The sequence below is a fragment of the Curtobacterium sp. MCBD17_019 genome, assembly GCF_003234555.1.
Lineage (GTDB): Bacteria > Actinomycetota > Actinomycetes > Actinomycetales > Microbacteriaceae > Curtobacterium.
The window spans coordinates 1-230,686 of record NZ_QKTT01000003.1 but is presented as its reverse complement, the minus strand read 5'-3'; the positions used below and the strand labels follow the sequence as shown (position 1 = coordinate 230,686).

The 230,686-nt window shown below is 71.5% G+C and carries 210 protein-coding genes, 2 tRNA genes and 1 pseudogene (1 of these 213 cut by a window edge); 130 read left to right on the top strand and 83 right to left on the bottom strand.

All coding sequences use genetic code 11. The features are described from left to right. From ispG to rbfA, 6 genes are all read left to right on the top strand, one after another. Positions 1-594: the 3' portion of a flavodoxin-dependent (E)-4-hydroxy-3-methylbut-2-enyl-diphosphate synthase gene (gene ispG / locus DEI82_RS04615; RefSeq protein ID WP_181434785.1), read on the top strand. The gene continues 555 nt to the left of window position 1, outside the view; only the last 594 of its 1,149 coding nucleotides appear in the window; the start codon falls outside the window, past its left edge; it ends in the stop codon at positions 592-594. Positions 595-672: 78 nt separating this feature from the next. After that, the gene (locus tag DEI82_RS04610; RefSeq protein WP_111009175.1) at positions 673-2,484 is read left to right on the top strand and encodes a proline--tRNA ligase; all 1,812 of its coding nucleotides are present in this window, start codon (positions 673-675) and stop codon (positions 2,482-2,484) included. Positions 2,485-2,654: 170 nt separating this feature from the next. Further along, positions 2,655-3,647 carry a transcription termination factor NusA gene (gene nusA / locus DEI82_RS04605; RefSeq protein ID WP_111013240.1) on the top strand — a complete coding sequence of 331 codons (993 nt, stop codon included), beginning with the start codon at positions 2,655-2,657 and terminating at the stop codon, positions 3,645-3,647. 53 nt (positions 3,648-3,700) lie between these two features. Continuing rightward, positions 3,701-4,051 (top strand): YlxR family protein, encoded by a 351-nt coding sequence (locus tag DEI82_RS04600; protein ID WP_309146638.1) that lies wholly within the window; start codon positions 3,701-3,703, stop codon positions 4,049-4,051. A gap of 72 nt (positions 4,052-4,123) precedes the next feature. Continuing rightward, positions 4,124-6,886, top strand: a complete 2,763-nt coding sequence (gene infB / locus DEI82_RS04595; protein WP_111013242.1) for a translation initiation factor IF-2 — start codon at positions 4,124-4,126, stop codon at positions 6,884-6,886. 87 nt (positions 6,887-6,973) lie between these two features. Beyond that, a complete protein-coding gene (gene rbfA / locus DEI82_RS04590; RefSeq protein WP_111035914.1) occupies positions 6,974-7,456 on the top strand; it encodes a 30S ribosome-binding factor RbfA in 483 nt (160 codons plus the stop codon). Here the strand turns inward: rbfA and DEI82_RS04585 are convergent. Continuing rightward, a complete protein-coding gene (locus DEI82_RS04585; protein ID WP_111013384.1) occupies positions 7,432-8,301 on the bottom strand; it encodes an A/G-specific adenine glycosylase in 870 nt (289 codons plus the stop codon). The genes rbfA and DEI82_RS04585 overlap by 25 nt on opposite strands. Before the next feature lie 103 nt (positions 8,302-8,404). On the opposite strand from DEI82_RS04585, the gene DEI82_RS04580 reads away from it, so the two are divergent. The 5 genes from DEI82_RS04580 to DEI82_RS04560 are packed head-to-tail and all read left to right on the top strand — an operon-like array spanning position 8,405 to position 11,743. Continuing rightward, positions 8,405-8,881, top strand: coding sequence for a hypothetical protein (locus DEI82_RS04580; protein ID WP_111013244.1), 477 nt, complete (start codon positions 8,405-8,407; stop codon positions 8,879-8,881). Positions 8,882-8,935: 54 nt separating this feature from the next. Continuing rightward, positions 8,936-9,871, top strand: coding sequence for a tRNA pseudouridine(55) synthase TruB (truB, locus tag DEI82_RS04575; RefSeq protein WP_111035913.1), 936 nt, complete (start codon positions 8,936-8,938; stop codon positions 9,869-9,871). Then, positions 9,868-10,233 carry a hypothetical protein gene (locus DEI82_RS04570; protein ID WP_111035912.1) on the top strand — a complete coding sequence of 122 codons (366 nt, stop codon included), beginning with the start codon at positions 9,868-9,870 and terminating at the stop codon, positions 10,231-10,233. Before truB ends, DEI82_RS04570 begins: the two co-directional genes overlap by 4 nt. Before the next feature lie 50 nt (positions 10,234-10,283). Then, a complete protein-coding gene (locus DEI82_RS04565; RefSeq protein WP_111035911.1) occupies positions 10,284-10,787 on the top strand; it encodes a hypothetical protein in 504 nt (167 codons plus the stop codon). 2 nt (positions 10,788-10,789) lie between these two features. Continuing rightward, complete coding sequence (locus DEI82_RS04560; RefSeq protein ID WP_111035965.1) at positions 10,790-11,743, top strand: bifunctional riboflavin kinase/FAD synthetase; 954 nt, start codon at positions 10,790-10,792, stop codon at positions 11,741-11,743. A gap of 66 nt (positions 11,744-11,809) precedes the next feature. Here DEI82_RS04560 and DEI82_RS04555 read toward each other — a convergent pair whose 3' ends face one another. Together DEI82_RS04555 and DEI82_RS04550 are read right to left on the bottom strand one after the other, a co-directional pair. Further along, positions 11,810-13,042, bottom strand: a complete 1,233-nt coding sequence (locus DEI82_RS04555) for a DUF349 domain-containing protein (protein ID WP_181434787.1) — start codon at positions 13,040-13,042, stop codon at positions 11,810-11,812. A gap of 170 nt (positions 13,043-13,212) precedes the next feature. Then, on the bottom strand, positions 13,213-14,052 hold the full coding sequence (locus DEI82_RS04550) for a peptidylprolyl isomerase (RefSeq protein WP_111035910.1): 840 nt from the start codon (positions 14,050-14,052) through the stop codon (positions 13,213-13,215). Positions 14,053-14,201: 149 nt separating this feature from the next. Here DEI82_RS04550 and DEI82_RS04545 point away from each other — a divergent pair, with 149 nt between their 5' ends. From DEI82_RS04545 to DEI82_RS04350, 40 genes and pseudogenes are all read left to right on the top strand, one after another. Continuing rightward, positions 14,202-15,563, top strand: a complete 1,362-nt coding sequence (locus DEI82_RS04545; protein ID WP_111009363.1) for a replication-associated recombination protein A — start codon at positions 14,202-14,204, stop codon at positions 15,561-15,563. A gap of 257 nt (positions 15,564-15,820) precedes the next feature. Continuing rightward, positions 15,821-16,450: a 30S ribosomal protein S4 gene (rpsD, locus tag DEI82_RS04540; protein WP_111009163.1), complete on the top strand. Its 630-nt coding sequence runs from the start codon at positions 15,821-15,823 to the stop codon at positions 16,448-16,450. 117 nt (positions 16,451-16,567) lie between these two features. Then, complete coding sequence (locus DEI82_RS04535; RefSeq protein WP_111009162.1) at positions 16,568-16,762, top strand: hypothetical protein; 195 nt, start codon at positions 16,568-16,570, stop codon at positions 16,760-16,762. Positions 16,763-16,846: 84 nt separating this feature from the next. Next, positions 16,847-19,504 (top strand): alanine--tRNA ligase, encoded by a 2,658-nt coding sequence (gene alaS / locus DEI82_RS04530; protein ID WP_111035909.1) that lies wholly within the window; start codon positions 16,847-16,849, stop codon positions 19,502-19,504. A gap of 5 nt (positions 19,505-19,509) precedes the next feature. Then, complete coding sequence (ruvX, locus tag DEI82_RS04525; protein WP_181435103.1) at positions 19,510-19,953, top strand: Holliday junction resolvase RuvX; 444 nt, start codon at positions 19,510-19,512, stop codon at positions 19,951-19,953. Between the two features lie 55 nt (positions 19,954-20,008). Continuing rightward, complete coding sequence (gene mltG, locus DEI82_RS04520) at positions 20,009-21,520, top strand: endolytic transglycosylase MltG (protein WP_258371954.1); 1,512 nt, start codon at positions 20,009-20,011, stop codon at positions 21,518-21,520. Positions 21,521-21,565: 45 nt separating this feature from the next. Next, positions 21,566-22,798, top strand: a complete 1,233-nt coding sequence (gene aroC, locus DEI82_RS04515) for a chorismate synthase (RefSeq protein ID WP_111025651.1) — start codon at positions 21,566-21,568, stop codon at positions 22,796-22,798. Positions 22,799-22,875: 77 nt separating this feature from the next. Then, positions 22,876-23,433, top strand: coding sequence for a shikimate kinase (locus DEI82_RS04510; RefSeq protein ID WP_111035963.1), 558 nt, complete (start codon positions 22,876-22,878; stop codon positions 23,431-23,433). Continuing rightward, on the top strand, positions 23,430-24,530 hold the full coding sequence (gene aroB, locus DEI82_RS04505) for a 3-dehydroquinate synthase (RefSeq protein WP_258368474.1): 1,101 nt from the start codon (positions 23,430-23,432) through the stop codon (positions 24,528-24,530). The genes DEI82_RS04510 and aroB overlap by 4 nt, the downstream gene beginning before the upstream one ends. Positions 24,531-24,644: 114 nt before the next feature. Next, the gene (gene efp / locus DEI82_RS04500; protein ID WP_111009159.1) at positions 24,645-25,208 is read left to right on the top strand and encodes an elongation factor P; all 564 of its coding nucleotides are present in this window, start codon (positions 24,645-24,647) and stop codon (positions 25,206-25,208) included. Positions 25,209-25,220: 12 nt separating this feature from the next. Beyond that, positions 25,221-25,694, top strand: coding sequence for a transcription antitermination factor NusB (gene nusB / locus DEI82_RS04495; RefSeq protein WP_111025650.1), 474 nt, complete (start codon positions 25,221-25,223; stop codon positions 25,692-25,694). A gap of 57 nt (positions 25,695-25,751) precedes the next feature. Then, complete coding sequence (gene pyrR / locus DEI82_RS04490; protein WP_181434791.1) at positions 25,752-26,312, top strand: bifunctional pyr operon transcriptional regulator/uracil phosphoribosyltransferase PyrR; 561 nt, start codon at positions 25,752-25,754, stop codon at positions 26,310-26,312. Beyond that, the gene (locus DEI82_RS04485) at positions 26,309-27,301 is read left to right on the top strand and encodes an aspartate carbamoyltransferase catalytic subunit (RefSeq protein WP_111013251.1); all 993 of its coding nucleotides are present in this window, start codon (positions 26,309-26,311) and stop codon (positions 27,299-27,301) included. Before pyrR ends, DEI82_RS04485 begins: the two co-directional genes overlap by 4 nt. Beyond that, positions 27,298-28,659 (top strand): dihydroorotase, encoded by a 1,362-nt coding sequence (locus tag DEI82_RS04480; RefSeq protein ID WP_111035908.1) that lies wholly within the window; start codon positions 27,298-27,300, stop codon positions 28,657-28,659. Before DEI82_RS04485 ends, DEI82_RS04480 begins: the two co-directional genes overlap by 4 nt. Further along, positions 28,656-29,207 carry a hypothetical protein gene (locus tag DEI82_RS04475; protein ID WP_111025648.1) on the top strand — a complete coding sequence of 184 codons (552 nt, stop codon included), beginning with the start codon at positions 28,656-28,658 and terminating at the stop codon, positions 29,205-29,207. Before DEI82_RS04480 ends, DEI82_RS04475 begins: the two co-directional genes overlap by 4 nt. Next, a complete protein-coding gene (gene carA / locus DEI82_RS04470; RefSeq protein ID WP_111025647.1) occupies positions 29,204-30,445 on the top strand; it encodes a glutamine-hydrolyzing carbamoyl-phosphate synthase small subunit in 1,242 nt (413 codons plus the stop codon). Before DEI82_RS04475 ends, carA begins: the two co-directional genes overlap by 4 nt. Beyond that, positions 30,445-33,717, top strand: coding sequence for a carbamoyl-phosphate synthase large subunit (gene carB / locus DEI82_RS04465; protein WP_111035907.1), 3,273 nt, complete (start codon positions 30,445-30,447; stop codon positions 33,715-33,717). The genes carA and carB overlap by 1 nt, the downstream gene beginning before the upstream one ends. Beyond that, positions 33,714-34,625 carry an orotidine-5'-phosphate decarboxylase gene (gene pyrF / locus DEI82_RS04460; RefSeq protein ID WP_258371953.1) on the top strand — a complete coding sequence of 304 codons (912 nt, stop codon included), beginning with the start codon at positions 33,714-33,716 and terminating at the stop codon, positions 34,623-34,625. The genes carB and pyrF overlap by 4 nt, the downstream gene beginning before the upstream one ends. Before the next feature lie 2 nt (positions 34,626-34,627). Then, the gene (gene gmk / locus DEI82_RS04455; protein ID WP_111035961.1) at positions 34,628-35,569 is read left to right on the top strand and encodes a guanylate kinase; all 942 of its coding nucleotides are present in this window, start codon (positions 34,628-34,630) and stop codon (positions 35,567-35,569) included. Between the two features lie 32 nt (positions 35,570-35,601). Beyond that, positions 35,602-35,865 carry a DNA-directed RNA polymerase subunit omega gene (gene rpoZ / locus DEI82_RS04450; protein WP_111009151.1) on the top strand — a complete coding sequence of 88 codons (264 nt, stop codon included), beginning with the start codon at positions 35,602-35,604 and terminating at the stop codon, positions 35,863-35,865. Positions 35,866-35,868: 3 nt separating this feature from the next. Then, a complete protein-coding gene (metK, locus tag DEI82_RS04445) occupies positions 35,869-37,077 on the top strand; it encodes a methionine adenosyltransferase (RefSeq protein WP_111009150.1) in 1,209 nt (402 codons plus the stop codon). Positions 37,078-37,170: 93 nt separating this feature from the next. Next, positions 37,171-39,201: a primosomal protein N' gene (locus DEI82_RS04440; RefSeq protein ID WP_111035906.1), complete on the top strand. Its 2,031-nt coding sequence runs from the start codon at positions 37,171-37,173 to the stop codon at positions 39,199-39,201. 30 nt (positions 39,202-39,231) lie between these two features. Beyond that, positions 39,232-40,182: a methionyl-tRNA formyltransferase gene (locus DEI82_RS04435; RefSeq protein ID WP_111035905.1), complete on the top strand. Its 951-nt coding sequence runs from the start codon at positions 39,232-39,234 to the stop codon at positions 40,180-40,182. Further along, entirely contained in the window at positions 40,179-41,603 is a 1,425-nt protein-coding gene (locus tag DEI82_RS04430; RefSeq protein ID WP_258371952.1) for an RsmB/NOP family class I SAM-dependent RNA methyltransferase, read from the top strand. Before DEI82_RS04435 ends, DEI82_RS04430 begins: the two co-directional genes overlap by 4 nt. A gap of 60 nt (positions 41,604-41,663) precedes the next feature. Beyond that, entirely contained in the window at positions 41,664-42,320 is a 657-nt protein-coding gene (rpe, locus tag DEI82_RS04425) for a ribulose-phosphate 3-epimerase (RefSeq protein ID WP_111035903.1), read from the top strand. 5 nt (positions 42,321-42,325) lie between these two features. Further along, positions 42,326-42,589: a phosphoribosyl-ATP diphosphatase gene (locus DEI82_RS04420; protein ID WP_111013262.1), complete on the top strand. Its 264-nt coding sequence runs from the start codon at positions 42,326-42,328 to the stop codon at positions 42,587-42,589. Between the two features lie 67 nt (positions 42,590-42,656). Continuing rightward, positions 42,657-43,496, top strand: coding sequence for an ATP phosphoribosyltransferase (gene hisG, locus DEI82_RS04415; RefSeq protein WP_111035902.1), 840 nt, complete (start codon positions 42,657-42,659; stop codon positions 43,494-43,496). 14 nt (positions 43,497-43,510) lie between these two features. After that, positions 43,511-44,272 carry an imidazole glycerol phosphate synthase subunit HisF gene (gene hisF / locus DEI82_RS04410; RefSeq protein ID WP_111035959.1) on the top strand — a complete coding sequence of 254 codons (762 nt, stop codon included), beginning with the start codon at positions 43,511-43,513 and terminating at the stop codon, positions 44,270-44,272. 8 nt (positions 44,273-44,280) lie between these two features. After that, positions 44,281-44,664, top strand: a pseudogene (gene hisI / locus DEI82_RS04405) (phosphoribosyl-AMP cyclohydrolase); the annotation flags it as partial. Between the two features lie 163 nt (positions 44,665-44,827). Next, complete coding sequence (locus DEI82_RS04400; protein WP_111035958.1) at positions 44,828-46,312, top strand: anthranilate synthase component I; 1,485 nt, start codon at positions 44,828-44,830, stop codon at positions 46,310-46,312. Next, a complete protein-coding gene (locus DEI82_RS04395; protein ID WP_111035901.1) occupies positions 46,309-47,019 on the top strand; it encodes a Trp biosynthesis-associated membrane protein in 711 nt (236 codons plus the stop codon). Before DEI82_RS04400 ends, DEI82_RS04395 begins: the two co-directional genes overlap by 4 nt. After that, a complete protein-coding gene (locus DEI82_RS04390; protein ID WP_111009141.1) occupies positions 47,006-47,242 on the top strand; it encodes a DUF6704 family protein in 237 nt (78 codons plus the stop codon). The genes DEI82_RS04395 and DEI82_RS04390 overlap by 14 nt, the downstream gene beginning before the upstream one ends. A gap of 28 nt (positions 47,243-47,270) precedes the next feature. Next, positions 47,271-48,044 carry an indole-3-glycerol phosphate synthase TrpC gene (gene trpC / locus DEI82_RS04385; RefSeq protein ID WP_111035957.1) on the top strand — a complete coding sequence of 258 codons (774 nt, stop codon included), beginning with the start codon at positions 47,271-47,273 and terminating at the stop codon, positions 48,042-48,044. Between the two features lie 46 nt (positions 48,045-48,090). Further along, entirely contained in the window at positions 48,091-49,305 is a 1,215-nt protein-coding gene (trpB, locus tag DEI82_RS04380) for a tryptophan synthase subunit beta (protein WP_111009140.1), read from the top strand. After that, a complete protein-coding gene (gene trpA, locus DEI82_RS04375) occupies positions 49,302-50,132 on the top strand; it encodes a tryptophan synthase subunit alpha (RefSeq protein ID WP_111009139.1) in 831 nt (276 codons plus the stop codon). Before trpB ends, trpA begins: the two co-directional genes overlap by 4 nt. Positions 50,133-50,163: 31 nt before the next feature. After that, positions 50,164-51,156, top strand: a complete 993-nt coding sequence (gene lgt, locus DEI82_RS04370) for a prolipoprotein diacylglyceryl transferase (RefSeq protein ID WP_111013265.1) — start codon at positions 50,164-50,166, stop codon at positions 51,154-51,156. A 268-nt stretch (positions 51,157-51,424) separates the two neighbouring features. Next, positions 51,425-55,999, top strand: coding sequence for a glutamate synthase large subunit (gene gltB / locus DEI82_RS04365; RefSeq protein ID WP_111035900.1), 4,575 nt, complete (start codon positions 51,425-51,427; stop codon positions 55,997-55,999). 80 nt (positions 56,000-56,079) lie between these two features. Beyond that, the gene (locus tag DEI82_RS04360) at positions 56,080-57,537 is read left to right on the top strand and encodes a glutamate synthase subunit beta (protein ID WP_111035899.1); all 1,458 of its coding nucleotides are present in this window, start codon (positions 56,080-56,082) and stop codon (positions 57,535-57,537) included. Between the two features lie 102 nt (positions 57,538-57,639). Continuing rightward, a complete protein-coding gene (gene pyk / locus DEI82_RS04355) occupies positions 57,640-59,085 on the top strand; it encodes a pyruvate kinase (protein WP_111009135.1) in 1,446 nt (481 codons plus the stop codon). 29 nt (positions 59,086-59,114) lie between these two features. Then, positions 59,115-60,203, top strand: a complete 1,089-nt coding sequence (locus tag DEI82_RS04350; RefSeq protein WP_111009134.1) for a VIT1/CCC1 family protein — start codon at positions 59,115-59,117, stop codon at positions 60,201-60,203. 73 nt (positions 60,204-60,276) lie between these two features. Here DEI82_RS04350 and DEI82_RS04345 read toward each other — a convergent pair whose 3' ends face one another. Both DEI82_RS04345 and DEI82_RS04340 read right to left on the bottom strand, forming a co-directional pair. Continuing rightward, a complete protein-coding gene (locus tag DEI82_RS04345; protein WP_181435102.1) occupies positions 60,277-60,816 on the bottom strand; it encodes an HdeD family acid-resistance protein in 540 nt (179 codons plus the stop codon). Between the two features lie 123 nt (positions 60,817-60,939). Further along, on the bottom strand, positions 60,940-61,668 hold the full coding sequence (locus DEI82_RS04340) for a VIT1/CCC1 transporter family protein (RefSeq protein ID WP_111035956.1): 729 nt from the start codon (positions 61,666-61,668) through the stop codon (positions 60,940-60,942). A gap of 94 nt (positions 61,669-61,762) precedes the next feature. On the opposite strand from DEI82_RS04340, the gene DEI82_RS04335 reads away from it, so the two are divergent. Together DEI82_RS04335 and DEI82_RS04330 are read left to right on the top strand one after the other, a co-directional pair. Continuing rightward, positions 61,763-61,844 (top strand) — tRNA-Leu (locus tag DEI82_RS04335). Between the two features lie 100 nt (positions 61,845-61,944). Next, positions 61,945-62,550, top strand: coding sequence for an ANTAR domain-containing response regulator (locus tag DEI82_RS04330; RefSeq protein ID WP_111009132.1), 606 nt, complete (start codon positions 61,945-61,947; stop codon positions 62,548-62,550). A 27-nt stretch (positions 62,551-62,577) separates the two neighbouring features. On the opposite strand, the gene DEI82_RS04325 is transcribed toward DEI82_RS04330, so the two are convergent. Continuing rightward, the gene (locus tag DEI82_RS04325; RefSeq protein WP_111009352.1) at positions 62,578-62,922 is read right to left on the bottom strand and encodes a PaaI family thioesterase; all 345 of its coding nucleotides are present in this window, start codon (positions 62,920-62,922) and stop codon (positions 62,578-62,580) included. A gap of 128 nt (positions 62,923-63,050) precedes the next feature. On the opposite strand from DEI82_RS04325, the gene polA reads away from it, so the two are divergent. The 7 genes from polA to DEI82_RS04290 all read left to right on the top strand — a co-directional run bounded on the left by polA (position 63,051) and on the right by DEI82_RS04290 (position 73,977). Further along, the gene (gene polA, locus DEI82_RS04320) at positions 63,051-65,720 is read left to right on the top strand and encodes a DNA polymerase I (protein ID WP_111035897.1); all 2,670 of its coding nucleotides are present in this window, start codon (positions 63,051-63,053) and stop codon (positions 65,718-65,720) included. An 83-nt stretch (positions 65,721-65,803) separates the two neighbouring features. Further along, a complete protein-coding gene (locus DEI82_RS04315) occupies positions 65,804-67,492 on the top strand; it encodes a DUF885 domain-containing protein (RefSeq protein ID WP_111035896.1) in 1,689 nt (562 codons plus the stop codon). 225 nt (positions 67,493-67,717) lie between these two features. Beyond that, entirely contained in the window at positions 67,718-69,175 is a 1,458-nt protein-coding gene (gene rpsA / locus DEI82_RS04310; protein WP_111009129.1) for a 30S ribosomal protein S1, read from the top strand. A gap of 69 nt (positions 69,176-69,244) precedes the next feature. Continuing rightward, positions 69,245-69,859, top strand: a complete 615-nt coding sequence (gene coaE / locus DEI82_RS04305; protein ID WP_111035955.1) for a dephospho-CoA kinase — start codon at positions 69,245-69,247, stop codon at positions 69,857-69,859. A gap of 63 nt (positions 69,860-69,922) precedes the next feature. Next, positions 69,923-71,014: a hypothetical protein gene (locus DEI82_RS04300; RefSeq protein ID WP_111035895.1), complete on the top strand. Its 1,092-nt coding sequence runs from the start codon at positions 69,923-69,925 to the stop codon at positions 71,012-71,014. A gap of 112 nt (positions 71,015-71,126) precedes the next feature. Next, positions 71,127-72,605 carry a class I adenylate-forming enzyme family protein gene (locus DEI82_RS04295; RefSeq protein ID WP_181435101.1) on the top strand — a complete coding sequence of 493 codons (1,479 nt, stop codon included), beginning with the start codon at positions 71,127-71,129 and terminating at the stop codon, positions 72,603-72,605. Positions 72,606-72,651: 46 nt separating this feature from the next. Next, complete coding sequence (locus tag DEI82_RS04290) at positions 72,652-73,977, top strand: acyltransferase (RefSeq protein WP_111013272.1); 1,326 nt, start codon at positions 72,652-72,654, stop codon at positions 73,975-73,977. A gap of 50 nt (positions 73,978-74,027) precedes the next feature. Here the strand turns inward: DEI82_RS04290 and DEI82_RS04285 are convergent, their stop codons facing one another. Next, positions 74,028-75,362, bottom strand: a complete 1,335-nt coding sequence (locus DEI82_RS04285; RefSeq protein ID WP_111013273.1) for an MFS transporter — start codon at positions 75,360-75,362, stop codon at positions 74,028-74,030. A gap of 193 nt (positions 75,363-75,555) precedes the next feature. On the opposite strand from DEI82_RS04285, the gene uvrB reads away from it, so the two are divergent. The 11 genes from uvrB (at position 75,556) to DEI82_RS04230 (ending at position 89,748) form a co-directional block, all read left to right on the top strand. Then, positions 75,556-77,640: an excinuclease ABC subunit UvrB gene (uvrB, locus tag DEI82_RS04280; protein ID WP_181434794.1), complete on the top strand. Its 2,085-nt coding sequence runs from the start codon at positions 75,556-75,558 to the stop codon at positions 77,638-77,640. Further along, positions 77,630-78,544: an SDR family NAD(P)-dependent oxidoreductase gene (locus DEI82_RS04275; protein ID WP_111009124.1), complete on the top strand. Its 915-nt coding sequence runs from the start codon at positions 77,630-77,632 to the stop codon at positions 78,542-78,544. Before uvrB ends, DEI82_RS04275 begins: the two co-directional genes overlap by 11 nt. Before the next feature lie 103 nt (positions 78,545-78,647). Next, complete coding sequence (gene uvrA, locus DEI82_RS04270) at positions 78,648-81,677, top strand: excinuclease ABC subunit UvrA (RefSeq protein WP_258371949.1); 3,030 nt, start codon at positions 78,648-78,650, stop codon at positions 81,675-81,677. Then, positions 81,678-83,699 (top strand): excinuclease ABC subunit UvrC, encoded by a 2,022-nt coding sequence (gene uvrC / locus DEI82_RS04265; protein WP_111013275.1) that lies wholly within the window; start codon positions 81,678-81,680, stop codon positions 83,697-83,699. It abuts the gene before it with no gap. A 60-nt stretch (positions 83,700-83,759) separates the two neighbouring features. Beyond that, positions 83,760-84,644: an RNase adapter RapZ gene (gene rapZ, locus DEI82_RS04260; RefSeq protein ID WP_111009122.1), complete on the top strand. Its 885-nt coding sequence runs from the start codon at positions 83,760-83,762 to the stop codon at positions 84,642-84,644. Between the two features lie 45 nt (positions 84,645-84,689). Continuing rightward, positions 84,690-85,670, top strand: coding sequence for a DNA-binding protein WhiA (gene whiA, locus DEI82_RS04255; protein WP_111013276.1), 981 nt, complete (start codon positions 84,690-84,692; stop codon positions 85,668-85,670). A gap of 198 nt (positions 85,671-85,868) precedes the next feature. Next, entirely contained in the window at positions 85,869-86,873 is a 1,005-nt protein-coding gene (gene gap / locus DEI82_RS04250) for a type I glyceraldehyde-3-phosphate dehydrogenase (protein ID WP_111009120.1), read from the top strand. 3 nt (positions 86,874-86,876) lie between these two features. Continuing rightward, positions 86,877-88,094 (top strand): phosphoglycerate kinase, encoded by a 1,218-nt coding sequence (locus tag DEI82_RS04245; RefSeq protein ID WP_111035893.1) that lies wholly within the window; start codon positions 86,877-86,879, stop codon positions 88,092-88,094. Continuing rightward, positions 88,091-88,870 carry a triose-phosphate isomerase gene (gene tpiA / locus DEI82_RS04240; protein WP_111009348.1) on the top strand — a complete coding sequence of 260 codons (780 nt, stop codon included), beginning with the start codon at positions 88,091-88,093 and terminating at the stop codon, positions 88,868-88,870. The genes DEI82_RS04245 and tpiA overlap by 4 nt, the downstream gene beginning before the upstream one ends. A gap of 256 nt (positions 88,871-89,126) precedes the next feature. Further along, positions 89,127-89,378: a preprotein translocase subunit SecG gene (gene secG, locus DEI82_RS04235; protein WP_111009118.1), complete on the top strand. Its 252-nt coding sequence runs from the start codon at positions 89,127-89,129 to the stop codon at positions 89,376-89,378. A 4-nt stretch (positions 89,379-89,382) separates the two neighbouring features. Then, positions 89,383-89,748 carry an RNA polymerase-binding protein RbpA gene (locus tag DEI82_RS04230; protein ID WP_111009117.1) on the top strand — a complete coding sequence of 122 codons (366 nt, stop codon included), beginning with the start codon at positions 89,383-89,385 and terminating at the stop codon, positions 89,746-89,748. A 201-nt stretch (positions 89,749-89,949) separates the two neighbouring features. Here DEI82_RS04230 and pgl read toward each other — a convergent pair whose 3' ends face one another. The 6 genes from pgl to tkt form a co-directional block, all read right to left on the bottom strand. Further along, entirely contained in the window at positions 89,950-90,720 is a 771-nt protein-coding gene (gene pgl / locus DEI82_RS04225; RefSeq protein ID WP_111035892.1) for a 6-phosphogluconolactonase, read from the bottom strand. Between the two features lie 34 nt (positions 90,721-90,754). Next, positions 90,755-91,699, bottom strand: coding sequence for a glucose-6-phosphate dehydrogenase assembly protein OpcA (locus tag DEI82_RS04220; protein ID WP_111009115.1), 945 nt, complete (start codon positions 91,697-91,699; stop codon positions 90,755-90,757). Then, positions 91,696-93,237, bottom strand: coding sequence for a glucose-6-phosphate dehydrogenase (zwf, locus tag DEI82_RS04215; RefSeq protein ID WP_111013393.1), 1,542 nt, complete (start codon positions 93,235-93,237; stop codon positions 91,696-91,698). Before zwf ends, DEI82_RS04220 begins: the two co-directional genes overlap by 4 nt. An 86-nt stretch (positions 93,238-93,323) precedes the next feature. Then, positions 93,324-93,998, bottom strand: coding sequence for a hypothetical protein (locus tag DEI82_RS15955; RefSeq protein ID WP_146242825.1), 675 nt, complete (start codon positions 93,996-93,998; stop codon positions 93,324-93,326). Further along, positions 93,995-95,107, bottom strand: a complete 1,113-nt coding sequence (gene tal / locus DEI82_RS04205) for a transaldolase (protein WP_111035890.1) — start codon at positions 95,105-95,107, stop codon at positions 93,995-93,997. Before tal ends, DEI82_RS15955 begins: the two co-directional genes overlap by 4 nt. A 127-nt stretch (positions 95,108-95,234) precedes the next feature. Beyond that, a complete protein-coding gene (gene tkt / locus DEI82_RS04200; protein ID WP_111013280.1) occupies positions 95,235-97,328 on the bottom strand; it encodes a transketolase in 2,094 nt (697 codons plus the stop codon). Between the two features lie 319 nt (positions 97,329-97,647). On the opposite strand from tkt, the gene DEI82_RS04195 reads away from it, so the two are divergent. Beyond that, positions 97,648-98,583 carry a heme o synthase gene (locus tag DEI82_RS04195; protein WP_111009111.1) on the top strand — a complete coding sequence of 312 codons (936 nt, stop codon included), beginning with the start codon at positions 97,648-97,650 and terminating at the stop codon, positions 98,581-98,583. A gap of 234 nt (positions 98,584-98,817) precedes the next feature. On the opposite strand, the gene DEI82_RS04190 is transcribed toward DEI82_RS04195, so the two are convergent. Beyond that, entirely contained in the window at positions 98,818-99,777 is a 960-nt protein-coding gene (locus DEI82_RS04190) for a heme A synthase (protein WP_111035889.1), read from the bottom strand. A gap of 303 nt (positions 99,778-100,080) precedes the next feature. Between DEI82_RS04190 and sufB the strand changes: the two genes are divergently transcribed. From sufB to DEI82_RS04165, 5 genes are read left to right on the top strand one after another with little or no spacing between them, the layout of a single operon-like run. Then, the gene (sufB, locus tag DEI82_RS04185; RefSeq protein WP_111009109.1) at positions 100,081-101,499 is read left to right on the top strand and encodes a Fe-S cluster assembly protein SufB; all 1,419 of its coding nucleotides are present in this window, start codon (positions 100,081-100,083) and stop codon (positions 101,497-101,499) included. Next, positions 101,500-102,753 (top strand): Fe-S cluster assembly protein SufD, encoded by a 1,254-nt coding sequence (gene sufD, locus DEI82_RS04180; protein WP_111025623.1) that lies wholly within the window; start codon positions 101,500-101,502, stop codon positions 102,751-102,753. It begins immediately after the preceding gene. Further along, the gene (locus tag DEI82_RS04175) at positions 102,753-103,079 is read left to right on the top strand and encodes a non-heme iron oxygenase ferredoxin subunit (protein ID WP_111009107.1); all 327 of its coding nucleotides are present in this window, start codon (positions 102,753-102,755) and stop codon (positions 103,077-103,079) included. The genes sufD and DEI82_RS04175 overlap by 1 nt, the downstream gene beginning before the upstream one ends. 17 nt (positions 103,080-103,096) lie before the next feature. Next, on the top strand, positions 103,097-103,861 hold the full coding sequence (gene sufC, locus DEI82_RS04170; RefSeq protein WP_111009106.1) for a Fe-S cluster assembly ATPase SufC: 765 nt from the start codon (positions 103,097-103,099) through the stop codon (positions 103,859-103,861). Further along, positions 103,861-104,190: a metal-sulfur cluster assembly factor gene (locus DEI82_RS04165; protein WP_111009105.1), complete on the top strand. Its 330-nt coding sequence runs from the start codon at positions 103,861-103,863 to the stop codon at positions 104,188-104,190. The genes sufC and DEI82_RS04165 overlap by 1 nt, the downstream gene beginning before the upstream one ends. A gap of 77 nt (positions 104,191-104,267) precedes the next feature. Here the strand turns inward: DEI82_RS04165 and DEI82_RS04160 are convergent, their stop codons facing one another. Then, positions 104,268-104,885, bottom strand: coding sequence for a biotin transporter BioY (locus DEI82_RS04160; RefSeq protein WP_111035888.1), 618 nt, complete (start codon positions 104,883-104,885; stop codon positions 104,268-104,270). A 188-nt stretch (positions 104,886-105,073) separates the two neighbouring features. Here DEI82_RS04160 and DEI82_RS04155 point away from each other — a divergent pair, with 188 nt between their 5' ends. Further along, positions 105,074-106,672: an ABC-F family ATP-binding cassette domain-containing protein gene (locus DEI82_RS04155; protein ID WP_111013284.1), complete on the top strand. Its 1,599-nt coding sequence runs from the start codon at positions 105,074-105,076 to the stop codon at positions 106,670-106,672. Between the two features lie 39 nt (positions 106,673-106,711). Here the strand turns inward: DEI82_RS04155 and DEI82_RS04150 are convergent, their stop codons facing one another. Genes DEI82_RS04150 through DEI82_RS04140 form a run of 3 tightly spaced genes read right to left on the bottom strand, consistent with a single transcriptional unit; the run spans position 106,712 to position 108,449 of the window. Further along, entirely contained in the window at positions 106,712-107,764 is a 1,053-nt protein-coding gene (locus DEI82_RS04150) for an SURF1 family protein (protein WP_111035887.1), read from the bottom strand. Continuing rightward, positions 107,761-108,048, bottom strand: a complete 288-nt coding sequence (locus DEI82_RS04145; protein WP_111013286.1) for a hypothetical protein — start codon at positions 108,046-108,048, stop codon at positions 107,761-107,763. The genes DEI82_RS04150 and DEI82_RS04145 overlap by 4 nt, the downstream gene beginning before the upstream one ends. After that, positions 108,048-108,449, bottom strand: coding sequence for a DUF3099 domain-containing protein (locus DEI82_RS04140; RefSeq protein ID WP_111035886.1), 402 nt, complete (start codon positions 108,447-108,449; stop codon positions 108,048-108,050). The genes DEI82_RS04145 and DEI82_RS04140 overlap by 1 nt, the downstream gene beginning before the upstream one ends. Before the next feature lie 131 nt (positions 108,450-108,580). Between DEI82_RS04140 and fabG the strand changes: the two genes are divergently transcribed. Continuing rightward, the gene (fabG, locus tag DEI82_RS04135) at positions 108,581-109,294 is read left to right on the top strand and encodes a 3-oxoacyl-ACP reductase FabG (protein WP_111013288.1); all 714 of its coding nucleotides are present in this window, start codon (positions 108,581-108,583) and stop codon (positions 109,292-109,294) included. Positions 109,295-109,331: 37 nt separating this feature from the next. Here fabG and serB read toward each other — a convergent pair whose 3' ends face one another. Further along, entirely contained in the window at positions 109,332-109,982 is a 651-nt protein-coding gene (gene serB / locus DEI82_RS04130) for a phosphoserine phosphatase SerB (protein ID WP_111013289.1), read from the bottom strand. A 64-nt stretch (positions 109,983-110,046) separates the two neighbouring features. Further along, on the bottom strand, positions 110,047-111,288 hold the full coding sequence (locus DEI82_RS04125) for a glucose-1-phosphate adenylyltransferase (RefSeq protein WP_111013290.1): 1,242 nt from the start codon (positions 111,286-111,288) through the stop codon (positions 110,047-110,049). A gap of 47 nt (positions 111,289-111,335) precedes the next feature. Between DEI82_RS04125 and glgA the strand changes: the two genes are divergently transcribed. The 3 genes from glgA (at position 111,336) to DEI82_RS04110 (ending at position 113,781) form a co-directional block, all read left to right on the top strand. Further along, the gene (gene glgA, locus DEI82_RS04120) at positions 111,336-112,532 is read left to right on the top strand and encodes a glycogen synthase (RefSeq protein ID WP_111035885.1); all 1,197 of its coding nucleotides are present in this window, start codon (positions 111,336-111,338) and stop codon (positions 112,530-112,532) included. Positions 112,533-112,606: 74 nt separating this feature from the next. Further along, on the top strand, positions 112,607-113,389 hold the full coding sequence (locus DEI82_RS04115) for an ABC transporter ATP-binding protein (RefSeq protein ID WP_111009086.1): 783 nt from the start codon (positions 112,607-112,609) through the stop codon (positions 113,387-113,389). 143 nt (positions 113,390-113,532) lie between these two features. Next, positions 113,533-113,781 carry a type B 50S ribosomal protein L31 gene (locus DEI82_RS04110; protein WP_111009085.1) on the top strand — a complete coding sequence of 83 codons (249 nt, stop codon included), beginning with the start codon at positions 113,533-113,535 and terminating at the stop codon, positions 113,779-113,781. Between the two features lie 223 nt (positions 113,782-114,004). Here the strand turns inward: DEI82_RS04110 and DEI82_RS04105 are convergent, their stop codons facing one another. Together DEI82_RS04105 and treS are read right to left on the bottom strand one after the other, a co-directional pair. Then, entirely contained in the window at positions 114,005-114,745 is a 741-nt protein-coding gene (locus DEI82_RS04105; protein WP_111013394.1) for an exonuclease domain-containing protein, read from the bottom strand. A gap of 160 nt (positions 114,746-114,905) precedes the next feature. Continuing rightward, entirely contained in the window at positions 114,906-116,654 is a 1,749-nt protein-coding gene (treS, locus tag DEI82_RS04100) for a maltose alpha-D-glucosyltransferase (protein WP_181435100.1), read from the bottom strand. A 130-nt stretch (positions 116,655-116,784) separates the two neighbouring features. Between treS and DEI82_RS04095 the strand changes: the two genes are divergently transcribed. Together DEI82_RS04095 and DEI82_RS04090 are read left to right on the top strand one after the other, a co-directional pair. Beyond that, positions 116,785-117,702 (top strand): alpha/beta fold hydrolase, encoded by a 918-nt coding sequence (locus DEI82_RS04095; RefSeq protein ID WP_111009344.1) that lies wholly within the window; start codon positions 116,785-116,787, stop codon positions 117,700-117,702. Further along, entirely contained in the window at positions 117,699-118,790 is a 1,092-nt protein-coding gene (locus DEI82_RS04090; protein WP_111009083.1) for a glycosyltransferase family 1 protein, read from the top strand. Before DEI82_RS04095 ends, DEI82_RS04090 begins: the two co-directional genes overlap by 4 nt. Positions 118,791-118,863: 73 nt before the next feature. Here DEI82_RS04090 and DEI82_RS04085 read toward each other — a convergent pair whose 3' ends face one another. Then, positions 118,864-119,505, bottom strand: coding sequence for a histidine phosphatase family protein (locus DEI82_RS04085; RefSeq protein WP_111009082.1), 642 nt, complete (start codon positions 119,503-119,505; stop codon positions 118,864-118,866). A gap of 52 nt (positions 119,506-119,557) precedes the next feature. Then, on the bottom strand, positions 119,558-120,418 hold the full coding sequence (locus DEI82_RS04080; RefSeq protein ID WP_111009081.1) for a Sir2 family NAD-dependent protein deacetylase: 861 nt from the start codon (positions 120,416-120,418) through the stop codon (positions 119,558-119,560). Positions 120,419-120,476: 58 nt separating this feature from the next. Between DEI82_RS04080 and DEI82_RS04075 the strand changes: the two genes are divergently transcribed. Beyond that, a complete protein-coding gene (locus tag DEI82_RS04075; protein WP_111013294.1) occupies positions 120,477-121,298 on the top strand; it encodes an RNA methyltransferase in 822 nt (273 codons plus the stop codon). A 32-nt stretch (positions 121,299-121,330) separates the two neighbouring features. Beyond that, on the top strand, positions 121,331-122,563 hold the full coding sequence (locus tag DEI82_RS04070) for a D-alanyl-D-alanine carboxypeptidase family protein (RefSeq protein ID WP_181435099.1): 1,233 nt from the start codon (positions 121,331-121,333) through the stop codon (positions 122,561-122,563). 13 nt (positions 122,564-122,576) lie between these two features. Here DEI82_RS04070 and DEI82_RS04065 read toward each other — a convergent pair whose 3' ends face one another. Beyond that, positions 122,577-123,371, bottom strand: a complete 795-nt coding sequence (locus tag DEI82_RS04065) for an SGNH/GDSL hydrolase family protein (protein ID WP_111035953.1) — start codon at positions 123,369-123,371, stop codon at positions 122,577-122,579. A gap of 23 nt (positions 123,372-123,394) precedes the next feature. On the opposite strand from DEI82_RS04065, the gene DEI82_RS04060 reads away from it, so the two are divergent. The 8 genes from DEI82_RS04060 to DEI82_RS04025 all read left to right on the top strand — a co-directional run bounded on the left by DEI82_RS04060 (position 123,395) and on the right by DEI82_RS04025 (position 133,768). Next, positions 123,395-124,570, top strand: coding sequence for an acyl-CoA dehydrogenase family protein (locus tag DEI82_RS04060; RefSeq protein ID WP_111035882.1), 1,176 nt, complete (start codon positions 123,395-123,397; stop codon positions 124,568-124,570). A gap of 55 nt (positions 124,571-124,625) precedes the next feature. After that, entirely contained in the window at positions 124,626-127,007 is a 2,382-nt protein-coding gene (locus DEI82_RS04055; RefSeq protein ID WP_111035881.1) for an FUSC family protein, read from the top strand. A gap of 111 nt (positions 127,008-127,118) precedes the next feature. Next, a complete protein-coding gene (gene dinB, locus DEI82_RS04050; protein ID WP_111035880.1) occupies positions 127,119-128,372 on the top strand; it encodes a DNA polymerase IV in 1,254 nt (417 codons plus the stop codon). 26 nt (positions 128,373-128,398) lie between these two features. Further along, a complete protein-coding gene (locus DEI82_RS04045; RefSeq protein WP_111035879.1) occupies positions 128,399-130,204 on the top strand; it encodes a DEAD/DEAH box helicase in 1,806 nt (601 codons plus the stop codon). After that, positions 130,201-130,404: a hypothetical protein gene (locus DEI82_RS04040; RefSeq protein ID WP_111009074.1), complete on the top strand. Its 204-nt coding sequence runs from the start codon at positions 130,201-130,203 to the stop codon at positions 130,402-130,404. Before DEI82_RS04045 ends, DEI82_RS04040 begins: the two co-directional genes overlap by 4 nt. Before the next feature lie 120 nt (positions 130,405-130,524). After that, positions 130,525-131,853 (top strand): NAD(P)/FAD-dependent oxidoreductase, encoded by a 1,329-nt coding sequence (locus tag DEI82_RS04035; RefSeq protein ID WP_111013298.1) that lies wholly within the window; start codon positions 130,525-130,527, stop codon positions 131,851-131,853. Between the two features lie 138 nt (positions 131,854-131,991). Beyond that, on the top strand, positions 131,992-133,140 hold the full coding sequence (locus tag DEI82_RS04030; protein WP_111035878.1) for a zinc-dependent alcohol dehydrogenase: 1,149 nt from the start codon (positions 131,992-131,994) through the stop codon (positions 133,138-133,140). Positions 133,141-133,180: 40 nt separating this feature from the next. Beyond that, positions 133,181-133,768, top strand: a complete 588-nt coding sequence (locus tag DEI82_RS04025) for a hypothetical protein (RefSeq protein ID WP_111035877.1) — start codon at positions 133,181-133,183, stop codon at positions 133,766-133,768. 99 nt (positions 133,769-133,867) lie between these two features. Here the strand turns inward: DEI82_RS04025 and DEI82_RS04020 are convergent. Beyond that, positions 133,868-133,953 (bottom strand) — tRNA-Leu (locus DEI82_RS04020). Positions 133,954-134,121: 168 nt separating this feature from the next. Here DEI82_RS04020 and DEI82_RS04015 point away from each other — a divergent pair. Together DEI82_RS04015 and mshC are read left to right on the top strand one after the other, a co-directional pair. Then, positions 134,122-135,447: a M20/M25/M40 family metallo-hydrolase gene (locus tag DEI82_RS04015; RefSeq protein ID WP_111009070.1), complete on the top strand. Its 1,326-nt coding sequence runs from the start codon at positions 134,122-134,124 to the stop codon at positions 135,445-135,447. Further along, on the top strand, positions 135,447-136,712 hold the full coding sequence (mshC, locus tag DEI82_RS04010; RefSeq protein ID WP_111035876.1) for a cysteine--1-D-myo-inosityl 2-amino-2-deoxy-alpha-D-glucopyranoside ligase: 1,266 nt from the start codon (positions 135,447-135,449) through the stop codon (positions 136,710-136,712). The genes DEI82_RS04015 and mshC overlap by 1 nt, the downstream gene beginning before the upstream one ends. A gap of 45 nt (positions 136,713-136,757) precedes the next feature. Here the strand turns inward: mshC and DEI82_RS04005 are convergent, their stop codons facing one another. Further along, positions 136,758-137,693, bottom strand: a complete 936-nt coding sequence (locus DEI82_RS04005) for a proteasome assembly chaperone family protein (RefSeq protein ID WP_111013397.1) — start codon at positions 137,691-137,693, stop codon at positions 136,758-136,760. A 158-nt stretch (positions 137,694-137,851) separates the two neighbouring features. Here DEI82_RS04005 and DEI82_RS04000 point away from each other — a divergent pair, with 158 nt between their 5' ends. The 8 genes from DEI82_RS04000 to lnt all read left to right on the top strand — a co-directional run bounded on the left by DEI82_RS04000 (position 137,852) and on the right by lnt (position 147,656). Further along, on the top strand, positions 137,852-138,586 hold the full coding sequence (locus DEI82_RS04000) for an HAD family phosphatase (RefSeq protein ID WP_111035875.1): 735 nt from the start codon (positions 137,852-137,854) through the stop codon (positions 138,584-138,586). Then, positions 138,586-139,599, top strand: a complete 1,014-nt coding sequence (locus DEI82_RS03995; protein WP_111009067.1) for a tRNA (adenine-N1)-methyltransferase — start codon at positions 138,586-138,588, stop codon at positions 139,597-139,599. The genes DEI82_RS04000 and DEI82_RS03995 overlap by 1 nt, the downstream gene beginning before the upstream one ends. A 63-nt stretch (positions 139,600-139,662) precedes the next feature. Continuing rightward, entirely contained in the window at positions 139,663-140,574 is a 912-nt protein-coding gene (locus DEI82_RS03990) for an FKBP-type peptidyl-prolyl cis-trans isomerase (protein WP_111035874.1), read from the top strand. Positions 140,575-140,610: 36 nt separating this feature from the next. Next, the gene (locus tag DEI82_RS03985) at positions 140,611-141,657 is read left to right on the top strand and encodes a YafY family protein (RefSeq protein ID WP_111035873.1); all 1,047 of its coding nucleotides are present in this window, start codon (positions 140,611-140,613) and stop codon (positions 141,655-141,657) included. Further along, positions 141,650-142,618 carry a YafY family protein gene (locus tag DEI82_RS03980; RefSeq protein ID WP_111009064.1) on the top strand — a complete coding sequence of 323 codons (969 nt, stop codon included), beginning with the start codon at positions 141,650-141,652 and terminating at the stop codon, positions 142,616-142,618. Before DEI82_RS03985 ends, DEI82_RS03980 begins: the two co-directional genes overlap by 8 nt. Before the next feature lie 129 nt (positions 142,619-142,747). Further along, positions 142,748-143,503: a twin-arginine translocase subunit TatC gene (gene tatC, locus DEI82_RS03975; protein ID WP_111009341.1), complete on the top strand. Its 756-nt coding sequence runs from the start codon at positions 142,748-142,750 to the stop codon at positions 143,501-143,503. After that, a complete protein-coding gene (locus tag DEI82_RS03970; RefSeq protein ID WP_111035872.1) occupies positions 143,500-145,998 on the top strand; it encodes an RNA helicase in 2,499 nt (832 codons plus the stop codon). Before tatC ends, DEI82_RS03970 begins: the two co-directional genes overlap by 4 nt. 11 nt (positions 145,999-146,009) lie before the next feature. Then, on the top strand, positions 146,010-147,656 hold the full coding sequence (gene lnt / locus DEI82_RS03965) for an apolipoprotein N-acyltransferase (protein WP_111035871.1): 1,647 nt from the start codon (positions 146,010-146,012) through the stop codon (positions 147,654-147,656). Positions 147,657-147,713: 57 nt separating this feature from the next. On the opposite strand, the gene DEI82_RS03960 is transcribed toward lnt, so the two are convergent. The 3 genes from DEI82_RS03960 to DEI82_RS03950 form a co-directional block, all read right to left on the bottom strand. Beyond that, positions 147,714-148,079: an RNA polymerase-binding protein RbpA gene (locus DEI82_RS03960; protein ID WP_111009061.1), complete on the bottom strand. Its 366-nt coding sequence runs from the start codon at positions 148,077-148,079 to the stop codon at positions 147,714-147,716. Positions 148,080-148,183: 104 nt separating this feature from the next. After that, the gene (locus DEI82_RS03955) at positions 148,184-149,392 is read right to left on the bottom strand and encodes an SPFH domain-containing protein (RefSeq protein WP_111035870.1); all 1,209 of its coding nucleotides are present in this window, start codon (positions 149,390-149,392) and stop codon (positions 148,184-148,186) included. Beyond that, positions 149,389-149,871: an NfeD family protein gene (locus tag DEI82_RS03950; protein WP_146242824.1), complete on the bottom strand. Its 483-nt coding sequence runs from the start codon at positions 149,869-149,871 to the stop codon at positions 149,389-149,391. The genes DEI82_RS03955 and DEI82_RS03950 overlap by 4 nt, the downstream gene beginning before the upstream one ends. A gap of 184 nt (positions 149,872-150,055) precedes the next feature. Between DEI82_RS03950 and DEI82_RS03945 the strand changes: the two genes are divergently transcribed. Beyond that, the gene (locus tag DEI82_RS03945; protein WP_111009058.1) at positions 150,056-150,826 is read left to right on the top strand and encodes an SDR family oxidoreductase; all 771 of its coding nucleotides are present in this window, start codon (positions 150,056-150,058) and stop codon (positions 150,824-150,826) included. Between the two features lie 12 nt (positions 150,827-150,838). Beyond that, on the top strand, positions 150,839-151,288 hold the full coding sequence (locus DEI82_RS03940; protein WP_111013308.1) for an NUDIX hydrolase: 450 nt from the start codon (positions 150,839-150,841) through the stop codon (positions 151,286-151,288). Positions 151,289-151,293: 5 nt separating this feature from the next. Here DEI82_RS03940 and DEI82_RS03935 read toward each other — a convergent pair whose 3' ends face one another. From DEI82_RS03935 to dhaK, 7 genes are all read right to left on the bottom strand, one after another. Beyond that, entirely contained in the window at positions 151,294-151,689 is a 396-nt protein-coding gene (locus tag DEI82_RS03935; protein ID WP_111035869.1) for a VOC family protein, read from the bottom strand. Between the two features lie 65 nt (positions 151,690-151,754). Further along, positions 151,755-152,300 (bottom strand): DinB family protein, encoded by a 546-nt coding sequence (locus tag DEI82_RS03930; RefSeq protein ID WP_111035868.1) that lies wholly within the window; start codon positions 152,298-152,300, stop codon positions 151,755-151,757. A gap of 26 nt (positions 152,301-152,326) precedes the next feature. After that, positions 152,327-153,703: an NtaA/DmoA family FMN-dependent monooxygenase gene (locus DEI82_RS03925; RefSeq protein WP_181435098.1), complete on the bottom strand. Its 1,377-nt coding sequence runs from the start codon at positions 153,701-153,703 to the stop codon at positions 152,327-152,329. Positions 153,704-153,908: 205 nt separating this feature from the next. Then, positions 153,909-154,223 (bottom strand): DUF4190 domain-containing protein, encoded by a 315-nt coding sequence (locus DEI82_RS03920; RefSeq protein WP_111013317.1) that lies wholly within the window; start codon positions 154,221-154,223, stop codon positions 153,909-153,911. 110 nt (positions 154,224-154,333) lie between these two features. Beyond that, positions 154,334-155,041 carry a dihydroxyacetone kinase phosphoryl donor subunit DhaM gene (dhaM, locus tag DEI82_RS03915; RefSeq protein WP_111035866.1) on the bottom strand — a complete coding sequence of 236 codons (708 nt, stop codon included), beginning with the start codon at positions 155,039-155,041 and terminating at the stop codon, positions 154,334-154,336. Next, positions 155,038-155,676 carry a dihydroxyacetone kinase subunit DhaL gene (gene dhaL, locus DEI82_RS03910; RefSeq protein WP_111035865.1) on the bottom strand — a complete coding sequence of 213 codons (639 nt, stop codon included), beginning with the start codon at positions 155,674-155,676 and terminating at the stop codon, positions 155,038-155,040. The genes dhaM and dhaL overlap by 4 nt, the downstream gene beginning before the upstream one ends. 23 nt (positions 155,677-155,699) lie before the next feature. After that, positions 155,700-156,701 carry a dihydroxyacetone kinase subunit DhaK gene (gene dhaK / locus DEI82_RS03905; RefSeq protein ID WP_111035864.1) on the bottom strand — a complete coding sequence of 334 codons (1,002 nt, stop codon included), beginning with the start codon at positions 156,699-156,701 and terminating at the stop codon, positions 155,700-155,702. Between the two features lie 306 nt (positions 156,702-157,007). On the opposite strand from dhaK, the gene DEI82_RS03900 reads away from it, so the two are divergent. Together DEI82_RS03900 and glpK are read left to right on the top strand one after the other, a co-directional pair. Then, a complete protein-coding gene (locus DEI82_RS03900; RefSeq protein WP_111025600.1) occupies positions 157,008-157,733 on the top strand; it encodes an MIP/aquaporin family protein in 726 nt (241 codons plus the stop codon). 164 nt (positions 157,734-157,897) lie between these two features. Beyond that, a complete protein-coding gene (glpK, locus tag DEI82_RS03895; RefSeq protein ID WP_111035863.1) occupies positions 157,898-159,409 on the top strand; it encodes a glycerol kinase GlpK in 1,512 nt (503 codons plus the stop codon). 177 nt (positions 159,410-159,586) lie between these two features. On the opposite strand, the gene trpD is transcribed toward glpK, so the two are convergent. Beyond that, positions 159,587-160,639 carry an anthranilate phosphoribosyltransferase gene (gene trpD / locus DEI82_RS03890; protein ID WP_111013323.1) on the bottom strand — a complete coding sequence of 351 codons (1,053 nt, stop codon included), beginning with the start codon at positions 160,637-160,639 and terminating at the stop codon, positions 159,587-159,589. A gap of 71 nt (positions 160,640-160,710) precedes the next feature. Between trpD and DEI82_RS03885 the strand changes: the two genes are divergently transcribed. The 5 genes from DEI82_RS03885 to DEI82_RS03865 all read left to right on the top strand — a co-directional run bounded on the left by DEI82_RS03885 (position 160,711) and on the right by DEI82_RS03865 (position 166,160). Further along, entirely contained in the window at positions 160,711-161,349 is a 639-nt protein-coding gene (locus tag DEI82_RS03885; protein ID WP_111009046.1) for a heme-copper oxidase subunit III, read from the top strand. Between the two features lie 21 nt (positions 161,350-161,370). Further along, on the top strand, positions 161,371-162,198 hold the full coding sequence (locus DEI82_RS03880; RefSeq protein ID WP_111013324.1) for a c-type cytochrome: 828 nt from the start codon (positions 161,371-161,373) through the stop codon (positions 162,196-162,198). Positions 162,199-162,235: 37 nt separating this feature from the next. Then, entirely contained in the window at positions 162,236-163,309 is a 1,074-nt protein-coding gene (locus DEI82_RS03875) for a ubiquinol-cytochrome c reductase iron-sulfur subunit (protein WP_111013325.1), read from the top strand. Further along, positions 163,306-165,012: a cytochrome bc complex cytochrome b subunit gene (locus DEI82_RS03870; protein WP_111013326.1), complete on the top strand. Its 1,707-nt coding sequence runs from the start codon at positions 163,306-163,308 to the stop codon at positions 165,010-165,012. The genes DEI82_RS03875 and DEI82_RS03870 overlap by 4 nt, the downstream gene beginning before the upstream one ends. A gap of 185 nt (positions 165,013-165,197) precedes the next feature. Next, entirely contained in the window at positions 165,198-166,160 is a 963-nt protein-coding gene (locus DEI82_RS03865) for a phosphodiesterase (protein ID WP_111009042.1), read from the top strand. Here the strand turns inward: DEI82_RS03865 and DEI82_RS03860 are convergent. From DEI82_RS03860 to DEI82_RS03845, 4 genes are all read right to left on the bottom strand, one after another. Further along, on the bottom strand, positions 166,147-167,733 hold the full coding sequence (locus DEI82_RS03860) for a stealth conserved region 3 domain-containing protein (protein WP_111035862.1): 1,587 nt from the start codon (positions 167,731-167,733) through the stop codon (positions 166,147-166,149). The genes DEI82_RS03865 and DEI82_RS03860 overlap by 14 nt on opposite strands. 113 nt (positions 167,734-167,846) lie before the next feature. Beyond that, complete coding sequence (locus DEI82_RS03855; protein ID WP_111035861.1) at positions 167,847-168,194, bottom strand: DUF6804 family protein; 348 nt, start codon at positions 168,192-168,194, stop codon at positions 167,847-167,849. Continuing rightward, on the bottom strand, positions 168,194-168,898 hold the full coding sequence (locus DEI82_RS03850; RefSeq protein WP_111025706.1) for a GDSL-type esterase/lipase family protein: 705 nt from the start codon (positions 168,896-168,898) through the stop codon (positions 168,194-168,196). Before DEI82_RS03850 ends, DEI82_RS03855 begins: the two co-directional genes overlap by 1 nt. Positions 168,899-168,962: 64 nt before the next feature. Further along, complete coding sequence (locus DEI82_RS03845; RefSeq protein ID WP_111009039.1) at positions 168,963-170,498, bottom strand: SDR family oxidoreductase; 1,536 nt, start codon at positions 170,496-170,498, stop codon at positions 168,963-168,965. A 25-nt stretch (positions 170,499-170,523) separates the two neighbouring features. Here DEI82_RS03845 and deoC point away from each other — a divergent pair, with 25 nt between their 5' ends. Both deoC and DEI82_RS03835 read left to right on the top strand, forming a co-directional pair. Further along, complete coding sequence (deoC, locus tag DEI82_RS03840) at positions 170,524-171,255, top strand: deoxyribose-phosphate aldolase (protein ID WP_258371947.1); 732 nt, start codon at positions 170,524-170,526, stop codon at positions 171,253-171,255. Between the two features lie 88 nt (positions 171,256-171,343). Then, a complete protein-coding gene (locus DEI82_RS03835; RefSeq protein WP_111009037.1) occupies positions 171,344-171,874 on the top strand; it encodes a hypothetical protein in 531 nt (176 codons plus the stop codon). A 15-nt stretch (positions 171,875-171,889) separates the two neighbouring features. Here DEI82_RS03835 and DEI82_RS03830 read toward each other — a convergent pair whose 3' ends face one another. The 14 genes from DEI82_RS03830 to DEI82_RS03765 all read right to left on the bottom strand — a co-directional run bounded on the left by DEI82_RS03830 (position 171,890) and on the right by DEI82_RS03765 (position 186,109). Next, positions 171,890-174,160 carry a bifunctional (p)ppGpp synthetase/guanosine-3',5'-bis(diphosphate) 3'-pyrophosphohydrolase gene (locus DEI82_RS03830; RefSeq protein WP_111035952.1) on the bottom strand — a complete coding sequence of 757 codons (2,271 nt, stop codon included), beginning with the start codon at positions 174,158-174,160 and terminating at the stop codon, positions 171,890-171,892. 210 nt (positions 174,161-174,370) lie between these two features. Beyond that, positions 174,371-174,733 carry a rhodanese-like domain-containing protein gene (locus DEI82_RS03825; protein WP_111009036.1) on the bottom strand — a complete coding sequence of 121 codons (363 nt, stop codon included), beginning with the start codon at positions 174,731-174,733 and terminating at the stop codon, positions 174,371-174,373. 18 nt (positions 174,734-174,751) lie between these two features. Beyond that, entirely contained in the window at positions 174,752-175,738 is a 987-nt protein-coding gene (gene secF / locus DEI82_RS03820) for a protein translocase subunit SecF (RefSeq protein WP_111013331.1), read from the bottom strand. Then, positions 175,738-177,495, bottom strand: a complete 1,758-nt coding sequence (secD, locus tag DEI82_RS03815) for a protein translocase subunit SecD (protein WP_111009034.1) — start codon at positions 177,493-177,495, stop codon at positions 175,738-175,740. Before secD ends, secF begins: the two co-directional genes overlap by 1 nt. 107 nt (positions 177,496-177,602) lie before the next feature. Continuing rightward, a complete protein-coding gene (gene yajC, locus DEI82_RS03810) occupies positions 177,603-178,037 on the bottom strand; it encodes a preprotein translocase subunit YajC (protein WP_111025594.1) in 435 nt (144 codons plus the stop codon). Between the two features lie 95 nt (positions 178,038-178,132). After that, positions 178,133-179,182, bottom strand: coding sequence for a Holliday junction branch migration DNA helicase RuvB (gene ruvB / locus DEI82_RS03805; RefSeq protein ID WP_111009032.1), 1,050 nt, complete (start codon positions 179,180-179,182; stop codon positions 178,133-178,135). Continuing rightward, a complete protein-coding gene (gene ruvA, locus DEI82_RS03800; RefSeq protein WP_111009031.1) occupies positions 179,179-179,787 on the bottom strand; it encodes a Holliday junction branch migration protein RuvA in 609 nt (202 codons plus the stop codon). The genes ruvB and ruvA overlap by 4 nt, the downstream gene beginning before the upstream one ends. After that, on the bottom strand, positions 179,784-180,359 hold the full coding sequence (gene ruvC / locus DEI82_RS03795) for a crossover junction endodeoxyribonuclease RuvC (RefSeq protein WP_111009030.1): 576 nt from the start codon (positions 180,357-180,359) through the stop codon (positions 179,784-179,786). Before ruvC ends, ruvA begins: the two co-directional genes overlap by 4 nt. A gap of 30 nt (positions 180,360-180,389) precedes the next feature. Further along, positions 180,390-181,154, bottom strand: coding sequence for a YebC/PmpR family DNA-binding transcriptional regulator (locus DEI82_RS03790; protein ID WP_111013333.1), 765 nt, complete (start codon positions 181,152-181,154; stop codon positions 180,390-180,392). Between the two features lie 99 nt (positions 181,155-181,253). Continuing rightward, on the bottom strand, positions 181,254-181,868 hold the full coding sequence (gene pdxT / locus DEI82_RS03785) for a pyridoxal 5'-phosphate synthase glutaminase subunit PdxT (protein WP_111035859.1): 615 nt from the start codon (positions 181,866-181,868) through the stop codon (positions 181,254-181,256). Beyond that, complete coding sequence (gene pdxS, locus DEI82_RS03780; RefSeq protein WP_111009027.1) at positions 181,858-182,790, bottom strand: pyridoxal 5'-phosphate synthase lyase subunit PdxS; 933 nt, start codon at positions 182,788-182,790, stop codon at positions 181,858-181,860. The genes pdxT and pdxS overlap by 11 nt, the downstream gene beginning before the upstream one ends. Before the next feature lie 34 nt (positions 182,791-182,824). Next, positions 182,825-183,364 (bottom strand): HIT domain-containing protein, encoded by a 540-nt coding sequence (locus tag DEI82_RS03775; protein WP_111013400.1) that lies wholly within the window; start codon positions 183,362-183,364, stop codon positions 182,825-182,827. Positions 183,365-183,423: 59 nt separating this feature from the next. Further along, positions 183,424-185,391: a threonine--tRNA ligase gene (gene thrS / locus DEI82_RS03770; RefSeq protein ID WP_111035951.1), complete on the bottom strand. Its 1,968-nt coding sequence runs from the start codon at positions 185,389-185,391 to the stop codon at positions 183,424-183,426. Positions 185,392-185,575: 184 nt separating this feature from the next. After that, positions 185,576-186,109 (bottom strand): adenine phosphoribosyltransferase, encoded by a 534-nt coding sequence (locus DEI82_RS03765; RefSeq protein ID WP_111009026.1) that lies wholly within the window; start codon positions 186,107-186,109, stop codon positions 185,576-185,578. A gap of 251 nt (positions 186,110-186,360) precedes the next feature. On the opposite strand from DEI82_RS03765, the gene DEI82_RS03760 reads away from it, so the two are divergent. Next, positions 186,361-187,368, top strand: coding sequence for a glycoside hydrolase family 6 protein (locus DEI82_RS03760; protein WP_111035858.1), 1,008 nt, complete (start codon positions 186,361-186,363; stop codon positions 187,366-187,368). A 92-nt stretch (positions 187,369-187,460) separates the two neighbouring features. Here the strand turns inward: DEI82_RS03760 and DEI82_RS03755 are convergent, their stop codons facing one another. The 3 genes from DEI82_RS03755 to DEI82_RS03745 all read right to left on the bottom strand — a co-directional run bounded on the left by DEI82_RS03755 (position 187,461) and on the right by DEI82_RS03745 (position 191,001). Further along, entirely contained in the window at positions 187,461-190,049 is a 2,589-nt protein-coding gene (locus tag DEI82_RS03755; RefSeq protein WP_111035857.1) for an ATP-dependent Clp protease ATP-binding subunit, read from the bottom strand. Between the two features lie 129 nt (positions 190,050-190,178). Then, positions 190,179-190,664, bottom strand: a complete 486-nt coding sequence (ybaK, locus tag DEI82_RS03750; RefSeq protein WP_111035856.1) for a Cys-tRNA(Pro) deacylase — start codon at positions 190,662-190,664, stop codon at positions 190,179-190,181. A 73-nt stretch (positions 190,665-190,737) separates the two neighbouring features. Further along, positions 190,738-191,001 carry a hypothetical protein gene (locus DEI82_RS03745; protein ID WP_111009022.1) on the bottom strand — a complete coding sequence of 88 codons (264 nt, stop codon included), beginning with the start codon at positions 190,999-191,001 and terminating at the stop codon, positions 190,738-190,740. A gap of 123 nt (positions 191,002-191,124) precedes the next feature. Here DEI82_RS03745 and DEI82_RS03740 point away from each other — a divergent pair, with 123 nt between their 5' ends. Next, the gene (locus tag DEI82_RS03740) at positions 191,125-191,313 is read left to right on the top strand and encodes a hypothetical protein (RefSeq protein ID WP_111035855.1); all 189 of its coding nucleotides are present in this window, start codon (positions 191,125-191,127) and stop codon (positions 191,311-191,313) included. A gap of 60 nt (positions 191,314-191,373) precedes the next feature. Next, on the top strand, positions 191,374-192,249 hold the full coding sequence (locus tag DEI82_RS03735) for a hypothetical protein (RefSeq protein ID WP_146242823.1): 876 nt from the start codon (positions 191,374-191,376) through the stop codon (positions 192,247-192,249). A gap of 93 nt (positions 192,250-192,342) precedes the next feature. Here the strand turns inward: DEI82_RS03735 and DEI82_RS03730 are convergent, their stop codons facing one another. From DEI82_RS03730 to DEI82_RS03715, 4 genes are all read right to left on the bottom strand, one after another. Next, complete coding sequence (locus tag DEI82_RS03730; RefSeq protein ID WP_258371945.1) at positions 192,343-192,849, bottom strand: NUDIX domain-containing protein; 507 nt, start codon at positions 192,847-192,849, stop codon at positions 192,343-192,345. Beyond that, positions 192,846-194,075 carry an SGNH/GDSL hydrolase family protein gene (locus DEI82_RS03725; protein ID WP_146242822.1) on the bottom strand — a complete coding sequence of 410 codons (1,230 nt, stop codon included), beginning with the start codon at positions 194,073-194,075 and terminating at the stop codon, positions 192,846-192,848. The genes DEI82_RS03730 and DEI82_RS03725 overlap by 4 nt, the downstream gene beginning before the upstream one ends. Positions 194,076-194,181: 106 nt before the next feature. Continuing rightward, the gene (locus tag DEI82_RS03720) at positions 194,182-194,874 is read right to left on the bottom strand and encodes a TetR/AcrR family transcriptional regulator (RefSeq protein WP_111009018.1); all 693 of its coding nucleotides are present in this window, start codon (positions 194,872-194,874) and stop codon (positions 194,182-194,184) included. 191 nt (positions 194,875-195,065) lie between these two features. Then, positions 195,066-195,422, bottom strand: a complete 357-nt coding sequence (locus DEI82_RS03715; RefSeq protein ID WP_111035852.1) for a PRC-barrel domain-containing protein — start codon at positions 195,420-195,422, stop codon at positions 195,066-195,068. 172 nt (positions 195,423-195,594) lie between these two features. Here DEI82_RS03715 and DEI82_RS03710 point away from each other — a divergent pair, with 172 nt between their 5' ends. Further along, positions 195,595-197,304, top strand: a complete 1,710-nt coding sequence (locus DEI82_RS03710; RefSeq protein ID WP_181435096.1) for an AarF/ABC1/UbiB kinase family protein — start codon at positions 195,595-195,597, stop codon at positions 197,302-197,304. Between the two features lie 12 nt (positions 197,305-197,316). On the opposite strand, the gene DEI82_RS03705 is transcribed toward DEI82_RS03710, so the two are convergent. After that, positions 197,317-198,207, bottom strand: coding sequence for an NAD(P)-dependent oxidoreductase (locus DEI82_RS03705; RefSeq protein ID WP_181435095.1), 891 nt, complete (start codon positions 198,205-198,207; stop codon positions 197,317-197,319). Between the two features lie 130 nt (positions 198,208-198,337). On the opposite strand from DEI82_RS03705, the gene DEI82_RS03700 reads away from it, so the two are divergent. Next, the gene (locus tag DEI82_RS03700) at positions 198,338-198,982 is read left to right on the top strand and encodes a ScbR family autoregulator-binding transcription factor (protein ID WP_181434812.1); all 645 of its coding nucleotides are present in this window, start codon (positions 198,338-198,340) and stop codon (positions 198,980-198,982) included. Between the two features lie 129 nt (positions 198,983-199,111). Here the strand turns inward: DEI82_RS03700 and DEI82_RS03695 are convergent, their stop codons facing one another. Continuing rightward, positions 199,112-199,963 carry a ScbA/BarX family gamma-butyrolactone biosynthesis protein gene (locus tag DEI82_RS03695; RefSeq protein ID WP_181435094.1) on the bottom strand — a complete coding sequence of 284 codons (852 nt, stop codon included), beginning with the start codon at positions 199,961-199,963 and terminating at the stop codon, positions 199,112-199,114. A gap of 521 nt (positions 199,964-200,484) precedes the next feature. Here DEI82_RS03695 and DEI82_RS03690 point away from each other — a divergent pair. Continuing rightward, complete coding sequence (locus DEI82_RS03690; RefSeq protein WP_146242821.1) at positions 200,485-201,081, top strand: hypothetical protein; 597 nt, start codon at positions 200,485-200,487, stop codon at positions 201,079-201,081. Between the two features lie 326 nt (positions 201,082-201,407). On the opposite strand, the gene DEI82_RS03685 is transcribed toward DEI82_RS03690, so the two are convergent. Together DEI82_RS03685 and DEI82_RS03680 are read right to left on the bottom strand one after the other, a co-directional pair. After that, complete coding sequence (locus DEI82_RS03685; protein ID WP_111035848.1) at positions 201,408-202,046, bottom strand: histidine phosphatase family protein; 639 nt, start codon at positions 202,044-202,046, stop codon at positions 201,408-201,410. A 152-nt stretch (positions 202,047-202,198) separates the two neighbouring features. Next, positions 202,199-202,603 carry a ribonuclease E inhibitor RraB gene (locus DEI82_RS03680; protein ID WP_181435093.1) on the bottom strand — a complete coding sequence of 135 codons (405 nt, stop codon included), beginning with the start codon at positions 202,601-202,603 and terminating at the stop codon, positions 202,199-202,201. Positions 202,604-202,806: 203 nt separating this feature from the next. On the opposite strand from DEI82_RS03680, the gene DEI82_RS03675 reads away from it, so the two are divergent. After that, a complete protein-coding gene (locus DEI82_RS03675) occupies positions 202,807-203,433 on the top strand; it encodes a GIY-YIG nuclease family protein (protein ID WP_375334609.1) in 627 nt (208 codons plus the stop codon). 30 nt (positions 203,434-203,463) lie between these two features. On the opposite strand, the gene DEI82_RS03670 is transcribed toward DEI82_RS03675, so the two are convergent. Next, positions 203,464-204,375 carry a zinc-ribbon domain-containing protein gene (locus DEI82_RS03670; RefSeq protein WP_111035847.1) on the bottom strand — a complete coding sequence of 304 codons (912 nt, stop codon included), beginning with the start codon at positions 204,373-204,375 and terminating at the stop codon, positions 203,464-203,466. Positions 204,376-204,421: 46 nt separating this feature from the next. Next, positions 204,422-204,724 (bottom strand): metal-sensitive transcriptional regulator, encoded by a 303-nt coding sequence (locus DEI82_RS03665; protein ID WP_111009011.1) that lies wholly within the window; start codon positions 204,722-204,724, stop codon positions 204,422-204,424. 76 nt (positions 204,725-204,800) lie between these two features. On the opposite strand from DEI82_RS03665, the gene DEI82_RS03660 reads away from it, so the two are divergent. The 3 genes from DEI82_RS03660 (at position 204,801) to DEI82_RS03650 (ending at position 208,276) form a co-directional block, all read left to right on the top strand. Beyond that, a complete protein-coding gene (locus tag DEI82_RS03660; protein ID WP_111009010.1) occupies positions 204,801-205,028 on the top strand; it encodes a heavy-metal-associated domain-containing protein in 228 nt (75 codons plus the stop codon). Then, positions 205,025-207,199 carry a cation-translocating P-type ATPase gene (locus tag DEI82_RS03655; protein WP_111035846.1) on the top strand — a complete coding sequence of 725 codons (2,175 nt, stop codon included), beginning with the start codon at positions 205,025-205,027 and terminating at the stop codon, positions 207,197-207,199. The genes DEI82_RS03660 and DEI82_RS03655 overlap by 4 nt, the downstream gene beginning before the upstream one ends. A gap of 93 nt (positions 207,200-207,292) precedes the next feature. Continuing rightward, on the top strand, positions 207,293-208,276 hold the full coding sequence (locus DEI82_RS03650; protein WP_111035845.1) for a L,D-transpeptidase family protein: 984 nt from the start codon (positions 207,293-207,295) through the stop codon (positions 208,274-208,276). A 45-nt stretch (positions 208,277-208,321) separates the two neighbouring features. On the opposite strand, the gene DEI82_RS03645 is transcribed toward DEI82_RS03650, so the two are convergent. Next, positions 208,322-209,539, bottom strand: coding sequence for an MFS transporter (locus DEI82_RS03645; protein ID WP_111035844.1), 1,218 nt, complete (start codon positions 209,537-209,539; stop codon positions 208,322-208,324). A 185-nt stretch (positions 209,540-209,724) separates the two neighbouring features. Here DEI82_RS03645 and DEI82_RS03640 point away from each other — a divergent pair, with 185 nt between their 5' ends. The 4 genes from DEI82_RS03640 (at position 209,725) to DEI82_RS03625 (ending at position 215,202) form a co-directional block, all read left to right on the top strand. Beyond that, the gene (locus DEI82_RS03640) at positions 209,725-210,726 is read left to right on the top strand and encodes an SDR family oxidoreductase (RefSeq protein ID WP_111035843.1); all 1,002 of its coding nucleotides are present in this window, start codon (positions 209,725-209,727) and stop codon (positions 210,724-210,726) included. A 146-nt stretch (positions 210,727-210,872) separates the two neighbouring features. Beyond that, complete coding sequence (locus DEI82_RS03635; protein WP_111035842.1) at positions 210,873-211,703, top strand: oxidoreductase; 831 nt, start codon at positions 210,873-210,875, stop codon at positions 211,701-211,703. A gap of 40 nt (positions 211,704-211,743) precedes the next feature. Then, positions 211,744-213,129, top strand: a complete 1,386-nt coding sequence (locus DEI82_RS03630) for a magnesium chelatase (protein ID WP_111009331.1) — start codon at positions 211,744-211,746, stop codon at positions 213,127-213,129. A gap of 6 nt (positions 213,130-213,135) precedes the next feature. Continuing rightward, a complete protein-coding gene (locus DEI82_RS03625; RefSeq protein WP_111035841.1) occupies positions 213,136-215,202 on the top strand; it encodes a VWA domain-containing protein in 2,067 nt (688 codons plus the stop codon). Here the strand turns inward: DEI82_RS03625 and DEI82_RS03620 are convergent. Genes DEI82_RS03620 through DEI82_RS03610 form a run of 3 tightly spaced genes read right to left on the bottom strand, consistent with a single transcriptional unit; the run spans position 215,199 to position 217,259 of the window. After that, positions 215,199-215,969 carry an SCO1664 family protein gene (locus DEI82_RS03620; protein ID WP_111025577.1) on the bottom strand — a complete coding sequence of 257 codons (771 nt, stop codon included), beginning with the start codon at positions 215,967-215,969 and terminating at the stop codon, positions 215,199-215,201. The genes DEI82_RS03625 and DEI82_RS03620 overlap by 4 nt on opposite strands. Continuing rightward, the gene (locus DEI82_RS03615) at positions 215,969-216,508 is read right to left on the bottom strand and encodes a DUF3090 domain-containing protein (protein WP_111009003.1); all 540 of its coding nucleotides are present in this window, start codon (positions 216,506-216,508) and stop codon (positions 215,969-215,971) included. The genes DEI82_RS03620 and DEI82_RS03615 overlap by 1 nt, the downstream gene beginning before the upstream one ends. 34 nt (positions 216,509-216,542) lie before the next feature. Then, positions 216,543-217,259 (bottom strand): MSMEG_4193 family putative phosphomutase, encoded by a 717-nt coding sequence (locus DEI82_RS03610; protein WP_111009002.1) that lies wholly within the window; start codon positions 217,257-217,259, stop codon positions 216,543-216,545. Between the two features lie 459 nt (positions 217,260-217,718). Here DEI82_RS03610 and DEI82_RS03605 point away from each other — a divergent pair, with 459 nt between their 5' ends. Further along, positions 217,719-219,209, top strand: coding sequence for a sugar porter family MFS transporter (locus tag DEI82_RS03605; RefSeq protein ID WP_220037231.1), 1,491 nt, complete (start codon positions 217,719-217,721; stop codon positions 219,207-219,209). A 40-nt stretch (positions 219,210-219,249) separates the two neighbouring features. Here the strand turns inward: DEI82_RS03605 and DEI82_RS03600 are convergent, their stop codons facing one another. The 10 genes from DEI82_RS03600 to DEI82_RS03555 form a co-directional block, all read right to left on the bottom strand. After that, on the bottom strand, positions 219,250-219,930 hold the full coding sequence (locus DEI82_RS03600) for a GntR family transcriptional regulator (protein ID WP_111013354.1): 681 nt from the start codon (positions 219,928-219,930) through the stop codon (positions 219,250-219,252). Between the two features lie 74 nt (positions 219,931-220,004). After that, positions 220,005-221,594: an ABC transporter substrate-binding protein gene (locus DEI82_RS03595; RefSeq protein ID WP_111035840.1), complete on the bottom strand. Its 1,590-nt coding sequence runs from the start codon at positions 221,592-221,594 to the stop codon at positions 220,005-220,007. A 74-nt stretch (positions 221,595-221,668) separates the two neighbouring features. Then, entirely contained in the window at positions 221,669-222,595 is a 927-nt protein-coding gene (locus tag DEI82_RS03590; RefSeq protein ID WP_111009329.1) for an ABC transporter permease, read from the bottom strand. Between the two features lie 5 nt (positions 222,596-222,600). Next, a complete protein-coding gene (locus DEI82_RS03585; protein WP_111035839.1) occupies positions 222,601-223,461 on the bottom strand; it encodes an ABC transporter permease in 861 nt (286 codons plus the stop codon). Further along, on the bottom strand, positions 223,458-225,335 hold the full coding sequence (locus DEI82_RS03580) for an ABC transporter ATP-binding protein (protein WP_220037230.1): 1,878 nt from the start codon (positions 225,333-225,335) through the stop codon (positions 223,458-223,460). The genes DEI82_RS03585 and DEI82_RS03580 overlap by 4 nt, the downstream gene beginning before the upstream one ends. Next, positions 225,332-226,237, bottom strand: coding sequence for a polysaccharide deacetylase family protein (locus DEI82_RS03575; RefSeq protein WP_111035837.1), 906 nt, complete (start codon positions 226,235-226,237; stop codon positions 225,332-225,334). Before DEI82_RS03575 ends, DEI82_RS03580 begins: the two co-directional genes overlap by 4 nt. Continuing rightward, positions 226,234-227,790: an amidohydrolase family protein gene (locus tag DEI82_RS03570; protein ID WP_111025700.1), complete on the bottom strand. Its 1,557-nt coding sequence runs from the start codon at positions 227,788-227,790 to the stop codon at positions 226,234-226,236. Before DEI82_RS03570 ends, DEI82_RS03575 begins: the two co-directional genes overlap by 4 nt. Continuing rightward, positions 227,787-228,506, bottom strand: a complete 720-nt coding sequence (locus tag DEI82_RS03565; protein ID WP_111035836.1) for an aspartate/glutamate racemase family protein — start codon at positions 228,504-228,506, stop codon at positions 227,787-227,789. Before DEI82_RS03565 ends, DEI82_RS03570 begins: the two co-directional genes overlap by 4 nt. After that, a complete protein-coding gene (locus DEI82_RS03560; protein ID WP_111035835.1) occupies positions 228,506-229,429 on the bottom strand; it encodes a carbohydrate kinase family protein in 924 nt (307 codons plus the stop codon). Before DEI82_RS03560 ends, DEI82_RS03565 begins: the two co-directional genes overlap by 1 nt. After that, complete coding sequence (locus DEI82_RS03555) at positions 229,422-230,639, bottom strand: SIS domain-containing protein (RefSeq protein ID WP_111035834.1); 1,218 nt, start codon at positions 230,637-230,639, stop codon at positions 229,422-229,424. Before DEI82_RS03555 ends, DEI82_RS03560 begins: the two co-directional genes overlap by 8 nt. Positions 230,640-230,686: the final 47 nt, after the last annotated feature.

Genomic DNA, 230,686 nt, shown 5'->3' with positions numbered 1-230,686 from the left:
TTCAAGATCTCCGTCAAGCACAACGACCCGGTCGTCATGGTCCAGGCATACCGACTGCTCGCGCAGCGGGGGGACTGGCCGCTCCACCTCGGCGTCACCGAGGCCGGACCGGAGTTCCAGGGCACGATCAAGAGCGCGACCGCCTTCGGCATCCTCCTCGGTGAAGGCATCGGCGACACCATCCGCGTGTCGCTGTCCGCACCGCCCGCGCAAGAGGTCAAGGTCGGCCTGCAGATCCTGCAGTCGCTCAACCTGCGCGAGCGCAAGCTCGAGATCGTCTCGTGCCCGAGCTGCGGCCGGGCACAGGTCGACGTCTACACGCTGGCGAACGACGTCACCGAGGGCCTGCAGGGCATGACGGTCCCGCTCCGCGTCGCGGTCATGGGCTGCGTCGTCAACGGACCGGGTGAGGCGCGCGAGGCCGATCTCGGCGTGGCGTCGGGCAACGGGAAGGGCCAGATCTTCGTCAAGGGCGAGGTCATCAAGACCGTGCCCGAGGCCGAGATCGTCGAGACCCTGATCGCCGAGGCGAACCGCCTCGCGGCCGAGATGCCCGCCGGAGAGGTCGGCAGCCCCGAGGTCGTCACCGCGTAGATGCGTCGGACCGGACGGCGCGCGGGTGGTCCTGCTGCGGGCCGTCCGGGCGTCCTGCGCGGCCGGTAGGCTTTCCGCGTGGTCACACGGCTCTCGCACCTCTTCCTCCGCACGCTCCGCGACGATCCCTCGGACGCCGAGGTGAGGAGCCACAAGCTGCTCGTCCGCGCGGGCTACATCCGTCGGCAGGCGCCCGGCATCTTCGCCTGGCTGCCGCTCGGGCTGCGGGTCAAGGGCCGGATCGAGGCCATCGTGCGCCAGGAGATGACCGCCGCAGGCGCACAAGAGGTCCACTTCCCGGCACTGCTCCCGCGCGAGCCGTACGAGGCGACGAACCGCTGGACCGAGTACGGGGACGGGATCTTCCGCCTCCAGGATCGCAAGGGTGCGGACTACCTGCTGGCGCCCACGCACGAGGAGATGTTCGCGCTCATCGTCAAGGACCTGTACTCGTCGTACAAGGACCTGCCGGTCACGCTGTTCCAGATCCAGGACAAGTACCGCGACGAGGCCCGGCCTCGTGCCGGTCTGCTCCGCGGGCGCGAGTTCACGATGAAGGACGCCTACTCGTTCGACATCGACGACGCCGGGCTCGACGCCAGCTACCAGGTCATGCGCGACGCCTACGAGCGGATCTTCACGCGCCTCGGCCTGGAGTACGTGATCGTGCAGGCCGACGCCGGCGCGATGGGTGGGAGCCGGAGCGAGGAGTTCCTGCACCCGATCGCCGTCGGCGAGGACACGTTCGTGCGGAGTGCCGGCGGGTACGCGGCGAACATCGAGGCGTACACGACCCCGGTGCCCGAGGCGTCGCCCACGACCGGACTCCCGGCACCCGTCCTCCTGCCCGTGGCCGAGACGCCGACGATCGCGAGCCTCGTGGAGCACGCGAACGCGGTGGCGCCGCGCGACGGAAGCGGCTGGAGCGCATCGGACACGCTGAAGAACGTGGTGCTCGCGCTCACCCACCTCGACGGCACGCGCGAGATCGTCGTCGTCGGGCTCCCCGGCGACCGCGAGGTCGAGTTGAAGCGTGCGGAGGTCGCCTTCGCCCCGGCCGAGGTCGAGCCCGCAACGGACGCGGACTTCGCGAAGCACCGGTCGCTCGTCAAGGGGTACATCGGTCCGACGGCCGCGTCGTTCATCGAGGAGGCCGCTGCCGGGCACGGGACCGAGGGCTCGGTGCGGCAGTTCCTCGGCGCGGACAGCGAGACCGGACTCCGGTACTTCCTCGATCCGCGGGTCGTCGACGGCACCACGTGGATCACGGGCGCGAACACCGCCGGGCGTCACGTCTCGGGGCTCGTCGCCGGGCGCGACTTCGTGGCCGACGGCGTCGTCGAGGTCGCGGACGTGCGACCGGGGGACCCCGCTCCCGACGGCTCGGGTCCGCTCGAGACGGCGCGCGGCATGGAGATCGGGCACGTGTTCCAGCTCGGGCGCAAGTACGCCGAGGCGCTCGGTCTCAAGGTGCAGGACGAGCGGGGCAAGCTCGCCACGGTGACGATGGGCTCCTACGGGATCGGCATCACGCGCATCATGGCGATCCTCGCCGAGGCCCACAATGACGACCGTGGGCTCGTCTGGCCGAAGGACGTCGCGCCCTTCGACGTCCACGTCGTGGCCACCGGCAAGGACCAGGTGGCCTACGACGTCGCGTCGGGCATCATCGCCGAGCTCGAGCGCGCCGGGATGGACGTCCTGTACGACGACCGGCCGAAGGTGTCGCCGGGTGTCAAGTTCGGTGACGCCGAGCTCATCGGTGTCCCGGTGGTCGTCGTCGCGGGCCGGAACGCGGGCGACGGCGTGGTGGAGCTGTGGGACCGTGCGGCGGGGGAGCGTCGCGAGGTCCCGGTCGCCGAGGTGCTCGCCGCCGTGCGCGCGATCTGATCGCGCCGTCCACTCGATCCGGTCCGGATCGACGGGCCTGCGTCGTGCCTCCCGGTCGTCGGACAGGAAGTGCGGCGCCGGCGGTCGGTCGACGTGCGCTATCCTGGACGCCGCCTTCCGCGCGGTGTCCGAGCGCGGGGTTCCCATCATCTGAATACTGGAGGCCCTCGATGCAGATCGATCTCGCGGTGCTGCGGCTCATGGAACGGGAGCGGGAGATCCCGTTCGACGAACTCGTCACCATCATCGAGCAGGCCATCCTCACCGCGTACCAGAAGCACGCAGCCGAGAACGGTGAGCCGGCCGACCCGCAGGCGCGGGTGGAGCTCGACCGCAAGTCGGGCCAGGTGCGTGTCTACGTCCCCGAGCGTGACGACGACGGCACCGTCGTCGGTGAGTCCGTCGACGAGACGAACGACTTCGGTCGCATCGCGGCGTTCGCGGCCAAGCAGGTCATCAACCAGCGGCTCCGGGACATCGGCGACGACAAGGTCCTCGGCGAGTTCCGTGGCAAAGAGGGTGACATCGTCGCCGGCGTCGTGCAGCAGGGGCCGAACCCACGCATGGTGCACGTCGACCTCGGCACGATCGAGGCCATCCTCCCGCCCGAGGAGCAGGTCCCTGGCGAGACCTACCCGCACGGTCAGCGGCTCCGCGTGTACGTGACGAGTGTCGGCAAGGGACACAAGGGCCCCCAGATCACCGTGTCCCGGACGCATCCGGGTCTCGTCCGCAAGCTCTTCGCGCTCGAGGTCCCCGAGATCGCGTCGGGCGTGGTCGAGATCGTGTCCATGGCGCGCGAGGCAGGTCACCGCACGAAGATCGCGGTCAAGGCGAACGAGCCCGGCGTCAACGCCAAGGGTGCCTGCATCGGGGAGCTCGGCCAGCGCGTCCGTGCGGTCACGAACGAGCTCGGGGCCGAGAAGATCGACATCGTCGATTACTCGCCGGACCTCGCGACCTTCGTGGGCAACGCCCTCTCCCCGGCGAAGGTCACGAGTTCGTTCGTGATCGACAAGTCCACCAAGGCGGTCCGCGCCCTCGTCCCGGATTACCAGCTCTCGCTCGCCATCGGGAAAGAGGGGCAGAACGCCCGCCTCGCGGCGAAGCTGACCGGTGCCCGGATCGACATCCAGCCGGACTCCATCCTCGAGGGCGACTGAGCGCCGGATGCGGAGCGCGCGCGGTCGTTCGCTGACCGCACCGCCTCGTTGGCGTGCCGGGATCGCGTCCGTCCGAGGCAGGGAGTAGAGTGGAACCCGTCAGAACGTGCATCGGCAGTCGTCGCCGTGCACCCCGATCCTCCCTCCTCCGAGTCGTCGCCCGTGGCGACCGCGTCGTGGTGGATCCGAAGGCAGTCATGCCAGGCCGGGGCGCGTGGATCACCCCGACGGTCGATGCGTACGAGCTGGCCGTCTCGCGTCGGGCCTTCCGACGCGCGCTGCGGCTGGATCGTGAACCGGACACGTCGGCGGTCCGCGAGTACCTGGAACGACTCCGGTCGGGCCAGGACCCGGCACGGGACCTCGACACGACAGAACAGGCTGAACGGCTTATGGACAACTGATGAGCGGCTCGAAATGAGACCCATCACTCAGTGAGTCCCACCCTTCTCGGGTGGGACCCGAGAAGGAGAACAGTGGCAAAACCACGCGTACACGAGATCGCCAGCGAGCTCGGTGTCGACAGCAAGACCGCGCTCGAGAAGCTCAAGGAGCTCGGCGAGTTCGTCAAGGGCCCGAGCTCGAGCATCGAGCCGCCCGTCGCCCGCAAGCTCCGCGCGGCGCTCGAGGCATCTGGCGCGACGTCGTCGTCGGCGACCAAGCCGGCGGCACCGAAGGCCGCGCCGCGCCCGCAGGCACCGCGCCCCGCCGCACCGGCACCCGCGCCCGCCGCGCCCGTCGCAGCGGAGCAGCCCTCGGTGAACGACGCGCCGCGTCCGGCCGCCCCCATGTCGGTGGCCGAGCGGCAGGCGCAGGCCGAGGCCGCTCAGAAGGCCCAGGCGCAGAAGAACCAGGCCGACAAGGTCGACGGTGCCGCATCGTCGACGGCGCCGAAGCCGGGCGCCGCACGCCCCGGCCCGAAGCCGGGCGGCGCGCGCCCGGGCAACAACCCCTACTCGTCGAGTCAGGGCATGGGCTCGCGCCCGCCCCGCCCCGGCAACAACCCGTTCTCGCAGAACCAGGGCATGCCGCGTCCGGGTGGCGGTACGGGTGGCATCCCGCGTCCGCAGCCGCCGCGTCCGGGTGCTCCCCGCCCCGGTGCTCCGCGTCCGGGTGGGCCTGGTCAGGGTGCGCGTCCGAACGGCTTCGGCCAGCGTCCGGGTGGGCCCGGCCGTGGCGGCCAGGGCGGTGGCTTCCAGCGTCCCGGTGGTGCCGGAGCCGGTGCCGGTGGCGGATTCCAGCGCCCCGGTTTCGGACCCGCGCGTCCGGCCGGCGGTGGCGGTCGTGGCCGTGGTCCGGGTGGTGGCACCGCTGGTGCGTTCGGTCGTGGTGGCGGCAAGAGCCGCGCTCGCAAGTCGAAGCGGACGAAGCGCGCCGAGTACGAGATGCGGCAGGCGCCGTCGATCGGCGGCGTGCAGGTCCCGCGCGGCGACGGCAACACGGTCGTCCGGCTGCGTCGTGGTGCGAGCATCTCGGACTTCGCGGACAAGATCGACGCGAGCCCCGGCAACCTCGTGACGGTGCTGTTCCACCTCGGTGAGATGGCGACCGCGACCGAGTCGCTGGACGAGGCGACCTTCGAGGTCCTCGGCGAGGAGCTCGGTTACAAGATCCAGATCGTCTCCCCGGAGGACGAGGACAAGGAGCTCCTGGAGGGCTTCGACATCGACCTCGACGCCGAGCTCGACGACGAGGACGACTCGGTCCTCGTCGCTCGTCCGCCGGTCGTCACGGTCATGGGTCACGTCGACCACGGCAAGACCCGCCTGCTCGACGCGATCCGGAACGCGAACGTCGTCGCGGGTGAGGCCGGCGGCATCACGCAGCACATCGGTGCGTACCAGGTCATCACCGAGCACGAGGGCATCGAGCGCCCGATCACGTTCATCGACACGCCGGGTCACGAGGCGTTCACCGCCATGCGTGCCCGTGGTGCCCAGGTGACGGACATCGCGATCCTCGTGGTCGCGGCCGACGACGGCATCATGCCGCAGACGGTCGAGGCCCTGAACCACGCCCAGGCGGCGAACGTGCCGATCGTGGTCGCGGTGAACAAGATCGACAAGGAAGGCGCGAACCCCGCCAAGGTCCGCCAGCAGCTCACCGAGTACGGGCTCGTGGCCGAGGAGTACGGCGGCGACGTCATGTTCGTCGACGTGTCCGCGCGGAACAACACGAACATCGACGCCCTGCTCGAGGCCGTGCTGCTCACGGCCGACGCGGGACTCGATCTCCGTGCCAACCCCGACAAGGACGCCCGCGGTGTCGCCATCGAGGCGCGTCTCGACAAGGGACGCGGTGCGGTCGCGACCGTGCTCATCCAGTCCGGGACGCTGCACGTCGGCGACGCGATCGTCGCGGGTACCGCCTACGGCCGCGTCCGCGCGATGATGGACGAGAACGGCAACGCGGTCGAGGCCGCGACGCCGAGTCGTCCCGTGCAGGTGCAGGGTCTGTCGAGCGTGCCGCGTGCCGGTGACACCTTCCTGGTGACGGAGGAGGACCGCACGGCCCGCCAGATCGCCGAGAAGCGCGAGGCCGTCGAGCGCAACGCCCAGCTGGCCAAGGCCCGCAAGCGCATCTCGCTCGAGGACTTCACCCGTGCACTCGAAGAGGGCAAGGTCGACGCGCTCAACCTCATCATCAAGGGTGACGTCTCCGGTGCCGTCGAGGCGCTCGAGGAGTCGCTGCTCAAGATCGAGGTCGACGAGAGCGTCCAGCTCCGGATCATCCACCGCGGTGTCGGTGCGGTCACGGAGTCGGACGTCAACCTCGCGACGGTCGACAACGCGATCATCATCGGGTTCAACGTCCGCCCCGACACGAAGGCACGGGAACGTGCCGCTCGCGAGGGTGTGGACATCCGCTTCTACTCGGTCATCTACTCGGCACTCGAGGACATCGAGCAGTCCCTGCGGGGCATGCTCAAGCCCGAGTTCGAAGAGGTCCAGTCGGGTGTGGCGGAGATCCGCGAGGTGTTCCGTTCGTCGAAGTTCGGCAACATCGCCGGTGTGGTGGTCCGGTCCGGCACGATCACGCGCAACGCCAAGGCGCGCGTCATCCGTGACGGCGTCGTGCTCGCCGACGGTCTCGCCATCGAGTCGCTGCGCCGGTTCAAGGACGACGTCACCGAGGTCCGGACGGACTTCGAGGCGGGCGTCGGTCTCGGCAAGTACAACGACATCCAGATCGGCGACGAGATCGAGACCATCGAGATGGTCGAGAAGCCGCGCGGCTGAGTCCGCTCGTCCGGCGGGGCCGCGCCGGGACGCACACCGCGTCCCGGCGGGGCCCCGCCCTCGTTCCCACACCACCAGGAGGACCCCATGGCCGACCCACAGCGCGCCCGCAAGATGGCGGACCGCATCCAGGAGATCGTCGCCAGGCGGCTGGACAAGGGCATCCGTGACCCGCGTCTCGGATTCGTCACGATCACGGACGTCCAGGTGACCGGCGACCTGCAGCACGCGTCCGTCTTCTACACCGTGTACGGCTCGGACGAGGAGCGGCAGGACACCGCAGCGGCGCTGAAGTCCGCGACCGGCATGCTCCGCAGCGAGGTCGGCAAGAACATCACGGCTCGGCTGACCCCGACCCTCGAGTTCATCGCCGACGCCGTGCCGGAGAACGCTGCGCACATCGACGCGTTGCTCGCCGAAGCGCGTGACCGCGACGCCGCGGCGCGGGCACAGGCGTCGGCCGCGTCCTACGCGGGCGACGCCGACCCGTACCGACACGACGACGACGAGGACGACGACGAGGACTCGGCCGACGTCGTCACCCGTCAGGCGGACCCGGGCAGCGAGTAGCCGACGGCGTCGGATCCGACGGCGAGCCCGTCCCGCACCAGCGATCGGAGCGCGCGGTCGCGCTGCTCGGCGTCGGGCCACACCATCGCGATCTCGTCCAGGGTCACCGGGACGTCGCTGGCCCGGAGTTCGGCCATGATCAGCCCGCGGACCTGTCGGTCGCTCCCGGCGAACCGCGACTGCCGGGGCGCCCGCGGGCCGTCGTGCGCGGGGTGCCCCTGCGCGCGCCAACGGCATCGATCGGAGATCGGGCACACGTCGCATGCGGGCCGCTTCGCGACGCACACGAGCGCGCCGAGCTCCATGACCGCCGCGTTCGTCGCAGCCGCGTCCTCGAGGTCGGAAGGCAGCACCGCAGCCATCAGCGGCAGGTCACGTCGAGCGTTCGCCGGCCCCGGCTCGGCCTGCCCGAGCAACGCCCGGGCGAGGACCCGGCGGACGTTGACGTCGACGACCGGGTGGCGCAGCCCGAAGGCGAACACCGCGATCGCCCGTGCCGTGTAGTCGCCGATGCCGGGGAGCGCGAGGAGGGCGTCGACGTCCGATGGGACGACGCCCCCGTGTCGGTCGACGATGGCGGTCGCCGCGGCGTGCAGCGCGAGCGCGCGTCGCGGGTAGCCCAGCCGGTCCCAGGCACGGACCGCCTCGGACGGCGGGTCGGCGGCGAGGGCGGCCGGCGTCGGCCAGCGCGCGAGCCACGCCTCGAGCCGTGGGACGACCCGTGCGACCTGTGTCTGCTGGAGCATGATCTCGCTCACCATCGTGCCCCAGGCGGGGAACCCGGGTCGTCGCCACGGGAGGTCGCGGCCGTGCTGGCGGAACCACGCGATGAGCGGGGTCGCGATGTCGGGGCCGGGTCGGGCCTCCCGGGCGACGACGTCTGGGGAGACGTCCGAGGGCTGCTCGGGGCGCGCAACGGGGACCACCAGGAGAGCCTACGGTGGAGCGATGGCACGATGGGCACCGCAGGAGACCGACACCATGCAGGCGATCGCGACGGAGGTCGCGCACAATGCGGGCGCCGCTCGGACGGTGATCGCGGTCGACGGCGGGCCGGACGTCGACCTGGAGCGCGTCGCAGCGGGCCTCGTCGCGGCACTCGAGCAGCAGGGGGTCAAGGCCATGCACGCCGCGGCGTCCTCGACGGATGCCGATGGCCTCCGAGCCGAGGTCGTCGATCCCTTCCGGACGATCGGCACCGACCCCGGGATCCTCGTCGTCACGGGGAAGCGTCTGCTGTCGCGCTCCGTGCGGTCCCTCTGGCGCTGGTCCCTGTGGGTCGAGCGCGACGATCGGTCCGAGCCGCGCGCCGACGACCCGTTCGCCACGTACGTCCGTCAGGACGACCCGAAGGGTGCTGCGTCGGCCGTCCTCGACGTGACGGACCCCGAGCACCCGCGGCGGAACTGGGCGGACGCGTGCTAGCCGGAGGCGACCTGTGCGACGCCGGCTGAGCGCCGGCGCTGCTACCCTTTCCCGGTGCTCGAACCGGCCCCCAACGGGATCCTCCTCGTCGACAAGCCGGGCGGCATCTCCAGCCACCGGTCGGTCTCGATCGCGCGCCGACGCTTCGGCATCCGCAAGATCGGGCACGCCGGGACCCTCGACCCGATGGCGACGGGTCTGCTCGTCCTCGGTGTCGGGCCGTCGACACGTCTGCTGACGCACCTGGTCGGCCTCGACAAGCGGTACACCGCGACGATCCGCCTCGGTGTCGCGACCGACTCCGACGACGCCGACGGTGCCGTGGTCGCGTCCCCCGGACTGCTCCCGGACGCGCTCGACGACGTCCGGCTCGAGGAGGCCGTGGGCGCGCAGCGGGGGACCATCGAGCAGGTGCCGAGCACGGTCAGCGCCATCAAGGTCGACGGCCGACGGGCGTACGCCCGGGCGCGCGCGGGCGAGACCGTCGAGCTGGAACCGCGACGTGTGACGGTGGCGCGCTTCGACGTCCTGGCCCGGCGTGACCTGGTCGTGGTCGTGGAGGGCGTGGAGACCCCGGTCGTCGACCTCGACGTCGACGTCGAGTGTTCCTCCGGCACCTACGTCCGCGCCCTCGCCCGTGACGTCGCGGTGGCCCTCGGGACCGGTGGCCACCTCACCGCACTGCGCAGGACCCGGATCGGAGCGTTCGCCGTCGCCGACGCCGTCGTGCTCGAGGACGACGACGTCGACGTCCGGGCCCGGCTGCGCCGTCCGGCGGACGTCGCCCGCGTCCTGTTCCGGGAGGTCGTGCTCGACTCCGCAGCGGCACGGGACCTCAGCGACGGCAAACGGGTGCCGACCGACCTGGCCGACACCGACGGTCCGGTCGCGGCCGTCGCCGCGGCGGACGACCGCCTCGTCGGACTCGTGTCCGTCCGACGTGGCGCGCTGCGGGTCATCACGAACTTCCCGACAGGAGCGGACGCATGATCGACTGGTTCACCTGGGTCCAGGTCGGCTTCGCGGCCCTCACCGGCCTGTTCTGCGTCGTGGTCGGCCTGATCGGTTGGAAGCCGAACGACCCGACCGTCGGCGCGCTCGTGCTCATCGAGCTCCTGCTCATCGCCCAGGGTGTCGTCGCGATCGTGCAACCCGTGGTGGGCAACCCGCCGAGGGGCAACGCGCTCGAGTTCGGGGTGTACGCGGTGTCGGTGCTGCTCGTCCCACCTGCGGCGATCGTCTGGGCCCTCATCGACCGCACCCGGTGGAGCACCGTGGTGCTCGGAGCGGGAGCCTTCACCGTCGCGGTCATGGTCTACCGGATGTCCCAGATCTGGTTCGCCCAGGCGTGACCGGCCAGCGCCAGACCGAGCCGCGCCTCCCGGCCGCTAGAATCGGGGCGATGCCGACCAAGTCCTCTCGCGCGACCGGCATCGGTCGCGTCCTCATCGCCGTCTACGGCATCCTCGCCCTCGCGGCGACCGGACGCAGCGTCGTGCAGATCATCGAGAAGTTCCACCACGCGCCGTTCGCCTACACGTTGAGTGCCCTGTCCGCCGTGGTCTACATCGTCGCGATGGTCGCGCTCATCGCCCCGGGCCGCACCTGGTACCGCGTCGCTTGGGTGACGATCGGGTTCGAGATGGTCGGAGTCGTCGTCATCGGGTTCCTGTCGCTGTTCGACCACGCCCTGTTCCCCGACGACACCGTGTGGTCGGGCTTCGGAGCCGGGTACTACTGGGTGCCCCTCGTCCTGCCGGTCGCCGGGCTGTGGTGGTTGCGGACCCACCACCGTGCCGCTGTGCAGGCCATCGCGACGGACCCGTCGTCGTCGCGCGTCGCGCCCGAGCCGGACGCGGAACGGGCCGCGGCCGGTCGTGCCGACGCCGCGACCTCGGGGGAGTGACGATGCAGTACTTCGCCGACCTCGCCGAGGTCCCGGCGGGCTTCGGTCCGAGCGCGGTCACGATCGGCAAGTTCGACGGCGTCCACGTCGGGCACCGCGCCGTCATCGCGCAGCTCGAGGACGCCGCGCGTGAACACGACCTCGTGTCCACCGTCGTGACCTTCGACCGTCACCCGCTGTCGGTGCTCGATCCCGGGCACGTGCCACCGGCGCTCACGAGCATCCGGCAGCGGCGCGAGCTGCTCGAGGCGGCCGGGGTGGACGCGACCCTCTTGCTGCCGTTCGACCAGTCCCTGCAGTCGCTGCCCGCCGCCGAGTTCGTCGCGCGCGTCCTCGTGGGTGCCCTCCACGCACGGGTCGTGCTCGTCGGGAGCGACTTCCGGTTCGGCGCCCGCGGTGCCGGCGACGTCGACCTGCTCCGGCGCCTCGGCGAGCAGCACGGGTTCTCCGTCCGGTTGATCGATGACGTGGACCTCGTCGACGACGGCCGGCCCGCGGGGGAACGGCGCGTCTCGTCGACCTGGATCCGCGAGCTGCTGTCCGTCGGTCGCGTCGCGGAGGCCGCGCGGCTGCTCGGCCGCGACCACGCCGTGCGGAGCACGGTGGTGCACGGCAACGAGCGCGGGCGCGAGATGGGCTACCCGACCGCCAACCTCGATCCCGACTGCGAGGGGTTCGTGCCCGCGGACGGCGTGTACGCCGCGCGGGTGCTGCATCGGGGCCGGACCTACCCGGCCGCGGTCTCCGTCGGGAACAACCCGACGTTCGAGGGCGTCCCCGAGAAGCAGATCGAAGCGCACCTGCTCGACGTCGACATCGACCTGTACGACGACGTCATCACGGTGATGTTCGTCGCCTACGTGCGCGGCATGGTCGCGTTCGACGGCATGGACGCGCTCGCGGCGCAGATGCGGCAGGACGACCGCGAGATCCGGCTGATCCTGGGCGTCGACTAGCTGCTGGGTCGACCAGCGGCCGGCGGCGCGACCCGGGCATGTCCGACGAGCGGGTCGCCGACGACGTCACGATCCCAGTGCGTCCAGCCAGATCCTCCTGGCGTCCAGGGCCTCCTGCGCGGCCTTGATCCGAGCGGTGTCGCCCGAGGCCTCGGCGTCGTTCAGCTCGGCCTGGAGCTTGCCGATGGCGTCCTCGAGCTGGCTCGCGAGCCCGGCGGACCGGGCCTTGCGCTCGGGGTCCGACTCGCGCCAGTGCTCGTCCTCGAGCCCGCGGACGTGCGACTCGATCGCACGCATGCGGTCCTCGACACTGCGGACGCGGTCGCGCGGCACGCGACCGATCTCGTCCCACCGGCGCTGGACGTCGGTCAGGCGTCGGCGTGCCGCGACCCGGTCGGTCTCCTGCAGCAGGGGCTCGGCCTCGGTCAGCAGCGCGAGCTTCGCGTCGAGGTTCGCCGTGTACTCTTCGGACTCGCGGGCGACCTCGTCGTGCTTCTGCGCGAAGAGGACGTCACCCGCGGCCTTGAACCGGCTCCACAGTGCGTCGTCGTACCGCTTGCCCGCGCGGCCGGCGTGCTTCCAGTCCTCGAGCAGTTGGCGGTACGCGGGGATGCCGTCCGAGCCGCGGGTCGCGAGCGCCTCGGCCTGGTCGACGAGTTCCTGCTTGCGGGACCGTGCCTCGCGGTGCTGCGCGTCGAGATCGGCGTAGAAGGCACGGCGGTGCTGGTCGACGGTGGAACGGGCGGTGCGGAACCGCTTCCACAGCTCGTTGCCCTCGTTCTTCGGGATCCGCGGACCATCGTGCTGGTGCCGCTGCCACCGGGCGAAGACGTCGTCGAGCTGCGTGGTGATCTGCTTCCACTGCGCCCGTGCCGGATCCACCGCCGCCAGTGCCTCGGCTTCCTCGACGAGGCCCCGTCGGTACGCCAGCGCGTCGGTCAGGGCCTGCTCGGCCTGTTCGGCCTGCTCACGACCGAGGGAGCCGACCTGCTCGCCGAGGACGTCCACGCGCCGCTCGAGGGCCTGGATGTCGCCGACCACCCGAGCGTCGGCGAGCGCCGTGCGGAGGTGCTCGACCGTCCGGCCGATGTCGGACGCCGAAGCGCCGCGCTGCGCGCGCTGCTCGGCGATCCGCACCTGACCCTCGAGGTCGGCGTACTTCCGGGCGTAGTAGGCGAGGGCTTCCTCCGGGGCGGCGTCGGGGTACTCACCGACCGCACGCTCGCCGTCGCCGTACCGGACGTACACCGTCCCGGTCTCGTCGACTCGCCCCCAGCTCGTTGCTTCGTCAGGTCCCACAGGTCTCGCCTCGATCGTGGTCGTGCTCGCCGACGTCACCGTCGGCCGGTCAGGACGCCAGCCTATTGCACGGGCTGTGATGGCGACGGGTCACTTGCCAGGGGCGTGGGCGGCCGGTGGCGGCGGCACCTCCGACACAGGACCAACCGTTCCGCCGGGGAGGCCGTGGGTCACCGCTCGATGGCGATGGTCGCGCCCGTGATGGTCGTGGGGACCTTCGGCGCACCGGTACCGTCGCTGCCGGCGGTGCCGATCCCCTTCGACGTGATCGTCTTCCGGAGCCGGGGGAGCCCCGCGGTCACCTTGCCGACGACCGTGTAGCCGCCGGTCGAGCCGTCGAGGTGCGTGTCGCCGTAGGTGATGAAGAACTGCGTGTTCTGGGAGTACTGCGAGCTGCTCCGGGCCATGGCGATCGTGCCGGTCGGGTAGTCGCCGTCCGCGGGGACGTTCTCGAGCGGTCCGTACTCGAACCCGGCGTCCCCGGTGCCGTCGCCGTTGGCGGAGCCGCACTGGATGAACTGTGCCCCCTTCGTGACGCTGAGCCGGTGGCAGGACGTGCCGTCGTAGAACTGCTTGCGGATGAGGTCGACCAGGACGCTCGTCGACTGGGGTGCGGCCTTCCCGTCGAGTTCGATGTCCAACGTGACCGTCTTGTTGAGCGTGAGCCTGCCGGTCCAGGTCGAGGCCTTCGCGATGGACGCGCTCGGCACGTTCCCGGTGTCCGCCGCGGTGGCGCTGGCGGACGGGGTCGGCGTGCTCGTGGCGGACGCCGACGCCGACGCCGACGCCGATGCCGATGCCGATGCTGATGCGGAGGCCGTCGCCCGCCCGTCGTGCACGAGCTGTGAGCCCGTGGCGAGTGCCGCGACGACGACGAGTGCCACGAGTGCGACGAGGTCGTCCCGCCGCCGCCTCCGGCGTCGCCGGTCGTGGAGGCCCTGGCGCGCCTGGTACAGACGGAGGCGGTCGCGCGCCTCCCTGGCATCCCTGCCCTGGTTCCTCGGTGCCACGTGTCCTCCGCCCTGGTCCCGCGTCCCGGCCGCCCCGGTGCCAGGGAGGATCGTAGTGGACGACCCGATGACCGATCGCCGCGGCCTGCGGTGGTGGCGTCCTCCCGGTCCCGCGCATCGTGTCGGTGCCGCCGCTTACCATGGGCGACATGGCAGCGGACCGGTCGGTGACGGGCGTGCAGAGCGCGCCGGGCGTCGGTCAGGGCGCGGCGCCGCTCGCCGTGCGCATGCGGCCGACGAGCCTCGACGAGGTCGCCGGGCAGGGGCACCTGCTCGGGCGCGGATCACCACTCGTGTCCCTGGCGTCCGGAGCGGACGACCGTCCCGGTGGCGTCTCGGTCATCCTCTGGGGTCCACCGGGCACCGGCAAGACCACCATCGCGCAGGCCATCGCCCGTTCTTCCGGTCGGGCCTTCGTCGAACTGAGCGCCGTCACCGCAGGCGTCAAGGACGTGCGTGAGGTGATGGAGCGCGCCCTCGCCCACCGCGATCTCTACGGCTCGACCACCGTCCTGTTCCTCGACGAGATCCACCGGTTCAGCAAGGCCCAGCAGGACGCCCTGCTGCCGGGGGTCGAGAACGGCTGGGTCGTCCTCATCGCCGCGACGACCGAGAACCCCTCGTTCTCGGTCATCGCGCCCCTGCTCTCCCGGTCGTTGCTCCTGACACTGCGCCCACTGTCCGACGCGGACCTCGGGACCCTGGTCGACCGCGCCGTGGAGGATCCTCGTGGACTGGCCGGGACCGTCGTCCTCGGTGACGAGGCCCGTGCGGCGCTCGTCCGACTCGCCTCGGGTGACGCCCGCCGTGCCCTGACCGCCCTCGAGGCGGCCGCGCAGTCGGCGATCGCGGCGTCGGACGACCACGAGACCGTGCCGGTCGTCACGGCCGAGACGATCGCGGCCGCGGTGGACCGCGCGCTCCTGCGGTACGACCGGCAGGGGGACGAGCACTACGACGTCATCAGCGCGTTCATCAAGTCGATCCGTGGCAGCGACGTCGATGCCGCGCTGCACTACCTGGCCCGCATGATCGAGGCGGGCGAGGACCCGCGGTTCATCGCGCGCCGGGTGATCATCTCGGCGTCCGAGGACATCGGGATGGCCGATCCCCAGGCGCTCCCGATCGCGGTCGCCGCAGCCCAGGCCGTGCAGCTGATCGGGATGCCCGAGGGCCGCATCCCCCTCGCCGAGGCGGTGGTCTACCTCGCCACCGCACCCAAGTCGAACGCCGCGTACACCGGCATCGACGCGGCGATCGCCGATGTCCGGGCGGGCCGGATGGGAGTCGTCCCCACCCACCTGCGCGACGCGCACTACCCCGGTGCGAAGCGGCTCGGCCACGGCAAGGGGTACGTCTACGCGCACGACGCCGAGCACGGGGTTGCGCGACAGCAGTACCTCCCCGACGTCCTCGAGGGCACCGAGTACTACAGCCCCACGACGAACGGGAACGAGCGCGAGGTCGGACCGCGACTCGACCGACTGCGGCGCATCATCCGCGGATCCTGACACGGACGGCCTCGCTGCTTCCGACGGCCGCGGCCGCCCTGCTATGCTGTTCGCGCCCACGTCCGGGTCCTCGCGTGCGGCTGCGTCGAGGACCGCAGTGACCGCGGTTCGGACTGTAGCCGTCCGATCCCACAGGCTCATCCCTCTGGATCCCGTCACGGGCGGTCCGATCCGCGTCAGCGGAGCTCCGCAGGTGATCGTCGTGTGCGCACGGCGGGGCCACCGTGATCCGTTCGTTCAGTACAGAAAAGGACCCTGTGTCTACCAAGTCACGTTCCCGCAGCAAGACCCGCCTGTCGCGCGCGCTCGGCATCCCGCTGACGCCGAAGGCGGCCCGTTACCTCGAGAAGCGCCCCTACGGGCCGGGTGAGCACGGTCGCACCCGCCGCAAGGCCGACAGCGACTACGCCGTCCGCCTCCGTGAGAAGCAGCGTCTGCGTGCCCAGTACGGCATCCGCGAGAAGCAGCTCCGCATCGTCTTCGAAGAGGCCCGCAAGTCGAAGGGCCTGACGGGTGAGAGCCTCGTCGAGCTCCTCGAGGAGCGTCTCGACGCGCTCGTCCTCCGCGCCGGCTTCGCCCGGACCACCGCGCAGGCACGCCAGCTCGTCGTGCACCGCCACATCCTGGTCGACGGCAAGCTCGTCGACCGTCCCTCGTTCCGCGTCAAGCCGGGGCAGCTGATCCACGTCAAGCAGCGCTCCGAGTCGCTCGAGCCGTTCCAGGTCGCCGCCGCCGGTGGTCACCTGGACGTCCTCCCGAAGGTGCCCGGGTACCTCGAGGTCGAGATCGACAAGCTCCAGGCCCGCCTCGTGCGTCGCCCGAAGCGCGCCGAGGTCCCCGTGACCTGCGAGGTCCAGCTGGTCGTCGAGTACTACGCCGCCCGCTGATCCACAGCACCACCGCCGAGGGCGGGTCGTCCACAGCGGACGGCCCGCCCTCCGGCGTTCCGGCGGACCGCACTAAGCTGGGCAGGGCACGCCTGCGGGTGTGGGAGGGAGCCGGACGTGAAGCAGCTGTTCTTCGTCGCCGTCGGTCTCGTGGTGGGGTTCGTCCTCGCGCGGCGGGTCGACCGGTCGCAGGCTGCCCAGCGCCCCGTGGTCCGGGCCGGATCGGCGGCGAAGGCCTTCGCATCCGCCGTCGCCGATGGCTACCGCTCGCGCGAGGCCGAGTTGCGGGCGCGCCCCGGCGACCACGCCTGACCCCATCGGTGCGGCCGGCCCCGGTCTCCGCCCGGGGGCGCCTTCCGTCACCCCGCCAGTCCACCGTCACGACCAGGAAGCACCATGCAGACCGCTGACATCCGCCGCCGCTGGCTCGAGTACTTCGGGGACCGTGGCCACACCGTCGTCCCCTCCGCCTCGCTCGTGTCGGACGACCCCTCGCTGCTGTTCACCGTCGCGGGGATGGTCCCGTTCATCCCGTACCTGTCCGGTCTGGTGCCGGCGCCGTTCCCCAGGGCCACGAGCGTGCAGAAGTGCATCCGCACGAACGACATCGAAGAGGTCGGGCGGACGCCGCGGCACGGCACGTTCTTCCAGATGAACGGGAACTTCTCGTTCGGCGACTACTTCAAGGAGCAGGCGATCACGTACGCGTGGGAGCTGCTCACGTCGAACGAGTCGGACGGGGGTCTCGGGTTCGACCCGAAGGACCTCTGGGTCACCGTGTACAAGGACGACGACGAGGCCATCCGGTACTGGAAGCAGATCGCCGGGCTGCCGGACGAGCGCATCCAGCGGCTCGACAAGGACACGAACTACTGGTCGACCGGTCAACCCGGCCCGGCGGGCCCCTGCTCCGAGATCTTCTTCGACCGCGGTCCTGCCTACGGCGCCGACGGCGGCCCCGCGACCGACGACGACCGCTACGTCGAGATCTGGAACCTCGTGTTCATGCAGTACCAGATCCAGGACGTCCGCTCGAAGTACGACTTCGAGATCGTCGGGGAGCTCCCGAGCAAGAACATCGACACGGGCATGGGTCTCGAGCGCGTCGCCTTCCTCAAGCAGGGCGTCGACAACATGTACGAGATCGACCAGGTCCGCCCGGTGCTCGACCGCGCCGCGGAGCTCTCCGGTCGTCGGTACGGCGCCGACCACGGTGACGACGTCCGCATGCGCGTCATCGCGGACCACGTCCGGTCGTCGCTGATGCTCATGTCGGACGGTGTCCAGCCGTCGAACGAGGGCCGCGGGTACATCCTCCGGCGGCTGCTCCGGCGTTCGGTCCGCGCGATGCGACTCCTCGGGGTCCAGGACGCCACCTTCCCGGAGCTCTTCCCGGCGTCCCGCGACGCCATGAAGGCCGCGTACCCCGAGGTCCACGATGACTTCGACCGCATCGCGCGGCTCGCCTTCGCCGAGGAGGACGCGTTCCTCCGCACGCTCGAGCAGGGCACGACCATCCTCGACGTCGCCGTCGACCGCGCCAAGCAGGACGGGGGTGCCCCGATCGGCGGCGACACCGCGTTCCTCCTGCACGACACGTTCGGGTTCCCGATCGACCTCACGCTCGAGATGGCCGAGGAGGCCGGCCTGCGTGTCGACCGCGCGGCGTTCGACACCCTCATGGCGGACCAGCGTGCTCGTGCCAAGGCCGACGCCAAGAGCAAGAAGCGCGCGCTGGCGGACCTCAGCGTCTACAGCGCCTTCCGTGCCCAGGGCGAGACCGTGTTCACGGGGTACGACACCCTCGAGACCGAGACCCGTGTGCTCGGGATCATCGTCGACGGCCGGGGCGTGGACCGCGCGGTGGCGGGCGACATCGCCGAGATCGTCCTCGCCGAGACCTCGCTGTACGCGGAGTCGGGCGGACAGGACGCCGACCAGGGATCGATCGTCGGCAACGGTTTCGACCTCGAGGTGCTCGATGTGCAGAAGCCGGTCGCGGGCCTGTACAGCCACACGGTGCAGGTGCGGTCGGGCGAGGTCGGGGTCGGTGACGCCGCGACCACGGTGGTCGACGCCGAGTACCGGCGCGGTGCGACCCAGGCCCACTCCGCGACGCACCTGGTGAACGCGGCACTGCGCGAGATCCTCGGGCCCGACGCGCTGCAGGCCGGCTCGTACAACAAGGCCGGGTACATGCGGCTCGACTTCTCGTGGAGCCAGCCCGTGTCCCTCGCGACGCGGACCGAGATCGAGGACGTCGTGAACGGCGCCATCCGGTCCGACCTCGACGTCACGACCCGTGTCCTGCCGCTCGACGAGGCGAAGGCGCTCGGGGCGCAGGCACTCTTCGGCGAGAAGTACGGGTCCGAGGTCCGGATGGTCGACATCGGCGGACCCTGGTCGCGCGAGCTGTGTGGTGGCACGCACGTGGCGTCGAGCGCCCAGGTCGGGCTCGTCAACCTCGTGGGCGAGAGCAGCGTCGGGTCGACGAACCGCCGTGTCGAGGCGCTCGTCGGGCTCGAGGGTTTCCGCGACCTCGCCGTCGAGCGGACCATCGTGTCGCAGTTGTCGAGCGCGTTGAAGGCGCCGCGCGAGGACCTCCCCGCCCGCGTCGCCGGACTGATGGCCGACCTCAAGAGCGCCGAGAAGCGGATCGCCGAGTTCGAGTCGGCGAACCTGCAGCAGCGCGTCCCGGGCATCGCTCGGACCGCTGGCAAGGTCGGTGACACCACCGTCGTCGCGCAGACGGTCGATGGCCTGAACTCGTCGGACGACCTCCGGTCCCTCGCGACCGCCGTGCGCGGGCAGCTCGGCACGGACGCGGCCGTCGTCGTGCTCGGTGCGGTCGTGAACGGCAAACCGGCCGTCATCGTCGCCACCAACGACGCCGCTCGACAGCACGGCGTCCAGGCGGGCCCCCTCGCGAAGGAGGCCGCCGGCGTCCTCGGCGGGGGCGGCGGCGGCAAGCCGGACCTCGCCCAGGGCGGCGGCACCGACGTGGCGGCGCTCCCCGCAGCGCTCCGCGCGGTCACCGATCGTCTCGGCGCCTGACCGGCGTGCGCACCGGGAGACGCCTCGGCGTCGACGTCGGACGGGCGCGCATCGGGGTGGCGGTGTCGGACCGCGACGGCCTGCTCGCCACCCCGGTCGAGACCGTCCGTCGCGATGACCGGCGAGACGTGCCCCGGATCCTCGAGCTCGCGGCGGAGTACGACGCGATCGAGGTGATCGTCGGGCTCCCGTTGTCGCTGTCCGGGGACGACACCCCGTCGACCACGGACGCGCGGGCCTTCGCCGCACGGATCGCGACCCGGGTCCCGGTGCGCCTCGTGGACGAACGGCTGTCGACCGTGAGTGCCCAGCGGGGCATGCGCGAGGCGGGCCGGGACAGCCGGAGATCGCGAGCCGTCATCGATCAAGCCGCCGCTGTTATCATTCTGCAACATGCGCTCGACCGAGAGCGCTCGGGAGGCACTCCGCCGGGGTCACTGATCCCGTGACTCGTGCGAGAGCGACCCGATCCGAGCAACACCGACCCGAGGAACATCGAGCAGCGTGGCAGACGACCTTGATTGGCGTGCGATCATCGCGCCCGGCGACGATGCCGACCAGCAGCGTGACGACCGCGCCGTCGGGGCCGCCGACGACCGGGCACCTTCCGCTCCGGACCGCGCCGGAGCTCCGCTCGGACCCAGCGCCGCCGATGCTCGTCCTCCCCACCTGACCCGCCGCGCAGCTCGAGAGGCCGCGGCCCGGGCCGACCGCAGCAGCGGGGGCGACGACGTCGTCACCGACCCACAGGACCACCACCACAGCGACGTCCGTGCGCTGTTCGGCCACCACGACGACGAGACCGCCGACCGAGACGCGCCCGGCCGGGCCGAGCAGGATGCCGCCGCGGTCGCCGTCGGAGCAGCGGCGGGCCGCGACGGGGGAGTCGGCGACGGGCGTCGCTCCGGGCGTCGCGGTGGGGCCTCCCGGCGTTCGCAGCCGCCGCGCCGCCGTCGCTCGCGGGGCGCGGTCGTCGCGGGCATCGTGATCGTCGCCATCGTGCTCGCGGGGGGTGCCGGCGCCACCCTGTTCGTGGTGCCGAAGGTCCAGTCGGTCGTCGCGAGCCTGACGAAGAAGCAGGAACCCACCGACTACACGGGGAGCGGCACGGGCAAGGTGACGGTCACCATCAAGGAGGGCGACATCGGCAGCGACGTCGCGAAGACCCTGCACCGGAGCGGTGTCGTCAAGACCTCGACCGCGTTCTACCAGCTCCTCCTCACCAAGCAGGACGTCCAGTTCCAGCCGGGTTCATACCAGCTCAAGCACCACATGAGCGCGAAGGCGGCCCTCGCGGCGCTGCAGGACAGCGCGAACAAGGTGACCGCGACCGTCCTGATCCCCGAGGGCGCGGTGCTCAAGGACGTCGAGGCGTCACTCGTGAGCAAGGCCGGCCTCACCCAGGCGTCGGTGACCGCCGCCGCCGCGGACGTCTCGGGTTACGGCCTCCCTGCGGGGGTGACGAGCCTCGAGGGCTACCTGTTCCCCGCCACGTACCCGATCAACCCGTCGTGGACGGCAACGCAGTACTTCCAGTCGATGGTCGACACCATGAACCAGCACCTCGACGACGCGGGGGTGCCGGTGGCCGAACGCGCGCGCGTCGTGACGTTCGCCTCGGTCGTGCAGAAGGAAGCCGGACTCGCCGCCGACTACCCGAAGGTGGCCCGGGTGTTCCAGAACCGCATCGACCAGGGCATGCCGCTCCAGTCGGACGCGACGGTCGCGTACGGCACCGGGCACACGGACCGGGTGACCACGACCGACGCCGAGCGCGCGGACGCGGGCAACCCGTACAACACGTACCAGCACAAGGGGCTCCCGCCCGGTCCGATCTCGAACCCGGGCGACATCGCCATCAACGCGGTCATGCATCCCGCGGCCGGCAGCTGGCTGTACTTCGTGACGGTCGACCTGCAGACCGGAGCGACCGTGTTCTCGACGACCTACGCGGAACACGAGGCCGCGGTCGCCCAGTGGCAGGCGTGGATGAAGGCCCACCCCGACTACAAGTGATCCCGGGCGGCGGCCGGCCGTTCGGGCTGTGGGAGGATGGACACCATGCTTCGCTGGTTGACCGCAGGTGAGTCCCACGGACCCGAACTCATCGCCGTGCTCGAGGGGCTGCCGGCCGGCGTCCCGGTGTCGTACGAGCAGATCCGCGCCGACCTCGCGCGCCGCAAGCTCGGGTACGGTCGTGGTTCCCGCATGAAGTTCGAGCAGGACGAGCTGCACATCTCGAGCGGTGTCCGCCACGGGTCCTCCCTCGGCAGCCCGATCGCGATCCGCGTCGGGAACACCGAGTGGCCCAAGTGGGTCGAGGTGATGAACGCCGAGCCGGTCGAGACGACGGACGCCTCTCGCGGTCGCAACGCGCCGCTCACCCGACCCCGACCGGGCCACGCCGACCTCGTGGGCATGCAGAAGTACGCGTTCGACGAGGCGCGTCCGATCCTCGAGCGCGCGTCGGCGCGCGAGACCGCGGCGCGAGTCGCACTCGGCGCCGTCGCCAAGTCGTTCCTGGCGGAACTCGGCATCACGTCGGTGAGCCACACGCTGCAGGTCGGCACGGTGCGGGTACCGGACGACGCGCCGCTGCCCGTGCCCACGGACGTCGACCGGCTCGACGACGACCAGCTGCGGTGCTTCGACGCCGCCACGAGCGCGCGCATGGTCACCGAGGTCGAGGCCGCCAAGAAGGACGGCGACACGCTCGGCGGCGTCGTGGAGGTGCTGTTCTACGGTCTCCCGCCGGGGCTCGGGTCCCACGTGCAGTGGGACCGGCGTCTCGACGCCCGGCTCGCCGCCGCGATCATGGGCATCCAGGCGATCAAGGGCGTCGAGGTCGGTGACGGCTTCGCGACGGCGGCGCGGCGGGGTTCCGCGGCCCACGACGAGCTGTTCCAGGCCGACGGCGAGATCTACCGCACGTCCGACCGCGCCGGCGGCACCGAGGGCGGCATGTCCACGGGCACGGTCCTCCGCGTCCGCGCCGGGATGAAGCCGATCGCGACGGTGCCCCACGCACTGCACACGGTCGACGTCGCGACCGGCGAGGACGCCTCGGCGCACCACCAGCGCTCGGACGTCTGTGCCGTACCGGCCGCGGGCGTCGTCGCCGAGGCGATGGTGGCGCTCGTCCTGGCCGACGCCGTGCTCGAGAAGTTCGGCGGCGACTCCGTCGGCGAGACCAAGCGGAACCTCGACGCGTACCTCGCGGCGATCCCGGCGTCGTTGCGGACGCGTGGCGTGACGTCGTCCGCCGACGTTCAGCAGCCCACACCGTCCCTGTGAGCGCGACGCCGCCGGGCTCCGGACCGTCGGGCGTCGCTCGCCACGACGACACGTGGACCCGGCTGCATCGGCTGGCGGTGCCCGTGGTGCTCATCGGTCCGATGGGCGCAGGCAAGTCGACCGTGGGCAAGCGCGCGGCGAAGGCGCTCGGCGTGCCCTTCACCGACACCGACCGTGAGATCGTGCGGGAACACGGATCCATCGACCGCATCTTCGCCGAACGCGGCGAGGCGGCGTTCCGCGACCTCGAGCGGGCCGCGGTCGACGCCGCGCTCGACACGGGCGGCCTCGTGGCGGTGGGTGGTGGCGCCGTCACGCACGACGCCACCCGTGCGGCCATCGCGACGTGCCGGGTGGTGCTGCTCACCGTCTCGGCCGACGCCGTCGCCGCGCGCATCGTCGGGACCGACCGCCCGCTCCTGGCCGTCGGCGGCATCGACGCGTGGACCGCGATCGCGGATGTGCGCGCAGCGACGTACGCGTCCCTCGCGCACGTGGTCGTGGACACCTCACGGCGTCCGATGAGCCGCGTGGTCGACGACGTCGTCGCCTGGGTCCGCGCCGCCGAGACACCAGGACCAGCATCGGCACCAGTGGCGGCCGCCGGCGCGCCGGCACCAGAGGAGGAACCATGACGACGAGCACGGCGCTGCCGGACGGCACGACGCAGATCCGGGTGGGCGGGGACGACGGGTACGTCGTGGCCGTCGGGCACGGTCTCCTCGAGGCGGTGCCGACGGTCCTGCCGCGCGGCGTCGCGAAGGTGCTCATCGTGCACGCTGCGCCGCTCGCGGAGCAGGCCGAGGTGCTCCGCGCGCGTCTCGTCGACGCCGGTCTGGAGGCCCTCATCGCCGAGGTGCCCGACGCCGAGTCCGCCAAGCGGGTCGAGGTCGCGGCCTTCTGCTGGCAGATCCTCGGGCAGGCCGACTTCACGCGGACGGACGCCGTGGTGGGGCTCGGGGGTGGTGCGGTCACCGACCTCGCCGGGTTCGTGGCCGCGACGTGGCTCCGCGGGGTCGCGCTCGTGCAGGTGCCGACGAGCGTGCTCGGCATGGTCGACGCGAGCGTCGGCGGCAAGACGGGGATCAACACGAACGAGGGCAAGAACCTCGTCGGTGCCTTCTACGCGCCCCGCGCCGTCGTCGTCGACCTCGACCTGGCCACGACGCTGCCGAGGAACGAGATCCTCACGGGCTTCGCCGAGATCGTGAAGGCCGGGTTCATCGCCGTGCCCGAGATCCTCGACACGATCGAGCGCGACGTCGACCGCGTCACCGATCCGACCACCCCGGAGTTCCGTCGCGTGGTCGAGCTCGCGATCGACCTCAAGGCGCGGGTCGTCTCGTCGGACTTCACCGAGCAGGGCAAGCGCGAGATCCTGAACTACGGGCACACGCTCGGGCACGCCATCGAGCACGCGGAGCGCTACCAGTGGCGGCACGGAGCTGCGGTCGCCGTGGGCATGGTGTTCGCGGCCGAACTCGCGCGGCTGACCGGTCACCTGGACGACGCGACGGTGGACCGCCACCGGACCGTGCTCGAGTCGCTCTCGTTGCCGACGACCTACCCCCTCGGCCGATGGGAGGGCCTACTCGCGACGATGCGCCGCGACAAGAAGGCACGGGCCGGCATGCTGCGGTTCATCGTGCTGGACGGCCTCGCGAAGCCGATCGTGCTCGAGGGGCCGGAACCGGCCCTCCTGTTCACCGCCTACCAGGAGGTCGGGGTCTAGCCCCTCCTCCCCGGGCGGCCCGGAGGGGCACCGGGTCGGCTCCGCTACACTTGTCCGAGGCCTCCGGCCACCCGACGAACACCACCATCTCCACATCGAACGGAACACACGCGCATGGCGAGCACCACGGACATCAAGAACGGCGCCGTTCTCAACATGGACGGCCAGCTCTGGTCCGTCATCGAGTTCCAGCACGTCAAGCCGGGCAAGGGCGGCGCGTTCGTCCGCACCAAGATGAAGAACGTCACGTCCGGCAAGGTCGTCGACCGCACGTTCAACGCGGGGGCGAAGCTCGAGTTCGCGACGGTGGACCGACGCGACTTCCAGTACCTGTACACGGATGGCGACGGCTACGTGTTCATGGACACCGACACCTACGACCAGGTCACGATCCCGAGCGAGATCGTCGGTGACGCCAAGAACTTCCTGCTCGAGTCGTCGATGGCCACCATCGCGATGAACGAGGGCAACCCGCTGTACGTCGAGCTCCCCGCCAGCGTGGTGCTCGAGGTCACGTACACCGAGCCGGGCCTCCAGGGCGACCGCTCGACGGGCGGCACGAAGCCCGCCACCGTCGAGACCGGCTACCAGATCCAGGTGCCGCTCTTCCTCGAGACCGGCACGAAGGTCAAGGTCGACACCCGCACGGGTGACTACCTCGGCCGCGTCAACGACTGAGGCGGGGGTTCGATGAGCGCCCGTTCGAAGGCGCGGAAACGCGCACTCGACATGCTCTACGTCGCCGAGGTCCGCGGCCTGCCCATCGCCGAGGTCCTCGCGACCGAGACCGTCCGCCACCTCGACCAGCCCGAGCGGGCCTCGAGCTGGGACTACGCACGCCAGATCGTCACGGGAGTGGACGACGACCGCGCGGAGATCGACCGGATCATCGTGGACCACGCCCAGGGCTGGACGATCGCGCGGATGCCCGTGCTCGACCGCTGCATCCTCCGCATGGGGGTGTGGGAGATCCGCTGGAACGACGAGGTCCCCGACGCGGTCGCGATCGCCGAGGCCGTCGAACTCGCCCAGTCGTTGTCCACCGACGACTCCGCCGGCTTCGTCAACGGGGTCCTCGGGGCGGTCGCCGGCCGCGGGCGGGCACGGACGGCCACGACGGCCGACGACGCCGGTGCGGTGGCGGAGCCCGATCCGGGTCGGTAGGGTTGCTGGCGATCGAGTCCTTTAATGCCGTCCTGTGAGGCGGGGAAGGAGGTCGGCATGGGCGCCCGCACGGTGCTGCAGTCCGCTGACATCACGCGCGCGATGACGCGCATCGCCCACGAGGTCCTCGAGGCGAACCACGGCGGCTCGGACCTCGTCCTGCTCGGCATCCCGACGCGCGGCGCCGTCCTCGCCGAGCGCCTCGCACGGGTGCTCGAGTCGATCGAGACGGGCGCCGGCACGGTCGGCACCCTGGACGTCACCATGCACCGTGACGACCTCGGCCGGGGCATCGGTCGCGCGCCGCACCGGACCGTCATCCCGGCGAGCGGCATCGACGGCAAGGTCGTCGTGCTCGTCGACGACGTGCTCTACAGCGGCCGGACCGTGCGCGCCGCGCTCGACGCGCTGCAGACGATCGGGAGGCCCAGGGCCGTCCGCCTCGCCGTCCTGGTGGACCGGGGGCACCGGGAACTCCCGATCCGGGCCGACCACGTGGGCAAGAACCTGCCGACCGCGGCGGACGAGCGCATCTCGCTCCACCTCGCCGAGACCGACGGTGTCGACGAGGTCGTCATCGAGGGTGCCCGGACCGCGCCCGAGGTCACCGTCCGATGAGGCACCTGCTGTCCACCCGGGACCTCCCGCGTGCCGAGGCCATCGAGGTGCTCGACGTCGCCGAGGAGATGGCCGACACCGGCACCCGCGAGGTCCGCAAGCTCCCGGCGCTCCGCGGCAAGACCGTCGTGAACCTGTTCTTCGAGGACTCCACCCGGACGCGCATCTCGTTCGAGGCGGCCGCCAAGCGACTGTCCGCCGACGTCATCAACTTCGCGGCGAAGGGATCGAGCGTCTCGAAGGGGGAGTCGCTCAAGGACACCGTGCAGACGCTCGGAGCGATGGGGGTCGACGGCATCGTCATCCGCCACGGAGCGTCGGGCGCCCCGCGCGTGCTCGCCGACAGCGCCTGGGTCGACGCGGCCGTCGTGAACGCCGGGGACGGCACCCACGAGCACCCGACACAGGCCCTCCTCGACGCGTTCACCATGCGCCGTCGGATCCACGGCGCCGACTCGCGGGGCCGGGACCTCGACGGGGTGCGGGTCCTCATCGTCGGCGACGTGCTGCACTCCCGGGTCGCCCGCTCGAACGCGTGGCTGCTCCGCACGCTCGGTGCGCACGTGACCTTCGCGGCACCGCCCACGCTCCTGCCGGTCACGCCACGGCCGTTCGGTGCCGCGGTGCACCACGACCTCGACGCCGCGCTGGCGGAGGCCCCGGACGTCGTCATGATGCTCCGGGTGCAGCAGGAGCGCATGCACGACGCGTTCTTCCCGAACCCCCGCGAGTACACCCGGCACTACGGCCTCACCGCGGGACGCTTCGCGGCGCTGCCGGATCGGACCATCGTCATGCACCCCGGGCCGATGAACCGCGGTCTCGAGATCGCGGGCATCGCGGCCGACGACCCCCGGTCGACCGTCGTCGAGCAGGTCGCGAACGGTGTGTCGGTCCGGATGGCCGTGCTCTACCTCTGCCTCACCGGAGGGGACCGCACGGGTGCCCCGACGACGAGCACCCCGACCGCCGAGGAGGCGACGGCATGACGACCACCCACCTGATCCGCGGCGGCACCCTCGCCGACGGAACCCGAGCCGACGTCCTCCTGCGCGCTGGCCGCATCGCGGAGGTCGGCGCGCGGGTCGACGCAGGGTCGGCGCAGGTCGTGGACGCCGACGGCCTGCTCGTCCTGCCCGGGCTCGTCGACCTGCACACGCACCTCCGCGAGCCGGGCTTCGAGGAGTCCGAGACGGTCCTGACCGGGTCGCGCGCGGCGGCCGTCGGTGGGTTCACCGCGGTCAACGCCATGGCGAACTCCTCGCCCGTCGCCGACACCGCCGGTGTGGTGGAGCAGGTGCAGGCGCTCGGCGACGCCGCCGGCTACGTGACCGTCCGCCCGATCGGGGCCGTGTCCCAGGGGCTCCAGGGCGCGCAGCTGTCCGAGATCGGCGCGATGGCGACCTCCCGAGCGCGGGTGCGGGTGTTCTCCGACGACGGCTCGTGCGTCTCGGACCCGCTCCTCATGCGTCGGGCGCTCGAGTACATCACGGGCTTCGGCGGCGTCCTGGCGCAGCACGCCCAGGAACCGCGTCTGACGATCGGCGCGCAGATGAACGAGGGCGCGCTCTCGTCCGAGCTCGGGCTCGCCGGGTGGCCCGCGGTCGCCGAGGAGGCGATCATCGCCCGCGACGTCCTCCTCGCGGACCACGTCGGCGCGCGGCTGCACGTCTGCCACGTGTCGACCGCCGGCAGCGTCGAGGTCATCCGGTGGGCGAAGTCCCGCGGGATCGCCGTGACGGCCGAGGTCACACCGCACCACCTCCTCCTCACCGAGGACCTCATCGCCGGGGGCCCGGACGGCGTCGACGGCTACGACGCCCGGTACAAGGTGAACCCGCCGCTGCGCCGTCGCGAGGACGTCGAGGCGCTGCGATCCGCGCTGGCCGACGGCACGATCGACATCGTGGCCACCGACCACGCTCCGCACACCGACGAGGCGAAGTGCTGCGAGTGGCCGGCCGCGGCGAACGGCATGGTCGGGCTCGAGTCGGCGCTCAGCGTCGTGCACGAGTCCGTGGTCGCCACGGGTGGTCTCGACTGGGAGGACGTGACGCGCGTGTTGTCCTCGGCGCCCGCGCGGATCGGGCAGGTGGCCGGCCAGGGGCAGGCGATCACGGCGGGCGCACCGGCCGAGGTACTGCTCTACGACCTCGCAGCGTCGCGAACGTTCCAGCGGCAGGACCTGGCGGGCCAGTCGACGAACTCCCCGTACCTCGGCATGCGCCTGCCCGGACGGGTGGTGGCGACGTTCCACCACGGCTACGCGACGGTCCTCGACGGCCGTGCGGTCGACGCCGAGCGCGTCGCGGCAGCGGCGCGCGCCGCGACGGCGGTGTCGGCATGACCTGGTCCACGGAGGCCGTGATCCTCCTCGTGATCGTCGCGCTGCTCGTCGTGATGGCGCGGACGTGGCGGCGGCGAGGACGCGGGCAGGACGCGGTCGTGCCTCCCGTCCCGGTGCCCCCGGGACTGCACACGGCGCTCGGCTCCTGGGACGGCCTGTACGTGGCGACGACCCGCGCCGATCAGCCGCTCGAGCGGATCGTCGGCGGAGGCCTCGGGTTCCGTGGGCGCGCCGCGCTCAGGGTCCACGACGAGGGCGTCGTGCTCTCGATCGCCGGCGAACCCGAGCGGTTCGTGGATCGTCGTGCAGTCCGCGGGGCGGACCGCGCCACCTGGGCGATCGACCGCGTCGTCGAGCGCGGCGGACTCGTCCGACTGCGATGGCGGGCGACCGGCGCCGCAGGTGCGACGGACCTCGACAGCTACTTCCGGTTCCCCTCGGGTGATGCGGCTCCGCTCGCGGCCCTGCGGGAACTGACCCAGACGACCAGCCCGGTGACGGGCGAGCGAGGCCCGGACACGGGCGACGGAGGAGAACCGACACGATGACAACACGCGAACGGGCACTGCTCGTCCTCGAGGACGGCACCCGCTACGAGGGCTGGGCCTACGGCGCCCGCGGCCGCACGCTCGGCGAGGTCGTGTTCGCCACCGGCATGACGGGGTACCAGGAGACCCTGACGGACCCGTCGTACGCCGGCCAGATCGTCGTGCAGACGGCACCGCACATCGGCAACACGGGTGTGAACGACGAGGACCCCGAGTCCGGTCGGATCTGGGTGGCGGGCTACGTGGTGCGGGACCCGAGCCGCATCGTGTCGAACCACCGCGCGAACGCGAGCCTCGACGACCACCTCGAGCGTGACGGCATCGTCGGGATCTCCGGCATCGACACGCGCGCGGTCACCCGCCGGATCCGCGACGCCGGGGCCATGAAGGGCGGCGTGTTCAGCGGCGCGGACGCGGACCTCGGACCCGACGAGCAGCTCCGTGTCGTGCGCGAGCAGACCGACATGACGGGCCAGAACCTCTCCGCGGCCGTCTCGACCCGCGAGGAGTACGTGCTCGAGCCGGAGGGCGACCGCATCGGGACCCTCGCGGTGCTCGACCTCGGGGTGAAGACCTCGACTCTGCGGTACCTGGCGGCGCGCGGGTTCGAGGTCCACGTGCTGCCGCAGGACGTCTCGATCGACCGGCTGCGCGAACTCGACCCCGACGCCCTGTTCTACTCGAACGGCCCCGGCGACCCGGCGGCCTCGGACGCCCAGGTCGCGCTCCTCCGTGAGACCCTGCGTGACGGCCGGCCGTTCTTCGGCATCTGCTTCGGCAATCAGCTGCTCGGTCGGGCGCTCGGGTTCGGGACGTACAAGCTCCCGTTCGGGCACCGCGGCATCAACCAGCCCGTCCTCGACACGACGACCGGGCGGGTCGAGATCACGAGCCAGAACCACGGCTTCGCGGTGGACGCACCCGTCGGCGAGGTGCTCGAGTCGCCGATCGGCTTCGGACGGGTCGAGGTGAGCCACTTCAGCCTCAACGACAACGTCGTCGAGGGCCTGCGCGCGCTCGACATCCCCGCGTTCAGCGTGCAGTACCACCCCGAGGCCGCGGCGGGCCCGCACGACAGCATGTACCTGTTCGACCGGTTCCGGGACATGGTGATCGCCCGGCGCGAGGGGCGTCCGCTCGACGCCGCCACGGCCGCCGCCACCACGCCCGCCGCCGACCCGATGCACGACCGGCCGAGCGACAGCTCGGCCACCACGACCGGAAGCAGCAACGACTGATGCCCAAGCGCCCCGACATCACATCCGTCCTCGTCATCGGCTCCGGGCCGATCGTCATCGGGCAGGCCGCCGAGTTCGACTACTCCGGCACCCAGGCGTGCCGCGTCCTGCGCGCCGAGGGCGTCCGGGTCGTCCTCGTCAACCCCAACCCGGCGACGATCATGACCGACCCGGACTTCGCCGACGCCACGTACATCGAGCCGATCACGAACGACTCGCTCGAGGAGATCATCAAGATCGAGCGCCCGGACGCCGTGCTCCCGACGCTCGGCGGACAGACGGCCCTCAACGCGGCGATCGCGCTCGACGAGGCCGGCATCCTCGAGCGCTACGGCGTCGAGCTCATCGGCGCCAAGGTCGACGCGATCCAGCGCGGTGAGGACCGGCAGCTCTTCAAGCAGCTCGTGCTCGAGTCCGGTGCCGACGTGGCCCGGAGCCACATCGCCCACACCGTCGACGAGGCCAAGGCGTTCGCGCTCGATCTCGGCTACCCGCTCGTCATCCGCCCGTCCTTCACGATGGGTGGTCTCGGTTCCGGGTTCGCCTACACCGAGGACGAGCTCGTCCGCATGGTGGGGGACGGCCTCCACGCGAGCCCCACGACCGAGGTCCTGCTCGAGGAGTCGATCCTGGGCTGGAAGGAGTACGAGCTCGAGCTCATGCGCGACCACGCCGACAACACGGTGGTCGTCTGCTCGATCGAGAACGTCGACCCCGTCGGCGTGCACACCGGCGACTCCATCACCGTCGCGCCCGCCCTGACGCTGACCGACCGCGAGTTCCAGAACCTGCGGAACATCGGCATCGACATCATCCGTCGGGTCGGGGTCGACACCGGCGGCTGCAACATCCAGTTCGCGGTCGACCCGGCGACCGGCCGGGTCATCGTGATCGAGATGAACCCGCGGGTGTCCCGCTCGAGCGCGCTCGCGTCGAAGGCGACCGGGTTCCCGATCGCGAAGATCGCGGCGAAGCTCGCCATCGGGTACCGCCTCGACGAGATCCCGAACGACATCACCCAGAAGACGCCGGCGAGCTTCGAGCCGACGCTCGACTACGTCGTGGTCAAGGTGCCGCGGTTCGCGTTCGAGAAGTTCCCCGCGGCCGACGCGACGCTCACGACGACGATGAAGAGCGTCGGCGAGGCCATGGCGATCGGACGCAACTACGCGCAGGCACTGCAGAAGGCGCTGCGCAGCCTCGAGAAGCGCGGATCGAGCTTCCACTGGCCTGCGGAGCCGGGCGACAAGGACGTCCTGCTCGCGGCCTCCCGGGTGCCGACCGACGGTCGCATCGTGACGGTGCAGCAGGCGCTCCTCGCGGGTGCCACGGCGGGGGAGGTCTTCGCGGCGACGGGGATCGACCCGTGGTTCGTCGACCAGATCGTGCTCATCAACGAGGTCGCTGCCGAGGTCCGCGGGGCGTCGACGCTCGACGCGGGCACGGTCCGGTGGGCCAAGCAGCACGGCTTCAGCGACGCCCAGATCGCGGAGCTCCGCGGGACCGACGAGCAGTCCGTGCGGGCGACCCGCCACGAGCTCGGGATCCGCCCCGTGTTCAAGACGGTCGACACCTGCGCCGGGGAGTTCCCGGCCCTCACGCCGTACCACTACTCGAGCTACGACGCCGAGACCGAGGTCGCTCCGAGCGACCGCAAGAAGGTCGTCATCCTCGGTTCCGGTCCGAACCGGATCGGGCAGGGCGTCGAGTTCGACTACTCGTGCGTGCACGCGTCCTTCGCACTCGCGGCCGCCGGCTTCGAGACGATCATGGTGAACTGCAACCCCGAGACCGTGTCGACCGACTACGACACCTCGGACCGCCTCTACTTCGAGCCGTTGACCGCCGAGGACGTCCTCGAGGTCATCGAGGCCGAGGCGGCGTCGGGCGAGCTGGTCGGCGTCGTCGTGCAGCTCGGCGGGCAGACCGCGCTCGGGCTCGCGAAGCCGCTCGAGGCCGCCGGCATCCCGATCCTCGGCACGAGCCCGCGGTCGATCGACCTGGCCGAGGAGCGGGGGCTGTTCTCCGGCATCCTCGACGAGGCCGGGCTGGTGGCCCCGCGGAACGGCACGGCGCACGACCTCGAGAGCGCGACCGCCGTGGCCGAGGAGATCGGCTACCCCGTGCTCGTCCGTCCGTCGTTCGTCCTCGGTGGTCGCGGCATGGAGATCGTGTACGACAGCCCCTCGCTCGTCGACTACTTCGACCGCGTCGCCGACCAGGCGATCATCGGCCCGGATCTGCCGTTGCTCGTGGACCGGTTCCTGGACGACGCCGTGGAGATCGACGTCGACGCGTTGTTCGACGGTCAGCGGCTCTACATCGGCGGCGTGATGGAGCACATCGAGGAGGCCGGGATCCACTCCGGCGACTCGAGCTGCACCCTGCCGCCGGTGGGGCTCGGTCGTGCCGAGATCGACGCGGTCCGCGCGGCGACCGAGCGGATCGCCCGCGGGGTCGGCGTGGCGGGTCTCCTCAACGTGCAGTTCGCGATCGCGGCCGGTGTGCTCCACGTCATCGAGGCGAACCCCCGTGCGAGCCGGACCGTCCCCTTCGTGTCCAAGGCGCTCGGTATCCCGCTGGCCAAGGCGGCGGCGCGCGTCATGACCGGCAGCTCGATCGACGACCTCGTCGCCGAGGGTCTCCTCCCCGAGCGTGACGGCTCGGTCGTCCCGATGGAGGCCCCGATCGCGGTCAAGGAGGCCGTGCTGCCCTTCCGGCGGTTCCGGACCCGCGAGGGCCAGGTCGTGGACAGCGTGCTCAGCCCCGAGATGCGGTCCACCGGCGAGGTCATGGGCATCGACCGCGACTTCCCGCGGGCGTTCCTCAAGAGCCAGATCGCCGCGTACGGCGGTCTGCCCACCTCGGGCACCGTGTTCGTCAGCGTCGCGGACACGGACAAGCGGGCCATCGTCCTGCCCGTGCACCGCCTCCAGCAGCTCGGGTTCACGATCATCGCGACCGAGGGCACCGCCGAGATCCTGCGCCGCAACGGGATCGACGTCCGCGTGGTCGGCAAGTACAGCCAGGGTGGCGAGAACGTCGTCGACCTCCTGGCCCGCGACGAGGTCGACATCGTCATCAACACGCCGAGCGGGGCGGCCGGTCGCGCGGACGGGTACGAGATCCGCGCCGCGACCGTGGCGGCGGACAAGCCGCTCTTCACGACCATCGCGCAGCTCGGTGCGGCGGTCGCGGCGATCGAGACGATCGGCACCCCGCACAGCGTGCGCAGCCTCCAGGACTACGCCCTCGAGCGGGCGACCTGGTGACCGACGAGGCGACCGCTCCGTCGGCTCGGACGGGAGGCGCGACACGGTTCGGTGCGCGCCTCCGGTCCGCCATGGGGGAGCGGTCGCCGCTGTGCGTCGGGATCGACCCGCATGCCGCGACGCTCCGCGCCTGGGGACTCCCGCGGAACGAGGCCGGTCTGACCGCGTTCGGCGCGGTGCTCGTCGACGCCGCCGTGGGCCGCGCCGCCGCGGTGAAGCCCCAGGTCGCGTTCTTCGAGGTCGCCGGCGCCGCCGGCTACCGGGCGCTCGAGGCCACGGTCCGGCGCGCACGGGACGCCGGCCTCCTCGTCATCGCGGACGCGAAACGCGGGGACATCGGGTCGACGGGGGACGACTACGCCGCCGCGTGGCTCGACCCCTCCTCGCCGCTCGCGTCCGACGCCCTGACGGTGTCCCCGTACCTCGGGTTCGGCGCCCTCGCCGGGACGCTCGACGTCGCGGCGGCGGCGGGGGCGGGCGTGTTCGTCCTGGCCGCCACGAGCAACCCCGAAGGCCGGGTCCTGCAGACCGCCGTGGTGCAGGAGGGGCCCCGTTCCGGGTCGTCCGTCGCCGCCGGTATCGTTCTGGACGTGGCAGACGAGAACCGACGCAGGGCAGGGGAGCACACGGGCGGGCCGGGGGAGCTCGGCTCGGTCGGACTGGTCATCGGCGCGACGCTCGACCTCGCCGACTTCGGTCTCCGCAGGGACGCCGTGGGGTCGGCACCGGTGCTCGCGCCGGGGTTCGGCGCGCAGGGGGCCCGGATCGAGGACCTCCGGGAGCGCTTCGGCGCCGTCGCCGACCAGGTCCTCGTGAACGAGTCGCGTGGCCTGCTGGCGTCCGGTCCCGACGGGGTCCAGGACGAGGTCGCCGCGCGGGTCGACCGCATCGCGGCGGCGCTCGCGTGAACGTGGACGGCACGGGCAACGAGGACGTCCCCCCGGGCGGGGCGTCCGGCCCTCGCGGGGCCCGGCCGCCCGAGGTCGACCGCGCCGCGGCCGCCCGGGCCGCCGTCGCGGCACGCCGGGCGCGGGCAGCCGTGAAGGCCGACGTGGCCTCCGGTGCCCGGTCCGGGCTCGACGTCGCGCGTGCTGCCTGGGGGAGCGACGCGGCCACCGCGGAGCAGTCGCTCCGCGTCCGCGACCTCCTGACGAGCCTCCCGGGCATCGGTCCGGCGCGTGCCGAGAGCGTCATGGCCACGCTCCGCATCGCGCCGACGAAGCGGCTGGGCGGCCTCGGCACGCGGCAGCGCGGGGAACTCGCGGACTGGCTGGCGTCGCGGTCCGGTCGTCGCCGACGCGCCTCGCGGCTCGTCGTGCTCGCCGGGCCCACCGCGGTCGGCAAGGGCACGGTCTCGGCGTACATCCGGGAACACCACCCGGAGGTGCTCCTCAGCGTCTCCGCGACGACCCGGGCACCGCGCCCGGGCGAGGTCGACGGCGTCCACTACTACTTCGTCGACGACGCCGAGTTCGACCGGATGGTCCGCGAGCGCGAACTCCTGGAGTGGGCGACGGTCCACAATTCCTACCGATACGGCACGCCCCGACCGCCGATCGACCGCGCGCTCGACCAGGGGCGCAGCGTGCTGCTCGAGATCGACCTGCAGGGTGCGCGGCAGGTCCGCGCCGCGATGCCCGAGGCGCTCCTGGTGTTCCTGCTCCCGCCGACGTGGGAGGAACTCGTCCGGCGGCTCATCGGGCGGGGGACCGAGAGCCCCGCGGAGCAGCAACGGCGGCTCGACACGGCGAAGGTGGAGCTCGCCGCCCAGGACGAGTTCGACGTCCGGATCGTGAACTCCGATGTCCGTACCGCTGCGCAGGAGGTCGTAGACTTGTTCTCCGCGCCGTGACCCGGCGCTCGTCAACCTACCGAGGAGCTCCCATGGCCGACCGTTCCCAGGGCATCATCGATCCGCCCATCGACGACCTGCTCGCCAAGGTCGAGTCGAAGTACGCGCTCGTCATCTTCGCGTCGAAGCGTGCGCGGCAGATCAACGACTACTACGCCGACCTGCACGAGGGCAGCCTGTTCGACAACGTCGGCCCGCTCGTCGACTCGACCATCGACGACAAGCCGCTGTCGGTCGCGCTCCACGAGATCAACGAGAACAAGCTGACTGCCACGCCGCAGACGCCCGACGCCTGATCCGTGACGTCCGCACTCCGCCTCTTCACCTCCGAGTCGGTCACCGAGGGGCACCCGGACAAGATCTGTGACCAGATCTCGGACCGCATCCTCGACGCGCTCCTGACCGTCGACCCCCACGCCCGAGTCGCGGTGGAGACCCTCGTGACGACCGGTCTCGTGCACGTCGCGGGCGAGGTCACGACTGCCGGCTACGTCGACATCCCCACGATCGTGCGCGACGTCATCACCGGCATCGGGTACGACTCGTCCGAGGTCAGCTTCGACGGCCACACCTGCGGGGTCGAGGTCTCGATCGGCTCGCAGTCGCCCGACATCGCGCAGGGCGTCGACGACGCGCTCGAGGCCCGGACGGGCGCGACGGATCCGCTCGATCGCCAGGGTGCCGGTGACCAGGGCATCATGTTCGGCTACGCGACGAACGAGACGCCCGAGTACATGCCGGTCGCCATCTGGATCGCACACCGGCTCGCCGAGCGCCTCGCCGCGGTCCGCAAGTCGGGCGAGCTGCCGTACCTCCGACCCGACGGCAAGACGCAGGTCACGATCGGGTACGACGGCGTGACGCCGCGGACCGTCGAGACCGTCGTGCTGTCGACCCAGCACGCGCCGACCGTGTCGCTCGAGCAACTCACCGTCGACATCACGGCCCGGGTGATCCGCCCCGTGCTCGACACGGTCGCGCTGGACTCGAGCGCCGTGGACGTCATCGTGAACCCGACCGGCCGCTTCGAGATCGGCGGTCCCCAGGGCGACGCGGGGCTGACGGGTCGCAAGGTCATCGTGGACACCTACGGCGGCGCCTCGCGGCACGGTGGTGGTGCCTTCAGCGGCAAGGACCCGTCGAAGGTGGACCGTTCGGCCGCGTACGCCCTGCGGTGGGTCGCGAAGAACGCGGTGGCCGCCGGTCTCGCCGACCGGCTCGAGGTCCAGGTCGCCTACGCGATCGGCCGCGCCGCCCCGGTCGGGCTGTACGTCGAGTCCTTCGGGACCGGCCACGTGGACGACGCCGTGATCGTCGACGCCATCCGGGCGGTCTTCGACCTGCGGCCCGCGGCGATCATCCGCGACCTCGACCTGCTCCGCCCCACGTACGCCGCGACGGCGACCTACGGACACTTCGGTCGGGAGCTCCCCGGGTTCACCTGGGAGGCCCTCGACCGTGTCGAGGCGCTGCGGGTCGCCGCCGGCCTCGTGACGGCCGGGGTCTGACGGTCCGTCGTGCCGGAGGACGCGCCAGCGCCCGCTGAAGCGGCGCGGTCCCCGCGCGCGGACGCGCGGCCGCCCCTGCCCGGCCCCCCAACGGTGCCGACGGTCGAGGCCGCGGCGGCGCCCGCGGGCGCGGCCTCGCCCGCGTCCGCGACCCCGCGGATCGCACGCGTCGTCCTCGACTCACCGCTCCCGCAGCTCGACCGGTTGTTCGACTACCGCATCCCGGACGCGATGCGCGAGGCGTGCCTCCCGGGTGTCCGGGTGCGCGTCCCGCTCCGCACGGGCGCCCGGATCGCGGACGCCTTCGTCGTCGAGGTCGCCACCGAGGGCTCGTTCCCCGGCGACCTCAGTCCGCTCGAGGAGGTCGTGTCGCCCGTCCCCGTCCTGGCGCCGGAGGTCTGGCGGCTGGCGCGCGCCGTCGCGGACCGCGCGGCGGGGGTGGCGAGCGACGTCCTCCGGTTGGCGGTGCCACCGCGTCAGGTCCGCGCCGAGAAGGCGTTCATCGCACGGGACACCACGACGGTGCCGCCGGTCGTCACCGCGCCGGTGGTGACGGCGTACCCGGAGGGCCGCGTGGAGGCCCTGCTCGAGGACGGCGGTCGCGCCGCGATGACCGCGATCGCGCATCCGGTGCGGCTGCCGGACGACTCCTGGGTGGACGGGTGGGCGCGCACCTTCGCCGAGGCGGCGGCCCGGGTGCTCGCGTCGGAGCGGACCGCGATCCTCGTGGTGCCGGACTTCCGGGATCTCGCCGAGGTCGAGCGCGCCGTCGCCGCCTTCGTCCCCGCGGAGCGCGTGGTGCGGTTCGACGCGCGGCAGACGAACGGGCAGCGCGCCCGCGCACTCCTGACGGCCCGGTCGGGTCCGGTCGTCGTCGTCGGCAACCGCGCGGCGGTGTACGCACCGGCCGAGCGCCTCGGGTTGCTCGCCGTCTGGGACGACGGCGACCCCTCGTTCGTCGAGCAACGCGCTCCCTACGTGCACACCCGTGACGCCGTGCTGCTCCGGACCGCGCAGTCGGGGGCGGCCCTGCTGCTCGCAGCGCACGCCCGGAGCACCGACGTCCAGCGTCTGGTCGAACTCGGGTGGCTCGACGACGTCCGGCCCGTCCGCGCGGTCGTCCCGCGCGTGGTGCCGACCGCGCAGCAGACGTCCGCGGAGGGCTGGGCCGCGCACGCCCGGATCCCGTCCGCGGCCTGGCGTGCGGCACGCGAGGCCAGCCGTACCGGTCCCGTGCTCGTGCAGGTGGCGAGTCCGGGGTTCGCGACGGGGCTCGTGTGTGCCGACTGCGGCGACCGGGCCCGCTGTCCGCGGTGCGGGGGACCCCTCGGCCGGGCGACGTCGTCCGGCGTGCCGCAGTGCCGCTGGTGCGGGGCCCTGGCGGTCGGGTACCGGTGTCCCACCTGCCAGGGGTCCACGCTCCGTCCGGTCGGCCACGGCGCGCAGCGCACCGCGGACGAGCTGGGACGGGCGTTCCCCGGGACGCGGATCGTCGTCGCCGACGGCGCCCGTCCGGTGGACGAGGTCGACGACCGACCCGCCGTCGTGGTCGCGACCCGCGGCGCCGAACCGTCGACGCCCGGCGGGTACGCATGCGTCCTCCTGCTCGACGGCGAGCGCATGCTCGCCCGCGAGGGCCTGCGCGTCGCCGAGGACGTCCTCCGGGTCTGGGCGAACGCGGCGGCCCGGACGGCGCGCGGCGGCACGACGTTCCTCGTCGGCGTCGGCGGACGGCTGGCGACGGCGATGGCCACGTGGCGGCTCGAGGTCCCGGCGCACGACGAGCTCGCCGACCGCCGGGTCCTGCACTTCCCGCCCGCCGTCCGCGTGGCGACGCTGACCGGGACGGACGAGGCGGTGGCCGCCGCGGTCGAGGCGCTCGGCGACGCCCTCGTCGGGCCCGTGCTCGGTCCGGTGGCCGTCGACGACTCCGTACCCGGGACGGTCCGGACCATCGTGCGGTTCCCGTACGCGCACGGCACCGAGGTCGCGGCGACGCTCAAGGCCGAGGTGATCCGGCGGTCGTCGACACGTCGGGTGCTGCCCGGGGGCAACCGTCGCCGCGCCGCACCTACACTCAGGGTGCGGCTCGACGACGTCGAACCGTTCTCCGAGGGCCCCTGAGCCCCCTCCACCGACCACCACCCGGAGTCCATGCGTCTCGTCGTCGCGGGCAGCCCCGCAGCCGCCGTCCCCACCCTCCGTCGCCTCGCCGCGACGGACCACGAGATCGTCGCCGTCCTGACCCGGCCTCCGACGCCGCAGGGCCGCAAGCGCGTGCTCACCCCGACCCCGGTCGCGGTCGCCGCCGAGGAACTCGGGCTCCCCGTGATCACGGCGTCCCGCGTGGACGCCGACGTCACGGAGCGACTCCGTCTCCTCGGACCGGACCTCGGCGTCATCGTCGCGTACGGTGCGTTGCTGCGTCGTGCCGCGCTCGACGTCCCGCGACACGGCTGGCTCAACCTGCACTTCTCGTCGCTCCCGGCCTTCCGGGGCGCTGCGCCCGTCCAGCGCGCCGTCATGGCGGGCGAGCGGTCGACCGCGGCGACCGTGTTCCGCCTCGTCGAGGAGCTCGACGCCGGACCGGTGTACGCCTCCGAGCCGTTCCCGATCGGGCCCGACGCGACGGCCGGCGAGGTCCTCGCCGCCATGGCCGAGACGGGCGCCGAGCTCGTCGCGCGCGTCGTCGACGACGTCGCGGCGGGCCGCGCGGTCGGCGTCGCGCAGGTGGGCGAACCCACCACGGCTCCGAAGACGACCTCCGCCGACGGCCACGTCGCCTTCGACCGTCCGGCTGCGGTCGTGCACGCCCACGTGCGCGGGGTGACGCCGGAACCGGGCGCGTACGCCTACCTCGGTGCCACGCGGGTCAAGCTGCTCCGGACCGCCCGCACGACACCGACGACACGGCCGGCAGGCCTGGTGACGACGACCGAGGAGCTCGCACCCGGTGCGCTCGGGCTGGTCGGCGGCGCGCTCCGTGTGGGCACCGCGACCGAGCCGCTCGAGCTCCTCGAGGTGCAGCCGGCCGGTGGGCGTCCGATGCCCGGCGCGTCGTGGGCCCGCGGTCTCGGGGACCTCACGTCGGCGGTGCTCGCGTGACACCCACGACGCCCGAGGGCAGCGGCTGGGGGAACCGCGGTGCGGGGACGAGCGCCCGGCGCGTGGCGCTCGACGTGCTCCGTGCGGTCCAGGCGGACGACGCGTACGCGAACCTGTTGCTCCCGGTCCGCATCCGACGCGCGGGGCTCTCCGCCCGGGACGCCGGCTTCGCGACGGAGCTGACGTACGGCACCATCCGGATGATCGGCTCGTACGACGCGATCATCGAGGCGGCGTCCGGGCGCCAGGTCGCGAACATCGAGGCCGACGTGCTCGACGTCCTCCGCCTCGGCGTCCACCAGCTCGTCGGGATGCGCGTGCCGTCCCACGCGGCCGTGTCGCAGACGGTCGACCTCACCCGGGCGATCGGAGCGCGTCGGGCGAGCGGGTTCGTCAACGCCGTGCTCCGGAAGGTCGGTGGGCGCGACGCGGACGGCTGGGACGCCGAGATCACCCGCGGCCTGACGGGCGACGACCTGCTCGCGAGGCGCTGGTCACACCCGCGCTGGGTCGTCGGTGCCCTCCGCGACGCCCTCGCCGCCGAGCGCGCCCGCGACGAGCTCGTCGCCCTGCTCGCGGCCGACAACGTGCCCGCCGGTGTGACCCTGGCGGCGCTGCCCGGGCTCGTCGAACCCGGCGACGTGTTGCCGCATGCCGAGGCGGAGCCGCCCGTCTCGCCGGTCGGGGTCCGCGGAGTCGCCGGGGACCCGTCGCGGGTCCCCGCGGTCGCCGACGGCCGAGCGCGGGTGCAGGACGAGGGGTCGCAGCTCGCGGCGCTCGCGTTGACCCGCTCGTCGGCCATCGCTCCGGGGGAGCGTTGGCTCGACCTCTGCGCCGGCCCGGGCGGCAAGGCCGCGCTGCTCGCCGCGGAGGCCCGGGTCGCCGGCGCCACGCTCGTCGCCAACGAGCTCGTCCCGGCGCGTGCGGGACTCGTCCGATCGGCGCTCGAACGCTTCACCGACACCGTGACGGTCACCGAGGGCGACGGCCGCCGGTTCGGACGCCCTGGGGAGGCCGGACCCACTGCCCCCGGCGGCTACGACCGCGTCCTGCTCGACGCGCCGTGCACGGGCCTCGGCGCCCTCCGTCGTCGACCGGAGGCGCGATGGCGGAAGGACCCGGAGGACGTCTCGGAGCTCGCGGTGGTGCAGGCGGAACTGCTGGACGCCGCCGTCGCGTCGCTCGCACCGGGCGGCACGCTGGCGTACGTGACGTGCTCGCCACACCTCGCCGAGACCCGTGGGCAGGTGGACGCGCTCCTCGCCCGGCACGGCGACGTCCTCGAGCAGCTCGACACGGCCTCCGTGGTGCGGAGCATCGCCGCGCGGGACCCGCAGGTCGCCGACGGCGCCACCGTCCAGCTCTGGCCGCACCGCATCGGCACGGACGCGATGTTCATCGCCCTCCTGCGTCGGCGCTGACGGGGCGGGAGCGGCTCCGCCCCGTCGTCGCGCTCCGGGCGCTCCCGGTACGCTCGTCGCGTGACGATCCGCATCGCGCCCAGCATCCTGTCCGCCGACTTCGCCAACCTCGAGCGGGAGCTCGGGCGGATCGCGACGGCGGACATGGTGCACGTGGACGTCATGGACAACCACTTCGTGCCGAACCTGACGATCGGTCTGCCCGTCGTGACGCGGCTGCAGCAGGTCTCGCCCGTCGCGCTCGACGTGCACCTCATGGTCTCCGACGCCGACACCAACGCACCGAAGTACGCCGAGACGGGGGCGGCCAGCGTGACGTTCCACATCGAGGCCGCGACGGATCCCGTGGCCACCGCGGCGGCGATCCGGAGCAACGGCGCTCGCGCGGCCGTGGCGGTCAAGCCCGGGACGGACATCGCGCCCGTGCTCGACCACCTCGACGCGTACGACATGGTGTTGCTCATGACCGTCGAGCCGGGATTCGGCGGTCAGGCGTTCATGCCGCAGGTCATGCCGAAGCTCGCCGCCGCCCGCGCGGCGGTCGCGGCGTCCGGTCTCGACGTGTGGCTCGAGGTCGACGGCGGCATCGCGCTGGACACGGTCGAGGAGGCCGTGTCGAACGGCGCCGACACCCTCGTCGCCGGCTCGGCCGTCTACGGCGGGGACCCGGCTGAGCGGATCGCGGCCCTGCGGGCGGCTGCGAGCCGGGTAGCCTGATCGCCGTGAAGACGTTCGATGACCTGTTCGCCGAGCTGTCCGAGAAGGCACGGACGCGTCCCGCGGGGTCGGGGACGGTCGCCGAGCTCGACGCCGGCGTCCACCAGATCGGCAAGAAGATCGTCGAGGAGGCCGCCGAGGTGTGGATGGCCGCCGAGTACGAGGGCGACGTGCGGACCGCCGAGGAGATCTCCCAGCTCCTGTACCACCTGCAGGTCCTGCTCGTCGCGAAGGGCCTGACCCCCGAGGACGTCTACGAGCATCTGTGAGCCGCGCCGGTGACCCACCGGCGGCCTCCCCGATCACCCGAGCCGCTCCTCCAGAAAGCGAGACCCGATGCTCCGCGTCGCCGTGCCCAACAAGGGATCCCTGTCCGAGACCGCGACCGACATGCTGCGCGAGGCGGGCTACGCCGGCCGGCGTGACCCGAAGGCGCTCCACCTCGTCGACGAGCGCAACGGGGTCGAGTTCTTCTTCCTCCGCCCACGTGACATCGCGACCTACGTCGGCTCCGGCGCGCTCGACGTCGGGATCACGGGACGCGATCTGCTGCTCGACAGCGGTTCGACGGCCTCGGAGATCGAGGAGCTCGACTTCGCGGATTCCACGTTCCGGTTCGCCGGGCCGCCCGGACGCTTCACGGAGTTGACGGACCTCGAGGGCGTGCGTCTGGCGACGAGCTACCCGGGGCTCGTCGGCGACTTCCTCGCTCGGCACGGGGTGACCGCGGTCCTCGTGAAGCTGGACGGCGCGGTCGAGAGCGCCGTGCGGCTCGGTGTCGCCGACGCGGTGGCCGACGTCGTCTCGACGGGGAGCACGCTGCGCGCCGCGGGACTCGAGATCTTCGGGCCGGTGATCCTCGAGTCCACCGCCGTGCTCGTGACGACGGACGAGTCGATCGAGGGCATATCCGTGCTGCGACGACGGCTCCACGGTGTGCTGGTGGCCCGGAGCTACGTGATGCTCGACTACGACATCCCGTCCGTGCTCCTGCCCCAGGCCACGGCGATCGCGACCGGGATCGAGTCACCGACCGTGTCGCCCCTGCACGACCCCACGTGGTCGGCCGTGCGCGTCATGATCCCGCGGGCCGACACGAACCCGATCATGGACGCCCTCTACGAACTCGGTGCGCGCGCGATCCTCGTCAGCGCGATCCACGCCGCGCGACTGTGAGCGGGAGCACGGGCATGTCGGTCGCGGTCCGGGTGATCCCGTGCCTCGACGTCTCGGCGGGCCGGGTCGTCAAGGGCGTCAACTTCCTCGACCTGCAGGACGCCGGCGACCCGGTCGAGCTGGCGGCGCGGTACTACGAGCAGGGCGCGGACGAGCTCACGTTCCTCGACGTGTCGGCGACCGTCGAGGGCCGCGCGACCATGTACGAGACCGTCACCCGGACGGCCGAGCAGGTGTTCATCCCGCTCACCGTGGGTGGTGGCGTCCGCAGCGTCGACGACGTCGCCCGTCTCCAGCAGTGCGGCGCGGACAAGATCGGCGTCAACAGCGCGGCGATCGCCCGACCGACACTCGTCGGCGAGATCGCGGACCGCTTCGGAGCCCAGGCCGTCGTGCTGTCGCTCGACGTCAAGCGCGCCGATCGCATGCCCTCGGGGTTCGTCGTGACCACGCACGGCGGTCGGCGCGAGACCGACATCGACGCCCTCGCCTGGGCACGGGAGGCCGTGGAGCGTGGCGCGGGCGAGCTGCTCGTCAACTCGATCGACGCCGACGGCACGAAGGCGGGCTTCGACCTCGAGCTCGTCGCCGCCATGCGCGCCGTCGCCCCGGTGCCGGTGATCGCGTCGGGAGGCGCGGGTGCGCTCGAGCACTTCGCGCCCGCGATCGACGCCGGGGCCGACGCGGTCCTCGCGGCCAGCGTGTTCCACCGAGCCGAGATGACCATCGGCGACGTCAAGGACGCCCTGCGCGCGGCCGGACACGCCGTACGCTGATGGACGACATGGCCGACAGCACCAGCACCGCAGTACCGTCCCCCTCGTCCACCGAGGCGGTCCTCGACCGCGCCCGCTTCGGGGCCGACGGCCTCCTGCCCGCCGTCATCCAGGAAGCCGTCACCAAGGACGTCCTCATGCTCGGGTACATGGACCGGGAGGCCCTCCGCCGGACCCTGACGGAGGGTCGCGTCACCTTCTGGTCGCGGTCCCGGCAGGAGTACTGGCGCAAGGGCGACACCTCGGGGCACGCGCAGTTCGTCCGAGCGGCGGCGTTCGACTGCGACGCCGACACGATCCTCGTCACCGTCGACCAGATCGGCGCCGCGTGCCACACCGGTGCGCACCGGTGCTTCGACGTCGACCCGCTCGCACCGGTCGTGGGCAGCGCCGAGGGCACGGCCGGCACCGCCGTGGCCCGCACCGCCGCAGCCGGTGGCGACGCGGCCGACGTCGACGCGAGGGAGGCGACCGGTGCCTGAGGCGACCATCCCGGGCACCGAGGCGGCACCCGTCGACCACCCGCACACGACCGCGCGCGCGGAGTTCGACGCCATGCTCGACGGCCACCGCGTCGTCCCGGTCGTACGAGCGCTCTTCGCGGACAGCGAGACGCCCGTGGGCGTCTACCGGAAACTGGCAGCGGGGCGTCCGGGGAGCTTCCTGCTCGAGTCCGCGGGCCAGGGCGGACTCTGGTCGCGCTGGTCGTTCGTCGGGGTCCGCAGCTTCGGCGTCCTGACGCAGGACGGTACCGAGGCGCGGTGGATCGACACGGGCATCGACGCGGAGCGCGCGGTCGGATCGCTCGAGGGCGCGCCGCTCGACGTGCTCGCACGACTGCACGAGCGGTGGGCGACCCCGCGGCTCGCGGGCATGCCGCCGCTCGTCGGGGGCACCGTCGGGTTCATCGGATGGGAGGCCGTCCGTCAGCTCGAGCACCTCCCGGACGCGCCACCGGCCGAGTTCACGGTACCGGGCCAAGCGATGGCGTTCGTCTCCGAACTCGCGGCGATCGACCACCGGACCGGACTCGTGCTCCTCGTGGCGAGCGCCCTCAACGACGGCGCGGACGACCCCGACGCCATGTGGGCGGATGCGCAGGCGCGGCTCGACCGTCTCCAGCGCGACCTCGTGCAGCCGTCGACGGCCACGGTGGCCGAGGCCTTCGACGTGGCGGCGCCGTCCCCGTCCGCTCGCTCGACCCCCGAGGAGTACGCGGCGGCGATCGAGCGTTCGAAGCGTTTCATCCGGGACGGCGACGTGTTCCAGGTCGTCATCTCGCAGCGGTTCGACCAGCCCGTCACAGCCGACCCGCTCGACGTCTACCGCGTGCTCCGGACGCTCAACCCGAGCCCGTACATGTACTTCCTCAGTCTCGCGGACACGAGCGACGAGCCGTACTGGATCGTCGGTGCCTCGCCGGAGGCCCTGGTGCGGGTCGAGGACGGTCGCGCCATGACCCACCCCATCGCCGGCTCCCGGCCTCGCGGTCGCACCACCGAGGAGGACGTGCGTCTCGCCGACGAACTGCTCCTCGACCCGAAGGAACGGGCCGAGCACCTCATGCTCGTCGACCTCGCGCGGAACGACCTCCAGAAGGTGTGTCTGCCCGGCACCGTCGCCGTCACCGAGTTCATGCAGGTCGAGCGGTTCAGCCACATCATGCACCTCGTGTCGAGTGTCGAGGGGACGATCCGCCCCGGGGCGAGCGCGATCGACGTGTTCCGCGCGACGTTCCCGGCAGGCACGTTGTCGGGTGCGCCGAAGCCGCGTGCGCTCGCGATCATCGACGAGCTCGAACCCGCCCAGCGGGGCGTGTACGGCGGCGTCGTCGGCTACTTCGACTTCGCGGGCTCGGCGGACGTGGCGATCGCCATCCGCACGGCGCTGATCCAGGGCGGGGTCGCCCGCGTGCAGGCGGGTGCGGGGCTCGTCGCCGACTCCGACCCGGCCACCGAGCACGTGGAGGCCCAGAACAAGGCCGCGGCGCCGCTGCGCGCCGTCGCGACCGCGAACGCCATGCGGGCGGTCCGGTCGTGAGGCGCTCACGCCCGCTCGTCGTCCTCGCCGGTCTCGCGGTCGCGGGCATCGTGCTCCTGTCCTGGACGCAGACCTGGTTCACGGCGCACCTCGACGCCACGAGCGCGACGGCGAGCACGGTGACGGCGGACGGCTCCGTCGTGCCCTACTCAGCCCTCGCGATCGCCATGTTGGCCCTGTCGATCGCCCTGACCATCGCGGGGCGCGTGCTCCGCGTCGTGCTCGCGGTCGTCGAGGTGCTGCTCGGGATCGCGGTCGTCGTGACGGGGATCGGCCGTCTGAGCGATCCCGTGGTCGCCGCGCAGTCCGCGATCAGTGGTGTCACCGGCGTGCAGGACGTCCCCGCGATCCGCTCGATCGTACGGAGCATCGACGTCACCCCGTGGCCGTACGTCGGCATCGCGGGTGGCGTGCTCGCCGTGGCGCTCGGCCTGCTCGTGCTCGTCGTCCAGCGGTCCTGGCCCGGCCCGAGTCGCCGGTACGGGGGCACTGGACGGGTGCCGGCGGCCGACGCGCCGCGGGATGCCATCGTCGACTGGGACGACCTCAGCGCGGGCGTCGACCCCACGGCTGCCGGGACCTCCACCGCCGGGGTCGACGGGGTGGCCGCCGCTGACGGGACGGCGGAGGACCGCACGGTAGGATCGGGGGAGCGTCGCACCGAGGACGACGCACCGGACCACGAGGAGCACCGTGAGCAACACTGAGCCCGCAGAACTCGGCGAGGGACACTCGCCCGCCGCCTGGACGGCCGTGATCATCATGCTGGTCGCCTTCGCCATCGGCGTCATCTGCTTCTGGTTCAGCATCGCGTGGGCGGTCTGGGCGTCCGCCGGACTCCTCGTCGTCGGGCTGATCCTCGGCGGCGTGCTCGCGAAGCTCGGGTACGGCGTCAACGGCCCGAAGTACGTCACGCGCACCCACGAGTGACCCGATGACGGCCGAGCCGACCACCGATCTGCTCGCGGGGCTCGTGGCGGGAGCGCTGGAGGACGCCGCGGCGCGACGGCTCGACCGTCCCGCGGCGGACGTCGAGCGCGACCTCGACCGCGTGTCGTCGCCGCGCGACGCGCTCGCGTTCCTCGCTCCCGGCGACCGCGTGCACGTCATCGCGGAGGTCAAGCGGGCCAGCCCCTCGCGCGGGCCGCTCGCCGAGATCGCCGATCCAGCCGAGCTCGCGAGCCGGTACGAGGCCGGCGGCGCCAGCGCGATCAGCGTCCTGACCGAGGGGCGCCGGTTCCGGGGGAGCCTCGCCGACCTCGAGGCCGTCCGGGCCCGGGTGGCCGTCCCGGTGCTGCGCAAGGACTTCATCGCCGATCCCTACCAGGTGCTCGAGGCGCGGGCGTCGGGCGCCGACATCGTGTTGCTCATCGTCGCCGCGCTGGACCAGCCCCGGCTCGTCGAACTCCACACGCTCGTCGAGCAGCTCGGGATGCGGGCACTGGTCGAGGCCCACTCGGCGGACGAGGTCAGCCGCGGGCTCGACGCCGGGGCGCGCATGCTCGGTGTCAACGCCCGCGACCTGACCGATTTCTCGCTCGACCGCGACCTCTTCGGGCGCCTCGTCGGTGCGGTGCCGGATGGTGTGGTCCGCGTGGCCGAGTCCGCCGTTTCGTCGCCCGCCGACGTCGCCCACTACCGCGCCGCGGGCGCCGATGCCGTGCTCGTCGGCGAGGCCCTCGTGACCGGTGACGACCCGGCGGCGACGCTCGCTGCGTTCCGCGTCGTCTAGAACCCATCCGCCGGGCCCGCCCGGACCCTCCTCACCGGAGCACCACGTGACCCACCTCCGCGACCTCCATGGTCCGTACTTCGGCGACTTCGGCGGACGGTTCGTCCCCGAGTCGCTCGTGTTGGCGCTCGACGAACTCGAGCAGGCCTTCCGCGCCGCCTGGGCGGATCCGGCGTTCCACGCCGAACTCGACGCCCTGCAGCGCGACTACACCGGCCGCCCGTCGATCATCACCGAGGTCCCGCGGTTCGCCGAACACGCCGGTGGTGCCCGGGTGGTCCTCAAGCGCGAGGACCTCAACCACACCGGGTCGCACAAGATCAACAACGTGCTCGGGCAGGCGCTCGTGGCCAAGCGGCTCGGCAAGACCCGGCTGATCGCCGAGACCGGGGCGGGCCAGCACGGCGTCGCCACCGCCACCGCCGCCGCGCTGTTCGGCATGGAGTGCGTGGTCTACATGGGTGCCGTGGACACGGAGCGCCAGGCGCTCAACGTCGCGCGCATGCGGTTGCTCGGGGCCCAGGTCGTCGCCGTCGAGACCGGTTCGCGCACGCTCAAGGACGCCATCAACGAGGCTCTGCGGGACTGGGTGGCGAACGTCGACACCACGCATTACCTGCTCGGCACGGTCGCCGGCCCGCACCCGTTCCCCGAGATGGTCCGTGAGTTCCACAAGGTGATCGGCGAGGAGGCCCGTGCCCAGGTCCTCGAGCTCACCGGGCGCCTGCCCGACGCGGTCGCGGCGTGCGTCGGTGGCGGGTCGAACGCGATGGGCATCTTCGAGGCGTTCCTCGACGACGAGTCCGTGGCGCTGTACGGCTTCGAGGCGGGTGGCGAGGGCGTGCAGAGCGGACGGCACGCGGCGAGCATCACCCTCGGCCGGTCGGGCGTCCTCCACGGGGCGAAGTCCTACCTCATGCAGGACGACGACGGGCAGACGATCGAGAGCCACTCGGTGTCCGCCGGCCTCGACTACCCGAGTGTCGGCCCGGAGCACGCTCACCTCGCTGCGATCGGGCGCGCCACCTACGAGCCGATCACCGACGTCGAGGCCATGGACGCCTTCCGGCTGCTGACGCGCACGGAGGGGATCATCCCGGCGATCGAGTCGGCCCACGCGCTCGCGGGCGCGGTGAAGCTGGGGGCGCGGCTCGGCCCCGACGCCATCGTCCTGGTGTCGCTGTCCGGGCGCGGGGACAAGGACGTCGCGACCGCCAGCCGCTGGTTCGGGCTCATCGACGAGGGAGCGGAGCAGCTGTGAGCACCACGACGTCGCGGTCCGTGCGCGCCGCCATCGACACCGCGAACGCCGAGCGTGCCGGGGCGGTCGTCGGCTACCTCCCCGCGGGGTTCCCGGACCTGCCCACGAGTGTGGCGGCCGCGGTGGCCCTCGCCGAGAACGGGGTCGACGCGATCGAGCTCGGCCTGCCGTACTCCGACCCGGTCATGGACGGCCCGGTCATCCAGCGCGCGACCGAGACGAGTCTCGCGAACGGCTTCCGCGTGGCGCACGTCTTCGACGCCGTGCACGCGATCACCGAGCGGGCCGACGTCCCGGTCCTCGTCATGACGTACTGGAACCCGGTGCTGCGCTACGGCGTCGACCGGTTCGCGGACGACCTCGCCGCCGCGGGCGGGTCCGGGCTCATCACGCCCGACCTCATCCCGGACGAAGCAGGCGAGTGGATCGCCGCGTCCGAGCGCACCGGCGCCGACCGCGTGTTCCTCGCCGCGCCGTCCTCGTCCGACGACCGCATGCGCCAGGCCGTCGAGGCGAGCCGGGGCTTCGTGTACGCCGTGTCCACCATGGGCGTGACGGGTGCTCGTTCGGGCGTCGACGCCGCTGCGCGCTCGGTCGTGTCGCGCCTGCGCTCCGCGGGGGTCGAGCGCACCTGCGTCGGTCTCGGGATCTCGACCGCGGAGCAGGTGTCGGAGATCCTCGCCTACGCGGACGGCGCGATCATCGGTTCGGCGTTCGTCCGGGCCCTGCAGGACGAGGGCGTCCGCGGCGTCGGCCGCCGCGCTGCCGACCTGACCCGTGGCGCTACAGTGATCTCCGACGACGGCCCGGCCTCGCCGGTCGTCTGACGGAACAGCGACGAAAGGCGTACGCCCCTCCATGCTTCCCCTGAGCATCCCGAGCCCGAGCACGGCCTGGCAGTACTTCGACCTGACGAACTGGCTGGACCGGGTCTTCGGGTGGTCCTTCCCACTCGACTTCCGGATCCACGCCTACGCCATCTGCATCCTGCTCGGGATCGTCGCCTGCGTCGTCATCACCGACCGTCGGCTGGTGCGTCGCGGCGTCGAGAAGTGGGTCATCGTCGACATCGCGATCGGCGCGGTCCCGCTCGGCATCATCGGCGGGCGCGCCTACCACGTGTTCACCCACGTCGGGGACTACTTCGGGCCGGGCATCGCATGGTGGGAACCGTTCGCCATCTGGGAGGGCGGGCTCGCCATCTTCGGCGCCCTGATCGCCGGCGCCCTCGGTGCCTGGTGGGCCTGCCGGTACGTCGGGCTCCGGTTCACCACCTTCGTCGACGCCGTCGCGCCCGGGCTGCTCGTCGCTCAGGCGTTCGGCCGGCTCGGCAACTACTTCAACCACGAGCTCTTCGGCATGCCGACGAACCTGCCCTGGGGGCTCCAGATCGAGCAGTCGAACCCCGCGTACCCGGTCGGTCTGCCGGCCGGGACGCTGTTCCACCCGACGTTCCTCTACGAGATCATCTGGAACCTCGTCGGGTTCGCGGTCATCATGCTCATCGACCGGCGCTTCCACCTGCAGTGGGGCCGCGTGCTCGCGCTCTACCTGATCTGGTACGGCGCGGGGCGGTCGGTGCTCGAGTCGATCCGGGTCGACACGAGCGAGACCTTCTTCGGAGTCCGCACGAACGTCTGGGCCGCACTCGCGGCGATCGTGCTCGGCATCGTCATCTTCGTCGTGCAGACCCGGCGACACCCGGGTACCGAGCCCAGCGGGTACCTGGCCGGTCGCGGTCCGCGCGCGGCCAGCAGTGTAGGATCTGACGACACCTACTCGGAGTCCGACGACGAACCGCTCGTCGTCACCGATCCGGAACCGGTCGCCACCGCCGCCGACCGCAGCTAGGGCACACCCGAGCTGAACTCCGACCGACCGCGGCAGAGCCGTGGTCCGACGACATCACGTCCACAGCAACTCGTGATGTCGTCCGGGTCCCGCGCGGGACCCGACCGTCGTAGGGTCACCACAAGTGGCCCGACACCTCGCACGCCGCCCGGAGCACCGTCACGGGCGGCTGTGCCCGGGCACACGCCTCGCCGCTCGGCGACGTACCACCGGGTCCAGTCGACCGCTCGACGTCCCAGTTCCCCATCTCCTCGTGAGGACGGTTCCCATGGCGCTCCTGCCACCCCACCAGCGTTTCAGCGCGGTCCCGGCCGCCGTCGGCGCGTACGACCCGGAGAACGAGAAGGACGCCTGCGGTCTGGCCATGGTCGCCACGCTCCGCGGAACGCCCGGTCACGACATCGTCGACGCGGCGCTCGGTGCCCTCCGTCACCTCGAACACCGCGGTGCCATCGGCAGCGACGCCGGCACGGGTGACGGCGCGGGGATCCTCTGCCAGGTCCCGGACGCCTTCCTCCGCGAGGTCGTGCCGTTCGCGCTGCCCGACGCGGGCGGGTACGCGGTGGGTACGGCGTACCTCCCGACCAACGTGGACGCGCGCGCCGCCGTCAAGGCCGCGATCGAGGCCGTCGCGGCGGACGAGGGGCTCCGGGTCCTCGGTTGGCGTGAGGTGCCCGTGCGCCCGGACGAGCTCGGCACGCTCGCGCGAGCTGCCATGCCGGCGTTCGAGCAGTGCTTCGTCGCGAGCGAGCGCCACGACGAGGACGGCACGCCGCGGTCGGGCATCGCGCTCGACCGACAGACCTTCCGCCTCCGCAAGCGGATCGAGCGCGACCAGGACGTGTACTTCATGTCGCTGTCGAGTCGGACCATCGTCTACAAGGGCATGGTCACGACCCTCCAGCTCGAGCCGTTCTACCCCGACCTGAGCGACGAACGGTTCGCCTCGAAGCTCGCGATCGTGCACTCGCGCTACTCGACGAACACCTTCCCGTCCTGGCCACTGGCGCAGCCGTTCCGGATGATCGCGCACAACGGCGAGATCAACACGGTGCGCGGCAACCGCAACTGGATGCGCGCACGGCAGTCGCAGCTCGAGAACGAGCTCCTCGGCGACATGGCGCCGTTGCTGCCGATCGTCAGTCCGGCCGCGAGCGACTCGGCGTCGTTCGACGAGGTCGTCGAACTCCTCAGCCTGTCGGGCCGATCGCTGCCGCACGCCGTGTCGATGATGGTGCCCGAGGCGTGGGAGAACCGTGCGGACATGGACCCCGACCTCCGGGCGTTCTACGAGTACCACTCCATGCTCATGGAGCCGTGGGACGGCCCCGCCGCCATCACGTTCACCGACGGCTCGCTGGTCGGTGCGACGCTGGACCGCAACGGCCTCCGGCCGGGTCGCTTCCTCGTGACCGACGAGGGCCTCGTCGTGCTCGCGAGCGAGACGGGTGTCATCGACGTCCCGGCCGAGCGGGTCGTCCGGAAGGGGCGCCTGCGGCCGGGCCGGATGTTCCTCGTCGACACCGAGGCCGGGCGCATCATCGAGGACGACGAGGTCAAGCGTGAGCTGGCCGCCTCCGGGCCGTGGGCCGCGTGGCTGGCCGCGGGCCGGATCAACCTCGAGGACCTGCCGGACCGCGAGCACGTCGTGCACACTCCGGCGTCCGTGACCCGACGGCAGCGTGCCTTCGGGTACACGGAGGAGGAAGTCCGGATCCTGCTGCGTCCGATGGCGCAGACGGGAGCCGAACCCCTCGGCGCCATGGGGTCGGACACGCCCATCGCGGTGCTGTCGGAGCGACCCCGGTTGCTGTTCGACTACTTCACCCAGCAGTTCGCGCAGGTGACGAACCCGCCGCTCGACTCGATCCGCGAGTCCGTCGTGACGAGCATGGGACTCGGGCTGGGCCCGGAGCGCAACCTCCTCGACGCGACGCCGGAGCACGCGAAGCAGATCGTCCTGGACTTCCCGGTGATCGACAACGACCAGCTCGCCAAGATCGAGCACTTCGAGACCGAGTCCGGCCGGCAGCTCACCGTCACGGTCAAGGGGCTCTACCGCGTCGACGCGGGCGAGCAGGCGATGCAGACGCGCATCCGCGGGATGCTCGACGAGGTCGACGCCGCGATCGAGGCCGGCAAGCAGTTCATCGTGCTCTCCGACCGTGACGGCACCGTGGACCTCGCGCCCGTTCCGAGCCTGCTCATGCTCGCGGCCGTGCACCACCACCTCATCCGGACCGAGCAGCGGATGAAGGTCGGTCTGATCGTCGAGGCCGGCGATGTCCGCGAAGTCCACCACGTCGCGACCCTCATCGGGTACGGCGCGTCCGCGATCAACCCGTACCTCGCGATGGAGACCTGCGAGAACCTCGTCCGGTCGGGGATGCTCCCCGGCATGACGCCAGAACAGGCCGTCAAGAACGTCATCAAGGCGCTCGGCAAGGGCGTGCTCAAGATCATGTCGAAGATGGGCATCTCGACGGTGTCGAGCTACGCTGCGGCGCAGGCGTTCGAGGCCGTCGGACTGAGCCAGGAGTTCGTCGACGAGTACTTCACCGGCACGTCGTCGATCCTGGGCGGGGTCGGCATCGAGGTCATCGCCCGTGAGAACGCCGAACGGCACGCGAGCGCCTACCCGCAGGACGGTGCGGTCAGCGCACACGAGCGCCTGGCCACGGGTGGTGAGTACCAGTGGCGCCGCGAGGGACCGCCGCACCTGTTCAACCCCGAGACGGTGTTCCGGCTGCAGCACGCCACCCGCGCCCGCCGGTACGACATCTTCCGCGAGTACTCGTCCGCGGTCGACGACCAGGCCGAGCAGCTCATGACCCTGCGCGGACTCTTCTCGTTCCACAAGGGACTCCGCCCGCCGGTGCCCCTCGACGAGGTCGAGCCCATCGAGTCGATCGTCAAGCGGTTCAACACGGGTGCGATGAGCTACGGCTCCATCTCCCGGGAGGCCCACGAGACACTCGCGATCGCCATGAACCGGCTCGGCGGACGCTCGAACACGGGTGAGGGCGGGGAGGACGTCGAACGACTGCTCGACCCCGAGCGCCGGAGCGCGATCAAGCAGGTCGCCTCGGGGCGCTTCGGCGTGACGAGCATGTACCTGACGCACGCGACGGACATCCAGCTCAAGATGGCGCAGGGTGCGAAGCCGGGCGAGGGCGGCCAGCTCCCGCCGGCCAAGGTCTACCCCTGGGTGGCGCGCACCCGCCACGCCACCGCCGGTATCGGCCTCATCTCCCCGCCGCCGCACCACGACATCTACTCGATCGAGGACCTCAAGCAGCTCATCTTCGACGTCAAGCGAGCGAACCCGTCCGCGCGCGTGCACGTCAAGCTCGTGAGCCAGTCGGGCATCGGTGCGGTCGCGGCGGGGGTCACGAAGGCACTCGCCGACGTCGTGCTCGTCTCGGGCCACGACGGCGGCACCGGCGCGAGCCCGCTCAACTCGCTCAAGCACGCGGGGACGCCCTGGGAGATCGGCCTGGCCGAGACCCAGCAGACGCTCATGCTCAACAAGATGCGCGACCGCGTCGTGGTCCAGGTCGACGGTCAGATGAAGACCGGGCGTGACGTGGTGGTGGCCGCACTGCTCGGGGGCGAGGAGTACGGGTTCGCGACGGCACCGCTCGTCGTCGAGGGCTGCATCCTCATGCGGGTGTGCCACCTCGACACGTGCCCGGTCGGCGTCGCGACGCAGAACCCGGAGCTCCGCAAGCGCTTCACGGGCAAGCCGGAGTTCGTCGTGAACTTCTTCGAGTTCCTGGCACAGGAGGTCCGCGAGTACCTCGCCGAGCTCGGGTTCCGCAGCCTCGAGGAGGCGATCGGGCACACCGAGGTCCTCGACGTCGACCGCGCCGTCGAGCACTGGAAGGCCTCCGGGCTCGACCTCGCCCCGGTCCTGCGCGGGCCGGAGTTCGCCGACGACGAGCCGCGCCGGAACCTGCGCGAGCAGGACCACGAGCTGGACGCCCACTTCGACAACGGGCTCATCCGCGCCGCGACCGACGTCCTCGAGCACGGCGGCCACGTCGCGCTCGACCTGCCGGTCCGGAACACCGAGCGCGCGGTCGGGACCATGCTCGGGCACGAGGTGACGGTGCGACACGGTGAGAACGGCCTCCCGGCCGGCGCGATCGAGGTGACGCTCCGCGGATCCGCCGGGCAGTCGCTCGGCGCGTTCCTGCCCTCGGGCGTCCGCATCCGGCTCTTCGGCGACAGCAACGACTACGTCGGCAAGGGGCTCTCCGGCGGCGAGATCGTCGTCCGCCCCACCGAGGGTGCCGGGTTCGCGGCCGAGGAGAACGTCATCGCCGGCAACGTCATCGGATACGGCGCCACGCAGGGGTCGATGTTCATCCGCGGGATCGTCGGCGAGCGGTTCCTCGTCCGGAACTCGGGCGCCACGGCCGTGGTCGAGGGCGTGGGCGACCACGCGCTCGAGTACATGACCGGCGGTCTCGCACTGATCCTCGGCGCGACCGGCCGCAACCTCGGCGCCGGCATGTCGGGCGGCACGGCGTACGTCCGCGGGCTCCGACCGGAGGACGTCAACCAGGACGCCCTCGCGTCCGGCGAGCTCGTCCTGTCGTCGCTCGACAGCGCGGACGCCGAGATCGTCACCGATCTGCTCGAGCGTCACGTGGCCGAGACCGATTCCGGGCTGGCCCGGTCGATCCTGGCCGAGGACCCGGACCTCACCGCGTTCGTCAAGGTGCTCCCGCGCGACTACGCTGCCGTCCTCAAGACCCGCCAGACCGCGGTCGACGAGGGGCTCGACCCCGACGGCGACGTCGTCTGGAACCGCATCCTGGAGGTCACCGGTGGTTGAGCGCACCCGGATCCGATCCGTCCCACCCACGGGGTCCGTCCGACCCCGATCGACCCGCACGTCACCGGAGGTGATGACCCGTGGCTGACCCGAAGGGCTTCCTCAAGGTCCAGGAACGCGAACTGCCGCCCCGTCGGCCCGTGCCGGTGCGGCTCATGGACTGGAAAGAGGTCTACGAGCAGCAGGAACCGGGCGCGCTCCGGCGCCAGGCCGGCCGCTGCATGGACTGCGGCGTGCCGTTCTGCCACCAGGGCTGCCCCCTCGGGAACCTCATCCCCGAGTGGAACGACCTCATGTGGCGCGGCGAGGGCCGACAGGCGATCGAGCGCCTGCACGCGACGAACAACTTCCCGGAGTTCACCGGGCGGCTGTGCCCGGCACCGTGCGAGGCCGCGTGCGTGCTCGGCATCAACCAGCCACCGGTGACGATCAAGCAGGTCGAGGTCTCGATCATCGACCAGGCGTTCCAGAACGGGTGGGTGACGCCGCACCCGCCCGAGCGACTCACGGGCAAGACGGTCGCGGTCGTCGGGTCGGGTCCCGCGGGACTCGCCGCCGCGCAGCAGCTCACCCGCGCCGGGCACACCGTCACGGTGTACGAGCGTGACGACCGGATCGGCGGCCTCCTGCGCTACGGCATCCCCGACTTCAAGATGGAGAAGCGGCAGATCGACCTCCGTCTGCAGCAGATGCAGGCAGAGGGCACCCGGTTCCGCGCGGGCGTGGAGATCGGCGTGGACATCAGCTGGTCCGACCTGAAGAGCCGGTACGACGCCGTCGTGGTCGCCACGGGCGCGACGGTCCCGCGCGACCTGCCGATCCCGGGCCGGGACCTGTCCGGCGTCCACTTCGCCATGGAGTACCTCGTGCAGCAGAACCGCACCGGTGCCGGCACGGTGGTCGACAACCAGATCACGGCGGAGGGCAAGCACGTCGTCGTGATCGGTGGCGGTGACACGGGCGCGGACTGCATCGGCACCGCCCACCGGCAGGGCGCCATCAGTGTGACGAACCTGGCGATCGGCAAGCAGCCGCCGCTCGAGCGTCCGTCGGACCAGCCCTGGCCGATGTTCCCGACGGTGTTCGAGGTCTCGAGCGCGCACGAAGAGGGCGGCGAGCGTCGGTACCTCGCCTCGACCGTCGAGTTCCTGGCGAACGAGGCCGGCGAGGTGCGGGCCCTCCGGGTCGCGGAGACCGAGTACCTCGACGGCCGCCGTGTGCCGAAGTCGGGGACCGAGCGTGAGATCCCCGCGGACCTCGTGCTCATCGCTATGGGCTTCACCGGACCGGAACGCGACACGCTCGAGCCGCAGCTGGGCCTCCCGTTCGCGCCGTCCGGCGCCCTCGAGCGGGGCGCCGACTACACGACCAACGAGCCCGGGGTGTTCGTCGCCGGTGACGCCGGTCGCGGGCAGTCCCTCATCGTCTGGGCGATCGCGGAGGGCCGCGCGGCGGCCGCCGAGGTGGACCGCTACCTCGAGGGATCCACTCGCCTCCCGGCCCCGGTCCGTGCGATCGACCGCGCGATCAGCGTCTGACGGAGCGGCACCGGCCGGTAGGCTGCCGGTGGCCGGTCGTCCGGCCGGGACCGCCCGTGCGGGCGCCACCGCAGCACGACATCCACCACACGAAGGACACCATTGAGACGCGCAAAGATCGTTTCGACGCTCGGACCGGCGACCTCGGACTACGAGACCGTCAAGGACATCATCCAGGCGGGCGTCGACGTGGCCCGGCTGAACCTCAGCCACGGTGACTACAGCGTGCACGAGGCGAACTACGAGAACGTCCGACGTGCGGCGGACGACCTCGGCAAGCCCGTCGCGGTCCTCGTCGACCTGCAGGGCCCGAAGATCCGCCTCGCGCGGTTCGCGGACGGCCCCCACGAGCTCGCGGCCGGCGACGTCTTCACGATCACCACCGAGGACGTCCCCGGCTCGAAGGACGTGTGCGGGACGACCTTCAAGGGGCTCCCACAGGACGTCAAGCCCGGCGACCCGCTCCTCATCGACGACGGCCGTGTCCGCCTCCGGGTGCTCGACTCGGACGGCGTCCGCGTGCGCACCGAGGTCGTCGTGCCCGGGACGGTGTCGAACAACAAGGGCATCAACCTCCCCGGCGTCGCCGTGAACGTCCCCGCGTTGAGCGAGAAGGACGAGGCCGACCTCCGCTGGGCGATCCGGCAGGGCGCCGACCTCATCGCGCTCTCGTTCGTCCGCAACGCCGCCGACGTCGAGCGCGCCCACGAGATCATGGACGAGGAGGGCAAGCGGCTCCCGGTCATCGCGAAGGTCGAGAAGCCGCAGGCCGTGGACGCGCTCGAGGAGATCATCGACGCCTTCGACGCGATCATGGTCGCGCGCGGGGACCTCGGTGTCGAGCTGCCGCTCGAGGCCGTGCCGATCGTGCAGAAGCGCGCCGTCGAGCTGTCCCGCCGCATGGCGAAGCCCGTCATCGTCGCCACGCAGATGCTCGAGTCGATGATCTCGAGCCCCATCCCGACGCGCGCCGAGACCTCGGACGTCGCGAACGCGGTCCTCGACGGCGCGGACGCGGTCATGCTCTCGGGCGAGACGAGCGTCGGCGAGTACCCGGTGGAGACGGTCCGCACCATGGCCCGCATCGTCGAGTCGACCGAGGACCACGGCCTCGAGCGGATCGCGCCGCTCGGCACGAAGCCCCGCACCCTCGGCGGTGCGATCACCCTCGCCGCCGTCGAGATCGCGGAGTTCACCGAGGCGTCGTACCTCTGCGTCTTCACGGAGTCCGGCGACTCGGCTCGCCGCATGTCCCGGCTCCGCCACGGTCTGCCGATCATCGCCTTCACCCCGAACGAGGCGACGCGACGCCGCATGGCGCTGACGTGGGGCGTCCGCTCGTTCCTGGTCGAGCGCATGACGCACACCGACGAGCTCTTCCCGCAGGTCGACGACCTCCTCATCGGGCACGGCCTCGCCAAGCCCGGCGACCGCGTCGTCGTCACGGCCGGTTCGCCTCCCGGGCTGCCGGGGTCGACGAACGACCTCCGCGTGCACCGCGTCGGCGACGCCCACGCGGAGGCTGCTCCGGCCTACGTCCGCAACTGACCGCCGGATCCGAACAGGAGGCACGGGGCGTGGTCTCGACGTCGACCGACGGTCGCGCGCGACGTCCGCCGACCGAGCTCCGGCGCTGGCGCCGGTACCTCGCCGACGAACGCGCCGAGGCGTCGGTCTACCGGAACCTGGCCGCGCGGCGGTCCGGTGAGGAGCGGGACATCCTGCTCGCCCTCGCCGAGGCCGAGGGGCGCCACGAGCAGCACTGGCTCGAGCTGCTCGGCGACGACGTGGGGCGTCCCCTCCGTGGCGATCTGCGGACCCGGATCCTCGCGGGCCTCGCGAAGCGCTTCGGTTCGGTGTTCGTGCTCGCGCTGATGCAGCGCACCGAGGACCGGTCCCCGTACGGGGCGGACGTCGACGCCTCGGCGGCGATGGCGGCGGACGAGCGCATCCACGGCGAGGTCGTGCGCGGTCTGGCGAACCGGGGGCGACTCCGTCTGTCCGGCACCTTCCGGGCCGCGGTGTTCGGCGCGAACGACGGCCTGGTGTCGAACCTGGCGCTCATCATCGGCATCGGCGCGTCCGGCGCCGACCAGCACGTCGTGTTGTTGAGCGGCGTGGCGGGGCTGCTCGCCGGTGCACTCTCCATGGGGGCGGGGGAGTACGTGTCCGTGCGGTCGCAGCGCGAGCTGCTCGACGCCTCCGCTCCGCATCCCGAGGCCGGCCAGGCCGTGGTCGACCTCGATGTCGACCAGAACGAACTCGCGCTCGTCTACCGAGCGCGCGGGATGGACGAGGCCGCGGCGGCGCAGCACGCCCACGAGGTGCTCACCGGACTCCGGCAGACGTCGGAGACGGGGGCCGTCGGCACGGTGGAGCACGAGGCGGTCGGGAGCGGGCTGAGCGCCGCGATCTCGAGTTTCCTGTTCTTCGCGTCGGGGGCCGTGGTCCCCGTCCTCCCGTACCTGTTCGGACTCGGGGAGTGGTCCGCCGTCGCGGTCGCCGCGGTGCTGGTCGGCATCGCGCTGCTCGTGTCCGGGGCGGTCGTCGGTGTGCTCTCCGGTGCGTCCCCCGCACGGCGCGCCCTGCGGCAGCTCGCGATCGGGTACGGTGCGGCGGCGGTGACCTACCTGCTCGGGTTGCTGTTCGGGACCGCCGGCATCTGACCGTCCGGGTGGTCCGGTCCCCGGCCGTCCTCCCGCCGGCACGTTCCGGCGCGGGACGCACGGTGCCGTGGCGTCATCCGCGGATGGCGGCGCGTGGCGGGACGAGCAGCAGCGCCGCGATGCCGACGACGACGAGGACGATGCCGGCGAGGACGACGAACGCCGCCAACGCGAGTCCGGGTGCGACCAGGACCGCCACACCGGCGAGGATCGACAGCGCACCGCTCACCGCACTCGGTCCGCGCGACGAGCCCGGGTGACCGACGACCGCGCCGACGAGTGCCGCGACACCCTCGACGACGAACCCGATCCCGCCGAGCGTCGCCAGGACGACGAGCGGGGCCGCCGGGTCGAGCAGGCAGACGAGCCCCGCGGCTGCCACGAACACGCCACCGACGATCGACACCCAGCGCCAGACCCGGTGCGTGCCCCGGCCGATCGCCGCCGAGGCCACCCGCAGGACCCCGGCGACGACGAGATCGACGCCGAACAGGAGTGCGAGCACGACGAGCGTCGGGCGTGGCCACAGGATGCCGACACCGCCGAGCACGATCGCGACGACCGCGGTGGTCACCACGAACACGCGGAAGGTCCGGACCGCACGTGTGTCCACGTTGGCTGTCCCTCTCCGTCGGGTCCCGGGCTCGGGGTCGGATCCGGGTTCCGGGCAGACGGTACCGATCGGGCGGGCGCCGCGCTCAGCGGGTGTTCAGCGAGCCGACGGAGGACCTCGCGATCATCCGCCGACGTGCGGGCCGAGGAGCAGTCCGGCGGCGTAGGTCGCTGCGAGCGCGAGGGCCCCGCCGACCACCACCCGCACCGTCGCGCGGCCGCGGGCCGCGCCGCCGAGGGTCGCCCCGGTCGCGCCGGTCACGGCGAGGGCGAGGAGCACGGCGACGATCGTCGCGGGCACCCGAGCACCGGCTGGCGGGATCAGGATGGCGAACAGGGGCAACAGGGCGCCGACCGTGAACGTCGCCGCCGAGACCCACGCGGCGCGCCACGGGCTGACCATGTCGGCTTCCTCGTCCGCGAGGGCGATGGCGGCGCGTCGACGTCGCACCTCGGGACGCACGAGCTCGGCCGCGATCGACGCTGCGGTGTCGGGGTCGACGCCGAGGGCGGCGTAGTGACCGGCGATCGCGCCGGCGTCCTCGGCCTCTGCCGCGCGCTCCGCTTGGCGTGCGGCCAGTCCGGTGCGCTGTGCGTCCCGCTGGCCGCTGACCGAGACGTACTCGCCGAGGGCCATCGAGATGGCGCCTCCGACGAGTCCGGCCGTGCCGGCGGCGGCGATCGCTCCGGTCGACGCGCCGGCACCCGCCACGCCGACGACGATCGCCGCGACGGACACGATCCCGTCGTTCGCACCGAGGAGGCCCGCCCGGAGCCAGTTGAGTCGACCGGCGCTCGTCGCGTCGTCGACGGCGCTCGTCTCCGGGAGGGCGAGATCCGTTGCGTGCGACATGCAGGAATGGAACCACCACCGGACCTGCGCCGCCAGCATGGACAGGCTTGCCTCACCTGGTGCGGTCCGGCCCTCCTGCTAGCCTGAGCAGGACGCGAGTGTGGTGGAATCGGCAGACACGGGGCACTCAAAATGCTCTGCCTCACGGCGTGCGGGTTCGAGTCCCGCCACTCGTACCGACGGCGCCCGGCAGGATCACCGGTCGCCGGAACGACGTCGCCTGCTGACCGTCCCGGGACTCCGGGAGGGCCGGGATGGGCATAGTAGGATTGCCGCGTGAGTGACACAGAAGCAACCCCCACCGCACCCCGTCGCGTCGTCGTCGCGGAGGACGAGTCGCTCATCCGCCTCGACATCGTCGAGATCCTCCGGGACAACGGCTTCGACGTGGTCGGCGAGGCCGGCGACGGCGAGACCGCTGTCGCGCTCGCCACGGACCTGCGGCCCGACCTCGTGATCATGGACGTCAAGATGCCGCAGCTCGACGGGATCTCCGCGGCCGAGCGGCTGTCGAAGAACCACATCGCGCCGGTCGTGCTGCTGACGGCCTTCAGTCAGAAGGAGCTCGTCGAGCGTGCGACCGAGGCCGGTGCCCTCGCATACGTCGTGAAGCCGTTCACGCCGAACGACCTGCTGCCCGCGATCGAGATCGCGCTCTCTCGGCACCAGCAGATCATCACACTCGAGGCCGAGGTCGCCGACCTCGTCGAGCGGTTCGAGACCCGCAAGCTCGTCGACCGCGCGAAGGGGCTCCTCAACGAGAAGATGGGCCTGACGGAGCCCGAGGCCTTCAGGTGGATCCAGAAGGCCTCGATGGACCGGCGGCTCACCATGCACGACGTCGCCAAGGCGATCATCGAGCAGCTCAGCGTCAAGAAGTAGCGCGACCGGCCAGCGGCGCGGCGTCGTTCAGGCGTCGCGGAGCAGGTTGGTGATGCGGACCGTCGAGCAGCGTCGCCCCTCGTCGTCGGTGAGCACGATCTCGTGCGTGCACAGGGTGCGGCCGAGGTGGATCGCGGTGCACGTACCCGTGACGACGCCCGTCGTGGCGCTCCGGCTGTGTGACGCGTTCAGCTCGATGCCGACCGCGATGCGCCCGGGGCCGGCGTGGACGGTCGCCGCCATCGAGCCCAGGCTCTCGGCGAGGACCACGAACGCCCCGCCGTGCAGCAGCCCGACCGGCTGACGGTTGCCCTCGACCGGGATCGTGCCGACGGCGCGCTCGGCGCTCAGCTCGAGGATCTGCATGCCCATCTTCTCGGCGAGTTCACCGATCCCGCGCTGGTCGTACCGCTCGACGCCCTCGGGGGAGCCGGTGATGGTCGGGCTGTCGGTCACTCGTGGCCTCCGGGGTTGTCACCGGCCGTGGATAGGCTGTCCGGGTGTCGGACGCGGAAAAGCCTACCCTCCTGGTCATCGACGGACACTCGCTGGCGTTCCGGGCGTTCTACGCGTTGCCGGTCGACAGCTTCGTGAACCGCGAAGGCCAGCACACGAACGCGATCCACGGCTTCATCTCGATGCTGCTCATGCTCTTGCAGCGCGAACGACCGACCCACATCGCCGTGGCGTTCGACATCTCGCGGTTCTCGTTCCGCACCCGTGAGTACGAGGACTACAAGGGCACCCGCTCCGAGACCCCCGAGGAGTTCAAGGGGCAGATCCCGCTCCTGCAAGAGGCCCTGCACGCCATGGGCATCACCACGGTCACGAAAGAGGACTACGAGGCCGACGACATCCTCGCCACGCTGTCGCTGCAGGGCGCGCAGCAGGGGTACCGCGTGTACGTCGTCTCGGGTGACCGCGACGCCATCCAGCTCGTCGACGACGACGTGACGCTGCTCTACCCGTCGGTGCGGGGCGTGTCCGAACTGACCCGCTACGACCGCGACAAGGTGTACGAGCGGTACGGCATCGAACCGCACCAGTACCCGGACGTCGCGGCGCTCGTGGGTGAGACCAGCGACAACCTCGTCGGGATCGACAAGGTGGGCGAGAAGACCGCCGTCAAGTGGATCACCCAGTACGGCTCGCTCGACGGTGTCCTCGAGCACGCCGACGAGATCAAGGGCGTCGTGGGCGCCAACCTCCGCGAACAGAAGGACCGCGCGGTGCGGAACCGCCGCCTGAACCGTCTCGTGCGCGACGTCGAGCTGCCGGTGGGGCCGGCCGACGTCGTCATCCGTCCGGTCGACGAGGCCGCGGTGCGTGAGCTGTTCGACCGCCTGCAGTTCCGCACGCTCCTCGACCGCGTGTTCAAGGTCGCCGAGACCGGTGACGGCGGCGACGCCGCGACCGAGGGCGGGGTGGACGACGGTGCTCCGACGCCGCCGGCCGCGCGGACCCTGATCGACGAGGAGCTGGGACACTGGCTCCGCACCAAGACCGAGCACGACGCGGACAACGGCTTCGGGGTGTCGGTCGAGACCGTCGACGGGCGTCTCAGCGCGATCGGCATCGCGACGCATGACGACGCCGTGCTCGTGCCCGGGGGCAGTGGAGCGCGTGACTACGAGCAGTTGCAGACCTGGCTCGCCGGCGACGCGCCCAAGCACCTGCACGACGCGAAGGCAGCGGTCCAGGCGCTCGCGACGGCGGGGTTCACGCTCGGCGGCCTCGCGGGCGACCCCCGCGTGACGGGGTGGCTCGCGAACCCGGCCCGGCAGGGGCAGTCGCTCGAGGACCTCGTCTACGGCGAGCTCCGCGAGACCATGCCCACGGCCGACCCGAACCAGCTCGTCCCCGAGTCGGAGCCGGCGAGCGCGGCGACACGAGCCTGGTACACCCTCCGGGTCGAGACCGCGCTCCGCGCCCGGATCGACCCCGGGTCGTTGCGCGTGCTCGACGACATCGAGCTCCCGCTCGTGTCCGTCCTCGCCGACATGGAGTCCCGGGGCGTCGCGATGGACCACGCGGTCCTCACCGACCTGTCGGGCGAACTCGGGGAGCGCGCCTCGGAGCTCGCACAGCAGGCGTTCGCGGAGATCGGGCACGAGGTCAACCTCGGGTCGCCGAAGCAGCTCCAAGAGGTCCTGTTCACCGAGCTCGCGATGCCGAAGACCCGCAAGACCAAGACGGGCTTCTCGACCGACGCCGCGTCGCTCGCGGACCTCCAGGAGCAGCACCCGCACCCGTTCCTCGGCCTGCTGCTGCAGCACCGCGACGCGACCAAGCTCCGGCAGATCGTCGACACCCTCGACGCCGCCGTGGTCGACGGTCGCGTGCACACGACCTACGAACAGACCGGGACGAGCACCGGACGCATCTCGTCGACCGACCCGAACCTCCAGAACATCCCCGTCAAGACCGCGGTCGGCCGTCGGATCCGGTCCGCGTTCACGGTGGCCGCTCCGTACACGACCCTGCTCACCGCCGACTACTCCCAGATCGAGATGCGCATCATGGCGCACCTGTCGGGGGACCCGGGCCTCATCCAGGCGTTCAAGGAGGGCGAGGACCTGCACCGATTCGTCGGTGCCCGCGTGTTCGGGGTCGAGCCCGCCGACGTCTCCCCGGAGATGCGCACGAAGGTCAAGGCGATGTCGTACGGACTCGCCTACGGACTGAGCGCGTTCGGCCTGTCGAAGCAGCTCCGGATCGACCAGAAAGAGGCACGCGGCCTCATGGCCGAGTACTTCGCGCGCTTCGGAGCGGTGCGCGACTACCTCCGCAACGTCGTGGAACAGGCGCGCGAGGACGGCTACACCGAGACCATCTTCGGTCGCCGGCGTCCGTTCGGCGACCTCAAGAGCCCGAACCGTGTGCTCCGGGAGAACGCCGAGCGGGCCGCGCTCAATGCGCCGATCCAGGGTTCGGCCGCGGACATCATGAAGATCGCGATGCTCGGCGTCGCGGCGGACCTCGACGCGGGTGGCCACGACTCGCACCTGTTGCTGCAGGTGCACGACGAACTCATCCTCGAGGTCGCTCCGGGCGAACAGGACGCGGTCGAGGAGATCGTGCGTCGGCGCATGGGCCGTGCCGCGGACCTGAGCGTGCCCCTCGACGTCCAGGTCGGTACGGGGCCGAACTGGGAGGCAGCGGCGCACTGAGCGACCAGGCGCGATCGCCCGGTCGGACGGTCCGCCGGGGTCGCTCCGGGCCTCCCGGATCGCGGAGTCGTTATGGTCGCACCATGAGCTCCGAGCGTCCTGTCCGCAACCCGTCCGCCGTCGACCGCGTCGCGGAGGACTGGGTGACGACACTCGTCGACCTCGACCCGACGATCGGGACCTACATCGGCGTGGGCGGTCGGCAGGGTGCGTACGGTGACACGTCGCCCTCGGGAGCGGACGCCCTCGCGGACGCCGCACGCGCGGCCCGCCGGAGCCTCGACGCCGCGGAGCCCGTCGACGCGATCGACCGCGTGACGAAGACGGACCTCGGCGCGGAACTCGACCTGGTCGTCGAGTCGTACGACCGGCGACTCCACCTCCGGGACCTCAACGTCATCGCGAGCCCGGCGCAGCACCTGCGGGACGTCCTCGACCTCATGCCGACGGCGACGGCGAACGACTGGTCGGACATCGCGAACCGGCTGTCCGCGCTCCCCGACGCGCTCGAGGGGTACCGCGAGACCCTGCTGCAGGGGGCGCGCGAGGGCGTGACCCCCGCGAAGCGACAGGTCGCCGCCGTGGCGCAGCAGGCCCTCCGGAACGCCCGCGACGGCGGGTTCTTCGACGAGCTGGCCGCCGGCGCCGCCCTCGACGACGGTGGTGCGCTGCCGGAGTCGGTCCGTGCCGATCTCAGCCGTGGCGCCGCCGTCGCGGCTGCCGCGTACCGATCGCTCGGTCGGTTCCTCGAGCACGAGCTGATGCCGCTCGCCACCCCGGTGGACGCGGTCGGACGCGAGGACTACGAGCTGCACTCCCGTCGGTTCCTCGGCGCGGTCGTCGACCTGGACGAGACCTACGCGTGGGGGCTCGAGGAGCTCGCGCGGATGCGGTCCGAGCAGGAGCGCATCGCCGACCGCATCGAGTCCGGGGCCAGCGTCGCCCGGGCGATCGCGGTGCTCGACGAGGACCCGGCCCGGAAGCTCCACGGCACCGACGCACTCCGCGCCTGGATGCAGGAGACCTCGGACGCCTCGGTCGAGGCCCTGGCGGGGACGTACTTCGACATCCCGGACCCCATCCGTCGCCTCGAGTGCCGGATCGCCCCCACCCACGACGGCGGGATCTACTACTCGGGCCCGAGCGACGACTTCAGCCGGCCGGGCCGCATGTGGTGGTCCGTGCCCGACGGCGTGACCGAGTTCGCGACCTGGCGCGAGAAGACGACGGTGTTCCACGAAGGCGTCCCGGGCCACCACCTGCAGATCAGCCAGGCGGTCTACAACCGCGGCGAGCTCAACACGTGGCGGCGTCAGCTCGCCGGCCCCTCGGGACACGTCGAGGGTTGGGCGCTCTACGCGGAACGGCTCATGGAGCAGCTCGGCCACCTCGACGACGACGGCGACCGCCTCGGCATGCTCGACGGCCAGCGGATGCGGGCGGCCCGCGTCGTCCTCGACATCGGGGTGCACCTGCAGAAGACGAACCCCGACGGCGGTGGTTGGACGCACGAGTACGCGCTCGACTTCATGCGACAGAACGTGAACATGGACGACGCGTTCGTCCGGTTCGAGGTCGACCGCTACTTCGGCTGGCCGGGACAGGCCCCGTCGTACAAGGTGGGTCAGCGTGTGTGGGAGTCCATCCGCGACGAGGCCGCGGCGCGTGCCGGTGCCGACTTCGACCTGCGGGCCTTCCACCGCGACGCCCTGGCCCTCGGCGGGGTCGGACTCGACACGCTCCGGTCGGCGCTGCTCCCCGAGCGGGAATGACGTCCGCCCCGGGGCGGTTACGCCCCCTGTCGGGGGTCCCGGGACGGAGCCGTCGCGGGTCCCGCTCGCGGTTGTGACCGTGGGGGAGGCCCGGCTAGACTGGTGCGGCGCAATCCGCGTCAAGCATCCACTTCGCCATGCCGAAGCGTGCACGGACCTCCCGTGCTCGCCAGGGGGACCCCGATCGTCATGGCCCGATCAATGCCCGTTCGGAGCAATCTCTACATGACAACCACCACGACCAAGGCTCCTAAGCAGGTCGCCATCAACGACATCGGTTCGGCTGATGACTTCCTGGCCGAGGTCGAGAAGACCCTGAAGTTCTTCAACGACGGCGACCTGATCTCCGGGACCGTCGTGAAGATCGACCGCGACGAGGTCCTCCTCGACGTCGGTTACAAGACGGAGGGTGTGATCCCCTCCCGCGAGCTCTCGATCAAGCACGACGTCGACCCCAACGAGGTCGTCGAGGTCGGCGACGACGTCGAGGCCCTCGTCCTCCAGAAGGAGGACAAGGAAGGCCGTCTCATCCTGTCGAAGAAGCGCGCGCAGTACGAGCGTGCGTGGGGCGACGTCGAGAAGATCAAGGAGTCCGACGGCGTGGTGACCGGCACGGTCATCGAGGTCGTCAAGGGCGGTCTCATCGTCGACATCGGCCTCCGTGGCTTCCTCCCGGCCTCGCTCATCGAGCTCCGTCGCGTCCGTGACCTCACGCCGTACCTCGGCCAGGAGATCGAAGCGAAGATCCTCGAACTCGACAAGAACCGCAACAACGTGGTCCTGTCGCGCCGCGCCCTGCTCGAGCAGACGCAGTCCGAGTCGCGCACGACGTTCCTCAACAACCTCCACAAGGGCCAGGTCCGCAAGGGCATCGTCTCGTCGATCGTCAACTTCGGTGCGTTCGTCGACCTCGGCGGCGTCGACGGTCTCGTCCACGTGTCCGAGCTCTCCTGGAAGCACATCGAGCACGCCAGCGAGGTCGTCGAGGTGGGCCAGGAGGTCACCGTCGAGATCCTCGAGGTCGACCTCGACCGCGAGCGCGTGTCGCTCTCGCTCAAGGCGACGCAGGAGGACCCGTGGCAGGTCTTCGCCCGCACCCACGCGATCGGTCAGGTCGCGCCGGGCAAGGTCACGAAGCTCGTGCCGTTCGGTGCGTTCGTCCGTGTGGCCGACGGCATCGAGGGCCTCGTGCACATCTCGGAGCTGTCGAACAAGCACGTCGAGCTCGCGGAGCAGGTCGTGTCCGTCGGTGACGAGGTCTTCGTCAAGATCATCGACATCGACCTCGACCGTCGCCGTATCTCGCTCAGCCTCAAGCAGGCGAACGAGGGCGTCGACCCCGAGGGCGACGAGTTCGACCCGGCGCTCTACGGCATGCCGACCGAGTACGACGAGCAGGGCAACTACAAGTACCCCGAGGGCTTCGACCCGGAGACCAACGAGTGGCGCGAGGGCTTCGAGACCCAGCGCGACGCGTGGGAGAAGGAGTACGCGGCTGCCCAGGCTCGCTGGGAAGCGCACAAGAAGCAGGTCGCCGCGTCGATCGCCGAGGAGTCCACGCCCTTCGACGCGCCCGCCGCGTCCGCTGGGTCGTCGTTCTCGAGCGAGACGGCTGGTCAGGGCACCCTGGCCGACGACGCCTCGCTCGCGGCGCTGCGCGAGCGGCTCAGCTCGAACAGCTGACCGCCCGACGCGTCCCGAGAGCCCGGTACCCACGAGGGTGCCGGGCTCTCGCCCGTTAAGGTGGTGGACGTGCGGATCATCGGACTGACGGGTGGCATCGCGGCGGGCAAGTCGACGGTGTCCGCGCGCTGGGCGGAGCGCGGTGCGGTGGTCGTCGACGCCGACCTCCTGGCGCGCGAGGCGGTCGCGCCCGGGAGCCCGGGGCTCGCGGCGATCCGTGAGCGGTTCGGCCCGTCGGTGATCGCGCCGGACGGGTCCCTCGATCGCCCGGCCCTCGGCGCGGTCGTCTTCCGCGACGCGGAGGCGCGCGCCGCCCTCAACGCGATCACCCACCCCGAGGTGTGGCGCATCGCGAAGGAGCGCTTCGCCGAGGCCGAGCGGGCAGATCCCGACGCCGTGGTGGTCTACGACGTGCCGTTGCTGGCCGAGGCCCAGGAGGGACGGCCGCTCCGCTTCGACACCGTGGTCGTCGTACACGCGCCCGCTCCCGAGCGGATCGAGCGCCTGGTGCGCCACCGTGGCATGGAGCGTGGGGACGCGGAACGTCGGGTCGCGGCACAGGCGAGCGACGAGGAGCGGCTCGCGCTCGCGGACCTGGTCGTCGACGCGACCGGTTCGCCAGCCGACACGATCCGCGCTGCGGACGAGGTGTGGGACCGCATCGTCGCGTCTCAACCTGAGTAGTTCTTCTGACCCGTCAGGGAGCAAGCAGCCTGCGCGCGGCGGCGTCCGGTAACGTCCCCGCACGTGTCCTCGGCCGCGCGTCACGCCCTCCATGCCCTGCTCGTGGTCGTACTCGCCGTCACCGTCGCGGTCGCGGTCGTGGTCGTGGTCGACACGGCGTCCGAGCACCAGCAGGCCACCGCCGAGGCTCCCCGGGGCCCGTCGGGGTCGCTCGGCCACGTCGGCCCGCCCGCGGAGACGCAAGACTTCCGTCGGTTCCGGATCGGTGCCGTCGACGGGCAGCGCCTCACGCCGAACGCGACGGACTTCGCGTCCCGATCGGTCGGCGACGGCCCCCTGCTGCTGTTCCTGCCCGCCACGCGGGCGCGCCCCGCGGACTACCGGACGTTCCTGTCGGTCGCGTCCCAGGCCGGGTACAACGTGCTCGGCCTCGACTACTGGAACCTCGGGACGACGCTGTCCGGGACGTGCGAGAACGACCCCCGCTGCTACACGCAGGTCCAGCGGAACCGGTTCGACGGCACCGATGCCTCCCAGTTCAGCGACGTCGGACCTGCCGGGTCGATCACCGCTCGCCTCCGGGACGCCGTGGCGCACCTGTCGAGCGCGGACCCCGCGGGCGGATGGAACCGCTTCGTGGACGGTTCGGGTCACATCGCCTGGGACCACATCGTGGTGGCCGGCCACTCCCAGGGCGGCGGCGAGGCGGCCTTCATCGCGCACATCCGACCGGTGCTCGGTGCGCTCATGTTCTCGTCGCCCGTCGAGTCCGACGGGGCGGCGCACGCGGCGTGGATGGACCGCCCGGGTGTCACGCCGATCACCCGCGAGTACGCGATCGACGACGTGCGTGACGTGTTCGGGCCGCGCATCCGCGGCTCGTGGCGCGTGCTCGGTCTCGACGGTCCGCACGGCCCGTCGGTCACGACGACGCGGCCTCCATCCGGCGACCCGCACGCGATCCTCACCCGGTTGGACGTCGGTGACCCCGACCAGGCGCACTCGCTCATCATCGACGACGCCACCCCGCTCCAGGCGAACGGCACCCCGCGCATGCTGCCGCTGTGGCACTGGATGCTGACGCGGTTCCCGCTCCCGCAGACCCACGAGCCGAACCCCACGCGCTCCGCGGCACCGACGCCGTCCCAGGGGTGAGGATCCCGCGCCTCTGCACGTTCATAGGGAGCCGCAATAGCATGGGCGAGTGCAACGTGGAGTGGACGACGTCAGCGGAGACCGGCATCCGGAAGGCTCCGGGGGCAGGTCAGTGGACACCCTCGCCGCCCTGATCCGACGTCGGGGAACCGACGACCCGGACCACCACTACCTGGAGGACGCCCGGTCCGACCGGGTGCTGACGTACCGGGCCTTCGCCGAAGCGGTCCAGGCCTGGACGTCGGTGTTCGACGACCTCGGGATCGCCCCCTCCGGCGCGGTCCTCGTGGATCTCGGGGACCCGCTGTCGTTCGCGGTCATGCACCTCGCAGCGCTGTCCTCCGGCCGTCGTGCGGTCCCGGTGGACACCGGGCAGCCGACCTCCGAGCCCCTGCGCCTCGCGGACCTGCTCCATGGCGCCTCCCTCGTCGTCTCCGACCGTGCAGACGACGCCACGATCGCCGGGACCGCGGCGGCGCACATCGACCCCGCCACCGGTCACCCGATCGACGTCGTGGCCGGCACCGTCCCGTCGAGCGCTCCCGACGCGCTCGACACCGGGTCCGTCGTGCTGTTCACGTCCGGTTCGACGGGCACGCCGAAGGGCGTCGAACTGCCCGAACCCCAGCTCGTGTTCGTGGCACGAGCGGTCGCCGACCACAACGAGCTCACCCGGGAGGACCGGGGCTTCAACTCGCTCCCGCTGTTCCACGTCAACGCCGAGGTCGTCGGGCTGCTCGCCACCATGGTGGCCGGTTCGACGCTCGTGCTCGACAAGCGGTTCCGACGCACCGGCTTCTGGGAGCTCCTGGCCGAGCGTCGCATCACCTGGCTCAACGCCGTGCCGGCGGTCCTCGCCGTCCTCGCGAAGACGGGGCCGCTCGACCTCCCCGCGGGTCTCCGGTTCGTCCGGAGCGCCTCCGCCCCACTTCCCGACCCGGTCCGAGCGGCCCTCGGTGCGACGCCGCTCGTCGTGAGCTGGGGGATGACCGAGGGTGCCAGCCAGATCACCGCGACCCCCCTCGGTTCAGCGCCCCGACCCGGTTCCGTCGGCGTCCCCGTCGGCTCCGAGGTCCAGGTCCGTGGAGAGGACGGCGCGCTCCTCCCGGCCGGCGAGGTCGGTGCGCTGTGGATCCGCGGACCCGGGGTCGTGAGCCGGTACCTGTTCGGCCGGGCCTCCGAGCGGTTCGACGCCGAGGGCTGGTTGTCCACCGGCGACCTCGGCTCGATCTCCGCAGACGGGTGGGTGTCGCTCGCCGGCCGATCGGACGACGTCATCAACCGCGGAGGCGAGAAGGTCTACCCGTCCGAGGTCGAGGACGTCCTGCTCGGCGACGCGCGCGTGCTCGAGGCCGTGGTCGTGGGGCGCCCCGACCCGATCCTCGGGCACGTCCCGGTCGCCTACGTCATCCCGCAACCGAGCGAGGACACGGCGGCCGCGTCGCTCGTCGCCGACCTGACCGCCCGCTGCGCGGCGCAGCTGACCCGGTTCCGCCGACCGGTCGAGATCATCGTCGTCCCGGACCTGCCCCGGGCGCCGACCGGCAAGGTGCAGCGCGCGCGCGTGCGGGCGATGGCCTCGGTGGAGTAGTCACCGCCTGCGGGACCTTCATCGGATCACGCCGTAGCCTTGAGCGGTGCAATCCGCCCCCGCCGCCACCGACACGAACGTCACCACACCGACACGGCAGAACGGCCGCCCGCGTCACCTGTACGAGGTCGACGTCCTGCGGATCCTGACCTTCGCGTGTGTGATCGGCGTCCACACGACGAGCCACACGACCGCGTCGGACAACCACTTCTACTACGCCCTGCTCGCGCTGTTGCACTTCACCCGCCTCGTGTTCTTCTCGCTGACGGCGTTCGTCCTCGTCTACAGCTACACACTGCGACCGAAGCCGATGTCGCAGTTCTGGCCGAAGCGGTTCCTGCTCGTCGGTGTGCCGTACCTGGCGTGGTCCCTCGTGTACGTCGGGTCGGCGTGGCTCCTCAGCGCGACCGAGCGCGGGGACGTCCCGCTCCTGGTGACGGACCTCGCGCACGGGATCGTGACCGGCACGGCGATGTACCACCTGTACTTCCTGCTCGTGACCATGCAGGTGTACCTGCTGCTCCCGGCGATCATGTGGCTGGTCCGACGCACGCGCCGTCATCACGTGCTGCTGACGGTCGTCGCGCTCGTGGTCAACCTGGTCGTCTACGGCGCGTACAAGTACTGGCCGCACTCGTTCGACTGGATGCACGGGTACAGCAAGCAGTTCTTCTTCATGTACGTCTTCTTCATCGTCTCGGGTGCCGTCGCCGCGGACCACGCGGAGGCGTTCCTCACCTGGATCCGGGTGCGTCGGCGACTCATCGGCTGGGGGGTCACCGGGGTCGGCGTGCTCACCCTCGCCGTGTGGGCGGGGCAGGTGCTCCTCGGCCAGTCCCTGTACGCGGCCGGCACCCCGCTGCAGCCGATCGAGGTCGTCTGGAGCGCCGCGATCGGGATGGGCTTCCTCGCGCTCGGCGCGGCGTGGGCCGACCGACGCGACCCCTCGACCCTCCTGGCGCGCGTCATCGACTACGGGTCCGACCGGTCGTTCGGCATCTTCCTGAGCCACCCGTTCGTGATCTTCCTGCTGCTCTACGGCGACAGCTGGCTGGAGCGGCATGTCGCGCAGCCGTGGCTCACGCCGGTCACGTACGTGCTCGTCATCGTGCTCGCCGTCGCGATCACCGAACTGTTCCGCTGGACGCCGCTCAGCATCCCGCTCACCGGGCGTCCGTCGCTCGGGTCCCGGAGCGCTCGGGAGGCCCGGCGCCGCGGACGGGAGCGGCTCGCGTCCGCGGGCGGTACGACCACGACGACGGCTCGTGCCGTCCGCGACGCGGGACGCGAGCCCTCGAGCGAGGCCGTCGAACCGGATGACGCGCTCGTCGGCGAGACGGACGACGTCGGCGGGTCGCACGTCGAGCGGTGATCCGCGAACGGGCCGTCCCACCCAGCTGGGACGGCCCGTCCGTCGTGGTCTCAGGCGATGCGTTCCGCCGCCGGGACGCCGATCTCGAGCACGCCGTCGGTGACCGTCAGGCGCCTCGGGTTCATGAACCAGGCGACGATCGCGGCGCCGAGGAGGAGTGCGACGGACAGGGCGAACGGCCACTGCCACCCGGACACCCCGACGAGCCACCCGAACACGATGGGGGAGAACACGCCGGCGAAGCCGTAGCCGGTGTTCATCATGCCGCTCGCGGTGCCCGACCACTGGGGGGCGACGTCCATCGGGATGGCCCACAGGTTGGCGTTCGTCAGCTCGAGGAAGAAGAACGAGAGCATGAGCGAGGCGGACGCGAGCCAGAGGTGGTGCGAGAACAGCAGCGGGAGCAGGCACACCGCGGAACCCACGAGCCCGATCAGGAGGACCGTGCGACGGGCCTTGCGCGCGTCACCGGCACGACGGATGAGTCGGTCCGAGACGATGCCACCGACGGTGTCGCCGATCACGCCGGCGAGGAGGATCACCGACGTGTAGCCGGCGTACGTCGTGAGCGGGAGGTGGTAGGAGTCGGCGAGGAATGACGGGATCCAGGTGAGGAACACCCAGAGCGTCCAGCCGTAGCCGAAGTCGACGAACGAGACCGGCAGGATCTGCTTGATGAGCTGGCGCCACGGGACCGGCGGACGCGTGGCGCGCACCTGGGCGGGCGGGAGTTCGTCCAGCTCACGCTGCGAGATGCCGGGTGCGGTCTCCGGACGATCGCGGAAGAGGAACCACCAGAATCCCGCCCAGATGGCGCTGAGCAGGCCGACGTAGATGAAGGACTCGCGCCAGCCGGCGGCGGCGATGATCGCCGCGACGAGGAGCGGGGCGAGGGCGTTGCCGAGCCGCGAGGCGGAGTGCACGATCCCCTGGGCGAACCCGTTGCGGTCCCGGGGGATCCACCGGCTCATCGCCTGCGTCGCGGTGGGGAACGCGGATCCCTCGGTGAGGCCGAGGAGTGCGCGAGCGAGGAAGAGACTGAGGACGCCGCCCGCGAGGCCCGTCCAGATCGTCGCGACGCCCCAGAGGACACCGATGGCGAGGAGCGACCGACGCGGGCCGATCTTCTCGCCCAGCCAGCCGCCGCCCATCTGGACGAAGGCGTAGGGGAGCGCGAACGCGGACACGATCGCACCCTGCGCCGTCGTCGACAGGTCCAGGTCCTTCGCCATCTCGGGGAGGGCGGTCGAGATGTTCGTCCGGTCGATGTACGAGATCGCGTACATGACGCAGAGCAGGAGCAGGACCCGTCCGCGGAGGCGTCCGCGGAAGGGGCTCGCCTTGACGGGTACGGGGGCCGCGGCCGGTTTCGCTGCGGTGGTCATCGCGGGTCCTGTTCTTCGGAGTGAGCGGGGGAGCGGTGGAGCCGGCGACCTGAGCGCCTCCCCACGGTCGATCACGGTATCGCCGCTCCCTATCAGCCATCTTGGAGCGTGATCACACCAGGATACGCGCGAGCGATCAGCCCGCCGCGAACCAGTCGGGCCGCTGTCGGTCGTCGCGCTTAGCATCGACGGCATGACCACGATGATCGAACCCACCCGAGCCCTCCGTCGGTTCGAGGTCATCTCCGAGTACGAGCCCAGCGGTGACCAGCCGGCCGCCATCGCGGAACTCGCGGGGCGGATCAACGCGGGCGAGACGGACGTGGTCCTGCTCGGCGCCACGGGGACGGGCAAGTCGGCGACCACCGCGTGGCTCATCGAGCAGGTGCAACGGCCGACCCTGGTGCTCGCCCACAACAAGACGCTCGCCGCGCAGCTCGCCAACGAGTTCCGCGGTCTGCTCCCGAACAACGCGGTCGAGTACTTCGTCTCGTACTACGACTACTACCAGCCCGAGGCGTACGTCCCGCAGACCGACACCTTCATCGAGAAGGACTCGTCGATCAACGCCGAGGTCGAGCGGCTCCGGCACTCGACGACGAACTCCCTGCTGAGCCGCAGGGACACCGTGGTCGTCTCGACGGTGTCCTGCATCTACGGCCTCGGTACGCCGGAGCAGTACATGAACGCGTCCCTCGCGCTGCAGGTGGGACAGCAGATCTCGCGGGACACGCTCGTGCGCCGCTTCGTGGCGATGCAGTACCAGCGCAACGACGTCGACTTCGCCCGGGGCACGTTCCGCGTGCGTGGCGACACGATCGAGATCATCCCCGTGTACGAGGAACTCGCGATCCGCATCGAGATGTTCGGCGACGAGATCGAGGCCCTGACGGCGCTGCACCCGCTCACGGGCAACGTCGTGAAGGAGCTGCCAGCGGTGACCGTGTTCCCCGGCTCGCACTACGTCGCCGCCACCGACGTGATGCACCGCGCGATCGGCACCATCAAGGAGGAACTGGCAGAGCGCCTGGCCGAACTCGAGCAGCAGGGCAAGCTGCTCGAGGCCCAGCGGCTGCGCATGCGCACGACATTCGACATCGAGATGATGGAGCAGATCGGGTTCTGCAGCGGCATCGAGAACTACTCGCGCCACATCGACGGCCGCGCCCCCGGCGAGGCGCCCCACTGCCTGATCGACTACTTCCCGGACGACTTCCTCGTCGTCATCGACGAGTCGCACGTCACCGTGCCGCAGATCGGCGCCATGTACGAAGGCGACGCGTCACGCAAGCGCACGCTCGTGGAGCACGGGTTCCGGCTGCCGAGCGCGATGGACAACCGCCCGCTGACGTGGGAGGAGTTCCTCGACCGCGTCGGTCAGAAGGTCTACCTGTCGGCGACGCCCGGCCGCTACGAGCTGGGTGTGACCGACAGCGTGGTGGAGCAGATCATCCGGCCGACGGGGCTCGTCGACCCGCAGATCGTGATCAAGCCGAGTGAGGGGCAGATCGACGACCTGCTCGAGGAGATCCGCATCCGTGTGGACCGGGACGAGCGCGTCCTCGTGACCACCCTGACCAAGCGCATGGCCGAGGAGCTCACGGACTTCCTCGGGAACGCGGGCGTGCGTGTCCGCTACCTGCACTCGGACGTCGACACGCTGAAGCGCGTCGAGCTGCTGACCGAACTGCGGCAGGGCGTGTACGACGTGCTCGTCGGCATCAACCTGCTGCGCGAGGGGCTCGACCTGCCCGAGGTGTCGCTCGTCGCGATCCTCGACGCCGACAAAGAGGGATTCCTCCGGTCGTCCACCTCGCTCATCCAGACGATCGGTCGTGCCGCCCGCAACGTCAGCGGTGAGGTCCACATGTACGCCGACAAGATCACGGACTCGATGCGGCAGGCGCTCGACGAGACCGAGCGGCGTCGCGAGAAGCAGATCGCCTACAACACCGAGCGTGGGATCGACCCGCAGCCGCTCCGCAAGAAGATCGCGGACATCACCGAGGTCCTCGCGCGCGAGGGCGCCGACACCCGCGAGCTCCTGGAGCGCCGCGGGGCCGGCGACGCCCGTCGCTCGCCCACGCCGAACCTCCGCCGCGAAGGCCTCGCGGCCGAGGGTGCGAGCCAACTCGAGTCGACGATCGCGGACCTCAACGAGCAGATGCTGCAGGCGGCCGGCGAGCTGAAGTTCGAGCTGGCCGCGCGGCTCCGTGACGAGGTCCAGGACCTGAAGAAGGCCCTGCGACAGATGGAGGCCGCCGGACATGTCCGGTGATCCGGCGGTCCGGCGCACCGTCGTCGTGACGGGGGCGAGTGCTGGCCTCGGGTACTTCACGGCCGAGCAGCTCGCCGTGGCGGGGCACCGCGTCGTGCTCGCGTGCCGCGACCGGGAGCGCGCTGCGCGAGCCGAGCAGGCGATCCGTCGTGCGGCACCGGACGCATCGATCGCGCAGGTCCTCGTCGACCTGGCCGACCTCAGGAGCGTCACGGAGGCGGCCGACGCCATCGCCGGTCTCGGACCGGTCGACGCCCTCGTGAACAACGCGGGGGTCGTGGGGTCGCGCCGGGAACGTCGCACCGCCCAGGGGATCGAGCTGCAGATCGGGACGAACCACCTCGGGCACTTCGCCTTGACGGCGCAGGTGCTGCCGCTGCTCGAGCGGACGGCGGGTCGCGTGGTGCACGTCGGGAGCATCAGCCACCGGTGGGTCCGGCTCGACGGGCGGGACCCCTTCCGGGCGGATCCCTACGTGAACTACCTCCAGTACGCGCGGAGCAAGCTCGCCGTGATGCTGTTCGGGTTCGAGCTCGCCCAGCGTCTCGCGGACAGCGGCTCCTCCGTGCGGAGCGTCGTGGCGCACCCTGGTCTCGCGCTCGACTCGCTGTCGCCGTCGCGTCCGGGGGTCGTGCCGTCCGGACCCGGAGCACCGTGGCTCCGCGTCGGGGGCCGTCTGGTCGCGCAGGGCAAGGACGCCGGGGCCGTCCCGCTCGTGCACGCCGCGGTGGGCGATGACGTCCGATCCGGCGCGTACTGGGGCCCGGACGGATGGTTCCAGTTGCGCGGAGGGGCGACCGTCGTCCCCGCGGAACCCCATGCCCACGATCGCACCGCGGCGGCGCGCCTCTGGGAGGCCTCGGCGGCGGTCGTGGGCCGCGAGCCCGCCGTCACGTCGGTCTGACCCCGGACGTGTGCCGGGCCGGCCGCCGCTGTCCGCGAGGGGCGAACCCCGTGGGACGCGCGGGGCGGGCCGGATGTCAGACGGGCTTCGTAGAATCGAGGTGATGACCATCACCTCCGACCGCGGTACTCCTTCCTCCGATCTGGCGGCCTTCGGGCAACCCGGCGAGCCGCACGTCCCCGGCGCCAGCATCTCCGGGACCTCGACCTCGACGCTCAGCGTCCGGGGTGCGCGCGTGCACAACCTGCGGGACGTCGACCTCGAGATCCCGCGGGACTCCCTCGTCGTGTTCACGGGTCTGTCCGGCTCGGGCAAGTCCTCGCTCGCGTTCGACACGATCTTCGCCGAGGGGCAGCGTCGGTACGTCGAGTCGCTGTCGGCGTACGCGCGCCAGTTCCTCGGGCAGGTGGATCGTCCCGACGTGGATTTCATCGAGGGACTCAGCCCCGCCGTGTCGATCGACCAGAAGTCGACGAACCGCAACCCGCGCTCGACGGTCGGGACGATCACCGAGGTCTACGACTACATGCGGCTGCTGTGGGCGCGCATCGGTGTTCCGCACTGCCCGGTGTGTGGCGAGGTGATCAGCAAGCAGTCGGTGCAGCAGATCGCCGACCAGTTGATGACGCTCGAGACCGGTACGCGGTTCCAGGTGCTGGCACCCATCGTGTCGAAGAAGAAGGGCGAGTTCGTCGACCTCTTCCAGGAACTCGCGGCCTCCGGGTACGCGCGGGCCATCGTCGACGGCGAGCGCGTGCAACTGAGCACACCGCCCACGTTGAAGAAGCAGGTCAAGCACGACATCGCGGTCATCGTCGACCGCCTCGTCGCGTCGGACGACGTCCTCGGGCGCCTGACCGACTCGCTCGAGACCGCACTCCGGCTCACCGGCGGCACCGTCTCGATCGACCTCGTCGACCACGAGGGCCCCGGTGCGGTTCGGACCTACTCCGAGAACCTCTCGTGCCCGAACAACCACCCGCTCGCGCTCACCGAGATCGAGCCCCGGACGTTCTCGTTCAACGCGCCGTTCGGAGCATGCCCCGAGTGCTCCGGCCTCGGTACACGGATGTCGGTCGATCCGGACCTCGTGCTCGGCGACCCCGAGGCGAGCCTCGCCGACGGCGTCGTCCTGCCGTGGACGGGGACGGGCGGCCTCTACAGCTACTTCGAGAAGCTCCTGCAGGGACTCGGCAAGGAGCTCGGGTTCCGGCTCGACACCCCGTGGAACCAGCTCGACCCGGCCGTCCAGGCAGCCATCCTGACGGGCAAGGACTTCGAGGTGTCGGTGTCCTGGCGCAACCGGTTCGGCCGTGAGATGCGCTACACCAGTGGTTTCGAGGGCGTGATGCCCTACATCGAGCGCAAGTACGGCGAGGCCGAGACCGACGCGCAGCGCCAGCGGTTCCAGGGGTACCTCCGCGAGGTCCCGTGTCCGGTCTGCGACGGCACGCGCCTCAAGCCCGAGGTGCTCGCCGTGACGGTCGCGGACCGGAGCATCGCCGACGTCTGCGACCTCAGCCTGGAGGACTCCCACGCCTTCATGGAGTCGCTCGCCCTCACCCCTCGGGAGGCCCACATCGCGGCCGCCGTGCTGCGCGAGATCCGCGCGCGCCTCGAGTTCCTGCTCGAGGTGGGGCTGTCGTACCTGACCCTGTCTCGTGGTGCAGGGTCGCTCTCCGGCGGGGAGGCCCAGCGGATCCGCTTGGCGACGCAGATCGGCTCGGGCCTGACCGGCGTGCTGTACGTGCTCGACGAGCCGAGCATCGGCCTGCACCAGCGGGACAACCGGCGTCTCATCGACACCCTGGTCAAGCTGCGCGACCTCGGGAACACGCTGATCGTCGTGGAGCACGACGAGGACACGATCCGGACGGCCGACTGGATCGTCGACGTCGGCCCGGGTGCGGGCGTGAACGGCGGTCGGATCGTGCACTCGGGGCCGTACCAGGAGCTGCTCGACAACCGCGGTTCGACGACCGGGGACTACCTCGCGGGGCGTCGTGCCATCGAGCTCCCTGCAGAGCGTCGTCGCGTCGACCGGAAGCGCGTCATCACCGTCCAGGGGGCACGGGCGAACAACCTGAAGGACGTCGAGGTGCAGTTCCCCCTCGGGGTGTTCACGGCCGTCACCGGGGTCAGTGGTTCCGGCAAGTCGACGCTCGTCAACGACATCCTCTACAAGGTGCTCGCCAACCAGCTCAACGGTGCTCGACACATCCCGGGCAAGCACACCCGCGTGAAGGGCCTCGACCAGCTCGACAAGGTCGTGCACGTCGACCAGGCGCCCATCGGCCGGACCCCGCGGTCGAACCCCGCGACGTACACCGGTGTGTTCGATCGGATCCGGAACCTGTTCGCCGAGACGCAAGAGGCCAAGACCCGCGGCTACGGGCCCGGTCGCTTCAGCTTCAACGTCAAGGGCGGGCGCTGCGAGAACTGCGCGGGCGACGGCACGATCAAGATCGAGATGAACTTCCTGCCGGACGTCTACGTGACGTGCGAGGTCTGTGGTGGTGCGCGCTACAACCGCGAGACCCTGCAGGTCCACTACAAGGGCAAGAACATCTCCGAGGTGCTCGAGATGCCGATCAGCGAGGCGGCCGAGTTCTTCGAGCCGATCTCGGCGATCCACCGCTACATGAAGACCCTCGTCGACGTCGGACTCGGGTACGTGCGTCTCGGTCAGAGTGCCACGACGCTCTCCGGTGGTGAGGCCCAGCGCGTCAAGCTCGCGACCGAACTGCAGCGTCGGTCGAACGGGCGGACCGTGTACGTGCTCGACGAGCCGACGACCGGACTCCACTTCGAGGACGTCCGCAAGCTCCTGCTCGTGCTGCAGGGGCTCGTCGACAAGGGCAACACGGTCATCACGATCGAGCACAACCTCGACGTCATCAAGTCGGCGGACTGGATCGTCGACATGGGCCCCGAGGGCGGGTCGGGTGGTGGCACGGTGCTCGCCACGGGGACGCCGGAACACGTCGCGGACGTGCCGGAGAGTCACACGGGCGTGTTCCTCCGCGAGATCTTCGATGCCCAGGACGCCCGAGTGGGTGCGCAGCGTGCGGTCGATCGTCGGTCGGCGGACCACGTGGCCGGACGCAGTCGGGTCGCGGCGGAGGTCCGGTAGGTGGCGGACACCGTCCCGTGGCGACCGAGAGCGAGCGAGATCCCGACCGACCCGGGCGTGTACCGGTGGCGTGACGCCGACGGACGCGTGTTGTACGTCGGCAAGGCGAAGAACCTCCGTGCTCGCCTCAGCAACTACTTCGCACCGCTGCCGACCCTGCACGAGCGGACCCGGCGGATGGTCCTCACGGCGGCGAGCGTCGAGTGGACCGTGGTGGGGAGCGAGATCGAGGCACTCCAGCTCGAGTACACGTGGATCAAGGAGTTCGATCCGCCCTTCAACGTCAAGTTCCGGGACGACAAGTCGTACCCGTACATGGCGATCACCCTCGGGGACGAAGCCCCTCGGGTCATGGTCACGCGGAACCGGAAGATCCGGGGCGCCAAGTACTTCGGGCCGTACCCGAAGATCTGGGCGGTGCACGACACGATCGACCTGATGATCAAGGTGTTCCCGATCCGCACCTGTTCGGACTCGAGCTACAAGCGCGCGATGCAGACCGGGCGGCCCTGTTTCCCGGGGCAGATCGGCAAGTGCGGCGGTCCGTGCTCCGGTCGGGTGTCGATCGAGGAGCACCGGGCGATCGTCGAGGAGTTCGTCCGCTTCATGGGCAGCTACGACCGGCGGGTCATCAGCGAACGTCGTGCACGGATGGCAGCCGCCGCCGACGCCATGCACTACGAGGAAGCGGCCCGCTACCGCGACCAGGTCGAGGCGCTCGAGGCGGTGCTCGAGAAGAGCGCCGTCGTGCTCCGCGACTCGGTCGACCTCGACCTGTTCGGTGTCGCCGAGGACGAACTCGCGGCCGCGGTCCAGCAGTTCACGGTGCGGGGTGGCCGGATCCGAGGCGTGCGGGGCTGGGTGGTCGACAAGGAGCTCGACATCAGCACCGGCGAGCTCGTCGAGCAGATCGTGCAGAGCGTGTACGCGGGAGCCGAGGAGCCGCCGCGCGAGGTCGTCGTCCCGGCGCTGCCCGAGGACGCCGACGCCCTCGAGACCTGGCTGTCCGAACAGCGTGGTGGCCGCGCGGTACGACTCAGCACAGCCCAGCGTGGGGACCGTGCCGGCCTGGCGAAGACCGCGACGGTCAATGCTGCCCAGGCCCTGATGCTGTACAAGACCAAGCGGTCGGCCGACTACACGACCCGCTCCGCCGCGCTCGCCGACATCCAGGACGCCCTCGGGATGACCGAGGCGCCGCTGCGGATGGAGTGCTACGACATCTCCCACCTGCAGGGCACGAACATCGTCGCGTCGATGGTCGTCTTCGAGGACGGCCTGCCACGGAAGGACCAGTACCGGCGCTACACGATCGCCGAGTCCCGTGACGACACGGACAGCATGTACCAGGTGCTGTCACGACGCCTCGCGCGGCTCGACGAGGACGCCGACCTCCCGACCGTGGCGGACCCGACCAGCGACGAGGTCGTCGAGCAGGGCACACGCACCAAGCGGTTCGCGTACCGACCGCAGCTGCTCATCGTCGACGGCGGTCAGCCGCAGGTCGAGGCCGCTGCCCGGGCGATGGCCGACGCCGGCGTCACGGACATCGCGCTGTGCGGGATCGCCAAGCGCCTGGAGGAGATCTGGTTACCGGGCGATGACTTCCCGGTGATCCTGCCGCGGAACTCCGAGGCGTTGTTCCTGATCCAGCGGATCCGTGACGAGGCGCACCGGTTCGCGATCACCCACCAGCGGACACGGCGCAAGCGCGATGTCCGGAGCCGGCTCGCCGAGATCCCCGGCCTCGGTCCGACGCGCGTCAACGGTCTCCTCAAGCATTTCGGGTCCGTGGCTCGGCTGCGCGATGCGACACCGGAGGAGATCGCCGAGGTCCCCGGCATCGGTCCGGCGACGGCCGCTGCCGTCCGGAGACAGCTCGACGCGTCGGCACCGACGTCAGCGCCCGAACCCGGGTCAGCGCCCGAAGCGCCCGAACCCGGATCAGCGCCCGAAGCGCCCGAACCCGGGTCAGCGCCCGAAGCGCCGGATCTGCCCGCGCTCCATTCGGTGAGCCGCTAGCCTGGGCGGACCAGTCCGATGACGACCACACCGCACGGTGACCACGGAGCGCGCTCACGAATGACCGACCTCAGTAGTCCCTCGCACGACGTGCTCATCGTGACCGGCATGTCCGGCGCGGGGCGGTCCACCGTCGGGAAGGCGCTGGAGGACCTCGGCTGGTACGTCGTCGACAACCTGCCGACGCAGATGCTCGGTCCGTTGACCGACCTGGCCGAGCGGGCGGGGGAGTCGCTGCCGAAGATCGCGACCGTCGTGGACGTCCGCGGTGGGAGGTTCTTCACCGACCCCGAGGGGGCCGTCCGACGACTCCGGGACAGCACCACCGCACGGGTCCGGGTGCTCTTCCTCGAGGCGACCGACGCCGTCCTCGTCCGGCGGTTCGAGCAGGTGCGGCGGCCCCACCCCTTGCAGGGCGAGGACACGCTCCTCGACGGCATCGGTCGAGAGCGGTCGCGTCTGCTCGGACTCCGTGAAGCCTCGGACGTCGTCATCGACACGTCGGACCTCAACATCCACCAGCTCGCCGCCCGGGTCGCGGAGCAGTTCGCCGAGGACCGGTTCGTGGGCGTGCAGGTGACCCTGATGAGTTTCGGGTTCAAGTACGGACTGCCCGCAGATGCGGACATGGTGGCGGACGTCCGCTTCCTCCCGAACCCCTACTGGGTGCCGGAACTCCGCGAGCACACGGGCCTCGACGCCGACGTCGCGGACTACGTCCTGGGCCAGGACGGAGCACGTCCGTTCATCGACCGCTACGCGGCGGCGGTCGAGCCGGTGCTGGCCGGGTACCAGCGAGAGAACAAGAGACACGCTACGATCGCCATTGGCTGCACGGGCGGCAAGCACCGGTCCGTCGCCATCGTCGCCGAGCTGGCGAGTCTCATCCGCGGGATGCCGAACGTGGCCGTGCGCGTCAAGAACCGCGACCTCGGTAGGGAGTGACCGACCCTCCCTTCCCGCGTGCCCCCGAACGTAAGGAATGATGCATTGCCGTTGACTGCCGAGGTCAAGGACGAACTGGCCCGCGTGGCCGTGAACCGCAACACGGTCCGCGCCGCGGAACTCGCGACGGTGCTGCGGTTCGCGGGGGGCCTGCACGTCATCTCGGGCAGGATCGCGGTCGAGGTCGAACTCGACACCCGGATCATCGTGCACCGCGTGCGGAAGGACCTCGCTGAGCTGTACGGCGTGCGCAGCGAGGCGAGCGTCGGCTCGTCCGCATCCGCGCGGCGCGGGACCCGCTACCTGGTCCGCGTGCTCGAGGCGGGCGAGACCCTGGCGCGCCAGACCGGTCTCATGGACGCCCGTCGTCGCCCGGTTCGGGGCCTCCCGAACCGACTGACGACCGGCAACCGTGACGACCTCGCCGCCATCTGGCGTGGCGCCTTCCTCGCCACCGGCACGCTGACCGACCCGGGGCGCGCTGCCGCACTCGAGGTCACCTGCCCCGGGAACGAGGCTGCGATGGCGCTCGTCGGAGCGGCGTCCCGCCTCGGTGTCGCGGCGAAGGGCCGGGAGGTCCGGGGCGTCCACCGCGTCGTGATCCGGGACGGTGAGGCGATCGGCCAGATGCTCACCGTCATGGGCGCAGCGCGGTGCAGCGCGGAGTGGGAGGAGCTCCGTCAGCGTCGCGAGGTCCGCGCGACCGCGAACCGGCTCGTGAACTTCGACGACGCGAACCTCCGTCGCTCGGCGCAGGCGGCGGTCGCCGCGTGCGCCCGGGTGGAGCGAGCGCTCGAGATCCTGGGCGACGACGTCCCGGACCACCTGAAGTACGCAGGGGCACTGCGGCTCACCCACCGCGATGCGAGCCTCGACGAGCTCGGGCAGCACGCTGACCCTCCCATGACGAAGGACGCCATCGCCGGACGCATCCGGCGCCTGCTCGCGATGGCCGACAAGAAGGCGCTCGACCTGGGTGTCCCGGGCACCGAGGCGAACCTGCCGGACGACCTCGACGAGGCCTGAGCGCTCGGCCACGGACCCGCGGAAGCGTCTCCCGCGCCCGTCCGTGACGTCGCTCGACCTCGTGCGTCGACCGGTCTGTGCCGACTGCTACTGTCGTCCCGACGACGTCTCGGGCGTATCGTCAGCCTCAGGCGCAGGCCCCGACCTGCACTCCGAACACCAGCGTCGAAAGCACGCTCGACAGACACAGGAGTTCCATTGACCGTCAAGATCGGCATCAACGGCTTCGGCCGGATCGGCCGCAACTTCTTCCGGGCCGCCCTGGCCAAGGGCAGCGAGCTCGAGGTCGTCGCGGTGAACGACCTCACCGACAACAAGGCGCTCGCTCAGCTCCTGAAGTACGACTCGATCACGGGCAAGCTCCCGGCTGAGGTCGGGCTCGAGGGCGACAGCATCGTCGTCGACGGCAAGCCGATCAAGGTCCTGGCCGAGCGCGACCCCGCCAAGCTGCCGTGGGGCGAGCTCGGTGTCGACATCGTCATCGAGTCGACCGGGTTCTTCACGAAGGCCGAGGACGCGCGGAAGCACATCGAGGCGGGCGCCAAGAAGGTCATCATCTCGGCGCCGGCCACGGGCGACGACGTCACGATCGTGCTCGGTGTGAACGAGGGCACCTACGACCCGGCGTCGCACCACATCATCTCGAACGCGTCCTGCACGACGAACAGCCTCGCGCCGCTCGCCAAGGTGTTCAACGACGCGTTCGGCATCGAGCGCGGTCTCATGACGACGGTGCACGCCTACACGGCGGACCAGAACCTCCAGGACGGCCCGCACAAGGACCTCCGCCGTGCCCGCGCCGCCGCGCTCAACATCGTGCCGACCTCGACCGGCGCCGCCAAGGCCATCGGTCTCGTGCTCCCGGAGCTCGCGGGCAAGCTGGACGGATTCGCGCTCCGCGTGCCGGTGCCGACCGGGTCGATCACCGACCTCACGCTCGAGACCTCCTCCGACGTGACGATCGACGACATCAACGCGGCGTACAAGGCCGCCGCGGAGGGGCCGCTCAAGGGCATCCTCGAGTACAGCGACGAGCCGCTCGTGTCGAGCGACATCACGACGAACCCGCACTCGTCGATCTACGACTCGGGCCTGACGAAGGTCATGGGCAACCTGGTCAAGATCACCTCGTGGTACGACAACGAGTGGGGCTACTCCAACCGCCTCGTCGACCTGACGGAGTACGTCGGGGAGCGCCTGTAACCCATGGCACTCCGTACCCTCGAGGACCTCGGCGACCTGGCGGGCAAGCGCGTCGTCGTCCGGTGTGACCTGAACGTCCCGCTGGCCGACGGCACCATCACGGACGACGGCCGCGTGCGCGCGTCGCTCGGCACCCTGAATCGACTCATCGGAGTCGGCGCACGGGTCATCGTGATCTCGCACCTCGGGCGGCCCGACGGCGAACGCAAGGCAGAGTTCAGCCTCGCACCCGTCGCGCAGCGGCTCTCCGAACTGCTCGGCAAGCCGGTCGCCTTCTGCGACGAGACCGTCGGTGACGCCGCCACCGCAGCCGCCGAGGCCCTCGAGGACGGCGACGTCCTGGTACTGGAGAACCTCCGGTTCAACAGCGAGGAGACCGCGAAGGACGTCGGCGTGCGCGGCGACTTCGCGGACCGCATCGCCGCCATGGGCGAGGCGTTCGTCTCCGACGGATTCGGCGTCGTGCACCGCAAGCAGGCGAGCGTCTACGAGTTGGCGGGAGCGTTGCCGAGCGCGGCCGGACTCCTGATCGAACAGGAGCTCGGTGTCCTCGAGCGCCTGACCACCGAACCCGAGCGCCCATACACCGTGGTGCTCGGCGGCTCGAAGGTCAGCGACAAGCTCGGCGTGATCGCGCACCTGCTCCCGCGGGTGGACACCCTGTGCATCGGAGGCGGCATGCTGTTCACGTTCCTCGCGGCGCAGGGCCACGGTGTCGGGTCGTCGCTCCTCGAACGCGACCAGCTCGACACCGTGCGGGGCTACCTCGACGAGGCAGCGCAGCGCGGCGTCACCATCGACCTGCCCACCGACGTCGTGGTGGCGTCCGGATTCGCGGCCGACGCCGAGCACGAGGTCGTCGCGGCGGACGCGATCGAGTCCGCCCGCTTCGGCGCGGACGGCATCGGTCTCGACATCGGGCCGGAGACCGCGGCGCGGTTCGCCGACGCGGTCCGCGGCTCGCGGACGGTGTTCTGGAACGGCCCGATGGGCGTGTTCGAGTTCCCGGCGTTCGCCGCTGGGACCAAGACGGTCGCCCAGGCGCTCACCGAGGTCGAGGGCCTCGGGGTCGTCGGTGGCGGTGACTCCGCGGCCGCGGTCCGCTCACTCGGCTTCGACGACGACCAGTTCGGTCACATCTCGACCGGTGGCGGGGCGAGCCTCGAGTTCCTCGAGGGGAAGAGCCTGCCCGGCCTCGAAGCCCTCGGGTGGAGCGCATGACCCGCTCGCCGCTCATCGCGGGCAACTGGAAGATGAACCTGGACCACCTCCAGGCCATCGCCACGGTGCAGAAGCTCGCCTGGACGCTCAAGGACGCCCGACACGACCACGACGACGTCGAGGTCGCGGTGTTCCCGCCGTTCACGGACCTGCGGAGCGTGCAGACGCTCGTCTCCGCGGACAAGTTGCGCATCCGCTTCGGCGGACAGGACCTCTCACGGCACTCGTCCGGCGCGCACACGGGCGAGGTCAGCGGGGCGTTCCTCGCCGCCCTCGACGCGACGTACGTGATCGTCGGGCATTCGGAGCGGCGGACCGAACACGGGGAGACCGACGAGATCGTCGCGGAGAAGACGGCCGCGGCGCTCCGGCACGGCCTGGTTCCGGTCGTGTGCGTGGGTGAGACCGCCGAGGACCGGGAGTCCCACGGTGCCGGCAAGGTACCGGTCGAGCAGCTCGAGGTGGTGCTCCGCGCCGTGCCCGCCGCCGAGATCGTCGTGGCGTACGAGCCCGTGTGGGCCATCGGGTCCGGTCAGGCCGCGACGCCCGAGCAGGCGCAGGACGACTGCGCCGCGCTCCGTCGTGCGATCGCGACCGCATGGGGCGACGACATCGCGGCGAGCACTCGGGTGCTCTACGGCGGTTCCGTGAAGTCCGGCAACATCGCGGGGTTCATGCGGGAGCCCGACATCGACGGCGCCCTCGTCGGTGGCGCGAGCCTCGACGTCGCCGAGTTCGCGGCCATCTGCCGCTTCCGGCAGCACGTCGGCCTCTGACCACCGTCGGTGCGGGCCGCACGTCTCGGGCCGCACGTCTCGCCTCGGGCCGCACGTCTCGCCTCGGGCCGCACGTCTCGCCTCGGGCCGCACCTGGGTGCCTGACGCGCTCCTCCGCATGCCGTGACAGCCGGCCCGGCACCGCCCGGGAGGCTCGACTCCGGCCGGTACCGTGCCTCACGTTCCCGGTCCGGCGCGCTGTTCGGCGTGGCCGTGCCGTTATACTCGTACAGCTGACTGACACGAAAGGGTCCGCGTGGTCATCCTCCAGGTCGTCCTCCAGGTGCTGCTCGCCATCACGAGCCTCCTGCTGACGCTGCTCATCCTCCTGCACCGCGGTCGCGGCGGCGGTCTCTCCGACATGTTCGGCGGTGGCGTGACGAGCAATCTCGGAGCGTCCGGCGTCGCAGAGCGGAACCTCAACAGGATCACGGTGATCCTCGGGCTGGTGTGGATCGTCTGCATCATCGTGCTCGGTCTCATCAGCAAGTTCACGGCGGGGAGCTGAATACATGGCATCCGGAGGCAGTGCAATCCGAGGGTCACGCGTCGGCGCGGGCCCGATGGGGGAGCAGGACCGCGGCATCCAGGCGGACCGAGTGGCGATCTCGTACTGGGACGCGCTCGGCAACGAGACCGTGCGGTACTTCGCCGCGGGTCTGCCGGACGAGGAGATCCCCGAGGTCATCGACTCACCGTCGTCGGGTCTCCCGGCCGGGCGTGACAAGGACAACCCGCCCCTCGTGACCAAGACCGAGCCGTACAAGACGCACCTCGCGTACGTCAAGGAGCGTCGTACCGAAGAGGAAGCCGCGCAGCTCCTGGAGGAAGCGCTCCAGCAGCTCCGAGCTCGTCGCGGGACGCTCAAGTCGGAGTAGCCCGCGCCGTCGCCTGTCGACGAAGCCCCGGCTTCCATCGCGGGAGGCCGGGGCTTCGTCGTCCCGGCCGTCGCCGCGTCCGTCTCGCTCATGGGCGACCGTCCGGCGGCCTCGGGCGGAGCGCTTGGTGCTCGGGGAACGAGGACGGCCCCGGTGCTCCTCGAGGGAGCACCGGGGCCGTCGGACGACGCTGTGCGGACGTCAGTACGTCGACGCGATGAGGTTCTCCGGCACGTCGCGCGCGGCGTCCTGATCGATGAAGAACACGGTCCGCTTCCGACCCTGCACACCGCCGACCGGGACGTCCTCGACCGACGCGCCGGCCAGGGCGAGCCCCAGAACCGAAGCCTTCTCGGCGCCGGACAGGACCACCCAGACGCGCTGCGAAGCGTTGATCACCGGGTAGGTGAGGGTGAGCCGCTGCGGCGGCGGCTTGGGGGAGTCGTCCACGGGAACGACGCTGCGGTCGGTGATGGCCAGCTGCGGGAACTCCGGGAACAGCGACGCCGTGTGGCCGTCGGGCCCGACACCGAGGAGGGTGATGTCGAAGCTCGGCGCCATCGCGTCGGACGATGCCGAACCGGCCAGCTCCTCGGCGTACTTGGCCGCGGCCTCGTCGATCGTCAGGCCCTCATCGCTCGACGGCATAAGGTGGATGTTGTCGTCCGGGATGGACACGTGGGCGAAGAAGTCCGACTCCGTGCCGGTGTCGTTCCGGTCGGCGTCGCCCTTCGGGACCCACCGCTCGTCGACCCACCAGACGTGGACCTTCGACCAGTCGACGCTCTCGCGGGCGGGAGACTGCCCGATCGCTGCGAGGACCAGCGTCGACACCGAACCACCCGAGACGGCGATGGACGCCTGCCCCTGGTCGTCGATGACGTCGATGATCTTCGTGATGAAGCGAGCGGCGACCGACGCGCCGAGGGCCTGCTTGTCCGGGTGTACCAGCACCCGTCGTTCGTTGGTCACGTGACTCCGTTTCGATTGCGACTGACGCGGTCGATCAGCCGGCGACGGTGTCGCCGAGCTGGCGGACTCCGTGCTTGACGACGTCTCCGAAGAGCACGTCGGGGTCGAGTCTACGGAGTTCCTCCGCGAGACAGTCCCGGAGACTCCGGCGCGGCAGCGACAGGTCGTGGACCGGCTGTCCCGGCTGCGACAGCGTCGCGACGTCGACGAGTGACCGCTCGAGGACGATGTCCCCCGACTCGCGCGTCAACGTCACGCCGTGGATCCCGCTCGAACCCGTCGCCCGCGGCGAGGTCACCTGGGTGACGGGGACCTGGAGCTGCAGCTGCAGCCATCCGGCGAGCAGGTGGGTGGAGGGTGAATCGCTGGCGCCCGAGACCTCCACGGCGGTCACCGGCTCGTAGGGTGGCTGGTCGAGCACGGCAGCCAGCTGGTTCCGCCAGAGGGTCAACCGTGTCCACGCGAAGTCGGTGTCACCGGGCGTGTACGAGGCTCCGAGCGCCTCGATCGCGACCCGCGGGTCCGGCTGGTTGGCGGCGTCGGTGATCCGGCGCTGGGCGATCCGGCCGAGTGCGGAGTCCGCCGGGGTCTCCGGAGCGCGCTCCGGCCACCAGGCGACGACCGGCGCGTCGGGCAGCAGGAGCCCCGTGACGAGGCCTTCCTCGTCCGACGCGGTCTCGCCGTAGGCCCGGAGGACGATGACCTCGCTCGCACCGGCGTCGCTCCCGACTCGGATCTGCGCGTCGAGGCGCCCCGGGGACTTCCGGTCGCCCTCGTTCCGGGACACGATCACCACTCGCATCGGGTGCTCGCGAGAGGCCTCGTTGGCCGCCTCGATCGCTTCTTCCTCGTGACCGAGCGAGGTCGCGACGATGAGCGTGAGCACCCGTCCGAGTGCGACCGCGCCGCCCTCCTCACGGATGCGGATGAGGGACTTCTGGATCTTCGAGACCGTGGTGTTCGGCAGATCGATCTTCATGGACGCCTCCAACTCCGGCCGTCGCGGGCGAGCAGGGCATCGGCGGACGCCGGACCCCACGTGCCGGGACGGTACTGCTCGGGCTGACCCTGGGTCGCCCAGAACTCCTCGATCGGGTCGAGGATCTTCCAGGAGAGCTCGACCTCCTGGTGACGGGGGAACAGCGGCGGGTCGCCGAGGAGCACGTCGAGGATGAGCCGCTCGTACGCCTCGGGGCTCGCCTCGGTGAACGCGTGCCCGTAGCCGAAGTCCATGGTCACGTCGCGCACGTGCGTGCCGACGCCCGGGACCTTCGAACCGAACCGCAGCGTCACACCCTCGTCGGGCTGCACACGGATGACCAGTGCGTTCTGGCCGAGGGGCGAGCGCTCACCGATGCCGAAGATCTCCTCCGGTACCCGCTTGAACACGATCGCGATCTCGGTCACGCGTCGGCCGAGGCGCTTGCCGGCCCGCAGGTAGAACGGGACTCCGGCCCACCGGCGCGTCGCGATGCCGAGCTTGATCGCCGCGAAGGTCTCAGTGGTGGAATCCGGGTTCATCCCGGCCTCCTCGAGGAACCCGAGCACCTTCTCGCCACCCTGCCACCCGCCGGCGTACTGGCCGCGCGAGGTCGCCGTCGCGAGGTCGGCCGGCAGCCGCACCGCGGACAGGACCTTCTCCTTCTCGGCGCGGAGATCCCCCGCCTTGAACGAGACCGGCTCCTCCATCGCCGTGAGCGCGAGGAGCTGCAGCAGGTGGTTCTGGATGACGTCGCGCGCCGCACCGATGCCGTCGTAGTACGCAGCCCGACCCGCCACCCCGATGTCCTCGGCCATGGTGATCTGGACGTGGTCCACGTAGTTCGCGTTCCACAGCGGCTCGTACATCTGGTTGGCGAAGCGGAGCGTCAGGATGTTCTGGACGGTCTCCTTGCCGAGGTAGTGGTCGATCCGGAAGACGTCGTCCGGCGCGAACACGGTCTCGACGATCGCGTTGAGTTCCCGCGCCGTCGTGAGGTCCGAGCCGAACGGCTTCTCGATGACCACCCGGCTCCAGGCCTCGTCGGGCTTCTCGGTGAGGCCGGAGCGCTTGAGCTGCTCGGTGACCACCGGGAACGCCTTGGGCGGGATCGACAGGTAGAACGCGTGGTTGCCCATGGTCCCGCGCTCGGCGTCGAGTTCGTCGACGGTCTCCTTGAGCTGTCGGAACGCCTCCGGGTCGTCGAACGACCCCTGGACGAACCGGATGCCCTGCGCGAGCTGGTGCCAGACGGCCTCGTCGAACGGCGTCCGCGAGTAGTCCCGCACGGCGTCGTGGACGACCTGCGAGAAGTCCTGGTCCTCCCAGTCGCGCCGGGCGAACCCGACCAACGCGAAGCCGGGCGGGAGCAGCCCGCGGTTCGCGAGGTCGTAGACCGCGGGCATCAGCTTCTTGCGGGAGAGGTCCCCCGTGACTCCGAAGATGATGAGGGCGCTGGGGCCCGCGATCCGGTTCAGGCGTCGGTCGGACGGCAGTCGGAGCGGATTGTGCTCCGGAGTGATGGCCACCGGTGACATGTGTCGGTGAGCTCCTTCGATGTTCTGGGGACGCAGGGCCGCGGCGATGATGGGTGCCGCGACGTCGACGTCGGAGACGGTCAGCGTCAGGACCGGGCGACCCCGTGCCGCGAGCACGCTCGCGTCACGGGCTGCCTGGACCTGGACGAGCTGACCGAAGGTGGACGGACGGTCCGGGATCGCGACGCCCGGTTCCACGAAGTCCGGGGCTTCCGGCTCCGGGTGCCGTCCGGGACGATCTCGGTCGCGTCCCGGAGGGGATCGGTGCCCGCGAGCACGGCACTCGAGTACTGCCCGCCCACCTCATACTGCCCGCCCACCTCGGGGTCGGCGGTGGAGACGCGGTCGACAGCCCCTCGTGGGGTCCGCTCGGGCCGCGATCCGTGCTCGAGCGCCGCGCCGACAGCCGATCGCCCCGGTGCGGGATCGGCGGCCTCGAGGACGACGAGCTCGATGTCGTTCGTCCGTTCGATGATCTCGGGCGCGAGCGACGAACCGCTCATGCCCTCGAGGACGACGTGGTCGACGCCCTCGTCCTGCAGTTCCGACCTCAGTGCCGCGACCTGCTCCACGAGCGGGCGCGACGCCGAGACCGCCTCGACCCAGCCGCGGCGCCGTGACGCCTCGGACTCGGCCTCCGGGCCCCACAGCGGTCCGACCTCGACCGTGATGCCCGAGGCCACCTGATCGGTGACGACTCGGGACACCACGGTCTCGATCGCAGTCGCTGCGTCGCCCGAAGCGGCGATGGAAACCGTCACTTCGCCCCTTCGAGGGCGGTCTTCACGGTGTCGACGAGCTCCCCCCAGGAGACGTCGAACTTGTCCACGCCCTCCTTCTCGAGGAGCGCCACGACGTCGTCGTAGTCGATGCCGACCGCCGCGAGCTGGTCCATCACCTGGTTGGCCGCGTCGTAGGAGCCCGTGATGGTGTCACCGCGGACCTCGGCGTGGTCGAACGTGGCCTCGAGGGTCTTGCCCGGCATCGTGTTGACGGTCTGGGGTGCGACGAGCTCGACGACGTAGAGCGTGTCGGGGAGCGACGGGTCCTTGACACCGGTCGAGGCCCAGAGCGGACGCTGCGGGTTCGCGCCGGCCTCGAGCAGGCCCTTGGCGCGCTCGGAAGCGAACGCCTGCTCGAACACCTGGTACGCGAGCTGCGCGTTGGCGATGCCGGCCTTGCTCTTGAGCGCCTTCGCCTCGTCCGAGCCGATCGCGTCGAGGCGCTTGTCGATCTCGGTGTCGACGCGCGACACGAAGAAGGACGCCACCGAGTGGATCTTCGAGAGGTCGTGGCCGGCGGCCTTCGCCTTCTCGAGCCCACCGAGGTAGGCGTCGATGACGGCGCGGTAGCGCTCGAGGCTGAAGATGAGGGTCACGTTGACGCTGATACCGGCACCGATGACCTCGGTGATGGCCTCGAGGCCCTCGATCGTCGCCGGGATCTTGATGAGGACGTTCTCCTTGCCGACCTTCTCGTGCAGGAACTTCGCCTCCTTGATGGTCTCGGCCGCGTCGTGCGCGTAACCGGGCTCGACCTCGATGGACACGCGGCCGTCGAAGCCGTTCGACGACTCGTAGAGCGACCGGAACTTGTCGCTGGCGTCGGCGACGTCGCGCGTCGTGATCTCGAAGATCGCGTCGACGACCGAGGTGCCCGCCGCGGCGAGCTCCTTGACCTGGTCGTCGTACCGCTCGCCCTTGGCGAGGGCCGACGCGAAGATCGTCGGGTTCGTCGTCACACCGACGACGTTCCGGTCGGCGATGAGCTTGTCGAGTCGTCCGGTCTGGAGCAGCTCGCGCGACAGGTCGTCGAGCCAGATGCTCACGCCCGCAGCGGAGAGCGCGGCGGTGGGGGTGGTGTCAGTCATTTCTCGCTTCATCTCTTTCGTCATCGACCCGTTCCCCGGCGAGCTGCCCGGGCGGGTCCGGTCTGGTGGTGTCGTCGTCCGACGAGGAAGGGGCCGGGTCCGGTGAACCGGACCCGGCCCTCCTGGCTCAGGACGCCGCGATGGTCTCCTTCGCGGCGGCGACCACGGCCTCTGCCGTGAGACCGAACTCCTTGTAGAGCGTCTGGTAGTCCGCCGAGGCGCCGAAGTGCTCGATCGACACGCTGCGGCCCTTGTCGCCGACGATGTCGCGCCAGCTCATCGCGATGCCCGCCTCGACCGAGACGCGCGCGGTGATCGCCGAGGGGAGCACGCTCTCGCGGTACTCCTCCGGCTGGGCCATGAACCACTCGAGGCTCGGGGCGGACACGACGCGCGCGTTCACGCCCTCGGTCTTGAGCTGCTCGCGAGCCGCGACCGCGATCTGGACCTCGGAACCGGTCGCGATGAGGATCACGTCCGGCGTCCCGTTCGGCGCCTCGGCGAGCACGTACGCGCCCTTGGCGACGTTCTTCGCCGAGGCGAAGGTGTCGCCGGTGGCGTCGCCGTCACCGCGCTCGAAGACCGGGAGGTTCTGTCGGCTCAGCGCGATGCCGGCCGGGCCCTCGCGACGCGACAGCATCGCGAGCCAGGCGTACGCGACCTCGTTGGCGTCGGCCGGTCGCACGACGTCGAGCCCCGGGATCGCGCGGAGCGCGGTGAGCTGCTCGATCGGCTGGTGGGTCGGGCCGTCCTCACCGAGGGCCACGGAGTCGTGCGTCCACACGTAGATGGCCGGCGCCTTCATGAGGGCTGCGAGGCGGACCGCCGGGCGCATGTAGTCGCTGAAGATGAGGAAGGTGCCGCCGAAGGGGCGGGTGTTCCCGTGCAGCACGATGCCGGAGAGGATCGAGCCCATGGCGTGCTCGCGAATGCCGAAGTGCAGGACACGACCGTACGGGTCGCCCTTCCACATCTTGGTCGAGAACTTCGTCGGGACGAACGACTTGGCTTCCTCGATCGTGGTGTTGTTCGACTCGGCGAGGTCGGCCGAGCCACCCCAGAACTCGGGCATGAGCGGGGCGATCGCGTTGATCACCTTGCCGGAGGCCGCACGCGTCGAGACGTCCTTGCCCGGCTCGAACACCGGGAGCGCCTGCTCGAGGCCCTCGGGCAGCTCCTGCGCCTGGACCCGGTCGAACAGCGCCTTCTTCTCGGCGTTCGCCGCGGCCCAGGCGTCGAACGCCTGCTGCCACTCGGCGTGCTCGGCCTGGCCACGCTCGACCGCGCCGCGGGTGTGCTCGAGCACCTCGGGAGCGACGTCGAACGTCTTCTCCGGATCGAATCCGAGGACCTCCTTGAGGCCCGCGAGCTCGTCCGCGCCGAGGGCCGAACCGTGGATCTTGCCCGTGTTCTGCTTCTTCGGCGAGGGCCATCCGATGATCGTCTTGAGGACGATGAGCGACGGCTTGACGGTCTCGGCCTTGGCGGCCTCGACTGCGGCGTACAGCGCCTCGACGTCCTCGGAGTACTCGCCGGTCTTCTTCCAGTCGACGTGCTGGACGTGCCAACCGAGCGCCTCGTACCGCGCCGCGACGTCCTCGGTGAAGGCGATGTCGGTGTCGTCCTCGATCGAGATCTGGTTGGAGTCGTAGAAGACGATGAGGTTGCCGAGCTCCTGGTGGCCGGCGAGCGAGGCGGCCTCGTTCGTCACGCCCTCCTGGTTGTCGCCGTCACCGCTGATGACGTAGGTGAAGTGGTCGAACGGGCTCTGACCGGGTGCGGTGTCGGGGTCGAACAGGCCCCGCTCGAAGCGCTGCGCGTAGGCGAAGCCGACCGCCGAGGCGAGACCCTGGCCGAGGGGACCGGTGGTGATCTCGACGCCGTCGGTGTGGCCGTACTCCGGGTGACCCGGGGTCTTCGAGCCCCACTTGCGGAGGTGCTCGAGGTCCTCGAGCTCGAGGCCGTACCCACCGAGGTAGAACTGCACGTACTGGAGGATCGAGGCGTGTCCGGCCGACAGGATGAAGCGGTCGCGGCCGATCCAGGTGCTGTCACTCGGGTCGCGCCGCATCACCTTCTGGAAGAGCAGGTAGGCGAGCGGGGCGAGGCTCATCGCGGTGCCGGGGTGGCCGTTGCCCGCCTTCTCGACGGCGTCGGCGGCGAGCACGCGGGCCGTGTCGACGGCCTTCTTGTCGATGGAATCCCATGTGAATTCAGCCACTGGTGGATTGACCCTTCTTGATGCGACATGTGCGAGGGCTCGTGCTCCCGCACGGACATGACGCCCACCCGGGTCCCGTGGTCGTCGGGTGGTCCGGCGGCCCTGAGTGCGCTGGTGCGCACGACGTCGGGCACACTGCGGGCAGGCGTCTCCCAGCATAGTGAAGACGCACTCAGTCGGCGTTCAGCCGTCGGCGGAGCCGGTGCAACGCGAGCGTGCCCGCGGGGACCATCGCGAGCGTGCCCGCGGGGACCATCACGTAAAGTGGGAGGCGGCCCGGTCTCCGACGCGGGTGCCCACTCCCCGAGACAGAGGTTCCATGCCGACAGCCGTCGTGACCCGGCCCGAGATCGTCCAACCGACACTCGTCCGCAAACTGCGCGCCTACGTCGCCCTGACCAAGCCGCGCGTGATGGAGCTGTTGCTCGTCACCACCGCGCCGACGATGTTCCTGGCGGCTCGCGGTGTGCCGGACCTCTGGCTGGTCCTGTGGACGCTCATCGGGGGCGCGATGTCCGCCGGCGGCGCCTCGGCGTTCAACTGCTACATCGACCGCGACATCGACAGGGTCATGAAGCGCACGAGCGACCGTCCGCTCGTCACCGGTGCGGTCTCGGACCGCGAGGCCCTCGTCTTCTCGTGGGCGCTCTCGATCGCGTCGACGCTCGAGCTCGGGCTCCTGGTGAACTGGCTCGCGGCGGCGCTCAGCGTCGGGGCGATCCTGCTGTACGTCGTGTTCTACACGCTCTGGCTCAAGCGTCGGACGCCGCAGAACATCGTCTGGGGCGGCGTCGCGGGCTGCATGCCGGTGCTCATCGGCTGGGCAGCGGTGACGGACTCGCTCAGCTGGGCACCGGTCATCCTGTTCGGCGTCATCTTCCTCTGGACGCCGCCGCACTACTGGCCGCTCTCGATGAAGTACCGCGACGACTACGCCGCGGCGCGCGTGCCGATGCTCGCGGTCGTCCGCGGGCGCACGGTCGTTGGGCTGCAGGTCGTGCTCTACGCCTGGGCGACCGTCGTCTGTTCGGTGATGCTCGTGCCCGTGGCGCACATGGGCGTCCTGTACACGGTCGTCGCCCTCGCGGCCGGCGCGTGGTTCGTCGTCGAGTCCCACCAGCTGTACGGCCGGGCGATCCAGCACGTCGAGCAGGTGCACCCGATGCGCGTGTTCCGGAGTTCGATCATCTACCTGACGCTCCTGTTCCTGGCGGTGGGCATCGATCCGCTCCTGCAGAACGCCCTGACGCGGTAGCGGTCCGGGCGACGCGGGGCGCGGTCGCGCCCGACGCCGCCGGTGCATCCGGGAGGACCGCCACCGGCTGGCAGCCCCCGTCCCGCCGCGCGTGGCGCAGCCGACGGGAGGCGCGGGACCGGCTGGCAGTGCGCCTCCAGTCCGGCGTGGCGGCCGGGAGGCGGGTCGTCCGCTGGCACCGCTCAGCTGCCAGCGGGCCTCCGGGCCGGGGCGCAGCGCAGCCGGTGCCCGCGCTCAGGACCGGACGGCGTCCCGGCCAGCGCTCGGGTGCGAGGACAGCGACACCGCGGTGGTGGCACCGACGAGCAACCCGGCCAGGACCATGTGGGTCCCGACGAGACCGACGGGGAGCGCGCTGCGGGCCTGCGTGATGCCGACGGCGATCTGCACGAACTCGACGACGAGCAGGAGCAGCACCCAGCGGCTCGAGATGCGGAGTCGCACCGCGGCGACGAGCAGGACCAGCGTCAACGCGAAGACCGCGAAGGCGGGGACCGCGTGGAGGTCCTCGATGACCGCCGGGTCGAAGCCCGTCCGGACGAGCTTGCCGCCCTGCACCGACTCGCCCGCGCCGGCGTGCGGCCCCGATCCCGTCGTGAGGATCCCGAGCAGGACCGTCACCGCGACGGCGCCCATGAGGGCCTCCACGACCGTCCGGTACCAGCCGGGGACGAGTGTGCCGGGGCGCCGCGGACCGTTGAGGGAGCGGTAGACGAGGCGGGCCGTGATGGACACGAGCGCGGTCGAGATGACGAAGTGCAGACCGACGACGTACGGGTTGAGGTTCGTCAGCACGCTGATGCCGCCGACCACGGCCTGGAGGGGGATGCTCGCGCCCTGGGCGAACGCGAGCCAGAAGAGCTCGGGCCGCGTGCGTCGGAGTCGCACGACGGCGAGGAACATGGCGATCGCGATCACGACGAGCACGAACGTCAGGAGCCGGTTGCCGAACTCGATGACCCCGTGGAGGCCCATCTCGGGTGTCGTGACGAAGGAGCCGCTCGTGCACTCGGGCCACGTCGGGCAGCCGAGTCCGGACGCGGTGAGGCGGACGAGCCCGCCCGTGCCGATGAGCACGACCTCGATCACGAACGACGCCCAGGCCAGGACGACGACCCGTGCGTCGACCGTGCGGGGGAGCCCCCACCACCGGGTCGGCGTGGATCGGTCGATCGGGGTCCCGACGCGTGTCACGGAGTGGGTGCCTTCCTGTTGTTCCGGGGGTCGAACCTGTACACTCAGCGGGTTCGGCACGACGGCCCCGCGGGTCGGCCCGCAGGGGCCGGCGGACGGGGACGGAGCAGTCAAGTGTATTCAGCGGAGCGCTGGAAGTTGACTCCGGGCTTCGAAACCGCCGCACATCGTCGCTGATGGCCGGAGCCGGTGCGACCATCGTCAGACGGCCGGTACCGCGGACGGCGTCCGAGGAATGGTGCCGGAGACCCCGGCGTTGTCGTCCAACGGACCGAACGGCCCGAAGAGAGATAGAGGGAGACCATGTCCGACGTGCTCATCGACCGTCCCGAGCTCGAAGGGCTCGGCCAGTACGAGTTCGGCTGGGCCGACCCCGACGCCGCTGGCGCCTCCGCCCGCCGTGGTCTCTCCGAAGAGGTGGTCACCGACATCTCCCGGCTCAAGTCCGAGCCCGAGTGGATGCTCAAGAACCGGCTCAAGGGCCTGCAGCTCTTCGGCCGCAAGCCGATGCCGACGTGGGGCGCGGACCTCACCGGGATCGACTTCGACAACATCAAGTACTTCGTGCGCTCGACCGAGAAGCAGGCGCAGTCGTGGGAGGACCTCCCCGAGGACATCCGCAACACGTACGAGCGCCTGGGCATCCCCGAGGCCGAGCGGCAGCGTCTCGTGGCGGGCGTCGCGGCCCAGTACGAGTCCGAGGTCGTCTACCACCAGATCCGCGAGGACCTCGAGGCCCAGGGCGTGATCTTCATGGACACGGACACGGCGCTCCGCGAACACCCCGAGTTCTTCGAGGAGTACTTCGGCACCGTGATCCCGGCCGGGGACAACAAGTTCGCGGCGCTGAACACCGCTGTCTGGTCGGGCGGTTCGTTCGTCTACGTCCCGAAGGGCGTCCACGTCGAGATCCCGCTGCAGGCGTACTTCCGGATCAACACCGAGAACATGGGCCAGTTCGAGCGGACCCTGATCATCGCGGACGAGGACTCGTACGTGCACTACATCGAGGGCTGCACGGCCCCGATCTACAAGTCGGACTCGCTGCACTCGGCGGTCGTCGAGATCATCGTCAAGAAGAACGCGCGCGTGCGCTACACGACGATCCAGAACTGGTCGAGCAACGTCTACAACCTCGTCACGAAGCGTGCGATCGCCCACGAGGGCGCGACGATGGAGTGGATCGACGGGAACATCGGCTCGAAGGTCACGATGAAGTACCCGTCGATCTACCTGGCCGGTGAACACGCCAAGGGCGAGACGCTCTCGGTCGCGTTCGCGGGTCCGGGTCAGCACCAGGACGCCGGCGCGAAGATGATCCACATGGCGCCGTACACCACGTCGTCGATCGTCTCGAAGTCGATCGCCCGCGGTGGGGGCCGCGCGGGCTACCGCGGTGAGGTCCGGGTCGATCCGGACGCCCATCACGCCGCCAACACGGTCCGCTGCGACGCGCTGCTCGTGGACACGGTGTCGCGGTCGGACACGTACCCGGCGATCGACATCCGGGTGGACGACGTCCAGCTCGGTCACGAGGCCACGGTGTCGCGCGTCAGCGAGGAGCAGCTGTTCTACCTCATGTCGCGGGGCCTGCCCGAGGACGAGGCGATGGCGATGATCGTCCGTGGCTTCATCGAACCGATCGCCCGGGAACTCCCGATGGAGTACGCGCTCGAACTCAACAAGCTCATCGAGATGAGCATGGAAGGATCCGTCGGCTAGATGTCCGCCACCAGCCCCCAGCCCCAGACCGACGTGCAGCCGCGCATCGACCAGCCGGTCGAGCCTGCGGGCGGGACCGAACAACACGGAGCGCGAGCCCACTCCGACGGCGGGTGGGACACGCGCGTCCCGGTGCAGACGCGGTCCGAGCGGTTCGCGTCGGCAGACGTCGACGCGTTCCCGGCGGTCACCGGTCGCGAGGTCAACTGGAAGTTCGCACCCCTCGCGAAGATCCGGCCCCTCCTCGACGGTGATCTCGACGGTGCGGCGTACCCCTTCCTCGCCCGCGAGTCGGGCGGGACACACATCGACTGGGTCCGGAGCGACGACGAGCGGGTCGGCAGCGCGGGTCTCCCGGAGGACCGGGCGTCCGCGGCGGCGTGGAGTGCACGCGACGCGGTGCTCGCGATCACGGTGCGCGGCGACGAGCCGGGCCACGTCACGATCACGCGGTCGGCGATGGGCCCGGAGCCCCGCGCGGCCCACACGGTGATCACCGCCGAGGCCAACAGCACGGGCATCGTCATCGTGAACAGCACGGGATCGGCGCTCCTCAGCGAGAACGTCGAGATCGTGGTCGAGGACGGCGCGCGGCTCACCGTCGTCGCCGTGCAGGACTGGGACGACGACGCCGTCCACGTCGGGACCCACTTCGCCCAGGTCGGGCGCGACGCCTTCCTCAAGCACGTGGTCGTCTCGCTCGGCGGGGACGTGGTCCGGATCAACCCGTCGACGCGCCTCGGTGCGCAGGGCGGCGACACCGAGATGTACGGCGTCTACTTCGCCGACGCCGGGCAGTACATCGAGCAGCAGGTGTACGTGAACCACGACGCCCCGAACACCCGGAGCCGCGTCAACTACAAGGGCGCGTTGCAGGGCGAGGGCGCGCACACCGTCTGGATCGGCGACGTGCTCATCGGGCGTCCCGCCGCGGGCACCGACAGCTACGAGCAGAACCGCAACCTCGTGCTCTCCGAGGGCACGCGGGCCGACAGCATCCCGAACCTCGAGATCGAGACCGGCGACATCCAGGGCGCCGGGCACGCGAGCGCCACGGGACGCTTCGACGACGAGCACCTGTTCTACCTGCAGTCCCGCGGGATCACCGAGGACGAGGCCCGCCGCCTCGTCGTGCTCGGGTTCCTCGTCGACGTCGTGCAGAAGATCGGGGACCCCGACCTGGAGGAACGCCTCGTCCGCGCCATCGAGCAGGAGCTCGCCGGCGGCCGCACGGAGCACGGGGACCTCGCCTGATGGCCACGAAGGTCTGCTCCGAGTCGGAGATCGCGGTCGACAGCCCGATGCGGGTCGTCGTCGACGGCGCTCCCGTCGCCGTGGTCAAGGACTCGGCGGGCACCGTGCACGCCATCGGTGACACCTGCACGCACGGCGACATCTCGCTGTCCGAGGGCTTCGTCGAGGACGGCGCGCTCGAGTGCTGGGCCCATGGCTCGAAGTTCGAGCTCACCAGCGGCAAGCCCCTCAACTTCCCGGCGTACGAACCGGTGCCCGTCTACCGGGTCTCGATCATCGACGGCGACGTGTACGTCGACACGTCCGACGTCCGCGCCGACAACTGACCACCGAAGGAACACGCATGTCCACTCTCGAAATCCGCGGTCTCCAGGTCTCGATCGACACCGATCAGGGCAAGAAGGAGATCCTCAAGGGCGTCGACCTCACCATCAACGAGGGCGAGATCCACGCGATCATGGGTCCGAACGGATCCGGCAAGTCGACGCTCGCCTACACGATCGCCGGCCACCCCCGCTACAACGTCGACGGAGGCTCGATCCTCCTCGACGGGCAGGAGGTCCTCGAGATGAGCGTGGACGAGCGCGCCCGCGCCGGGCTGTTCCTCGCCATGCAGTACCCCGTCGAGATCCCCGGTGTCACGGTGTCGAACTTCCTGCGCACCGCGAAGACGGCGATCGACGGTGAGGCTCCGGCGCTCCGCGGCTGGGTGTCCGACCTCCGTCGCTCCATGGCGGACCTCAAGATGGACAGCGCCTTCGCCGAGCGCAACGTGAACGAGGGCTTCTCGGGCGGGGAGAAGAAGCGCCACGAGATCATGCAGCTCGAGCTCCTCAAGCCGAAGTTCGCCGTGCTCGACGAGACCGACTCCGGCCTCGACGTCGACGCGCTGAAGATCGTCTCGGAGGGCGTCAACCGCGCGAAGGCCGCGACTGACATGGGCGTCCTGCTCATCACGCACTACACGCGCATCCTCCGCTACATCAAGCCCGACTTCGTGCACGTGTTCGTCGCGGGCAGGGTGGCTGAGCAGGGCGGGCCGGAGCTCGCTGAGCGCCTCGAGAACGAGGGCTACGACCGCTACGTCGCCGCCGCCGCGAGGGCCTGATGATCACCACACTGTCACCACAGAAGTTCGACGAGGTCGCCGAGGCGCTCAAGGAGGTCTCGGACCCGGAGCTCGGCGTCAACGTCGTCGACCTCGGTCTCGTCTACGACCTCGCGTGGGACGACGACGCGAACGCCCTCATCATCAGCATGACGCTCACGAGCGCCGGGTGCCCGCTCACCGACGTCATCGAGAACGACACCGCGAACGCGCTCGACGGCATCGTCGACGCCTTCCGCATCAACTGGGTCTGGATGCCGCCGTGGGGGCCGGAGCGCATCACCGACGACGGTCGCGAGATGATGCGGGCGCTCGGCTTCGCCATCTGACGCCAGCCGACATACGAACGGACGGGAGGCCCGGTACCAGCTGGTACCGGGCCTCCCGTCCGTCCGTGTCGGGCCGATCAGTGGGAGCGGCCGATGGCGCGCCACGCCAGGGGGAGGACGCCGGCGGCGATGACAGCCTTGGCGATGCCACCGACGACGAACGGGGCGAGTCCGAGGCGGAACACGGTAGCGAGGTCGTGCGGCGCACCCAGCTGGCCGAGGACCATCGCCAGGTACGGCAGACCGGTCACGAAGGGGATGGCGCTCGCGAGCGTGAAGGCGATCACGCCGCGGACGAAGCGACGGTCCCAGTTCCGGCGCGCGAGCCACCCGATCGCGGCAGCGCTGGGGACGAAGCCGATGACGTACCCGAAGCTCGGCACCGCGAGCGCGTGCAGGCCACCGGTCATGTCGGCGAAGAACGGCGCTCCGGCGAGCCCGGCCACCATGTAGAGCAGCATCGAGATCGCACCGCGGCGGGCGCCGAGGGTCGCACCGACGAGCACCACGGCGAGCGTCTGCCCGGTGATGGGCACCGGCCACATCGGGACCTCGACCTGCGCCATGGCCGCGGTGAACAGCGCGCCGCCCGCGACGAGTGCCGCGTCGGTCGCGAGGCCGCGGGAGCGGATACGGTCCGCGAGCACGGGTCGGCTCGCGCCCGCGTGGACGCGACCGGGAACGGCGTTCGTCATGGAGTCTCCTAGAATGGGTCGGTGGTCGCGGGCGCCGCTCGGAATCCGCCATGGCCTGCGGGCGTTCTCGTCCTTGGTCCGCTCCTGTGTCGGGAGCGCGGCGCCGGAGCCGGGTTCCCCTCGATCCTACGGGCCACCCCCGCCTGCACACCGTTGTGACCACCCCACCAACTGATTGGACGTCCGCTGTGCTTGCCGTGCACGATCTCGAGATCCGCGTCGGAGCGCGCCTCCTGATGGAGGGCGTGACCTTCCGCGTCGACAAGGGCGACAAGATCGGGTTGGTCGGGCGGAACGGTGCCGGCAAGACCACGATGACGAAGGCGCTGGCGGGTGAGACCATGCCGACCGGCGGCGAGATCACCCGCTCCGGCGAGATCGGGTACCTGCCGCAGGACCCGCGGTCCGGCAACCCCGAGGACACGGCGCGCAAGCGGATCCTCGACGCCCGTGGACTCGGCGAGATCGTCGAGGGACTGCGCGCCGCCTCGCTCGACATGGGGAGCAGCGACCCGGCCGTCGCCGAGAAGGCGATGGCCAAGTACGCACGACTCGACGACCGCTTCACCGCGCTCGGTGGGTACGCGGCCGAAGCGGAGGCGGCGTCGATCGCGTCGAACCTGGCGCTGCCGGACCGGATCCTCGACCAGCAGCTGAAGACGCTGTCCGGCGGGCAGCGGCGGCGCATCGAACTGGCGCGGATCCTGTTCTCCGAGGCCGACACGATGATCCTCGACGAGCCGACGAACCACCTCGACGCGGACTCGGTCGTCTGGCTGCGGGAGTACCTCAAGACGTACGCGGGCGGTGTGATCGTCATCTCGCACGACGTCGAACTGGTGGACGAGGTCGTGAACCGCGTCTTCTACCTCGACGCGAACCGCCAGGTCATCGACATCTACAACATGGGCTGGAAGCACTACCAGCGCCAGCGCGTCGCGGACGAGGAACGGCGCCGCAAGGAACGCGCCAACGCCGAGAAGAAAGCGGGGGAGCTGCAGAAGCAGGCCGCCCGGTTCGGCGCCAAGGCGACGAAGGCGGCGGCCGCCCATCAGATGGTGGCGCGCGCCGAGAAGCTCCTGGCCGGGCTCGAGGACGTCCGCGAGCAGGACCGCGTGGCGAAGCTGCGGTTCCCCACGCCGGTCGCCTGCGGGCGCACGCCGCTGATGGCCGAAGGCCTCTCGAAGTCGTACGGGTCGCTCGAGATCTTCGCCGGGGTCGACCTCGCGATCGACCGGGGATCGCGGGTCGTCATCCTCGGCCTCAACGGTGCCGGCAAGACCACCCTGCTCCGCATCCTCGCGGGCGCCGACCGCCCGGACACGGGCGAGGTCCAGCCAGGCCACGGCCTCCGCATCGGCTACTACGCGCAGGAGCACGAGAACATCGACGTCAACCGGACCGTGATCGAGAACATGGTCTCGGCGTCCCCGGCGCTCACCGAGACCGAGGCCCGACGCGTGCTCGGTTCGTTCCTGTTCACCGGGGACGACGGCTACAAGCCGGCGGGCGTGCTCTCGGGCGGCGAGAAGACCCGTCTGTCGCTGGCGATGATCGTCGTGTCCGGGGCGAACGTGCTCCTGCTCGACGAGCCGACGAACAACCTGGACCCGGCATCGCGCGAGGAGATCCTCGGCGCACTGGCGGGGTACGAGGGCGCCGTCGTGCTCGTGAGCCACGACGCGGGTGCGGTCGAGGCCCTCAGTCCGGAGCGGGTGCTGTTGCTGCCCGACGGCGTCGAGGACCACTGGAACAAGGACTACGCGGAGCTCATCGAACTCGCCTGACCGGGGCCGCCGACGCTCGTCGTCCGGGGGCTGTCCGGCTCAGCCGACCCGGACGTCGTCGAGGAGGCCGTCCTCGATCTCCGCGTCCGTCTTCGGACGGGCTTCACGCCGCCGCTTGCGTTCGAGCGCGCGCTCGCGTTCCTCCGGGTCGTCCTGGTTGAGGTTCCGGTACTCCTGGACCATCAGGTAGGCGAGGAACCCGAAGCCGCCGGCGGCGAACATGAACCACTGGATGAAGTACGACAGGTGGAGGCCGGTGTCGGCCGACGGGCGATCCCAACCAAGGGGCCGGGCCTGTGCGGGCGCCGGATCCTCGCTCTTGAGCTGACCGTACGCGCCGGTCCAGATCGGCTGGGCGACGCGGCCCGCGACGTCCGACAGGGTGACCGACTGGATCTCGTCGGTGTGGGCCGGGTCGGTCCGACCGGGGATGTGCGGCTCGGTCTGCTGGAGGCGCACCACGACGTCGACGGTGCCCCTCGGCGGTGCGGGCACGGAGTCGGGGTAGTCGTGGTCGTTGCCCGTCGGGACCCATCCGCGGTCGACGATGAACGCGCGCCCCGACGACGTCACCAGCGGCGTCAGGACCTCGAACCCGGGCTGACCGTTGTGGACGCGGTTGCGCACGAGGAGCTGCTCCGCCACGTCGTAGTGCCCGGTCACGCGGACCTGGAGCCACGTCTGGTCGTCGTCGAACGCGGACCGTGTCGGGAGTGCGCGGTCGACGGGCACGGGGGTGTGGTCGTAGTTCTCGGCGATCTGGTCGTTCTCGCGGACCGCCTCGTTGCGGCGGTCCCACTGCCACATGCCGAAGAACGCGCAGAGGATCGCGAAGCCGACCGCGATCGCGAAGTACCCGACCCAACGGCGGCCGATCACGAAGCCCCAACCGACGAAGGGTTCGTCCGGGTCCCGGTCGGTCTCGTGCTCGTCGGCGGTGCCGAGCCGGGCCGCGTGGGCCTCGCGTTCGGCGCGGCGGAGGCGCTCCGCGCCCCGGCGCCCGTAGCGGGCCGTCGGGTCGAAGTCCCGGAGGCCGGCCGTCGGCTCGTCGTCGGTGCGGTCGTGGTCCGTCCGGGGGTCGTGCAGCGTCATCCGAGGGAGCCGCCCTCGGCACCTCCGGAGGTCAGGGAGTCCGCGACGTCCTCGAGCCGCTCGACGTCCTCGTCGATGCCGGTCACGGTCACCGGGAAGGCCCGGGACCGCAGGTAGTCCGCGAGGAAGGCACAGTGGTCGTCACACGCCGCCCAGATCTTGACGCGGTCGACCGCATGGATCCTCGGGTTGCGCCAGTTGACCCGCCAGGACGCCCTGTTCGAGCATCCGGCCCGCGAGCACACCGGCGCTCCTGGATCGGTGTGGAGGTCGAAGGTCGCCATCAGCGCCGGCTCCGTCCGCCGCTCGCCGCGGCGCGTTCGCGCTCCGCACGCTCCTGCTCGGCGTGTGCCCACGCGGCTCGGGCGCGCTGGTCTTCGCGGTAGCGTTCCTCGCGCTCCTGCTCGATGCGTTCGCGGTCGTCGTCGGGCAGCACGCGCACGAGTTCGCCGCCCGGTCGGACGAGGTCGTCGGCGCGGCGGTTCCCCGCGTTGGCGACGACCACGGCCACCCACGGGATGACGCCGGCGAGCACGAGCGGGAGGATGCTCCAGACGTCGTGGAGGCAGACCGCCACGACGAAGCACACCACGCGCACGGACATCGTGAACACGTACCGCCTGAGGCGGCCGCGCCGGTCATCGGCGGGCGATGCCGGCAGCGAGGTGATGCTGTTCGTCTTCATGCGATGGTCTCTCCGCTTCCCCGGCTCAAGCCTAAGCCTCACCACCGACGGTAGGCTCGCATGGTCCGTTCGGCGCACCGCGGTGATCCGACGGGCGCCCCTACCGCCCCCGTTCAGCACCAGGAGCACTCATGACCACGCCCCGTACCGTCCTCGTCACCGGAGGGAACCGCGGGATCGGCCACGCCATCGCCCAGGAGTTCGTCGCCGCCGGGCACCGGGTCGCGGTGACGTCGCGCAGCGGTGACGGCGGCCCCGAAGGCGCACTCACCGTCGCCGCGGACGTCACGGACGCCGCGAGCGTCGACGCCGCGTTCACCGCCGTCGAGGCAGCGCTCGGACCGGTCGAGGTGCTCGTGTCGAACGCCGGCATCACGCACGACACCCTGCTGCTCCGGATGAGCGAAGAGGACTTCACCTCGGTCGTGGACACGAACCTGACCGGAGCGTTCCGCGTCGTGAAGCGCGCCTCCAAGAACATGCTGCGTGCCCGGTTCGGCCGGGTGATCCTGATCTCCAGCGTCGTCGGGACGCTCGGTTCCGCCGGACAGGTCAACTACGCGTCGTCGAAGTCCGGGCTCATCGGGTTCGCGCGGTCGCTCACGCGTGAGCTCGGGGGCCGCGGCCTCACGGCGAACGTCATCGCGCCCGGGTTCATCGAGACCGAGATGACCGCGGCGCTGCCCGAGGACGTCCAGGCGCAGTACAAGAAGCAGATCCCCGCCGGTCGGTACGGGAGCGTGCACGACATCGCCGCGACCACCCTGTTCCTCGCCGGCGACGACGCGGGGTACATCTCCGGGGCGGTCATCCCGGTGGACGGCGGCGTCGGGATGGGCGACTGAGCCCATCCCGGACGCGGCTCCTGCCGGTACCGGTCGGTCAGGAGGCCCGGACGGGCACCCCGAGGCACGCCAGGACGGGTGTGAGGTCCCGCCGGTCGACGACGACGTCCGCGGCGTCGCGGACGCCCGGCCGCGCGACGAAGGCGACGGCGAGCGCGGCCTCGCGCATCATGGACAGGTCGTTGGCGCCGTCGCCGACCGCCACCGTGTGCCGCCGTGCGTCCACGCCGTCCGCGGCCGCCCAGGCCCGGAGCGCGTCGGCCTTCGCGGCCGCGTCGACCACGTCCCCGAGCACCCGGCCGGTGAGCACGCCGCCGGACGCCTCGAGTCGGTTGGCGCGACAGTGGTCGAGCCCGAGTGCCGCCGCGATCGGGCCCAGCACCTCGTGGAAGCCGCCGGACACGACGCCGACGCTGCCGCCGGCGGCGTGGACGCCCTCGACCAGTTCGACGGCGCCGGTCGTGACCCGGACGGCGCGACGGACGTCCTCCAGAACGCTCACGGGCAACCCCGCGAGTGTCGCGACGCGGTCGCGGAGGCTGTCGGCGAAGTCGATCTCACCGCGCATCGCCCGCTCGGTGACGGCGGCGACGCGATCACGCGCTCCTGCGGCGTCGGCGAGCAGCTCGATCACCTCGTCCTCGAGCAGTGTGGAATCGGCATCGAGGACGACGAGGAAACGCGGCACGCGCCAAGGCTAGTGGCGGTCGCGGGCGCGAGACGGCGGATGACGCGGACCGTGCCTCGCGGCCTCAGGCCTCGACCCGCACCCCCTTGCCGACCACGGTGATTCCGGAGTCCGTGACCGTGAACCCGCGGGCGAGATCCGCGCCGCGATCCACCCCGACCTGAGCGCCGGCCTCGATCACGACGTCCTTGTCGAGGATCGCGCGGCGCACGACCGCGTCAGGGCCGACCATCGCCCGGTCGAACACCACGGAGTCGACGACCTGGGCGCCGGACTCGATGGTGCACCACGGCCCGATCACGCTGCGCTCCACCTGTGCCCCGGACAGCAGGCACCCGAGCGAGACGATCGAGTCGACCGCGGTTCCGCTGACGCCCTTGGCGTCACGGACGAACTTGGCGGGCGGCGAGTTGATCTGCTGGTTGAAGATCGGCCAGTCGACGTTGTAGAGGTTGAAGACCGGGAGTGCTGCGATGAGGTCCTGGTGCGCCTCGAAGAACGAGTCGATCGTTCCCACGTCGCGCCAGTAGTACTTGTCGCGCTCGGTGGCACCCGGGACGTCGTTGCGGTTGAGGTCGTAGACGCCGGCGTCGCCCCGGGTCACGAAGTCCGGCACGATGTCACCGCCCATGTCGTGGTTCGAGGACTCGATCTGACCGTCGCGCAGGACCGCGTCGATGAGCGCGTCCGCGTCGAAGACGTAGTTGCCCATCGACGCGAGGACCTCACCGGGGGAGTCGGGGAGTCCCACCGCGTCCTTCGGCTTCTCCAGGAACGCGCCGATCTTCGTCGGGTCCTCGTCGTCGACCTGGATGACGCCGAACTGGTCGGCGAGCGCGATGGGCTGTCGGATCGCGGCGACGGTCGCGCTGCGGCCCGACGCGATGTGCGCCTCGACCATCTGGGAGAAGTCCATGCGGTACACGTGGTCCGCACCGACCACGACGACGATGTCGGGCCGTTCGTCCCGGAGGAGGTTGAGGCTCTGGAGGATCGCGTCGGCGGACCCGGCGAACCACCGTTTGCCGAGTCGCTGCTGCGCCGGGACCGACGCCACGTACGAGCCCAGCAGCCCCTCCATGCGCCAGGTCTGGGACACGTGGCGGTCGAGGCTGTGGGACTTGTACTGGGTCAGGACCACGATGCGCTGCAGTCCGGAGTTCACCAGGTTGCTCAACGCGAAGTCGATCAGACGGAAGTTGCCGCCGAACGGGACGGCGGGCTTGGCTCGGTCGGCGGTCAACGGCATGAGCCGCTTCCCTTCGCCCCCTGCGAGGACGATGCCGAAGATCTTCTTCGATGGCATGCCCCAAGAGTAGGCGTGCGACCGGGCCATTCGTTACGTTGGGGGACGTGCGAGTCGATCTGCTGACGAAGGAATTCCCCCCGGAGATCTACGGGGGTGCGGGCGTCCACGTCGCGGAACTGACGGCGGCGCTCCGATCCGGGACGGACACCGACGTGCGCGTCCGCGCGTTCGGAGCCGATCGGGACGCCGACGGCGTGACCTCCTACCGGGCCCCCGCGGGGTTCGAGCATGCGAACGGCGCCGTGACCACGCTCGCCACCGACCTGCAGATGGTCCCCGACATCGAGGGCTCGGACCTCGTGCACTCCCACACCTGGTACGCGAACGCCGCAGGACGTGTCGCGCAGCTCACCTACGACCTGCCGCACGTCGTGACGGCACACAGCCTCGAGCCGCTCCGCCCCTGGAAGGCCGAGCAGCTGGGCGGCGGGTACCGGCTGTCGAGCTGGATCGAGCGCGAGGCGTACACGAACGCCGACGCGGTCATCGCGGTGTCGAAGGGCATGCGCGCCGACATCGCCCGCTCCTACCCGTCGATCCCCGAGGACCGGTTGCACGTCGTGTACAACGGCATCGACATCGACGCCTGGCAGCGCGTGGTGGACCCGGAAGCGGTCCGCGCGCTCGGGATCGACCCCGATCGGCCGACCGTCGTCTTCGTGGGTCGCATCACCCGCCAGAAGGGTCTGCCGTACCTCCTCCGTGCGCTCGACGGGCTGCCGGCGGACGTCCAGGTGGTCCTCTGCGCCGGAGCGCCGGACACCCCGGAGATCCTCGCCGAGGTGACGGGCCTGGTCGAGGACCTCCGGACCCGCCGCTCGGGCGTGGTGTGGATCGACCGGATGCTCTCCCACGACGAGATCGTCCGGGTGCTGTCGGCGGCGAGTGTGTTCGTGTGTCCGTCGGTGTACGAGCCGCTCGGGATCGTCAACCTCGAGGCCATGGCGTGCGGGCTGCCGGTCGTCGGCACGGCCACGGGCGGCATCCCCGAGGTCGTCGCCGACGGACTGACCGGGCGCATCGTGCCGATCGAGCAGGTGCAGGACGGGTCCGGGACGCCGGTCGACCCGGACCGCTTCGTGGCGGACCTCGGCGCGACGCTGCGCGAGGTGCTCGCCGACCCCGGGCTCGCCGCCCTCATGGGTCGGGCCGGGCGTCTGCGTGTCGAGGGCGAGTTCACCTGGTCCGCCATCGCGACCCAGACCCGTCGGGTCTACGACGCCGTCCTCGCCGGTCGCTGAGGACGCCGGCGGCGGCCGTCCACAGGACGTGTGCCGCGCCTCCTCCCCGACGGCCGACCGCGTAGGCTGACGGCATGCCCTCGGTTGTGCGCTTGCAAGACGTGTCCGTCGTCCGGAACGGGGTCAGCATCCTCGACCAGGTGTCGTGGCAGGTCGACGAGGCGGACCGTTGGGTCGTCCTCGGCGCGAACGGCGCAGGGAAGACGACCCTGCTGCAGGTCGCCGGGGCGCAGTCGTTCCCGACCTCGGGCACGGTCGAGGTCCTCGGCACGGAGGTCGGTGGCGCCGACCTGTTCGAACTCCGTCCGCGCATCGGGTTCGCGTCCACCGCGCTCGCCCGGCGCATCCCGGTCACCGAGCAGGTGCTCGACGTCGTGCTCACGGCCGCCTACTCGGTCACCGGTCGGTGGAACGAGCAGTACGACGACATCGACGTCCGACGTGCCCATCGGGTCCTCGACGAGTGGGGCCTCGGCGGCTTCGCCGACCGGACCTTCGGTGAACTGAGCGACGGCGAGCAGAAGCGCGTCCAGATCGCCCGGTCCGTCATGACCGATCCCGAGGTCCTGTTCCTCGACGAGCCGGCGGCGTCGCTCGACCTCGGGGCACGCGAGAGTCTGGTCCGGACGCTCGGGGGGTATGCCGAGAGCGCCGAGGCTCCTGCCATCGTGGTCGTCACCCACCATGTGGAGGAGATCCCGAAGGGCTTCACGCACGCGCTCGTGCTCGCCGAGGGGCGCGTGCACACCGCCGGACCGATCGCTGACGTCGTGACGAGCGAGGTGCTCTCGGACGCGTTCGGGATCGGCCTCGTCGTGACGGCGGACGCGGGTCGCTACACCGCCCGCGCCAGCTGAGGTGACGACCGAGCCGCCGATGCCGGAGACGAGCGGTGCCTCCCGTCCGCGCTGACGGTCTGCTAAACTCGGTCGCTGGCGTACGCCACAGTTTTCCGCGCGCTCGCGCACTCCGAACCACCACATCCACGACGAGGAACACCATGAAGACCGACACGCACCCCGAGTACAACGCCATCGTCTTCCGCGACCTGGCCTCCGGTGAGACGTTCCTGACGCGCTCCACCGCGACCAGCGACAAGACCATCGAGCTCGACGGTGTCACCTACCCGGTGATCGACGTCGAGATCTCGAGCGCCTCGCACCCGTTCTACACGGGCAAGCAGCGCATCCTCGACTCGGCCGGTCGCGTCGAGAAGTTCAACCAGCGCTTCAAGGGCTTCGGCAAGTAAGTCCGAGCCCTCGGTCGCGGCGGCAACGCTGACGCGACCTCGTCGGGAACGGCGAGCGAGCAACGGGCGGTCCACCTCCGGGTGGCCGCCCGTTGCTGCGTCTCCGGGGCAGCCATTGCCGAGGACCGCCCGGTTCAGGTGTGTGCCTGTGCCTGTGCCTGTGCCTGTGCCTGTGCCTGTGCCCTGCCCCGTGCGCGCGTGCCGACACCGGGGCCGGGGACGATCAGGCGGGGTTGCGGTGCGGCCAGCGGCCGTCCGCGACGAACTGCGGATTGCGCTCACGCCGCATGTAGTCCTGGAACGACGCCGCCTGGTCGGAGCACCAGGCCACCTGCAGTCGGTGGAGCTCCTCGGCGCTGATGCCGAGCTGGTCCGGGTAGCGGCTCGCGATCGCCTGCGCGACGCGTCCGGCGGCGATCGCGTCGGCACCGGCGTCGTGCGCGTCCGCGAGGGTCACGCCGTACAGCGCGGAGCAGACCTCGAGCGTGCGCTTGCCCTTGCGGTAGGTGTCGACGGCCTTGTCGATGACGAGCGGATCGACGACGTTCCCGATCACGGGTGCCGCCAGGCCGTGGCGCTTGGCCTCGCGGTCGAGGACGGTGAGGTCGTACGGCGCGTTGTAGACCACGAGCGGGATCCCGCGGGCGAACACGGCCTCGACCGCGGCGATGATCTCGGCGACGACGACGCCGGCGGCACGCCCCTCGGCACGGGCGCGCTCGGTCGTGATGCCGTGCACCGCAGCTGCCTGCTCCGGGATGGGGACGCCCGGGTCGGCCAGCCACGAGCCGGCGGCGATGCTCGCACCGGTCATGTCGATGAGCCCGACATGGGCGCTGACGATCCGCGCTGTCTCGACGTCGATCCCCGTGGTCTCGAGGTCGAACACGCCGAGCGCGTGCCACCAGGGGCGTTCCGCAGGGGAGCGGGGTGCCGCCGAGGGGGCTCCGAGGGTGGCGTCGATCGGCGCTGCGAGCGGAGAGCTGGTCACGCGGTCAGGCTAGCGGCGGCCGCCGACACCGCGGACGCGACACGGCCGTCCGGGCGACCCGACGCGGCCGGGGGACCCGACGCGGCCGGGCCGGGCCGGGACGCGGTGCCGACCCCGAGACCCCTACGGACCGTCAGTCCCGCGGCCGTCCCACGTGCAGCCAGTAGAACGCCTGCGTCCCGAGGGTGATCGTCACCTTGCCGTCCTCGTCGAACGACGGGAACGACCCGCCGCCGAAGAGGTCGTACAGGGGCAGACCGGCGTGCTCGGGCGCCGTGATCGTGACCGCGGTGGGGTTGTGCGCGAACGAGAAGACGCAGAGGACGTCCTCGGCGGAGTCACCGAACTGGGTGCCCGTGCCCTCGTACGACCGCATGAACGTGAGCACCGAGTCGTTGTCGCTCTCGAGCACGGTGAGCGTGCCGAGCCCGAACACCGGGTGCGCCTTCCGCACGTGGATGACGTTGCGGATCCAGTGCAGCAGGGAGCGGGACTGCGCCAGCTGCGACTCGACGTTGACGAGGTTGTAGTTGTAGACGAGGGACTGCACGACCGGCAGGTACAGCTTGCCGGGGTCGGCCGTCGAGAACCCGGCGTTGCGGTCCGGCGTCCACTGCATGGGGGTGCGGGACGAGTCGCGGTCGGGCAACCAGATGTTGTCGCCCATGCCGATCTCGTCGCCGTAGTACAGGAACGGCGAGCCGGGGAGCGAGAACAGCAGCGCGTGCACGAGCTCGAGCTCCGCCCGGGAGTTGTCGAGGAGCGGCGCGAGGCGTCGACGGATGCCGATGTTCGACCGCATCCGCGGGTCGTACGCGTACCAGCCGTACATCGCCTGGCGGTACTCCTCGCTCACCATCTCGAGCGTCAACTCGTCGTGGTTCCGCAGGAACACACCCCACGCCGCGCTCTCCGGGACCTCGGTGGTCTCCGAGAGGATCCGCTGGAGCTCCGTCGCGTGCTGCGCGCGGAGCGAGTAGTAGATGCGGGGCATCACCGGGAAGTCGAAGGCCATGTGGCACTCGGGCTCGTCGTCGGTGCCGAAGAACGCCGCCGTCTCGCGCGGCCACTGGTTCGCCTCGGCGATGAGCACGCGCCCGGGGTACTCCTCGTCGACCATCGCGCGGAGGCCCTTGACGAACTCGTGCGTCGCGGGCTCGCCCTCGCCGTTGCCCTCCTCGGACTCGAAGAGGTACGGGATCGCGTCGAGCCGCAGCCCGTCCACGCCCATGTCGAGCCAGTGCCGGACGACGTCGTAGACGGCCTCGACCACGGCGGGGTTCTCGAAGTTGAGGTCCGGCTGGTGCGAGAAGAACCGGTGGAAGAAGAACTGCCGTCGGATCGGGTCGAACGTCCAGTTCGACTCCTCGGTGTCGACGAAGATGATGCGGATGTTCTCGTACTTGTCCGGGCTGTCGCTCCAGACGTAGAAGTCGCCGTAGGGCCCGTCCGGGTCCTCGCGGGACTGCTGGAACCACTCGTGCGCGTCGGAGGTGTGGTTGATCACCATGTCGATGACGATGCGCATGTTCCGTTCGTGCGCCTTCGTCACGAGGTCGCGGAACTCGTCCAGGGTGCCGAACTCCGGCAGGATCGCCTTGTAGTCGGAGATGTCGTAGCCGCCGTCGCGCATCGGCGACTGGAAGAACGGCGGCAGCCACAGCGCGTCGACGCCGAGCCACTGCAGGTAGTCCAGGCGGCTGATGAGTCCGGACAGATCGCCGGTGCCGTCCCCGTTCGAGTCGACGAACGAGCGGATCATGCACTCGTAGAACACCGACCGCTTGTACCAGAGCGGGTCCAGGGTCAGTCCGGGCAGCTGGATGGGGGCAGTGAACGTCACCGTGCTCCTCGTGGATCCGTCGGGCGTCGGGGCCGACATGGCGCCCGTCGGCCCACTCTATGTCGCCCCGGGTATCCGTGTCCGGAGGGAACGGACGACCGCACGGCCCGCCGACCGGGAGGCGCGGCACCCGTCCGGCGCGACGGGTCCGGCCCGTAGACTCGGCGGGATGCGTGCCCCGATCGTCTCCCCGTACCAGCGGCTCATGGCCGGGCTGCCCGTGGTGCACCGGTCGGTCCTCGTCGACGGCCGCGCAACCCACTACTGGGTGTACGGCCCCGAGGACGCGGACACCACCATGCTCGCCGTGCACGGCTTCCGTGGCGACCACCACGGGCTCGAGTCGCTCGCCGCGCACCTGCCCGAGGTCCGCACGATCGTGCCGGACCTCCCGGGCTTCGGGGTGTCCGACGCGCTCCCGCGGTCCGACATGGACGGCTTCGTGCGGTGGCTCCGAGCGTTCCACCGCGCCCTCGGGCTCGACCGACGGGCCGTCGTGCTCGGGCATTCCTTCGGGAGCATCGTCACCGCAGCCGCGGTCGCCGACGGGCTCGACACCCGGCGCCTGGTCCTGGTCAACCCGATCGCCGCTCCCGCACTGCAGGGCCCGCGCGCCGTGGGTACCGCGATCGCGATCGCCTACTACCGGCTGGGTGCGGTCCTGCCCCGGGCGCTCGGGCTCGCCCTCCTCCGGAACCGGGGGATCGTCCGGGCGATGAGCGTCGCGATGCTCAAGTCCCGCGAACCGCGGTTGCGCCGATGGGTGCACGACCAGCACGACCGGTACTTCTCGGCGTTCGCCGACCGCCACGTCGTCCTCGACGCGTTCCGGACGTCGGTGACGCACGACGTCGCCGCGTACGCGGACCGCATCGACGTACCGGTGCTCCTCATCGCCGCCGAACGTGACGACATCACCGCGGTGCCGGAACAGGAAGCGCTGGCGGACCGGCTGCCCGACGCGACCCTCGTCGTGATCCCCGGCGTCGGCCACCTCGTGCACTACGAGACGCCGGCCGCCGCGGCGGACGCGATCCGTGCCTCCCTGGCGACGCCCGAACCGGACCGCGGCGGGATGCGCCGATGAGCCGTCTCCGCATCGGCATCGACTGCCGCTACGTCCGGGTGGGGCACCATGACGGCATCAGCCGGTTCACGGCCGGTGTCGCGGCACATCTGCCGGACCGGCACGACTACGTGCTCCTGGTGAGCGAGGACGGACAGCGGGACTCGCTGCCGGACGGGATGCCCTGGGAGCGCATCAGTCCACCGACGAGCGCCGGGGAGCCCCTGGTCGCGCGGCAGGTGAACCGGCTGGGGCTCGACGCCGTGTTCTCGCCGATGCAGACCATGGGATCCCGCGGACGCCACTACGCGCTCGTGCTGACGCTGCACGACCTCATCTACTACCGCAACCGCACACCGCCCCGTGAGTTCTCGTGGCCGCTGCGGCTGGGGTGGCGTGCGTTCCACCTCGCGTGGTGGCCGCAGCGGATGCTGCTCGATGGTGCCGACGGCGTCGTCACGGTGAGCGAGACGACCGCCGGACTCATCCGGGACCACCGGCTGACGCGTCGGCCCGTGACGGTCGCGTACAACGCCGCGGACCCGGTGGCGCCGCGCGCGGCGGACGGCCTGCGGACGCGGGACCTCGTCTACATGGGCACGTTCATGCCCTACAAGAACGTCGAGACCCTCGCCTCCGCGATCCCGCTGCTCCGCGGGCCCGGGGAGGCCGACTGGCGGCTGCACTGCATGTCGCGCGTGCGAGCTGCGGACCGGGAGCGGCTCGAGCGGCTCGCCCCCGCGGGTTCGCTCGTGTTCCACGACGGAGCGTCGGACGAGGAGTACCGCGCGGTGCTCCGGACCGCGACGGCACTCGTCAGCGCCTCGCACGACGAGGGCTTCGGGATCCCGCTCGTCGAGTCGATGGGCGTGGGCACGCCCGTCGCCGTGAGCGACATCCCGATCTTCCGCGAGATCGGCGGCGCGGCCGCCGAGTACTTCGACCCGGCCTCGCCCGCCGCGGTCGCGGCCGCGGTGCGACGGGTCGAGGCGCGCTGGGACGACCTGCACCGGGCCTCCCTCGAGCGGGTCCGCCGCTTCGACTGGACCACGTCCGCCGAGCGCGTCGTCGCGTCCGTCGAGCGCGCCGTCGCCGACCGCCGCGCCTGACCGACGCCCGTCGCCCCGTTCGGCGGACATGGAGGACCGCCGGACCGAGGTGGGAGCGCCAGCCCGGCGGCCGTCAGTCGCCCTCGGCCTCGAGCGGGTTCTGGTACGCGAACTCGTACCGCCCGGGGGCCTCGGACTGGTCCTCGATCGGGTCGTCGAACCGGACGAGTTCCCCGCGGAAGCGCTCGGGGTCCCAACGGAACGAGTGGATCGACCCGTTTCGGATCGGCGTCGTGAAGGAGTCGGCGGTACCCGGGGCGAGCTCGTTCACCACGGCACGGATCACCGCTCCGTGCGTCGCGACGACGACCGCGCCGGCGTCGAACCGGATCGCGATCTCGCCGAGCGACTCGAGCACGCGGGCGAGCAACGCCGAGCGCGACTCGCGGCCGGGCACCGAGCCGTCCGGGAACCGTTCGCGGATCTCGACGTCCGTCAGGCCCTCGGCCTCGCCGTACGACCGCTCGACGAGACCGTCGTCCGTCGACGGAGTGGGCAGCCCGAGCCGGGAGGCGATGATCGCGCCCGTCTCGAACGCCCGGGACAGCGGGGACGCGAGCACGGCGTCGAACCGGCGACGCACGAGCAACGCACCGGCGGCAGCTGCCTGTCGGCGTCCGGTCTCGTTCAGTGGGATGTCGGTCGACCCCTGGATGCGGCGCTGCTTGTTCCAGTCGGTCTCGCCGTGCCGCACGAGGTACAGGAGGGTCGTCACCGTTCGTCCCTTCCGCGGCGATGCGCCGTCCGTGGTGGCGTCGGCGACGCGGTCAGTGCAGGAGTCGGTGGCGCAGCGCCGTCAATGTCTCGGTGGTGCCTGCGTCGAGCCTAGCCACCGCCCGACGGTCACTGCGCGTGGCACCCCGGTTCACGATGACGACGGGCTTGCGGCGACGAACGGCGTGGTCGACCAGCCGGACGCCCGAGTTGACGACGAGGGACGACCCGACCACGAGGAGCGCGTCCGCGCCGGCGACGATCGAGACGGCCTCGTGGAACTTCTCGACCGGCACGAACTCGCCGAAGAACACGACGTCGGGCTTGAGCACGCCGCCGCACACCGAGCACGCGGGGACACGGAACCGGTCGGCGCCCGTGATGTCGACGTCGCCGTCCGGCGCGAGCGTCACCGTGCCGGGTTCGTCGATCCAGGCGTTCTCCCGGTCGAGCACCGCTGCGAGATCCGAGCGTGCGAACGCCTGCCCGCAGCGCAGGCACACCACGCGGTCCATGGACCCGTGGAGCTCGACCACGCGGCGCGACCCGGCCCGGAGATGGAGACCGTCGACGTTCTGCGTGACGATCCCGCTCACGACACCGGCCGCCTCGAGGTCGGCGAGCGCCCGGTGCCCGTCGTTCGGCCGGGCGGACGAGAACGTGCGCCAACCGAGGTGGCTCCCGGCCCAGTACCGCCGGCGCCTCGCCGGGTCGGCGGAGAACTCCTGGAACGTCATCGGCGTGCGCGCCACGCGGCCCGCACCCCGGTAGTCGGGGATCCCGGAGTCCGTGCTGATCCCGGCCCCCGAGAGCACGGCGATGCGCTTGCCCCGCAGCGTCTCGACGACGCGGTCGAGGTCGTCACCCTGCTCGGGTGCGCCTCGCTCGAGGTCGCCCGCCTCCACCCGCTCCATCGGCTCCACGGTACCCTCAACAGCCCACGACCCCGATCGCTTCCCGGAGGACCATCCCGTGCAGACGGTGCGCATCGACGCCCTCGACGACCCGCGACTCGACGACTACGCCCGCCTGACCGACGTCGCGCTCCGACGCGTGCGGGAGCCGGAGGGTGGGCTGTACATCGCCGAGTCGAACACCGTGATCGAGCGTGCCCTCGCCGCTGGGCACGTGCCTCGGAGCGTGCTCGTGCAGGAGAAGTGGCTGCCCGAGGTCCTGCCGATGCTGGCCGAGCACGACGGTCCGGTGTTCGTCGGTCCCGACGCCCTGCTCGAGGAGCTCACCGGGTTCCGCATGCACCGCGGTGCGCTCGCGGCGATGCAGCGACCCGCCGAGCCCGCACTGGCGGACGTCGTCCGGGACGCGCGTCTCGTCGTCGTGCTCGAGGACATCGTCGACCACACGAACGTCGGTGCGGTCTTCCGGTCGGTGGCCGGACTCGGGGCGGACGCCGTCCTCGTCTCGCCGCGCTGTGCCGACCCCCTCTACCGCCGCAGCGTGCGCGTGAGCATGGGGACGGTCCTCCAGGTCCCGTGGACACGGATCGGCGAGTGGGCGGACGCCGGGCCCGCGCTCCGGGCCGCGGGGTTCCACCTGGCCGCGATGGCCCTGACGGACGACTCCGTCCCACTCGACGCGTTCGTCCAGGACGTGCCCGAGCGCGTCGCACTCGTCATGGGCACCGAGGGTGACGGCCTGAGCGCGCGTGCCGTGGCCACCGCCGACACCGTGGTGCGGATCCCGATGGCGCACGGGGTCGACTCGCTCAACGTGGCGGCGGCGAGCGCCGTGGGCCTGTGGGCGGTCGCACACGCCCAGCGCGCGGCGCGCAGCTGATCCATCGCCGCCCACCCCTAGGCTGCTGTGCCGTGTCACGTGTCGTCCACCGGCCCCGCTCCGCGGTCCGGCGTCCCGTCCTGATCACCGTGGTCGCCGTGGTGCTCGTCGCGGTCGCGTACCTGGTCGCGGCGGCCGTCGTGCCCTTCGCGCCGGCGACCGTCTCGCGCGCGACCTACGCCGCACCCACGGCGACGCTGCCGGCGCTGTCGTTCCCGGGCTACGGCGCGACCGCGGTCGAGGCCCCGGGCTTCGCCGGGAGCCTGCAGACGAGTGGCGACACCGGTCAACGCTCGATCGCGAGCATCAGCAAGGTGGTGACGGCCCTCGTGGTGCTGCAAGCGCACCCACTGACGACCTCGGACGACGGGCCGACGATCACGTTCACGGCCGCGCAGCACGCCCTGTACGACCAGTACCTCGCCCTGGACGGCGAGGTCGCGGCCATGCCGGTCGGTCTCCGGTTGAGCGAGCGGCAGGCGTTCGAGGTCATGCTCATGAAGTCCGCGAACAACTACGCCGGGGCGCTGGCCCTGTGGTCGTTCGGGTCGATGGACGCGTACCGCACGGCGGTCCACGCCTGGTTGTCGGCGCACGACCTGGACCACACGACCATCGAGGAGCCGACGGGACTCGACCCGCACAACACCGCGACCGCGTCGGACCTCGTGCACCTCGGCGAGCTGGCGATCGCGAACCCCGTGGTGAAGCAGATCGTCGGCACGCAGCGCACGACCATCCCCACGGTCGGTCCGATCGAGAACTCGAACAAGCTGCTCGGGATGGACGGTGTCGAGGGCATCAAGACCGGGACGCTCGACCAGGCCGGTGCGTGCTTGCTGTTCGCCGCGACGTACCAGCGCGGCGGACGCGCCGTCACGGTGGTGGGAGCGATGCTCGGCGGGAGGGACCACGACTCGCTCGACGTCGACGTGCGGCGGCTGCTCGACTCGGTCGCGGACAACTTCCACGTCGTGACCCTGACGAACCGCGGGCAGACGTTCGGCCACTACGCCACCCCCTGGCGGCCGCGGACGGACGCGGTCGCCGCCTCGGCGCGGTCGGTGCTCGTCTGGGGGCGGACGACGGTGACGGCACGCACTCGCCTCGAGCAGGTGACCTTCGGCCGTCGGGGCGAGCGGGTGGGCGCCGTGCGGTTCACGATCGACCACCACGCCCCCGTCACGGTGCCGCTCGAGCTCGACGCGTCGATCACGGAGCCCGACCTGTGGTGGCGCTGGACGAACCCGTTCCAGGGGGCCTGAGGCCGTCAGCGCGTCAGGGCGTGTCGGAGCGGTGCTCGAGCACCGTCTGGAGTTCGGGCCGCTTCGGCTCGACTCCGTCGCCCGAGGACGTGTGCCGGATCCGCCGGACGACCCACGGCACGAGGTACTCCCGCGCCCAGCCGAGGTCCTCGACCCGCGCCTCGCGCCACGGCCGAGCCGCCAGGGGCTCCGGCTGCCACGGCGCCAGCTCGTGTTCGACCCCGAGGGTGTCGAGCACGGCCGCGGCGACGGTGGCGTGCCCGACGGGGGAGTGGTGGAGGCGATCGGGCGCCCACATGCGCGGGTCCCGGAGGACGCGGAGCGCCCACATGTCGGCCACGAGTGCGCCGTGCTTGAGCGCGATCGCGTGCAGGTGCTCGTTGTAGATCGCCGCCTTGCCGCGGACGAGTCCGAGCACCGGCGTGGTCCCGACGTCGGGTCCGGTGAACAGGACGACGGTCGCGCCGTCCCGCCGCAGGGTGGCGATGAGCCCGTCGAAGCGCTCGGCGACCTCGTCCGGGTCGCTGCCGGGACGGATGATGTCGTTGCCGCCCGCCGAGACCGTGATCAGGTCGGGCCGCAACGCCAACGCGTGTTCGGCCTGTTCGTCGATGATCTGCTGCAGGAGCCGCCCGCGGATCGCCGTGTTCGCGTACGCGAAGTCGACGGTCTGGTTCGCGAGCACCTCGGCGACGCGATCCGCCCACCCTCGATGGCCACCGGGGACGCTCGGGTCAGGATCCCCGATGCCCTCGGTGAACGAGTCACCGATGGCGACGTACCTGGACCACGGATGCCGATCTGTCACGACCACAAAATAGTCTCGTCCTCGTGACCGACACCACCGCGTCCAGTCCGGGCTGGGAGCTCGACGACGCCCTGCTCGCCCGCATCGCCGCCCGCGCTCCCGGGTACGACCGTGACGGCCGGTTCTGCACGGAGGACCTGGCCGAGCTCCGCGACGCGGGGTACCTGCGCGTGGGCGTGCCGGTCGGCTCGGGAGGCGCGGGGCTGGGTCTCCGGGACACCGCACGGATCCAACGACGGCTCGCCGCGGCGGCACCGGCCACCGCGCTCGGGCTCGGCATGCACCAGGTGTGGGTGCAGGCCGCCCGCGCCGTGGGCGCCAGGGGCGAGTCGTTCCTCCAGATCGTGACGGACGCGGCGGCCGCCGACCGGCTGCTCGCCTTCGGCGTCAGCGAGGCGGGGAACGACGCGGTCCTGTTCGACTCGACGACCCGTGCCGAGTCCGACGGTGCCGGGGGATGGCGGTTCACCGGTCGGAAGTCGACGGTGTCGCTCGCGCCGGCGTGGGACCTGCTCAGCGTGTTCGGCCGGGACGACAGCGACCCGGCCGCCCCGGTGCTCGTGCACGGGTTCGTCGAGCGGGAGCAGCCCGGGCACCGCGCGCTCGGGGACTGGGACACGCTCGGCATGCGGGCCACGCGGAGCGACGCCACCGAGCTCGACGGCGTCCACGTGCCCGCCGACCGGATCGTCCGCGTGCTGCCCGTCGGGCCCTCCGCCGACCCGTTTGTCTTCGGGATCTTCGCGGCGTTCGAACTGCTCGTCGCCGCGGTCTACGCCGGCATCGCCGAGCGGGCGCTGGCCCTCGCCGTCGAGGGCGTCGGGCGACGGACCGCGCTCGACGGCTCGCCCCGGTCGTCCGATCCGGACGTCCGTCGGGCGTTGGCCGATGCGCAGGGCGCCGTGGACGCGGTGGTCCTGCAGATCGATGCGTTGACGCGGGACGTCGACGACCTCGTCGACCACGGACCCCGGTGGTTCCCGCTGCTCGTCGGCACGAAGGCGCGCTCCGTCGACACCGCGGCTCACGTCGTCGACGAGGCCATGCGCGTCGTCGGCGGGGGCGCGTACCGGGCCGGGGCGGAACTCGCGCGGCTGGAGCGGGACGTCCGCGCGGGGCAGTACCACCCGTCCTCCCGGGACTCCGCCGCCCGGACGATCGCGGCGGCCCTGCTCGGGCCGGTCCCGGCGCCGCACTGAAGGTCGTTCCGGTCCGGTACCATTGCCAGGGGACCACGACAGGAGGCGGCACCGGGTGACGAGCGCGACCGACCGATCCCGGGCCTCCCGGCTCGCACCCGAGCGGATCGCGCGTCCCGGTCGCCGACGGCGGTTCGTCGACCGCGTCCTCATGCTCGACGTCGGCCTCGTCCGGACCCAGAGCGCGCTGCGGACCCTGCTGTGCGTGCCCGCCGGGATGGCGGTCGGTCTCGCCCTCGCCTCCGCGGTCGGCCTGCCCGGCGTCCTCGGCGTGCTCATCGGGGCGATGCCCGCCTTCATCAGCTGCCTCATCATCAACGACGTCAGTGCCGGGCGCATCGCCGCGCGGACGGGTGCGGTGGTCGTGCCGTTCGTCGTCGCCTTGTTCGCGAGCGTCGCGCTCGATCGGTTCCACGTGCTCGAGCTCGCGCTGATCGTGGTGCTGTTGTTCGTGCAGTTCGCCGCGATGGGCTGGGGACCGTGGGCGACCGACGCCGCCGCGGTGGTGTTCTCCGGGTACCTCTGCGGGCTCCTGACCCCGTTGCCAGCGGCGAGCGTGGCCGGTCTGGCACTCATCGGTGCCGGTTCCCTCGCGGTGACCGTCGTGATCCGCGGTGTGTTCCTGCGGCCCATGCCGTTCCGGTCCCTGCTGTGGACCCGGCGTGCCCTGCTCGCCTGGGCGACCGCCGTCCTCCGTGCCGCCGTCGACCTGCTCGCGGTCGGACCCGACGCGTCCCGGGAGCGGGTCCGGGCCGCCCGTCGCCTGCGCCGACGGCTCGACCGGTTCCAGGAGGTCGCGCTCACCGCCGACGGCATGCTCGCCGCTCCGGGTGCGGGACCGACGGGCGCGACCGCCGAGACGCTGCACCGGCTGCTGTTCGACACCCACCTCGCCGTCGACGGACTCGGCCGGACCGCCGAGACGCTCGCCGGGAGCGGGGCGCCCGACGACGTCCGAGCCGCGGTCGCGGAGGCGATCCGTACGGTCGTCCGCGGCGGCGGCGCGCAGGGGGCGACGGCGGCTGAAGGGATGCTCGCCCGGTTCGGGGTCACGCCGTCCGCCCGGGCGGACGGGTCGGCGCTGGCGCACGTCGTGCACCGCGCCGCCCTGCAGCTCGCCGACCTCGCCGCCGCCGCCCGCGCTTGGGGGACGCTCCGCGCCGCGCTGCCGCGTGAGGGTGACGCGGTCCCGTTCCGGACACCGGTCGTCCTGGTCGGCGGACGTCCGTCCGGCGCGGTCCCCGTCCTCGACGACGCACTCGCCGACGGCATGACCGGCCCCTGGCGACGGTGGCACGTCTCGGCGTCCCTCCGCACCGGCATCCAGGCGGCGGTCGCGGTCGCGGTCGTGGAGCCGCTCGCGCTCCTGCTCGACGGCAGCCGGTTCTACTGGGGTGTGATCGGCGTCATGATCGTCCTCGCCGGCACGAACTCGACGCACGAGCGGGTGCGGAAGGCACTCCACCGCGGGGTCGGGACGGTCTTCGGCGGCGCGCTCGGGATCGTCCTCGTGCACCTGCTCGGCACGCACCACCCGTGGTGGACCGCCGGCATCGCGGTGTTCGCCCTCGCGGTCGGCACCTACGGGTTCGGCGGCGTCTACGCGATCTGGGTCACAGCGCTCGTGGTCGTGCTCTGCCAGGTGTACGCGTACGGCGGCAGTTTCACGGACACGCTGATCCCGTTCCGGCTCGCCGAGAACCTGCTCGGCGCCGCGGTCGCCGTCCTCGTGAGCGTGGTCGTCCTCCCGGTGGCGTCGGGCAGGATGGTCCGGAGCGCCGTGCGACGCCAGCTCGCGGCCGTGCGCTCGTTCGTCCTGTCCGCGGGTCTCGTCGATGTCGGTGGGGACGGTCCGCGCGACGCCGACCCCTCGGATCCGGATGCCTTCGACCTGCGGCGCCGGTCACGCGCCGTCGACGCCGCGACCTACCAGCTCGACGCGGTCATGAAGCCCATGGTGCGGTTCCCGTCCGGCGGTGCGGCCCGCACCGACGCGCGCACACGGGCGGCGCTGCAGTCGGTCGCCGTGTTCGCGCGCGAACTCGCCGGGAGGCCCGCTCCGATCGCGCGACCACCCGTCCCGGTCGTCGAGGCCCTCGCGCACGCCGCGGGGGTGCTCGCCACCTCGATCGACGCGCTCTCCGGCGCCGTGGGCAGCGGTCGTCAGCGCGGGGAGATCCGACGCGGCGACGACGCGTGGGTGCGTGCGAGCGACGCGCTCGACGCCGCCGTCGCGGCGACGCCACCCGGACCCGCGCACGAGTGGGTGCACGACCGGGTCCTGGCGCTCGGTCGTGTCGACGACGCGCTCGCGGTACTGGCCGAGCGGAGCGGACTCCCGGTCGCCGGCGTCGCCTCCGGAGCCACGAGCACGAGCGCCCGAGCACGCCGGGCCGCGGCGCTCGTCGAACGACACCTGCTCGCCACCGACCGCTGAGCGCTGGGCGCTGAGCGCTGAGCGCTGAGCGCTGAGCGCTCCGGAGTTTGTCGGCGGCGCATGCCACCATGGTCGCGCGTTCGGCCGATGTCGATCGCGGAAGGACGTGGCGTGAGCAAGCAGGACGGCAGCACCCGCCTCGTCACGGAGGCCCCGACCGACGACACGACCGCGTCGGTCCTGCACGTCGACATGGACGCCTTCTTCGCCTCGGTCGAGTTGCTGGACCGTCCCGACCTCGTCGGCAAGCCGGTCATCGTCGGGCACGACGCCGAGCGCTCGGTCGTCACGGCCGCCACGTACGAAGCGCGTCGGTTCGGGGTGAACTCCGCGATGCCGATGGCGATCGCCCGCCGCCGCTGCCCCCAGGCGATCGTCGTCGAGCCGCACTTCGAGAAGTACCGGACGAACTCGCGACGCGTCATGGAGATCCTCGATCGCTACACGCCGCGGGTCGAACGCCTCGGGATCGACGAGGCATTCCTCGACGTCCGGGGGGCGCTCCGCCTGCACGGCACCCCGTGGCAGGTCGGCACCGCCATCCGCGCCGAGGTCCACCGCGAGACCGGCCTGCGCTGCTCCGTCGGCGCCGCCGCCACCAAGTTCGTGGCGAAGCTCGCGTCGAGCCGCGCGAAACCGGACGGGATCCTCGTGGTCCCGGAGGCCGACACCGTCGCGTTCCTGCACCCGCAGCCGGTGTCCGCGCTCTGGGGTGTGGGCGGCAAGACAGCCGAGGTGCTCGAGCGGCGTGGCATCCGCACCGTCGGGGACCTCGCGACGACCCCGGTCGCGTCGCTCGTGTCCGCCGTCGGGCCCGCGATGGGAAACCGCCTGCACGAGCTCGCGTGGGGGCGCGACCCGCGGGTGGTCGAGAGCGGCTCGGTCGAGAAGTCCGTGGGCCACGAGGTCACCTTCCCGACCGACGTCACCGACCGCGACGAGCTCGCCCGGGAGCTCCTGCGCCTCGCCGACCGGGTGGCCGCTCGCCTGCGGGCGGCGGGCCTGCGCGCGCGGACGATCGCGCTGAAATTGCGGTACACGGACTTCACGACGCTCTCACGGTCGCGCACGCTGCCCGAGCCCACGGACGTCGCGCGCCGCATCCACCGCGAGGCCGTCGACCTCTACGACGCCCTGCACCGGCCCGGACACCGGATCCGGCTGATCGGTGTGCGGGGCGAGAACCTCGCGCCCGCGGGCGAGAGCAACGCGCTGTGGGACGACGACGCGCCGTGGCGCGAGACCGAGACGACCGTCGACGCGGTGGCCGCGCGGTTCGGCGCGGGGATGGTCCGGCCCGCCTCCCTCGTGCGTCCGCAAGCGGCGCCCCACGCTCCGCACGCCCGACAGGACGGCGAGGCGTGACGGCACGGCCGGTAGACTCCCATGGAGTGAGTGCAGGGGAGTCGAGCCAGGAGGCCGCGGGCAACGCAGCGGCCGAGCACCTGTCGCCGGCGTTCCCGGACCGTGCCGCCTGGGGCACCGCGTCGAAGCTCCGCGCCTGGCAGGTCGAGGCGTTGACCAAGTACTTCGAGACCGAGCCGCGTGACTTCCTCGCCGCCGCGACACCGGGCGCAGGCAAGACGACCTTCGCCCTCCGACTCGCCACCGAGCTCCTGGCGCAGAACACCGTCGACCGGATCGTGGTCGTCGCCCCGACGGAGCACCTGAAACGGCAGTGGGCGGACGCGGCCGACCGCGTGGGCATCCGGCTCGACCCGATGTTCAAGAACGGCGACGGCATGTTCGGTCGGCACTACCAGGGCATCGCGATCACCTACGCCCAGGTCGGTATGAACCCCGAGGTCCACCGCCGGATCACCGAGGGTGGGCGCACGCTCGTCGTCCTCGACGAGGTCCACCACGGCGGTGACGCCCTCACCTGGGGCGACGGCATCCGCGAGGCCTTCGGAGCCGCGACCCGACGACTGTCGCTGAGTGGCACGCCGTTCCGCTCGGACACCAACCCGATCCCGTTCGTGAGCTACGCACCGGACGACGAGGGCATCCGGACCTCCATCGCCGACTACAGCTACGGCTACGGCCGAGCGCTGCAGGACGGCGTCGTCCGCCCCGTGTTGTTCATGGCCTACGCGGGCCAGATGCGCTGGAAGACCCGCATGGGGGACGAGATGTCGGCCTCGCTCGGCGAGCAGGTCACGAAGGACATCACCGCGCAGGCCTGGCGCACGGCACTCGCCCCCGACGGCGAGTGGATGACCGCCGTGCTGTCGGCCGCCGACAAGCGGCTCACCGAGGTCCGGCGTGGGGTCCCCGACGCCGGCGGTCTCGTCATCGCCACCGACACGACGACCGCCCGGGCCTACGCCCGGATCCTCCAGCGGATCACCGGCGAGCGACCCACCGTGGTGCTCTCCGACGAGGCCGCGGCCTCCAGCCGCATCGGCGCGTTCGCGGCCGACGAGACCCGGTGGATGGTCGCGGTCCGGATGGTCTCCGAGGGTGTCGACGTCCCGCGTCTGTGTGTCGGCGTGTACGCCACGAGCGCGAGCACCCCGCTGTTCTTCGCTCAGGTGATCGGTCGTTTCGTGCGGGCACGTCGTCGTGGTGAGACGGCCTCGGTGTTCCTGCCGAGCGTGCCCGGGCTCATGGCCCTCGCGGCGAGCCTCGAACTCGAGCGCGACCACGCCCTCGACCGCCCCAAGGGCACGGACGACGGCATGTACAACCCCGAGGACGCCATGGTGGCCGAGGCGAACCAGGACGCCAAGGCCTCGGACAGCCTCCTCGACCTGCAGCCGTTCCAGGCCCTCGACTCGCAGGCGTCGTTCGACCGCGTCCTCTACGACGGCGGCGAGTTCGGGTCGGGCGGCGAGATCGGCAGCCTCGAGGAACTCGACTTCATCGGGATCCCCGGGCTCCTCGAGCCGGACCAGGTCCGCGAACTGCTCCGCCAGCGTCAGGCGACGCAGGCCAAGCGCGCGCGACGGGGGAAGGACGGCCAGCCGCGACCCCCGGAGCCCGAGCACCGACCGATGTACATGACGATCAAGGAGCAGCGGTCGGAGCTCCACCGGCTCGTGTCGATCTGGGCCCGGCACAGCAACGAGCCGCACGGCGCCGTGCACGCCGAGCTCCGTCGGATCAGCGGGGGACCGGCAGTGGCCCAGGCGAGCACCGAGCAGATCCAGAAACGCATCGACATCCTCCGGTCCCGGATCGGCAACCGCCGGTGATCGAGCCCGTCGACGAGCGCACCTGGTTCGTCAAGCGCGAGCCGGACGCCTCGCCCGAGGCCATCATCGACCGGTTCGGCGGCGGGTACCGACTCCGTCGCTTCTCGCTGACCGAGGCACGACGGACCGCGCACGGCGTCTACACCGGCCTCGACATCGCCGAAGCGGCCTGGTGGCGACTCCGTCAGCGGCGCGGGTGACACAGGTCGACCACGGCTCGGCGGCGACGCGCGCCGACGACGCGATCCGAGCCTCCCGGGACGGACGCCGGGCCGTCGGAAATGGTGACCGTCCGAGCCGATCTGGCGTAGACCGTATGCATGGCTGACTCGATCCCACACGTCCTCGTCCTCGGCGGCGGTTCCGGCGGTTACTCCACCGTCCTGCACCTGCAGAAGCAGGCCACCACGGTCCCGATGCGGATCACCCTCGTCGACCAGAACACGTACTACACGTACCTGCCGTTCCTGCCCGAGGTCGCCGGCGGGCACATCGCACCCCGCGACGTCACCGTGGAGCTCCGCCGTGCGCTGCGGCGCACCCGGGTCATCCAGGGCAAGGTGACCGGGATCGACAGCACGGCGAAGACCGTCTCGGTCGCCACGGCGGGCGGGGACGACCGCACGCTCGGCTACGACCACGTCGTCGTCGCCCTCGGTTCGGTCACCCGCGTGTTCCCGACCCCCGGTCTCGAGGAGCACGCCGTGGGGTTCAAGAGCGTCGAGGAGGCCGCGTTCGTGCGTGCCAAGCTCCTCGACAACATCGCCAAGGCCGCGGCCACGCGTGACGAGGAGGAGCGCCGCAAGCTCCTCACCAGCATCTTCATCGGCGGTGGCTACACCGGTGTCGAGGCGATCGGGGAGCTGTTCGACGTCTCGCAGGCCGCCATCGCGACCTACCCGTCGCTCGCCGGCGAGCAGCCTCGATGGGTGCTCATCGACGCGCTCGACCGCGTGGCGCCCGAGGTCGGCCCCGACCTGTCGAAGTGGACGCTCGAGTCGCTCCGTGCCCGCGGGATCGACGTCCGCCTCAAGACCACGATGCCGAGCTGCGAGGGCGGGGTGGTCAAGCTCAGCGACGGCGACGAGTTCGCCGCAGGCCTCATCGTCTGGACGGCGGGCGTCAAGCCCAATCCGGTGCTCGACAACACCGATCTGCCGCGCGGGCCGAAGGGCCACCTGGCGTGCAACGCGAAGCTCCAGGTCGAGGACGAGCAGACCCACGAGGTGGTCGAGGGGGCCTGGGGCCTCGGCGACGCCGCACAGGTGCCCGACCTGACGGCGGAGAAGCAGCCGGCGTACTACCCGCCGAACGCGCAGAACGCGGTCCGGCAGGCGGTCGTCGTCGCGGACAACATCGTCGCGACGATCACCGGGCAGCCCATCCGCGAGTACCGCCACGTGTCGATCGGATCGGTCGCCTCGTACGGCATCGCGAAGGGCGCGGCCAACATCAAGGGCATCAAGATGACGAACCTCCCGGCCTGGGCTGCGCACCGCGCCTACCACGTGTACGCGATGCCGACCCTGAACCGGAAGGCGCGCATCGTCATCGGCTGGCTCACCGGCGCCGTGTCGGGTCGCGACTCGACGTCGCTCATCAAGGAGACCGACCCGCGGCGCGAGTTCGTGGACGCCGCGAACAGCTGAGTCACGCTCCGCTGACGCGGGAGACGGACGGGAGGGACGGTGCCGGTCGGCGCCGTCCCTCTCGTCCGTGGGCGGGGTACGTTCCTGGATCGCCGCCCAGCGGGCGTGGGGTGGACTCGGGACGTCGAGAGGAGACGCATGCGCGCCATGACCTACCGGGGGCCCTACCGGATCCGAGTCGAGGACAAGGACGTCCCTCGGATCGAGCACCCGAACGACGCGATCGTCCGCGTGACCCGAGCCGCCATCTGCGGCTCCGATCTGCACCTGTACCACGGCCTCATGCCGGACACGCGCATCGGGCACACCTTCGGTCACGAGTTCATCGGCGTCGTCGAGGAGGTCGGCTCCTCGGTCGAGCGGCTCCAACGTGGCGACCGGGTGATGGTCCCCTTCAACATCTTCTGTGGCACCTGCTGGTACTGCGCCCGCGGCCTGTACTCGAACTGCCACAACGTCAACCCCAACGCGACCGCGGTCGGCGGCATCTACGGGTACTCCCACACGACGGGCGGCTACGACGGCGGCCAGGCGGAGTACGTCCGGGTGCCCTTCGCGGACGTCGGTCCGCAGGTCATCCCCGACTGGCTCGACGACGAGGACGCGCTCATGATGACCGACGCGCTCGCCACCGGGTACTTCGGTGCACAACTCGGCGACATCGCGGAGGGCGACACGGTCGTCGTGTTCGGCGCGGGCCCGGTCGGTCTGTACGCCGCGAAGTCCGCGTGGCTCATGGGTGCCGGCCGGGTGATCGTCATCGACCAGCTCGAGTACCGGCTCGAGAAGGCCCGCACGTTCGCGCAGGCCGAGACCATCAACTTCGCCGAGGTCGCCGACGTCGTGCTCGAGCTGAAGCGCACGACCGACTTCCTCGGTGCGGACGTCTGCATCGACGCCGTCGGAGCCGAAGCCGACGGCAACCTGCTGCAGCACGTCACCGCGACGAAGCTGAAGCTCCAGGGCGGTTCGCCCATCGCGCTCAACTGGGCGATCGACGGCGTCCGCAAGGGCGGCACGATCTCGGTCATGGGCGCGTACGGGCCGATCTTCAGCGCGGTGAAGTTCGGTGACGCGATGAACAAGGGCCTGACCTTGCGCATGAACCAGACCCCGGTGATCCGCCAGTGGCCGCGGCTGCTCGAACACATCCGCGTCGGGTACCTCAAGCCGAGCGAGATCATCACCCACCGCATCCCGCTCGAGCACATCGCCGAGGGCTACCACCTGTTCTCGGCGAAGCTCGACGACTGCATCAAGACCGTGATCGTGCCGGAGGGCGCGTGACCGGCGGCGACCGGACATCGCCGAACACGAGGAGGACCGCATGACCGACGACGAACCGCTCGCCTACCTGCCGGACAAGCCCCGCGACGTCCCCACGCCAGACGAACTGCGTGCTCGGATCCCGGGCTGGGGCGCCGACCTCGACCCCGCCGACCGGCCGGCCGTGCCGCGCCTCCGGTTCGACCCGTCCGCCACCGGTGCGCACTGGACGTTCCCGGAGCGACAGCCGGGTGCCGAGGGCCGCGAGCGCTCGATCGAGCACGCCTTCGTGACGCCCGTGTTCGGGACGGCGCAGCCGCTGTCCGGTGTCTCGGGTCTGATCCGCCGCGCTGCGTACGGGTTCTTCAGCGAAGGGCGTGCGGCGCACTGGCTGCTCCTCATCGCCGGGGACCGCGTCAACGTCGCGGAGGCGCGGATCGCCGCAGCCCTGCAGGGGTCGCCGGACCGGGTCGTGCACGAGACCGGGATCGCTGCCGAACGGGGCGGCCGGGGGATCGCCGAACGACTGCGCTCGTCGCGGTCGGACACGCACCACACGTGGATCGACCCGCTGCTGACGATGGGGCCGTACGTGCTCGTGGGCCTCGTCGTGACCTCGCTGGTCCGGGGCCTGGTGCGTCGGCGCTGAACCCGGGTCCGCCAGCGGCGGAGCCGGGATGCGGTGCACGGGCGGGGACGGCCACCGGACGAAGAAGCGGCTGGTCCCGATGGGACCAGCCGCTCGTCGTGTCCGAGGGGGGACTTGAACCCCCACGCCCTAATACGGGCACTAGCACCTCAAGCTAGCGCGTCTACCAATTCCGCCACCCGGACAGGGTGTCGACGCGGGTCCTGGGCCTTCCGGCCGGTCCCGCTGCCGAGGAACGACAGTAGCACGGATCGGCGGCGCGACCGCACACGGGCGCGCATCCCGGGCGCGCCCGCCCGGCCTGCCCGCACCGGCGGGCACCGTGGTCGTACGCGGACGGTACCGTTGGGGACATGACCGATGTGCAGCGACCGGCGGACGTCGACACGGAGCTCGAGGCCACCGCCGCCATCGCCCGTGACCTCATCCGGTTCGACACCACGAACCACGGCGAGGGGCGTTCGAACGGCGAGGCCGACGCGGCCGAGTACGTCGAGGCGCATCTCCGGGACCTCGGGCTGGAGCCGCAGCTGTTCGAGTCGGAGCCGGGCCGGGTCAGCGTCGTCGCACGGGTTCCCGGGCGCGACCGCGACAAGCCGGGGCTCGTCGTGCACGGGCACCTCGACGTCGTCCCGGCCGATCCCGCGAACTGGTCCGTGGACCCGTTCGGTGGCGTCGTCCAGGACGGCGCGCTCTGGGGTCGCGGCGCGGTCGACATGAAGGACATGGACGCGATGATGCTCACCGCCCTGCGGGACGTCATCGAGCGGCAGGGCGCACCCGAGCGCGACCTGGTGATCGGCTTCTTCGCGGACGAGGAGGCCGGCGGCGTCCTCGGCGCGCACCACGTCGTCGCGGAACACCCCGAGGTCTTCGCCGGGGCGACGGAGGCCATCAGCGAGGTCGGTGGTTACTCGATCACCCTCGGCGATCGCCGGGCCTACCTGCTGCAGACGGGCGAGAAGGCGCTCATCTGGATCAAGCTCGTCGCGCGGGGCACCGCCGCGCACGGCTCGCACGTGATGCGCGACAACGCGGTGACGAAGCTCGCCGCGGCCGTCGCGCGCATCGGGAGCCGCGAGTGGCCGGTCCGGATGTCCGACACGACCGACGCGATGGTGCGCGAGGTCGCCCGGTTCCTCGGGGTGGACCCCACGCGGACGGGGCCGGACGAGGTCGCGCTGGCGACCGGTTCGGCCTCGCGCTTCATCCACGCGGCCCTGCACACGACGACGAACCCGACGCTGCTGCACGCCGGCTACAAGCACAACGTGATCCCCGACACCGCCGAGGCGCTCGTCGACATCCGGTGCCTGCCCGGCGACGAGGAGCAGGTGCTCGCCGAGGTCCGTGAACTCGCCGGGGACGACGTCGAGGTGCTGACGACGCACCGGGACGTCGGTCTCGAGACCGCGTTCGCCGGTCCGCTCGTCGACACCGTCCGTGCGGTCCTCGACCGGCACGACCCAGGCGCGCCGGTGCTGCCCTACCTGCTGTCCGGCGGGACCGACAACAAAGCGCTGTCGACCCTCGGCATCGCCGGGTACGGGTTCGTCCCGTTGCAGCTCCCGGGTGACATGGACTTCCCCGCGATGTTCCACGGCGTCGACGAGCGGGTCCCGCTGGCGTCGCTCGCGTTCGGGCGCCGCGTCCTCGCCGATCTCCTGGCGACCTACTGATGCGGGCCTGGGAGCACCCCGACGTCCCCGAGGTCACCGGCGTCGGGAGCCGGCCTCGCGTGCACGACACCGCCACCGGCAGCCCGGTCGACCCGACGGACGGCGGCGAGCGCGCGACCATGTACGTGTGCGGCATCACGCCGTACGACGCGACCCACCTCGGGCACGCGGCCACCTACCTGGCCTTCGACACCCTGAACCGGGCCTGGCGGGATGCCGGGCTCGACGTCGAGTACGTGCAGAACACGACCGACGTCGACGACCCGCTCCTCGAGCGCGCCGCGGCGACCGGCGTCGACTGGCGCGAGCTCGCCGCCTCGCAGATCGCGTTGTTCCGGCGCGACATGGAGGCGCTGCGGGTGCTCCCGCCGGACGAGTACGTCGCGGTCACCGACGAGGTCGAGCGCATCGGCGAGGCCGTCGCGTTCCTGCTCGAGTCCGGCCACGGCTACCGGGTGCCGACGGAGGGCGCGGACGGCGACGACGTGTACTTCGACGTCCAGCGCGCGACCGACGCCTGGTCGCTCGGTGCCGAGAGCGGCCTCGACCGCGACACCATGCTCGCGCTGTCGGCGGAGCGCGGTGGCGACCCGGATCGACCCGGCAAGCGTGACCTGCTCGATCCGCTGCTGTGGCGTGCGGCACGACCCGGCGAACCGACCTGGGACACCGCTGTGGGCACCGGGCGCCCCGGATGGCACATCGAGTGCAGCGTCATCGCGGGCGACCGCCTCGGTGCGCCCGTCTCGGTGCAGGGCGGGGGGAGCGACCTCGTGTTCCCGCACCACGAGATGAGCGCGGGCCACACGGCGGCGCTCGCGCACGCACCACTCGCACGCGCCTACGTCCACACCGGGATGATCGCCTACCAGGGCACGAAGATCTCGAAGTCGCTCGGCAACCTCGTGACCGTCCGCGGCCTGCTCGACGACGGCGCCGACCCGCGGGTCGTCCGCCTCGCGCTCTTGTCCCACCGCTACTCGGACGACTGGGAGTGGTTCGACAGCGAGCTGACGAGCGCGACCACGCGGCTCGCCGCGTGGGACGCCTGGGCTCGCGGAGTCGATCTGGAGGACCGGGGCGACGCCGACACGTCGGTGGCCGTCGCGAGCATGGCTCGGATCCGCGAGCGGGTCGCGGACGACCTCGACACGCCGGGGGCGGTCGCCGCGGTGGACACCGCGATCGCGGCGGGTGGCACGTGCACGGGCGAGCTCGTCGACCTCGTCGACGCCGTGCTCGGGATCCGGATCGGACAGCGCTGACGGGGGACCCGGACCGGGGGTCCGGGTCCGTCGGCCGTCCCGCCTTCAGGACTGGGGTGGGCGCCAGGGACCCTCGCCGGGGCCACCCGGGGCGCCGTCCTTGCCGTCGCGTCGGCGGAGGTACTGCTCGAACTCCTGGGCGATCGCGTCGCCGCTGGCCTCCGGGGAGTCGACCGTGTCGCGCGCCTGTTCGAGCTGCGTGATGTAGCTCGCCATGTCCTCGTCGTCGGCTGCCAGCGCGTCGATGCCCTGCTCCCAGTTCGCGGCGTCGTCGAGCAGGGACCCGCGCGGCACCGTCACGTCGGTGAGGTCCTCGATGCGGTCGAGGAGCGCGAGGGTCGCCTTCGGCGAGGGGGCGTTGTGGACGTAGTGCGGGACCGAGGCCCAGAGGGAGATCGTGGGCACGCCGGCGGTGTCCATCGCGTCCGACAAGACGCTGATGATGCCGACCGGGCCCTCGTACGTCGAGTGATCGACGCCGAGCGCGGTGCGGACGTCCTCGTCCTCACTGGACACGAAGACCGAGATCGGGCGGGTGTGCGGGACGTCCGCGAGCATGGCGCCGACGAACACGACGGCGTCGATCGCGTGCACGTCCACCAGGTCCACGATCTCCGCCGCGAACCCGCGCCACGTCCGCGACGGCTCGGGACCGACGAGCACGTACACCCCACGCTCACTCGTGGTGCCGCCGGCACCGACGACCTGGGAGACGGCGGGCGTGGTCCCGGTGGACGCCGGACCATGGAGCACGATCCGCGGCCAGATGACGCCGCGCACGCCGTCGTCGTCGCTGCCGATCGTCGGGCGGTTGAACTGGTAGTCGACGTACCGTTCACCGTCGAGCTCCCGGAGTTCCTCCAGGTCGAGCGCGTCGACGATGCGTCGGGCGAGTCCGCTCGCGGCCTCGCCCGCGTCGTTCCATCCCTCGAACGCGACGACGAGCAGGCGCCCGTCGCTGAAGGGGGAGTGCTGTGGCACGGAGGGGACCTCCTGGTCGATCTGCCGAGGGACGCGGGGCGCCGCGACCTGCACACCAACAATAGGACGTGCGTCCTCGCGGGCACCGCGGCCCGCGCTTCCGGCGTCGTGCCCGGAGCGAACGGGCGTTCGGGTGCCCGCCGCTACACTCGGGGGCCGTGACCTCCGAACTCCCCGCCGCGGTCCTCTGGGACATGGACGGCACCCTCGTGGACACCGAGCCGATCTGGCAGCGGTCCCAGATGGTGCTGACCGCGCAGTACGACGCCCCGTGGACCCACGAGGACGGCTTGTCCCTCGTCGGCAGTGGCCTCGAGCGCTCCGGCGAGATCCTCCGTGAGCACGGCGTGGACCTGACCGTGGAGGAGATCGTCGAGTGGATGACGACCTACGTGTTCGAGCACATGCACGACGCCATGCCGTGGCGTCCCGGGGCCCGCGAGCTCGTCGAGGAGCTGCACGACCGCGGCGTCCCGACCGCACTCGTGACGATGTCCCGGCGACGGATGGCGGTCGACGTGGCCGAGTTGCTCGGCGCGAGGGGATTCCGCGTGGTCGTCGCGGGCGACGACGTGGAGCACGCCAAGCCGCACCCCGAGGCGTACCTCCGTGCTGCGGCAGAACTCGGCGTCGACCCGGCCCGCTGTGTCGCGATCGAGGACTCGCCGACGGGTGTCGCCGCGGCGCTCGCCTCCGGGGCCGTCACGGTCGCGGTCGAGCACGTCGTGCCGATCGCCGAGGGCAGCGCCGACGTCCGGCTCGAGTCGCTGGAGGGCGTGGACGTCGACCGGCTCGTCGCACTGACGGCGCCCGCGTTCTCGGCGCACGCCGCCGCGGCGACCACGGCGTCCTCCGGGGCGGCGGCGGCGCAGCTCCCGGGCGAGGGCGCGTGATGACCGGCGCGCCAGCCCGCGGTCCCTTCCGTGCCGGCGACCGCGTCCAGCTCACCGGCCCGAAGGGCAAGCTGACCACGCTCTCGCTCGAGACCGGCGGCGAGTACCACACGCACCGCGGCGTCCTCCGCCACGACGACGTGATCGGCCAGCAGGACGGCTCCGTGATCGCCTCGTCGAGCGGCGACGAGTACCTGGCCCTCCGCCCCCTGCTGAACGACTACGTCATGTCCATGCCCCGCGGGGCCGCGATCGTCTACCCGAAGGACGCGGCCCAGATCGTCGCCTTCGCGGACGTGTTCCCGGGGGCCCGGGTCGTCGAGGCCGGCGTCGGCTCGGGCGCGCTCTCGCTGTGGTTGCTCCGGGCGATCGGCGCCGAGGGGACCCTGCACTCGTTCGAGCGTCGTTCCGAGTTCGCCGACATCGCCCGCGGCAACGTCGCCACGTTCCTCGGGGCCGATCCGGACAACTGGACCGTCACCGTGGGCGACCTCGTCGAGGAGTTGGCGCAGCACGTCGACGCCGGATCCGTCGACCGGGTCGTGCTCGACATGCTCGCGCCGTGGGAGTGCGTGGACGACGCCGCCGACGCACTCGTGCCCGGCGGACTCATCGTCTGTTACGTGGCGACCGTGACGCAGCTCTCCCGCGTGTGCGAGGCGATCCGCGACACCGGCCGCTACACCGAGCCGGAGCCGAGCGAGACGCTCGTCCGCACCTGGCACGTCGACGGACTCGCCGTGCGTCCCGACCACCGGATGGTCGGCCACACCGGGTTCCTGGTGACGGCCCGACGGCTCGCGGACGGCGTCGTGCTGCCCGACCACCGACGCCGTCGCAAGCCCGAGTTCGCCGACGAGGACGTCGAACTGTGGACGCCCGGCGCCGTGGGCGAGCGGGCGACGAGCGACAAGAAGCTCCGGAAGGTCGCCCGGCAGGCGGCCGCGCAGGCCCGGAAGGTCGCCGCGGCGGACGGGCCCCGGGCGGACGAGGCGCCAGCGGACGACCGCTAAGCTCTACCGGAGTCGTCCGGCGTCATCCGGGCGCGAACCCCCGAACGAGTGGAAAGAGGGTCCGTGCGCACCATCCCCGCACTCCTGGTCACGGTCGGCCTCGTCGCGTCGCTCACAGCGTGCGCGTCGGGCTCGGCGTCCGCGGGGGGATGCACGGCACCCGCGCCCGGCAACGCGTCCGAGGCCGTGTCGGCGTCCGGCGCGATCGGTGCGAAGCCGACGGTCCACGTCCCGTCGCCGCTCACCACGAAGCGGACCGAGGTCTCCGTGCTCCACCGGGGGTCCGGCCGTGTCCTCGGCGAGGGTTCCCCGGCGGTCATCGAGTACACGGTGGTGGACGGCGCGACCGGCAAGACCCTGCAGACCAGCGGGTACAAGGGGACGACGAGTCCCATCACCGTCGGGTCGACGAACGGCGGTGCACTGGGCAACGCGCTCGAGTGCGCGCGGGTCGGTGACCGACTCGCGATCGTGGTGTCGAAGAAGGCGCTCCAGAACGGCAGCACCACCACGGCGAAGGTCCAACAGGACGCCGCGGTCGTCGTTGCGGACGTCGTGGACGGCTTCGCCTCGCGTGCCGACGGACGGCCACAGGTCGCCGCCGACGGCATGCCGGCCGTCGTGCTCGCCCCGAACGGTGCGCCCGGGATCACCGTGCCCGCCACCGCTGCACCGTCGACTGACCAGGTGCACCTGCTCCGCAAGGGGTCCGGCCGCGAGATCACCGCGAAGGACACGGCAGTGGTCAAGTACACCGCGGTCAACTGGGGCACGAACTCGACTGTCGCCGGGTCGAGCTGGACCGACGGATCGGGTGCCGTGACGGTCCCGCTGGCGCCCGGCAACCAGATCGCGGCATCGATCCGCAAGGCCCTGATCGGCAAGCAGGTCGGCGACCAGGTGCTCGCCGTCGTCAAGCAGAACGGCACGACGTACGCGTACGTGTTCGACCTGCTCGGCGTGATGCCACGCTGATCCCGGGGGTACGCCCGCTGCCGTAGGATCAGCCTCGTGCCAGCGACCCGATCCCCGCGTGTCCCGGCGGAGGAACGGCTGTTCAGCCTCGTGCTCGCGCTCCTGTCGACGGAGTCGGGGCTCACGAAGGGCGAGATCCTCGCGAACGTGCAGGGATACCGCCAGCGGTACACGCCGGGTGGTGACAACGCCTCGCTCGAGCGTCAGTTCGAGCGCGACAAGGACGACGTCCGCGAACTCGGTGTCCCGCTCGAGACCATCGAGACGCCCGGTGCGACCGGCAACAACCAGACGCTGCGCTACCGGATCCCGAAGGGCGAGTACGACCTGCCCGAGGACGTCCGGTTCACCCCGGACGAGTCGGCGCTGCTGTCCCTGGCGGCGATGGCCTGGCGTGAGGGCGCGCTCTCGGCCGACTCCCGTCGCGCCCTGCTCAAGCTGCGGTCCGTCGGCGGTACCGACGACGACGGCGAGGACGCGCTCGCGGACGGCCGCGCCGTGGACGCCTACGCTCCTCGGCTCCGGGCCAGGGACGCTGCGTTCGAACCACTGCGCGCCGCGCTCGACCGCGCCGCCGCCGTCCGGTTCGACTACATCACACCGGGCAGCACCAAGGCTCGGACCCGGCAGGTCGCGCCACTGGCACTCGTGCAGCACGGCGGACGCTGGATGCTCGCCGCGCACGAGTTCGCGACCGACTCCGACAAGAACTACCTGCTCTCCCGCGTCGTCGGTCCGGTCTCGACGTACGAGGTCGGCCAGCACGAGGCGCCGGCAGACGCCGGGGAGCGTGCCCTCGCGGAACTCGACCGGGTCTGGGCGAACCGGACCGCCACGATCCAGGTCGCCACGGGCAGTGACGCCGAGCGGCGACTCGCCCGCCGACGCGGCACCACCACGGACGCCGACGGTCGGCTCGTCCTGCACTTCGTGGATCCCCAGATCCTGGCCGAGGAGCTCGCCGCCTTCGGGCCGGAGGTCCGTGTCGTGGAGCCGTCGGCCGTGCGGGACCTCGTGTGTGCCCGTCTCGAGCGACTCGTGCAGGACCACGACGACACCCCGGGGGAGGCTGCCCGTGGCTGAGCAGCCGCTCCAGGCGCAGGACAAGCTCGCGTTCCTCCTGTCGCTCGTGCCGTACCTCATCGACCGCGAGCGCGTGTCGGTCACCGAGGCAGCACGACACTTCGGGGTCCCCGCGGCTCGGATCCGCCGCGCCGTCGAGCTCATCGCCGTGTCGGGGGTCCCGGGCGAGACCATGCAGTACCAACACGGTGACCTGTTCGACATCGCCTGGGACGACTTCGAGCAGAACGACATGATCGTGTTGACCAACCTCGTCGCGATCGACGACTCCCCGCGGCTCTCGGCCCGCGAGGCCTCGGCGCTCATCGCCGGCCTGCAGTACCTGTCGGCGCTACCCGAGGCCGGGGACCCGGAGGCGATCCACGCGCTCATCGCGAAGCTGTCCCGTGGGGCGGGTGGCGCCTCCAGTTCGGTCGCGGTCGGGCAGGACGCGCACGACGTCACCCTCGAGGTGATCCGGCGGGCGATGTCGGCCGGTCGGGGTCTCCGGTTCGACTACGCGGGGCCGCGGGCGCCCCGCGGTGAACGCCGCGTGGACCCGCTCCGGGTCGAGTCCATCGACACCGACTGGTACCTGCGCGCCTGGGACCTCGATCGCGATGCGCTCCGTACCTTCCGACTCGACCGCATGTCGGGCGTCGCCGTGGACGACCGTCCGGCGACGAAACGGATCGAGGACGTCGAGATCCCCGACACGCTGTTCCAACGTGGGCCCGAGGACACGATCGTCACCGTGGAGCTCGACTCCTCGTCCCTGCCGCTCGTCGCGGATTACCTCGCCGACACCGCGGACGACCCGGACGACCAGGGCCGCGTCCGCATCCGGCTCGCCGCGACCGGGTTCGACGGTGTCGTCCGCCTCGTCGCCGGGCTGCCCGGCCGTGCGGTCGTGCTGCACCCGCCCGCCGCGCGCGCGGCCCTCCGCGCCTTCGCCGCGGCAGCGCTCGCCCCCGCGGACTGAGCCGCCCCCGGCGTCGTCCGCCATGTCGGTCCACGGCGGAGAGGACGTAGGATCACAGCCATGGCCTCGACGACTGCGCGCGGACGCCAGCCTCGCCCGGGGATGCCGAAGAAGGACCCCGAGGGGCGGATGTCCCTCGGACAGCACCTCGTCGAGCTCCGCAAGCGCCTGTTCCGCGCCGTGCTCGCCATCGCCGTGTGTGCCGTGGCGGGGTGGTTCCTCACGCCGTGGGTGCTCGACGCCCTCCGCGCGCCGGTCCGCAACCTGGCCCGTGCCGGCGGCGGGCACGTCGCCGAGCTGAACTTCCCGGTGATCACCGGTGCGTTCGACCTCCGTCTGCAGATCGCGATCACGATCGGCATCGTCATCTCGAGCCCCGTGTGGCTCTACCAGGTGTGGGCCTTCATCGTGCCGGCGCTGGTCCGCCGCGAGAAGCTCTACGTCATCGGCTTCTTCGGCTCGGCGATCCCGCTCTTCCTCGGCGGCTGCTTCTGCGGGTGGTACGTCCTGCCGCACATCGTCGGGATCCTCGGCAGCTTCGTGTCGCACGAGGACGCCTCGATCGTGGACGCCAAGACCTACTACGACTTCGTCATCAAGCTCGTCCTCGCCATCGGCATCGCGTTCGTGCTCCCGGTGTTCCTCGTGCTCCTCAACTTCGTCGGGGTGCTCTCCGCCGCGGCCATCATCGGCTCCTGGCGCATCGCGATCCTCTGCATCCTCGTGTTCACCGCTCTGGTCACGCCGTCGGCCGACGTCATCTCGATGTTCCTGCTCGCCGTGCCGATGGTCGTGCTGTACATCGCTGCCTGCGCGGTCTCGTGGTTCCACGACCGGCGCGCGGCGCGACGTCAGGCAGCGGTGGACGCGGAGTACGGCCTGTGACCGACACGGGACTGACCCCGGCCGCCCGGTTCGCCGCCGCCCGCGCGCGGGCGCGGTCACGGAATCTCGAGCTGTTCCGCACCGAGCTCCGATTCGACCTCGACCCGTTCCAGATGGCGTCGTGCCTGGCGCTCGACGAGGGCCGCAGCGTGCTCGTCGCCGCGCCCACCGGTGCCGGCAAGACGGTCGTCGCCGAGTTCGCGGTGTGGCTCGCGATGCGTTCCCCGACGGCGAAGGTGTTCTACACCACGCCGATCAAGGCGCTGTCGAACCAGAAGTACGGCGAACTCGTCGACGCGTACGGCGAGTCGGAGGTCGGGCTGCTCACGGGCGACACCAACGTCAACCCGAGGGCGCGCGTGGTCGTGATGACGACCGAGGTGCTCCGCAACATGATCTACGCGGAGTCCGATCTGCTCGACGACCTGGCCTACGTCGTGCTCGACGAGGTCCACTACCTCGCCGACCGGTTCCGCGGGCCGGTGTGGGAAGAGGTGATCCTGCACCTGCCGAGTGAGGTCCGGCTCGTCTCCCTGTCGGCGACCGTGTCGAACGCCGAGGAGTTCGGCGACTGGCTGCAGGCGGTGCGCGGGGACACGGACGTCATCGTTTCGGAGGAGCGTCCGGTGCCGCTCGAGCAGCACGTGCTCGTCGGTCCGAAGCTCGTCGACCTGTTCGACTCGTCGGGTGCGGCGGCGACCAACCGTGTCAACCCGGAACTCATGCGACTGGTCGGTGGGGCCTCGCGGGGTGGCGACCGCAACGGCGGTCGAGGCCGCGGCCGCGGACGCGGTCCGGCGTACGACCATCGCGGGCCGCGCCAGGAACGCATGCACCGCGAGGGCATCGTCCACATGCTCGACGAGCGGCGGTTGCTGCCGGCCATCTTCTTCGTGTTCAGTCGGAACGGATGCGACCAGGGCGTGCGCCAGGTCCTCCGCTCCGGGATCTCGCTGACGACCGCCGCTGAGCGCCGCGAGATCCGCGAGACCGCCGAGTACCACTGCCGCACGCTGCTCGACGAGGACCTCGCGGTGCTCGGCTACTGGGAGTGGCTCGAGGGCCTCGAGCGGGGCGTCGCGGCGCACCACGCGGGTCTGCTGCCGGCGTTCAAGGAGGTCGTCGAGGACCTGTTCCAGCGCAAGCTGCTCAAGGTCGTGCTCGCCACCGAGACCCTGGCGCTCGGGGTCAACATGCCGGCTCGCACGGTGGTGCTCGAGAAGCTCGAGAAGTTCAACGGCGAGGCGCGCGTCCCGATCACGCCGGGGGAGTACACGCAGCTGACCGGCCGCGCCGGTCGCCGCGGGATCGACGTCGAGGGCCATGCGGTCATCCAGTGGACCGACGGCCTCGAACCACAGGCGGTGGCGTCGCTCGCCTCGCGCCGGACCTACCCGCTGAACTCCGCGTTCAAGCCGACGTACAACATGGCCGTCAACCTCATCGAGCAGTTCGGGCGGGAGCGGACGCGCGAGGTCCTCGAGACGTCGTTCGCGCAGTTCCAGGCGGACCGCTCGGTCGTCGATCTCGCCCGGAAGGCCCGATCGCAGCAGGAGTCGCTCGACGGCTACCGCCGGTCCATGGAGTGCCACCTCGGGGACTTCACGGAGTACGCGGCGCTCCGACGCGAGCTCTCCGACCTGGAGCGGTCGACGATCCCGGGCGGCCGCGAGTCCTCACACGGTGCACGCCAGGAGCGGCAGGCCGCGATCAGCGAGGTCCGGCGACGCATGCAGCGGCATCCCTGCCACGCGTGTCCCGACCGCGAGGCGCACGCGCGCTGGGCCGAGCGCTGGTACCGCCTGTCCCGCTCCACCGACAAGCTGCTCGCGCAGATCCGCTCGCGCACCGGTGCGGTGGCGATCGTGTTCGACCGGGTGACCGACGTCCTCCTGGCACTCGGCTACCTGACCCGCGACGCGCCGGAGGACGTGGACGGCGTCCCGATGCCGACGTCCGAGTCCGCGGGGGCCCGACGGGACGAGGTGCGCGTCGCCGCCGGTGGGCGCCGGTTGCAGCGCATCTACGGCGACCGCGACCTGCTCGTCGCGGAGTGCATCGAGGCGCACGTCTGGGACGAGTTGACACCGGCGCAGCTCGCGGCGATGGCGGCGACGATCGTCTACGAGCCCCGCCGCGAGGACGCTCCCGGCACGGAACACGCGCTGCCCCGCGGCGCCTTCCGTCCGGCCCTCGACGAGACGCTCACGATCTGGGCGCGCCTCGACGACCTCGAGCGGGACCACCGCCTGGCGGGATCGATGCCGCCCACGCCCGCGATCGCGCTCGGCGTCTTCCGATGGGCGTCGGGGTCCTCGCTCGACGACGTCCTCCGGACCCTCGACCTCGCCGCAGGCGACTTCGTCCGGTGGTCCAAGCAGGTGATCGACCTGCTCGACCAGCTCCGCAACGCGGCGGACGCGCCGTTGTCGCGCACCGCCTCCCGTGCCGCCGACGCCATGCGCCGTGGCATCGTCGCCTACGCGACGGTCTGAGGGACGATCCCATGACGACGACCGAGGACCGTCCGACGCGCCTGCCCGCCGTCGGCGCGGAGGCCGTGCAGTCGCCCCGTCCGACACCGCGGCGGCGCCGTCCCCGGCACCCCCTGCCGGTCTGGAGGCACGGCCCCGGTCACGACCCGGGCGCGGTCGGTGTCCTCCCGCGCTCCGTCGCGTACCCGCTGGCAGCGCTCGGCGGACTCGTCCTCGACCTCGCGTTCCCCGGGGCGGGCGTCTGGGTGCTGGCGTTCCCCGCCGTCGCGATGATGCTCCTCGCGGTCCGAGGACAGCGGTTCTGGGTGGCGTTCGGGCTCGGCTACGTCTTCGGCGCCGCGTTCTTCCTGGTCGACGTGGACTGGGCGGCGAAGTACCTCGGCCCGGTGCCCTGGCTCGCGCTCGCGCTGTTCGAGGCGCTGTTCCCGGCGCTCGGGGGAGCGGCCATGGCGCTCGCGTACCGGTGGGTGCCGCGGGCGGTTCCGACCGTCCTCGGTCGAGTGCTCCTCACGCCTGCGGTCGTCGCGGCGCTCTGGACGGGCCGCGAGTGGCTCGGCGGGAACTACCCGTACAACGGGTTCTCCTGGGGTCGGGTCGCCCTGAGCCAGTCACAGAGTCCCTTCGCACCGCTCGTCGCTTGGCTCGGGGTGCTCGGACTGACGTTCGTGCTCGTGTTCATGGTGGCGGCACTCGTCGCCCTCGCGGTCGAGGTCGGTGTGCGGCCGTTCGTCCGGGCCGTGCTCGCGGTCGGCGTCGTGGTGGTCGTCCTCGCGGTGCCGGCGTGGCCAGCGACGACATCGGGCATGGTCCGCGTCGAGAGCGTCCAGGGCGACGGTCCGGCGGGGTACTTCGACGGCGCCCAGCCCGGCGAGGTCCTGTCGTCCCAGCTCGACGCGACGGACACGTCGGCCAAGGGAGTCGACATGGTGGTGTGGCCGGAGGCGTCGGCCGAGTTCGACCCTCGGCGCTCGCCCGGGGTGGCGGCGGCCCTCGACGCCCTGAGCACCGCCACGCACGCGCCGATCGTCGCCGGTGCGATCACCGAGAACGCCCGTGGCCAGTACCACAACACGTCCTTCGTCTGGCAGGCCGGCAAGGGCTGGCTGGGCTCCTACGACAAGGCTCATCCGGTGCCCTTCGGTGAGTACGTGCCCGACCGCTGGTTCTACAGCAAGCTCGCGCCGTCCCTGATCGGGCTGATCGGCCGTGACTACACGCCGGGGACGAAGCCGAACACCGTCAGCGTCGCGGGGGTGCGCGTCGGGCTCGCGATCTGCTTCGACATCGTCGACGACCGCCTGACCGACGAGATGACGGCCGCCCATGCGCAGCTCATCCTCGCCCAGACGAACAACGCCGACTTCGACGGCACCGACGAGAACCTGCAGCAGCTCGCGATCGCCCGGATGCGTGCGATCGAGACGGGGCGCTCACTCGTGAACATCTCGACCGTCGGTGCGAGCGCGGTCGTCGATCCGTCCGGACGCACCATCGACTCGGTTCCGGCCTACACGGCCACGTCGATGGTGACCGACGTGCCGCTGGGGACGAGCACCACGCCGGCGACCGTCATCGGCACCGGTCTGACGACCGTCGTCGTCATCGGTGGCGTGCTCGTCCTGCTCGGCGCGGCGCCGTGGCGCCGGCGCCGCACATGACGGGAGGGCCGCCCTCGTGATGAGGACGGCCCTCCCGGTCCGCAGGCGCTGACGGTGTCAGGCGCCGATCTTCTGTTCGCCACGTCGGGCGCGCAGGTAGGTCAGGCGCTCCTGCAGGAGCTCTTCGAGCTCCTCGCGGGACCGCCGCTCGAGCAGCATGTCCCAGTGGGTGCGCGGCGCTTTCGTGTCGTGTTCCTCGATCGGGACGGGAGCGCCGTCATCACCGAGGAGACGACCCTCCTGCCCGCTCCTGGGGGACTGCCACGTGTCGGGGATCTCCGCCTCGGCGGCGAAGACGACCTCGAACGTCGTGCCCTTGTCGGTCTGGTAGACGGCTCGCCTGCGCTCGGAGAACTCGACGCCCTCTTCGCTCTGGAGACTCTGGCTCCCGAGTCGCATGCCCCGGAGACTGCGATCAGCCATGGTTCGCTCCTTCCGCATCGCTTCCGTGTATGGGAACCGCGCTACCCGCCCGGGTGTTTCCGATGTTCGCCTTTCACAGAGGCTTCCCAGTCCCCGCGCGCACGTCAGTCGTGCTGCGGCGAGCTCCCGTCGCTCGCGCCGAGGTGCTCGTCGACACTCCGATCCGACTCCGCCAACCGGGCGTCGAGCGCCGCGTCCGCTGCGTCGAGCGCCGCTCCGGGCGCCGACGAGGAGGGCGTCGTGTCGGCGAGGCTCGCCGCGGCGAGGGCCGAGATGCGGTCCATGAGGGCAGGAGCGGCCGACCCGCCGGCCTCGGTTCCGCCTGCGCGGCGGACCGGAGCGTTCCCGGAGTCCTGGTTGCGGGCGTCCTGGCCGGCGTCGCCGCTGCCCGCGCTCCCGACATGGGGTCGGCCGCCGCCTCCGACCGGACCCGCCCCGAAGCCGCGCGCGATGCCCTGCAATGCCTCGGTGAACTCGCTCGGGATCATCCAGAGCTTGTTGGCGCTGCCCTCGGCGAGCTTCGGGAGGGTCTGCAGGTACTGGTACGACAGCAGCTTGTCGTCTGGGTCGCCCGCGTGGATGGCGCCGAACACCGTCGCGATCGCCTGGGCCTCGCCCTCGGCCTCGAGCACACGGGCCTTCGCTTCGCCCTCGGCACGGAGGATGGCGGACTGCCGCTGGCCCTCGGCCTCGAGGATCTGGGACTGCTTCGTCCCCTCGGCCTGCAGGATGGCGGCACGACGGCTCCGTTCGGCACGCATCTGCTGCTCCATGGAGTCCTGGATCGACGCGGGCGGATCGATCGCCTTGAGCTCGACCCGACCGACGCGGATGCCCCACTTGCCCGTGGCCTCGTCGAGGACGATGCGGAGCTGACCGTTGATGTTGTCGCGGCTGGTGAGCGCCTGCTCGAGGTTGAGGCCGCCGACGACGTTGCGGAGGGTCGTGGTCGTGAGCTGCTCGACCGCGCCGAGGTAGTTCGCGATCTCGTACGTCGCGGCCCGGGCGTCGGTCACCTGGAAGTACACGACCGTGTCGATCGACACGACGAGGTTGTCCTCGGTGATGACGGGCTGCGGCGGGAACGAGACCACCTGCTCGCGCATGTCGAGCAGCGGGCGGAGTCGGTCGATGAAGGGCACGAGCAGGTTGAGACCCGGTGTGAGCGTCTTGTGGTAGCGGCCGAGCCGTTCCACGACGCCGGCCCGCGCCTGCGGGATGATCCGGATCGCCCTGCTGAGCACGACGATCACGAAGATGACCACCACCACGATGAGCGCGATGAGCAGGATCGTCCCGGTGGAGACGGTCATGGTGTTGTCCTTTCGGTGAGGCGGACGACCGCCGTGGAGCCCTCGACGCCGGTCACGACGACCGGTGTGCCGAGGGGCGGGCGGACCGGGACCGCGGCGCCGGTGTCGGCGGCGATGCGCGCGCTCCAGGTCTCGCCGTTCGCCAGACGGACCTGGCCGGGGGCGGAGGCCGTGAACGCGACGACGACCTCGCCCGACATCCCGGTGAGTGCGTCGACGTTCGTGCGGTGCGGATCGGCACCCCGACCCAGCGCGTGGATGACGCGCGGTCGGACGAGGGCGATGAGCAGGAGGGACAGCGCCGCCGCGATGAGCACGGAGGCCCACCACGGGAGTCCGAGCAGCGAGGCGACGAGACCGCCGGCCGACCCTGCTGCGAGCATCACGAACACGAAGTCGAGCGTGAAGACCTCGACCACGAGGAACACGAGGACGAGGGCGATCCACACGACCACCCAGGTCCACATGACACCGTCCACGCGATCTGCCCTCCCTCGGGTCGCGTTCCGACGGCGCGTGCGTCGCACCGTCCGATCCAGGTGCCGCTCACGCTAGCAGCGCGGGGTGACAGCGGGACGGGAGGCCCGCGTTGCTAGGCTCGGACCCGGTCACGCGCGGTCCAACCGACGGCGGCGCGGGCCCGTATCCGAGGAGACACCACACGTGAGCAACCCCCTGGCCGCCGGTCGACTCGCCGGTACCCGCGCCCTCGTCACCGGGTCGTCCCGGGGGATCGGGGCGGACACCCTCGGTTACCTGGCGGAGGCGGGCGCCCGTGTGGTCGTGAACTACCGGAACAAGGCCAAGCGCGCCGACCAGATCGCGGAGCGCATCACCGCCGCGGGCGGCGAGGCCATCGCCATCGGCGCCGACCTCACGGACCACGACTCCGTGCAGGCGATGTTCGACACGATCGCCGAGCGCTTCGGCGGGCTCGACCTCCTCGTGCTCAACGCCTCCGGCGGCATGGAGGCCGGCATGGGCGACGACTACGCGCTGCGCCTCAACCGGGACGCCCAGGTCGACGTCCTCACGACGGCCGTGCCGCTCATGCCGGCGGGGTCGCGCGTCGTGTTCGTGACGAGCCACCAGGCGCACTTCGTCGAGACCGCCGAGACCCTGCCCGAGTACGTGCCGGTCGCCAAGAGCAAGCGGGCCGGGGAACTCGCGCTCCGTGACCTCATCCCGCAGCTCGACGCAGCCGGGATCGAGTTCGTGGTCGTCTCGGGCGACATGATCGAGGGCACGATCACGGCGACCCTGCTCGAGCGCATCAACCCGGGTGCGATCAGCGGGCGTCGCGAGTCCGTCGGCAAGCTCTACAACGTCGCCGAGTTCGCGGCCGAGGTCGCCCTCGCCGCGGTCGAGCCCATCCCGGCCGATCACACGAAGCTCGTCGGCGACGTGTCCGAGTTCGTCGGCTCGGCTTCCTAGCGGACCGCGGTCGTGACCGCGCTGCCGGGCCTGCGCCGCACCTCCCGGATCCTGCTGCTCGACGCCGACGGCCGCGTGTTCCTCATGGACACGCGAGCGCCGTCCAGCGACGGCTTCCACCGCTGGATCACGCCCGGCGGCGGTGTCGACCCGGGGGAGTCGCACCGCGACGCCGCGATCCGGGAACTCCGCGAGGAGACCGGCATCGTCATCGAGGACCCGGGGGAGTCCGTCTGGTCGTGGGACTTCGCGGTGGACTTCGACGAGGCCGACCACGACCGCGGCCACTCCGAGTTCTACGTCGTGCGGACCACCGGGTTCACCCTGTCGAACGCGGAGTGGACCGACGAGGAGCGCGTCGACATCCTCGACGCGCGCTGGTGGACGGCCGACGAGCTGGCGGCGACGACCGAGCCGTTCGAACCGCCGGAGCTGCCCGCGCTCGTGCGCCGCTTCGCCTGACGCGGTCAGTCGCGCGGGGAGAGCACGCAGAACTCGTTGCCCTCGGGGTCGCGCAGGACGACCCAGGAGACGTCGTCGTCCTGACCGACGTCCGCGCGGGTCGCGCCGCGGTCGAGCAACGCCTGCACGTCGGTGGCCTGGTCGTCCTCCGGTCCTGGCGCGAGGTCGATGTGGAGTCGGTTCTTCACCGTCTTGCCTTCGGGGACCGGGACGAACACGAGGCCCGGACCCCGCTCGTGCAGGGGCACGAGACGAGAGGGATCGAGTGCGTGAGGCGGCACGATCACCGCCTCGTCGTCGGCTTCGTACACGAGTCGCCAGTCGAGCGTGTCCGCCCACCACCGCGCTTGCGCGTGCAGGTCCTGACAATCCACGACGACGCTGAACCACCGAACGGTCATGCCCTGAGTCTGCCGAGCACGGCGGGCGACGACAAGCGCTGGCGGCGGCTCTCCGCCCGCGCCCGTCACTCGCCGACGAGTCCGTCCACGGCCTCCCGGATCAGGTCGGCGTGCCCGTTGTGCCGGGCGTACTCCTCGATCATGTGGCAGAGCACCCAGCGGAGGCTCGGCCGTCGCCCGTCCGGCCACGCCACGGCCGACGCCCGGTCGAGTCCGCCGTCCGCGAGCGCGGTCGCGACGGCGCCGCGAGCGCGCCCCACCGCCTCGGTCCACAGCGACCGGAGGGCGTCGGGGTCGTCGTCCGCGGCGGTCCGCCACTCCCAGTCCGGGTCGACGTCCCAGTCGACGGCGTCCCAGGGAGCGCGGTCGGGGTGCCCGAGCACGACGTGGTCGAACCAGTCGTCCTCGACGAGCGCGAGGTGTTTCAGCATCCCCCCGAGCGTCATGGTCGAGACGCCGACGCTCGTCGTGAGACCCGCGGCGTCGAGGCCCGAGGTCTTCCACGCGAAGGTCGCGCGCTGGTACTCGAGGAACCCGACGAGTGTCGCGACCTCGTCGGCCGCGACCGGCGGCTCGGGGCGTCCCACCGCATCGACCATGACGTCGTCCATGGCGCGATGGTACGCGGTCCCCGGCGTCAGGACACCGTCGTCACGGCACCGGCGTTCCGGCGCAACTCGGCGGGGAGGCGCCGGTGTCCGGGCCCGAAGAACCGCTCGCGCAGGGTGTCACCGACGTACTCGTCCCGGGCGAGACCGCGGGCACGGAGCACCGGCAGCAGGTACTCGATGAGATCCTCGTACGTGCCCGGTGTCATGTGGGGCTGGATGAGGAACCCGTCCGCATCCGTCGTCCGCACGAACTCCTCGACCTGGTCCGCCACGCTCGCGCCGGTTCCGACGAAGACGCTGCCGTTGATGCCCGTCACCCGGAAGTCCTCGATGATCTCGCGCACGGTGGGGCCGGGGCGACCGTCACGGCCGAGGTACCGCTGCAGGTTCGACAGCCCGAGCTCGGTCCGCTGCTGCGCCAGAGGCTGGTCCGGGTCGAGCGCCAGGAGGTCGACGCCGGTGTTCCCGGCGAAGATCGCCGCGGCCCCCTCGGGGGTCGACATCGCGAGCATCTCCCGGTGCGTCCGCTGCGCCGCCTCCTCGGTCGGTCCGACGAGGAACAGCGCGCCGACCAGGACCTTCACGGCGCTGGGGGAGCGGCCGGCCTCGACCGCGGCCTGCCGGATCGCGGCGATGTTCCGTGCGACCCGCTCCGGTGCCCCGCCGGCGACGAACACGGCTTCGGCGTGCTCACCGGCGAACCGCATCCCGCGCCCCGATGTCCCCGCCTGGACGAGGAGCGGCGTTCGCTGCGGCGACGGCGGCAGGTTGAGGATGCCGCGCGAGCGGAAGTACGGCCCGTCGTGCGTGATCATCCGGACCCCGGCCGGGTCCGCGTACGCGTTCGTCGCCTTGTCCCGGACCAGCGCGTCGTCGGCCCACGAGTCCTCCCACAGCGCCAGGTCGAGCGCCAGGTAGTCGTCCGCCATGTCGTAGCGCTCGTCGTGCGGCACGAGGGCCTTGCCCATCAGGTCCGCCGCGGTCGCGCCCGAGGACCCGGTGACGATGTTCCAGCCGATCCGGCCCTTGGTGAAGTGGTCGAGCGTGGCGAACCGGCGGGCGTTCGCCGCGGGTGGTTCGACCGTGGTGGAGGCCGTGAGGATGAACCCGAGTCGCTCGGTCGCCGCGGCCAACGCGGTCACGAGCGGCATCGGATCGCCGCCCGGGATCCCACGACCCTCCTTGACCGAGGCCGGGATGAGTTCGCCGTCGAGCGCCGGGAACCCGTAGCTGTCGGCGAGGAACAGGAGGTCGAGCCGTGCCTCCTCGAACATCCGTGCCAGACGGATCCAGTGGTCGAGGTCGGTGAAGTCGGCCGAGCGGTCGTCGGGGTGCTGCCACGCCGACCCGACGGTGCCGTTCGGGCTGAGGCTCTGGAAGATGCCGAGGATGAGCGGGTCCATGTCCCATTGATGCCATGGATCGTGTTTCGCCCGGGTGAACTCTGCTGACCGGACACCCGTGGACGCTGCTGACCGGACACCCGGTCCGCCGACCTGACGGGCGCCGATAATGCATATTATGTCAATAAGCGCCAGCGCTGGGCCGGCTTGGAACGGCGGACGGCCCCGGCGTTCTGCCGAGGCCATCCGTCGATCCGCAGGAGTGTCACATGTGCTGCGAGATGATCGACGCCGCGACGATGATGTTCACGATCGCCGCGACGATGGCGATGGCCCCCAGGATGACGCCAGCCAGTGCCATGCCGCGCCCGCGCCCAGGGGCAGCGCCGCGTCGACGCGCCACGAGGCCGAGCACGAGCGCCAGGACGCCGCAGATGATCCCGATGATGGGGACGAGGAGCGCGAACACGACACCGATGACCCCGAGCACGAGGGCAGCGATGGTGAGACCGTTCGAGCGCGACGGAGCGGTGACGGGACCGCCGGGCTCAGTCGGTGCGGGCGGGTAGTTCTCGGACATGCGGGGTCCCTCTCGAACGGGACGCGCCCAGGGGCCGTCGGAGTGCGGCGTCGCGCGTCATCGCGGACGCTAGTCGCCGGACCCAGCCGTTGTCCGATTTTCGCTCACGGTTACTCGGCGTCCCGCTCTCCGAACCCGGAGGCCGTGAGCGCGACGAGCGCCTCGACCGCGTCTCGCGCGTCCTCCCCCGTCGCGTCGATGGCGACGGTCGCGCCCTGGGGCAGTGCGAGCGCCATGATCGCCAGCAGGCTCTTGGCGTCCACGCCGTTCACGGTGACCGAAGCGTCGTACTTGGCGGCGGTCTTGACGAACTCGGCCGCGGGTCGGGCGTGGAGTCCCGAGGCGTTCACGAGCTCGACCGTCGCCGAGACGACGCCCGTGGTCGGTCCGGCCGGGGTGTCACTGTCCGGTACGGACTCCGGCCCGTCCGGTGTGTCCGCTCCCCCGGCGGACTCCGAGGCCGCGACCACCGCGTCGGTGTCGGCTCCGGTCTGCGCCGCGACCGCGGCTGCGACGGTCCCCTCGACCAGCGGCGCGTGCGAGACGTGCACCCGACCACGGTCGTCGTCCGTCAAGAAGTCGAGTGCGGTGTCGGTCGTCAGGTAGGCCGAACCGAGGTCACACAGGACGACGACGCCGTCGGTGTCGCCGAGCGCGGCGATGCCGTCGGTGACGGCCTCGAAGCTCGTCCCGATGCCGCCGTCATCGGTGCCGCCCGCGGTCGCGAACCGGACGTCCGGGGCCATCTGTGCCGCGAGTTCGACGACGCCCTCGGCGATCTTGGCGCTGTGCGAGACGACGAGGATCCCGACGCTCACGCCGGGCCGCCCGATGCGTCCACCGCTGCCCGGAGGAGCAGCGCGGTCGACTGCGCGCCCGGATCGCGGTGCCCCACGGCGCGCTCCCCCAGGTAGCTCGCCCGGCCCTTGCGCGCGACGAGCGGCTCGGTCGCCGCCGCGCCCTCGGCCGCCGCGTCGGCCGCCGCCACGAGCACGGCCTCCGGGGTCGCTCCCCCGGCCGCCGCGGCGGTGCCGGCATCGACGGCCGGCGTCCACGCGTCGATCATGGTCTTGTCGCCGGGCTCGGCCTTGCCGCGGGCGACGATGCCGTCCCGCGCGGCGGTCAGCAGGGCGACCACGGCGTCGGCGTCGAGCGTCTCACGATCCCCCAGCGCCTGCGACGCGCGCAGGAACGCGGTGCCGAAGAGCGGTCCCGACGCGCCGCCGACCGTGCTGATGAGCCGCGTGGCGACGAGCTTGAGGACCGCGCCGGGGGTCGCCGGGTCGCCGTCGTCGAGGGACTCGACGACGGCGTGGAACCCACGGTCGAGGTTCTCCCCGTGGTCGCCGTCCCCGATCTCGCGGTCGAGGGCGATGAGGTCGGTGCGGTTGTCCCGGATGACGTCGGCGGTCCTGCGGATCCACTGCGTCGCCCAGTCGGTGTCGAGCGGCATGTCGTTCCTCTCTGTCGGGGCGGTCAGCGGCCCCAGCGGAGCGCCGGGGTCTCGACCGGGGCGTCCCAGAGTGCGGTGGAGTCGTCATCGAGCACCGTGACGGTGATCGAGAACCCCTGCATCTCGAGAGACGTGACGTGGTTCCCGACCACGCTACGCGACAGCTCGAGTCCCTGGTCCGACAGGATCTCGGCGGCGCGGCGGAACACGATGTACAGCTCGGACAGCGGCGTGCCGCCCATCCCGTTGACGAACAGGAGCACGCGGGAGCCGCGCGGTGCGTCGAGGTCCGCGAGCACCGGCTCGATCACCTGCTCGACGAGGACGTCGGCCGGGGCCATCGGGATGCGCTCGCGCCCGGGTTCGCCGTGGATGCCGATGCCGAGCTCGACCTCGTCGTCCCCGAGGGTGAACGACGGCTCCCCCGCGTGCGGCACCGTGCACGGCGCGAGCGCCAGCCCCATGGACCGTGTCGACGCGATCGCGCGTCGGGCGACGTCCGCGACCGCGTCGAGGTCGTCGCCGCGCTGGGCAGCGGCCCCTGCGAGCTTCTCCACGACGACGGTGCCGGCGACCCCGCGGCGCCCTGCCGTGTAGAGGGAGTCCTGCACGGCGACGTCGTCGTCGACGAGCACCGACACGACGCGGATCCCCTCGGCCTCGGCGAGTTCGGCGGCCGTCTCGAAGTTGAGGACGTCGCCCGTGTAGTTCTTGACGATGTGGAGCACACCCGCTCCCCCGTCCACCGCCTTCGTCGCGTCGACGATCGGGTCGGGCGTCGGCGACGTGAAGACCGGTCCCGGTACCGCGGCGTCGAGCATGCCGTACCCGATGAACCCGGCATGCAGCGGCTCGTGGCCACTCCCCCCACCGCTGACGATGGCGACCTTGCCGGCGACCGGCGCGTCGGCGCGGCGGAGGTGGACGGGGTCCTCCTGCAGGACGACCGCCCCGGCGTGGGCGAGCGCGAACCCGCGGACCGTCTCCGTGACCACCTCGCGTGGGTCGTTGACGAGCTTCTTCATACGGTGCCTCCCGTGGTCGGCCCGAGACGACGAGGCTGGTCACGGTCGTCGTCGTCCGGTGCTGGACGTCAATGTAGCGCGAGGGGTGCGGCGGACCGCATGCACGAACGTGCATGCTCAGCGGACCCTCGTGCGAGCGGACGCGCGGAGCGGTCCGCGCGCTGCTCTGCACGTTCGTGCAACGTACCCGCACGGCCGCGGATCCGCCGTCCGGCCAGCCCGGACCCGCCGCTATGCTCGGCGACAATCACTCAACGGGGAGTGGCGGGTCGCCCGCACCTCCTCCTCATGACAAGGAGGTCGCCGATGGACGGCATCGGGATCAAGTTCCTCTCCGAGGTGGTGGGCACGGCGGTGCTGGTCCTCCTCGGCACCGGCGTCGTGGCGAACGTCGCCCTGACGAAGACCAAGGGGTTCGCGGCCGGCACCCTGATGGTCACGATCGGTTGGGGCTTCGCCGTGTTCGCCGGCGTCACCGTGTCGTACAAGTCGGGTGCGCACCTCAACCCGGCGGTGAGTCTGGCGCAGTTCATCCTCGGCAACATCTCGTTCGGCACGATGCTGCTGTACTGGCTCGCGCAGATGATCGGTGCGGTCATCGGAGCGGTGCTGTGCTGGCTCGCATACCGGCAGCACTTCGACCAGGAACCGGACCCGGCAGCCAAGCTCGGCGTGTTCTCCACCGGTCCTGCCATCCGCAACTACGCCTGGAACCTCGTGACCGAGATCATCGGCACGTTCGTCCTCGTCTTCGTCATCATCGCCTTCACGAACGGCAAGACCCCCGCGGAGCTCGGCGCCATCCCCGTGGCCTTCCTCGTCATCGCGATCGGTGTGAGCCTGGGCGGACCGACCGGGTACGCGATCAACCCGGCGCGTGACCTCGGTCCGCGCATCGCCCACGCCTTCCTGCCGATCCGCGGCAAGGGATCGAACGACTGGGCCTACGCCTGGGTCCCGGTCGTCGGCCCGCTCGTCGGCGGCGCGCTCGCGGCGGTGCTGTCCGTGGCACTGCTCCCGATCGTCAGCTGACGCGGGACCACGGGCCTCCACGACCACGGGCCTTCACGACCACGTCCCCGTCCCGGGCCCTGAGCGGACCCGCCGACCGGGCCCCGTCCCTCCCGGACCGGTCCCAACCGAACCGTCGCGCCGCACCAGCGGCCGGCACCGACAACCCAGAGGAGCACACACCAATGGCCGACTACATCGTCGCCATCGACCAGGGCACCACGAGCACGCGAGCGATCGTCTTCGACCACTCCGGGTCCATCGTGTCCGTCGGGCAGAAGGAACACGAGCAGATCTTCCCCCGCGCGGGCTGGGTGGAGCACGACCCGACCGAGATCTGGGACAACACGCGCGAGGTCATCGGTCAGGCGCTCTCGCGGGCGGACATCACCCGGCACGACGTCGCGGCCGTGGGCATCACCAACCAGCGTGAGACCGCCGTCGTGTGGGACAAGACCACGGGCAAGCCTGTCTACAACGCGATCGTCTGGCAGGACACCCGCACGCAGTCCATCGTCGACCGCCTCGCGGACGGTGACACCGACCGCTTCAAGTCGATCGTCGGCCTGCCACTCGCGACGTACTTCGCCGGCACCAAGATCATGTGGATCCTCGAGAACGTCGAGGGGGCGCGGGAGAAGGCCGAGGCGGGTGACCTGCTCTTCGGGACGACCGACACCTGGGTGCTCTGGAACCTCACCGGCGGCACGGATGGAGGCGTCCACGCGACCGACGTGACGAACGCGTCGCGGACCCTCTTCATGGACCTCGAGACGCTCGAGTGGCGCGACGACATCCTCGAGCAGTTCGGCGTGCCGAAGTCGATGCTGCCGAAGATCTGCTCGTCATCCGAGGTGTACGGCACGGTCGAGCCGTCGAACCTGCTGCGCGAGGTCCCGATCGCGGGCATCCTCGGCGACCAGCAGGCCGCGACGTTCGGTCAGGCGGCGTTCGACCAGGGCGAGTCGAAGAACACCTACGGCACCGGCAACTTCCTCATCTTCAACACGGGAACCGACATCGTCCGGTCGGAGAACGGGCTCCTCACCACGGTCGGGTACAAGCTCGGCGACCAGCCGACGCACTACGCGCTCGAGGGCTCCATCGCCGTCACCGGGTCGCTCATCCAGTGGCTCCGCGACAACCTCGGCCTGATCGGGAGCGCGCCGGAGGTCGAGGCGCTCGCGACGACCGTGGAGGACAACGGCGGCGTGTACGTCGTCCCGGCCTTCTCCGGGTTGTTCGCGCCGTACTGGCGCTCGGACGCCCGTGGTGCGATCGTCGGGCTCACCCGCTACGCGAACAAGGGCCACATCGCCCGCGCCGCGCTCGAGGCGACCGCGTTCCAGACGCGCGAGGTCCTCGACGCCGTCAACGCCGACTCGGGCGTCGACCTGACGGAGCTCAAGGTCGACGGCGGCATGGTCGCGAACGACGCCCTCATGCAGTTCCAGGCGGACATCCTCGACGTGCCCGTCGTGCGGCCGGTCGTCGCGGAGACCACCGCGCTCGGTGCGGCGTACGCGGCCGGTCTCGCTGTCGGGTTCTGGCAGAACCTCGACGAGCTGCGGGCGAACTGGCAGGAGGACAAGCGGTGGGAGCCCCAGCTCGACGAGACCGAGCGGGCGCGCCAGATCCGGCTCTGGAAGAAGGCCGTCACGAAGACCTTCGACTGGGTCGACGAGGACGTCCGCTGAGCCGCTGACGCCCGCCGACGGACGGCCCCGACCACGACCGTGGCCGGGGCCGTCCGCGTGTCGGTCGGGAGGACCGGCCTCCCCCGCCGCACGGCCCGCCTCGTCCCCGAGCGGTCCGGACCTGACGGGGATGGACGACGCGCGTCGTCGACACGCCCGTGCTCCGTGAGGAACGCCTCAGGCTCGATGCTCGCCCACCCAGGCCGCGAGCTTCGCTTCCGCCGCTCCGGAGTCGACGGCGTCGGCCGCGACCACGAGTTCCTCGCGGAACCGCTGTAGCAGCGGCCGCAACACCTGTGTGGGATCGGCGGCGAGCCGGAACGCGACGAGGCCGGCGGCGGCGTTGAGGAGCACGATGTCGCGCACCGCCCCGGTCTCCCCCGCCAGCACGCGCCGCACGATCGCGGCGTTCTCGGCGGGCTCGCCGCCCAGGAGGTCGGTCGTTCGGGCACGAGGGATGCCGAGGTCCCGGGGATCGAGATCGTGCTCGGTCACGGAGCCGCCGCTGACCTCCCAGATGTGGCTGTGGCCCGTCGTGGTGAGCTCGTCGAGACCGTCGTCCCCCCGGAACACCAGGGCCGTCGCACCCCGTGTCTGGAACACGCCCGTGATGATCGGCACGAGGTCGAGCTGCGCCACGCCGACGGCGTTCGCCTCGCACCGAGCCGGGTTCACGAGGGGTCCGAGGAAGTTGAAGACCGTGGGGACGCCGATCTCGCGGCGGACCGACGCGGCGTGGGCGAACCCCGGGTGGAAGGCACTCGCGAACGCGAACGTCAGGCCGACACGACGGAACGTCTCGGCGACACGCGCGGCGTCGAGGGTGAGGTCGAGGCCGAGTGCCGCGAGCACGTCGGACGACCCCGAACGGGAACTCGATGCGCGGTTGCCGTGCTTGACGACGGGCACCCCGGCGGACGCGATGACGATCGCCGCCATGGTCGAGACGTTCACGGTCCCGACGACGTCGCCACCCGTCCCGACGATGTCGAGCGCCATGGGGTCGACGTCGAGTGGGACGGCGCTCTCGAGGATCGCGTCACGGAACCCGACGACCTCGTCCACCGTCTCGCCCTTCGCGCGGAGCGCGACGAGGAACCCCGCGATCTGGGCGGGTGTGGCACGCCCGGCGACGATCTCCTCCATGGCCCATGCGGATTCGCTGATCGACAGGTCCGTGCCGGCCATGAGGGAGCCGATGACCGACGGCCAGGAGAACGAGTCGTGCATGCCCCCGATCGTACTGATTTCGAAGGACCCGCCAGTTGCCTGCGAAAACACTGTCCGTGGTTCGGGCCATAATGGACGACGTGACAAGCACCCCTCTCTCCAGACCAGCCCAGGGCGCGGTCCTGAACCGGCCGAACCCCGTCGCCGTGGGGACCATCGTGTGGCTGGGCAGCGAGGTCATGTTCTTCGCCGGCCTGTTCGCGATCTACTTCACGCTGCGCAGCACGTCCCCGAAGCTCTGGGCGACCGAGACCGCGCACCTCGACGTGCCGTACGCCGCCACGAACACGATCGTCCTGGTCCTGTCGAGCTTCGCCTGCCAGTTCGCGGTGTTCGCCGCCGAGCGCTTCCAGGTGCACCGCACGAGCTGGAAGCCCCGCGACTGGGGCATGACCGAGTGGTTCTTCGTCACCTACTGCATGGGCGCGGTGTTCATCTGCGGCCAGGTCTACGAGTACTCGAACCTCTGGCACGAGGGCGTCACGCTGTCCTCGAGCGCCTACGGGTCTGCCTTCTTCATGACCACGGGCTTCCACGGCCTCCACGTCACCGGCGGCCTCCTCGCGTTCCTCCTGACCCTCGGCCGCGGCTTCGCCGCGAAGAACTTCGGTCACAAGGAAGCGACCACCGCGATCGTCGTGTCGTACTACTGGCACTTCGTCGATGTCGTCTGGATCGGCCTCTTCGCCGTCATCTACCTTCTCAAGTAGGAATCGGATAGCCCCACGCGCATGTTCTCTCGAAGCAAGTCCGAGCGCCGCACCGGCGCCAAGAAGGGCCGCCGCTCCCCGCTGGCGACCGTGTCGCTGATCGTCGTCGGCCTGATGACGACCGGTGGCGCGTACGCCCTGTTCACCTCATCGGCCAACGCGGACTCCTCGCAGTCGACGACGGTCGCGGCCACCAGTCAGTCGCGGGTCAACGAGGGGCAGAAGCTCTTCGCGTCGAACTGCGCCACGTGCCACGGGCTCAGCGCACAGGGCACGAAGTCCGGTCCGTCGCTCATCGGCGTCGGCGCCGCCTCGGTCGACTTCCAGGTCGGCACGGGTCGCATGCCCGCGGCGTCGAACGGCCCGCAGGTCGAGGAGAAGCCCGCGCAGTTCACGGATGAGCAGGTCGCGGACATCGCCGCCTACGTGTCGTCGCTCGGCCCGGGCCCGTCCATACCGAAGGCGAGCCTCACCAACGGCAACGCCAACGCGGCCAAGGGCGCCGAACTGTTCCGGGTGAACTGCGCGATGTGCCACAACGTCGCGGGTGCCGGCGGTGCCCTGACCGAGGGCAAGTACGCGCCGAACCTCAAGACGGTGTCGGGCAAGCACATCTACGAGGCCATGCTCACCGGTCCGCAGAACATGCCGGTCTTCAACGACCTGAACATCACGCCGAAGCAGAAGGCGGACATCATCACCTATCTGAAGTACATCCAGGACACGAAGTCCCCGGGCGGGTTCGCCCTCGGTGACATCGGCCCGGTGGCAGAGGGCCTGTTCCTCTGGATCTTCGGACTCGGTGCGGTCGTCGCGGTGACCGTCTGGCTCACCGCGAAGACCAACTGATCGACCCGTGTCGCACGACACCACTGAAGGGAACACCATGACAGAGCGCGACGACGACGTACTGTCCGCGTCCTCCGCTGTCGAGAAGCACGACACGCCCTCGATCCCCGCCGGTACCGCGGTCCTGCCCGCCGAGCCGTTCCAGAACCCGGGTGAGCCGCCGCACCGCCCGCGGCGGACCGACGTCGACCCGAAGAAGGAGCGTCTGGCCGAGCGTCAGGTGGCGACGTTCTTCTACGTCTCGATCATCGGCAGCATCCTGGCGATCGCGTCCTACGTCGCGTTCCCCGTCCGCGCCGGCGACCTGTCGACGGTCCGCTTCGGCAACCTGTTCCTCGGTCTGTCGATCACGCTGGCGCTCCTCGCCCTCGGGTTCGGTGCCGTCTACTGGTCCAAGACCCTCGTCGTGGACCGCGAGATCTCCGAGCAGCGTCACGCGACCCGTGGCTCCGAGGAGACCCGTGCGAAGGCCGTCGAGGCCTTCCGGCTCGGCGACAAGGAATCGGGCTTCAACCGTCGAACGGTCATCCGCAACAGCCTCATCGGTGCGCTCGTGGCGTTCCCGCTCCCTGGTGTCGTGCTGGTGCGCGATCTCGCGCCCGCTGCCGACCCCAACAAGCTCCTCAGCTACACGATGTGGAAGCAGGGCACCCGCCTGACGAAGGACCCGACCGGCCTGCCGATCAAGGCGTCCGACGTCACCCAGGGCTCGGTCTTCCACGTGATCCCCGACGGTCTGCTCGACAAGTCGGACATGCTCGAGGAGAAGGCCAAGGCGGCCGTCCTGCTCATGCGCCTGGACCCGTCGGAGCTCCATCCCCGCAAGGGCCAGGAACACTGGGGGTACGACGGCATCGTCGCCTACTCGAAGATCTGCACCCACGTCGGATGCCCCGTCGCGCTCTACGAGCAGCAGACGCACCACCTGCTGTGCCCGTGCCACCAGTCGACGTTCGATGTCGCGCACAGCTGCGAGGTCATCTTCGGCCCGGCGAGCCGGCCCCTTCCCCAACTTCCCATCACGGTCGACTCCGAGGGCTACCTGGTCGCACAGAGCGACTTCCACGAGCCCGTCGGCCCCAGCTTCTGGGAGCGTGAGCGCGTTTCATGAGCACCACCACCACACGGACCACCGGTCCCACGCCGGCGGCTGCCACACCGCCGCAGAACGCGCCGACGCCGACGTCCCGGCTGGTCGGCGCGGCCGCGAACTACATCGACGAGCGCACGAGCATCTCCGGGCTGGTCAAAGAGGTCGGTCGCAAGATCTTCCCCGACCACTGGTCGTTCATGCTCGGCGAGGTGGCGCTCTACAGCTTCGTCGTCGTGCTGCTGTCCGGCACCTTCCTGACGTTCTTCTTCCAGGCGTCGATGGCGGACGTCTCGTACGACGGCTCGTGGGTGCCGCTCAAGGGCATCGAGATGTCGGCGGCTTACCAGTCGACGCTCAACATCTCGTTCGACATCCGCGGCGGTCTGTTCGTCCGGCAGATCCACCACTGGGCGGCGCTGCTGTTCGTGGCCTCGATCATGCTGCACATGCTCCGGGTGTACTTCACGGGCGCGTTCCGCAAGCCGCGTGAGCTCAACTGGGTGTTCGGCTTCCTCCTCTGGGTCCTCGCCATGGCCGAGGGTTTCACGGGGTACTCGCTGCCCGACGACCTGTTGTCCGGCAACGGCCTCCGCATCATCGTCGGCATGATCGAGGGTGTCCCGGTCATCGGCGTGTGGATCGCCTACCTGCTGTTCGGCGGGGAATTCCCGGGGACCGCGATCGTCGGCCGCCTGTACACGCTGCACATCCTGCTGCTGCCGGCGATCCTGGTCGCCGTGCTCGGTGTGCACCTCGTGCTCGTCGTCATCAACAAGCACACGCAGTACGCCGGCCCGGGCCGCACCAACGAGAACGTCGTCGGTGTCCCGATCCTCCCGGCCTTCGCCGCGAAGGCGGGCGGGTTCTTCTTCATCGTCGCGGGCATCCTCGCCCTGATCGCGTCGCTGTTCACGATCAACCCGATCTGGACGTACGGTCCGTACGACCCGTCACCCGTGTCCGCGGGGACCCAGCCCGACTGGTACATCGGCTTCGCCGACGGCGCCCTGCGTCTGGTCCCGCCGCACTGGGAGTTCGTGATCTGGGGCAACTACACGCTCTCGATGAACATCCTCGCGCCGATCATCGTGCTCGTGCTGCTCATCAGCGCCATCCTGCTGTACCCGTTCCTCGAGGCGTGGGTCACGGGCGACAAGCGCGAGCACCACATCGCCGACCGCCCGCGGAACGCGCCGACCCGCACGGCCATCGGTGCCGCCGGCATGACGCTGTACGGCAGCCTCTGGGCCGCTGCGAGCTCGGACATCATCGCCACGCACTTCATGGTCTCCCTGAACCACGTCATCCACGTGGTGCAGGCGATGGTCGTCCTCGGCCCGTTCTTCGCCTTCTGGATCACGAAGCGCGTCTGTCTCGCGCTGCAGAAGAAGGACCGCGAGATCGTGCTGCACGGGTACGAGTCGGGCCGCATCGTGCGCCTGCCGCACGGCGAGTACATCGAGGTCCACGAGCAGCTCGACGAGTACGAGCGGTGGCGTCTGCTGCAGTTCAACGAGTACCAGCCGCTCATGCTCCGTCCGAACGCACGCGGCAAGATCAGCCCGGTCGAGCGGGTCCGCGCTCGGATGTCGAAGTTCTTCTTCGAGGATCGCATCGCCCCCGTCTCCAAGCCCGAGCTCGACGCCGCGCATGCGGCGCACCACGGGCCGGACCTCGAGGGCACGCACCAGGCGCCGCAGGTCGGCAGCGGCGGTCACTGAACCGACACACGGGAGCGCCCGACCACGATGGTGGTCGGGCGCTTCGTCGTTCGTCGTTCACCTGGGGACGATCGGACACGCCCACCCAGTTCAGGGCACGTTCACGCGCGGGTGCTGGACTGGTGTACGTGGCTGTGACAACGTTGGCCGCGCTGTTCCTCGACGAGTGATTGATTGCGAGCTCCATGGACATCCGGACGGCCGAACACCCCAGGCCGAACCACTTCCTGCTCCACCTCTCCGACACCCACCTCATCGCCGCCGACGGCGAGCTGTACGGAGACGTCGACTCGGCTGCGCGGTTGCAGCAGATCGTCGACGAGATCGAGGCGTCGGGTTCGCACCCCGAGGCCATCGTCGTCACGGGCGACGTCGCGGACCGCGGTGAGCCAGGAGCGTACGCACGGGTCCGCCGCATCCTCGAACCGGCGTCGGAACGACTCGGTGCCCAGCTCATCTGGGCGATGGGCAACCACGACGAGCGTGGCGCGTTCCGGCGTGAGCTGTTCGGTCTGCAGCCCACCGACCGGCCCGTGGACTTCGTGTACGACGTCAACGGGCTCCGGGTGATCACGCTCGACACGAGTGTCCCTGGCCACCACTACGGGGAACTGACCTCCGCGCAGCTCGACTGGCTCGCCGAGGAACTCAGCGTGGCGGCGCCGCACGGCACCATCCTCGCGCTCCACCACCCGCCCGTGCCGAGTGTCCAGGACCTGACGGTCCTCGTCGAACTGCGCGACCAGCAGGCACTCGCCGAGGTGGTGGAGGGCTCCGACATCATCTCGATCATCGGTGGCCACTTGCACTACTCGACGACGTCGCAGTTCGCCGGGATCCCCGTCTCGGTCGCCAGCGCGACCTGCTACACGCAGGACCTGGTCACCGAGGGCGGTGGCACCCGCGGGCGCGACGGTGCGCAGTCGTTCAACCTCGTGCACGTGTACGGATCGACCGTGGTCCACTCGGTCGTTCCGATCGGGCACTACGCGACCGTGGGCGAGCGCGTCGCGCCGGTACAGGTTGCCGAACGGCTCGCTGCGGCAGGCGTGGTCATCCCGGCCGCGGTCGAACCGCAGCCGGTCACCTCGAGCATCCCGGTGTTCCGCGACGAGGTGGTGCCGGCCTCCCCCGTCAGCCGGCGGTAGCGGCTCCGGCGGGAGCGATCCCATCGGTGGGCCGCTCCCACGGGGCCGGGAACGGGAAGTACTTCTCGAGGAAGTCCGTCACCCGCGCGGTGCGCTCGTCGTCGGAGACCTCCGGGAAGCTCCCGTCGTTGAGGCAGAAGAAGTCGACGTTGCGCCGCCGGAGCAGCTCGTCGAGCGCCGTGAGGCCGGACACCATGGTCGTGTCGACGTACTGCACCACCGCGTTCTCCTGGACGATGGCGCGCCCGGTCATGAGTGCGTAGTAGTGGTACAGCGAGTTCGTCACGGAGATGTTGTCGGCGGCGCGGAACCGTGACGCTGCGGTGCGCGCGAACTCGTCGGCGAACTCGTGCTCCATCTCGGACATGACGCTCTTGCGGAGCGGGGTGGCGGCGTGTTCGAGGTGCCGCGTGGTGATCGCGCCGAACCGCTGCTGGAGGAGCTGCCGGTTCACCCGTGCCGAGTTCTCGAAGCCGCTGCGCTGGGCGTTGTTCGTCCCCAGGCCGATCCGGGTGGTGGCGAGGATGAACTTCGTGATCGAGCCGGGCGAGAAGAACATCGACGGGTCGACCCAGCGGCCGAAGAACATGTCGTCGTTCGAGTAGATGAAGTGTTCGCTCAAGCCGGGGATGTGGTGGAGCTGTGACTCGACGGCCTGCGAGTTGTGCGTCGGCAGGACCGACGGATCGGCGAAGAACTCCTCGCTCCGGACGATCCGCACCCGTGGGTGATCGGCGAGCCAAGCCGGGGCGGGGGAATCGGTCGCGATGTAGATCGTGCGGATCCAGGGCGCGAACGTGTGCACCGACCGGAGTGCGTACTTGAGCTCGTCGATCTGCCGGAAGCGGGCCGGGGCGTCGTCGCCCTCGCCCAGGACGGCGCCGGCCTGCTGTGCTTGCCGGGCGCGCTGGTACTCGATCGCGTTGCCGTCGACCCACGAGAAGACGATGTCGATGGGGAACGTGATGTCGCTGACGTGGTCGTCGAACATGTGCTCGATCGTCTGCCACGTGCGGCCGTAGCGCTCCACCTCGGTCCGGACGAACTCGTCGAGCGGCAGACTGCGGCGCATCATCGCGTTCTCGACGGGCGCGAGGACCTCGGTGTCGGTGACGCGCCAGAACTCGACCTGGACCGCGGTGTCCGCGCCGTAGCGGAGGCGACCGATCGGCTCCAGACGGGGACGGAACAGCCGCAGCACGTCCCTCCCGGACTGCCCGAGACCGTCGTCGGCGATCAGGACCGCGCGCTCCCCAGGTGGCTTCGCGTAGAACGGCTCGTTCACGCAGGCGTCCATGAGCGTGCTCTCGGCGCGCTGTCGGTCACGCTCGTCGAGCGCGAGGACGGGCCGGGTGTCGTTGCCGCGGATGAGCATGTGGTCGACGTCGGCGGCCGTGAGCGCGTCGTCGATGAAGAGCAGGTCCTCGATCATCGACTGCTGCGGGGTGAGGTGCCCGTTGAGGAGCGTCAGCCGGCCCTTCCGGACCACGACGTCGGATCGTTCGAGTCCGCCGGAGGACGGATGAGGGTTCAGCAGCGGACTCTCGGTCTCCGGTGCGGTCTCGTCGGCCATCCACGCCCTTCTCGATGCGGTCGGGCACGGTGCCCGCCATCCGAATCCTATCGGTCCACGGTGGCGGCGTCAGTGCGGTCGCTCGGCGGCGTGAGCGCGCGCGTGACCGTCCGTCAGGTGCGGTCGTCGGGCACCTTCACGACGATGCCCACCGCGACGAACGCCGCGGCCGCGACGATCTGGAGGGCCGCCCACAGCTGGCCGGGGATCGGCACCGTCACGACGGGGTTCCAGCACACGGCGATCGCCAGCGTGACGGCGGCGGCGACCCACGCTCGCGCCCGGATCGCGAACACGATGACGACCAGCGCCAGGAACGTCACGCCGACACGCACGAACACGAAGCCGGACGAGCCGACGAGCGCGATGCAGGCCAGGAGGCCCACCGCGGCCAGGAGGCCGGGCGCGAGAGCGGGACGTGTGAAGTCCGGTTCCGCCTGTCGGCGGGAGCCGGACGGCATCAGCGCTGGAGGTCGCGGAGGTCCGCCAGGTTGATCGGACGCGACATGGGCGGCAGGTCCCGGAGCCGCTCGAGCGCGGGGAGGAGCTCGCCCACCACGGCGCGGTAGCCGTCCTCGTTGAGGTGCAGGTCGTCCTCGGTGAACCGGGGGTCGATCCGGTCGCCCTCGGCGAGTGCCGGCCACAGGTCGAGGAACTGCGCGCGGCAGGTCGCGACGAACTGCCGGAGGTGCCGGTTCGCCTCCTCGATCCGGGGTGTGAACGACGCCGCGCGGGGCAGGATCGACACGAGCAGCAGCCGGACGCCCGGCAGGTCCCGGCGCAGGTCCACCAGGATGGACTCGACGTTGCGCACGACGTGCTCCGCGGTCGCCCGGTGGTTGCCGAAGTCGTTCGTGCCGATGAGCAGCACGATGACGTCGGGCTGTGCCGCGACGACCTCGTCGAGGCGCGCGAGCACGCCGTCGGTGGTGTCCCCGTTCACCCCGAGGTTCCGCACCCGCTCCCCCGGCAGCCACGACTGCCAGTCGCCGCCCGCCGTCAGGCTGTCGCCCACGAACAGCACGAGTTCGCCGTCGTGGTCCGAGGACGACGGCCGCTGGCGTGGGGCCTGGGTGGCGGACGAGTCCGCTGCTGCTTCCCCCGCGGGAGCCTCGTGGGCTTCGTCCGCGCCGCCTTGTTCGATTCCGGTCTGCTCGTCGGTCATGACTGCCTCCTCGACGTCGTGGTCCATTCTGCCGTGGGCGGGCTTCCGGTGCGAGCCGGGGACCTCATCCGGCCGCCGATCGTTCGCTCGCGGCGGTCTCGCGGTGTGGTGTGCCGAGCGGCGCCTCGTGTGGGAGGTCCTGGCGTCCGCCGCCGCGTTCCGCACGCGCCGTGATGCGCTCGACCATGCCGGGGAAGATGATCCCGTGGAACGGGAGGATCGACCACCAGTAGAGGCGTCCGGCGAGTCCCTGCGGGAACCAGATCGCCCGCTGGTGGTACTCGGAGCCGTCCTCGGTTGGCCGCACGGACAGCTCCAGCCAGGCGCGGCCCGGGGCCTTGAACTCCGCTCGCAACCGGAGGTAACGGCCCCGGTCGAGCTCCTCGACCCGCCACCAGTCCAGGACGTCCCCGGTCTCGAGTCGATCCGGGTTCCGTCGGCCGCGGCTCAGACCGACGCCACCGGCGATGCGGTCCATCCACCCGCGCAGGGCCCAGGCGAGGGGCAGCGAGTACCAGCCGTTGTCGCCACCGATCGACTCGATGACACGCCAGACGTCCTCAGCCGAGGCCGTCGTCCGGCGCGTTCGGTCGTCGACGTCCACGACGTGGCCGGCCCACTCCGGATCGCTCGGCAGCGGGTCGCTCGGCGCGCCGTCCATGCTCGCGTTGCGCCAGCTCGTCTCGACCTCGCCCTCGCGCGTCTTCTGCAACGCGAGTCGGACGGCCGTCCGGTACGGGGTCAGGCCGCCGTCGGGATGCGGGATGAACGCGTCGATGTCGTGTTCCCGCTGCACGCACTCGTACTGCAAGGACTCGATGATCGGCTTGGCGAGGGCACGCGGGATCGGCGTCACCAGGTTGAACCAGTGGGCCGCCAGCTCGGGCGTCAGGACCGGGAGGGTCGAGATCGGTCGCTGGGGCAGGCCCGCCTCGACCGCGTACGCGTTGAGCATCTGTCCGTAGCGGAGGACGTCGGGGCCGCCGATGTCGAAGGTCCGGTTGACGTCCGCCGGTAGCTCGATCGCCCGGACGAGGTAGTACAGGACGTCGCGGACGGCGATCGGCTGGATGCGGTTCCGGACCCACCGCGGTGCCGGCATCCATGGCAGCACGTCGGTGAGGTGCCGGATCATCTCGAACGAGGTGCTGCCGGACCCGATGACGACCCCCGCCTGCAGGGCGACGGTGGGGACGCCCGAGTCGAGGAGGACCTGCCCGACCTCGGCCCGGCTGCGGAGGTGCTTGCTCGTCGCACCGTCCGGGTGCAGCCCGCCGAGGTAGACGAACCGTCGGACACCGGCGGCGCGTGCGGCCGAGGCCATCGTGCGGGCGGCACGGCGCTCGGTCTCCTCGAAGTCGCCGCGCGTCCCCATGCTGTGCGCGAGGTAGTACACGGCCTCCATGCCGTCGACGGCGCGAGCGACCGCGTCGGCGTCGGTGAGGTCGCCCTGCACCACCTCGACGCGATCTCGCCACGGCACGTCGTCGAGCTTGCGCGGGGTCCGGGCGAGGACACGGACGTCGTGGCCCGCCTCGAGCAGGCGCGGGACGAGGCGGCCGCCGATGTACCCGGTGGCTCCGGTGACGAGGAGACGCATGTCCGGGACGGTACGCTCGGATGCTGTGGAATCCGCACTGTTCCCCGCGTCCGCCGACGACGTCCGTCGTCTCATCGATCACGCGATCCTCAAGCCCGAACTCGACCGCGCCGCCGTCGACACCCAACTCGACGAGGCGGCGACCCACCGGGTCCTCAGCGTGTGCGTCCGTCCCAGTGACGTCCGACACGCCGTCGAGCGCCTCACCGGTACCGGCGTGGGAGTCGGCACCGTCATCGGGTTCCCGCACGGCACGACGACCACGAGCACCAAGACCGCGGAGGCCCGTCAGGCGATCGCCGATGGCGCTTTCGAGCTCGACATGGTGCAGCAGATCGGCGCGGCGAAGAGCGGCGACTGGGCCGCGGTCGAGGCCGATGTCCGCGCGGTGGTGGAGGTCGCGGGCGACGTCCCCGTCAAGGTGATCCTCGAGACCGCGTTCCTGACCGACGAGGAGATCGTCGCCGCCTGCCACGCGGCCGTCCGGGCGGGAGCCTCGTTCGTCAAGACGTCGACGGGCTTCGCGGGCGGCGGCGCGACCGAGGACCACATCCGGCTCATGCGGGCGACGGTCGGACCGGACGTCGGAGTGAAGGCGTCCGGCGGGGTGCGCGGTCTCGACGCCGTCATCGCCATGGTCGCCGCCGGGGCGGACCGCATCGGCACGAGCGCATCGGCGCGGATCATGGACGAGTACACCCATCGGGCTCGTACCGGTGCGGCGTCCGGCCTCGGGGACGACACCAGCTCGTACTGAGCGGCCCCAGATCGCCCGGTCGGGCGACTCGTCCACAGGGCGGGATGCACCGACGACGTCGGACCGACGGCCGCGCCAGACTCGTCCGGTGCGCCGCATCCACACCCCTGACGACCTCGCCCTCGCGGAGCTCTGCGCCGCGCGGCTGGACGGCGAGCTCTACGAGGTCGACGCCTGCTTCGCGTCCGTCGCGCTCCCCGACGACGCCCTGACGCGGGCGAGTGCGTTCGCGTGGTCCGTGTCCGACTCGCGCATCGTCGCCGAGCGGCTCACGGCCGCGTGGATCTGGGGTGCTCGGTCACGCGCCCCCGCCGTGCTGCAGGCCTGCGCCGGCCCCGGGACGCGCGCTCGGGCCTCCCGGCCGCGGCTTCGCGTGCGCGAGACCCGGCTCACTCGGTCCGACGTCGTCGTCGTCGGTCCGGCACGTGTCACCGCCCCCCTCCGGACGGCCGTCGACCTCCTGCGCGTCGGTGAGCGGTGGGAGCGGGACGACGCCGAGGCGGTGCGACGGTTGACCGCGCTCGTGCATCCGGACGCGATCCGGACCGCGCTGGCGGCGACGCGGTCCGCGCCACACTCGCGACAGGCGGTCGGCCGGCTCGAGGAGGCCCTGCGATGACCGCCCCCGGCCGGCTCAGCCCGCGCTGACCCGGTAGACGTCGTACACGGCGTCGATGCGGCGTACCGCGTTCAACACGCGGTCGAGGTGGGTCGTGTCACCCATCTCGAACACGAACCGGGACAGTGCCAACCGCTCGGACGAGGTCGACACGGTCGCCGACAGGATGTTGACGTGGTGTTCCGAGAGCACCCGGGTGACGTCGCTGAGGAGGCCAGCGCGGTCGAGAGCCTCGATCTGGATCTGCACGAGGAACACGCTCTTCGACGACGGGGCCCACTCGACCTCGATCATCCGGTCGGGCTCCTGCATGAGCGACTGCACGTTCGAGCATGTCGCCTGGTGCACCGACACGCCCTGTCCGCGCGTGATGAACCCGACGATCTGGTCCCCCGGCACCGGGGTGCAGCACTTCGCGAGCTTCACGAGGATGTCCGGTGCGCCGCGCACGAGCACGCCACTGTCGCTGTTCCGGAGCACCCGACTCGACACCCGGGCGGGGAACGTCAGCTCGGGTTCGTCGGTCTCGGTCTCGGTCTGGACGCTCGCGAGGATCTTCTCGATCACCGACTGTGTCGAGACGTGTCCCTCGCCGATGGCGGCGTACAGCGCCGAGACGTCCTCGTACCGCATGTTCGACGCGACCTCGGCGACGGTGTCCTGGCTCATGAGTCGCTGGAGCGGGAGGTTCTGCTTGCGCATCGCACGGGCGATGGCGTCGCGGCCCTGCTCGATCGCTTCCTCGCGGCGTTCCTTGGTGAACCACTGCTTGATCTTGTTGCGGGCCCGAGGACTCCGGACGAAGGCGAGCCAGTCCTGGCTCGGGCCGGAGTCGGGGTTCTTCGAGGTGAAGATCTCGACGACGTCGCCGCTCGACAGCTCGCTCTCGAGCGGCACGAGCCGACCGTTCACCTTCGCACCCATCGTGCGGTGGCCGATCTCGGTGTGCACCGCGTACGCGAAGTCCACGGGCGTGGCTCCGGCGGGCAGCCCGATCACCTTGCCCTGCGGCGTGAAGACGTAGGTCTCCTTCGCACCGATCTCGTACCGCAGCGAGTCGAGGAACTCGGTCGGGTCGCTCGTCTCCGCCTGCCAGTCCGAGATGTGCGCGAGCCATGCCATGTCGGCGTCGGAGTGGCTCGTCGTGTCGACGTCGCGGCCGTTCATCCGCTGCTTGTACTTCCAGTGGGCCGCGACCCCGAACTCGGCACGGAGGTGCATCTCGTGCGTGCGGATCTGGATCTCGACCGGGCGACCCTGCGGGCCGATGACGGTCGTGTGCAGCGACTGGTACAGGTTGAACTTCGGGGTCGCGATGTAGTCCTTGAAGCGTCCCGGGAGCGGGGTCCACCGCGCGTGGACCGACCCGAGCACGGCGTAGCAATCGCGGACCGTCGGCACGAGGACCCGGATGCCGACGAGGTCGTAGATCTCGTCGAACTCCCGCCCTCGCACGATCATCTTCTGGTAGATCGAGTAGTACTGCTTCGGGCGGCCCATCACGTCGCCGCGGATGCGCGCGGCCTTGAGGTCCTTCTTGACCAGGCCGATGACGTTCTGCACGAACTGTTCGCGCTTCGGGGTGCGCTCCTTGACGAGGCTGTCGATCTCGACGTACAGCTTCGGATGGAGGACCGCGAACGACAGGTCCTCGAGCTCGAGCTTGATCATCTGGATGCCGAGACGGTGCGCCAGGGGCGCGTAGATCTCGAGCGTCTCCTTGGCCTTCCTGGTCGCGGAGGCGGACTCGACGAAGCCCCATGTCCGCGCGTTGTGCAACCGGTCGGCGAGCTTGATGACGAGGACGCGGATGTCCTTCGACATCGCGACGACCATCTTGCGGACCGTCTCGGCTTGCGCGCTGTCGCCGTACTTGAGCTTGTCGAGCTTGGTGACGCCGTCGACGAGCATCGCGATCTCGTCACCGAAGTCGTCGCGGAGTTCGTCGAGTGTGTACTCGGTGTCCTCGACGGTGTCGTGGAGCAGCGCCGCCGCGATCGTGATGGACCCGATGCCGAGGTCGGCCAGGATCTGCGCGACCGCCACCGGATGGGTGATGTACGGCTCGCCTGACTTCCGGCGCTGTCCGTCGTGGGCGCGTTCGGCCACGGAGTAGGCGCGCTCGATGAGCGTCACGTCCGCCTTCGGGTGGTGCGCGCGGACCGTCCGGATGAGGGTGTCGACGGCCCCGGCCGGTTGGGCGCGCGAGAACAGTCGCGGGAGCAGGGAGCGCAACGACCCGATCGAACCGGTCGTGTTGGCACCGGTCGGGGCGCTCGACGGCATCGTCGCCGGATCGGGTCGCGCTGCGGCGCCCTCGGCCGCCGCGGATTCCCGTGTGTCGGTCATGCGTCGCCTCCGGCCCCGGCACGTCGCTCGGAGCGTCGTCCCACTGATGTCCCTCGGCCGCGGTCGCGGTCGTCCGCACGCGGACTGCCCGACACTCGTGGTGCAGGCAACGCCGGGTGCTGTGCGTTCAACACTACGCGCGCGGACTCAGGCGTCCGAACCCGGTTCGCCCACGGCGTCGTGGTGCCCGCTCGCGTCGTCAGCGGCCGTCGTGACCGCTCCCCCGGCCTGCGCCCACGCGACCATGCCACCGGCCACGCTCACGGCCGGCACACCCGACCGCTCGAGCGCGTCGGCGACCATCCCCGACCGGTGGCCGGAGTGGCAGATGATCAGTGCCGGTTCATCGTCGGCGGCGATCTCGGTCCACCGCTCCTGCAGGGCCGACATCGGCAGCAGGCGCGCGACCGGAGCGTGGCCCGCGTCCCATTCGTCCTGCTCGCGGACGTCGATGAGTCGCGCTCCGCCCTCGACGCGGCGCATGGCCTCGTGGACGTCGATCTCCTGCATGCGGTCGCCTCTCGGTGGTCAGGCCGGCTGTCGTGCCGCGGCCTGCAGCTTCTTCTGGTCCGACTTGCGGATCTTCTCCTCGCCGATCCGCAGGTGTGCGTAGAGCGGCGACGCGATGAAGATCGTCGAGTAGGTGCCCACGATGATGCCGATGAACAGCGCGAGCGAGATGTCCCGCAGGGTCCCGGCGCCGAGGACGTACGACCCGATGAAGAGGATCGCCGCGACGGGCAGCAACGCGACCACCGAGGTGTTGATCGAGCGGACGAGCGTCTGGTTCACCGCGAGGTTCACCGACTGCGCGAAGGTGCGCCGCGAGCCCTCGGCGTCCTGGGCGGTGTTCTCGCGGACCTTGTCGAACACCACGACCGTGTCGTACAGGGAGTACCCGAGGATCGTCAGGAACCCGATGACCGCGGCGGGCGTGACCTCGAAGCCGACGATGCCGTACACCCCGGCCGTGATGAGCAGGTCGTGGAGCAGCGCCGCCATGGCCGAGAGCGACATCTTCCAGGTGCGGAAGTAGATGGTCATGAACGCGGCAGCGAGGATCAGGAAGATCACGAGACCGCGGATGGCCTGGTCGAGGACGTCCGCACCCCAGGTCGCACCGATGTAGGACGACGCGACCTTGGTGTCCGACACGTCGTACGCCTTGGCGAGCGCGGCAGCGACGTCGTCGTTCTGCGCGGTCGTCAGCTGCGAGGTCTGGACCCGGATCGAGTCACGGCCGAGCTGGGACACCCGCGGGACGACGTCCGGGACGACTCGCTCGACCGCAGCGGTGGCCGGGTCCTGATCGAGGGTGGACACGTCGGAGATGGTGAACTCCGACCCGCCGGTGAACTCGATGCCGAGGTGGTAGCCACCGCGGAGCCACGGCACGACGACGGAGATGACGATCGCGGCGATGGCGATCGTGTACCAGAGGCGTCGGCGCCCGACGATGTCGTAGGAGCGCTTGCCGGTGTAGAGGTCGCTGCCGAACTGGCTGAAGCTGGCCATCAGGAGTCCTTCCCGTCGGTCTCAGGGCGTTCGGAGTCCGTGGTCGTCGTCGTGCCCTGCGCCTTGCGTTCGGCGATCGTCTGTCGTCGCGCGGCCTCACGTGCGCTCCGCTGGCGCTTGCCGTCCACGACGGGGGCACGGAACTGCGCGCGGCCCCGGTACACCGCACCGAGTGCGGTCGGGTCGAGCCCGCTGAAGCGGTGTCCCTCGTTGAAGAACCGGGTGCGTGCGATGAGCCGGAGCATCGGGTGGGTGAACAGCGTCACGACGATGATGTCGATGATCGTCGTGAGCAGCAGGGTCAGCGCGAAGCCCTTCACGTCGCTCACCGCGAGGATGTAGAGGGTCACGGCCGCGAGGAAGTTGACCGAGTCGGACGCCAGGATCGTGCGGAAGGCGCGGCGCCACCCCGCCTCGACCGCGCTCTCGAGCGCGCGGCCCTCGCGGAGTTCATCGCGGATGCGTTCGAAGTAGACGATGAACGAGTCGGCCGTGATGCCGATCGCGACGATGAGGCCTGCCACGCCGGCCAGGGACAACCGGTAGTCGATGCGCCACGACATGATCGCGATGACGAGGTAGGTGATCGCGGCGGACACCGCGAGCGACAGGACGGTCACGAACGCGAGCGCCCGGTACTGCACCACGGAGTAGATGACGACGAGGAGCAGACCGATGAGACCGGCGATCAGACCGCCGATGAGCTGCGCCGAACCGAGGGTCGCCGAGATGACCTCGTTGCTCTGCACGGTGAAGTTGATCGGCAGGGCACCGAACTTGAGCTGGTCGGCGAGCGTCTTGGCGGAGTCCGCGGTGAACGACCCCGTGATCTGCGCCTTGCCGTTGGTGATCGCGCTGTTCGTGGCGGGCGCGGTGATCACCGTGCCGTCGAGGACGATGGCGAACTGGTTCCGCGGCGCCGTGAGCGAGACGAGGCGCGAGGTGACCGCGCGGAAGTCCTTGGTGCCCTGGCCGTTGAAACTGAGGTTGACGGCCCACTCGCCGGTGGACACGCCCTGCGAGTTCGTGGCGATGCCGGACGTCGCGTTGCTGATGTCGGCGCCCACGACCTCGACCGGGCCGAGGATGTACTTGCTGGCGCCGTCCTGGTCACACGTGACGAGCGGCTTCGAGTCGGGGGCGGAGGTGACGTCGTCCGGCGCGTTGCAGTCGTAGTTCTCGTACAGGTCCTGGAGGCGCGCGCTCACCCAGTTCGGGTCGCTCGCGTTCGTCGGCTTCGCCGTGGGCGTGGCCTCGAGCGACGCGGGCGGGCTGTACGGCGTCGGTGAGGCCGTACCGTTCTTGCCCTTGCCGCCGACCGAGGTGTTCGTCGCCGCGGTCGTGTACAGGACGGGGCGGAAGGTCAGCTTCGCGGCTGCCTCGATCCGCTGGATGGTCTGCTTGTCGGGCCGGCCGGGGATCGACACGACGATGTTGTTCGAGCCCTGCGTGTTGATCTCGGACTCGGACACTCCCGAGGCGTCGATGCGCTCACGGATGATCTCGACCGCCTGCTGCAGCTGCTGCGCGTTGACGTCGTTGCCACCCGTTTGCTTCGCGGCGAGCGTGATCTGCGTGCCGCCCTGGAGGTCGAGCGCCAGTTCCGGCACCCAGCTCGCCGAGTCCCACCATCCGGAGGTCTTCGCGCTGTTGGCCAGGATGGTCGCCGTCCCGTTGAGCGCCGAGAGCGCGGCGATGATGATGACCAACCAGGTGAGCGAGCGAAGCGCCTTCTTGACCGGTGTCGTTCGTGCCACCTGTGCGTCTCTGCTTTCTGTACGGACCGCGCAGCCGATCGGCTACCGGGTGCGGAGGAGTCGCCCTCGGGCGGGCCGATCGGGGTCGGCCGGGCGGTGGGTCGGGGTCAGCGGTCGTCGCGCTTGGCGTCCGGGTCGACCACGCCGGTGGTGTCGCTGCCGAGACGTTCGCCGAACTCCGGCTCGCCCGTGGTCTCGACCGGGGCGATCACCGGCCGGGGTTCCTCGTCGCCCGTGGCCGTGGTGCCCACGACCGCGGTGGCGGCGTCGTCGCCGTTGTCGTCGACGACCCGCGACAGGGTCTGGCGGTGGACGGTGACGATCGTGCCGGGCGCGATCTCGACGTCGGCCGTGACCTTCTCGTCGTTCACGGACACGATGGTGCCGTAGAGCCCGAACGACAGCATGACGCGCGCGCCCGGGACCATCTTGGTGGTCATCGTCTCCTGCTGCTGCTTCCGCTTCCGGCTGTTGCGGAACATGAGGAACACGAGCCCCAACGCGAGGACCAGCATGACGATGGTGGTCGGACTAGACTGCATGGGATGGGCCTTCCGGGGGGTGCTCGAATCGGGCGGGGGTAGTCTAGGGCACCGCGCTGGGAGCATCGTCCCGCCCCGCGTCGCCGCTCGGAGCGTCAGTCGCGCTCGAACAGTTCTGGCTGTGCCGTGGGAGCGGAGCCCTGCTGGGCGGCGCCGCCGGGTGTGAGCCCGAAGTGCCGCCACGCCGTCGGCGTCGCGATCCGGCCCCGGGGTGTCCGGGTGACGAGCCCGACGCGCACGAGGAACGGTTCGACGACCGACTCGATGGTCTCGCTCTCTTCGCCCACCGACACGGCGAGCGTGTTGAGACCGACCGGACCGCCGTCGAACCGCGTGAGCATGGTCTCGACGACCGCGCGGTCGAGGCGGTCGAGACCGAGCTCGTCGACGTCGTACAGGTCGAGTGCGCCACGGACGGCGTCGATGCCGCTGACGGGCGCGTGCACGAGGGCGTAGTCGCGGACGCGACGTAGCAAGCGGTTCGCGATGCGGGGTGTCCCCCGGGACCGTCCGGCGATCTCGCGGAGGGCGGACCGGTCGATGGCGAGGTCGAGCAGCCCCGCGGCGCGGACAAGGACCTGCTCGAGCTCGTCCTGTTCGTAGAACTCGAGGTGGGCCGTGAACCCGAAGCGATCGCGGAGCGGGTTCGGCAGCAGCCCGGCCCGCGTGGTCGCCCCGACGAGGGTGAACGGGGCGAGGTCGAGCGGGATGCTCGTCGCGCCCGCGCCCTTGCCGACCATGATGTCGATGCGGAAGTCCTCCATCGCGAGGTAGAGCATCTCCTCGGCGGAGCGCGCCATGCGGTGGATCTCGTCGATGAACAGGACCTCGCCCGGCACGAGTGAGGACAGGACGGCGGCGAGATCGCCGGCGTGCTGGATCGCCGGCCCGCTCGACATCCGCAACGGTCGCCCCGACTCGTGCGCGACGATCATCGCGAGCGTCGTCTTGCCGAGCCCGGGAGGCCCGGCCAGCAGGATGTGGTCCGGCGTGCGCTCCTGCATCGCCGCGGCCGTGAGCAGGAGCTCGAGCTGCCCGCGCACCTTGCGCTGGCCGACGAACTCCGCCAGGGACCGCGGCCGCATGGCTCCCTCGAAGGCGAGCTCGGCCTCGGACTCGGGTGCGGAGGACGTGATCCCGCTCATCGCGCCGCACCCGACGGCCGGAGCGTGCCGAGCGCGGCACGGAGCAACGCCTGCGTGCCCATCGCTGCGACACCGGGCTCGTTCGCGATCGTCTCGTCGACGGCGGTGCGCGCAGCGTCCTCGCGCCAACCGAGACCGACCAGGGCGATGACGACGTCCTCCGATGCGGGGTGCGGAGCCGCGGGCGACGGGGTGGCCTGGTGTACGGCGGTGAGCTTGCCGGCGAGGGCCACCGTGATGAGCTTGGCCGTCTTCGGGCCGATGCCGCTCACCTTGCGGAAGGCCGTGTCGTCGTCGTCGGTGACCGCGCGCGCCACCTGTGCGGGCGTCATCGTCGCGAGCACCCCCATCGCGGACTTCGGCCCGACGCCGGAGACGCCGCGGAGCAGGTCGAACACCTGCAGCGCCTCGGCGGTCTCGAACCCGTACAGCGACATGTCGTCCTCGCGGACGACGAGCACGGTCCACAGGAAGACCTCGGCCCCGTGTCGGACGGCCAACGCGTGCTGCGGGGTCACGGTCACGCCGTACCCGACGCCACCGACCTCGACCACCATGCGGGAGCCCGCCGTGTCGATGCAGGTACCTCGGAGACTCGCGATCATCCTCCGAGCCTACGAGACACCACCGACCGCTCGGCCTCTCGCCACGCCCGCTGGGCCGGCGTGAGCGTGACGGCCCGCGCACCGGCCTCGGTCGGTGCGCCGACCCTCCAGGCGTGGCAGATCGCGAGTGCGAGCGCGTCCGATGCGTCGGCGGGCTTCGGGGCCTCGGCCAGTCCGAGCACCCGCGCCACCATCGTCGCCACCTGCTTCTTGTCGGCGTTGCCGTAGCCGCTGATCGCCGCCTTGACCTCGGAGGGGGTGTGCAACGTGACGGGGATCGACCGCGACGCCGCTGCGTGGAGTGCGAGTCCTGCCGCCTGGGCGGTGCCCATGACCGTGCGCACGTTCGCCTGGGCGAAGACTCGCTCGACGGCCACGGCATCGGGCCGGAACTCGTCCATCGCGGCACCGACGCCCGCGGCGATGCGGACCAACCGCTGCTCGAGCGCCATGTCCGACGGTGTGCGGACCACGGTGACGTGCACGAGACGGGCCCGACGGTCGGCCGCGACCTCGACGACGCCGACGCCACACCGGGTCAGGCCCGGGTCGACGCCGAGGACGCGGATCACGGACGGGGCCGGTCGGACCCGGTCACGGGACTAGTCCTCGTCCTCGTCGAGCTCGGCCTGCACCTCGGCCGGGATCGCGAAGTTCGCGTAGACGTTCTGCACGTCGTCGCTGTCCTCGAGGGCGTCGATGAGCTTGAACACCTTGCGGGCCGTCTCGGCGTCGACGTCGATCCGGAGCCCGGGGACGAACTCGGCGTCGGCGGCGTCGTAGTCGATCCCGGCGTCCTGCAGGGCCGTCCGCGCGGCGACGAGGTCCGAGGCCTCGGTGATGATCTCGAACCCGCCACCCTGGTCGGTGACCTCCTCGACACCGGCGTCGAGCACGGCACCGAGGACGTCGTCCTCGGTGAGGCCGTCGGTCTTGGTGACCGAGATGACGCCCTTGCGCGCGAAGTTGTAGGCCACGCTGCCCGGGTCGGCCATGGTGCCGCCGTTGCGCGTCATCGCGGTCCGGACCTCGGCCGCGGCGCGGTTCTTGTTCTCCGTGAGGCACTCGATCAGCATCGCGACGCCGTTCGGGCCGTAGCCCTCGTACATGATCGTCTGGTAGTCGATCGACTCACCGGTGAGGCCGGCGCCGCGCTTGATCGCGCGGTCGATGTTGTCGTTCGGGACGGAGGTCTTCTTCGCCTTCTGCACGGCGTCGACCAGCGTCGGGTTGCCCGAGAGGTCCGCACCGCCCATCTTGGCGGCGACCTCGATGTTCTTGATGAGCTTCGCGAAGGACTTCGCACGGCGCTGGTCGATGACCGCCTTCTTGTGCTTGGTCGTTGCCCACTTGGAATGCCCGGACACGGTTCTCCTCGATCGGTTCTGGTGATCCCGGTCATCGTACAGGCCGGGAGGGACGGGACGGGTGGAGCCGCGCCTCCCCGCTGTCGCGCGCCGACCGGGTCAGGCGTCGGCGACGAGCTGGAGGAAGCGGCGGTGGAAGCGGTCCTCGCCGCTGACCTCGGGGTGGAACGCCGAGGCGATGACGTTGCCCTGCTGCACCGCGATCGGTCGGCCGTCGGGCAGGGCGCCGATGACCTGCACGTCGGGACCGTGGTCCTCGACCACCGGGGCACGGATGAACACGGCGTGCACCGGGGCCTCGCCGAGGTCCGGCATCGGGATGTCGATCTCGAACGAGTCGTTCTGGTTGCCGAACGCGTTGCGGCGGACCGTCGTGTCGAGCACGTCGAGCGTCTGCTGCCCGTCGATGCCGTCCTGGATGCGCGACGACAGCATGATCATCCCGGCGCAGGTGCCGTACGTCGGCAGGCCCTCGTGGATGGCCTGGGACAACGGCTCGGCGAGACCGAACGACCGCGCCAGTTTGTCCATCACGCTGGACTCGCCCCCCGGGATCACGACGCCCTGGAGGCTCGCGAGTTCCTCCGGGCGACGGAGCGGCACGACCTCGGCACCGAGCGCCGTCAGCGACGCGATGTGCTCCCGGAAGTCGCCCTGGAGTGCGAGGACCCCGATCCGGGGCCGGACGCTCCCGACGACGGGGCTACCAGCCACGCTCGGCGAGGCGGTGCGGCGCGGGGACGTCGGCCACGTTGATGCCGACCATCGCCTCGCCCAGACCGCGGGAGACCTCGGCGATGACCTTCGGGTCGTCGTGGAACGTGACGGCCTTCACGATCGCCGCGGCGCGCTTCGCCGGGTCGCCGGACTTGAAGATGCCCGAGCCGACGAACACGCCGTCCGCGCCGAGCTGCATCATCATCGCCGCGTCCGCCGGGGTGGCCACGCCGCCCGCGGTGAACAGCACGACGGGCAGCGCACCCGTCCGGGCGACCTCCTTGACGACGTCGTACGGAGCCTGCAGCTCCTTGGCGGCGACGTAGAGCTCGTCGTCCTTGAGGTTGCGGAGCGCGGCGATCTCCTTCGAGATCGTGCGGATGTGCCGCGTCGCCTCGGAGACGTCGCCCGTGCCGGCCTCGCCCTTGGAGCGGATCATCGCCGCACCCTCGGTGATGCGACGGAGGGCCTCACCGAGGTTCGTCGCGCCGCACACGAAGGGCGTGGTGAAGTCCCACTTGTCGATGTGGTTGACGTAGTCCGCCGGCGAGAGGACCTCGGACTCGTCGATGTAGTCGACTCCGAGCTCCTGCAGCACCTGGGCCTCGACGAAGTGGCCGATGCGTGCCTTCGCCATGACGGGGATCGACACGGCGGCGATGATGTCCTCGATCATCGACGGGTCGGACATGCGGGCGACGCCGCCCTGGGCCCGGATGTCGGCGGGGACACGCTCGAGCGCCATGACCGCCGTCGCGCCGGCGTCCTCGGCGATGCGCGCCTGCTCTGCGTCGATGACGTCCATGATGACGCCGCCCTTGAGCATCTCGGCGAGGCCGCGCTTGACGCGCGAGGAACCGGTGATCGAGGTGCCGGGGGTCGAGGCGGGATCGGTGGTCGATGCGGTGCTGTCGCTCATGATCCACCCAGTCTAGTTGCCCGGCGGAGCGTGATCACGCTGGGCGAACACGCGACTCGTGCGGCCACGCCTCGGCCACCAGGCGCCGGGTCTCGCCGAGGAGCTGGGTGATCGCCTTCGTCCGCGCGATGATCGGGAAGAAGTTCGAGTCGGACGCCCAGCGCGGCACGATGTGCTGATGCAGGTGCGCCGCGACGCCCGCGCCGGCGATCTCGCCCTGGTTCATGCCGATGTTGAAGCCGTCGCAGTGCGCCACGGTCCGGAGCACGCCCATCGCGGTGCGCGTGAGGGCGGTCATCTCGGCGGCTTCCTCGTCGGTCGCCTCGTCGTACAGGGGCACGTGGCGGTAGGGGCAGACGAGCAGGTGGCCGTTGTTGTACGGGTAGAGGTTGAGCAGCACGAATGCCGTCCGGCCGCGGGCCACGATGAGGGCGTCCTCGTCCGGCAGGGTCGGCGCGACGCAGAACGGGCAGTCGTCCTTCTGGCCACGCCCCTCCCCCGCGCGTCCCTGCTCGATGTACACCGCGCGGTGCGGCGTCCAGAGGCGCTGGAACGCGTCGGGCACGGCGGCCATGTCCGCGGAGGAGCGGATGACGAAGGGGTCGCCCTCCGTTCCCGGGGTCTCCGCCACGGTCAGACCTGCGACCGCTCGCGGATGGCCGTCGTGATGCGGTCCACGGCCTCCTGGATCGGCACGCCGTTGTGCTGGCTGCCGTCGCGGAACCGGAAGCTCACGGCGCCCTGCTGCCGGTCCTCGTCGCCCGCGATGAGCATGAACGGGACCTTCTGCTTGGTGTGGGTGCGGATCTTCTTCTGCATGCGGTCGTCAGAGTGGTCGACCTCGGCGCGCACGCCCTGCTCGCGGAGCCGCGTGACGACCTCGTCGAGGTAGTCGCCGTACTCCTCGGCCACCGGGATCCCGACGACCTGCACCGGTGCGAGCCACGCGGGGAAGGCACCCGCGTAGTGCTCGGTGAGGACGCCGAAGAACCGCTCGATCGACCCGAAGAGCGCGCGGTGGATCATCACCGGACGCTGACGCGAGCCGTCCGCGGCGGTGTACTCGAGGCCGAAGCGCTCGGGCAGGTTGAAGTCGAGCTGCACCGTCGACATCTGCCACGTGCGGCCGATCGCATCACGGGCCTGGACCGAGATCTTCGGACCGTAGAACGCGGCTCCGCCCGGGTCCGGCACGAGCTCGAGACCGGAATCGGCGGCGACCTCCGTCAGCGTGCTCGTGGCTTCCTCCCAGACCTCGTCGGAGCCGACGTACTTGTCCGGGTCCTTCGTGGAGAGCTCGAGGTAGAAGTCGGTGAGGCCGTAGTCGCGGAGCAGCGACAGCACGAAGTTCAGCGTGCGGGTGAGCTCGTCCTTCATCTGCTCGCGCGTCGTGAAGATGTGGGCGTCGTCCATCGTGAGACCACGGACACGGGTCAGGCCGTGGATGACACCGGACTTCTCGTTCCGGTACACGGTCCCGAACTCGAACAGCCGGAGCGGGAGGTCACGGTAGGACCGGGCCTGCGAGCGGTACACGAGGATGTGCATCGGGCAGTTCATCGGCTTGAGGTAGTAATCGGCGCCCTGCCGGGTGATCTCGCCCTCGTCGTTCCGTGCCTCGTCGAGGTGCATCGGCGGGAACATGCCGTCCTTGTACCACCCGAGGTGGCCGGACTGTTCGAAGAGGTCGCCCTTGGTGATGTGCGGCGTGTTGACGAAGGAGTAGCCCTCGGCCTCGTGGCGGCGCCGCGAGTAGTCCTCCATCTCGCGGCGGATGATCCCGCCCTTGGGGTGGAAGATCGCGAGGCCCGAGCCGATCTCGTCCGGGAACGAGAACAGGTCGAGCTCGGCCCCGAGCTTGCGGTGGTCGCGCTTGGCGGCTTCCTCGAGGCGCTCGAGGTACGCGCGGAGCTGGTCCTTGTCGGGCCATGCGGTGCCGTAGATCCGCTGGAGCTGCGGGTTCTTCTCGGAGCCACGCCAGTAGGCCGCAGCCACCCGCATGAGCTTCGCGGCGTTGCCGATGACCCGGGTCGTGGGCAGGTGCGGCCCGCGGCAGAGGTCCTGCCAGACGACCTCGCCGGACTTCGGGTCCACGTTCTCGTAGACGGTGAGTTCGCCGGCACCGACCTCGACGCTCTCGCCGGCGTCACCCTCGCTCGCCGCGCCCTTGAGGCCGATCAGCTCCTGCTTGTACGGCTCCCCCGCCATGAGCTCGCGCGCCTCGTCGTCGCTCACCACGCGACGGACGAACCGCTGGCCCTGCCGGATGATGCGGTCCATGCCCTTCTCGATGGCCTTGAGGTCCTCGGGCGTGAACGGCTCGGCCACGTCGAAGTCGTAGTAGAAGCCGTCCGTGACGGGCGGTCCGATGCCGAGCTTCGCCTCGGGGTTGATCGCCTGCACGGCCTGCGCGAGCACGTGCGCGGTCGAGTGCCGGAGGATGTCGAGGCCGTCCTGCTCAGCGAGGGTCACGGGCTCGACGACCGCCCCGGCGGAGACCTCGGCCGCGAGGTCACGGAGCACACCGTCGACCCGGATCGCCACGACCGACCGCTCGCCCGCGAACAGCTCGGTCCCGGTCGTCGTGGTCGTCGCCGTCACGGTCGCGGGTGCCGGCGGCACGTCGGGCTGGTCGGCGGCGGGGACGACTGACTCGGTCACGGTGGTGGGGCTCCCTCGTTCGGTGGTGCACCAACACTAGTCGGCCGGGAGGCCCGCACCGCCCCGTCGACGACCCCGGCCCGCACCGTGGCGGGAGTGCTCACTGCGCAGCGCACGCGAGGCGTCAGGCGGGCGCGGTCCCGAGGGTGTGCACCGGCAGTCGACCCTCGAGACGGGCCCGGCCCCCGAGGCCGTCGAGTTCGAGGAGCGCTGCGAACCCGACCGCGTGGTACCCGGCACGTTCGAGCAGCGTGATGGTCGCCTCGGCGGTACCGCCCGTCGCGAGGACGTCGTCGACCACGAGGACGCGCGTGCCCTCGGGCAGTTGTCCGGGGCGCAGCTCCACCGCGGCCTCGCCGTACTCGAGCGCGTACTGCTCGCTGAGGACCTCGCCGGGGAGCTTCCCCGCCTTGCGGACGGTGAGCACACCCCGGCCCCGCTGGACGGCGATCCCCCCGGCCAACGCGAACCCGCGCGCCTCGATGCCCGCCACCGCCTCGACGTCCGTGAACGGCTCGGCGAGTGCGCCACAGACGGTCGAGAACGCGACGGGATCGGCGAACACCGGGGTGACGTCGCGGAAGAGGATCCCCGGCTTCGGGAAGTCCGGCACCACGGCGGTGAGTCGTTCGACGAGGGACGCGGCGTGCTCGGTCATGCCTCAACCGTACGGGGACGGCGCTGGCCGACGTGCCGTCGGTACCGGCGCGCGACGGGGTACGCCGTGCGCCGATCCGGACCGCCCACCGGGGTACAGGCCGTCCTGCTGGCCGGCGAGGAGCACACGGCGTGGCGGTTGGCAAGCCCCTCCGGTCCGCGTGGACAAGCGGAACGGCGGCCGGTTGACTTGTCCCCCACACACGGCCGACGTACAGGACGTCTGTCAGCGATCACCCAGGGGAACAACCGATGAACCGCATCGTCCGTGCGGCCCTCGTGGCCGCCGCCGTCGCGTCGATCAGCACCACGACGGCCATCACCGAGACCGCCAGCGCATCGGCGGCGACCGCCACCGTCACACCGGCGACGATCCGTACTGCTCCGACGCAGACGATCTACCAGGGCGGTCTGTACGTCCAGCCCGACAGCCAGCCGGCGCAGGCGGCAGCGACCCTCGCCGCACAGGGCCGGGCCACCGAGGCAGCGGCGGCGCGGACGATCGCACGCCAGCCGATCGCGATCTGGTTGGGCGAGTGGTTCCAGGGCGGCCTGCTCGACAGCACCATCGCACGGAACCTGGCGAGCGCAGAATCGAAGGGCACCACCCCGGTGTTCGTCACCTACGCGATCCCCGACCGGGACTGCGGCGGGTACTCCGCTGGTGGGCTGACGCCCGCGCAGTACACCGCGTGGAACCAGCAGATCGCGGACGACCTCCACGGTCATCGCGCGGTCGTGCTCGTCGAGCCCGACTCGCTCGCGATGCTCCCGTCGTGTTCGCAGGACGCGTCGACGCGGCTCCCGCTCCTCAGGACAGCGGTCGCACAGTTCCACGCCGCCGGTGTCCCCGCGTACCTCGACGGGGGGAACTCGAGCTGGAACACGCCGGCCGTCATGGCCTCGGAGCTGAACCAGGCGGGCGTCAGCCAGGCGCGCGGGTTCTTCACGAACGTGTCGAACTTCAACGCCGTCGACCCGGAGCGCTCCTACGCCGGCAAGGTGTCCGCCCTCACCGGCGGATCGCACTTCGTCATCGACGTCTCGCGGAACGGTCGCGGTGCCCGCGGCGACTGGTGCAACCCAGCGGGTGCCGGCCTCGGTCAGGACCCGCACGTCACGTACGGCAGCGGCCAGCTCGACGCGCTGCTGTGGGTGAAGACACCCGGTGCGAGTGACGGCACGTGCAACGGTGGGCCGGCGGCCGGCGACTGGTTCGCGTCGTACGCGGTCGGACTCGTGCAGAACGCCGCGCGCTGACGCCCGTCCGGTCCGTGGCACCGCCCGGACAAGCGACGGGAACGCCCCCGGTGTCGATGCGACACCGGGGGCGTTCCTCCACCCGGAGTGGACTAGACCCGCACGCGGGCGTCCCGGTCCACGGTGGCGACGAGCTGGTCGGCGACCACGTCGATCGCGATGGTCTCGCCGGCCGCGACCTCGGAGCGGACCATGAGGTCCGCGACGCGGTCCTCGACCTCGCGCTGGATGAGCCGACGCAGCGGACGGGCGCCGTACTCGGGTTCGTACCCGTGCTCGGCGAGCCAGTCGACTGCGGCGGGACGGACCTCCAGGTCGAGGTCCTGCGCGGCCACCCGACGTGCGGTGTCGGCGAGCAGGAGCCCGACGATGGCGTGCAGCTGCGCGCGGTCGAGCTTGCGGAACAGCACGATCTCGTCGATCCGGTTGAGGAACTCGGGCCGCATGGCCTCGCGGAGCTTGCCCATCACCCGGTTCCGCAGGTCCTGCTCCTCGTACCCCGAGGCGTCGGTCGCCGCCGAGAACCCGAGGGCGCCCGAACGGCTGGCGAGGAACTCGGACCCGAGGTTCGACGTCATGATCACGACCGTGTTCCGGAAGTCCACGGTGCGTCCCTGCCCGTCGGTGAGTCGTCCGTCGTCGAGCACCTGCAGGAGCAGGTTGAACACGTCCGGGTGCGCCTTCTCGATCTCGTCGAGCAGGATCACCGAGTACGGGTTCCGGCGGACACGCTCGGTGAGCTGCCCGGCTTCGTCGTACCCGACGTACCCGGGAGGGGCGCCGACGAGCCGACTGACCGTGTGGCGCTCCCCGAACTCGCTCATGTCGAAGCGGAGCATCGCGGTCTCGTCGCCGAACAGGCTCGACGCGAGCGCCTTCGCCAGCTCGGTCTTGCCGACACCGGTCGGGCCGAGGAACAGGAAGCTCCCGACGGGGCGACGCGGGTCGCCCATGCCGGTGCGGCTGCGACGGACGGACTTGGCGATGGCGGCGACCGCGTCGTCCTGCCCGACCACCCGTGCGTGCAGGTCGTCCTCGAGGACCGCGAGCCGGGCGCGGTCGTCCGCGGTGAGCCGCGAGGCGGGGATGCCGGTCGCACGGGCGACGACCTCGGCGATGTCCGCCTCGGTGATCGTCGTGTCGGCCTCCGTCCGGGAGGCGCTGCTCGCGCCGGTCGCGGTGGGCGCGGTGGCGGACTCGATCCGGGCCTCCAGTCCGTCGATGGCGTCACGGAGCCGCGATGCCTCCTCGTACTGCTCCTCGGCGACCGCGCGGTCCTTGGCGGACTGCAGGTCGACGATCTCGGCACGCAGGGCGTCGACGTCGACCGTGCCGCTGAGGGCGAGACGGCGCCGCGCGCCGGCCTGGTCGATGAGGTCGATGGCCTTGTCGGGCAGGAAGCGGTCGGTCACGTAGCGATGTGACATCTCGACGGCCGCGCGGATGGCGTCGTCCGTGTAGGCGACGCCGTGGTGCTCGGCGTACCGCGGCGCCAGGCCGGCGAGGATCTGCACGGCGTCGGCCACGCTCGGCTCGCCGACCGTCACGGGCTGGAAGCGGCGTTCGAGCGCGGCGTCCTTCTCGATGCGGCGGTACTCGTCGAGCGTCGTGGCGCCGACCATGTGCAGGTCACCGCGGGCGAGGCGCGGCTTGAGGATGTTGCCGGCGTCCATGCCGCCGTCACCACCGCTGCCGGCGCCGACGACGGTGTGCAGCTCGTCGACGAACACGATGAGCTCGTCGCGGTGCGCGGCGATCTCGTCCATGACCTTGGTGAGTCGCTCCTCGAAGTCACCGCGGTAGCGCGTGCCCGAGACCATCGCGGCCATGTCGAGTGCGACGACCCGCTTGCCCTGGAGCAGCGTGGGGACGTCGCCGTCGACGATGCGCTGGGCCAGGCCCTCGACGATCGCGGTCTTGCCGACGCCCGGTTCACCGATGAGGACCGGGTTGTTCTTGGTACGGCGGAGCAGGATCTCGACGGTCTGCTCGATCTCACCGGCGCGGCCGATCACGGGGTCGATGCCGCCCTCGCGCGCGCGGGCCGTGAGGTCGGTGCCGAACTGGTCGAGCGTCGGGGTGTCGGACTCCTGGCCCGGTGTGCCGGCCGCGGTGCTGCCGGCGACCGGGCGACCCTCGCGGGCGGCACGGGCGGCGTCCTGCGCGTACTGCTGCATGGTCTGCGGCGTCACGCCCGCGGCGACGAGCATCTGCCCGGCGACGGTGTCCTGCTCGACCACCAGCGCGAAGAAGACGTGCTCGGGGTCGACGTACGTGGATCCGAACGCGCGCGCGGCCTGCGCGGCGTCGAGGAGCGCGCGCTGCGCGGAGGGCGTGAGCGCGGGACGGCCCTCGGGGCGCTCGTCGGACGGCTCCGGGAGTCGTTCGTCGACCGCGGCGGCGAACCGCTCGGGGTCGGCGCCGACGGTGCGGACGAGCCCGGCGAACGGCTCGGCGGTCACGAGGACGCGGAGCAGGTGCAGCGCGTCGATCTCGTGGTGGCCGCGCTCCACGGCGAACGTCGCCGCGGCGCGGAGCACTTCGTGGGTGCGGCGGCTGAGGAGCCGCGTGATGTCGACGGGCCGGCCGAACGGCACGGACCGCTGCTGGCCCTGGAGCAGGCGGGCGAGGAACTCGTCGAACGAGTTGTCGCTGCCGGTCGGGCCGAAGACGTCTGACAAAGGGACCTCCTGTGGAACTTGAGTGCGTCCGACTCAATACAACGCAGAGGTGCCCCGGCCATTCCCGGGTGCGGGAAGAAGTTGCGTCGACCCGACTCAGGTCCGCGAGGAGGTCGCCACGGGGCCGGCTCAGTCCCGCGCGATCACGGCCGTCGCGCCCGCCGTGACCGCGAGGAGGTCTCGCGGCGCGAGTTCGATGTCGAACCCCCGCCGTCCGCCGCTCACGAAGATCGTGGCGTAGTCCTCGGCCGACGCGTCGAGCACGGTTCGGAGCGTGGTGCGCTGTCCGACGGGGCTGATGCCGCCGACGACGTATCCCGTGCGCCGCTCCGCGAGGTCCGGTGCCGCGAGCGACGCCTTCTTGCCCCCGACCGCGGTCGCGATCGCCTTGAGGTCGAGTCGGTTCGCGACGGGGACCACCGCGACCACGAGCTGCTCGTCGACCTGGACGACGAGCGTCTTGAACACCTGGTCCTCGCGGAGCCCGAGCGCCGCGGCCGCCTCGGCGCCGAAGTTCGTCGCCGTCTCGTGGTGCTCGTACACGTGCGGCGTGTAAGGGACACCGGCACGGTCGAGTGCGACCGTGGCCGGGGTGCGCGGGGAGGCAGCGGTCATGCCGTGATCTTGCCTGGAGTCCGCTGAACGTGGTCCGCGGCGCGCGGGCAGCCGTCGCTCCCGCGGAACGGGATCAGCCGCCCTGACCCTCCTGCTGCGGGCCCTGGTCCACCGGGTCGTACTCCGTGCCCCGTCCCTGCTCCTCGTCCGGCAGCGGGTTGCGGCGCTCGGCGGAGACACCGCCCGTGTTCGTGGCCACGTAGTCCGCCGCACCCGACTGGGTGTCCTCGCTCATCGGCCGGGTGAGGTCGCCCTGCAGCACGCTGTCGGAGGTGCTCGCCGCTGCCGCCTCCGCAGCCGCAGCCGGGTCGCGCTGGTCGTGCCCTGGTTCCGTCATGTCGCCGAGCCTAGGCCGACGGCGACGACGACGTCCCTGGGAACGGAGGTCGCGGGCCGCGCCTAGCGTCGGCGCGAGGGGCGCTCAGCGTGGGCGCCCCGGCCACGCGGACGAGGAGGCGTCATGAGCAACGACGGAACGAGCGGCAGCGACCGCAAGTGGGAACCGCCCATCGTCGACGGGGAGCCGGTCACCGCGGAACGGCTGGAGCGCGACCTGACCTTCGACAGCGACGCGGCGCCCGCGGACGACGCGCTCACGGACGACGACGCCCGGACCGCCGACCTGGAGGCCACCGAGGCCGAGGACTGACCCCGGCCGCTCCGCGGGCCGCTCCACGGAGCAGGATGGGTGGGACGAACGGCGGAGGACATGTCGGCACTCGATGACGGGGTCGGCGGCGCCGGCCCGGACCCGGGCCGGCGGCGCGCGGCGTTGCAGGCGATCGCGTACGGGCCGGACGCCACGCCCGCCGAGGCGCAGGCCGCTCGCCGGGCGCTCGATGCCCTCGACCTCGCGCCTGGCCGGCCGGTCGTCACCGAGACGCGCGATGCTCGACCGACCGGCGCCGACCGGACCGACTCGATGCCGAGGGGTGCCGACCGGGTCCCGTCCGGCGCGGGCCCCGCTGCCCCCGCACCGCCCGACCCGACCTCGGCGCGGGCGAGCGACGTCGCACCGGTGACCGCGCTCGACGACGGGCGGTCCAGCGGCTCCGGCTCCGGTCGCGCGCCGAGGCGAGGAGCGTGGGGCCGCCTCCCGGTCCGGCTCCGCCGTGTCGGCCTCGTCGCGATCGTCGGCACCGCACTCGCGTCGTTCGGCGTCGGTGCACTGGTCGGGACGACGATCGACCAACAGCGGTCACGACCGTCGGTCGTGGCCGCCACGAACGACGGGGAACGCACCCTCGCGGCGCTGCTCTCGGCGCCGCAGACGTTCGCCGACCAGATCCCGGGAGCGGTCTCGGCCCCCGTGCGGCTGCACTCCACACGCCTGGTGTTCACGAACCGCTCCCTGTCCGCGGACGACGCCCAGACGCCGTGGGACGTGTACGCGGCGGTCGGGACGAACGCGTCGGTCGTCTGCCTGCTCGCGACGGCGGACGGTCGGACGGCGAGCACGTCGTGCTTCCCCCGTGCCGACGCCCTCACCGGGTCCGTCACCCTCGTGACGCAGAGCGAGAGCGGCACCCTCACCGTGCACGTCCGGGGCGGGGTCGTGTCCGGTCGTGTGCGGCCCTCGTCCTGAGCCCGCCGCCTCTCTCGTGGGCGCGACGCCTCTCTCGGGTGCGATGCCCCTCTCGTGGGCGCGACGCCTCTCTCGCCGCCCCTCTCGTCGGCGCTACGCCTCCTCGCGACGGAGCAGGGTGAGCAGGGCATCGAGCGCGGGCACCTGACCCGCCACGAGGTCCGACCGTGCCACGGCGACGCTCGTCCACCGGGCGTCGTCCACCTCGGGGAACGACACCATCCGACCCGACCCCCGCGGGAGCTCGACGAGGAAGGTCGTGCTCCGGACCGTCTCCACGACGAGGTCCGACGCGCCCGCGAACAGCGTGACGCGCTTGCCCGAGGCCTGGCGGAACGTGCCGAGTTCGACGTACGGCACGTCCGGTGCGGGGACGCCGATCTCCTCGTGGAACTCGCGCCGCGCGGCGTCGAGCGGTGTCTCGTCGAGGTACTCGCCCTTCGGGAACGACCAGGCCCGTGGTCGCCGCCGCCAGAACGGGCCGCCCATGTGCGCGACGAAGACCTCGATGTCGATCTCCGGGTCGGCGGCACCACGAGGGACCGGTGCCGCGGCCGGTCGGTACAGCACGATGCCCGCGCTCGTCACCACGGCCGTCACGACCCGTCGGGACGACGTCGACGACGCACGAACGCCCAGACGACCACGACAGCGCCGAGGACGACCACCCCCGCGCCGATCGCCAGCCGGCACGCGTCGGCGGAGGACCGAGCGGCGGCCGCACGAGCCGCTGCCGACGCGGACGCCCGCGCCTGCGCGGACGCGCTGGCCCGTGCCTCCCGGGCCCGTGCCGCGGCCTCCGCGTACACGGCGCGGATGCGGCGTCTGGCGTCCGTGGCCATCGCTCCGGCACCCGCTGCGTTCGGATGCAGCGCTCCGGGTACGAGGTCGACGTCCCGGAGGCCGGACGACGCGGACAGCGTGATCCCCCGGACGAACGGCCGGGTCCTCGAGCACGGTGAGTGGGCGGCCGTCGCGGAGAGCATCGAGACGTAGGTCCCCCCGGCCTGGTGCACGACGGCCCGCGTCGTCCGGTCGAGCCGCTGCTGCACGCCGTGGAGGTAGCGGACGTCCGTGTCCGTGAACGGGAACGCATCGCGCGGGAACGACCCGGTCAGGCTCGCGGCGTCGAGCGCGGCGCGGAAGCAACCCGCCGCGGGTGTGTGGGCGGCGTCCGGGAAGATCGTGGGGTACCCGACGACGACGAGTCGGGCGTGCGGCGCGGCCGTCCGCACCGCACGCACCGCCGACCGGATGCCACGGGTGACGGGACCCTCGACGGCCGCCGCGAGCGCGTCGGTCCCGTCGGTGACCAGGCGGCTGCGACAGTTCGGCACGTCCGCCCCCGACAGCACGGGTCCGCGTCGGGACAGGGCGACGCACGAGGACGCCGTCGCGAACAGCCCCGCGTCGTTGCCGCCGATGGACAGCGTGACGAGCCGCGTCCGGTCGCTCAGCGCGTCGACCTGCGGTGCGGCACCGTTCTGGCGTCGCGAGACGACGTCGGCGCTCGTGGCCCCCGCGCACGTCACGTCCACGAGCCGGAGGTCCAGGCTGGCCGCGATGCGGTGCGGGTAGTCCTCGGATGACTGGCCGCAGGCCGGGACCGGGTCCCCCGTCGCATGTGGCAGGCCGTAGCCGGCGGCGTAGGAGTCGCCGAGCGCGACGTACTCCGCTCCGCGCGGGGGCAGACCGTCGCGACCGGCGCGCGCACCGTGGTGCGCGGTGGAGGCGGGCACCACGGTGGCCGCCGACGCCGCCGGTCCCGCACCGGGGTCGGCGGTGCCGATGACGACGACGGACAGGGCGGCGGATGCGGCGATCACGGCCAGCGGACGGCAGAGCAGGATGGGGACCTCACCAAGCGGGGACGGGGGCGGCGGGGCGACCGATGCTACGCCTCCCGGCCCGCGTGACGATCGTGCGCGGCGGTCAGCCGACGAGTCGTCGCAGCCGACGACGGATGCGGTCGACGTCGTCGCACCCGGCCTCCTCCATCGCCTCGATCGCGCGTTCGGTGGCGGACGCGAGGGCCGCGGGCGTGGCACCGAGCGTCGCGTAGCGGTCGAGCGCGTTCGACACGGCCCGGGCGACGAAGCCCTCGTACTCGCCGAGCGACTCAGCGAGCTCGTGGAGGCCGACGAACCCGGCGACCATCAGGTGCGCCTCGAACGGGATGTCGACCTCGGGCGGGGCGTCCCCGATGTCGACCGCGCGCTGCAGCGTGGTCGCGCACAACTGGATCCACCCGACGTACGGCACCGGCAGGTCGATGTCGATGAGTTCGGCCTCGCGCTCGAGCCGCACGACGGCCCGACCGATGGGGTCCGACTGCTCCTGCATCGCGACGAAGACGGTCGACAGGGCGAGTTCGTCGAACGGGGGACGATCGGCGGCCGGCAGCGCGGCGAACACGCCCTCCTGCGTGAAGGACACGTCCATGATCGCCTGGACCATGTCGGTCTTCGACGCGAAGTGGTAGCTGACGAGGCTCTTCGCCACCTGCGCCCTGGCCGCTACGGAGGCGTAGGTCGTCGCCTGGTACCCGCGTTCCCCGAATTCCAGGGCTGCGGCCTCGAGGATGGCGTCCCTCGTGCGTCGGCGTTGGTCCTCACGCATGCCCATGGCAGACCACCGTAGTGGCAGGAGCGATGAGGGACGCCGCCCCGGCCTGGTTCCCGTCGATTTCCCAGGACGCGCGTCCTGTGGGAGACTTCGGGCACAGGCGCGGCTCCGGCCGTGCGACGGCCGTCGAGCGGCCGGATGGACGTGCCGATGTGGGGGGACGTCCAGGGCCCGCTCGACGGTCGTCGGGGTCAGCGGCGCCCGAGTCGCCGTTCGCCGCCCGCACCCGCCTGGTACGCGAGGCCGTAGTGCTGGTACAGCGTCGGTTCGACCGACGCCTCGAGCTCGCCGTCGGTGTCGATGGACGGCGCGTCCTTGACGAGCTTCTTGTCGTAGGTCACCTTGAGGTGCTTGGGCGACACGGTGGCGCCGTCGAGGGGCACGAACACGAGTCGCTGTCGGCCGATCAGACCGATCTGGACGCTCGCGAACGCCGGCTGCGACGTCGCGGTGTCGAAGTAGATGCTCTCCAGGCTGCCGATCCGGTCGTCGCCGGCGTCGACGACCGGCTGCCCGATCCAGTCGCGGATGTTCTCGGCCTCGAACACGTCGTTCCTCTCCCCGCGCCGGAACGATTCGGGCGCGGTGCCGCAGACGGTAGTCCCGGTGCGGGCGTCGTGTCGCCGCTGCGTCGTGTCGCCGGTGCGCCGTGTCGCCGGTGCGCCGTGTCGTCCGTGCCCCGTGTCGTCCGTGCTCAGGGTCGCGGTCCAGGATCGGGTCGTGACGGACCGACGAGCGACCCTGCCGCGCCTGGCCGACCTCGCCCGGGGCGACGACACCGCGACGGGGACGCTCCGCGACCGTGCTCGCCGGTTCGCGGAGCTGCTCGGCATCGCTCGGCGCAACGGGCTGCTGCCGTTCGGCCGCCTCGACTTCTCGCGGTCCCCGGGAACGGCCGGTCTCCGGGTCGAGCAGGCGACCGGGTTGCGGCGCGCACTCGAGGAGGCCGGCGGCGCGTTCGTCAAGATCGGTCAGCTGCTCTCGACGCGTGACGACCTGCTGCCGGACGAGTGGCGCGCCGCCCTCGCCGATCTCCAGGAGGACGTCACCCCCGCGCCGGCCGACGCGGTCGCGGCCCTCCTCCGTGAGGAGCTCGGTGCGCCCGTCGACGAGGTGTTCGCCGCGTTCGATCCCGTCCCGGTCGCGGCCGCGTCGATCGCGCAGGTCCACCGTGCCCGCCTCCGGGACGGCCGGACCGTCGCGGTCAAGGTGCAGCGACCCGGCGTCGCGGTCGTGATCCGCCGCGACGTCGACATCGCCCTGCGGGTCACCCGGTTCCTCGCGCGCACCTCCGCGCAGGCACGTCGGCTCGGGGTCGAGGACGCCGCGGCCCAGTACGCGACGGACCTCGTGCGGCAGGTCGACTTCGGCCGCGAGGCGACGAACCTCGCCGCACTCCGCGCGACGCAGGCGCGCAGTCGTCGTGCCGCGGAACTCCACCTGCCCGAGCTCGTCGACGAGCTGAGCTCCCGCCGCGTGCTCGTCATGGAGTTCCTCGACGGTCGGACGCTCGCGACCGCCCGCGCGGACGGGGCCGACACCGCGTCGCTGGAACCACTGATGCGGACCGTGGTCCGCGCCTTCATCCGGCAGGTGGTCGTCGACGGGGTCTTCCACGCGGACCTGCACCCCGGCAACATCCTCGTCATGCCCGACAGGCGGCCGGCGCTCGTCGACTTCGGATCGGTCGGGAGGCTCGACCTCACCCTGCGCGAGACCGTCCAGGAACTGCTCGTCGCCTACCTCCAGTCCGACACGCGCGGCATCGCCGACGGGGTGCTCCGGCTCGCCCCGCTCGCCGACCCCGTGGACGAACCGGCGTTCCGACGGGACATCGCGACGTTCGTCGTCGACGAGCTCGGACCCGGAGCACGCATCGGGATCGACACGGTCGACGCCGCCGTCGAGGTCTTCGGCCGCTACGGCATGGCGGTCCCCGCGGAGTTCGTCGCGGCCGCCCGGGCGTTCGCGATCCTCGAGGGCACGCTGCGCACCGTCACGCCCGCGTTCGACCTGCTCGAGGAGGCCCGGACGCTCGCCCGCGACCAGATCCGGGACCAGGCGACCCCCGCCGGGGTCCGGGACCTCCTCGTCCGTGAGGCACTCGCGGTGCTGCCCGGACTCCGGCGCCTGCCCCGCCGCGTCGACCGCATCGGGGAAGCCCTCGAGACCGGTCACCTCAACGTGAACGTGCGTGTGCTCGCCGACCGACGCGACCGACGCCTGGTCGCCGGTCTGGTCCGTCGAACGGTCTGGACGGTGCTCGGGGCGCTCGCGGGCATCACGGCGATCGTGTTCCTGGCGGTCCCGCGACCCGTCCACCCCGGCGCGCTGACCCCGGCGGCGGCGGGCTGGGTGCTCGTGGTGGTCGCCGTGGTGTCCCTCGGCGCGACCGCGATCGACGCGGCGCTGGCCCGGCGTCGCGAGTGACGCCGGCCGGATTCACCCCGCGAGGGACCGGTACCAGTCGCGGTCCTCGGCGTCGAGCTCGAGCGTGCCGAGTGGCTCCGGGTCGGCGACGTCGAACCACGCGTCGTCGAGCAGCATCGCGAGTTGGTGGGAGCTGAGGCCCCGACCGGCGGCGCGATCGCGGAACTCCTCCACCGACACGACCGGGGGCAGGGAGCGGCCGAGCACCTCGGCGGCGGTGACCACGACCTCGCCCGCGGCCACGGGCGGATCGGTGTGGACGGGGACGACGCCCGATGCGCGCGTGAGGGCGGCGGCCGCGATGCGGCGGCCGAGTGTCCGGACGTGCACGACGCTCACCCGCGCCTCGGTGTCCGGAACCGCCCCCACGGCCGTGACGAGGCGCAGCGCCGACGGGAACACCCATCGGTCCCCCACCCCGTGGACGACGTTCGGGCGGACGACGGCTCCGCCAGCCCCGAGGACCAACCGCTCCGCCTCCGCACGGCTCACGGAGGTCGCGGACTCGGGCGTCGCACCCGGACGCGGACCGCCCCGGTGCGGCCCGGAGCCGAACACCGCCGCGGTGGACACCAGGACCACGCGCGCTCCTGCCTCGGCCGCCGCCTCGACGACGATGCGCGTGCCGTCCACGTTCGTGCGGCGGACGGCGTCGTCGTCCCCGCCGATCGCGACCGCGCTGTGCACGACGGTCTGCACACCCGCGACCAGGCGGGCCACGGCCTCCGGGTCGAGCAGGTCCCCGGACACCGGGGAGAAGGCGGCGTTCTCGGGCACCGCACGACGCACGAGACCGCGGACCGGCACGGCCTCCGCCACGAGCGCGTCGACGACGCGTCGCCCGATGAACCCGAGCGGACCGGTCACCGCGACAGGTGTCGAGGAGGACAGCGAGGAGGACATTTCGGGGGACGATTGCACGCTGGGGGCCATCCATTCACGTCGAGGGGTGTCGTGCGGACGGTAACAGGACCTGAGCGTGGCTACCATGTCGGAGCGGCCGTCGGGGCCGTTGGGAGTCGGAGGGGACGCCATGGCCCAGCAGGAGCGCGCCGTCGTCACGCGCGACAAGATCGTCCGGAGCGCCGCGACGATCTTCGAGCAGCGCGGGTACGCGAACGCGTCGCTCGACGTCGTCGCCTCGGAGGCGGGCGTCACCAAGGGTGCGCTCTACCACCACTTCAAGTCGAAGGAGGAGGTGGCGAACGCGGTCATCGAGCTGCAGTACGAGATCGCGCAGTCGTACGGCGAGCGGGTGTTCCTGCTCGGACGCACCGCGCTCGAGCGGATGATGTGGATGTCGCAGACCTTCGCCCAGCAGATGAAGGACGAGGTCGTCGTGTCCGCCGGGGTGCGGCTCACCACCGAGGCCGGCGGCAACGGTCTCGAGCGCGAGGCGCCGTACGCGGGCTGGATCCACACGGTCGAGGGGCTCATCGCGGCGGCGGTCGAGGAGGGTGACATCCGCGCCGACGTGGACCCCACGCGCCTGGCGGCGTTCCTCATCCCCGCGTACACGGGCGTGCAGCTCGTCTCGGACATCCTGCACAGCCGCGAGGACCTCTTCCAGCAGCTCGAGAACATGTGGACGATGTTGCTCATCCCCGCGCTCGTGCCGGCCGAGCGGCAGCCGCTCGTGGCGGACCTCCCGGCCCGGATCATGCGTTCGGCGGTCTGACCGCACGCCCCACGGCACCGCTCCGTCGGGCGGTGCGACGAGGCCGGGCAGTGCCGCTCAGCCGGACAGTGCCGCTCAGCGGGGCAGTGCCGCTCAGCGGGGCAGTGCGAGTCAGCGGGGCAGTGCGAGTCAGCCGGGGAAGGCCGAGGCGCGGACGCGCGACACGACGACGCCGTCCTGGCACAGGACCGCGACCTCGGTGCCGTCCTCGCGCTCGAGCGTGATCGTCACGGGACTCGTGAGCTCCGCGTGGGCGAGGAACTCGACCGTGACCTCGCGGGGCGTGTGCGTCGGATCGTCCGCGTGGGCGCGGAAGGCCTGCAGCGCGGCCTCGAGCACGACCATGCCCGGCACGTGGTCGAGCGGGTGGTCGAAGTACACCGGGTTCGTGGCGTCGAGCGAGAGCTCGAACGCGTCGCTGCCCGCGGCACCGGACAGCAGGACGAAGTCCGGCGTCGGCGCGCCCACCAGCCCGTGCGCGGCCGGACTCGGGCGAGGCGGCAGGCGATCGACGTCCGCTGAGGACGGTGCGCCCTCGCGCATCCGGCGGTACACGGGTCCGGGGATGGTGCGGGCGCGACCGCCCCCGCGGGCGAGGACGTGGTCGCCGTCGCGGACCGTGAGCATCGAGTCGTAGGACGCGGCGACGCCCTTGCGCTCGACGAGCTCCGAGACCACGACGTCGATGGTCGGCGATCCGGGGCGGTCGGAGCGGCGGACCGCGTCGTCGGCGACCTCGACGCGCATCGACTCCATCACGAACGCCTGTCCGAACGGCACCCCGAGGTGCAGGTGCGCGAGTGCGATCGCGGTCTGACGGAGCGTCTCGAGCGCGAGCGCGGGTCCGACGGCGACGTCGTCCGTGCCCCACGGTCCGAAGTACGCGTGCCGCCTCGGCCAGTGCACGTCCGCCACGAAGGTGCTGTCGCTCGTCCGCTCGAGCGCAGTGAGCAGCACCTCCGTCAGCTGACGGCGGTGCACCAGGGCTCCCGGGAGGAGATGCGCGTGAGGGGACAGGTCGGTCTCTCGGGTTCGCGTACTGGACGTACGTTCGGTGGCGGTCATGAGCATCGTATGGGGCAGCGGTCCGTCGCGACACCACCCGTTCCACACGGTCGCGCCGCCCCGACGGCGACGTGCACCTCGCGCGGGGTACACGACGCGTGTCGTGCGGCACCACGCCCTCGCCGTCGTGCTGCCCGCGCGCCCGGAGTGCCGCGGATCGCGAGGAGCGGGGCGTCCCGCCGTCCGGGGTCCGCGCCTGCCTGGTCCACGGGCGGAGCGGTACACGTGGACAGGCCGCGTCCCCCGTTTTGGGGTCGAACCCCCGTCCTCCCCGAGCGCCGCCGGACCGACACCCCCGGAGTGGGGCCAAGAAGCATACCCAACAGTACGGTTTTGCCGTTACGCTGCTGGTGATCGGACGGAACGGCACCGGTGTCGTGGTCTCAGGGGTGGTACCGGCGTCGTCCCCGTCCACCGCCGACCGACCCGGAGCCGACATGACCACAGCGCGCGTCACCGCACCGCGGAGCAGCACGATGCTCCTCGGTGGCACCGCGCTGATGGTGGGCGCCCTGCTCAGCGTCATCGCCCAGCTCGCCGGTCCCACCGGCGGTCCCGCCGGACCGTCCGGTCAGGCGTCGTTCGCGATGCTCGGTGGTGCCGCGACCTTCATGGCCGCGTTCGTGCTCGGGTTCGGCGACGGCGGCGCATGGGACGCCGTCCGTGGGTCGTGGATCGGGCGGGTCTCGTTCGCCGTGTTCGGCGGCGCCGGCCTCCTGGTCGGGGTCGTGCCGCTGCTGCCCTCGCCGCCGATCGCGTCGGCCGGGGTCGTGGAGGCCGGCCTCATGGTGACGGCGGGAGCCGCGGCGGTGACAGCCGCCGTCGTCGTGCGGAGGGTCGCTGCGACACCACGCCGCATCTCGGTCGTCGTCGCCGCGATCGGCGCCGCCACCGCGGCGTCCGGACTCCTCGCGCTCGCGCCGTCCACGGGGCACCTCGCTCCGTTCGCCGCGGTCGCCGCAGGGTTGCTCCAGGCCGCGGTCGGCGCTGTCGTCCTCCGGCAGCGCCGACGGAAGGGTCGGCCCGTGCCGTGAGCCAGACCTCCAGCGTCGGTCATGCACGCGCTTCTGGTGGATGCTTCCCCCCTGCACCCGTCGGGACCGCGATCGACACTGGACCAGCCCGCCACCAGGCGGGCCCACGGGGCGACCGAGCCGTGTTCGGGTCATGGCGCGATCGTCCGCGTGGACGCCCCGTCGCACGTCGCGACGCCGGGCACCGGAGGGTCCGGGTGCGTTCGGGTCGCGCCCGGACCCTCTCCACGCTCGTCGACTCGGGTCGCGGGCGGCGTCGGCCGGGAGGCGCGGCATGGGTCGCCGAGGAGTGGTCTCCGACCGTCGTCAGACCCCGCCAGCCGCGGTCAGATGACGCCGCCAGCCGCGTCGGTCGCGCCCGCGGTCACTCCGGCACCCTCCCAGGCGACGCAGGTCCACCCGTCGTCCGGTGACCCCTGGAGCTCGACGACACCCGTGTTGCCGAGGACGTGGTCCGCCACGAACGCGAGGTCCACGTTGTCCACCCGGAGGCCGACCCACGCCCGGATGGCCGCACCCGAGCTCACTGCGACCACGACCTCGTCGCCGGCGGTGGCGATCTGCTCCACTGCACCGTCGAATCGGTCGAGGAAGGTGCGGCCCGTGATGGCGCCGGGCATCGCACGGTCGAGGTCCCCCGCGACCCACGCACCGATCGTGCCGTGGTACCGCTCGACGGCGGCACGGTCGTCGTGACCCTCGAGCTCACCCGCCTCGATCTCGAGCAGGCCCGGGAGTTCCACCGCGACCAGGTCACGCCCCTGGAGGAGCGGGGCCGCGGTCTGGTGCGTCCGGACGAGCGGTGAGACGTAGACGGCGTCCAGCCGGCGGCTCACGAACGATGCCGCGAGGGCGTCGGCCTGCTCGCGTCCCGTCGGGGTGAGGTCCGGACCCGGGACGCGGGTCTCGAGGCGCTTGACGACGTTCGTGGGGGTCTCCCCGTGGCGGATCAGGAACAGCTGCACGAGGGACAGCGTAGGGAAGCGGCGGCGCGCTGTGCGCGCCGCCGCTTCCGCGTGCCGGCGCCGGAGGACCTCCCGGCGCCGTGCTCCCCGCCGCGCGCGGCCGCCTCGGGCCCGGTCGCGATCAGCGGTGTCGTGGTCGGTCGACGTCGTCGTCAGAGCCGAAGTGCATGCGAGGGAGCGGGCGCGTCGACGCCGTACTCCCAGCCGTCGTAGTCACCGTGGTGGTGACGGGCCAGGTCGGTGAAGAACCGCCGGGCGTCGGACACCGTGCGTTCGTCGATCACGGAGACGGTGCGGACCGCGATCACGGCCCATCCGTCCTCACCGACGGCCCGGCCGAGGCGACGGATGCCCCATCCGGACTCGCGCATGCGGTCGGCCGCTGCTCGGGCGTCCCGCTCGGTGTCGCAGTACCAGAAGTGCAACCATGGTCGTGCCGTGGTGACCGCGCCCGACACGGTCGCGAGCGACGCGCGGTCAGCGGCGGTGAGGAGCGCCTCCCCCGCGCTGCCGCTCGTGCGCCGACCGAACTCCCAGATCTTCCCCATGGCCGTCATACAACCATGCGTGAGCATGGTTCAGGAAAAGGATACTCGGTATGCTTTCCCGGTCCGCGTGTTTCCGCGGGAGTCGGCCTTCCTGGACTCCGTACGGCAATTCGATTCCCAGCCGTTTCCGAGCGGAGTGGAACGGACCGCCGTGCCGTGCACGTCGGGTGCGGGAGCGCGGTCGCGTCGGGGGTCCGCCGTACCGTGCGAGGGTGACGAACGACGACGGGATCGACGACCGTGGCCACGGGAGCGCCGCGCGACGCTCGCGGGGAACACGGGCGGCCGCCTGTGCGGGTCCGGTGTGCGGCTCGTCCTGCCGCCGCCCGGTCCCTCCGGACGCGCCCGTCGCGCTCTGCGCGCAGCACCTGGCCGTGGCGGCCGAGTGGGCCGGCGCCACGGGCGGTGTCGACGACGTCCTCCCCGCGCCGTGCGCCGCCTGCGGAGCACGGACCGGCGTGCGGTATCCGTCTGGGTGGGTCTGCGGGGTGTGCGAGTGGCGCGTCGGGGCGGTGCCCGACGGCGAGGCACGTCCGCCACGCGTCGACGTCGTCTACTACATCCGCTTCGAGGAGCGCATCAAGATCGGCACCTCCGCCAACCCCCGCCAGCGGCTCGCCCGGCTCTGGCACGAGGAACTCCTCGGGTTCGAACGGGGTGGGCGCGCCCTGGAACGCGCCCGACACCACCGGTTTGCGCACCTGCGGTACCCCGGGTCGGAGTGGTTCAGGATCGAGGACGACCTCCGCCAGCACGTCGGCCGCGTGACGGACGGCCAGCCGGCGCCGTGGGACCTCTACACGCGCTGGGTGAGCGAGGCCGTCGCGCTCCGGACCTGATCTCGGGCCCCGTGCGGACCGTGCCCGGTGTCAGTCGCGCAGGTAGGCGTCGACGAGCAGGTCCCCGCGCACCGCCCGCAGTTCGTCCACGAGCCGGGCGAGCGTCCGCCGGGACCACCCGCCGGCCTCGATGTCGTGCGGCCCGAGTGCCGGGAGCCGTCCGGTCCGGATGCGGATGACCTCCCACCCCGCGGCTCGGAGGGCACGGTCCTTCCGAGGGTCGGCGTCCTCACGGCGGCCCACGTGCTCGAGACCGTGGCGTCCCGTCGAGTCGTACTCGATCGCGACGCGGAGCTCCGGGAGCACGACGTCGGGCCACGCCTCGAGGTGGTCGAAGAAGGGTCGGGCGAGACGCACCGCGTTGTCGCCCTCGGTGTGCTCGAGCCGCGCGCGGAGGTCGGCACGCAGCTGCGCCTCCACCGCGGACGCCGGGCGCGGGGCGCACGCACTGCGGAACGGGGTCCCCGCCGGGAGGTCGGGGGTCCGGGTGCAGACGTCCCGGCCACGACGTGTGGGTCGAGCCGGACGCGTCGCGAGCGGAGCGGGCGCACGTGGTGCGTCGGATGCCGGCCCGGTGACCCCGCCCCGACCCGTGGCCGGCACCACGGCGGGGTGCACCAGGGTCAGCGGACCACGGGGTCGGGCTTGCGCGGCACACTCGGGACACCACGAGGACCGCCGGCGCTCCCGGCCGGGACGGGACCGCTGTTCGCTCGGTGTGGCGACGAACACGTGGCCCGCGTCACACTCCCAACTCAGGAAGACGTCGGCGGCGGGCGGGATCTGGCTGAGGACGATGCCGCTGTTGCGGTCGGGGTGGTACTGGCGCACGAGGACCGGGAAGGAACGCCATGCCTCGCGGAACTCACCGACGGCGTAGGGCACGTCGCGCCCGCGCGACCACTGCCGTCGCGCCCACCACACACCCACCGGTTCGGCCACGGACCGCAGCGTAGGGAGCACCACCGTCACCGGCGGCCGCGCCCGATCAGGAGCGCACGAGTCGCGCGATCGCCGCCGATGCCTCTCGGATGCGCTCGTCAGCGGCATCACCGCCCTCCGCGACGGCGTCGGCGACGCAGTGCGCGAGGTGGTCGTCGAGCAGTCCGAGGGCGACCGACTGCAGGGCCTTCGTCATCGCGGAGACCTGGGTCAGGATGTCGATGCAGTACTGCTCCTCGTCGACCATCCGCTGCAGGCCGCGCGCCTGCCCCTCGATGCGCCGGAGCCGTTTCAGGTAGTCGTCCTTCGCGGAGATGTACCCGTGGTGGTGCGTGGTCTCGTCGGTCATGCCGTGCCTCCCGGTCGGTGGCGGTATCGTGGTGCGGTACCCCGCCAGGGTATCGCGACGACCGAGGGAGACGAGCATGACCGAGCCGACGACGACCGACTACCGGATCAGCGGGATGACCTGCGAGCACTGCGTCATGAGCGTCGACGAGGCGTTCCGCGAGCTCCCGGGCGTCCTCGGCGTCGTGGTGGACCTGCAGGTCGGCGGGATCTCGACCGCGACGGTCACGAGCGAGCGTCCGCTCGGTGACGCCGAGGTCGCGGCCGCCGTCGACGACGCGGGGTACGCGCTGGCGGAGGCATGAGCGACACCGCCGCACCGGTCGACCTCGCGATCGAGGGCATGACCTGCGCATCGTGCGCGAACCGCATCGAACGCAAGCTCAACAAGCTGCCCGGCGTGGCGGCGAGCGTCAACTACGCGACGGAGACCGCCACGGTCCTCCTCCCGCCGGAGATCGGGGTCCCCGACGCGATCCGGACGGTCGAGGCCGCCGGGTACCACGCGCACCTGCCCGAACCGGACGTCGAGGAACGGGACCCCGCCCTCCCCCTGCGCCGCCGACTCGCTGTCTCCGCCGCGCTCGCCCTGCCCGTGGTCGCGCTGTCGATGGTGCCCGTCCTGCGGTTCCCCGGGTCGACCTGGGTCGGGCTCGTCCTGGCGCTCCCGATCGCGGCGTGGGGCGCGTGGCCGTTCCACCGGTCGGCGGTCGTGAACGCCCGACACGGCGCCGCGACGATGGACACGCTCGTGTCGCTCGGGGTGACCGCCTCCCTGCTCTGGTCGGTCTGGTCCCTGGTGGCCGGTCTCACCCGCCGGGACGTGGCCGGGACGCACTCCTACGCCGAGGTGACCGCGGTCGTGACCGTGTTCCTGCTCGCCGGCCGCGTGGCCGAGCTCCGGGCCCGTCGTCGCTCGGGGGCCGCGCTGCGGGCGCTCCTCGACCTCGGCACCCCGACCGCCCGCCTGCTGCGCGACGGTCGGGAGGTCGAGGTGCCCACGACGGCGCTCCGCGTCGACGACCGGTTCGTCGTCCGTCCCGGCGACCGGATCGCCACCGACGGTGTCGTCGTCGAGGGGACCTCCGCCGTCGACACGAGCATCATGACGGGCGAGTCCGTGCCCGTCGAGGTCGCGGTCGGTGACGCCGTGACCGGCTCCACCGTGAACGTCGGCGGGGCCCTGGTCGTCGCCGCGACGAGCATCGGCGCCGACACCGAGGTCGCGCGGATCGGTCGCCTCCTCGTCCGCGCCCAGACGGGGAAGGCGTCCGTGCAACGGCTCGCCGACCGGGTCTCCGCGGTGTTCGTCCCCGTCGTGATCGGCCTCGCGCTCGTCGCGCTCGTCGGTTGGCTCGCGATGGGGTCCGGAACCGCTCCGGCGGTCGCCGCCGCCGTCGCGACGCTCGTGATCGCCTGTCCCTGTGCCCTCGGTCTCGCCACGCCCACGGCGTTGCTCGTCGGGACCGGCCGTGGATCGCAGCTCGGGGTGCTCATCACGGGCCCGCAGGTGCTCGAGGTCACCCGGCGCGTCGACACCGTCGCGCTCGACAAGACCGGCACCGTCACCACCGGTCGCATGCAGGTCCGGGAGGTCGTGCTCGCGCCCGGCACGGGGACCGACGAGGAGACCGTGCTCGCCCTGGCCGCCGCCGTGGAACGTCGGTCCGAACACCCGGTCGCGCGCGCCCTCGTGGAGCGCGCGGGTCACGACACCGCTGCGACCGTCTCGGCCTTCCGCTCCACCGCGGGATCCGGCGTCGAGGCCGTGGTCGACGGCGCCGTGGTCCGCGTGGGTCGTCCAGGCTGGGTCACGGGGCTCGGAGCGACACCCCTGCCGGCAGCACTCGTGGCCGGCGTCGAACGGGCGACCGCGACCGGGCGGACCGTCGTGGCGGTCGCACGCGACGGCCACGTCCTCGGCCTGGTGTTCGTCGCCGACGCGGTCCGCCCGACGAGTCGCGCCGCGGTCGATCGGTTGCGACGCATGGGTCTCCGGACGGTCCTGCTCACCGGCGACGGGCAGGACGTCGCCCGTGCCGTCGCCACCGAGGTCGGCATCGACGAGGTGGTCGCCGAGGTGCGACCCGAGGACAAGCACCGCGCCGTGACCGACCTGCAACGTGCCGGGGCGGTCGTCGCCATGGTCGGGGACGGTGTGAACGACGCGGCCGCGATCGCCGCCGCGGACCTCGGCATCGCGATGGGCACGGGGTCCGACGTGACGATGGACGCCGCGGACGTGGTCCTGGTCCGGAGTGACCTGGCGGCCGCGGCGGATGCGATCGCCCTGAGCCGACGGACACTCCGGACGATCCGCGGCAACCTGTTCTGGGCGTTCGCGTACAACATCGCCGCGCTCCCGCTCGCCATGGCCGGGCTGCTCGACCCCATGATCGCGGGTGCCGCCATGGCCGCGTCCTCGGTGTTCGTCGTCGGCAACAGTCTGCGGCTCCGCCGGTTCCGTCCCGCCTGACCGTCCGGAGCGGCGGCGGACGACGGGGCACCCGCGGACGACAATGGACCTGGCGCACGAGGGTCGAGGGCCCCTCGTGCCGGAGGGGGAACAGTGGACACGACCGATCACGTCGACGAGCCGGGCGACCAGGCCGACGCGCTGCGGGCCTCCCGGTCGAGGCGGCGGCAGCGTCCGCTGCTCGTCGCGGTGGGCGTCGTCGTCGTCGGGCTCGTCGCGGTGGGCATCGGGGTCGGCGTCACCCACGGGCGTCCGGCCACGCCCGCGACGACCCCCACCGCCGAGGCACGCCCCATCACCCCGACGCCCGCGCCGACACCCACCCTCGCGGCCGTGCCGCCGCCGGTCGGTCCCCAGGCGCTCGCGGCGCTGCCGTTGGCGTACTACGACGCCGTCATCCCCGGCCTGCTCGACGGCACCACGGCCCACCCCGCGAACCAGTGGGAGATCGCGACACCGAGGCAGGCGCTCGTGCCGCTCTACGCCAGCCCCGCCGCCGACAGCGCGCCGATCGCAGCGCTCGGCGCCACCGTGCCGACCGTCAACCGGCCAGCGGCCACGGCGGTCTGGGGACGCTCCCCCGGTGCCGACGGCGGGATGGTCCTGGTGTCCACGCCGTCACGGAAGAGCACCCCTGGCACGAACGGTGTGGCCACCGCCCCGAGCGCGACCTTCGCGTGGGCGCGGGCGGCCGACTTCACCCTGACCCGGACGGACCGGATGATCCGGGTCGACAACGCGACCTCGACGATCGCGATCGTCACCGAGAGCGGTGCGACGGCCACGAGCGAGGCTGCCCGGCTGGGCACACCGACCGATCCGACGCCCGCCGCCACCTCGACGTACATGGAGGCGGACTACGTCGACACGAGGATCGCGTACACCGAGGGCCACCCGATCGCCCTGACCGGGGCGCACTCCGCCCTGCTTCCCGGGTACGGAGGGAACTCCGCCCTGACGGCGCTGCACTACTACCCGGACCCCACGGGCAGCTCCCACGGCTGCGTCCGGATCTCCGCCGCGATGACCGCCGCGCTCGCGACCCTCCCGGTGGGGACGCCGATCCAGTTCACCTGACGGCCGTGCGGGCAGCCGTCGTGCTGGTCGCCAGGGCGGGGAGCCTCAGCCGATGACCCGGCGGCGCCCGGCGAGCAGCCCGAGCCCGGCGAGCGCGACCTCGAGCACGAGCAGCACCACGAGTGCCGGTCGCCAGGAACCGACCGCATCGTGGAGGGCGCTCACGGCGATCGGTCCGGCCGCGGCCAACAGGTACCCGACGGTCTGCGCCATCGCGGACAGCCCCGCTGCCTGTCGGTGGTGCTCGGTGCGGAGGCCGAAGAACGACAGGGCCAGCACGATGCACGCTCCGCCGGACACACCGATGAGGCTGTCCCACACCGCGGCGAGGTGCGGGTCCAGGAGCTGTCCGGCCATCGCCGCCACGAAGAACAGCGGGCTCACCGACGCCAGGATGCGCTGGTCCCGGAACCGTGGCAGCGCGGCGGAGCACAGGAGGCTGCCCGCGATGGCGAACGCGTTGAGGAGGAACTGGTGCGCGCCCGCCGCGGCGGCGCTCACCCCGGCGGTGCGTTCGATCGTCGGCAGCCACGTGATGACGACGTAGTAGCCGACCGACTGGAGGCCCATGAACGCCGTGACCTGCCATCCGAGCGCCGAGCGCCACGGTGACCGGTGGGTCGGGTCCGGGTGCCGGACGTCGTCGAGCGCGACGTCGTCCGCGGCCGGCGGCAGGACCGTCCGGGCCCGGAGCTGCGGCGCGAAGACGGCCAGCGCGACGAGCGCGAGACCCGCCCAGAGCCCGAGCGCGAGCCGCCAGCCCGAGCCGTCGGACCCGGCGACGGGGACCGCGATCCCGGCCGCGATCGCGGCGAACGTCGACTGCACGGCGGAGTAGGCGCCCGTGACCTGCCCGATGCGGTCGGGGAAGTCCCGCTTGACGAGCGCCGGCAGTTCGACGTTCACCACCGCGATCGCGACGCCGAGCAGGACGGTGCCGACCCACAGCAACGCCGGTCCGGGCACCGAGCGGAGGACGATCCCGACCGCCAGGGCGGCCAAGGACACCCCGAGCGTGCGCTCGATCCCGAGGGCGCGTGCGATCGCGGGCGCGACCGGTGCGACGGCCGCGAACGCGAGCAACGGCAGGCTGATGAGCGCCGACGCCGTCGCCGAGGGAAGGTGCACCGATTGCTGCACGTCGGCGAGCACCGGCCCGACCGACGTGATCCCGGCGCGGAGGTTCGCGGCGACGAGCAGCAGGCCGACCAGGACGAGGCCGGGACGGAGCACCCGTGAGGGCGAGGTGGAGCGGTGGAGCACGGCAGTGACGCTACCCCGCTCCGGCTCTCCGACGTCGGCGGGACCCCTTCCCGTTGCGCCCGCGCCGGACCGCGCCGGGCCGGACCGCGCCGGGCCGGACCGCCGGACCTGGACCGTGCCTCCCGGCGGGTGCCAGGCTGGGAGCGTGCGCCCGGACCACGGGCGCGGACGCGAAGGAGCGGACGATGACGGGTGCCAGGGTGTTGTTCATCGGCGGGAGCGGCGCGATCAGCGCCTCCTGCACGCGGGAGGCCGTGCGGCAGGGGTTCGACGTGACCGTGCTCAACCGCGGATCGAGCGACCTGCGGGCGATCCCCGACGAGGTCGCCCGGCTGACCGCGGACACGGCCGATCGGGAGGCGCTGGAGGCGGCGCTCGGAGACGCGCAGTTCGACGTGGTCGTGAACTGGGTCGTGTTCACGCCGGACCAGGTCCGTCAGGACATCGAGGTGTTCGCCGGACGGACCCGCCAGTACGTCTTCATCAGTTCCGCGTCGGCCTACCAGACGCCGGCGACCCACCTGCCGATCACGGAGTCGACCCCGCTGAAGAACCCGTACTGGGAGTACTCGCGGAACAAGATCGCCTGCGAGGAGCTCCTGCTGCAGGCCTACCGGGACGACGACTTCCCGATGACCATCGTCCGACCCTCGCACACCTACGACGAGACGCTCATCCCGTTCGACGGCGGCTGGACCGTGATCGCCCGGATGCGGGCCGGCAAGCCGGTCGTCGTCCCGGGCGACGGCACCTCGCTCTGGACGATCACCCACAGCCGCGACTTCGCCGTCGGGTTCACGGGCGTCCTCGACCGCGCCGAGGCGATCGGCGAGGCGTTCCACATCACCGGCGACGAGACCCCGACGTGGAACCAGCTGTTCACCGAGGTGGCGGCCGCTGCGGGCGCGCCGGAGCCGCAACTCGTGCACGTGCCGACCGAGGCGATCCTCGCGAACGACCCGGCGTGGGGTGCGGGGGTGATCGGCGACAAGGCGAACACGATGGTGTTCGACAACGCCAAGATCCGGACGCTCGTGCCCGGGTTCGCGGCGCGCACGACGTTCCGGCAGGGCGCGCGCGAGATCGTCGCCTGGTACGACGCGCACCCCGAGCGCCAGCAGGTCGACCCCGAGAAGGACGCGCTCATGGACCGCCTCGCCGAGGCCTACGCGCCGCGGGTCGTGTGAGCGGGGACAACACCGCCCGCCTCCGCCGCGTCGCCGCGTCGGTCGACCCGCACGGAGTCCTCGCGCAGCCGCACTGGGTCTGACCCCGCGGCGGCGCCGGGTCCACCACCACGACCACCATCTCCACCACCACGGAAGGACCCACCATGGCCACCTGGCTCATCACCGGCTGCTCGACCGGACTCGGGCGCTCGTTCGCCGGGGCCGTGCTCGCCCACGGTCACAACGCCGTCGTCACCGCGCGCGACGTGACGAAGGTCGAGGACATCGCCCGCGACCACCCCGACTCCGCGCTCGCGCTCGCGCTCGACGTCACGGACGACGCGCAGGTCACCGCCGCCGTGCGGGCCGCGGAGGACCGGATCGGTGCCGTCGACGTCCTCGTCAACAACGCCGGGTACGGGTACCGGGCGGCGGTCGAGGAGGGCGAGGAAGGACCCGTCCAGACCCTCTTCGACACCCACGTGTTCGGGACCGTCCGCACGATCAAGGCCGTGCTGCCCGGCATGCGCGGCCGCCGATCCGGCACCATCGTGAACATCTCGTCGATCGGCGCCCGCATCTCGCCCGCCGGATCCGGCTACTACGCCGCGGTCAAGGCGGCGATGGAGGCCCTGACCCTGTCGCTCCGCGCTGAGGTCGCGCCGCTCGGCATCACCGCGATGGTGGTCGAGCCCGGTGGGTTCCGGACGGACTTCGCCGGACGCTCGCTGACCCAGTCGGCCGAGCCGATCGCGGACTACGCCGAGACCGCCGGCAGACGCCGGAAGGAACACGACACCGTCCACGGCACGCAGAAGGGCGACCCGGCCAAGGCGGCGGAGGCGCTCATCACCGCCGTCGAGTCGGACGAGCCGCCGTTCATGCTCCTGCTCGGCAACGACGCGTCGGACGGCTTCCGATCCGCCCTCGACGCGCTGCGCGCGGACGCGGACACCTGGGAAGCCGTCAGCCGCAGCACCGACTTCGACGACTGACCGCCCGCCCGCGGGGGGCGGGCGTACCGTTGACGGGGTGATGCGTCCAACGATGACCACCGTCGGCGATCTCCGCGCCTCGGGCCACCAGGCCCGGAGCGTCCGCGCCGAGATCCGTGACAACCTCCTGGCCGCCCTGCGCGCCGGTCGGGATCCCTGGCCGGGCATGCACGGGTTCGAGTCGACGGTGATCCCGCAGCTCGAGCGTGCGCTCATCGCCGGTCACGACGTCGTGCTGCTCGGGGAACGTGGCCAGGGCAAGACGCGCATCCTCCGGACGCTCGCCGGCCTGCTCGACGAGTGGACGCCCGTCATCGCCGGCTCCGAGCTCGGGGAGCACCCGTACGAGCCGATCACGACCGAGAGCGTGCGCCGGGCGGCGGAGCTGGGCGACGCCCTGCCGATCGAGTGGCGGCGCCGGGAGGACCGGTACGTCGAGAAGCTCGCGACGCCCGACACGAGCGTCGCGGACCTGATCGGCGACGTCGATCCGATGAAGGTCGCGGAGGGCCGCAGCCTCGGTGACCCCGAGACGATCCACTTCGGGCTCATCCCCCGCAGCCACCGCGGGATCGTCGCGATCAACGAACTCCCGGACCTCGCCGAGCGGATCCAGGTCGCGATGCTCAACGTCATGGAGGAACGCGACATCCAGATCCGCGGGTACGTGCTCCGCCTGCCGCTCGACGTGCTCGTCGTCGCGAGCGCCAACCCCGAGGACTACACGAACCGCGGGCGCATCATCACCCCGCTCAAGGACCGCTTCGGTGCCGAGATCCGCACCCACTACCCCACCGAGCTCGACGACGAGATCGCGGTCATCCGGCAGGAGGCCGAGTTCACCGCCGACGTGCCGGACGTGCTCGTCGAGATCCTGGCCCGGTTCACCCGCGCGCTCCGCGAGTCGAGCGCGGTCGACCAGCGCAGCGGCGTCAGCGCGCGGTTCGCGATCGCCGGTGCCGAGACCATCGCCGCCGCGGCGGTCCACCGCGCGACACGGCAGGGCGAGGACGAGGCCGTGGCGCGCCCGATCGACCTCGAGACCGCGGTCGACGTGCTCGGCGGCAAGATCGAGTTCGAGTCGGGCGAGGAGGACCGCGCGGACGACGTCCTCGAGCACCTGCTCCGCACGGCGACCGCCGAGACGGTGCGCGCGCACTTCCGAGGCATCGACTTCGGCGTGCTCGTCGACGCGCTCGAACGCGGCGGGATGGTCACCACGGGCGAGCAGGTGACCGCGCGGGACTTCCTGTCCGGCCTGCCGTCACTCGGCGAGTCCGACCTGTACGACCAGGTCGCCGACCGGCTCGGTGCGCACACCGACGGCGAGCGCGCCGGGGCGATCGAACTCGCGCTCGAGGGGCTGTACCTGGCCCGTCGCGTGAGCAAGGAGACCGGCGGGGGCGAAGCAGCGTATGGGATGTGAGGTCGCATGACGGGGACCAACCGGCGGCTCGCCCGCGACGCCCGGTACCGGAAGTACGCCGGCGGCCCGGACCCGCTCGCGCCGCCCGTCGACACCAGCGAGGCCATGGACGCCATCGGTCAGGACGTCATGGCCGGGTACTCACCCGAGCGCGCGATGCGGGAGTTCCTCCGCCGTGGTGGTCGTGACCAGGCCGGGCTCGACGACCTCGCCCGCCGTGTCGCCGAGCGTCGACGCGAACTGACGCGCAAGCACAACCTCGACGGCACGCTCGAGGAGATCCGCGAGCTGCTGGACCAGGCCGTCACGCAGGAGCGCGGCCAGCTGGCGCGTGACGTGGAGATGGACGACGGCGTCCGCGCCCTCGCCCAGATGCAGCTGGACAGCCTCCCGTCCTCCCCCGCCGCGGCGGTGAGCGAGCTCAGCGACTACCGGTGGCAGAGTCCGCAGGCGGCCGCGGCCTACGGGCGGATCAAGGACCTGCTCGGGCGCGAGATGCTCGACCAGCGGTTCGCCGGGATGAAGCAGGCGCTCGAGAACGCCACCGACGCCGACCGGGCCGCGATCAACGACATGCTCACCGACCTGAACGAACTGCTCGACGCGCACGCGCGGGGGGCCGACACGCCGGAGCAGTTCGAGGACTTCATGGCGAAGCACGGGGCGTTCTTCCCCGAGGCGCCGGTGGACATCGACGAACTGCTCGACGCCCTCGCCGCCCGAGCCGCGGCCGCCCAGCGCATGCGGAACTCGATGACCCGGGAGCAGCGGGACGAGCTCGACGCGCTGGCGGCCCAGGCCTTCGGCTCCCCCGACCTGATGCAGTCCCTCGCGCAACTCGACGGGAACCTCCGCGCGCTCCGTCCGGGCGAGGACTGGGGCGGGGGCGAGCGCATGGACGGCGACGAGGGTCTCGGGCTCGGCGACGGGACCGGAGTGTTCCAGGACCTGGCGGACCTCGACCAGCTCGCCGACCAGCTCGCGCAGTCGCACAACGGGTCACAGCTCGACGACCTCGACCTCGACGCGCTCCGGCGGCAGCTCGGTGAGGAGTCCGCGGTCGACGCACGGACGCTCCAGCAGCTCGAGAAGGCCCTCCGCGACACCGGGGCACTCAAGCGCGGACTCGACGGGCAGCTCCGCTTGACACCCAAGGCCATGCGACAGCTCGGCAAGGCCCTGCTCCGCGACGTCGCCGAGAAGATGAGCGGCCGCATGGGAGGCCGTGACCTGCGGAGCGCTGGAGCCGCGGGCGAGCGCTCCGGCGCGACGAGGGCGTGGGCGTTCGGGGACACCGAGCCGTGGGACGTCACGCGCACGATGACGAACGCCCTGACGCGCACCGCTGGCGAGGGGCGCGCGATCGGTTCCGGCGTCCGGTTGACCATCGACGACGTCGAGGTGCAGGAGACCGAGGCGCGGACACAGGCGTGCGTGGCGCTCCTCGTCGACACGTCGTTCTCGATGGCGATGGAGGACCGCTGGGTGCCGATGAAGCGCACCGCGCTGGCCCTGCACACGCTCATCACGAGTCGGTTCCGCGGCGACGACCTGCAGCTCATCGGGTTCGGGAGGACCGCCGAGGTCATGGAGATCGAGCAGCTCGTGGGGCTCGACGCGCAGTGGGACAAGGGCACGAACCTGCACCACGCGCTGCTCCTGGCGAACCGGCACTTCCGGAAGCACCCGAACGCGCAACCGGTGCTGCTCGTCGTGACGGACGGCGAGCCGACCTCGCACCTCGAGCCGGGCGGTGAGGTGTACTTCGCCTACCCGCCGGATCCGCTGACGATCGCCCACGCGATCCGCGAACTCGACACGTCGACGCGCCTGGGAGCGCACACGAGCTTCTTCCGTCTCGGCGACGACCCCGGGCTCGCCCGGTTCATCGACGCCATGGCGAAGCGCGCGGGCGGGACCGTCGTCGCACCGGAGGCCGACGACCTCGGGGCCGCGGTGGTCGGGTCCTACCTCGGTTCGAGACGCGGCGGCTTCGGCGCCGCCGGGTTCGACGACGCCTTCGGCGGCGGCTGGGGGCGCGGAGACCAGGGGCGCGGCGGCTGGGACCGCTAGAACAGCGGCCAGGGCAGCGCGGGCATCGGCCCGTGCGGCGCCGGGAAGCGACCACGCGCCGCCAAGCGGGCGCACCGGCCGGCGAACGCCCCGATCTCCTCGGCGCTCAGGTACGCGATGAGCGTCTCGGCGAGGTCGCCCTCGAGCCCGGCGCGGACGCGGTCGAGACCGGCCAGCTCGTCGTCCGTCAGTTCCTCGCCCACCCAGCCCCAGAGCACGGTCCGGAGCTTGTGCTCCTGGTGGAAGGTCAACCCGTGGTCCACCCCGTGGCGATGACCGTCGGGCATCGCGAGGACGTGCGCGCCCTTCCGGTCCGCGTTGTTGACGACGACGTCGAACACGGCCATGCGCCGGAGTGCGACGGAGTCCTCGTGGACGAGGGTCACGGGTCGGCCGGTCTCGTCGTCCCCGTCGAGGACCTCGCGCCAGCCGTCGTCCGGGACCTGGTCCGAGGGGACGAGGTCGACCGGGTCCTGGTCCGGGTCGACGTCCTGCCAGAGCTGCACCATCCCGGCGCCGAGCGGGCCGTCGCGGAGCCACGTGCGCGGGACGACGTCCCATCCGAACGCCTCGGACACCAGGTAGGCCGCGACCTCGCGGTGCGCGAGGTCGCCGTCCGGGAAGTCCCACAGCGGGCGCTCCCCCGACACCGGCTTGTACACGACCGTGGTGTCGCCGATGGTCCCCAGGAAGGTGGCGTTCGAGGCGGTCGTGATGCGCCCGCTGATCTCGACGTCCGCGGTGAGGAGGTCGGGCCCCTCGGGCATCAGCGCTCGCCGAGCACCGGGCAGACGTGCCCGTCCGGGTCCATGGGGGTGCCGCAGAACGGGCACATCGCTCGACCGGCGCCGACGACCTCGAGCGTGCGCTCGGCGAAGGCGCGCGCCGTCCCGACCGGGATGCGCACCACGAGCATCTCGGCGGGTTCGTCGGGGACGTCGTCGTCGTCCGCGGTGTCGATCGGGAACGCCTCGATCACGACCTGCGAGGTCGTCGGGTCCCACCCCAGCGTCATCGCACCGGCTCGGAACTCCGGCTCCACGGGCTGGTCGAGTGGCTCGTTGTCGACGAGCTCGACGGGTGTCCCCGAAGGGACGCTGACGGGGTTGCCCGCCGTCGTCATCAGCTGGTCGAGGATCTCGCCGATCTTCTCGGCGAGGGCAGCGGACTGTTCCTTCTCGAGGGCGACGCTGACGACCCGCGAGCCGGACCGGACCTGCAGGTAGAACGAGCGCGATCCCGGTCGGCCGACGGTGCCGACGACGACGCGATCGGGCCAGTCGAACCCGTGCACGATGGTGGGCATGCGTCCATCCTACGAGCGTCCGGTCGGACCCCGGTCAGCGAGGGGCGGGGCCGTCGGCCGTCGGTTCCGGATGCCCGGCACCGCCGCCCACCGGGGCGTCCGCGGCGGGTGCCGGCGCGCGCAACCAGGACAGGTCACCCGAGTCCGTGTTCGTGGCGACGACGTCCGGACGGGCGGTGCCGTACCGGATGATCGACACCGACGCCGGCCCGACCGAGATCCGCTGGAAGAGGTCGAGGTGCATGCCGAGGGCGTCCGCGATCACGGACTTGATGACGTCGCCGTGACTCACCGCCGCCCAGACCGCGCCCGGACCGTGCTCGGCCTCGAACCGGGCGTCGTGGCGCCGGATCGCCGCGACGGCGCGTGCCTGCATCGCCGCCATGGACTCGCCGCCCGGGAACACCGCGGCCGACGGTTGCGACTGCACGACCGACCACAGGGCCTCCTTCGCGAGCTCGCCGAGGGCGCGCCCCTGCCAGTCCCCGTAGTCGCACTCCGTGATGCCACGGTCCGCCAGGGTGGTCGGTGATCCGGTCTGGAGGTCCGTCACGGCCCGCGCCGTCTGACGGCAGCGCTCGAGGGGGCTGGTGACGACGCCGACGAGCGGCACGACGGCGAGTCGCTCGGCCGTGCGTCGCGCCTGCGACCGTCCGACGTCGTCGAGCGCCACGCCCGCCGCCCGCCCCGCCAGGACGCCGGAGGCGTTGGCGGTGGTGCGGCCGTGGCGGACGAGGATGACGGTGGCCATGCGGTCCAGCCTAAGCGGCGCGCCGTGGTCGTGGAGATGCATGCAAGGGCGTGGACCGCGCGATCCGGATGGTCCGGTGGAGGGAGTTGGGCCTCCCGATCGCAGATCGTAGAGTCGTGGAACCGGGCTGTTCAGCAGTCTCGTCGCCACGACGGCCTCCGCGATCCGCGGAACGCTGGCACAGCGAGGCGGTCCGGCAGCGATGAGGTGTCCACAGCCTCGTGAAGGGCTGGTCGCATGACCGCCGTCCGTTCCTTCCTCACCGACTCCGACCGGTTCGCCGGTGTTCCGCGGAACCCCGCACTCCACTGCGCCGAGCAGACCCGAACACGATCCGGCCGCGGCGACCACACGCGACGGCCCGCCCACTCGGCCTGACGCCGGGCGGCGGCGCGCGACGCGACACCCGGGCCTCCCGGCCGTGACCGCGCTCGGCGGGACCGCCGTACCGTGTGCGCGGTGACGACAGCGACCAAGGGCAGGGGCATCCCCGACGAGATCGATCGCGAGGGCCGGTCCGACGACGAGGTGGCGTCCGCCACGCGGGGGCACGTCCGGCGCATCGCACTCATCGCGGCGCTCGGCGGTCTGCTCTACGGCTACGACACCGGTGTGATCTCCGGGACGTTGATCTCGATCGGCAAGGACTTCGGGATCGGCAACGGGGTGAAACAGCTCATCACGGCGGCGATCCTCGCCGGTGCCGTCCTCGGCGCGTTCTGCAGCTCCTGGCTCTCACGTCGCATCGGTCGGCGTCGGACGATCATGATCGTGGCGGCCGTGTTCGTGCTCGGCGTCGTGTTCGCCGGGCTCTCCCCCGGCCCCACGACCCTCGTGCTCAGCCGCCTGTTCCTCGGCCTCGCCGTCGGGGGGTCGACGCAGGTCATTCCGACGTACGTCGCCGAGCTGTCGCCCCGGGAGCGGCGCGGGCGGATGGTCACCCTGTTCAGCTGTGCCATCGGCATCGGCATCCTGTCGGCCGCGTTCGTCAACGTCGCGCTCGACGACGTGCTCTCCTGGCGTTGGCTCATCATGCTGTCCGGTGTGCCCGCCATCGTGCTGTTGCTCGGCATGTTCGTGCTCCCCGAGAGCCCCCGATGGCTCGTGCACGCGGGCCGGGACGACGACGCGGGGACGGTCCTCCGGTGGGTGCGGCGGTCCCCCGCCGACGCGGGTGACGAGCTCGACGACATCCGGTCCGTCGCCGACCGTGAGCAGAACGGAGGCACCGGCGGGGGCGCAGCGTGGTCGCAGCTCCGGGAGCGGTGGGTGCGGCCCGCGCTCGTCGCGGGGGTCGGCGTCGCGATCCTGACGCAGATCACCGGGCTCGAGATGATGATCTACTACACGCCCACGATCCTGACGCAGGCCGGGTTCCCACATGCGTTCGCACTCTGGGCGAACGTCGGGGTGGGTGCGGTGTACCTGCTCATGACGTTCATCGGCAGTCGGCTCGTGGACCGGATCGGCCGTCGGCGGCTCCCCCTGCTCACGCTCCCGTTCTCGGCGGCGAGCCTGGCGGCGTTCGGGGCGCTGTTCCTGTTCGGGGGCGACCACCTCAACCCGGTGCTCAGTCTCCTGTTCCTGCTCCTGTTCATGTTCTTCCAGTCCGGGGGTCTGCAGGTCATCGGCTGGTTGCTCGAATCGGAGCTCTACCCGCTCACCGTCCGACCGGCCGCGACGAGTCTGCAGGCGATGACGCTGTGGGGTTCCGACCTGCTCGTGACCGTCACGGCCCTGACGCTCGTGCTGTGGCTCGGGCTCGGCGGCGCGATGTGGGTCTACGCGGGGCTCAACGTGGTCGCCTGGGTGTTCATCTTCTTCCGCCTGCCCGAGACGAAGAACCGGTCGCTCGAGGACATCGAGCGGTCCCTGCGCGACGGCGTGTTCCTGCCCCGCGTGGGGCGGCGGAAGGCGGCGCCGGAGGCGGAGGGCGCCCCGGCGTCGTGACGCCGGCGCGCTGACCCGCGCGCGGCACGACCCGCCGCGGTCAGTCGCGTGGGTGGAGCGCGGCGATCGACGGCATCCGGTCGCGCTCGATGTGGGAGTACGCCAGCGCCTCCGCCATCCGCTCGTCGCCGCGTTCGATCGCGGCGGCGAGTTCGACGTGGTCGTGGAACGCGTCGTGCACGTCGAGTTCGCTCGTCAGGTAGAACAGCCACTGCACGCGACCGGAGACCGACCGCATCGAGGCCTGCATGAGCGTGTTGCCGGTCATCTCCACGATCACCTCGTGGAACCGCGTGCTCGCCGCGGCGATCGCGTACGGGTCCCCGTCGTCGACCACGGCCTGCGAGTGCTCGAGCGCCTCGTGCAGTGCGTCGACGGAGGCACCACCCGCGACGGCGCGGGCGGCGTGGCGGGCCGCCCCGACCTCGAGGACCTCACGGAGGTCGAAGAGGTCGTGGACGAGGCGGGAGGTCCACGTCGCGACGACCGCTCCGCGTCGGGGCGTCGTGACGACGAACCCCTCGGACTCGAGCATCGGGACGGCCTCGCGCAGCGGGACGCGGGAGACCGCGAGCTCGTCGGCGATCCGGACCTCCGGCAGCTTCTGCCCCTGCGGGTACTCGCCGCGGATGATCGCCTCGCGGAGGCGCGCGTGGATCCGCAGTGGGAGCGACGGCGCGGCGGGGACGGTGGCCAGGGCGGCGATCTCGGGAGGGGTCATCAGGTCGATCTTCCTGGAAGCGGTGGACGGGGGGAAGGGACGCGGGCGCCGGCGTGCACCGGCGCCCGCGGACCTCACCCGGCGATGCCGAGCTTGCTGAAGTCCAGCTCGTTCGCGCCGATGTTGTGCGACTTCGCGACGCCGGTCAGCCACTTCTGCGCGACGACCCAGTCCTTGTTGTACGAGAGGTTGTAGTAGCAGCCGGTCTGGGCGTACTGCTCGGCCGCGGCGACGTACGCGCTGTCGTCGCCGGTCTGCACGGCGTGGTCGAGCTTCTGGTCGACCGCCGGGACGTCGCAGCCGAAGTAGTCGATGCCGCCCGACTTGTCCCAGAAGACGTGGCCCCACATGTACGGGGAGCCGCCGTCCGGCCCGTTGTTGCCGTCGAAGAACGCGTCCGGGCCCGTGGTCGGGTCGTTGATCCACCCGAACACCTGGGACGTCGGGTACGACTTCGCCGTGGCCGTGATGCCGTCGGCCTGGAGCTTCGCCGCCTGGATGTTCGCCATCTGCTGGGCGTTCGTGTTGCCGCTCGCGTAGCCGATGGTCATCGTGGTGCCGGACGGCAGCGTCTTCGCGTACGACTTCATCGCCGAGGGCTCGTACGTGATCGTCTGCTCGTCCTTGCCGCCCGGGATCATGCCCTTGGCGTAGAGGGTCGTCGCCGGCTCGGAGCGGCTGCCGAGCACCTGCTTGACGATCGACTTCTGGTCGATGCTCTCGAGGAACGCGAGTCGGGCCTGTTTGCTGCTGAAGAACGACTTGGTCGGGTTCACGGTGACCAGGGCGGACTGCAGCGTGGGGAGCATGTAGCTCGCGTACTGCTTGCTGTCCTCGTACTTGGACAGGCTCGACGAGGGCAGTGCGGCGACGATCGCGGACACGTCCCCGCGGTCGAACGCGAGCTGCAGCGCCGAGGCGTCCGAGTAGATCGGCAGCTTCACCGTGGTGAACGGCGACTTCGTGCCCCAGTACCCGGCGTAGCGGGACAGGGTCCACGAGGTGCCGGGGTCGGCCGAGTTGATCTCGTACGGACCGGTCCCGACGTCGTGGGTCTGCAGGTAGGTCTGCGCGTCGTCCGATCCGGCGTGCTTCTGCAGCGCGGTGGGCGACTCCATCTTCGGGCCGAACGGCGAGGCGAGGTAGTCCAGGAACGCCGAGTTCGGGGCGTCGAGGGTCACCACGGCGGTCGAGGCGTCCGGCGTCGCGACGCTCTCGACGCCCTGCACCATGTACGCGGCGCCGCCCTTGACGGCGATGCGTCGGTCGAAGGCGACCTTGACCGCCGCCGAGGTGAAGGGGGTGCCGTCGTGGAAGGTGACGCCCTTGCGGAGGTGGAACGTGTAGACGGTGTTGTCGCCGCTCACGGTCCACGACGTCGCCAGGCGGGGCGCGATCTTCACCGAGTCGGTGTCGTTCGCGTACTGCACGAGCCCCTCGTACGTGTTGAGCACGATCGCGAGGCCGTTGTTCGCGTAGTAGATGTCGGGGTCCGGCGGCTGGCCGATGTCGCCGAGCAGACCGACGGTGAGCGTGCCGTTCTCCGGTGCGGCGTTCGGGCTCGAGCCGCCACCTCCGGAACAGGCCGCGAGGGCGAGGAGCGGGACGGCCGCGGCCGCGACCAGCGCGATGCGGGTCCGCCGACGGAGTGAGCTGAGCCTCACGGTGTCTCCTTCATTGGATGGGGTGGTGCGTTCTGGGTGGGATGGGGTGGAGCTGGCCGAGGTCGCTCGCGCCGTCAGGCGAGACGCGGGTCCGCAGCGGTCTGGAGGACGTCGGCGACCGTGTTCACGACGACGTAGACCGCGCCGAGCACGAGCGTCACCGCGGCGATGGCCGGGTAGTCGGAGGTCGGGATGCTGTTGGCGAGGTAGTTGCCCATGCCGGGCCAGCTGAACACCTGCTCGACGACGACGTCGCCGGCGAACATGAACCCGAGCTGGAGGCCCGCCATCGCCAGGGCGGGACCGATCGCGTTCCGCACGACGTGCCGGGCGAGCACGGCCCCCTCGCCGAGGCCCTTCGACCGAGCGGTCCGGACGTGGTCGGCCACGAGCGTCGTCTCGAGACCGGCCCGCAGGATGCGCCCGATCGCCAGGGCCGGGGCGATGGCGAGCACGGTCGCGGGCAGGACGAGGTGCGACACCGCGGACCCGACCCCGCCGGTGCCCTGCCCGGAGGCGGGGAGCCAGTCGAGCTGCGCGTAGAACAGGATGATCCCGCCGAGTGCGAGCAGGAACGGCGGTGCGGTCGCCGCGAGGAGCAGCGCTCCCCGGTAGACGCCCGCGAACGGCCAGCGGAGGGCCGCGGAGGCCGCGAACAGCCCGGCCAGCACGAGCGCGATCACGAACGCGGCGAGCACGAGCTCGACGGTCGCGGGGAACGCCGATGCGAGGTCGGTGGCGACGGCCCGGTGCGTCCGGTACGACGTCCCGAAGTCACCGTGCAGGGCTCCGGCGATGAACCGCACGAACTGCACCGGCAGCGGGTCGTCGAGGCCGAGGCGGTGGCGTTCCGCGTCGACGGCCTGCCGTGACGCGTTCGCGCCGAGTGCCGCGCGGGCCGGGTCGCCGGGCGAGATCTGCTGGAGCAGGAACACGACGGCGCTGAGCACGAGCAGCACGGCCACGAGGGACCCGAGACGACGGAGCAGGAAGCGGATCACGCTCGTCACCTCCTGGACCCGACGAGCGTGCGGATGCCGTCGCCGGCGAGGTTCGCGACGAGGCTGAGGACGAGCACGGCGACGCCGGGGACGACGGGCACCCACCACGCGCTGAGGAGCAGCTGCGTGTTCGCGGCGGTGTCGGCGCCGAGCTCGGGTGCGGGTGACGGCGCGCCGAGACCGAGGAACGACAGCCCGGCGAGCAGGAGCACGACGTTGCCGATGTCGAGGCTCGCGGTGACGATGGCGGTCGGCACGGCGGCGGGGAGCACGTGCCGGAACACGAGCCGTGCCCGGCCGACCCCGGCCACCCGGGCCGCCTCGACGTGGGGTCGGGCGACGGTGGCGCGGATCTCGGACCGGATGATGCGTGCGTAGTAGGGCCACCACACGACCGAGATGCCGATGAGCGTGTTCGTGATGCCGGGTCCGAGCGCCGCGACGATCGCGATGGCCACGAGCGTGGACGGCAGCGCGAGGAACAGGTCGGTGACCCGCATGAGCACGCTGTCGACCCACCCGCCGGCGACGCCCGCCGCCACGCCGACCACGCCGCCGACGACGAGGCCGACCGCGACGACGGCGAGTGCCGAGAACCAGGACGTCTGGAGGCCGTACAGCGTGCGCGAGAGGATGTCGCGCCCGATCGAGTCGGTACCGAGCAGGTGTCCCGGCGACCCGAGCGGGAGTTGCACGCCGCCGACCGGCTGGATCGGGTCGTCGGGCGTGATGAGGCGGGCGACGATCGCGACGACGGTGAGTGCGCCGAGCAGCCCGACGAGCACCCATGCCGTGGTGCGTCCGGCGTGCACGCCGCTCGTGAACGCCGCGGGTGAGAACCGGCGGGTCGCGACGACGGCGCTCACCGGGCCACCGCGATCTCGGGGACCGACGCGACGAGCGTGCGGGTGTACGGCTCACGTGGGTCGCCGATGACGGCGTCGGCGGCGCCGAGTTCGACGATGCGGCCGCGCTCGACGACGGCGATCCGGTCGCCCATGAGCCGGGCGACCGCGAGGTCGTGCGTGACGAACAGGACGGTCATGGCGAGTTCCTCCCGCATGTCCCGGATGAGGTTGAGGGTGGTCGCGGCGAGCGAGGCGTCGAGCGCGCTCGTCGGTTCGTCGCACAGGAGCACGGCGGGCCGCACGACGGTCGCTCGGGCGAGCGCGACGCGCTGCCGTTGCCCACCGGACAGGTCGGAGGGGCGGAGCCGTGCGACCGATGCGGGGAGACCGATGGTGTCGAGGGCCTCGGACACGCGTCGGTCGGTCTCGGTGCGGCCGAGCCGCTGCGGGCGGAGCCGCTCGGCGAGGGTCTCGCCGACCGTCATCCACGGGGTGAGTGACGACCCGGCGTCCTGGAACACCATCTGCGCGCCGCCGTCGGCGACCCGGATGTGTCCGGACCGGACGGGCACGAGGCCGGCGATCGCGCGGAGGATCGTCGACTTGCCCGAACCGCTCTCGCCGACGATCGCGAGTGACGCACCGGCGGCGACGTCGAAGCGCATGCCGCGCACGGCCTCCACGGTGCGGCGCCGCCGACCGTGGCCGGTGACGTACGTGCAGACGACGTCGTCGACGACGACCGCCGGGGCGGGGGCCGTGCCGTCACCGACGCGGGCGGCACCGGCCGGTGCGGCGCGGGTGGCGACCGGCCCGGAGGCGCGGCCCGGGCCGGGTGCGACCGCGGCGGTCCGCGGCGTGGCCGCGTCGGTGCGCACGACCTCGGCCGGGGCCCAGCACGCGGCTGCGTGGTCCGGCGCGGGTACCGAGGCGTCGAGCCCGGGGGTCTCGGCGACGCACCGGTCGAACGCGAGGGGGCACCGTGCGCGGTACGGGCAGCCGACGAGGCGTTGCTCGGGCGTCAGCGTGTCCGGTGGCAGGGTCGGGAGCCGGACGTCGCGGTCGAGACCGAGCGACAGGCGGGACCGCATGAGGCCGGCCGTGTACGGGTGCGCGGGGGCGGTGAGCACGGCGTCCGTGGGACCGACCTCGGCGAGGCGTCCCGCGTACATCACGGCGATCCGGTCGGCGATCTGGGCCGCGACGCCGAGGTCGTGGGTGATGAGGAGGACGCTGCAGCCCTGCTCGTCGCGGAGTTCGCGGAGCAGGTCGAGCAGCTGCGCCTGCACGGTGACGTCGAGCGCGGTGGTGGGCTCGTCCGCGACGACCAGGGCGGGCCTCCCGGCCATCGCGATCGCCGCCATGACGCGCTGGCGGAGGCCACCGGAGAGCTCGTGCGGGTAGACGCTGAACCGCATCGCGGGGTCGGGCACGCCCATCGCGTCGAGGAGGGCGATCGACCCGGCGCGGTCCTGCCCGGCCTCGACGATCTGACGGCCGACGCGCATCGTCGGGTTGAGCGACGTCATCGGGTCCTGGAACACGGCGCCGAGCGCGGTGCGCCGGGCACGAGCGCGTTCGGCGTCGGTGCCGTGGGCCATGTCGGTGCCCTGCACCCGGACCTCGCCGCTGATGTGCGGACGGGCGGCGTCCGGCAGGAGCCCGAGCAGGCTCATGGCGAGCATGCTCTTGCCGGAGCCGGACTCCCCCACGAGCCCGACGATCTCGCCGCGGGCGATGTCGAGGTCGACGCCGCGCAGCACCGCGCTGCGGGCACCGTCACGTTCGAGCGACACGTGCAGGTCCCGGATCGACGCCGTCACGCCGCCCGTCCTGGCCGCCGCGCCCGCGGCCGTGCCTCCAGCGTTCGGGGTGTCCATGGGGTCGCTCACGCCGTCACCTCCGTCGTCGCGAGGTGCGCCGCGATCGCCCGCGGTTGGGTGAACCAGACGCGGCCCCGGTGTGCGGTCATGTGCTGCAGGGCCCGGTCGAGAGCACGGAGGCGGAACGGGGCGCCGGAGATGAACGAGTGCACGACGACGCTCATGACGAGCGGCTGCTCCTCGGAGCGTTCCAGGAGCTCGTCGAACTCGTCGACCACCATGTCGGCGAACTCGGACGCCGACGCGCCGCGGCCGACGATCGTCGTGCTGTCGTTCACCTCGAGCGCGTACGGCAGCGCCACGATCTGGCCGGCAGCGGTCGTGATCGGCACGGGGCGGTCGTCGAGACGCAGGTCGAGGAGGTAGCGGTACCCGCTCGCGACGAGGTTGTCGAGCGTCGAGGGCGTGTGGGTCAGCCAGGGGCTCGACCAGCCGCCCGGCGCCTCGCCCTCCTCGGCGGCGATCCGGTCGGCCACGGCGGCGACGTATGTGGCCTCCTCGGCGCTCGACATGGCCCCGAGCGAGTCGGAGTTCGAGATGCCGTGCCCGACGAACTCGGCGCCCAGGGCCCGGGCGGCGCGGATGAGGTCCGGCGCGGCGTCGTACACGGCGGTGTTGAGGAGCACGGTGGGTGGGATGCCCGCACGGTCGAGACGCTCGAGCAGGCGGAACGCCCCGACGCGGTTGCCGTAGTCCCGCCACGAGGTGTTGACGAGGTCCGGCGCGGTGACGTCCGGCACGATGTCCTCGGTCGCTCCGACGCCGAAGCGGTACTCCTCGAGTCCTACGGCGACGTAGACGGCCAGGCGTCGGCCGTCGGGCCAGTCCCGGCCGGGCGCGTCGGTGATCGGCCGGTAGTCCCAGAAGCCGTGACCCGGGGCCGTGTCGGTGCGGGTGTCGTCGTGCGTCATGCTGTCGTCCTGTCCGTGGCGATCCACCTGGTCATGCCCACATCGGTGCGGGCGGCCCGCCGCACCACGGCGTCGTACGCCGGGTACAGGGCGTCGGCCGCGGCCCACGTGCGTTCGAGCGCGGGACGCCGGGCTGCGTGCAGCTCCCGGGCCTCCGCGAGGAGTGCGGCCTCGTCGACCGAGACCACGCGGCCGCCCTCGGCGACGATCCGACCGGCGACGACCGTCATCCGGACGCTGCCGCCGGACTCGCAGTAGACGAGTTGGCCGCGGAGGTCGTTGAACGGCGTGAACGCCGGCGCGTGCAGGTCGAGCAGCGCGAGGTCCGCCTGCGCGCCCTCGGCGACGCGGCCGATCCGGCCGCGCTCGGCGTTCCGCCCGTCGCGGCGCATCGCGGCGGCGCCGCCCTCCCAGAGCGCGTCGAGGACCTCGGCCGGGAGTGGCCAGCGGTCCGCGTCGAGCCCGGCGACGTTGTGGATGAGGCCGGCCTGCTTGACGACGCCCCAGGTGTTGACGGTGTCGTCGCAGATCGCCTCGTCGACGCCGAGCGCGATCCGGATGCCGCGGTCGCGCATGGCGCGGAACGGCATGACGCCGCTGCCGAGCCGCAGGTTGCTCACCGGGTTGTGCGCCACGACGGCGTCCGCTGCGGCGATCAGGTCGAGGTCGTGCTCGTCGACCCACACCGCGTGGATGACGTTGACGCGGTCGCTGAGCAGCCCGAGGTCCGCGGTGTACCGGACGAGGCTCCGCCCGGCGAACCGTTCCTGCCCGCTGCCCGGCGCGGAGAGGGCACGCTGCGTGCGTGTCTCGAGCATGTGGGCGAAGAGCGGGACGTCGTGCGTACGGCTGAGGTCGTCGAGCGCACCGAAGTACTCCGGGCTCACCCGCTGGGGCGCCGAGATCGACACCGCTGCGGTGAGCCGGCCGTCGGCAGCGCCGTGCCACCGCCGGAACAGGTGGTCGTACGCGGCCAGGAGTTCCGGTGCCGCGGCCGGTGCCGGCGCGTGGAGTGCCGCGGCCAGCGCGTCGTCGGCGTCGTCGAGGAACGGGAGCTTGTCGGCGTCGGCGAGCTCCGGCTGGTCCAGGGCGACGCTCGCGCGGATGCCGCTGTCCTCGTACGCCTGCATGACGGCGTCGATGACGTCGGGATCGGGCGCCGGCATGAGGAACGCGTCGTCCTGCACGCTCGTCGTCCCGGTCCGGAGCATCTCGAGGGCGCCGAGCATCGTCCGGAGGTACGCCTCGCGCGGGGTCGGGGCGAGGTCGGGGTCCGCGGGCGACTCGTAGAGCATGAAGGTCTCGAGCGGGCGGCTGGGGAACGCGCCCTTGAGGTGGTTCGCGGGCGAGTGGAAGTGCGCGTTGACCAGTCCGGGGACGAGGACGTGGTGCCCCCCACCGGCGACCACCCGCGCGTCCGCCGGAGCCTGCTGCCGAGCCGCCGGGCCGATCGCACGCACGGTGTCCTCGACGACCAGGAGATCGGTCGGACCGACCATGCCTGCGGGTGTCTCCGGTGCCCAGACGAACACGTCGGTGAACAGCGCGCTCATGCCCACACCTCGCTCGTGGTCGGGGACCCGGTCGGCACGGCCCAGGTGTTCGCACGCGAGGTCGTCAGCCCCTGCGCGAGCAGCCCCTCGACCGCGGTCGTGGCGGCGGCGACACCGTCGACCACCGGCACGCCGAGCGCGTCCCCGAGGCCGGACACCAGGTCCGTGAGTCCTGCGCAACCGAGCACGATGGCCTCCGCACCGTCCGCGACGAGCGCGTGCCGGGCCTCCCGGGCGAACGCGTCGAAGGCGGGGCCGGCGCCGGTCTCGATCTCCTCGACCGCGACCTCGACGGCGCGGACGACGCAGCGGTGACCCAGGCCGAGTGCGGCGACCACGCGGTCGGTCATGGCGATGGTCCGCGGGGGCATCGTGATGACGGTGAACCGGTGGGCGAGGAGCGCGGCGGTCTGGAGCGCTGCCTCCGTCATGCCGACGACCGGTCCGCGGGCCCGCTCGCGAGCGGCCGGGAGACCCGTGTCGCCGAAGCAGGCGACGACGTAGCCGTCGACCCCGTCGCGTTCGCCCTGCTCGACCTGCGCGAGCACACCGGCGGCGCCGAACACCTCGTCGACGTGGGTCTCGACGGTCGCCGGCGCACCACTGGAGTGGCTCGCGGTCAGGACGGTGTCCGGGCGCGCGACCGCGCGGGCGGCGGCGAGGACGGCGTCGGTCATCGGCAGGCTCGTGTTCGGGTTGAGGAGTCGGACGTGCATCAGGCGGCCCCGGTCGTCGTGGCGGTCGGCGCGCCACTCGGTGCGGCGGCGGCCGCGGTGCGCTCGGCGAGGAGCGCCGTGACGCCGTGTGCGCTGATCGCGACGCGGGCGGCGGCGGCACCGGCGTGGGCCGCGGTGACCGGGTCCGCGCCGGTCTGGTGGGCTGCGGCGAAGGCACCGCAGAACGCGTCGCCCGCGCCGGTCGCGTCGACGGGGGTCACGACGTCGGTCGGCACGACGAGCGTCCCGTCCGCCGTCGCCAGGACGCAGCCGCGCTCGGCCGTCTTGATCACGACGAGGTCGGCTCCGGCGGCGCGGAACACCGCGGCTGCCGCGACGAGGTCGTCGGTCCCCGCGAGGGCGACCGCCTCGACCTCGCTCGGCAGGAACACGTCGCACGTCGGCAGGAGCGCGAGGAGCGCGTCCTCGTTGCCCGCGACGTAGTCCTCCTGCAGGTCGAGGTAGACGGTCGCCGCGGTCGCGGTGCGGAGCCACGGGCCGAGGGCGAGCTGTGACCGGAGGCTCATGGCGGAGACGAGCACGCCCGTGGCCGTGAGCGCGGCGGGGGTGACGTCGTCCGGGTACACCGACATCGCGTCGAACGCGTCCTCGCCGTCGAGGAGGTCCCAGGTGCGGGTGCCGTCCGCGGCGTAGGTGACCCGGTTGCGGACGGTGCGTCCGTCGCGCGGCCGTGCCGACTCGACGCGGATCCCCGCGTCGGCGACGTCCTGGAGGAGCGCGGCGGGCAGGTCCGTCCCGACCGGTGCGAGCATGCGGACGTCGTCGAGCACGCGTCGCGCGGCCAGCGCCGCGAAGAGCGCGTCGCCGCCGAGTGCGGTGGTGGTCACGCCGTCGATGACGGAGTCGTCGATCGTCAGGTTGCCGACGCACAGGAGGCTCGGCGCGGCCGCGTCCTCACGCATGCGTCGCCGCCGTGGTCGTCGTCCCCGCCTCGGCCGCCACCGCGGCCTCGGCCGTGGCGAACTGCTCCATCGCGAGCAGGTAGCCGGTGAGCTGGGCCGGGAGGACCGTGAGGAGTGGGCTGATCGGCTCCGGGACCGCCGGGACGGTCACGACGTCGTCGGCGACGTCGTCGAAGTCGTGCACGCCCTCGGTCGTGACCACCGTGACGCTGCCGCCGAATCGCTTCGCCTCGCTCGCGGTGTGCACGGCGCGCGGCACGGACGGCCCGGCGGGCGCGATCACCCAGATCGGCTCCCCCGCCTTGAGCGAATTGTAGTGGTGGAACTCCTCGACCTGGATCGCTTCGGCGTGGTCGGGGGTGCACTCCTTGACCTTGGCGGCGCCGATGATCGCCGCGCCCCACGAGGGGCCGGCGGCCGAGAACAGGAACGCGTGGGCGGCCTGCTCTCGCTGTGCGATGGCGCGCAGGCGGGGCTCGGTCTCGGCGATGACGCGTTCCATGAGCGCGGGCACCGTGTCGAGCGCCTGCCGGAGTGCGGGGGCGGCCGCGTGACCGCGGAGCGCACCGACGCGGATGGCGAGGTCGACGAGGAGCGCGAGCGCCGTGGTGGAGGACTGGGTGGGCCAGCCGACCCGGGTGGCTCGGAGGAGCAGGGTGCGCTCGGACTCCGTGTCGAGCGTGGAACCCGCCGTGTTCGTGATCGCGACGGTCAGGGCGCCGATGTGCTGGGCGACGAGGGCGGCCTCGACCGTGCGGGTGGTCTCCCCTGAGCTCGAGAGGGCGATGACGACGCTGCGGGTCGTCACGAGCGGTGCGAGGTAGTACGCGAGGTCGAGGCTCTGGACCGGCTCGACCGGGACCCCGAGCATGAGCTCGAGCGTCTGCCGCGCGGCGATCGCCACCGCGAGGGAGTCCCCCGCGCCGGTCACGAACACGCGGTCGACGTCCATCGCGGCGATCCGGTCCGCGAGTTCGTCGAGGGCGGCGTCGTTGGCGGCCAGGGTCTCGCGGATGCGGTCCGGCTGCGCGATGAGCTCCGGGTAGGTGGCCTCGTCCCGCGCACGCCGCTTCGGGTCGAGCGGGTGGTCCGTCGGCAGGGCGACGATCGACGCGTGCTCCGCGGCCGACACGCGCTCGACGATCTGCTGCTGGCGCGCGTCGAGCGGGCTGTCCGGTCCGATGAACGGGCTGGGCGGGGTGGTGGTCATGGTTCCTGTCCTGGGGTCCGGCGCTGGTGCTGGTGTGGGGTGGGCCG

Bases quoted from the DNA above. Each gene is read 5' to 3' on its own strand.
- DEI82_RS03850 (WP_111025706.1), bottom strand. From the start codon at position 168,898: ATGACCGACGAGCAGACCGGAATCGAACAAGGCGGCGCGGACGAAGCC.
- DEI82_RS04220 (WP_111009115.1), bottom strand. From the start codon at position 91,699: ATGAAGATCGATCTGCCGAACACCACGGTCTCGAAGATCCAGAAGTCC.
- dhaK (WP_111035864.1), bottom strand. From the start codon at position 156,701: ATGAAGAAGCTCGTCAACGACCCACGCGAGGTGGTCACGGAGACGGTC.
- DEI82_RS03735 (WP_146242823.1), top strand. From the start codon at position 191,374: ATGTCGGCACTCGATGACGGGGTCGGCGGCGCCGGCCCGGACCCGGGC.
- aroB (WP_258368474.1), top strand. From the start codon at position 23,430: ATGACGACGAGCACGGCGCTGCCGGACGGCACGACGCAGATCCGGGTG.
- gltB (WP_111035900.1), top strand. From the start codon at position 51,425: ATGGCGCTCCTGCCACCCCACCAGCGTTTCAGCGCGGTCCCGGCCGCC.
- DEI82_RS03625 (WP_111035841.1), top strand. From the start codon at position 213,136: ATGACGGGGACCAACCGGCGGCTCGCCCGCGACGCCCGGTACCGGAAG.
- fabG (WP_111013288.1), top strand. From the start codon at position 108,581: ATGACCACGCCCCGTACCGTCCTCGTCACCGGAGGGAACCGCGGGATC.
- yajC (WP_111025594.1), bottom strand. From the start codon at position 178,037: ATGCAGTCTAGTCCGACCACCATCGTCATGCTGGTCCTCGCGTTGGGG.
- DEI82_RS03635 (WP_111035842.1), top strand. From the start codon at position 210,873: ATGGCCACCTGGCTCATCACCGGCTGCTCGACCGGACTCGGGCGCTCG.
- secF (WP_111013331.1), bottom strand. From the start codon at position 175,738: ATGGCCAGCTTCAGCCAGTTCGGCAGCGACCTCTACACCGGCAAGCGC.
- DEI82_RS03610 (WP_111009002.1), bottom strand. From the start codon at position 217,259: ATGGCCACCGTCATCCTCGTCCGCCACGGCCGCACCACCGCCAACGCC.
- lgt (WP_111013265.1), top strand. From the start codon at position 50,164: ATGCTTCCCCTGAGCATCCCGAGCCCGAGCACGGCCTGGCAGTACTTC.
- DEI82_RS03555 (WP_111035834.1), bottom strand. From the start codon at position 230,639: ATGACCACCACCCCGCCCAGCCCGTTCATCGGACCGGACAGCCCGCTC.
- DEI82_RS04435 (WP_111035905.1), top strand. From the start codon at position 39,232: ATGCGTCTCGTCGTCGCGGGCAGCCCCGCAGCCGCCGTCCCCACCCTC.
- DEI82_RS03920 (WP_111013317.1), bottom strand. From the start codon at position 154,223: ATGTCCGAGAACTACCCGCCCGCACCGACTGAGCCCGGCGGTCCCGTC.
- mshC (WP_111035876.1), top strand. From the start codon at position 135,447: ATGCGGGCCTGGGAGCACCCCGACGTCCCCGAGGTCACCGGCGTCGGG.
- rapZ (WP_111009122.1), top strand. From the start codon at position 83,760: ATGACCGACCTCAGTAGTCCCTCGCACGACGTGCTCATCGTGACCGGC.
- DEI82_RS03745 (WP_111009022.1), bottom strand. From the start codon at position 191,001: ATGACGGAACCAGGGCACGACCAGCGCGACCCGGCTGCGGCTGCGGAG.
- DEI82_RS04340 (WP_111035956.1), bottom strand. From the start codon at position 61,668: ATGTCGCACGCAACGGATCTCGCCCTCCCGGAGACGAGCGCCGTCGAC.
- DEI82_RS04125 (WP_111013290.1), bottom strand. From the start codon at position 111,288: ATGCCATCGAAGAAGATCTTCGGCATCGTCCTCGCAGGGGGCGAAGGG.
- DEI82_RS03640 (WP_111035843.1), top strand. From the start codon at position 209,725: ATGACGGGTGCCAGGGTGTTGTTCATCGGCGGGAGCGGCGCGATCAGC.
- DEI82_RS04035 (WP_111013298.1), top strand. From the start codon at position 130,525: ATGGCTGACTCGATCCCACACGTCCTCGTCCTCGGCGGCGGTTCCGGC.
- DEI82_RS04175 (WP_111009107.1), top strand. From the start codon at position 102,753: ATGGCCACGAAGGTCTGCTCCGAGTCGGAGATCGCGGTCGACAGCCCG.
- DEI82_RS04560 (WP_111035965.1), top strand. From the start codon at position 10,790: ATGCAGTACTTCGCCGACCTCGCCGAGGTCCCGGCGGGCTTCGGTCCG.
- DEI82_RS03900 (WP_111025600.1), top strand. From the start codon at position 157,008: ATGGACGGCATCGGGATCAAGTTCCTCTCCGAGGTGGTGGGCACGGCG.
- DEI82_RS03885 (WP_111009046.1), top strand. From the start codon at position 160,711: ATGGACGACGTGACAAGCACCCCTCTCTCCAGACCAGCCCAGGGCGCG.
- DEI82_RS04015 (WP_111009070.1), top strand. From the start codon at position 134,122: ATGACCGATGTGCAGCGACCGGCGGACGTCGACACGGAGCTCGAGGCC.
- DEI82_RS03845 (WP_111009039.1), bottom strand. From the start codon at position 170,498: ATGCGTCTCCTCGTCACCGGAGCCACCGGGTACATCGGCGGCCGCCTC.
- DEI82_RS03880 (WP_111013324.1), top strand. From the start codon at position 161,371: ATGTTCTCTCGAAGCAAGTCCGAGCGCCGCACCGGCGCCAAGAAGGGC.
- lnt (WP_111035871.1), top strand. From the start codon at position 146,010: ATGACGACGACCGAGGACCGTCCGACGCGCCTGCCCGCCGTCGGCGCG.
- uvrA (WP_258371949.1), top strand. From the start codon at position 78,648: ATGACCATCACCTCCGACCGCGGTACTCCTTCCTCCGATCTGGCGGCC.
- DEI82_RS04115 (WP_111009086.1), top strand. From the start codon at position 112,607: ATGCCCTCGGTTGTGCGCTTGCAAGACGTGTCCGTCGTCCGGAACGGG.
- zwf (WP_111013393.1), bottom strand. From the start codon at position 93,237: ATGTCACCGGTGGCCATCACTCCGGAGCACAATCCGCTCCGACTGCCG.
- DEI82_RS04545 (WP_111009363.1), top strand. From the start codon at position 14,202: ATGGCAGCGGACCGGTCGGTGACGGGCGTGCAGAGCGCGCCGGGCGTC.
- DEI82_RS04030 (WP_111035878.1), top strand. From the start codon at position 131,992: ATGCGCGCCATGACCTACCGGGGGCCCTACCGGATCCGAGTCGAGGAC.
- tpiA (WP_111009348.1), top strand. From the start codon at position 88,091: ATGACCCGCTCGCCGCTCATCGCGGGCAACTGGAAGATGAACCTGGAC.
- hisG (WP_111035902.1), top strand. From the start codon at position 42,657: ATGCTCCGCGTCGCCGTGCCCAACAAGGGATCCCTGTCCGAGACCGCG.
- DEI82_RS04400 (WP_111035958.1), top strand. From the start codon at position 44,828: ATGCTCGACGGCCACCGCGTCGTCCCGGTCGTACGAGCGCTCTTCGCG.
- DEI82_RS03660 (WP_111009010.1), top strand. From the start codon at position 204,801: ATGACCGAGCCGACGACGACCGACTACCGGATCAGCGGGATGACCTGC.
- DEI82_RS04025 (WP_111035877.1), top strand. From the start codon at position 133,181: ATGACCGACGACGAACCGCTCGCCTACCTGCCGGACAAGCCCCGCGAC.
- DEI82_RS04475 (WP_111025648.1), top strand. From the start codon at position 28,656: ATGACCTGGTCCACGGAGGCCGTGATCCTCCTCGTGATCGTCGCGCTG.
- ruvB (WP_111009032.1), bottom strand. From the start codon at position 179,182: ATGAGCGGGATCACGTCCTCCGCACCCGAGTCCGAGGCCGAGCTCGCC.
- DEI82_RS03600 (WP_111013354.1), bottom strand. From the start codon at position 219,930: ATGACCCCTCCCGAGATCGCCGCCCTGGCCACCGTCCCCGCCGCGCCG.
- DEI82_RS04150 (WP_111035887.1), bottom strand. From the start codon at position 107,764: ATGACGCTGCACGACCCCCGGACGGACCACGACCGCACCGACGACGAG.
- DEI82_RS03570 (WP_111025700.1), bottom strand. From the start codon at position 227,790: ATGAGCGCGCTGTTCACCGACGTGTTCGTCTGGGCACCGGAGACACCC.
- sufC (WP_111009106.1), top strand. From the start codon at position 103,097: ATGTCCACTCTCGAAATCCGCGGTCTCCAGGTCTCGATCGACACCGAT.
- DEI82_RS03655 (WP_111035846.1), top strand. From the start codon at position 205,025: ATGAGCGACACCGCCGCACCGGTCGACCTCGCGATCGAGGGCATGACC.
- DEI82_RS03740 (WP_111035855.1), top strand. From the start codon at position 191,125: ATGAGCAACGACGGAACGAGCGGCAGCGACCGCAAGTGGGAACCGCCC.
- sufD (WP_111025623.1), top strand. From the start codon at position 101,500: ATGTCCGCCACCAGCCCCCAGCCCCAGACCGACGTGCAGCCGCGCATC.
- DEI82_RS04095 (WP_111009344.1), top strand. From the start codon at position 116,785: ATGCGTGCCCCGATCGTCTCCCCGTACCAGCGGCTCATGGCCGGGCTG.
- nusB (WP_111025650.1), top strand. From the start codon at position 25,221: ATGAGCGCCCGTTCGAAGGCGCGGAAACGCGCACTCGACATGCTCTAC.
- glpK (WP_111035863.1), top strand. From the start codon at position 157,898: ATGGCCGACTACATCGTCGCCATCGACCAGGGCACCACGAGCACGCGA.
- DEI82_RS03830 (WP_111035952.1), bottom strand. From the start codon at position 174,160: ATGCCGTCGAGCGCCCCGACCGGTGCCAACACGACCGGTTCGATCGGG.
- pyrR (WP_181434791.1), top strand. From the start codon at position 25,752: ATGGGCGCCCGCACGGTGCTGCAGTCCGCTGACATCACGCGCGCGATG.
- trpD (WP_111013323.1), bottom strand. From the start codon at position 160,639: ATGCACGACTCGTTCTCCTGGCCGTCGGTCATCGGCTCCCTCATGGCC.
- DEI82_RS04195 (WP_111009111.1), top strand. From the start codon at position 97,648: ATGCCGACAGCCGTCGTGACCCGGCCCGAGATCGTCCAACCGACACTC.
- DEI82_RS03875 (WP_111013325.1), top strand. From the start codon at position 162,236: ATGACAGAGCGCGACGACGACGTACTGTCCGCGTCCTCCGCTGTCGAG.
- DEI82_RS04480 (WP_111035908.1), top strand. From the start codon at position 27,298: ATGACGACCACCCACCTGATCCGCGGCGGCACCCTCGCCGACGGAACC.
- DEI82_RS03765 (WP_111009026.1), bottom strand. From the start codon at position 186,109: ATGACCGAGCACGCCGCGTCCCTCGTCGAACGACTCACCGCCGTGGTG.
- rpoZ (WP_111009151.1), top strand. From the start codon at position 35,602: ATGGCCGACCGTTCCCAGGGCATCATCGATCCGCCCATCGACGACCTG.
- DEI82_RS03560 (WP_111035835.1), bottom strand. From the start codon at position 229,429: ATGCGTGAGGACGCGGCCGCGCCGAGCCTCCTGTGCGTCGGCAACCTG.
- DEI82_RS03860 (WP_111035862.1), bottom strand. From the start codon at position 167,733: ATGGCCGACGAGACCGCACCGGAGACCGAGAGTCCGCTGCTGAACCCT.
- DEI82_RS03630 (WP_111009331.1), top strand. From the start codon at position 211,744: ATGCGTCCAACGATGACCACCGTCGGCGATCTCCGCGCCTCGGGCCAC.
- DEI82_RS04230 (WP_111009117.1), top strand. From the start codon at position 89,383: ATGGCATCCGGAGGCAGTGCAATCCGAGGGTCACGCGTCGGCGCGGGC.
- DEI82_RS03865 (WP_111009042.1), top strand. From the start codon at position 165,198: ATGGACATCCGGACGGCCGAACACCCCAGGCCGAACCACTTCCTGCTC.
- DEI82_RS03665 (WP_111009011.1), bottom strand. From the start codon at position 204,724: ATGACCGACGAGACCACGCACCACCACGGGTACATCTCCGCGAAGGAC.
- DEI82_RS04570 (WP_111035912.1), top strand. From the start codon at position 9,868: ATGATCGACTGGTTCACCTGGGTCCAGGTCGGCTTCGCGGCCCTCACC.
- tatC (WP_111009341.1), top strand. From the start codon at position 142,748: ATGTCCCTCGGACAGCACCTCGTCGAGCTCCGCAAGCGCCTGTTCCGC.
- DEI82_RS03615 (WP_111009003.1), bottom strand. From the start codon at position 216,508: ATGCCCACCATCGTGCACGGGTTCGACTGGCCCGATCGCGTCGTCGTC.
- tal (WP_111035890.1), bottom strand. From the start codon at position 95,107: ATGACTGACACCACCCCCACCGCCGCGCTCTCCGCTGCGGGCGTGAGC.
- DEI82_RS04275 (WP_111009124.1), top strand. From the start codon at position 77,630: ATGTCCGGTGATCCGGCGGTCCGGCGCACCGTCGTCGTGACGGGGGCG.
- DEI82_RS03575 (WP_111035837.1), bottom strand. From the start codon at position 226,237: ATGACGCACGACGACACCCGCACCGACACGGCCCCGGGTCACGGCTTC.
- DEI82_RS04090 (WP_111009083.1), top strand. From the start codon at position 117,699: ATGAGCCGTCTCCGCATCGGCATCGACTGCCGCTACGTCCGGGTGGGG.
- DEI82_RS04080 (WP_111009081.1), bottom strand. From the start codon at position 120,418: ATGGAGCGGGTGGAGGCGGGCGACCTCGAGCGAGGCGCACCCGAGCAG.
- hisF (WP_111035959.1), top strand. From the start codon at position 43,511: ATGTCGGTCGCGGTCCGGGTGATCCCGTGCCTCGACGTCTCGGCGGGC.
- nusA (WP_111013240.1), top strand. From the start codon at position 2,655: ATGCAGATCGATCTCGCGGTGCTGCGGCTCATGGAACGGGAGCGGGAG.
- DEI82_RS03925 (WP_181435098.1), bottom strand. From the start codon at position 153,703: ATGGACCCGCTCATCCTCGGCATCTTCCAGAGCCTCAGCCCGAACGGC.
- DEI82_RS04145 (WP_111013286.1), bottom strand. From the start codon at position 108,048: ATGGCGACCTTCGACCTCCACACCGATCCAGGAGCGCCGGTGTGCTCG.
- DEI82_RS04160 (WP_111035888.1), bottom strand. From the start codon at position 104,885: ATGACGAACGCCGTTCCCGGTCGCGTCCACGCGGGCGCGAGCCGACCC.
- alaS (WP_111035909.1), top strand. From the start codon at position 16,847: ATGCAGACCGCTGACATCCGCCGCCGCTGGCTCGAGTACTTCGGGGAC.
- DEI82_RS03995 (WP_111009067.1), top strand. From the start codon at position 138,586: ATGACCGGCGCGCCAGCCCGCGGTCCCTTCCGTGCCGGCGACCGCGTC.
- DEI82_RS04140 (WP_111035886.1), bottom strand. From the start codon at position 108,449: ATGAAGACGAACAGCATCACCTCGCTGCCGGCATCGCCCGCCGATGAC.
- efp (WP_111009159.1), top strand. From the start codon at position 24,645: ATGGCGAGCACCACGGACATCAAGAACGGCGCCGTTCTCAACATGGAC.
- DEI82_RS04580 (WP_111013244.1), top strand. From the start codon at position 8,405: ATGGCACGATGGGCACCGCAGGAGACCGACACCATGCAGGCGATCGCG.
- DEI82_RS03960 (WP_111009061.1), bottom strand. From the start codon at position 148,079: ATGGCTGATCGCAGTCTCCGGGGCATGCGACTCGGGAGCCAGAGTCTC.
- DEI82_RS03855 (WP_111035861.1), bottom strand. From the start codon at position 168,194: ATGCCGTCCGGCTCCCGCCGACAGGCGGAACCGGACTTCACACGTCCC.
- DEI82_RS04485 (WP_111013251.1), top strand. From the start codon at position 26,309: ATGAGGCACCTGCTGTCCACCCGGGACCTCCCGCGTGCCGAGGCCATC.
- rpsA (WP_111009129.1), top strand. From the start codon at position 67,718: ATGACAACCACCACGACCAAGGCTCCTAAGCAGGTCGCCATCAACGAC.
- DEI82_RS03775 (WP_111013400.1), bottom strand. From the start codon at position 183,364: ATGGCCGCCGTGCCCGACGCGTTCCAGCGCCTCTGGACGCCGCACCGC.
- DEI82_RS03930 (WP_111035868.1), bottom strand. From the start codon at position 152,300: ATGGACGACGTCATGGTCGATGCGGTGGGACGCCCCGAGCCGCCGGTC.
- DEI82_RS03955 (WP_111035870.1), bottom strand. From the start codon at position 149,392: ATGACCGTCTCCACCGGGACGATCCTGCTCATCGCGCTCATCGTGGTG.
- DEI82_RS04110 (WP_111009085.1), top strand. From the start codon at position 113,533: ATGAAGACCGACACGCACCCCGAGTACAACGCCATCGTCTTCCGCGAC.
- DEI82_RS04565 (WP_111035911.1), top strand. From the start codon at position 10,284: ATGCCGACCAAGTCCTCTCGCGCGACCGGCATCGGTCGCGTCCTCATC.
- DEI82_RS04325 (WP_111009352.1), bottom strand. From the start codon at position 62,922: ATGGGCATGCAGATCCTCGAGCTGAGCGCCGAGCGCGCCGTCGGCACG.
- DEI82_RS03700 (WP_181434812.1), top strand. From the start codon at position 198,338: ATGGCCCAGCAGGAGCGCGCCGTCGTCACGCGCGACAAGATCGTCCGG.
- DEI82_RS03935 (WP_111035869.1), bottom strand. From the start codon at position 151,689: ATGACCGTTCGGTGGTTCAGCGTCGTCGTGGATTGTCAGGACCTGCAC.
- DEI82_RS03680 (WP_181435093.1), bottom strand. From the start codon at position 202,603: ATGACGGCCATGGGGAAGATCTGGGAGTTCGGTCGGCGCACGAGCGGC.
- uvrB (WP_181434794.1), top strand. From the start codon at position 75,556: ATGACCACGATGATCGAACCCACCCGAGCCCTCCGTCGGTTCGAGGTC.
- DEI82_RS03760 (WP_111035858.1), top strand. From the start codon at position 186,361: ATGAACCGCATCGTCCGTGCGGCCCTCGTGGCCGCCGCCGTCGCGTCG.
- DEI82_RS04165 (WP_111009105.1), top strand. From the start codon at position 103,861: ATGATCACCACACTGTCACCACAGAAGTTCGACGAGGTCGCCGAGGCG.
- carB (WP_111035907.1), top strand. From the start codon at position 30,445: ATGCCCAAGCGCCCCGACATCACATCCGTCCTCGTCATCGGCTCCGGG.
- ruvA (WP_111009031.1), bottom strand. From the start codon at position 179,787: ATGATCGCGAGTCTCCGAGGTACCTGCATCGACACGGCGGGCTCCCGC.
- DEI82_RS03690 (WP_146242821.1), top strand. From the start codon at position 200,485: ATGACCACAGCGCGCGTCACCGCACCGCGGAGCAGCACGATGCTCCTC.
- DEI82_RS04315 (WP_111035896.1), top strand. From the start codon at position 65,804: ATGAGCTCCGAGCGTCCTGTCCGCAACCCGTCCGCCGTCGACCGCGTC.
- DEI82_RS03870 (WP_111013326.1), top strand. From the start codon at position 163,306: ATGAGCACCACCACCACACGGACCACCGGTCCCACGCCGGCGGCTGCC.
- ybaK (WP_111035856.1), bottom strand. From the start codon at position 190,664: ATGACCGCTGCCTCCCCGCGCACCCCGGCCACGGTCGCACTCGACCGT.
- DEI82_RS03825 (WP_111009036.1), bottom strand. From the start codon at position 174,733: ATGCAGGAGATCGACGTCCACGAGGCCATGCGCCGCGTCGAGGGCGGA.
- DEI82_RS03565 (WP_111035836.1), bottom strand. From the start codon at position 228,506: ATGCACGTCCGACTCCTCAACCCGAACACGAGCCTGCCGATGACCGAC.
- DEI82_RS04245 (WP_111035893.1), top strand. From the start codon at position 86,877: ATGGCACTCCGTACCCTCGAGGACCTCGGCGACCTGGCGGGCAAGCGC.
- DEI82_RS03720 (WP_111009018.1), bottom strand. From the start codon at position 194,874: ATGGGCATGCGTGAGGACCAACGCCGACGCACGAGGGACGCCATCCTC.
- carA (WP_111025647.1), top strand. From the start codon at position 29,204: ATGACAACACGCGAACGGGCACTGCTCGTCCTCGAGGACGGCACCCGC.
- rbfA (WP_111035914.1), top strand. From the start codon at position 6,974: ATGGCCGACCCACAGCGCGCCCGCAAGATGGCGGACCGCATCCAGGAG.
- sufB (WP_111009109.1), top strand. From the start codon at position 100,081: ATGTCCGACGTGCTCATCGACCGTCCCGAGCTCGAAGGGCTCGGCCAG.
- DEI82_RS03705 (WP_181435095.1), bottom strand. From the start codon at position 198,207: ATGTCCTCCTCGCTGTCCTCCTCGACACCTGTCGCGGTGACCGGTCCG.
- DEI82_RS04285 (WP_111013273.1), bottom strand. From the start codon at position 75,362: ATGACCACCGCAGCGAAACCGGCCGCGGCCCCCGTACCCGTCAAGGCG.
- aroC (WP_111025651.1), top strand. From the start codon at position 21,566: ATGCTTCGCTGGTTGACCGCAGGTGAGTCCCACGGACCCGAACTCATC.
- DEI82_RS03620 (WP_111025577.1), bottom strand. From the start codon at position 215,969: ATGCCCGAGGGGCCCGACCTCCTCACCGCGGACGTCGAGATCAGCGGG.
- pdxS (WP_111009027.1), bottom strand. From the start codon at position 182,790: ATGAGCGACAGCACCGCATCGACCACCGATCCCGCCTCGACCCCCGGC.
- dhaL (WP_111035865.1), bottom strand. From the start codon at position 155,676: ATGCCGCTCGACACCGACTGGGCGACGCAGTGGATCCGCAGGACCGCC.
- treS (WP_181435100.1), bottom strand. From the start codon at position 116,654: ATGTCGGCCCCGACGCCCGACGGATCCACGAGGAGCACGGTGACGTTC.